This is a genomic window from Kitasatospora sp. SUK 42 (assembly GCF_015776785.2).
Taxonomy (GTDB): Bacteria; Actinomycetota; Actinomycetes; order Streptomycetales; family Streptomycetaceae; genus Kitasatospora.
In genome coordinates this window covers 1,849,960-2,026,690 of sequence record NZ_LFMD02000002.1, presented here as the reverse complement: position 1 = coordinate 2,026,690, position 176,731 = coordinate 1,849,960, and the positions used below count along the sequence as shown (strand labels likewise).

The window sequence follows — 176,731 nt, the reverse complement described above, 5'->3', positions numbered from 1 at the left end:
CCGCGGTGAGCGGTGGCGCCGCCTTGTTCCTGCTGGACTCATTTCGCCCATAGAGCCAGCGCCTACCGGTCCGGTCGTTGATTCCGACGATCCGGCAGGCTTCGGTGTTGGTGTAGCCCTGCTGCATGAGCCGGGAGTATGCCTCCCGCTCCCGGCTCAGCTTCACAGGCCCCTGAGCCGTCCGGTCCTCGCGGATCTCGAAGTCCAAAGCATCCCCTGAACTGGGGTGTTGCAACGACTCCTAGAACCCAAGCGAGCAGTGGGAGGCCGGGCCCTCGTGCGTCCGGGGGTCAGCGCTGGACGGTGGGCCGGAGCGCGACGGTCGCGCCGGAGTGGCCGTCCGAGTCGCCGCCGACCTGGATCTCCACCGGACCGGCGCCGCCGGTCCGCTTCAGGCCGACCCGGAACGTGTACTCGACCGGGTCGCCCTGCATGACGCCGACCAGCTGGGCCGGCGCCACCCCGAGACGCCCGTTGCAGTCGGCGGTCACCTCGAAGGACTTCCACTCGTTGCCGACCTTCGCCTCCATCGTGACGTCCGAGCCGGTCAGGCCCGCGCCGGAGGGCAGGGACAGCCGCACCACCGGGCGCAGCAGGGCCGGCCCGTCCGGCGACGAGACCTTGAAGGAGAACTCGGTCGGGGCCTTGCCGACGACCAGCGCGGTGGGGTCGGACACCGAGTTCACCACCGGGCGGTGCTGGTCGACGACCGACGTGGTCACCACGCTCTTCGTCATGACCTTGAGGGAGGCCGGCAGCACCGCGTCCGCCTCGACCGCCAGGCGGCCCGGCTGGTTGCCCGCGTCGAGGAGCATCCGGTACTCGACGGTCCGGCTCTCGCCCGCGGCCAGGGTGAAGGCCGCGTCGTCGCCCGTGCCCGCGTAGTCCATCCCGCCGCCCTGGCTCAGCGAGGGCATGGCCTTCCAGCCCGAGGCGTCCTTGCGCTCCAGCGTGCCCTGCGCCATCGCGAGGGCCTGCTGGCAGGGCGCGCCCTCGTACTGCTGGGTCGCCACCACCGGGGCCACGCTGCGGGTACCGGTGGCGTCGTTGTTCTTCCAGGTCACCGAGAAGGAGACCTGGTCGCCCACCTGGATCTGCCGGCCCTCGTTGAGGCCGTCGAAGGTGATCGCGATGCCGCCGCCCTCGGTGACGGGCTTCGCGTCCGCCTTGGTGGCAGGCTTGGCGGGGGCGGGCTTGGCAGGAGCGAGCTTGGCGGGGGCCTTCGGGGTGGTCTTTGCCTGGGGCGCGACGGCCTCGGTCGTGGCGGCCTCGGCGGCAGGGGTCCCGGTGGCCGGGGTCGCGGCGGCCGGGGTCGCGGCGGCGGCAGTCGGCTCGGCCGGGGCGGCGATGGCCGGGACGGCGCCCGCACCAGGCGTGGCCACGGAGGTCGTCGCGGGGACGGAGACGGGAGCGGAGGCGGCGACGGACGACCCGCCGTCGGTCGGACCGCAGGCCGTGACACCGACGGCGGCGACGATGGCCAGCGGGACGATCTTCGCAATACGGGCGATAACGGACGCGCTCATGTGACAGTCCCCCAAGGAACATGGTGATGGTGGTGATCGAATGAACGGGCGCCCTGTCGCGCCCCGAGGAGCCAGCGGCCCGAGCCCCGGCCCCGCCGGCTCGCTCTCCCCGCCTCTCACCCTGATAGACGTCCATCCCGGCGGGGGGTTGCAGGTGGATCCGAAAGTTTTTCCGCGACCTCGCCCCGGAACGCCGAAAGGCGCCGTGACCAGGGAGATCCCTGTTCACGGCGCCTCTGCGACGGCCGGTGGCCGGCTACTTCACGACCGTCACCTGGACGGTCGTCCCACCGAGCTGGGTCAACGGGCTGGTGCCGTCGTACGGCAGCGTCGCCTTCGCCCGCAGCGGCATCGACCCGGGTCCGTCGGCGGGGGTGAGGGTCATCCGGTACGTGACCGTCCGGCTCGCGCCCTGCGCCAGGGGGAAGGCGGCCTCCTTGCCGCTCATCGCGTAGTCCATGCCACCGCCCGGCGACAGGATCGCCTGGACCCAGCTGCCGTTGTCCTGACGTTCCAGCTTGCCGGCGTTCATCGGGATCAGGCCGTCCGGTGTTCCCGGGTAGTCTTCGGTGAAGACCGACGGCTGGACCGCCGGGTAGTCGGTCCGGCCGGTGTTGCGGTACGTCACCGTGAACGTCACCGGCGTGCCGTTCGTGGACACCGGCTGCCCGGCGCCGAGCCCGTTCACCGTGACGGCGATGTCGCTGTCGCTCGCCGGAGTCCCCGACGGCGTCGCCCCCGCCACCTTGTGGCCGCTGACGTCCAGGCTGTTGACGATCGACTGCAGGCCGGCCTGGTAGTCGGCCTTGAGGCCGGCTGCCGAGACGAACACATAGTCCTTGGGCAGCGCCCACATCTGTGCCGTGAAGGGTGACTTGCCACAGGTCACCTGCCACTGCGACTTGCGCGCGGGGCGGCCGGAGACGGTGGGGGTGCTCTTCGTCGGACCGACGGAGGCAACCTCGCCCGCGGCGGCATTGTGGGGGTTTCCCCAGACCGGGCAGTAGGGCTGGCTGCTCCAGCCGGCGTTGTCGTCGAGGAAGCTGACCGACGGCCAGAGCGTCGGCTCCGCGTCGTAGACCGCGAGGTCCACCCCGTACGGCTCGCAGATCTGAGCGTCGGCGTCCTGAGGCGCATCCGGGCTCAGGATGCAGAGGTGGGAGGTGTTCGGGACGGTAACGGCCCGCCAGCCTGCCGGGATCTTCAGCTTCACGCCGCGGAACGTGTACGACGTCGACGGGCCGGTCGGCACGTTGGCGGTGGCCGACGCGCTGGAGGACGGAGTGCTGTCGGCGAGGGGGACGTCGGTCTCGGGCTCGTTCGTCGGGGTGGCGGAGCCGGTGTCGGTGGGGGTGGCCGACGCGGTCGGGGTGACGGCCGGCTCGGGCGTCGGGCTGGGCGAGATCGACACGGTGGCTGCCGGGGGCGGGACCTCGTGGTTGGCCACCGGGGAGCCGTGCAGGGTGACCACGCCGATCGCGGCGGCGGCGGCCAGGCCGAGCAGCGGCACGGTGACGGCGTACACCGGGCGCAGTCGGCGGATCCGGCTCTTCGGGGGCGCGGCCGGGCGCAGGTCGTGGGCGGTGATCAGGGAGGTGCGGGCGGTCATCGCTTCGCGCAGCAGCCGTTCCGTCGCTGTCTCGGCCGGCCCGTCACCGTCTCCGCTCTTCCCGCGGGGGTCCTTGTCGGTCATCGAACCTTCTCCAGGTGCTTTTCCAAGGCGTCCAGGGCCCGGCTTGCGGTGGACTTCACGGCACCCCGGGACAGTCCCAGGGTCTCGGCTATCTGCGCCTCCGACAGGTCGGACCAGTAGCGCAGCACCAGCACCTCACGCTGGCGGGTGGTCAACTCCTGCATCGCGACCAGCACCCGCCGGTGCTCGTCGTTGAGCACGGCGTGGTCCTCGGCGGACGGTGCGTCGGCCTCGTGCGGCGGCACGTACTCGCGGGCGGTCTTGCGGCGGCGCAGCATCGAGCGGGCGCCGTTGACCACCGAGGTCCGCAGGTAGCCGAGCGCGTTGTCGAGGTCGTCCAGCTCCTCTCCGTGGCGCTGGTAGAGCTGGGTGAAGGCCTCCTGCACGACGTCCTCGGCCAGGTCCTGGTGGTCGACCAGGAGCACGGCCATCCGCACCAGGCCCAGCCGGTGGGCGTGGTACAGGTCGGTCAGGGTGGGCCGGTCCTCCGCCGGCTTGCGGCCGCCCCGCAGCAGCCGGAAGCCGGAGCGGCGCTGCGCCGCCTGCTGGTCGGTGGTGAGCTCGGAGGCCGGCTCGCCGGCCTCCTGCGCGCCGAACAGCGCGACGACCACTCCACGCACGGAGAAGCCGCGCCCCCACCTCGGCGCGACGATCGGCCCGATGGCCATGGACATGTGCGGTTCTGCTTTCCCCCAGGACGGTGTCGGTGTTCGCCGGACCGTCAGGTCACCTGATCAAGATCGTGATCGGGGAGATGCTCCCAGCCGCCCTCGGCCCGGTTTCCTCCGCCCCCGTACTGATGGACGTGTGGCGGGGGTAGAGGTTGCAGGGGGATTCGAAGGAAGTTCCGAACTGGCCGGGACGGCTACACTCACCGGGATTCCGCCACCCGTGAGCAGGGGGTTCGCATGGCCGAGCAGTCCGTGATGGCCGGGCAGGACGTCGAGGGCAGCCCGGTCGGTGCCGGTGCCGACGCCGCCGGACCGGGATCACGGCCGGTGGCCGTCGTCATCGGGCGGCGCCCGGAGCCCGTGCACGATGTCGCGGTGTACGCCTTCGAGGGCATGGCGCCGTTCGAACTCGGGGTGGTGGTCGAGGTGTTCGGACTGGCCCGGCCCGAGCTCGGCGGACTGCTGGCCACCCCCTGGTACGGGCTGAAGGTGTGCGCCGACCGGCCCGGCACGGAGCTGGACGCGGTGGGCGGCTTCGCGCTGACCGCCCGGCACGGACTGGACGACCTGGCGGCGGCCGACACCGTGGTCGTCCCCGGGGTGCGCAACGCCTTCAGCGGCGAAGTCTCCCCCGGGCTGGTCGAGGCGCTGCGGACGGCGCACGAGCGCGGCGCCCGGATCGTGTCGATCTGCTCGGGCGCCTTCGCGCTGGCCGCCGCCGGACTGCTGGACGGCAGGGAGGCGACCACCCACTGGCGCTACGCCGAACTGCTCCAGCGGCGCCACCCGGCGGTGCGGGTCAACCCGGACGTGCTGTACGTCGACAACGGCGACGTGCTCACCAGCGCGGGCAGCGCGGCCGGGATCGACCTGTGCCTGCACCTGGTCCGCCGGGACCACGGCGCCAGGGTGGCCAACAGCGTGGCCCGCCGCTTCGTGGTGGCACCGCACCGGGACGGCGGGCAGGCGCAGTTCATCGAGGCGGCGGTGCGCCCGGTCGCGGAGGAGGACGACAGGATCGCCCTCAGCATGCGGTGGGCGCTGGACCACCTCTCCGCACCGCTGACCGTCACGGTGCTGGCCCGCGCCGCCCGGATGTCGGACCGGTCGTACCTGCGGCACTTCACGGCCCGCAACGGCACCAGCCCGATGCGCTGGGTCGTCACCCAGCGCATCGCGGCCAGCCTGCCGCTGCTGGAGTCCCCGGAGGGGTCGGTCGAGGAGATCGCCGTGGCGGTCGGCTTCGAGAGCTCAGCGACCTTCCGCCACCACTTCGGCAGGGTGATGCGCACCTCCCCGACCGCCTACCGGCGCTCCTTCGGGCGCGGGGTGGCGTGACCGGCGGCTACTTCGCCTCGTGCCGGTCGGCGTTGGCGAGGATGGCGTCGTGCAGCCACTGCGCCAGGCCCGGGGCGATCTCCTCGTAGGTGGTGGTCCAGCGCCGGTCCGAGACGTACAGCCCGGCCAGGCCGCGGTGGATGGTGAAGGTGCAGTCGTAGAAGTTCTGGCAGATGTGCTGCCGGTGCGCCTCGGCGAGGTCCATCGCGGCGGTGCCTCCGGCGGGCTCGCCGGCGGTGAGCGCCGCGGCCAGGCGGGTGTTGAGCTCGGTCATCTCGGCCTGGATGCGCTGCCAGTCGGCCTTGCCGTAGCCGCCGGTGCGGCGCTGGGACTCCGCCCAGGCCTCGGTGTCGCCCCAGCGCTGCTCGGCCTCCTGCTCCCACTCCTCGCGGTAGCCCTCGCCGAAGATCTCGAACTTCTCTTCCGGGGTCAGCTGAATGCCCATCCTGCGTGCCTCCATGGCGTGTTCGACGGCTGTGGCGAGTTCCTGGAGGTGCCTGATCCGGTCGGTCAGCAGTCGGTGCTGCCGCCGGAGGTGCTCGCTCGGGCTGACCGAGTCGTCGTCCAGGATCGCCGCGATCTCCTCCAGGGGGAATCCGAGCTCGCGGTAGAACAGGATCTGCTGCAGCCGGTCGAGGTCGGCGTCCACGTACCGGCGGTACCCGGCCCGGGTACGGCCGGCCGGGGACAGCAGGCCGATCTCGTCGTAGTGGTGCAGGGTGCGGACGGTCACCCTGGCGATCTTCGCCACGGCGCCGACCGAGTGGCCCTCACTGGTCATCGGGGTTCCTCCCTGGTGCTGACCACCACCCTCCGCTCTCACGTCGCGTGAGGGTCAAGCCCTCACCCGCGGAGGTCGTCAGGCCCCGGCCGCGACCAGGTCCCGCTCGCGCCGTCGGCGGCGCCCGTCGCCCCCGGCCGGGGGCCGCGGCCGGCGGGTCCGCTGGGTGGGCCACAAGAGCACATAGGCGGCCGAGACCACCACGAAGGCCAGCCGGACGAAGCCGCGGGCCGAGTCGGACGGGAGGAGCAGCGTGCCGCCGTACAGCGCGACCAGCGCGATCCAGCTCCACCACGGGACCAGCCGCTTCTGCCCGACCGCGTCCCAGAGCAGGGTGCCGAGCAGGATCGAGGCGGTGTAGTACGTGTAGACGCTCGGGTCGAGCAGGATCCGGGCGTCCGCGCCGAGCAGCACCACGGCGGGCCAGCGGCCGCGCCAGACGGCGATGCAGCCGAGGCCGATGCCGAGCGCGAACTGGGTCGGGCGGTCCCACCAGGGGGTGGACGGGTCGGTCACCCCGAACCAGCGCAGCGCGGAGGCGGGCTGGTTGGGGATGGTGAACTTGGCGGCCGCCATGGTGTCCAGGTTGCCCAGGTAGAACGGCAGCCAGGCGATCGCCACCAGGGCGCAGAACCAGAGCGCGGCGCGCAGCCAGGCGGGCCGGGGCAGGGCCAGGAGCAGCGGGGCGAAGGCGATCGCCCAGGGTTTGGAGTCCACCGCCAGCGCCAGGAAGACCGCGACCTGGGTGGGTTTGCCGCGGGCCAGGGCGTGGGCGGCGAGGGTGGTGAAGAACAGCGCCAGGACGTCGTCCAGGTGCGCGAAGCGGACCGAGACCTCGACCCACATCGGGATGAACGCCAGCCCGGCTATGAGCAGCCGCTGCTGGAGCCGGCGGTGGTTGGTGCCGGTACCGAGGTAGTACAGGGCGGCGGTGCGGCCGATCAGGACCAGCATCACCAGACCGAGCCCGGCGCTCACCGCCTCGGCCAGCAGTTCGCCGACGTGCGGCGGGAACGGCGCGGTGAGCCGGGCGGCGGCCAGGCTGACCGGGCCGATCTGCAGCTCGGGGTGGTGGGCGTAGAGCGAGAGGCCGCCGTCCGCCTGGCCGCTGAAGAGCAGCTGCTCACCCTGGCGCAGGTAGTGCCAGGAGAAACCGCCGCTGGGCTCGACCAGGAAGAACCAGAGCACCGTCCAGGCGGTCAGCAGGACGTGGTGCCGACGCAGCGGCAGGCCCGCTATCCGCCCGGTCGTGGCTTCGTAGTCGGTGGTGGCTCGTGCCGTGCGTACTCCCACCCGTACCTCTCCCCGCCGGTTCCGCCCCCCTCCGGCCGGACATCCTATGTGACCGAGAAGTACCGCCCGTGCCACCCGGATGTCCGTGCGAGCGGACGTCCGGGCGGCGCGGGGGTACTCGGGGAACGACCCCCGAGGGTCAGCCCTGCTGGCCCGACTTGCGGCGACGCAGCACCACGAGGGTGCCGACACCGGCGACCAGCACGGCACCGCCGGCGGCCGCGATCGCGGTGGTGTGATCCCCGCCACCGGTCGTGGCGAGGGACTTGTCCGCGTTGTTCGCGGTGGTCTTGGCCTTGGTGATGGCGGCCGGGGTGATCTTCGGCGGGGTGACGTTCGGGTTCTGCACCGGGAAGTCGATCGGCTGCTGGGTGTCGGTGCTGCCGGACGGCGCCGGGGTGACCGGCGCACCGGAGTCGGACGGCGCCGGCGACTGCGACTGCGACTGCGACTGCGACTGCGACTGCGAGGCCGACGGCGAGGCGGTGCCCGTCGCCGGGGTGGTCGGCTCGGTGGTCGGCTCGGTGGTGGGCGCCGCGGTGGTGGGCACGGTCGTCGGCGCCGTGGTCGGCGCGGTGGTGGTCGGCGCGGCGGTCGGCTCGGTGGTGGGCGCGGTCGGCGACGCGCTGGTGGTCGGCGAGTGGGTGGCCGTGGGCGAGCCGCTCGCGGTGGGGCTCGGCTTGCCGGTCCTGGTCGGGGTGGGGGTCGGGCTGGGCTTGCCGCCGCCACCGGCCTTGATGGTGAAACCGGCGCCCCTGATCCCCTCGCAGCTGAAGTGGCCGTGGTCGTTCTCGTCGTCGGCGTCGGCCGAGAAGACCACCGGCACGACACCGGCCTTGCCCAGCGGGGCGTTCTTGGTGAAGGAGGCGCGGACCTTGATGTCGATGTGCTTGCCCTGGGCGACGTAGAGCAGCGAGTCGTCGGACGCGTCGCCGTCCGTGACGGCGCCGAGGAACATCAGCACGCCGTCGTCGTCGCCGTCACCGCCACCGGGCGCGACGACGGCGGTCTTCCAGGTGCCGCCGCCGATCAGGCCGGCCGGCAGCTGGTATTCGAGCTTGAGGTCCTTCGCCTTGAGCGAGCCCGCCTTGTTCTTGAACTTGAGCAGCGGGAGGGCGACGAAGTCGCGCTTGGTCGAGTTGTCGATCCGGAAGGTGAACTCGCGCGAGTCACCGCCGGCGATGAAGGTGTCCGGAACGCCCCGGACCGAAAGGTCGAGGTTGTGGCGTGCCGCCTTCTCCGCCGGTGCGGCGGCGGCGGACGGGGTGCCGGTGGTACCGACGGCCATGGCGCCCTGGGCGCCGGCCAGCACGAGCGAGGACGCGAGTGCGGCGGCGCCGGCCAAGGCGAGACTGCGACGTATGGACAAGGAGACCTCACGGAAGTGTCCGGGCGAGGCCCGGGCGCGAGGGGGCGGTCACAGACGCCGCGTACCCCCCGCGAAGCTGAAAGTCCGACGGAGATTACCGAACGATCCAGCCACTCCGGAAGGCGGGTGCCATGCTGCGGGCCACTCGTGGAACGACGGTGCCCGAATCACCCAACTCCGTCCTTCGGTAAGGCTTTTGCTCTTTGCCAAAAGATGACCGGGGGGTGACGGAAGCACGTCCGTGGGACCGTGGCGCACGGTGCCCTTTTGGCGTGAAACCGTCACCCCCCGGCCGGGTGGAGTTCAGCCCGCGAAGAAGGACTTGGCCGCGACCAGCGCCCGCTCGTCGTGCAGCACGTCCCCCGGGCGGCTGCCGTTGCCGAGCAGCAGGCCGCCCCAGCGCATCCCCATGTACTCGGCGGTCAGCCGGAGCGTGCCGGCCAGCGGATCGGCGGCCCCGTCCCGGCCGGCCAGGACGGTGACGCCCCACAGGGTGGCGCCGGCCGTCCGGGCCCGGAAGTCCAGCCCGGGCACCCGGAGCCAGCCCACCCAGTGGTCCAGGTAGAGCTTGGCGGGGGTCGGCAGCGTGTACCAGTACAGCGGGGCGACGAAGACGAGGTCGGTGGCGGCGAGGGTGGCCTCCAGCAGGGTCCGTTCGTGGCCCTCCGGCTCGGGGTAGCTGCCGCCGCCGGCGTGCCGGAGGTCCTGGAAGGGCGGCAGCGGATGGTCGGCGAGGCGCAGCCAGCGCTGCTCCGCGCCGACCGGCAGGCTCGACTCCGCGGCCAGCCTGGCGAGTTGCACGGTGTTGCCGTCGGGGCGCGCGCCGGCGTCGAGGAACAGGAAACGGCGCGGCGCCTCGGTGTGGAACGACTGATCGGACATCGGTACTCCCCCATCCGGGTACTGCGGACGCAGGTTCGAGCACATACCGCGCGCCGGATATTCCGCGCCCGTGTCCGGTATGTGAGGCCGTGTCAGTTCGCCAGCCCGGCCCGGCGGCGGGCGGCCTCGGCGACGGCGGCCCAGTCCTTGTCCCCGTCGCCGTGGGCCAGCGCGTCCAGGAAGGCGTCCCGCAGGATGCCGCCGAACGGCAGCGGGACGTTGCGCTCGGCACCGGCCTCCAGGGCGAGGCCGACGTCCTTGAGGCCGAGCGGCAGCCGGAACCCGGCCGGCTCGTAACGGCGTTCGGCGATCATCCCGCCGTAGCCGGAGTGGATCGGCCCGGGGAAGAGCGTGCCGGCGAGCATCTCGACCAGGTCGGTGGGCCGTACGCCGTGGGCCTCGGCCAGGCTGCACGCCTCGGCCAGCGACTCGATCGCGCAGGCGATCAGGTAGTTGGCACTGATCTTGGCGGTGTTGGCCTGCCGGGGGCTGTCGCCGAACCGCCAGGTCCGCTCGCCCATCGCCGCGAACAGCGGCTCGGCCCGCTCCAGCAGTTCCGGTGCGCCCGCGGCCAGGATGTTGAGCCGCCCCGCCGCCGCGACCGGGGGCCGGCCGAGGACGGGCGCGGCGACGTAGCCGATGCCGTGCTCGGCGTACAGCGCCTCGGCGCGTTCGGCGAGGGCCAGCGAGACGGTGGCCATGTTGACGTGCAGGGTCGCCTTCGCGCCCGCCAGCAGACCGGGGTCCAGCAGCAGCCGCTCGACCGCCTCGTCGTTGGCGAGCATGGAGACCACCGTGTCGGCGGCGAACACCTCGGCGAGCGTGCCGGCCGCCTCCGCACCCTCGGCCACCAGGGCGGCCACCGGCTCGGGCGAGCGGTTCCAGACCCGGACGGCGTGACCGGCCCGCAGCAGGCTGCCGGCCATGCCCCGGCCCATCGAGCCCAGCCCCACGAAGCCGATCGTCGCCCCGCTGCCAGTCGTCGCCCCGGCCATCTGCACTCTCCCGTCGCCGTAACCGCCCGTCCGTTTCCGGCTGACTGTACGTCAGGGGCGGCTCGACACCCGGTTGGCCGGGCCCGCCGCGGGCTACGCGACGCGGGCCGGCCGCTGGGGACGGCCCGTGGGGGCGCCGCGCTCCAGCTCGGTGACCACCCGGTGGCGCAGCAGCTCGTACTGGGCGTGCAGCCGGCCGGGCCGGGGGTGGCGGGCGACCGCGCGGCCGGGGCCGACCAGCTCGTTCGGCCCGAACTGCTCACGGGTGAGGTCGATCTCGAAGCCGGTGCCGAAGCGGTTCCACCAGTGGAGGTCCGTCCGGACCCCGTCGACGTACACCTCGCCCATCATCAGCTCGCCACCGAGCAGGTCGTGCACCACGAGGGCCGTCACCCCGCACTGGCCGCGGGCGGGATTGTCGGGACGCCAGTGGGCCAGGTCCTCGGGCGCACAGGTGTCGACGCCCCAGGAGGAGCGGATCGCACGTTCGATGTCGTTGAGGGTCCACGCCGTCATACCGGGAAGCCTGCCACGCGGCACTGACAACGACACCGGCTTTTCAAAGGGTCACCGCCTGTTCTGCGACGACCCTCCCCGTGTTCACCCGAACGAGGAGGCGGCGGCACCCCGTCCGGAAGTACGTCCGGCCGGTCGGCCGCCGTGCCGGCGGGCCGACCGGCCGGAGCGGGTCACTTCGACAGCGCGGCGACGCCGGCCTGCGCGAACTGCTCGTCCAGGTCGCCGCTGGGCGCACCCGCGACGCCGATCGCCGCGACCGGGGCGCCCTTGGACTGCACCGGGGCGGCGCCGGCCAGGAACAGCGTGCCCGGGATGTCCTTCAGGTTCGGGGCCTGGGCCAGCCGCTTGGCCAGCTCCGAGGTCGGGGCGTTCCAGGAGACCGCGGTGAAGGCCTTGCGCTCGGCCGACTCCGGGGCCTGCGGGCCGGCGCCGTCGCCCTTGAGCAGGACCCGGGTGACGCCGTCCCGGTCGACCACGGCGACCGAGACGTGCTGGCCGGCCTTGGTCGCCGCGTCCAGGGCGGCCTGGGCGGCGCGGGTGGCGGCGTCGATGGTCAGGCCGGTGGTCTCGGTGAGGTTCCTGTTCTGCGTGTCGCTCTTCGCGGCGGCCTGGACGGCCGGGGTGTCGGTGGTCTCGGCGCTGGCCGAGACGGCGCCCACGCCGGCGGCGGCGAGAGCGGCGGCGGCGACGGTGCCGGTCAGCACCCGGGTGCGCACGGAGGTCTTCTTCATGGTCCGGCTCCTCAGCAGATCTGCGGGGTCAGCGGGGTGTGGGGGCCGCCACGGCGGATCGGGCCGCGCGGCGGGTACGGGGGCCGGGCGGTGGGGGGACCGCCCGGCTCTGTTCCGATCCTCCGGCCGGGCACCGGTCCGCGGCATCGACGGTCCGGCGCGACCGTCCGGGCATGATGGTGGACGGCGCCGTCAACCGATCGGCTGATGCGGGACCCGGCCGGACGGGCCACCATCGAGGGATCGGTGCAGGTCGGTGCGCCGACCGTGTCGTACCGCGTCCGTACCGCGCAGGCACCGGGCCGGGCCCCCGCCCGGCCGGGCCCGTACCGCCAGGAGCCATCCGTGCCGCAGCCCCGCCCGTCCACCGGTCGTCCGGTCGGCGGCCCCACGGTCGACGGCCCTGCGGTCGGCGGCCGTGACGTCGGGGACCCGGACGCGGGCCGGCTGGCGCTGCTGCTGGACTCCGCGTTCCTGCTGCTGCTCGCCGCCGCGCTCAGCCGCTACCTCACCCACCACGCCGGGAGTCCCTGGATCCCCTGGGTGATCGGGCTGAGCGCGGCGCTGGCCGTCGCCCAGCCGGCCGCCTCCTGGCTCGACCGCCGCCGCCCGGCCGCGCAGGGGCGTCCGCGCCGGTGGCCGCTGGCGCTGGTGGTCGTGCTCTGGGTGGTGCTGGTGCTGCTCGCGCCGAGCTTCGCCTGGTGCGCCGTCCCGCTGATCTACAGCGCGCTGCGGGCGCTGCCCGCGCGGGCGGCGATCCCGCTGGTGGCGGCGCTGACGCTGCTGGTGGTGATCGCCGAGATCCGGCTGCCCGGCGGCGCGGACGCCACCCTGGTGCTGCTGCCGCCCGCGGTGGCCGCGCTGGCCACCGGCGTCTTCCTGTTCATGGCCCGGCAGGCCGCCCGGCAGCGGGCGCTGATCACCGACCTGGTCCGCACCCGGCGCGAACTCGCCGCCACCGAGCGGCGGGAGGGCACCCTGGCCGAGCGCGAGCGGCTGGCGATGGAGATCCACGACACCCTGGCGCAGGGCCTGTCCAGCCAGCAGATGCTGCTGCAGGCCGCCGAGCGCACCTGGGACGCCGATCCGGCGACCGCCCGCACCCACGTCCGCACCGCCGCCGAGGTGGCCGGCCGGAACCTGGCCGAGGCCCGCCGTTTCGTCCACGACCTCGCCCCCGCCGAACTGGCCGACGGCCGCACCCTCGACCGGGCACTGCGGGCGCTGGCCGAGCGGGAGTCCGCCGAGAGCGGGCTGCCGGTCCGCTTCCACCTGGACGGCACGCCCGTCCCGCTGCCCGCCGCCGCGCAGTCCGCGCTGCTGCGGATCGCCCAGGGCGCGCTGGCCAACGTCCGGGAGCACGCCGGGGCCTCGGCCGCGGCGATCACCCTGTCGTTCCTGGGCGACCAGGCGGTGCTGGACATCGCCGACGACGGACAGGGCTTCGAACCCGCCGCGGCCCGTTCCGGGGGCACGCGCGGCCACGGCCTGCCGGCGATGCGCGCCCGGCTGCGGCAGCTGGGTGGCACGCTGACCGTCGAGAGCACCCCCGGCGAGGGCACCGTCGTCTCCGCCGCGATCCCCCTGGAGCCCCGATGAACGCGACCCCTGTCCGGCTGCTGGTCTGCGACGACCACGCGGTGGTGCGGGCCGGCCTGCTGGCGCTGCTGGCCAGCGCGGGGGACATCGAGGTGGTCGGCGAGGCGAGCACCGGGGAGGAGGCCGTCGCGCTGGCCGCCAAGCTGGATCCGCAGGTCGTGCTGATGGACCTCCAGCTCGGCGAGGGGATCGACGGCGTGGAGGCGACCCGGCGGATCACCGCCGCTCCGGGCGGACCGCACGTCCTGGTGCTCACCACCTACGACACCGACGCCGACATCACCCGGGCGATCGCCGCGGGCGCCACCGGCTACCTGCTGAAGGCGGAGCGGCCGGAGGAGCTGTTCGCCGCCGTGCACGCGGCCGCGCAGGGCCGGACGGTGCTCTCGCCGCCGGTCGCCTCCCGGGTGATGGCGCAGATGCGGGCGCCCTCGCCGCAGCTCACCGAGCGCGAGCAGGACATCCTGGAACAGCTCGCGCAGGGGCTGGGCAACCGGGAGATCGCGCGGGCGCTGTTCATCAGCGAGGCGACGGTGAAGACGCATCTGGGGCGGATCTACGACAAGTTGGGCGTGGACACCCGGGCCGGCGCGGTGGCGGTGGCCAAGGAGCGGCGGCTGCTGCGCTGAGCGGGGGCGCGGCCCGGTCCGCGGGTGCTCGCGGGGCGTTTCGCGGGGGCGTTCGAGGGGTGTTCGCGGGGTGCTCTCAGGGCGTTTCGCAGGGAGCTCGCGGGGTGTTCTCAGGAAGTTCGCGGCCGCTCGGCCCGCCGCTGCGCTGGGCGTTCGCGTGGTGTCACTGTGTGCTGCCATGATGCTCGGAATGTCGGGTTCCAGGTCGGCACGCCTCCGGGCGCCCGACACGTCCCGGGCGGGCACGGCAGTCGTACGGCGCCCTGACGGACCCGTAACCACCTGGTCCGACGGCCGTCGAGCCCGGTCCCGATGGAGGCCGGGCCGGTCTTCAGGTTTGTGGATTTTTCGTGGATCTCACTATTGACAAACCAACCACGCGGTTTGTTAGCGTGGACCAACGACGTCCCCGGAGGTGGGGACTCGCCGGGTCTGTGCGGACCGCCCTCGCCGGAGGGCGTTGGCAGGGGGGAAAACGGCGGGACGGCCGGGGTGTCGGGGGGAGCGGCAGCGCCGAAGCCGCGCGACGAGGCGGCGTGGAGCGGGTTCGGGGGGACTCGCTCCACGCCTCCCCTGGAAGGCCGGGCGGCGGACCCCCGGTCAGATCAGTGCGCTCCAGTACGGGCAGTGCACGTACGGCAGCGGCGCCGGGCCGATGCCGCCCTCCCCGCGCGACAGGATCGGACGCTCAGCGCCCAGCCGCTCCGAGCGGGCCACTCCGGGCGAGTCCGCCACCAGCCCGATCTCCCCGAACTCCCCGACGTTCAGCACCAGCTGGTAGCCGTCCGGAGTTCCGGCCGCGACTCCCGGGCGGTCCCGGCAGGCGTTCACCGAGGTGATCGTCCAGCCGCTCCGCCGCCAGTGCCGCTCCACCGCGCCCACCAGCTCCGCCCGCCGGGCCTGCGAGACGACGGTGAGCAGGTCGCGGCCCCGGGTGACGTACCAGAGCACCTCGGACCCCCGCCCCGGGAGCGGCAGTCGCGATCCCGACCGGGGCGCCGCGTCCTGCCAGACCGGCGTCGGCCGGAGGGCGTCGAGGGTGCCCTGGAGGAGGGTCTCGCAGCGCTCGGCGGCGTCGAGTTGATCGACGGTCGCGCCCGGCACCGGCGCCGCCCACCAGGCGGGCGCGGGCGCCGCGCCACCGCGCCGACCGCCCGGGCATCCGAGGTTCAGTTCGGCACCACCTGACTGCACAGGGCCCTCCGTACTCCCCCGGGCGTTCGACCCGGGCAGGCGTTTCTCCCCTGCATGGACGGCGGCCGGGTGCGGACAGTTCCGGCCCTCACGGTTCCTGCACGAGTGCACTGCACCGCACGGTGCAGTTGGATCACGCGGCCTCGCCCAGGACCCACCGCCCGGGTGGAGAGCGCCCGGAGCACACCGCCGCCCCGGTGGCAAGGCCCGTCGCAGAACGGCCGATTACCGCGCATGGTGATCCCCGTCAAATTGACTGAACGTCAACTTGCGAGGTGACACTGCCCTGTCAGCTTCACCCGCAAGGAGAAGACCATGCGCATACTCTTCACCGGCCCCGCCGCGGCCGGCCACCTCTTCCCCATGGTGCCGACCGCACAGGCACTGCGTGCCGTCGGGCACGAGGTCCTGTTCGCCTCCGGGCACCCGACCGAGCAGCTCCGCTCCGCGGGCTTCCCGGTCATCGAGATCGGCGACGGCCGGAGCCTGCGGGAGCTGTTCGAGGAGCGGACCGGCGGCAAGCTCGAATACGTCAACCAGGACAAGACGCAGGAAGAGATCTACGACATGGCGGCCGCGATCTTCGCGCACGCCTCCCGCCCCTCCGTCGACCACCTGCTGGAGGCCGCTGGAGACTGGGGCGCCGACCTGCTCGTCCACGACTCCTTCCACGCCGCTCCCCCACTGGTGGCGGCCCGCCTCAAGGTCCCGTCGGTGGTGCACAACTTCGGGGCCAGCCCCGGCCTCCCGATGGTCGGCCTGATCGCCTCCCACGTCTCCGACCTCTACGCGAAGCACGGTCTGGAGGGACCGGCCGACTCCACCGCGCTCAACGTCGGCCCGCTCGGCGGCGACCCGACCGGCCTGTCGATGCGCTACGTCCCGTACAACGGCGGCGGGCTGGTCCCGCCCGAGTTCCTCCGGCCCGCCGACCGCCCGCGGATCGTCGTCACCCTGGGCACCGTCCTCGCCGAACTCGACGGCGTCCGGGCGGTCGTGCGACTGGTCGAGGCGGCGGCCGCGGTCGACGCGGAGTTCCTCCTCGCCGTCGGCGGCGCCGACCTCACCCCGCTCGGCACCCTGCCGGCCAACGTCCGCGCGCTGCCCTGGGTCCCGCTCAACGAGCTGCTCAGTCGCGCCGACGCGCTGATCCACCACGGCGGTTCGGGCACCATGCTGACCGCGCTGCAGGCCGGGCTGCCCCAGCTGCTGCTCCCCCAGGGCGCGGACCACTTCGCCAACGCCGACGCCCTCACCGCCACCGGCGCCGCCCTGCGCTCCGCCTCCGACGCCGTCGACTCCGCCCTGCTCGACCGGCTGGTCAACGACACCGGCCTCCGCGAGGCCGCCCACCGCCTCCGCTCCGCCAACGCCGACCTCCCCACCCCCGCCGCCCTCGTCCCCACCCTCGAATCCCTCACCACCCGCTCCTGATCCTCCTTCCCCGCCCCAGGCAGGGCCGCCTCTCCACCGGCCCTGCCCGGGGCGCCGCCGTCGACGAGCTCGCCCAGCCCTCGCCGGCGCCGGTGGACCGATGTCCGTGGAGGTGCCGCGCACGAGCCCCGATCCGTACGCCCCGAAGGCGCCGCCCGCGCGCCTCCGGACGGTCGGCCGTCCCTTGCCCGGCCGATTGGTCTAGTCCAAACTGATCGTCAGCCGAAGCCTCGCGGAGTCGGCCGCGCACCACCGCGTCTCCCTGAAGCCCGATGAAGACCGACGAAGCGATCCGGCGACGAAGCCGTCCGGCGACGAAGCGATCCGGCGACGAAGCGACGAACACCGCGATCCACCACGGAAGGGTCCGAGCAGTCATGGAAGAGCGCTTGGCCGACCACTCTGCGGCGGCGCCCCCGCAGATCCAGGACGGTCCCACCGGGGAGCCGGCGATCTGGTCCCGCAACTTCGGGTACTACTTCACCGCCCGCAGCGCGGGCCTGCTCAGCTGGGCCATGCTGCCCGTCGCGGTCTCGGCCGGCCTGCTCAGCGGCGGGTACGGCCTGAACAGCGCCGGCTACTCGATGGCCTTCCTGATAGGCCCGTTCGCCGGCCTGGTGCTGTTCGGCGGGGTGCTCGCCGACCGGTTCACCGCCCGCCGGATGATGATCGGCGCCGACCTGACGAACCTCGTCGCCCACGTGCTGCTCGCCTTCCTGTTCATCCACGGCATCGACCACCTCTGGCAGCTGTACACGCTGCTGGTGGTGGCCGGCACCGCCAACGCGATGTTCCAGCCGGGCGCCTCCTCGACCGTCCCCCTGGTCTCCCGGGACGTACAGGGCGCCAACGGGGTGCTGCGCACCTCCGAGGCGCTCACCGGCCTGGGCGGCCCGGCGCTGGCCGGCGTCATGGTCGGGCTCGGGGCCACCGGCTGGGTCATGGTGATCTCCGCCGTCGCCTACGGGACCAGCGCGGTCTGCCTGTTCGCGCTCCGCCTCGGGGTGGTGCCCGCCCCGCCGGCCGGCGAGAGCCTGTGGCGCAACCTGGCCGTCGGCTGGCACGAGTTCCGCTCCCGCAGCTGGCTCTGGGGCGTGATCGTGATCTGGATGGTCTACGCCGTACTGTCCTGGGGGCCGCAGCTGTCGGTGGCCGCCAGCGTCATCGTGCCCGAGTACGGCGCGACCGCCTTCGGCCTGGTCAACTGCGCGCTGGGCGCGGGCACCGTGGCCGGCGGTCTGCTGGCGATCCGCTACAAGCCCGCGCGGCCGCTCGCCGCCGGGGCGGTGGCGATGACGGCCTACCCGCTCTACCCGCTCGGCATCGTGCTCGGCGCGCCGGTCTGGGTGCTCGCCGCCGCCCAGGTCGCGGTCGGGGCCGGGATGGGCGTCTGGGGCGTCATGTGGGCCACCAGCGTGCAGACCCAGGTGCCGGGCGAGGTCCTCAACCGCGTGCACGCCTACGAGGTCGCGGGCTCCGTCGGGATGTACCCGATCGGCAGCGCGCTCGCCGGCCCCGCCGTCAACGCCTTCGGCACCGACCAGGTCCTGGTGGTCGGCGTCGTGGTCGCCCTGCTCACCGCCGCCGCCCTCCTCGCCGCCCGCCCGATCCGCACCCTGGGCCGGGTTCCGGCCCGCACCTGAGCGAGGTGGCGCCCGCGTCCGGACGCCCCTCGGCCCCCGCGCACCACGCGCCCCCGGACGGTCCGCACCCCTGGTGCTCAACTTCCGCCGTGCCCCTTCAGATCGGCGTACTTGACCACCTGGTAGGTCAGCACGCCCAGCCCGGCGAATTCGACCGCGGACACGGCGATCAGCCAGCCCGCGTTCCCGCCGTGGGCCCAGAAGAGGCCGATCGCCACGAACGAGGAGAGGCAGAACACCAGCAGGTCGGCCGCCAGTTGCAGGTACTTCCGGCTGACCCGCCGGTCGTCCGTGCGGTGCGCGACCTCCCAGCCGAACAGCACGTGCCGGCCCTCGACCACGTCGGCGACACGGGGAGCCAGCTCGTCGCGGACGTACTGGCCGATGGCCGAGATCTTGTGGTCGTTGACCAGGTAGGTCCAGCCGAGAAGGAACGTCACGGGGGGCAGCAGCAGGAGCCGTTCCGGATGCCCGTCCGACTGGAGGGTGGCCGCGAGGACGGCGGCCAGCGAGGCGAGTGTGGCGTAGATGAGGTTGTCCCGGAACCCGATGCGCTGCTTCTGCTCGTCCTTGAGGCTCGTGTACTCGGCCAGCAGGACCTGCACGGAGACGCTCTGCTCCTGAGGTGTCACTGCCCCTCCCCATCCGACACCGGCGGAGGGTCCATCCTGCCCGACCAGGCGTTGACGGGTCCAGGTGTCCGATCCCACTCGCGGTCTCGCCCGTCCCTGACATCGCGTGCGACATCTATAGTATGACGCTATGTCAGGACTGGCGGACTACCGGGTGCGGGTGGCCCGTGCGCGGGTCGCGGGCTACATCCCACCGACCTTCCACACCACGGAAGTCGGCAGTGACGACCAGGCCGAGACGACGCAGAAGTCGTACCGATGGCTCCTCGACCAGCTGGCCGAGTGCCCGCCGCGGACGTACCTGGTCGACGGCGTGGCCGGCAGCGGGAAGAGCACCCTGGTCACGCACATGGCGACCGACCTGCTCGCCGCCGACGTGGCCTGCGTCCGGGTCAACCGCGAGACCCTGTCGCAGGGCATCGACCTGCTCGGCGATCCGGAGAAGTTCGGCAGGGCCATGCGCCCGGCGGAGGTGGACGAACGCCTCTGGAAGTCACGGCTCAAGCACCGCAAGTGCGTCTACCTCATCGACGCCATCAACGAGTTGGAGGGCGAACTCGGCGCGGCGGAGATGCGGTTCGTCCGCCTCCTCCTGGACGGTTCGCACAGCTACCCCGTCCTGGCCACGTCGCGGACCGAACCGGACCAGCTGGGTTCGGCGGACCTGCGCTTCGTCAAACGGCTTTCCATCGCTCCGCTGACGGACGCGGAAGCCGGCGGGTACCTGCGGGATCGCGGCCTGGACCCGGGCTCGTCCGTCAAGGAGATCCGCGCGGCCGGCATGGACGGCGCCATCTGGAACCCGCTCCTGCTGTCGCTGCTGGCGGATCTCCTGCACACGAAGGCCTCCGACACGTCGACCGAAATACCCCGGTCCCGGGCCGAGTTGCTGCGCTCCACCATCCGCCGTGGCCGCAAGCCCCGGCACGCCGCCCCCGCGGTGGACCGCCTGAGGGGACAGGGACTGCACCTTGAGTCCGTGCTGTGCGCCGCGACGCTCGTGGTGGCGGCCGGCCGGAACGACGGCAGCTTCTCCCGCAACGACCTCCGGGCGATCCTCGACCAGGTCTGGGACGACCAAGCCCTGCTGGACGAGCTCATCGAGGAGTTCCTGAACACCCAGATGGTGGCGGCCGGTCCGACCGACCTCCGCGGGGACCAGCCCTATCGGCTGCTGCACCAGTCGATCGTCGACTTCGGCCTGGCACTGGGCTGGCAGAACACGGACCCGCCGCCGCTGGCCTTCGACCTCGACCAGTGCATCGGCGACTGGCTGGGGCTCCAGGAGGACACCGACCGCGCGGTCTCGACCCTGCTGGAGCACATGGACCACCTGCGTCCGAGCGTGCTCCTCGATGTGGTCATCGCCAACCGCGGGCGGCTGTCGGAGGAGTCCCGAAGACGGCTCTGGCAGAGCCTCGGCAAGTTCTTCCGCAGCGGCCGCAGAGGACGGGACGACCTGGCGAGGTCGCTGGGCCGGGCTCCCTACAGCGTCGTGCAGGAAGGGGTGGAGTACGGACTCCTGGACGAACTCTGGTTGAAGGACCCGCAGATGCTCCCCCATGTCCTCGAAGCGCTGCGCCAGGAATCCCTGACACCGGAACACCTCCAGCAACTGCGGCGCCGCAAGGAGCGATCGGACCGGGAGCAGGGCGAGACACGGGCCCCCGTCTCGGTCTGGGCCGCGCCCTCCGACGGCCTGGTGCTCACACGCCGCAGGGCCCTCGCCGAGGACCCGGACCCGGCCAAGCGGGTCAGGGCCGCGTTCTGGCTGGCCCGCCACTGCCCCGACGACGCGGTGGCACCACTCAGCACCGTCCTGGCGACGGACACCCAACCCGAGGTGCGGGGCGCCGCGGCCACCGCGATGGGGCACCTCGGGAACGCGGACGCCGGGCCCGCTCTGCGGACGGCGCTGGAGAGCGACACCGTCGCCTCGGTGAGAGGAGCCGCGGCCACCGCACTGGGCCTCCTCGGGGACGTGAGTGCCGGGCCCGCGCTGCGGACGACGCTGGAGAGCGACACGGGCGCCTCGGCGCGGGGAGCCGCGGCCACCGCACTGGGCCGGATCGGAGACCGGGGCGCGATCACCGTCCTGACGGCGGCGGTCGAGGCGGACGCCATGTCCAGGGTCCGGGGCGCGGCCGCGAGCTCCCTGGGGCGGCTCGGGGACGCCGCGGCCGCCCCCACCCTGCGCGCGATCATCGAGAATCCGGAGGAGACGTTCAACACCCGGGGCGCCGCCGTGTGGGCTCTCGGCGCGGTCGTCTCCGATCCTCAGCTCTGGCTGATCCCCTGCGCCGAGAGCGCCCACAACCACAACGGGCCCGACCTGAAATCAGCGAGGATCTTCCGCGGGGCGATCGTCAACCTCCTGGCCCGACAGGCCTCGAACGAGGACGTCCGGCACTGGCTCAACCGGGTCGCCCGCAACGACACCGACCATCTGAACCGGACGGCGGCGGTCAGGGGGCTGTCCCTCGCCCACGTCATCAGCAACGAGCTGATCCGGTTCCTGATCGACCCCGACAAGCCCCGCGACGACGGCCGGAGGCGGGACACCGACAACGGCGTGCTCGGCGTCACGGGTGCCGCGGTCATCGAGATGTTCGGCTACGACCCGGTACGCGCCAACCGCCTGGTTCCATCGGTGGTGGAACTGCTGACCGATCCGGTCACCTGGAGCCACACGGTCAGCGCGGTGCTCTATCCACTGCCGACACTTCCGCTGGACGTCTCCCAGCGCATCATCGGGCAACTGGAGGAGGCGGCCGAGTCGAGGCCGGACAGCAACCAGTACCTCCAACCGCGGCTGGCGGTCCACCGGAAGATCAATCAACGGCGGCAGGACGTGGCCGCGGACATGCGGCGCCTCAGAGAGAGACCCGAGGAGATCATGAGGGGATTCCGGAGCGCCGCACAGCCTGCGGCGCGGCCCGAGGCGGAAAGGCCGGGGGCCTCATCCCCGGAACCGGAGTACGACGTCGCCGTCATCACCGCGGTCTCGGTCGAGTGGACCGCGCTGAGGCGACAACTGCGCACGCAGGAGATCCAGGAGACGACGATCCAGCGGAACGGCCGCTACTACAGCGCGTTCACCCTGGAGGGAAGCCAGGGACCGGTCCGCGTCATCGCGGCCCAGTCGACGGACAAGGGAGGCCAGTCGGCGGCCGCCCTGACCCGGGACATGATGGCCGACTTCGGCTGCACGCTGGTGCTACTGGTCGGCGTCGCCGGTGGATTCGCCCAACGCGGGGTGGAGCTCTACGACGTCCTGGTCGGGAAGACCGTCCACAACTACGACCCCGAACGGATCCAGGCCGGCGGCGGCGGAGAACGCCCGCAGTCCTACAAAGCGGACGCGCAACTCATCCGCCTGGTGCAGCACCTGCACGCGGGCGCCGAATTCGAGACGGCACTCGAAGGCCGCGCCCTTCACGTGAAGGACTACGCCAGCGGCGAGAAGGTGATCGCCTGGGAGGACGCGCCACTGCGCCAAACCCTGCTCTCGATGTCCACCGACGTCTACGGAATGGAGACCGAAGCCCACGGAGCCATGCACGCGGTCTGGGAGACGAACAAGCCCGCCGCGCCCGTGGGCGCGGGCATCATCAAGTGCATCAGCGACCTCGGCGACGAGGCGATGCGGGAGGACAAGGAGTCGAAGCAGCAGCACGCCGCGACCATCGCCTCCCGAATCGCCCTCCAGGTCCTCGCGGAATTCCACCGCCCCTAGCCGGTCCGGACAACAAAAAAGCCGCAGGTCAGATGACCTGCGGCTTTTACCACTGGAGCGGGCGACGAGAATCGAACTCGCGCTCTAAGCTTGGGAAGCTCATGTTCTACCATTAAACTACGCCCGCTTGATGAGCAGTCAGAAACCGCTCGATCCGGTTTCACTGTACCCCATCCGCGACTGTGGTTGCACAGGTGATGCCGGGACGTGGTGGAGCGGGGTGGGGGTGGGTGGGGGGCGTACTGTGTGGGCCGCGTGCGAGTGCTCCGGTGGAGTGGGGGCGGGGCGGCGAGCCACGGTGAGGAATGTCCGGAACATCCCCTAATGTGTCGCTGTCCCGGGGCCTGGCCGCCGGGGCGCGATGAGTACGGGTGAGTACTGGGTTAGGGATGGGAAGGGGATCGATGGAGCAGCGCGCCGTCGTTCGTTGTGCCGAGGGGCACCTGTTCAGCACCACCACGTTCCCGATGCAGAACCTCGGTCCCGGGCGGCTCGGGCCCGGGCGGTTGATCCGCTGTCCGCAGTGTGGACGGCTCCGGAGCTCGGTGCTGGCCGACGTGCAGGAGCTGTCCGGGCCGCAACTGGCGCGGGCGATGCGGTTGGAGGCCGCGGAGTTCCTGGCCTGACGGCCGACGGAAGGAGGGCGGGGCCCCGGGCGGATTCGTCCGGGGCCCCGTCGTGCACGTAACCTCGAAGGCGTGCTGCTCTCTGACAAGGACATCCGGACCGAAATCGACCTGGGCCGGGTCTCCATCGACCCGTTCGACCCAGCGATGATCCAGCCGTCGAGTATCGACGTGCGCCTCGACCGCTTCTTCCGCGTGTTCGAGAACCACAAGTACCCGCACATCGACCCCTCCGAGGAGCAGCCGGACCTGACCCGGCTGGTCGAGCCGGAGGGCGACGAGGCGTTCATCCTGCACCCCGGCGAGTTCGTGCTGGCCTCGACGTACGAGGTCATCACGCTGCCCGAGGACGTGGCCTCCCGGCTGGAGGGCAAGTCGAGCCTGGGCCGCCTGGGCCTGCTCACCCACTCCACGGCCGGCTTCATCGACCCCGGCTTCAGCGGCCACGTGACGCTGGAGCTGTCGAACGTCGCGACGCTGCCGATCAAGCTGTACCCGGGGATGAAGATCGGGCAGCTCTGCCTGTTCCGGCTGTCCTCGCCGTCGGAGCACCCGTACGGCTCCGAGCGCTACGGCTCGCGCTACCAGGGCCAGCGCGGCCCGACGCCGTCCCGCTCGTACCTGAACTTCCACCGCACCAAGGTCTGACCGCAGGGCCCACGGAGCGCACGCACGACGGGCGGCCACCCCTCACCGCGAGGGGTGGCCGCCCGCGGCGTTGTCAGGCCCGCTCGGGGCTGGTGACCGCGACCAGCTCGGTGCCGTCCTCGGACAGCCGCAGCTCGGCGCGCAGTTCGGCGAGCTCGCCGAGGTGGTGCAGGTGGGTGCCGCCGCAGGAGATCCGCGCGCCGCCCTCGGGAAGCTCGCAGTGCCACTCGCGGCGGGCGGTGAGCTCGGGGCCGGGCACCTCGATGCGGACCGGGGCGTCGGCCGCGACCCAGGCGGCGAGCCGCGCGTTGACGGCCTCGGTGAGGGCGGGCAGGGCGTCGGCGAGGGCGGGGAACTCCTCGGTGGCGTCCACCGTGAAGCCCTTCTTCTTGAGCGACTTGCCCAGCCGGTAGGTGTCCGTGCTGGCCTCGGTGTCCATCACCGAGCTCGCCATGGCGAGGCTGTCGAAGTCGGGGTTGCCGAAGGCGTCCGAGCGGCCCGGGTCCTTGCGCCAGCGCGGGGCGAGCGCGGCGTTGAGGGCGAGCGCGAGCAGGTGGCAGCCGCTGTGCGAGGCGCTGAGGGCGGCCCGGCGCTCGGTGTCGACGGCCAGGACGGCGGTGCGGCCGACGAGGTCGCCGGGGTCGGTGTCGAGGACGTGCAGGACCAGCCAGGACCACTCCTCGTCCCCGCGCCGGACCGGGATCTCGGCGCCGGCCAGCGGCGCGCCGCCCTCCGGGCCGACCGCGCCGGTGAGGCAGTCCACCACGGCCAGCTCGGTGCCGTCGACGGTGAGGGTGCCGAGGTCGGCCGGCTGGTCGGGCCAGGTGTGGTCGAGCGGGTGGAACGGCGTGGCCTCGGTCACCACGGCGTACCGGCCGTCGGCCAGCGGGTGCACCGCGAGCACCGGAGACTCGCCGGTCACCGCCCCGGCCGGGAAGCTGACGTGGGTGGTGGGAAGGGTCATGCCTGGCTCCGGTGCATCTGGGCGGACGAGGGTGGGCGGGCCCGGCGGCGCACCGCCCGGACCCGCCCCCATTCTGCCCGTCGCCCCTCAGCCCAGTGTCGGCAGCTTGATCAGCACCAGCAGCGCGACCAGTTGCAGCGCCGAGGCGGCCGCGGCCTTGCCCCAGGGCAGGTCGTGCACCCGCCGGACCATGACGGTCAGCAGGTACGCGCAGAGCATCCAGGTGGCCCAGCCGACGAGCTGCACCACCGCGCTGCCGGAGGGCAGCACCAGGTCGAGCAGCAGCCGGGGCGCGTCGGTCAGCCAGCCGATCAGCGCGGCCAGGCCGACGGTCGACTTCCAGGGGCCGTCGCCGCCGAGCTGGCGGGCCAGCGCGTAGGTGACCGCGCCGAAGATCCCGCCGGCCAGGGTGAAGCCGATGGCGGCGGCGACCAGGCCGGTCAGCGCCACGCTGAAGGTCGAGTTGACGATGTCGTCGTGGGTCAGGCCTATGCCGAGCACCGCGAGCACGCCGTACAGCATCGAGACGGTGAGCGCGGGCAGCCACACCTGGTGGTCCCGGGTGCGGTCGAAGGTCGCGGCGGGGCTGCGGAAGATGCCGACGAACAGCTCGCGCCACTGCGGTCGGGGCCCGGCGGCGTGCGGGGAGGACTGGCCCCCGGCCCGGTAGACGGTGACGTTGTCCTGGCCGTACGGCGGCTGGGCCTCCTGGCCGTAGGGCGGCTGCTGGTCGTGCCCGTACGGCGGCTGCTGTTCCTGCCCGTACGGCGGCTGCTGCCCGTAGCCCCCGTCGTCGTGGTAGCGGGGCTGCCGGCCGTAGTAGCCGTGGTCCTGCCCGTACGGGTCGCCGGTCGGGAACGCCCGGGTGTTGCCGGGCCGGTCCGCCGCGTACGGGTCGCCGTGGTCGTACCCGTCGCCCGCCGTGCCGCCCGGACCCCCGGCCGGACCGCCCGCCGTCGGGTGCGGGGCCGTGAAGTACTCCGGCCCGTCCGTCCGCCCGTGCCCCCCGGGCGCCCCCGCCGGCGGCGGAGGACCCGGCCACCCGCCCCGCGGGCGGTCGGCGCCCTGACCGCTGTCGTATCGATTACCAGCCACGCTCCGAAGGTACCCGTCCGGCCCAGCGCGCGTCGGCCCCGGACGGAGCCGGGGCCGGTTTGCAGCGAGCCTGAGACGAACGGGTCCGAAAAGCCGCCGTCGGACGCCCCCGGAAGCCGCTACCGCTGTGCGGTGACGGACGGTCCGTGTACGGCCGCGGCCGCCGCGGTGCCGGCCGGGCAGCCGCCCGGGCCGGCCGAGGTGCGCACGGCACCGACCGGCAGCAGGGTGCCGCAGGCGATCCGGATGCCGCTGGGCAGCTCGTTGTCGGACTCCACGATCGCGCCGTCGCCGATCACCGCGCCGTCCAGCGCCGAGCGGTCGCCGACGGTGGCGTAGGCGCCCACGATCGAGTCCTTGACCAGGGTGTCCGGGCCGATCACCGCGCCGGGCAGGATCACGCTGCCCTCGACGATCGCACCGGCCTCGACCACCGCGTCCTCGGAGACCACGGTGCCGCCGCTGAGCACCGCGCCCGGGTGGACGGTGGCACCGGGCAGCAGCAGGGCGTCGCCGGTCGGGCCAGGGACGGCCGGGGAGTCGACCTTGCCGAGCACGAGGTCGGCCGAGCCGCGGACGAAGGCGGCCGGGGTGCCGAGGTCCAGCCAGTACGAGGTGTCGACGACGCCGCGCAGCAGGGCGCCGGTGGCCAGCAGCTCGGGGAAGGTCTCGCGCTCGACGGACACCTCCCGGCCGGTCGGGATGCGGTCGATCACGGAGCGGGTGAAGACGTAGCAGCCGGCGTTGATCTGGTCGGTGACGATCTGCTCCGGGGTCTCCGGCTTCTCCAGGAACTCCAGCACCCGGCCGTTCGCGTCGGTCGGGACGAGGCCGAAGGCGCGCGGGTCCTCCACCCGGGTGAGGTGCAGGGTGACGTCGGCCCCGGCGGCCACGTGGCCGTCGCGCAGGGCGGCGATGTCGACGCCGGAGAGGATGTCGCCGTTGAAGACGAGGACCGGCTCGTCGGGGCCGCAGGTCAGTCCGGTGGCGGCGTTGCGGATGGCTCCGCCGGTGCCCAGCGGCTCGCGCTCGGTCAGGTAGACCAGCTCGATGCCGTACGGGGTCCCGTCCTGGAAGTGGTCCTCGAACACCTCGGCCAGGTAGGAGGTGGCCAGCACGACGCGGGTGACCCCGGCGGCGGCCGCACGGGCCAGCTGGTGCGCGATGAACGGGACGCCTGCCACCGGCAGCATCGGCTTGGGGGTGTGGGTGGTCAGCGGACGCAGTCGCGTGCCCTTACCACCGACCAGCATGATCGCCTCGGTCATGGTCTGCGCTGTTCCCCTTGTGTCTCTGCGGCCCGGCCCGGCGGGCCGATACCTCCGTCGGTGGTCTGGACCCGTCCGGAACGGGTCGACCGGATCGCAGCCGGCCTGGCGCCTACTGTATTTCCTTCCGACCGAATGCCCGTCCGGAGGCTGTGCGATTGGCGTCACCCGCCGTCCACCCGCCGGCCCACCCGGTGTCGGCCGGAGCGCCGAAAGCCCGGCCCGGTGGGCGCGTTGGCGGCGCTCACCGGGCCGGGCAGTTGTAGCAGAACTGTCGAACAGCGGTCGCTACGCGTCCACCGTCGCAGGCTCCTCGGTCCCGGCCGGCGGGGTCGCCTTGACCGAGTCGAGCAGCAGCTGGGCCACGTCGACCACCTTCAGGTGCTCCTTGGCCGCGCCCTCGTTCTTCTTCCCGTTGACCGAGTCGGAGAGCATCACCAGGCAGAACGGGCAGGCGGTGGAGACGATGTCCGGGTTGAGCGACAGCGCCTCGTCCACGCGCTCGGTGTTGATCCGCTTGCCGATGCGCTCCTCCATCCACATCCGGGCGCCGCCGGCGCCGCAGCAGAAGCCGCGCTCCTTGTGGCGGTGCATCTCCTGCTGGCGCAGGCCCGGGACCTTGTCCATGATCTCGCGCGGCGGGCTGTAGACCTTGTTGTGGCGGCCCAGGTAGCAGGGGTCGTGGTAGGTGATCAGGCCCTCGACCGGGTTGACCGGGACGAGCTTGCCCTCGTCGATCAGGTGCTGCAGCAGCTGGGTGTGGTGGATGACCTCGAAGTGGCCGCCCAGCTGCGGGTACTCGTTGGCGAGGGTGTTGAAGCAGTGCGGGCAGGTGGCGACGATCCGCTTGGTCGGGGCGTCCTCCAGCGCGGCGTTCAGCGTCTCGACGTTCTGCGCGCCGAGCATCTGGAAGAGGAACTCGTTGCCCAGGCGGCGCGGGGAGTCACCGGTGCAGGTCTCCTCCTTGCCGAGGATCGCGAACTTGACGCCCGCGGTGTGCAGCAGCTCGGCGAAGGCCTTGGTGGTCTTCTTGGCGCGGTCCTCCAGGGCGCCGGCGCAGCCGACCCAGTAGAGGTACTCGACCTCGGCGGGGTCGATGTCCTCTCCGATCACCGGCACCTCGATGCCGGTCTCCTTCTTGAGCTCCTTGACCCAGTCCAGGCGGGCCTTGGTGGCCATGCCCCACGGGTTGCCCTTGTTCTCCAGGTTCTTGAGCATCGTCCCGGCCTCGGTCGGGAAGTTGCTCTCGATCATCACCTGGTAGCGGCGCATGTCGACGATGTGGTCGACGTGCTCGATGTCCACCGGGCACTGCTCGACGCAGGCGCCGCAGGTGGTGCAGGACCACAGCACGTCCGGGTCGATGACGCCGTTCTCCGCGGCGGTGCCGATCAGCGGGCGCTCGGCCTCGGCCAGGGCGGCCGCCGGGACGTCCTGGAGCTGCTCGGCGGTGGCCTTCTCGTTGCCCTCCGCGTCCTTGCCGCCGCCGGCCAGCAGGTACGGCGCCTTGCCGTAGGCGTGCTCGCGCAGGCTCATGATCAGCAGCTTCGGCGAGAGCGGCTTGCCGGTGTTCCAGGCCGGGCACTGCGACTGGCAGCGGCCGCACTCGGTGCAGGTGGAGAAGTCGAGGATGCCCTTCCAGGAGAAGTGCTCGACCTGGGAGACGCCGAAGACGGCGTCGTCGGCCGGGTCCTCGAAGTCGATCGGCTGACCGTTGCTGGTCATCGGACGGAGCCCGCCGAGCGCGGTGCCGCCGTCCTCCTCGCGCTTGAAGTAGATGTTGAAGAAGCCGAGGAAGCGGTGCCAGGCCACGCCCATCGAGGGGTTGAGGCCGATGGTGATCGCCCACGCGAACGAGATGCAGATCTTCAGCATCGCGAACAGGTAGACCAGGTTCTCCAGCGTGCCGTGCGACAGCCCGCTCAGCGCGGAGACGATCGGGTACGAGACCAGGTGCTCCGGGCCGTACGAGTCGACGCCGGCCAGGGCGCCTTCGAGCGCGCGGAGCATCAGGATGCACAGGCCGATGCCGAGGATCGTGTACTCGACGTAGAAGGCCTGCCAGGCGATCGAGCCGGCGAACCGGGACTTGCGGCCCGACCTGGACGGCAGGCTCATCAGCCGGATCACCATCAGGGTGGCGATGCCCAGCGTGGTCAGGGTGCCGACCAGCTCGACGAAGAGCTGCCAGATCATCCAGTGGCCGATGATCGGCAGTTCCCACTCGGCGTCGAAGAGCTGGCCCATCGCGTTGACGATGGTCAGCACCAGGCTGAAGAAGCCGACCGCGACGAACCAGTGGGCGACGCCCACGATCCCCCAGCGGTTCATCCGGGTGTGGCCGATGAACTCGGTCGCGAGGGTCTTCACCCGCTGGGCGGGCCGCCCGAAGCGGGTGGAGTCCGGCGCACCGGTCAGCACCACCTTGAAGATGTGCCACGCCGCACGGAGGGCGAGCGCGGTGCCGATCACGAAGGTGACCAGCGAGATGACGATCGCTGCTAGTTGCATCGCTCTCCGTCTCCTGCGGCTTGCGGTTGAGCAGTCTCTGCGGTTCTACGGTCTTCGAGTGAGTGTACTGGTCGGTAACTTGCCGGGCCGACGGCCCGGACATTACCGGTCGGCAACAGTTCCCCAGAAGGTTCCCAAGCTATGGCGGCAGTCACTCGACAGTCACGCGGCCACACCCCGGGGTCCCCGCCGACCGCCACTCCCCCGCCCGCCGGGCGACCCCGCTCAGCAAACTTGAGCGACACGCGCTCATAGCTGTTGACGCTCCCGGCCGAGTCGTGCATCCTTGAGCCTGTAAAGCTCAACTCTCCTGTGGAGGTATCTACGATGGCACGCGCGGTCGGCATCGACCTCGGTACGACGAACTCGGTCGTCAGCGTTCTCGAAGGTGGCGAGCCCACCGTCATCACGAACGCCGAGGGCGCGCGGACCACGCCGTCCGTCGTCGCCTTCGCGAAGAACGGCGAGGTCCTGGTCGGCGAGGTGGCCAAGCGCCAGGCGGTCACCAACGTCGACCGCACCATCCGTTCGGTGAAGCGCCACATGGGCACCGGGTGGAAGATCAACCTGGACGGCAAGGACTTCAACCCGCAGCAGATCTCGGCCTTCGTGCTGCAGAAGCTGAAGCGGGACGCCGAGGCGTACCTGGGCGAGACCGTCACCGACGCCGTCATCACCGTCCCGGCGTACTTCTCGGACTCCGAGCGCCAGGCCACCAAGGAGGCCGGTGAGATCGCGGGCCTCAACGTCCTGCGCATCGTCAACGAGCCGACCGCGGCCGCCCTCGCGTACGGCCTGGACAAGGACGACCAGACCATCCTGGTCTTCGACCTCGGCGGTGGCACCTTCGACGTCTCCCTGCTGGAGATCGGCGACGGGGTCGTCGAGGTGAAGGCCACCAACGGTGACAACCACCTCGGTGGCGACGACTGGGACCAGAAGGTCGTCGACCACCTGGTCAAGACCTTCCAGGCCGGCCACGGCGTCGACCTGTCGAAGGACAAGATGGCCCTGCAGCGTCTGCGCGAGGCCGCCGAGAAGGCCAAGATCGAGCTGTCCTCGTCCTCCGAGACCTCGATCAACCTGCCGTACATCACGGCCTCCGCCGAGGGCCCGCTGCACCTGGACGAGAAGCTCACCCGCGCCCAGTTCCAGCAGCTGACCGCCGACCTGCTGGAGCGCTGCAAGATCCCGTTCCACAACGTGATCAAGGACGCCGGCATCTCGCTCTCCGAGATCGACCACGTCGTCCTGGTCGGTGGCTCGACCCGTATGCCGGCCGTCGCCGAGCTGGTCCGCGAGCTGACCGGTGGCAAGGACGCCAACAAGGGCGTCAACCCGGACGAGGTCGTCGCCATCGGCGCCTCGCTCCAGGCCGGTGTCCTCAAGGGCGAGGTCAAGGACGTCCTGCTGCTGGACGTCACCCCGCTGTCCCTGGGCATCGAGACCAAGGGCGGCATCATGACCAAGCTCATCGAGCGCAACACCACGATCCCGACCAAGCGTTCCGAGATCTTCACCACGGCCGAGGACAACCAGCCGTCCGTGCAGATCCAGGTCTACCAGGGTGAGCGCGAGATCGCCGCGTACAACAAGAAGCTCGGCATGTTCGAGCTGACCGGCCTGCCGCCGGCGCCGCGCGGCCTGCCGCAGATCGAGGTCACCTTCGACATCGACGCCAACGGCATCATGCACGTCGCCGCCAAGGACCTCGGCACCGGCAAGGAGCAGAAGATGACCGTCACCGGCGGCTCCTCGCTGCCGAAGGACGAGGTCGACCGCATGCGCCGCGAGGCCGAGCAGTACGCCGAGGACGACCACAAGCGCCGCGAGGCCGTGGAGACCCGCAACTCCGCCGAGCAGCTCGTCTACTCGACCGAGAAGTTCATCGCCGACAACGGCGACAAGCTCCCGGCCGACGTCAAGACCGAGGTCGAGACCGCCATTGGCGAGCTCAAGGAGGCCCTGAAGGGCGAGGACATCGCGAAGATCCGCGAGGCCTCGGAGAAGGTCTCCACCACCGCGCAGAAGCTCGGCCAGGCGCTCTACGCCAACGCCGACGCCGCTGGTGCCGCCGCCGGTGCCGCCGGTGCGGGCGAGTCCACCCAGGCCAAGGACGACGACGTCGTCGACGCCGAGATCGTGGACGACGAGAAGCCCAAGGGCGGTGCGTCGGCATGACGGACAAGCCGCAGGGCGGCAAGCCCGGCGACGACTCCGCCGCCGAGGAGGCCGTGGTCAAGGCTGCCGAGGAGGCCGCGGCGGCGGGTGCCACCAAGGCCGCCCCGGAGGGCGACGAGCTCGCCACCGCCAAGCGCGAGCTGGCCGAGCGCACCGGCGACCTGCAGCGCCTGCAGGCCGAGTACCAGAACTACCGCAAGCGGGTCGAGCGCGACCGGCTGACCGTCCGCGAGATCGCGGTCTCCAACATCCTGGAGTCCCTGATCCCGGTCCTGGACGACATCGGCCGCGCCCGCGAGCACGGCGAGGTGACGGGCGGCTTCAAGTCCGTCGCCGAGTCCCTGGAGACGGTCGTCGCCAAGCTGGGTCTGCAGCAGTTCGGCAAGGAGGGCGAGCCCTTCGACCCGACCCAGCACGAGGCGCTGATGCACAGCTACTCCTCGGACGTCACCGAGGACACCTGCGTGCAGATCCTCCAGCCCGGCTACCGCATCGGCGAGCGGATCATCCGCCCGGCGATGGTGGCCGTGGCCGAGCCCCAGCCGGGCACCCCGTCGACGTCCGCCCCGGACGCCGACACGAAGTCCGCCGAGGACAAGTCCGACGGTGGCTCGGACAGCTGACAACCTGTGACAGCTGACACCCTGTGCGCTGCGGAGTCGTATGCCGGCAAGTCGAGCGGCCGGCTCCGCAGCGCGCTGTCAACGGCGTGCCCTCCGGCCGCTGTTGACAGCGCAGTGACGATGGACATCGGGAGGTGGCGGAAGCCGTGAGCGAGCGCAGCGAGCGAACCATTCAGAGGTGCGCGTACCGCGAATCGGCTGCCAGGTGGAGCGAGGTGGGCGCATGAGTGGCAAGGACTACGTGGAGAAGGACTACTACAAGGTCCTCGGCGTGCCCAAGGACGCCACCGCCACCGAGATCAAGAAGACCTACCGCAAGTTGGCGCGCGAGTTCCACCCCGACGCGAACAAGGGCGACGCCAAGGCCGAGGAGCGCTTCAAGGACATCTCCGAGGCGTACGACGTCCTCTCCGACGAGAAGCGCCGCAAGGAGTACGACGAGGCCCGCAGCCTCTTCGCCAACGGCGGCTTCCGCACCGGCGCCCCCAACACCGGCAGCTACAGCTTCGACTTCGGCGACCTCTTCAGCGGCAGCCAGGGCGGCGGCAGCGGCGGGATCGGCGACGTCTTCGGCGGCCTCTTCAACCGCGGCGGCACCCGGCAGGCCCAGCCCCGGCGCGGCGCCGACGTCGAGACCGAGGTGACGCTCTCCTTCGAGGAGGCGGTCGACGGCGCGACCGTCCCGCTGCGGATGACCAGCCAGGCCCCCTGCCGCACCTGCAACGGCACCGGCGCCAAGTCCGGCACCACCCCGCGGGTCTGCCCGACCTGTGTCGGGGCCGGCACCGTCAGCCGCGGCCAGGGCGCCTTCGCGCTCTCCGAGCCCTGCAAGGACTGCCGCGGCCGGGGCATGATCGTCGACGACCCGTGCACCGACTGCCACGGCAGCGGCCGCGCCAGCTCGGCCCGCACCATGCAGGTCCGCATCCCGGCCGGCGTCCATGCCGACCAGCGGATCCGGCTCAAGGGCAAGGGCGCCCAGGGCGAACGCGGCGGCCAGCCCGGCGACCTCTACGTCACCGTGCACGTCGACCCGCACCCGGTCTTCGGACGCAAGGGCGACAACCTCACCGTGACCGTCCCGGTCACCTTCCCCGAGGCCGCCCTCGGCGGCACCATCGAGGTGCCCACCCTGAACGGTCCGGCCGTGAAGCTCAAGCTGCCCCCGGGCAGCGCCAACGGCCTGACCATGCGTGCCCGCGGCAAGGGCGCCACCCGCAAGGACGGCACCCGTGGCGACCTCCTCGTCACCGTCGAGGTCGTGGTGCCGCAGCACGTCACCGGCGACGCGCTGAACGCCCTGGAGCAGTACCGCGAGGCCACCGCCTCCGACGACCCGCGAGCCGCCCTCTTCCGGGCGGCGAAGGGAGCGTGACGACCAGATGTCCCCGAACCCGATGAACCCGATCGACCCCGACCGCCCGATCGGCCCCGGTCTCGGCGAAGGCCTGCCCGGCGACGCCCCCCGCCGAACCCGGCGTGCCTCGGCCCCGCCGCAGTACGTGCTCACCGAGGACACCCCGGTGTACGTCATCTCGGTCGCCGCCGAGCTGTCCGGCCTGCACCCGCAGACCCTGCGCCAGTACGACCGCCTCGGCCTGGTCTGCCCCGACCGCACCGCCGGCCGCGGCCGCCGTTACTCCGCCCGCGACATCCAGCAGCTGCGGGAGGTCCAGCGGCTCTCGCAGGACGAGGGCATCAACCTGGCCGGAATCAAGCGCATCATCGAGCTGGAGAACCAGGTCACCGCCCTGCAGTCCCGCATCAGCGAACTGGTCGACTCCCTCGACGGCGCGGCCGCCGCCCTCCAGCAGCGCGAGGCCGCCGTCCACGCCTCCTACCGCCGCGACCTCGTCCCGTACCAGCCGCCCACGCCCCAGTCCAGCGCCCTCGTCGTCTGGCGCCCCAAGCGCTGACCGGAACGTCCTCACCAGCCGCCGGCCCCTCCAGTTCGGGGGGTGCCGGCGGCTCGGTGTTGGTGAGAGAGTGACACTCTGACAAGCTGGCCGGACAACCGCACGGTCACACGTCACTGGATTCGCCGCCTGAGCCTCCAGTGCTGGCCGATCCTGAACAGCCTCGGATAAACGGCAAGGAGCCGAAGATGAGTGGACGGGCTCAACTCGGTCCCACTGCGGGTGGGGCTCCCGTTCTGTCACCGGAGGCCCGGGCACTCTACCTTGAGATCGTCAAGGCCGACGGGCGCGTTCCATCCGATTCCCCGTGCCACCGGAATGCCCTCACCGAACTGCTGGAGATCGGGCTGCTGATGCCCGACGCCGGTGACCGCAGCGAACTGGTCGCCGTCGATCCCGCACAACTCTCCGCACGGCTGAGCGGCGCCTGGCAGCGGCAGGCCCTCGACCTCCTGTCCCGGGCCGTGGCCCTGCCCGTCGAACTCCATGAACTCTCCCAGGAATTCCACGCGCCGGAAAAGGGCGGTGGCGCGATCGAGTACGTCCAGGGAAAGGTTCTGATAAACCAACGGCTCGATCAGCTCTTCACGACCGGAACTGAGGAAACACTCGCTCTTCAGCCCGGCGGGCCGCGTCCGCCCGAATTGTTGGCGGCCATGGTCGAACGCGACGTGGACGCACTCAATCGGGGCACGTCAATGCGCACCATCTACCACGCCAGCACGCGCTACCACCAGCCCACCAGAGATTACGTCGCCAAACTCGCGACGGCGGGCGGACAGTTCCGCACCCTGGACGAGCCGTACACCCGCCTCATCGTCATCGACCGACGGGTGGCCGTCATACCGGTGGCCGACGACATGACGCTGGCGGCGTTCATATTCGAGCCGGTGATCGCCAACTATCTGGTGGAGGAGGTCTTCGAACCCAGCTGGAACCGGGCCCTGGAATTCAACGGAAAACGCGCCGTACCGCAGCAGGTGGTGTCACGGCTCCGCCAGACGATCATCGACCTGATGCTGGCCGGGATCAACCACCGGGTCATCGCCCGCCGCCTGGGAATCAGTGAACGGACCCTCGCCCGGCACATCGCCGAGATGAGGGAGGAGTACAACGTCGAGTCACTGTTCCAACTCGGCTACGCGTTGGCGCGCGCCGCCGAGCACTCTCCGGGCTGAAGAACGTCCGGGCCGAAGAACGGACGAACGGGGCAGAGGGCTCGCCACAACGGCTCCGAGTCACAACGGCTCCGAGCGACTCCGACAGCACGGCGGTCCTGCCGCGGTCACGCCCAGCCGATGTCCAGATCCTGGGTGCCACCCACCGACTTGGCCGTCGCGACTCCCTCGGAGGGAACCGCGGAACCCGCGTACGCGCTGTAGCCCGCCAGGGCGGTCATGCCGACGACCGACATGAGTACGGCCTTGCAGACAAAACGGCGCAGACGAGACATGCGCCCACCCCTTTCCTCGCGCACACTGCGCCGACCAATAGAGAATCGCTAGCGTTCATATGCTGCCTCAAGTCGTACAGGCATGCCAAGCATGCCTACGCGTCATCTCCCTGCCAGGCATCCACATGACACCGGTGAAGCCTGGACGCGTAGGCCCTCAGCGATGGACGATCAGTTCGCTCTCGATGGTCCGGCAAAGCCTCCTATCCTGGCAATGTTCAGTCAAATGCGCCATCATCCCCCGTCCCCCGTAGGCCTTCCAGCTTGATCGTCCTGCATTCGACCAATGCTCGGATCAGACCGGAAGGCGACTTCCCCGGAGTCGACATGACCGAGCCCTACCTGCGTCACCACGACAGCCAGGCCCCTGAGGGTCGGCGTGCACGTGTGTTCCTGGCCGCGCCGCTGATGCGGCTGACCGGCCCGGCCGACAGTGTCGTGACCCTCGCCAGCCGGACGCGGCTGACGACGCTCCGCACCACCCTGCTCCGCAGCGGTGCCGCCGTGTACAGCGCGCACCACAGTGACGCCTGGACCGTCGCCGGCCGGGCCCCGGAGCCGCGCGTTCCGTCCGACTTCCGTGCCCTGCAGTCCGCGGACCTGGTGTTCGCCTACGTCGGAGCTCCGCTCTCGGCCGGCGTGAGCCTCGAACTCGGCTGGGCGTCGGCCCTGCGGAAGCCGATCGTCCTGCTCGTCGACGAGGCCATCACCCACAACCCGCTGATCGCCACCATCGAGCAGGTCGCCCCCGTCCTGCCGCTGGTCTTCGACGACACCTGGTCGCAGGAGGCCCTCAACCACACGGTGGAGACCGCCCTGGACTGGGCCGGCATGGCGCTCTCCCTCCGCGAGGGCTTCTGGACGGCGCCCGGCGACCAGTTCAACGTCCCCCGTCAGCAGCAGTCCCCGGTTCCCGGCTTCTGGCCGACCGGTGCCGCCACCGGCTGAACGGAGCTCCCTCACCGGACTCCCCCCGGCCGGGTTCCCCGCATCTGCCAGCCCAGTTGGAACAGCGTCTCCGCGTCGTACAGCTCACGCAGCCGGGCGATGTGACCGGCCACCGTCCGCTCGCTCAGCCTCATCCGACTGGCGATCGCCCGCTGCGTGAGCCCCTGGCCCAGCAGGCGGCCCACCTGCTCGTGGACGGCGGGCCCGGAATCCGCGGCCAGCGACTCCCAGTCCACGATCCGCGCCTGCCGCCACTGCTCCTCGAAGAGCGCGACCAGGTAGACGACCACCGCGGAATCCTCGACCACGACGGCCACCTCGTTGTCGGCGGCCACCGACAGCAGGGCCACGGAGCGGTCGAAGATCATGATCCGGCTGAACGGGGCGTCCAGGACGCGGACCTGCGAGCCGGCCCTCACGGTCGTCACCGCGAACTCGATGTCCTCCTGCTCCGACCGGGCCCGCGGGCCGTGGATCATGCGGATCGAGCCACCGCACTCGATGTAGCGGCGGGTGTGGGCCAGTGAGTCCTCCCGGTGTTCCGGTGAGTGGGTCCGGCCCGGCTGGGCCGCCAGGATGTCGTGGGGGAAGTCCTTGGTGAACTGGGAGATCACGTGCCGGACCTGCTCCAGCCCCGCCACCCGTCGCACCCCGTTCCCGGGCTCCGCCCGGCGGGGTGCCGCGTCGTACGCCTGGGTCAGGTCCTCCAGGAGGTCCGGCACGAGGGCCGCCCTGGCGAGGAGCCGTGCGCTCTCCTCCCGCAGTTCCGCACCGATGCGCTCGCTGACGGCCCGTGGGTTCACCGCGCTGTAGGCACCGTCCGCGACACGGAGGACGAGCAGGCCGAGGTCGGCGAGCTGTTTGACCGCCGCCTCGTCCTCGGGCCGGATCCCGGCGATCCGGATCCGGCCGCCCTCCCTCAGGATCTCCCGGTAGAGCTCGCGCGCGGCGGCACCGGGCAGGTCGAACACCATGTCAGACATTGCGGGATCCCCTCATCTGCCAGCCGAGTTGGAACAGTGTCTCGGCATCGTGGAGCTCGCGCAGGCGGGAGATGTGGGCGGCGACGGTGCGTTCGCTCAGGCCCAGCCGGGTGGCGACGGCCCGCTGGGTGAGGCCGCGGGCGAGCAGGCGGCCGATGCGGACGGTGGTCGGGGGCGGGGCGGTGAGGTGGTGGTCGACGGGAGTGGCGCGGGCCCAGTCGCGTTCGAAGCCGGCGACCAGGTAGGAGACGGTGGTGGGGTCGGTCAGGAAGGCGGCGTGGGTGAGGCCCTCGGCGGCGGGGATGACGGCCACCACGCGGTCGAAGACCAGCATCCGCTCGTACGGTTCGGTGAGCACCCGGACCTGGGCGCCCTGCCTGGTGCGGAGGGAGATCTGCCGCAGCACGGAGCGGTCGGCGAGGGTGACCGGCTGGTAGAGGGTCCGCATCGAGCAGCCGCGCCGGAGCAGGGAGAGGTCCTGGGCGAGGGTCATCCGGAGGCCTTCGAGGGGGCGCGGACCGGGTTGGGCCGCGAGGAGTTCGTCCTTGCACTCGGAGGTGAGCTCGGCGACGCGCTGGCGGATGTCGCTGACGGTGTCGAGGTGGACGACGTCCACGGCGGCCGGTTCCGCGCAGTCGCCGGACACCCCGGTGCCGCCCGGCCCCTCCGACCCGTCCTGCCCGTCCGACCTGTCCGGCCCGTCCGGCCGCCGGACCGCCTCGTAGGCACGGGTGAGCGGCTTGAGGGCGTCCGGGAGCCGTTCGGCGTTCAGCAGCAGGCGGGTGGCGCGGGTGCGGAGTTCGGCGCCGAGGCGGTCGCCGAGGGCACGCGGGTTGGCGGCGGTGTAGCCGGTGGCGGTGGGGGTGAGGAGGCCGCGGGCGACGAGGGCCGCGACGGTGGGGCGGTCGGCGGGGGCGAGGTCCTCGGGGCGCAGTCGGCCGCCGCAGCGGACGGCGGTGAGGTAGAGGGCGCGCTCGGCAGGGCCCGGCTCGTCAGTCATCGCGGGCGCCCCTCATCAGCCAGCCGAGCTGGAAGAGGGTCTGGGCGCCGTAGCGGTCCCGCAGGCGGGAGATGTGGGCGGCGACGGTGCGTTCGCTCAGGCCCAGCCGGGTGGCGACGGCCCGCTGGGTGAGGCCGCGGGCGAGCAGGCGGCCGACCCGCTCGGGGATGGTGCGGGCGGGGCCCTGGCCGAGGGTGGCGGTCTCGGTGGTGTCGGCGCGGGCCCAGTCGCGTTCGAAGGCGCTGATCAGGAAGGCGATCGCGGCCGGGTCGCTGATGAAGGCGGCGGTGCTGTTGTCGTCGTTGGCGGAGATCACGGCGACGTGGCGGTCGAAGACGATCAGCCGCTGGAAGGGCTCGTCGAGGACGCGGATCTGGGAGCCGTGCCGGGTGACCTCGTCGGCGTAGGCGAGTGCGGGCGGGTCGGCGAACGCGACCGGCTGGTAGATGGTGCGCAGCGAGCAGCCGCGCTGGAGGAGTTGGACGTCCTGGGCGAGGGCGACCTGCAGGGTCTCGGCGGGCCGGTGGCCGGGCTGGGCGGTGAGGACCTCGGCCCGGCAGTCGGAGACCAGTTGGGAGATCCGCTGGCGGATGTGGACGTGCCCCTCGACGTAGACGGCGCCGCCGGAGCCGCCGGACGGGCGGGGCATCGCGTCGTAGGCGCGGGTGAGGCCGTCCAGGGCGCCCGGGAGGTTCTCCGCGCGGACCAGCAGCCGGGTCGCCTCGCTGCGGAGTTCGGCGCCGAGGCGGTCGCTGACCGAACGCGGGCTGACGGCGGTGTAGCAGCTGTCCATCGGATTGGCCATCACCAGGCCGATGTCGAGGAGCTGGTGGAGCGCGGCCTGGTCGGCTTCGGCGAGGTCGTTGCACGGGATGCGTCCGCCCTCGGCGATGATCGCCAGGTAGAGCTGGCGGGCGGCCTCGTCGGGTTCCTCGCCTGCGGGGACCGCATGGTGCGGCGCGACCGCCGGTTCCGCCGTCACGTCGCACTCTCCCCTGATGGTGCCCCGCCCCGTACCCGCGGGCCGCGGTGCCGGTGCCGGTGCCGGGCGGGCTCACGGTACCGGTCGGACGGCGGACCCCCGGGCCCGGGTGCCGTCGCACACCGGTGTCCGGGGGCCGCCGTCAGCACGCCAATGCCAAGGCGCTTCCGTCGAGGCGGAGCAGCAACGCCTCGCCGGATCCGGCCGGTGCCCATCACCACACATGGACTCCGGCCGGTGCTCTTCCCCCCCGTTCCACGGCTGCGTGACGTCGCACCCGTGGTCAGACCTGAAGAGCAAGTCGCCACCATCGGGCTGCGGTTGCCCGGACGACTTGGCGTACCTCCACCCTCACAGCGTCACGGCCGGTGAACAAGTGCCGCCCGAGTGCAGGTTCGCGCAATTGCAGCTATCTGCACGACGGTGGGGGTGCGGAGCCCGGGGCGGCGGGCCGGATTCCGGAAAAGACCGAGGCCAGGGCGGGGAGTTGGGGGCTTGCGCCGGCGCGGACGGTTGGCCGTGCACCGTCAGGCCACAGGTGCGCGTTCCTGCAACAGCGGCGTGCTCCTGAGCTGGTGCACCGTCCCGGCCGAACGCCCGGCCGGACGGTCACCGCCCCTGGCCTGCCCTGGCCTGCCCTGGCCTGCCCTGGCCTGCCCTGGCCTGCCCGGATCAGCGCGCCAGCAGCCGCCCGCGCACCAGTCCCGCCGCCGTGCCGCCCGCCGCGAGCACCCAGGCGGTGCACAGCAGCAGGTAGAGCCCGACGGCCAGGGCCGTGAAGCCGCCGAAGCCGGTGTGCCGGGCGAGCGCGGAGGCGCCGGTGACGCAGGTGCCGACCGGGAAGGTGTACGCCCACCAGGTCATCGCGAACGGCATCCCGGCCCGGCGGGCGCGCAGGTTGGCGGCGAGCGCGACGGCCAGCCAGAGCACCGCGACGCCCGTCACCGCGATCCCGTACAGCTCCGCCAGCGGCAGCATCGTGGGCGCCAGCGCGGGCAGCACCGGGCGGGCGGCGTCGGCGAGCTGGTGGATCGCGGTGACGGACTGGCCGAGCGGCCCGAGCACCAGGAACAGCGAGGGGGTGAGGGCCAGGGTGGGCAGCTTGCTGTGGAACAGCCCGGTGAACACCACCGGCAGCAGCACCAGGGTGGCCAGCAGGCCGACCCCGAACAGCGCCCAGCAGCCGTACAGCAGGGCCTGTTGCGGCAGCCCGGCGGGCAGGTGCGGGACCAGCGCCGGGCCGGTCGCGGCGGCGACCAGCGGGGCGACCACCGGCAGCAGCCAGGTCGGGTTGGCCTCCAGGGCGGACACCCGGTGCCGGGTGATCATCAGGTACGGGATGCCGCCGGCGACGGCCAGCGCGTACAGGGTGCCGACGCTCCACAGCACGGCGTCCAGGACGACGGCCGGACCGGTGCCGATGACGTGCGAGCCGACCAGCAGGGTGCCGAACCCGACCGCCAGCAGCGCCATCGGCGGGCAGCCGTAGAAGACGGCGGTGGCCGGGTTGTCCAGCAGCTGGGCGCGGGCCGCCTCGCGGTGCCGGGTGAGGTGGACCAGCCGGGCCGCGGCCAGCACCAGCAGGGCGGCCAGTCCGAGCGCCCACGCCGCCTCGCCGAAGCCGGCCAGCCCGGGCGGCCGGACCGGCAGGGCGGCGGCGCCGTTGGCGATGATCGCGGTGCCCATCACGGCGGCGTACCAGTTGGGGCCGAGCTGCGCGAGGTCGATCCGGGAGAACCGGGAAAGCCGGGAGAGCCGGGAGAGCCGGGGGCCGGCGACGGCGGGGCTGGTGAGCGGGTGGACATCGGCCGAGGTGAGCATGGGTCCACCGTCGCCCGGCGGGCCGTCCGCCGGTAGCGCCGGGAATTCTATGGGGGCATAGCCTGGACCTATGGCTCTCTCCTCGCACGTCCCCGAACTGGGCGCCCTGGAACTGCTGCTCGCGGTGGCCCGGCTGGGCAGCGTCGGACGGGCGGCGGCCGAGCTGGGCGTCAGCCAGCCGACCGCGAGCGCCCGGATCAAGGGCATGGAGCGGCAGATCGGCGTCCCGCTGCTGGACCGCTCGCCCCGGGGCAGCCGGCCGACCGAGGCGGGCCGGCTGGTGGTCGAGTGGGCCCGGCAGGTGGTGGAGGCGGCGCAGGCGCTGGACGCGGGGATCGACGCGCTGCGCGAGCGGCGGGACGCCAAGCTGCGGGTGGTGGCCAGCCTGACCGTCGCCGAGTACCTGATGCCGGGCTGGCTGCTGGCGCTCTCCCAGGCCAGTCCGGGGACGGCGGTGACGCTGCGGACGGCGAACTCGGCGGAGGTCGCCGGGCACGTGCTGGCAGGGGAGGCCGACCTCGGCTTCGTCGAGGGCCCGTCCACCCCGCCCGGGCTGGCCGGCGCGGTGGTGTCGACGGACCGGCTGGTCGTCGTGGTGGCGCCCGGCCACCGGTGGGCGCGCCGCCGCACCCCGCTCACCGGGGCCGAGCTGGCGGCCACCCCGCTGGTGCTGCGCGAGCCCGGCTCGGGCACCCGGGAGGTGCTGGAGACGGCGCTGACGCCGTACGGGGGCGCGGCGCGGCCCTGGCTGGAGCTGGCCTCGTCCACCGCGCTGAAGGCGGCGGCGATGACCGGGGCGGGGCCGGTCTGCCTGAGCGAGCTGGCGGTGGTGGAGGAGCTGGCGACCCGGCGGCTGGTCGAGGTGCCGCTGGCGGAGGAGCTGGACCTGCGCCGGCCGCTGCGTGCGGTGTGGCCGGCCGGGCGGCGGCCGAGCGGGCCGGCCCGGGAGCTGCTGGTGCTGACCCGGCGGAACGCCGGACTCCAGAAGAGGGCCGCGGCCGGGAAGGGTTGAGTGAGAAAGGTTGAGCGGAATAGACTCAACTTAGTGCATGCTGTACGTAGCACTAGTGAAGGACGACGAGGGAGGATCCCCCAGCAGTGGACGCCAGCAAGTTCACCACCAAGACGCAGGACGCCCTGTCCGCCGCGATCCGGCAGGCGGGCACGGACGGCAACCCGGACGTCAAGCCGGTGCACATCCTGATCGCCCTGCTGGAGCAGCCCGAGGGCATCGCCCGGCCCCTGCTGGAGGCGGTCGGGGCGAACGCCGCCCGGATCGACGCCGAGGCCCGCCGCCAGCTGACCGCACTGCCGAGCGCGATGGGCTCCACCGTCGCCGCCCCGCAGCTCGCCCGGGACACCATCGCCGTGCTCACCGAGGCCGGCAAGCGCGCGGACGACCTGGACGACCAGTACGTCTCCACCGAGCACCTGCTGGTCGGCCTGGCCGCCGAGGGCGGGCCGGTGGCCGAGCTGCTGGTGCAGCAGGGCGCGACGCCCAAGGCGCTGCTCGCCGCCTTCAAGGACGTCCGGGGCAGCGGGCGGGTCACCTCGCCGGACCCCGAGGGCACCTACAAGGCGCTGGAGAAGTACGGCACCGACCTCACCCAGGCCGCCCGGGACGGCAAGCTCGACCCGGTCATCGGCCGCGACCACGAGATCCGCCGGGTGGTCCAGGTGCTCTCCCGCCGGACGAAGAACAACCCGGTGCTGATCGGCGAGCCCGGCGTCGGCAAGACCGCCGTGGTCGAGGGCCTGGCCCAGCGCATCGTGGCGGGCGACGTGCCGGAGTCGCTGCGCGGCAAGCGGCTGGTCGCACTGGACCTCGGCGCGATGGTGGCCGGCGCCAAGTACCGCGGCGAGTTCGAGGAGCGGCTGAAGGCCGTCCTGAACGACATCAAGGACTCCAACGGCCAGGTCGTCACCTTCATCGACGAGCTGCACACCATGGTCGGCGCGGGCGCCGGCGGCGACTCCGCGATGGACGCGGGCAACATGCTCAAGCCGATGCTGGCCCGCGGCGAGCTGCGGATGGTCGGCGCCACCACGCTGGACGAGTACCGCGAGCGGATCGAGAAGGACCCGGCCCTGGAGCGCCGCTTCCAGCAGGTGCTGGTCGGCGAGCCCAGCGTGGAGGACTCGATCGCCATCCTGCGCGGCCTCAAGGGGCGGTACGAGGCGCACCACAAGGTGCAGATCGCGGACGCCGCGCTGGTCGCCGCCGCCACCCTGTCCAACCGCTACATCACCTCCCGCTTCCTGCCCGACAAGGCGATCGACCTGGTCGACGAGGCGGCCTCCCGGCTGCGGATGGAGATCGACTCCTCCCCGGTCGAGATCGACGAACTCCAGCGCGCCGTCGACCGGTTGCGGATGGAGGAGCTCGCCCTGGAGAAGGAGTCGGACCCGGCCTCCGTCGACCGGCTGGCCCGGCTGCGGCGCGATCTCGCTGACCGCAACGAGCAGTTGAGCGTGCTGACGGCACGCTGGGAGCAGGAGAAGAAGAGCCTCAACCGGGTCGGCGAGCTCAAGGAGCGCCTGGACGACCTGCACGGGGCACTCGAACGGGCCCAGCGCGACGGGGACTTCGAGCGGGCCTCCAAGCTGATGTACGCCGAGATCCCGGCCGCCGAGAAGGAGCTCACCGACGCCCAGGAGCGCGCGGCCGACCAGGACGCCTCCGCCTCGATGGTCAAGGAGGAGGTCGGCCCGGACGACGTGGCCGACGTGGTCGCCTCCTGGACGGGCATCCCGGCCGGCCGGCTGCTGGAGGGCGAGAGCGCCAAACTCCTGCGCATGGAGGAGGAGTTGGGCAGGCGCCTGATCGGCCAGAAGGAGGCCGTGCAGGCCGTCTCGGACGCGGTGCGCCGCACCCGCTCCGGCATCGCCGACCCGGACCGCCCGACCGGCTCCTTCCTCTTCCTCGGCCCGACGGGCGTCGGCAAGACCGAACTCGCCAAGGCCCTGGCCGACTTCCTGTTCGACGACGAGCGGGCGATGGTCCGGATCGACATGAGCGAGTACGGCGAGAAGCACTCGGTCTCCCGCCTGGTCGGCGCCCCGCCCGGGTACGTCGGCTACGAGGAGGGCGGCCAGCTCACCGAGGCGGTCCGCCGCCGCCCGTACAGCGTGGTGCTGCTGGACGAGGTGGAGAAGGCCCACCCGGAGGTCTTCGACGTGCTGCTCCAGGTGCTGGACGACGGCCGGCTCACCGACGGCCAGGGCCGCACGGTGGACTTCCGCAACGCGATCCTGATCCTCACCTCCAACCTGGGCAGTCAGTTCCTGGTGGACCCGGCCACCCCGGAGGACCGGAAGAAGCAGCTGGTGCTGGACTCCGTCCGGGCCGCGTTCAAGCCGGAGTTCCTCAACCGGCTGGACGACATCGTGGTCTTCGACCCGCTGGGCACCGCCGAGCTGAGCCGGATCGTCGACCTCCAGGTGGCCCGCCTCGGCGAGCGGCTGCGCGAGCGGCGGCTCACCCTGGAGGTCTCCGAGGCCGCCCGCGACTGGCTGGCCCTCACCGGGTACGACCCGGCGTACGGCGCCCGCCCGCTGCGCAGGCTGGTGCAGTCCGCGATCGGCGACCAGCTGGCCCGGGCGATCCTGTCCGGCCAGGTGCACGACGGGGACACCGTCCTGGTCGAGCGGGACGAGGAGGGCGACCGCCTCACCGTCCGCGGCCGCGGCCCGCTGGAGAAGTAGGACGCCGCCACGACCGGTACGGGCCGCTCCCCCACCCCCCGTGGGGGAGCGGCCCGTTGCGCTACCGCACTACTCCACCGCGGCCCGCCGCGAACGCCGCGACCGGTCCCGCCAGGTGCGCGCCAGCCGGTGCAGCTCGGCGCCCTGAGCCTCCGACAGGTTCCAGGTCTGGCTGAGCAGCCGCAGCGTGGAGACCCTCGGGCAGGACACCCCGCGCTCCAGGTCCCGGATCGACCGCACGCTCAGCCCCGACGCCTCGCCCAACTGCTCCTGCGTCATCCCCCGGTCCAGCCTGATGTTCCGCAGCAGCGCCCCGAGCGACGCGCCCTCCCCGGTCACCGTACGTTCCATCCCCGCTTCCCCCTCAGCTCACGACACCTCACGCCCCCGCCCGGTACGAACCCTGCCGGGGGCGAGTTCCGTCGCACGCTAACCGCATCCGCGCGGCCCGGCAGGCGAACCCGTCCGCCGGGCGCGTGACTTGGCTCACGCACGCTCCGGGGCGCCGCCCGGCACCCGTCAGACCGGACACCGTGAGTGACTTTCCGTCACCCTGTGCACGCGGACGAAGATCGACGCACCCCCGGGTGCCCCTGTGAGCGGGGCCCCGAATGAGGCAGGATGGGAGGTGGAAGGGCGGCCTCTCATTGCCGGCCACCACGTGCACTGAGGAAGAGGACCCCCATGAGCATCGACCCGTCGTCCATCCCGTCGTTCGGCGTTCCCCAGGGCGGCCAGCCCGGCGGCCAGGGCGATCGGCCGGCCGGCCCGCCGCCGATCATCGTCCCGGACCAGAACCTCGTCGCCCAGCTGCTCGACCAGATGCAGCTCAAGCACGTCGTGGACGACGAGGGCGACCTCACCGCTCCCTGGGAGGGCTTCCGCGTCTACTACATGTTCCGCGGCGAGCAGAAGGAGCTCTTCGCGGTGCGCGCCTTCTACGACCGCGCGTACCCGCTGGAGAAGAAGGGCGAGATCCTCGACCTGATCGACGAGTGGAACCGCGAGACCCTCTGGCCCAAGGTCTACACCCACACCCACGAGGACGGCGTGGTCCGGCTGATCGGTGAGGCCCAGATGATCGTCGGCACCGGCGTCAACCTGGACTACTTCGTCACCACCGCCGCGAACTGGACCCAGGCCGCGGTCGGCTTCGAGCAGTGGATCGTCGAGCGCCTCGGCCTGCAGAAGGACATCGAGGGCGAGGAGGGCGACGGCGAGGGCACCGAAGAGGCCTGATCCCGCCCCGGCACGCACCCTGCGGCCCGGCCCCCGGCACCCCGGGAGCCGGGCCGCACTGCCGTCATCGGGCGCTCTCCGGCCGTCACCGGGCCGCCCCGCCTCCTGTTTCCGGGTCGTCCTTGTCCCCGGCCACCGGCTGTCCCAGGATGGGCGCGACGACCACGCGTGAGGAGCCACCGATGGGTACCAGGCCGCTGCTGAACCGCCGACTGGCCGGAATGGGAACGACGATCTTCGCCGAGATGTCCGCGCTGGCCACCGCCACCGGATCGATCAACCTCGGCCAGGGCTTCCCCGACACCGACGGGCCCGAGGAGGTCCGCGAGGCGGCCGTACGGGCCCTGCGCGAGGGCCGCGGCAACCAGTACCCGCCCGGCCCCGGCATCCCCGAGCTGCGCACCGCCATCGCCGAGCACCAGCAGCGCTTCCACGGCCTCGCCTACGACCCGGACACCGAGGTGCTGGTCACCGCCGGCGCCACCGAGGCGATCGCCGCCGCCCTGCTCGCCCTGCTGGAGCCCGGTGACGAGGTGATCGCCCTCGAACCCTTCTACGACTCCTACGCCGCCTGCATCGCGATGGCCGGCGCCACCCGCCGCCCGCTCACCCTCCGGGCCCCGGACTTCCGCCCCGACCTGGACGAGCTGCGCGCCCTGATCACCCCGCGCACCCGGCTGCTGCTGATCAACACCCCGCACAACCCCACCGGCACCGTGCTGACCGCCGAGGAGCTCGCCGGGATCGCCGAACTCGCCGTCGAGCACGACCTGCTGGTGATCACCGACGAGGTCTACGAGCACCTGGTCTTCGGCGCCGTCCACCACCCGATCGCCGCCCTGCCCGGCATGCGCGAGCGCACCGTCTGCATCTCCTCGGCCGGCAAGACCTTCTCCTTCACCGGCTGGAAGGTCGGCTGGGTCACCGCGAGCCCGGCGCTGGTCTCGGCGGTCCGCACCGCCAAGCAGTACCTGACGTACGTCAGCGCGGGTCCCTTCCAGTACGCCGTCGCCGAGGCCCTGCGCCTGCCCGACGGTTACTTCGACACCCTCCGCGCCGACCTGCTGCGCAAGCGCGACCTGCTGCTGGACGGCCTCACCGCTGCCGGCTTCCGCGCCTTCACCCCCGAGGGCACCTACTTCATCACCACCGACATCACCCCGCTCGGCGAGAAGGACGGCATCGAGTTCTGCCGCGCCCTCCCCGAGCGCTGCGGCGTCGTCGCCATCCCCAACGCCGTCTTCTACGACAACACCGAAGCCGGCCGCAGCCAGGTCCGCTTCGCCTTCTGCAAGAAGGACGAGGTCCTCCAGGAGGCCGCCGCCCGGCTCCGGAGGCTCTGACCGGCGTCAACTCCGGTCCTCCGGAGTTCTCCTGATCATGTGTCATGACGTCTCCGGGCCCCGCCATACCCTGTCCCGCCCCGCCCGTTGCAAAGGAACGAGACCCTCCGGTTGGGAGTTGCGCGCCCACGGCGCACGCGAGCACCAGCGCGCCCCCGTCGAACGGGGCCGTCCCGGCCCGACACCAGTTCTGATCCGACCCCAACTCACTTGATCCACATGCCCTGTTGCCGCCGACGTGGCAATGTCGTCAGCATGCCCGGCACCGCCCGACCGCCCTCCACCTCCCTCGCGTGGAGGGCGGTGGAGCATGCTGCGCACCGTCGGCGCACTACCGGCGCGCACGGCGCACAACCCGGTCGCAAGGGCGCACGCTGTGCAAACTCGCACACCGGGTCGATCAGACCCGGGGAGCAGGTGTGCTCGAAACGGTGAATGCTTGACAAAGATGGGTAAATCACCGACGGACCCGACGTATTCGTGCTTCTCTGCTGCTGAATCTCCAGCCGGAATCCTTCCTTCCACGGTCGGCCGCGCCCAGGGCCGCACAGCCGCGAACAGCCTCGCCATCGCCTAGGCCTACTCGCTGCTGCTCGGCGGGCGCGCACGGAGCTGAAACGCGGAGCCGAGCATGCTCACCACACTGCAGACCTCCTACACGGACACCCGCGCCGGTGACCTCGCCTGGTGCCTCGGCGGCGACCCGCTGCCCGCGCTCGCGGTCCGCGACCTGAGACTCGACGGCTGTCTCCCCGGCACCTCCGGCACCCTCCAGCTGCGACTGCTGGGGGCCTCGCACCAGGTGGTGATCAAGGCCGGCCCCGGCGAGTGCCTGGAGACCGTCGCCTGCCTGCCCGGCCGCCGCACCCCGCTGCCGGCCCGGGTGGCCGAGCAGGTCGGCGGCTGGGAGTACGAGTTCGCCGCCCGGATCGAGGCCCTGCCCCCGCACGACTTCGCGGCCCGCGCCCAGGAGTTGCTCGCCCTGGTCGAGGGGCACCCGCGCGGCCTCGCCGGGGTCTTCCCGGGCGACCCGAGCGCCTTCACCGCCCTGGTCACCCAGGGCGGCGAGAACCGGCTGCTCTGGCGGACCTGGCACGCCTACCCGCAGGAGGGGCAGCTGGTCTGCACCCGCTCCTCGCTGGTGGTGCCGAGGGCGTGACGCGCCGACGCCCCGATCCGGACAGAGGCCGCACAGCGCGGGCCTACGAATCGTACGCAGGAACGGTTCGTCAATCTGGCGGCCCTCACTGTCCGTCAAATGGGCGCAGCTATCCGTCCCGCACGTCCCCTAGCGTTTGTTCGTGATCAACCATCCGGCCGGTCCGCCCGCCCACCCGCGAGTGGACCTCCACGACGGCAACCCACCCCGGCCCGGGCGCGACCTCATCCCCCTGCCCACCCGCCGTCGGCCCCGGCTGCGCTCCCGCCCCCGGCTCGCCCGCCTGTCCGTCCTGCTGGCCGCGTTCATCTGCGCGGCCTGCGGACTCGTCTACGAGCTCGAACTCGTGGCGCTCGGCGACTACCTGCTCGGGGACGCCGTCACCCAAACCTCGGTCGTGCTCTCCGTCATGGTGTTCGCGATGGGCCTCGGCTCGCTGCTCGCCAAGCGGTTCACCAGCCGGCCCGCGACCGGCTTCGCCCTCGTCGAGTGCGCCCTCGCGCTCACCGGCGGGCTCTCCGTCCTCGCCCTGTACTCCTGCTGGGCCTGGCTCGGCCGCTACCAGGCCGCGATGGTCGGCCTCACCTGCCTGATCGGCACTCTGATCGGCGCCGAGATCCCCCTGCTGATGACCCTCATCCAGCGGATCCGGCGCGAGGACGCCGGCCGCGCCGTCGCCGACCTGTTCGCCGCCGACTACGTGGGCGCCCTGATCGGCGGCCTCGCCTTCCCCTTCCTCATCCTCCCCCGCCTCGGCCCCGGCGACGGCGCCCTGCTCACCGGGGCGGTCAACGCCGTCGCCGGGGCCGCCGTGGTGCTCTGGCTGTTCCGCGAGGAACCGGCCCCCCGGATACGACGGCTGCTCTGGGGCGGCTGCCTGGCCGTCCTCGCCCTGCTCGCGGCCGCCGCGGCCGGCTCCGACGCGATCGAACGCGCCGCCCGGCACGCCCTGTACGGCGACCAGATCCGCTACGCCGCCCACGGCCGGCACCAGGAGATCGTGCTCACCGGCCCCGCCGAGGGCCCGCTCCGGCTCTACCTCGACGGCCGGCTCGCGGTCTGCGGACCCGACGAGTACCGCGGCAGCGAGGCCCTCGTCCACCCCGCCATGGCCGCCGGACCGGACACCAGGGTGCTGCTGCTCGGCGGCGGCGACGGCCTCGCCCTGCGGGAGGTGCTGCGGCACCGCGGGGTCCGCTCCGTCCGGCTGGTCGACGCCGACCCCGCACTCCCCCGGCTCGCCCGCACCGACCCCGGGCTCGCCGCCCTCACCGGCCACTCCCTGGACGACCCCCGGGTCCGCACCACGGCCGCCGACCCGATGGCCTGGCTGCGGGGCACGCCCGACGAGGAGTACGACGTGGTGGTCGCCGACCTGCCCGCACCCTCGGACGGCGGACCGGTCACGTTCCACTCCCAGGAGTTCTACGGCCTCGCCGCCCGGCTGCTGGCCCCCGGCGGCCGGATCGCCGTCCGGGCCGGCGGGGACGAGGAGGGCCTCTGGCGGATTGAGTCCGGCCTGCGGGCAGCGGGGCTGCGGACCACCCCGTACGCCGTCCAGGGCGGCGCCACCGCCACCTGCCGCCCCGGCCCGCCGGACGCCGCCCAGGACTTCCTCCTCGCCGCCGCCACCCCGCCGCCGCTCACCCTCGCCCCCGACGCCCCACCGCCCCGCGCCCTCACCCCCACCGACCTCCACACCTCCGCGACCCTCCTCACCACCCTCCGCCCCACCCGCCCACCGGCCCCCCTCACCCTCCTCGGGCCCCGCTGACGCCCTCCAGTGGCGGGTGAGGACCCGGCGCGGCCCGGTCGGCAGACTCTGCGGCCCCTCGGCCTCCGCTGACGCCCCAGCGGCGGGCGGGCCACCGCAGGCGGCAGCGGGCCGGCGGGGCCCGGTCGGCAGGCTCTGCGGCCCCTCGGCCTCCGCTGACGCCCCAGCGGCGGGTGGGCCACCGCAGGCGGCAGTGGGCCGAACACGGGCGGCGCCCGAGCCGCAGAGGGCGGGGAAAAGTCGGGCAGTGGAGGTGGGGCCCCGGCTGACGCCGAGCAGCGGAGGCTGGGGCAAGGCGGGCGGTAGTGGTGGGACCCCGGCTGACGCCCCAGCGGCGGGCGGGCCACCGCAGGCGGCAGCGGGCCAAACACGGGCAGCCCCCAAGCCGCAGAGGGCGGGGGAAGGTCGGGCGGGGCGGGTAGGGGACCCGGCGGGGCCCGGTCGGGAGGCTCTGCGGCCTCTTCCTGGGCCCCGCTGAGGCCTGCGGCCGTGGGGGCGGGCGGTGTCCGAGCGATGGGGGGCGGGGAAAAGTCGGGCGGTGGTGGGTGGGGACCGGGCGGGGCCCAGTCGGTAGGCTCCGTGACATGGAGCATGAGGTTGTCGTCCCGATGTCCGCAGAGCTGGTGCGGCAGGCCTTGCAGGATCCGGCGCTGCTGGCGCGGAGCGTGCCGGGGCTGAGCACCGAGCCGGCGGCGGTCGGAAGTGGGCCGGCCGAGGAGATCGGCGGGCGGCTGAAGCTGCGCGTCGGCGGCTCCACGATCACGTACAAGGGCGTGCTGTCGCTGATCGAGGGCCGGGAGGGCGTGCTGACCGTGCTCGCCGAGGGCGAGGAGGCCCGGGGCAGCGGGGAGGCGACCGCCACCGTGCGGGTCAGCGTCCTGCCGGGCGCCGAGGACGGCACCTCGACGATCCGCTTCACCGGCGACCTGAGCGCCACCGGTCGGCTGACCGAGTTCGACGCCGAGACCCTGGACACCACCGGACGCCGCCTGCTGGACCGGTTCGCCACCGCGCTCACCTCCCCGGAGGCCGGGACCGAGCCCGAGGCGGACCTCGACGGCGACGGCGAGACCGTCGAGGAGACCGCCGAGGAGCAGGCCACCGAGCGGCCGGACGCCGAGGTCGTCTCCATCGAGGAGCACCAGGACCAGCCCGGCGAGGACCTCGACGACGACCTCTCCGACCTGATCGCCTTCTCCGACGCCGACGCCGAGCGCTTCGGCCTCCCGACCGGCTCCGCCGACGACGAGGACGAGGACGAGGACGAGGACGACGAGGACGGGGACGAGGACGACGAGGCCCAGGGCGGCCACCAGGACGAGGTCGCCGAGGAGCTCCCCGTCGAGCCCCTGTTCGCCTACGAGGACACGCCGGAGCTCAGCGGCCCGGTGCGCCGCAGCATCGTCGGCCGGTCGGCCGAGGAGGTGGACCACGCCCCGCCGCGCGGCCGCTACGCCCCGGCGCTGCCGGCCCGCAGCGCGCGGGCCCGGGCGGCGTCCCGCTGGGGCGGCGAGGCCGGCGGCATCGTGGTGCCGGGCACCGGCGGCCGCAGTGCGGTGCCGTGGGTGATCGGCGGCTCGGTGGCCCTGCTGGGCGGCGCGGTGGTGCTGGTCAGGGCGCTGCGTCGGCGCTGAGCCGGGAGACAGGGCCTAGACTGAACGCTCATGAGCAACGACCGCGACGCCCTGCTGGCACAGATCAAGGACAAGGCCGTCGTGCACGGCAAGGTCACCCTCTCCTCCGGCAAGGAGGCCGACTACTACGTCGACCTTCGCCGGATCACGCTGGACGGCGTGGCCGCCCCGCTGGTCGGCCGGGTGATGCTGGACGCGACCTCGCACCTGGAGTACGACGCCGTCGGCGGTCTGACCCTGGGCGCCGACCCGGTGGCCACCTCGATGCTGCACGCCGCCGCCGCGCGCGGGCGTCAGCTGGACGCCTTCGTCGTCCGCAAGACCGGCAAGGCGCACGGCCTGCAGCGCCGGATCGAGGGCCCTGACGTGAAGGGCCGCCGGGTGCTGGCGGTCGAGGACACCTCCACCACCGGTGGCTCGGTGCTGACCGCCGTCGAGGCGCTGCGTGAGGCGGGCGCCGAGGTGGTCGGCGTCGCGGTGATCGTCGAGCGCGGTGGCGCGGCCGCCGTCGAGGCGCAGGGCCTGGAGTACGTGACCGCGTACGACCTGGCCGACCTGGGCCTCTGACCCCCGCGGACACCCCGCACACGGACGCACGAAGCGAAGGGCCGGGCCCTGTTTCACGTGAAACCACGTGGAACGGGGCCCGGCCCTTCGTCGTCCGTCGCCCGGAGGTTCAGCCTCGCCCGGGGGTTCAGCCTCGCCGGTGGCGCCCGCTGCCGGCCTGCGTGGCCTCGGCGGCGGCCTCGGCGCCGCCCGCCTTCTTCTTCTTCCGCTCCCGCATGACCTCGATCAGGATCGGCGAGATCGACAGCAGGACGATCAGCAGCACCGCCGGGATCAGGTACTTGTCGATCACCGGGGCGAGCGCGTCACCGAAGAAGTAGCCGATCAGCAGCATGGACTCGGTCCACAGCACACCGCCGACGACGTTCCAGACGAAGAAGGTCTTGGCGGGCATCTCCAGGGTGCCGGCCACCGGGTTCAGGAAGGTGCGGATGATCGGCATGAAGCGGGCCAGCACCACGGCCTTGCCGGAGCCGAACTTGTTGAAGTACTCCTCCGCCTTCACCACGTACTCGCGGCGGAAGATCTTCGAATCGGGCTTGTCGAACATCTTCGGCCCGACCTTGACGCCGATCAGGTGCCCCAGCTGGGCACCGGCGATCGCCGCGATCGGGCAGCCGACGAGCAGCACGGCTATCGGCAGCTTGGCGCCGTCGCCGAGCACCGAGGAGGCGGCGTTCGAGGCGGCGACACCCGCGAGGATCAGCAACGAGTCGCCCGGGAAGAAGAAGCCGACCAGCAGGCCGGTCTCCGCGAAGATGATCGCGATCAGCCCGATGGCGCCGAGGGACGAGATCAGGGATTTGGCGTCGAGCAGGTTGACGGCCAGCTGGTTGTAGTCCACGGGCGCAGGATAGCGGGCGCATCTTGCCGGTGACTTCCGGCCGAGCCCCGTCGACGGGTTCCGGTCGAGTGCCCCGGTCCGACGTCCCGACAGGCGGGCTCCTGCTGACCTGCGGGCACGAGTCTGGGAAGATGGCCCAGGCGTCCGGTCCGCGGCGGTCCCACCCTCATGGCCGTACCGCGGTGGCCGCCTCGAACCTTGGTGCCGGAGAGCCACACCGCAGCGCCGCGCGTCGGCGGGCCGGCACGGAGTCGTCACGAAGGCGTACAAAGCGTCGGACAGCACCCGTCCGTACGCCGCAACCCGACAGGAGCGGATCGCATGCCCATCGCAACTCCCGAGGTCTACAACGAGATGCTGGACCGGGCCAAGGCGGGCAAGTTCGCCTACCCGGCCATCAACGTCACCTCGTCGCAGACGCTGCACGCCGCACTGCGTGGTTTCGCCGAGGCCGAGAGCGACGGCATCATCCAGATCTCGACCGGTGGCGCGGAGTTCCTGGGCGGCCAGCACAACAAGGACATGGTGACCGGCGCGGTCGCGCTCGCCGAGTTCGCGCACATCGTCGCCGCCAAGTACGACATCACGGTCGCGCTGCACACCGACCACTGCCCGAAGGACAAGCTGGACGGCTACGTCCGCCCCCTGCTGGCGATCTCCGCCGAGCGCGTGGCCAAGGGCGAGAACCCGCTGTTCCAGTCGCACATGTGGGACGGCTCGGCCGAGACCCTGTCCGACAACCTGGCCATCGCCCAGGAGCTGCTGGCCCAGGCCGCCGCCGCCAAGATCATCCTTGAGGTCGAGATCACCCCGACCGGCGGCGAGGAGGACGGTGTCACGCACGAGATCAACGACGAGCTGTACACCACCGTCAACGACGCCGTGCGCACCGCCGAGGCGCTGGGCCTGGGCGAGAAGGGCCGCTACCTGCTGGCCGCCTCCTTCGGCAACGTGCACGGCGTGTACAAGCCGGGCAACGTCGTGCTGAAGCCGGAGCTGCTGCGCGAGCTGCAGGACGCGATCGGCAAGCAGTACGGCAAGACCGACCCGTTCGACTTCGTCTTCCACGGCGGCTCGGGCTCCTCCGCGGAGGAGATCGCCACCGCGCTGGAGAACGGCGTCGTGAAGATGAACCTGGACACCGACACCCAGTACGCCTTCACCCGCCCGGTCGCCGGCCACATGTTCGCCAACTACGACGGCGTGCTGAAGGTCGACGGCGAGGTCGGCAAGAAGAACACCTACGACCCCCGCACCTGGGGCAAGCTGGCCGAGGCCGGCATGGCCGCCCGCGTGCGCGAGGCCGCCGAGCAGCTGCGTTCGGCGGGCAAGCGCCTGAAGTGAACGCGCTGACCGCGTGAGACGCGCGTGCCCCCGGCGGTCCTCCGCCGGGGGCACGGTCGTCTCCGTCAACGCTTTCGGACTACTGCTTGAGCTCCGCGTACGCCTCCGCGCTGCTGTCCTTCAGGAACTGCCAGCAGCGGGTCTCCTCCTCGGTCTCCTTGATCGCGCCGGCCGCCCGGGCGAGCGCCGCCAGGCAGCGCAGGAAGCCGCGGTTGCCGCGGTGCTCCCACGGCACCGGCCCGTGGCCCTTCCAGCCGTTGCGGCGCAGCGCGTCCAGGCCGCGGTGGTAGCCGGTACGGGCGTAGGCGTACGACTCGACGTAGCGGCCGGCCGCGAAGGCGTCGTCGGCGAGCATGGCCCAGGCCAGGCAGAAGGTCGGGTACTCGGCCGCCACCTGGGTCGGTGAGGCCGACTCCTCCGCGAGCATCCGGTAGGGCTGCTCGTCCTCCGGCAGGAGGGTCGGTTCGGGGCCGTCGAGTAGGTTCCTGTGAATCGCCATGCAGTGCAGTCTGCCATCCGGGACCCACCGGTCAACCGCCGTGCCCGGGATCGGCACCACCCTCACAGGATCACCCTGGGGTCAGTGCCGGACGGTCACCACGATCTTGCCGACCTGTCCGTTGGCCTCCATGTGCCGGTGGGCGTCGACGATCTCCTCCAGGTCGAAGGTGCGGTCGATCAGCGGCGCGAGGGTGCCCGCGCGGAGCCCGGCGTGGACGAAGTCCTGGCCCCGGCGGAGCGCCTCCGGGTCGGCGACCAGGGCGGACAGCGCGTAGCCCCAGACGTTCAGCGGCCAGTTCATCGGCAACGGCGCGGGCCTCGGGTCCAGCCAGCCGTAGACGATCAGCACTCCGCCGCGCGCGACCAGCGTGGCGAGGTCGGCCAGGCCCGGACCGGCGACCGGATCGAACACGATCCGCGCGCCCGCGTCCCCGGTCACCTCCCGCACCTTCGCCACCAGTTCGGGGCCGCCGTCCGCGACCACCACGTGGGCGGCGCCGACCGCCCGCAGCCGGTCGGCCTTGGCCTCCGTCCGGGTCACGGCGACCGGGACGCCGCCGAGGGCCGTCACGATCTGGATCGCGGCGACGCCGACGCTGCTGGAGGCGGCGGTGATCACCACGTGGTCGCCGGGCGCGATCCGGCCGACCTCGACCAGCGCGCCGTAGGCGGTCAGGTAGGACAGCCAGACGGCCGCCCCGGTGACGGCGTCCATGTCCGCGGGCCGGCGCAGCAGGGTCGTCGCGGGCACCACCACGTGATCGCCGTACACGCCGGCGTGGGACATTCCGGTGCCGGTGGCCAGGACGCTCACCGCGTCGCCCGGCGCGAAGCCGTCCACCTCGGGGCCGAGCGCGACCACCTCGCCCGCCGCCTCCGCGCCGAGCCGGGAGCCCGGCAGGGTCGCGTCGTACCAGTAGCCGCCGGAGCGGAACAGCGCCTCGGCCCGGTTCAGGCCGATCGCGTCGATCCGGACCAGCACCTCCCCCGCACCCGGGTCCGCCAGCGCGACCTTCTCCAGCCGCAGGACCTCCGGTCCGCCGATCTCGTCGAACAGCACGGCCTTGCTCTCCATGACGCCCCCTCCCCTGTTCGGCGCGCGTTTTCCGTGCACCGTTCTGATTTAGCGCATCGCACTCTAATGCAGCGCTGTACGATGTCAAGCGTGGAAGATCGGAAACCGGGCCGACGCGCCCGCCTGCGGGCCCAGACCACCGCCGAGATCAAGCGGATCGCCCTGGAGCACATGGCCGAGCAGGGCGCCGACGCCATCTCGCTGCGCGCCATCGCCCGCGAGATGGACATGAGCGGCAGCGCGATCTACAGCTACTTCGACACCCGCGACGACCTGATCTCCACACTGATCGGCGACGTCTACACCGCCCTGGTGGAGGCCGTGGAGGCCGCCCGGGACGCGGTGCCCGAGGACGACCCCGGCGGCCGGATCGTGGCCTGGGGCGAGGCCCTGCGCGCCTGGTCGCTGGCCAATCCGCAGGGCTTCCGGCTGCTCTACGGCGATCCCGTGGCCGGCTACCGCCCGCCCGTCGAAGGCCCCGCCCCGGAGGCCGCGGGGCGTGCCTGCCTCGGGCTGGTCGGCCTGGTCGCGGCGGCCTGGCCGAGCGCCCGGACGTCGCAGGAGGACCCGTCGGCGCGGTGGAGCGACTTCTCCGAGGACCTCGCGGCCAAGGTCCGCGAGCGGCACCCGGACCTCCCGCCCGCCGCCGTCGCCCTGGCGCTGCGGCTCTGGGGGCGGATGCACGGCCCGGTCGCCCTGGAGCTGCACGGTCACCTGGGCCCGCAGGCGCACCACCCGGACCGTCTGTACAGGCTCGAACTGCTCGATCTCGTCCGCTCCCTGGGGCTGCCGGGCAGCTGAGGCCCGCATACCGGGTACGTGGACATTCACCCGTTCGCATGCCAAGGTGTCGGTCGTGCCCGCAGCCCGACCCGCCAGCAGGCGAGCCGCCCCGGCTCGAAACCCCCGCGGCGGCCGTAGACGCCGCCGGGCACGCCGCAGAGTCGGGCCTGGCATGCTCACGGCACTGGTCGCCGCGGTGCTGGTGCTGGGCGCCGCCGCCTTCGCGCTGAACCGGCCCTCGGGCCCCGCCGCCCCCGCACCGACCGCCCAGGCCCGGATCGCCCCGCCCGCCGAGCAGGCGTCCGTCCCGACCCCGCCGCCGGCCGAGCCGCCCGCCCCGGCGCCCACGGCGACGCCGACACCCACGCCCACGCCCACCGCGCCGGACCCGGGCCCCACCAAGGGCGCGGGCACCTTCAGCACCGCCCCCGCCACCGCCAAGCCGGTCGGCAACGGCACCGTGCGCCGCTACCGGGTGGAGGTCGAGAACGGCATAGGCATCGACGCCGCGTCCGCCGCCGCACAGATCCACGGCATCCTCGGCGACCGGCGCGGCTGGACCAACGACCACAGGAACGGCTTCCAGCTGGTCGCGAGCGGTCCGTACGACTTCACCGTGAAAATCGCCTCCCCGGCCACCGTGGACCGGATCTGCGGCGCCTCCGGCCTGGACACCCACGGCGAGGTCAACTGCAACGTCGGCAACCAGGTGCTGGTCAACTCCAAGCGCTGGAACACCGGTTCGCCGCAGTTCAGCGGCCCGCTGGACGACTACCGGGCGCTCATCGTCAACCACGAGGTCGGCCACCGGATCGGCCACGGGCACGAGACCTGCCCCGGCCCGGGCAAGCCGGCGCCCGCGATGATGCAGCAGATCTACGGCCTCAAGGGCTGCGCGCCCAACGCCTGGCCGTACACGGCGGAGGGCACCTACCTGAGCGGGCCCGCGGTCCCGTAGTACGACGGAGTTGAGACCCGATCGGCAACCCTCCGGCACCACCACGGCCTACCCTGCGGTCATGACCACTGCCCAACGCCGAAAGCCCACCGCCGTGTTCACCGCCGCCGTGATCGCCCTCGGCGCCGCCGCCTGCTCGTCCTCCTCCGGCGCCGGCACGGGCGGCGGGCCGCTCTCCTACGACCGCGTCCGCTCGACCGCCCTGGACCTGTTCAAGAACAGGTCCACCGCCTGCCCGTTCGGCCTCGACTTCACGAAGGCCGCGGCCGACGCCGGGATCGGCGGCGCCGTCGCCCCCGCCGTGACGGACGGGCGGTCCGTCAAGGGCAACGCCGGCGACGGCGTTCCGGCCCAGCCCTGGCCGTCGGGAGCCACCCACCCACCGACCATGACCGAGATGCCGGCCACTCCCCCGAGCGCCCAGATCACCTGCTCGTACACGGTCGGCCCGTCCACCGTCGACGTCGAGCTGCTGGCCGTGCCGAAGACCGACTACGGCGTCAGCATGATGCTGCCCGCGATCCAGCGCGCCGGACTGCTCAGCGTGGACCAGCTCAGCCGGTTCGCCGGCGACCGGCCCGCCGTCGGGCAGACCAGGCTCACCCCGGGCCAGGGCACGGCCGCCGTCTCCCGCGTCGCCCTCCGGGGCGAGGGGGACCTGGTGCTGCTGCTCTCCCAGAACACCGCCGGAGCCGACCCGGACCCGGCCCTCGCCGGCGAACCACTGCGCAAGGCCGCCGAGACCCTGGCCGGACAGCTGCACTGAGGCCTGTCCGATGAGGCCTCAGTGCAGGACCGGCAGGTACTCCCGCAGGTCGCTGCGCTCCCCGGAGGCCGACACCTCGGCGTCCGCCAGCGCCGCCGCCCAGTCCGTACGGCCGGTGGCCAGCCGGATCCAGGTCAGCGGGTCGGTCTCGACCACGTTCGGCGGGGTGCCGCGGGTGTGCTTGGGCCCCGGCACCGCCTGGACCACCGCGTACGGCGGGATCCGCAGCTCCACCGCACCACCGGGCACCCGGTCGGCGAAGGCGTCCGCGAGCAGCCGGGTGGTGGCGGCGACGGCCTGGCGGTCGTGCGGGAACGGCTCCTGACCGAGCGCGGCCGCCAGGTCGTCGGCGTGCACCACCGTCTCCACCAGCCTGGTCACCAGCAGGTCGGCGAGCAGCATCGAGCCCACCCGGACCTCCAGGCGCCGCGTCGGGTCGGCGGCCTCCGGGCGCTCCAGCAGCCCGGTCAGCGCGTCCGCGGCCCGGCCGAAGGCCGCCGCCACCGACTCCGCGCCGCCGCCGAACTCCGCCGCCGCCCGCTCCCGGGTCTGCGCGTCCAGCCCGGACGCGACGGTGCCGACCGCGGCCACCCAGCCCGGCAGGTCCAGCGGCGGGCGCCCCTCCAGCGGGTCGTCCAGGTGGGCGGGGAGGAAGTCGAGCTGGACGGCGAGGTGCGCGAGCAGCTCACGGACCCGCCAGTCCCCCAGCCTGGTCGGCAGGTCCAACTGCGCGTCGGTGAGGCCCTGCACGACGGAGCGCAGCGCCCGCGTCTGGGCGGTCAGCGCGGCGCGGACCTTCTGCGGCTGGTACGTACGGGACTTGGGAGGCATGCGCCCCAACATACGCCGAGGGGCGGACGGTTCAGTCGAACCGTCCGCCCCTCGGTCAGGGCCCGATCAGGCCAGCAGGGCCTCGATGACGCCGGTGTGGGCGTCCTTCAGCTCGGCCAGCGAGACGGTGAACTGCCCCTGGACGTCCAGGCTGTCGCCGTCCACGACACCGATCCGGGTGGCCGGCAGGCCACGCGCGATGCACATGTCGTTGAAGCGGAGCTCCTCGCTGCGCGGCACCGCCACGACGGCGCGGCCGGCCGACTCCGAGAACAGGAGGACGAACGGGTCCACGCCCTCGGGCACGACGATCCGCGCGCCGTGGCCGCCCTTGAGGCAGCTCTCCACCAGCGCCTGGCCGAGACCGCCGTCGGACAGGTCGTGCGCGGCGTCGATCATGCCGTCGCGCGAGGCGGAGATCAGGATCTCGCCGAGCAGCCGCTCGCGCTCCAGGTCCACCTTGGGCGGCAGGCCGCCGAGGTGGTCGTGGACGACCTGCGACCAGGCCGAGCCGCCGAGCTCGTCCTCGGTGTCGCCGAGCAGGTAGAGCAGCTGCCCCTCCTCGGCGAAGGCGACCGGGGTGCGGCGGGTGACGTCGTCGATGACGCCGAGCACCGCGACCACCGGGGTCGGGTGGATGGCGACCTCGCCGGTCTGGTTGTACAGCGAGACGTTGCCGCCGGTGACCGGGGTGCCGAGGACCAGGCAGGCGTCGGCCAGGCCGCGGGTGGCCTCGGCGAACTGCCACATCACGTCCGGGTCCTCGGGGGAGCCGAAGTTGAGGCAGTCGGAGACGGCGAGCGGCTTGGCACCGCCGGCCGCGACGTTGCGGTACGCCTCGGCCAGGGCCAGCTGGGCGCCGGTGTACGGGTCCAGCTTGGCGTAGCGGCCGTTGCCGTCGGTGGCGACCGAGACGCCGAGGTTGGTCTCCTCGTCGATCCGGATCATGCCCGAGTCCTCGCCCGCCGAGAGCACGGTGTTGCCGAGCACGTAGCGGTCGTACTGGTCGGTGATCCAGGACTTGGAGGCCTGGTTCGGGTGGCTCGCGACCTTCAGCAGGTCGGCCTTGAGGCCCTCGCCGGTGGTCGGGCGGGCCAGCCGCTCGGCGGTGGGGGCGTCGGCCTGCAGCGCGTCCTGCCAGCTCGGGCGGGCGTACGGACGCTCGTAGGTCGGGCCCTCGTGGGCGACGGTGCGCGGCGGCACGTCCACGACCAGCTCGCCGTGCCAGAAGATCTCCAGGCGCTCGCCGTCGGTCACCTCACCGATGACGTTGGCGATGACGTCCCACTTCTCGCAGATCTCCAGGAAGCGGCCGACCTTGTCGGGCTCGACGATCGCGCACATGCGCTCCTGCGACTCGCTCATGAGGATCTCCTCCGGCGAGAGCGTGTGGTCGCGCAGGTGCACGGTGTCGAGGTCGATCCGCATGCCGCCGGAGCCGGCCGAGGCCAGCTCGCTGGTGGCGCAGGACAGGCCGGCGCCGCCGAGGTCCTGGATGCCCTTGACGAGCTTCTCGCGGAAGATCTCCAGGGTGCACTCGATCAGGAGCTTCTCCTGGAACGGGTCGCCGACCTGGACCGCCGGGCGCTTGGCCGGCTTGGTGTCGTCGAAGGTCTCGGAGGCCAGCACCGAGACGCCGCCGATGCCGTCGCCGCCGGTGCGGGCTCCGTACAGGATGACCTTGTTGCCGGCGCCGGAGGCCTGCGCGAGGTGGATGTCCTCGTGCTTCATGACGCCCACGCACAGCGCGTTGACCAGCGGGTTGCCCTGGTAGCAGGAGTCGAAGACGACCTCGCCGCCGATGTTCGGCAGGCCCAGGCAGTTGCCGTAGCCGCCGATGCCCGCGACGATCCCGGGCAGCACGCGCCGGGTGTCCGGGTGGTCGGCCGCACCGAAGCGCAGCGGGTCCATCACCGCGACCGGGCGGGCGCCCATCGCGAGGATGTCGCGCACGATGCCGCCGATGCCGGTGGCCGCGCCCTGGTAGGGCTCGATGTACGAGGGGTGGTTGTGCGACTCGACCTTGAAGGTGACCGCGTAGCCCTGGCCGACGTCGACCACACCGGCGTTCTCGCCGATGCCGACGAGCATCGCGTCCGAATCCGGCTTCTTCTCGCCGAACTGCTTCAGGTGGACCTTGCTGCTCTTGTACGAACAGTGCTCGGACCACATGACCGAGTACATGGCGAGTTCGGCGCCGGTCGGGCGGCGGCCGAGAATCTCCCGGATGCGCGCGTACTCGTCCTGCTTGAGGCCCAGTTCGGCCCAGGGCTGGGCCGCGTCCGGGGTCTGCTCGGCGTTCTTGACGGTGTCGAGGCTCATCAGGCGTTCACCAGCTGCTTCAGGACGGAAGTGAAGAAGCCCAGGCCCTCGGTGGTCGGACCGGTGAGCGGCTCCACGGCGTGCTCCGGGTGCGGCATCAGGCCGACGACATTGCCGGCGGCGTTGGTGATGCCGGCGATGTCGCGGTACGAACCGTTCGGGTTGAGGTCCAGGTACCGGGCGACGACCCGGCCCTCCGCCTCCAGCTCGTCCAGGACGCGCTCGTCGGCGACGAAGCGGCCCTCGCCGTTCTTCAGCGGGACGACGATTTCCTGGCCGGCCGAGTAATCCCCGGTCCAGGCGGTCTCCGCGTTCTCGACGCGCAGCTTCTGGTCGCGGCAGACGAAGTGCAGCGAGTCGTTCCGGTGGAGCGCGCCGGGCAGCAGGTGCGATTCGCACAGCACCTGGAAGCCGTTGCAGATACCGAGGACCGGCATTCCGAGCTTCGCCTGCTCGATGACGGTCTCCATCACGGGCGAGAAGCGGGAGATCGCGCCGCAGCGCAGATAGTCGCCGTAACTGAATCCGCCCGGCAGGACGACGGCGTCGACCTGGTGGAGATCCTTGTCACGGTGCCAGAGGGCGACCGGCTCGGCACCGGCCAGGCGGACCGCGCGCTGGGCGTCGCGGTCGTCGAGGGAGCCGGGGAAAGTGACGACGCCGATGCGGGTGGTCACTTCGCCGCCTCCTCGACCCGGACGGTGAAGTCCTCGATCACGGTGTTGGCGAGAAACGTCTCGGCGGCTTCGCGGATACGGGCGAGCGCGGCGTCGTCGACCGGGCCCTCCACTTCCAGCTCGAAACGCTTGCCCTGGCGGACGTCGGCGATCCCGGTGAATCCGAGACGGGGCAGTGCACGCTGCACCGCCTGTCCCTGGGGGTCGAGGATCTCCGGCTTGAGCATGACGTCGACTACGACGCGTGCCACTGGCACTCCCGGTGGTGTCTTCGGTGAGGCGGGGGAACTCCAGACTACCGGCCGTTTCGGGCAGGATTGCTGGCCGGGGAACGTGACGCGCGTAGACCCGGAACCCTTACGCCGCAAGGGATCCGACACCCCCGCCCCCCGCCCGGATCGAACCGTTTCTGCGGTTTCACGGCCCCGAACAGGCATCCGCGAAGAACACCCGAATACGGCACTTGGGGACAGATCGACCCGTCCCGCACATCGGTATCCGGGAGTCGCGCGAACACTCGTGAATATCCGGAAAAGAATGCCGGACTCTTCGATTTCGACCCCCTTCGGGTGCAGAATAGGGCCACCTGTCGCGGCAAGTGCTGCGTATCCGGCGGGCCACCAGGCCTGCCCGTGTGCGCTTGCGCGAGTTGGTGCACATCAGGCCACCGGGCGTACCCGCGAACCGGCGACCGAATTGCCCGAGAGGATTGACACCCATGGCTCAGCGTGTAGTTGTCACGCTCTCCGACGACCTGGACGGCGGCGCCGCCGCGGAAACCGTCCACTTCGGCGTCGACGGGAAGTCGTACGAGATCGACCTGTCCGTGGACAACGCGGAAAAGCTGCGGGAGGCCCTCGCGCCGTTCGTCGCGGCCGGCCGTCGTCAGAGCCGCACCGGAAAGTCCTTCCGCCGCACCGCGCTCACCCCGGACCCGGCCGCGGTCCGCGCCTGGGCCCTGTCCCGCGGCATGGAACTTCCGGCCCGCGGCCGCATCCCCAAGCACGTGTACGAGGCGTTCGCCGAGGCGAACTGACCTCCCGGGGCACCGCCCCTGGTCGCCCTGCCCGCCCGGACCGAAAGGGTGGGGCGACCACCCCGAAAGATGCTGTAGAGTATTCCTCGTCGCCGCAACGGAGAGATCCGAACAAGGCGGCGGGTGCCCCACCAGGCACCATGCGGACGTGGCTCAGTTGGTAGAGCATCACCTTGCCAAGGTGAGGGTCGCGAGTTCGAATCTCGTCGTCCGCTCGCAGTGCGCGAGCACAGCACAACACAATAGTTGGTCCTGCGGACGTGGCTCAGTTGGTAGAGCATCACCTTGCCAAGGTGAGGGTCGCGAGTTCGAATCTCGTCGTCCGCTCCAGTACGAAGGCCCCCTCGATCGAGGGGGCCTTCGGCGTTTCCCGGAACTTCCCGGGCACTTCCCCGCCGCCGCTCCGGTTCCACCCCCATGACATTTGTCATCGCCGACCCGTGGATCCGCACCGACGGTTCATGACGGCGCGCACTGCCCGCGCGGCCCGGCCGGCGGAAGGCTTGGGGCATGGAAACGAGCCAGCCCTCCCGCTCCGGCGACAGCGTGATCGAGGTCACCGACCTGCACCGCCACTACGGCACCGGTGCCACCGGGTACCACGCCGTCCGAGGCGTCGACCTGACCGTCCGCCGCGGTGAGCTGTTCGCCCTGCTCGGCACCAACGGCGCCGGCAAGACCTCCACCATGGAGGTCATCGAGGGCCTGGCCGCGCCCACCGGCGGCACCGTCCGGGTGCTCGGCCGGGACCCGTTCAGGGAGCGCGCCGACGTCCGCCCCCGGATCGGCATCATGCTCCAGGAGGGCGGCTTCCCCGGCGAGCTCACCGCGGCCGAGACCGGCCGCGTCTGGGCCGGGATGACCAGCGGCGCCCGCCCGGTCGCGGAGGCGCTGGAGCTGGTCGGCCTCGGCCACCGCGCCGGCGTCCGGGTCAAGCAGCTGTCCGGCGGCGAGCGGCGCCGGCTGGACCTCGCGATGGCCCTGCTCGGCCGTCCCGAGGTGCTGTTCCTGGACGAGCCCAGCACCGGCCTCGACCCGGAGGCGCGCGCCTCCGTCTGGCGGCTGGTCCGCGAGCTGCGCGCCCAGGGCACCACGGTGCTGCTCACCACGCACTACCTGGAGGAGGCCGAGGAGCTGGCCGACCGGCTGGCCATCATGCACGGCGGCCAGGTCGTCACCAGCGGCACCGTCGCCGAGGTGATCGCCGACCGGCCCTCCCGGATCACCTTCGAACTCCCGGAGTTCGCCGGGGCCTCGCTGCCCGTCCTGGCCGGGGCCGAGATCGGCCTCGACGGCCGCAAGGTCACCGTGCAGACCGTCAGCCTCCAGGACACCCTCACCGACCTGCTCGGCTGGGCCCGGCACCACGGAGTCGTGCTCGGCGCCCTGGACGCCCGCAGCGCCTCGCTGGAGGAGGCCTTCCTCGCGATCGCCTCCGAGGCCGCCCACCAGAGCCCCCCGCAGGCCCCCGCCGCCCCCTCCCGCCCCGCCCGCCGCCGCCTGATCGGATCCGCCCGATGACCACCGCCGTCCCCACCGCCACCACCGCCGGCCCGCGGAGCACCACCGTCCGCCGGCTGCTCGCCCTCGGCCGCGCCGAGGCCACCCTGCTGGTGCGCAACCGCACGGCCCTGTTCACCGCCCTGGTGCTGCCGCTGCTGCTGATCGTCACCCTGCACAGCACCCTCTCCAAGGAGGCCGAGTCCAACCCGGGGCTGGACGTCGACTCGCTGCTGGTCTACGGCGCGGTCGGGATGATCCTGGCCTTCGTCGTGTACTACAACCTGACCGCCGCCTACGTCGGGCGGCGCGGCGAGCTGGTCCTCAAGCGGCTGCGCACCGGCGAGGCCCGGGACATCGAGATCCTGCTCGGCACCGCCGTCCCCTCGCTCGCCCTCGGCCTGATGATGGCCGCCCTGATCGGGATCGGCGGCAGCCTCGGCCTGCACCTGGCCGTGCCGGTCAACCCGCTGCTGATGCTCATCGGCCTCGTCCTGGCGCTGGCCACCATGATCGCCCTGGCCGCGCTGTCCAGCGCCTTCACCAAGACCGTGGAGAGCGCGGGCATCACCACCCTGCCGGCCATCCTCGTCATGCAGCTCGGCTCCGGCCTGTTCGTCCCGCTGGAGGTCATGCCCACCCAGCTGGCCGACATCTGCCGTCTGCTGCCGACCACCCCGGCCTTCCAGCTGATCCGCATCGGCTGGTTCGGCACCGACGGTTCGGCCCCCGCGACGGACTTCCTCGGCAGCTGGGGCGCCGCCGGCTCGCACCTGATCACCGGGGCCGTCTGGCTGGGTCTGGCGGTCTGGGGCGCGGTGCGCTACTTCCACTGGGAGCCGCGTCGCTGATTTCCGACGGCATTTCGGCAGAATCCGAAGGACCTTTCCCCGTTCGACCTCTGATATGAAGGCAACGACACGATCGTGATCGAACGGGGAGAATCGACGATGCAGGTCCGGGGGCCGATCCGCCGTTGGAAGGGCTACCGCCAGCCCCAGCGCGCCGAGGTGTACCTGCGCTGGTCGCTCTACGCGGTGGCGTGGCTCGTCCTCCTGGTGAACCTCGTGGTCAGCGCCAGCCCCAGGAACTTCCCGGACCACACCGCAACCGTCCGGGTCGCCCTGCTCGTCACGCTGGCCGCGGTCCTGGTGTCCCTGCCGACGTTCCACACCTCGCTCGACCACTACCTGGGGCGGCCCGGCCGGTACGCGCGCTGGCTGGTCGTCAACACCGCCGTCACGGTGACCGGCGCCTGGGCCGTCGTGCTGCTCGGCCCGTCCGCCGGCGGCTCGCCGGCGGCCCCCTACGGCGCGCCGTTCACCGCGTCCGTCGCCACCTCCCTGCTCCTCCTGGCCCTCGGGCCGTTGAGCGTCGCGCTGCCACTGCGCTGGATCTGGATCGCGGTGGTCGGCCTGCCGCTGGTGATCCTCCCCGGGATGCTGCTGGCCGGAGTGAGCACCGCCACCACGGCCGGGTTGCTGACCGGCGTGACGGTCGGCCACGCCCTCCTCGCCGCCACCAGTCGCAGCCTCGCCTGGCTGGCCGCCATCGTCTGGGAACTGGACGCCGCCCGCGAGGCGCAGTCCCGCCTGGCCGTCGCCGAGGAGCGGCTGCGCTTCTCCCGCGACCTGCACGACGTGATGGGCCGCAACCTCACCACCATCGCGCTGAAGAGCGAGCTCGCCGTCCAGCTCGCCCGGCGCGGGCGCCCCGAGGCCGCCGACCAGATGGCCGAGGTGCAGCAGATCGCCCAGGAGTCCCAGCGCGAGGTCCGGGACGTCATCCGCGGCTACCGCACCGCCGACCTGCACGCCGAGGCCATCGGCGCCCGCGCGGTGCTGCGCTCGGCCGACGTCGCCTGCGAGATCGACCTCGGCGAGGGCGCCGACCGGCTGCCGCCCCCGGTGCAGTCGGTGCTCGGCTGGGTGATCCGCGAGGCCACCACCAACGTGCTGCGGCACAGCGAGGCCGCGCACTGCCTGATCCGGCTGCGGCAGGAGGACGGACGGGCCGTGCTGGAGCTGGAGAATGACGGGGTGCCGGACGTGCCGCTCCCCTCCCAGGGCGGCGGCACCGGGCTGCGCGGCCTGCGCGAGCGGCTCGCCGCCCACGACGGCGAGCTGACCGTCCCGACCGCCGCACCCGGTTCCTTCCGGATGCTCGCCACCGTCCCGCTGCCAGGCTGAGAGAGGCCGCCCGATGACCGAGAACACCGCGCCCGTCCGCGTCCTGCTCGCCGACGACGAGCACCTGATCCGGGGCGCGCTGGCCGCGCTGCTCTCGCTGGAGGACGACATCGAGGTGGTCGCCCAGGCCGGCTCCGGCCCGGAGGCGCTGGCGATGGCCCAGGCGCACCGGCCCGACATAGCGGTGCTGGACCTCCAGATGCCCGGCAAGGACGGCATCGAGGTGGCCACCCGGCTCCGGCAGCTGCTGCCGGACTGCCGCTGCATGATCGTCACCGGCCACGGCCGCCCCGGCTACCTCAAGCGGGCCCTGGAGGTCGGGGTGCGCGGCTTCCTGCCGAAGACCGTCTCGGCGGCCGACCTGGCCGGCATCATCCGCACCGTGCGCTCCGGCGGCCGGTACGTGGACCCGGAGCTGGCGGCGGACGCGATCAGCGCCGGGGAGACCCCGCTGACCCCGCGTGAGACGGACGTCCTGGAGCTGGCCGCGGACGGCACCTCGATCGCGGAGATCGCCGAACGGGCCGCGCTGTCCCAGGGCACCGTGCGCAACTACCTGTCCTCGGCGGCCACCAAGCTGGGCGCGGAGAACCGGCACGCGGCGGTGCGGATCGCCCGCGAGCACGGCTGGATCTGAGTCGGATCCTCGAAGCCGTACCCGCGGGCGTCACACGGGCGTCAGGCCCAGGTGGTGCCGGTCAGCCGCTCGTACACCTCGATGTACTTGGCGCGGGTCTGCTCGACGATCTCGGCCGGCAGCTCCGGCGGCGGCTGCTCGCTGTAGCGGTCCCAGCCGGAGGCCGGGGAGACCAGCCAGTCGCGGATCAGCTGCTTGTCGAAGGACGCCTGCGAGCGGCCCGGCTGGTACTCGTCGGCCGGCCAGTAGCGGGAGGAGTCCGGGGTGAGCACCTCGTCGCCGATCACCAGCTCGCCCTCCAGCAGGCCGAACTCGAACTTGGTGTCGGCCAGGATGATGCCGCGGTCGCGGGCGATGTCGCGGGCCCGGGCGTAGACGTCCAGGGTGGTGCGGCGCAGCCTGGCCGCCAGCTCGGCGCCGATCCGGCGGGCGGTCTCCTCGTAGGAGACGTTCTCGTCGTGCTCGCCGACCTCGGCCTTCAGCGCCGGGGTGTAGATCGGGCCGGGCAGCTCGGAGCTGTTCTCCAGGCCCTCCGGCAGGGCGATGCCGCAGACCGTCCGGCTCTCGTTGTACTCGGCCAGGCCGGAGCCGGCCAGGTAGCCGCGGGCGACCGCCTCGACCGGGACCATCTCCAGGCTGCGGCAGATCAGCGTGCGGCCCTTCCAGTCGGCGGGGGCGCCGGCCGGGAGCTCGGTGGAGATCACGTGGTTGGGGACGATGTCGGCGATCCGCTCGAACCACCACAGCGACAGCTGGGTGAGGATGCGCCCCTTGTCCGGGATCTCGTTCGGCAGCACCCAGTCGTGGGCGGACGTGCGGTCGCTGGCGACCATCACCAGCTCGCCCGATCCGGTGCGGTAGAGGTCGCGCACCTTGCCGGTGTGCAGGTGGACCAGGCCGGGTACCTGGACCGGCTCGGGCTTGGTGACAAATCCGCTCAAGGTGTCTCAGTCCTCAGGGGTCGTTCACGGGCGTGGGCACCGCGAAAGGGGAGGTCACTGCCCCCGCAGTCTTTCACGCCCGCCGAACCGGAGGACCGCCGCCCGATTCCGTCTGGTTTTTGCAGAGGCGGTCCAGCAGGTTGGCGGTGGCCCGCTGGATCCGCTCGTCGGTGAGTCCCGGGCGGCCCAGCGCGGGCGACCAGGCGAAGGTGCCGGCCGCGAAGACGTACGCGCCGCTGGGCGCCCGGTAGAGCGAGGTCTCCTGGTAGCGGGTGCGGCCGGACAGGTCCTGGTACGGCGAGTGCGCCAGCAGCACCCGCTCGGTGTGCTCGGGCAGCGCCACCTTGGGGTAGTACCGGTCGGCCTCCCCCGCGACCAGGCCGGGCAGCTCGTCCCCCTCCTGCAGCCCGGTGCCGTCCCACAGCCAGTGCGCGGTGTGCCGGGCGATCAGCGGGACGGGCGCGGCGACCCGGCCCGAGTACTGCACGCCGAGCAGGTGCTGCTCGGGCTCCCCCGCGTCCCGCCAAAGCGCGCTGGCCGCGCCGGGCACCCCGGCGGCCGGGTTGCCCGGCCGGACCTTCTGCCGCTTGCGGCAGTTGAGCAGCCGGTTGGGCTCGCCGGAGGCGGCGTCGGTCAGCTCCACCCGCCAGTACATGGTGTTGGCGGACAGGAACACCAGCGAGGTGCCGCCGTCCCGGGCCCGCTCGGCGGCCCGGCGCATCGGCTCGGACCAGTACTCGTCGTGGCCGGGGAAGACCAGCGCCCGGTGCTCGGCCGGGTCCACCAGGCCGGCGTGCAGGTCGGTGGCGGTGGCGTAGGAGAGGTCGTAGCCGTAGCGCTCGGCCCAGCGGATGAAGTCGTACGCGTGGCCGACGTGCAGCGGCAGCCCGGCGGTGGCGTGCGGGCGGTCGAAGGAGACGGTGACGGCCGCCTCGGGCTCGCCGACCAGGCCGCCCCGGCCGTCCCAGGCGTGGTAGAGGCTGGCGCCGGTGCGGCCGTCCTCGGGGAACAGGTTGTACGCCTGCCAGGTCACGTCCGGGAGCACCAGGAGCAGTTCGGCGGTGCGCCCCTGGTCCGTGTGGTCCCGCACGGTGAACGGGATGTGGCTGCGGTGCAGCATGTCCGCGGTGGTCAGCACGGCGACGTACGCGCCGGGCTGCCAGTGCGCCGGGATCTGGAGCCGCCAGGAGTGCCACCAGTGGTGGCAGGAGACCGTCCGGTCCACCACCAGCGGGGCGGGCTGGGCCAGTCCGGAGATGTTCGGGGTGGAGGTCATGTGGCGGGCGCCGTCGCCGCCGTAGTGGCCGATGCGGTAGACGTCCACGGTGAACTCGCGGGGCGGGTTGACGGTGACCCGGAAGTCCACCGAGCCGCCGGGTCGGACCACCCCTGCCGAGGCGAAGCCCTTGATCTGCTGGTCCACGTCGTTGGAGCTCTGCGGGGTGCCGACCGGCGGCTTGGGCCGCCGCACGCCGGCCGTCAGCGGCTGCTGGCCGGGCGCGTCCACCGAGACGTACCAGGGCACGGCGCCCTCGGCCCCGGCCAGGTACTGGTCCGGGCTGCGCAGCCAGGGCAGCGGGCCCTGGCCGAAGGGGTCGGAGACGCTGTAAGCGTGCGTTCCTGACTCCCAGCGGCGGTTGAGTTCGGTCACCACGCGCCCTCCCAGGTGCACTTCCGCCGGGTTGGCACGTGCCCCCCGGATGTGCGTGCGGTCTAATACACCACACCGCGCTGGCGCTGCGTCACCCCGCGGTAGCAATTCGTGTCGGGAATCTCGCGCGCCGTCCGGGCGGGGCCTCCGGCCTGCGGAGACGGCCGGCCGCCGGGCAACTCGGGGGCGCGTGGCGGGGCTCCGAGCGCCGTCCCCGACTCCTGGGGACTCAGAGCCGCACGGGTTTCTCCAGCCGGACCTCGGCGGCGTCCAGCCAGGCCCGCAGCGGGCCGTCCTGGCCCTGTTCGACGGCCTGGGCGACCGGGCCGGCCAGGTCGGTGCGGCGGACCCCGCCGAGCTGCAGCACCGGGCCGTCCAGCCAGTCCAGGCCGGGGGCGCCGCCGGCGGTGTCCACGGCGGCGCAGCAGACCATCGCGGTGACGTGGTCGACCAGCAGGTCGCGGCCGGTGCGGTCGGGTTCGAGCAGCGGGGCCGGGGTGGTGGTGCGGGCCAGCTGGGCGGCGAGCGCGGCGGCCAGCCGCTCTCCGTCGCCCTCGGCGAGCCGGACCAGCAGCCGGGTGAGGGTCGGGGCGCCGGGGCGGGACTGCGGGGCGAGCCGGTCCAGGGCGGACTGCAGGGCGGCAGCCTGGGCCCGCCAGCCGGCGTCCACCACGTCGGCCGGGTAGTCGGACCACTCCAGCTCGTGCCAGGCCCCGGCCGCCGGGCGGCCGAAGAACAGCTCGGCGGCGAGCCGGGAGACCGCCCGGTCCACCGTGCCGGGCTCCTCCAGCAGGTCGCAGGCGGGGCGGTCGCCGAGCCGGCTGCTGTAGCCGTCGGCCAGCCGGTCGCGGCGGGCGAGCTCGGTGAGCGCGGCGGCCACGCCGGCGTTGAGGTGGGCGGGGTGGCGGCCGAGCCGCCAGGCGGGCAGCGCGACCCGGGTGAGCAGCCGGTCCCAGCCGGCGTAGGCCAGTCCGACCTGTTCCTGGGCGGCGATCCGCAGGCCGTAGTCGACCGTCCTGGCCTGTTCGGAGGCCCAGCTGGCGACGGACCGCTCCAGCTCCGCGGAGTGGCCGCGGCAGGCGCCGAGCAGGCGGCGGGTGATCCGCCGGGTGACCTCGTCGGCGAGCCCGGCCGGTCCGCGCCGGGGCGGCAGGGGCGGGGCGGCCAGGGTGCCGCCGCCGAGGCCGGGGGCCGTGCCCCGGCCGGAGTCCAGGCAGGCGTCCAGGCTGCGCAGGAAGCGGCGGGCGGCGGCGATCTCCGGGTCGGTGGAGGCGGCGGTGCCGGCCACCACGGGGGCGAGCAGGGCGCGCAGTTCCCCGGCCCGCATCCACCACAGGAAGGGCGAGCCGATCACCAGGACCGGCGCGGGCGGTTCGGGGTGCGGCCGCAGCGGGCGGGGCCGGCGCACCGGCGGGACGTCCTCCAGCCAGCTGTCGCAGTCCGGGGTGAGCGCCACGGCGGAGGGCGCGGGCACGTTCAGCCGGTCGGCGAGTTCGTCGATCAGCCGGTACAGCTCGGGGGCCTCGGCGCGCCCGACCTGGACGGCGGGGGTCCGTGGCGGGACGGCCAGGCGGTGGGCGCGGGCGGTCAGCCAGGCGACCAGCAGGCTCAGCGCGGCGACCGCGCAGACCACCCAGCGGGCGGCGTCCCAGGCGGCGGCGTCGGAGGCGCCGGGCGCGCCGATCCGGCCGGTGAACCGGCCGGCGAGCAGGACCACCGCGGCGGCGGTGGGCAGGGCGGCGGCGGCCAGGGCGAGGCCCCGGACCCGCAGTACCGCCTGGGCGTGAGCGCGCGCGGTATCGACTACGGCCATACGGTGCGGCACCCCCTTCGGAGCCCTCGGGCGCCCGGCTTCGGGCCCGGAGCCGACTCGAAATGATCAGTTCCGACCGGGAAGCGGAGGCGTCCGATCCCCGGTAGTGCATGCTGCGTGGCGCTACTGACATTTTCGACGCCCCGGTCCCGGCAGGCGTTCCGGATCGCCCCGGTTTCCACTCGTCCCGGTGACGTCGCCCGAATTCCGGACGTCCGCGACCGGTCGGTGCGGAGCACCGGGCGAACACCCGGCCGAACGCCGTCCAGCATCCCCCCGCGGGCACAGCGCTACCCGGCGGCGACCCCGGCGCGCGGCCGCGTCGCACTGCGATCCAGCGCACCATAAGGCCGGGCGCCCGGCTACGTCAGCCGGATGCGGGGGCTATCACCCGATGGGCTGGATTCCGACCGCCGAACGGTGCGTCGGGCCCCGGAACCGCTCCAGCACCGGAAACGCCGAGGGCGCTGCGCCCATGGGGTTCAATCCCACGGGGCGCAACGCCCTCGGAGCACCGCCGCCGTCAGACCCGCCTCAGGAGGTGGCCGCCTTCAGTGCGATGTCGGTGCGGTGCTGGCCGCCCTTGAGGGAGATCCGGTCCACCGCGGCGTACGCGCGGTCGCGCGCCTCGGCCAGGTCGGCGCCGGTCGCGGTGACCGACAGGACGCGGCCGCCGGCGCTCAGCACCCGGCCGTCCTCGTCCGCCTTCGTCCCGGCGTGCAGCACGTACGCGGTGCCGTCCGCCTCGGCCTCGGCCAGGCCCTCGATCGGGTCGCCGGTGCGCGGCGCGGCCGGGTAGCCCTCGGAGGCGACGACCACGGTGACCGCCGCTCCCTCGTCCCAGCGCAGCGGCTCCAGCTGGTCCAGGGTGCCGGTGGCGGAGCCCAGCAGGACGCCGGCCAGCGGGGTGCGCAGCCGGGCCAGCACGACCTGGGTCTCCGGGTCGCCGAAGCGGGCGTTGAACTCGATCACCCGGGTGCCGCGCGAGGTGAGCGCCAGGCCCGCGTACAGCAGGCCGGAGAACTCGGTGCCGCGGCGGCGCAACTCGTCGACGGTCGGCTGCAGGACGGTGTCCAGGACCTCCTGGACGAGTCCGTCCGGCGCCCACGGCAGCGGCGAGTAGGCGCCCATGCCGCCGGTGTTGGGGCCCTCGTCGCCGTCCAGCGCGCGCTTGAAGTCCTGCGCGGGCTGGAGCGGCAGCACGGTGGTGCCGTCGGTGATCGCGAACAGCGAGACCTCGGGGCCGTCCAGGTACTCCTCGATGACCACGCGCTCGCAGGACGCGGCGTGCGCCAGCGCGGCCTCGCGGTCGGAGGTGACCACGACACCCTTGCCGGCCGCCAGGCCGTCGTCCTTGACGACGTACGGCGCGCCGAAGGCGTCCAGCGCCTCGGCGGCCTCCTCGGCGGTGGTGCAGACGTAGGAGCGGGCGGTGGGGACGCCGGCCGCGGCCATCACGTCCTTGGCGAACGCCTTGGAGCCCTCCAGCTGCGCGGCCGCGCCGGAGGGGCCGAACACGGGGATGCCGGCCGCGCGCACGGCGTCGGCGACGCCGGCCACCAGCGGGGCCTCCGGGCCGACCACCACCAGGTCGCTGCCGAGCTTCGCGGCCAGCTCGGTGACCTGGGCGCCGTCCAGCTGGTCGACCGGGTGGACCGTCGCCACCCGGGCGATCCCGGCGTTACCCGGGGCACAGTGCAACTCGGTCACGGAGGGATCTTGGGACAGGGAGCGGCACAGGGCGTGTTCGCGGGCGCCGCCGCCGATGACGAGGACCTTCACGCCAGGCAGCGTAGTCGGTGGCCGGTTCCGGCCGCTCTCCGGTCCCGTCGGATCCTCCAGGGGAAGGGGCCCGTACGCCCTCGACATCGGAGGATCCTCCAAGCCCGACCGGGCTTGTTGTGCGGCGGGTGCCCGGGTCAGGACGGCGGGTCACCGGACCCTCGCTCGGACGGGTGAAATCTCGCCGCCCGACGCAACCCGCTCACCACGGGTTCCGGTGGCCGAAACCGGTAACGATCACCGTGGAAGCGCCCCCACGGTCAGCCATTTGGCGGTAAGAAGTGCTGTTGGACAACCAACGGCGGACGTCATGTCAGCCGATGCGCCGCCAGACCAAGCCGCCCGCCCGCCACAGGGAGCCCCACAAGGTGAGCCAGCCGGAAATGCAGCCCGAGGAGAGTGCCTGGGGCAAGGAGATCGGTGAGGAGGACCCGCCCGTCACCGCCGTCGCCAGGCGGGCCTCCACCCGCCGCCGGACCGATCTGAGCACCCGACAGTTCCCGCTCGGGGACTGGGGCGAGCCCGCTGAACGGCTGGAGGAGCTCTACCGCTGGTCCGAGGAGCGGGCGGTCGAGGCGATCGAGTGGTACCGCCGGGACCGGGTCTGGAAGCGCCGCTGGGCCCGGCTGCTGCGCTTCGGCTCGGCCGGCTTCGCGCTGGGCGGGGTGACCGCCCCGCTGGCGGACCTGACCGGCGTCCTCCCGCACGGCACCGGCTGGGGCTACGTGGGCTTCGCGCTGGCCGCCGCCTGCTACGGCGCCGACCTGGCCTTCGGCCTCACCTCCGGCTGGATGCGGGACGTCTCCACCGGCCAGGCCCTGCAACGCCGGCTGGAGGCCTTCCAGTTCGACTGGGCGTCGGAGTGCGTGCGCGAGGTGCTCGGCCCGACCGAGGGCACCGCGGGCGAGGCCGCCGAGCGCTGCCTGGGCGTGCTGCGCCGGTTCTGCGAGGACGTCTCGGACATGGTCCGCACCGAGACCTCGGAGTGGATGCTGGAGTTCCGCGCGTCGATGACCCAGTTGCCCACCCAGGGCCCGGGGACCTGGGGCGGGCGCTCCGAGCCCGGGGTGGGCGCCCAGGTGCGGGTGCTGCCGCCGCCGGGCACCCGGCCGACGATGCCGCGCCAGCGGCCGCCGGAGGGGCCGCTGCGGTAGGGGCTCAGGCGAAGACGATCATCGAGCCCTGGGTGAGGCTGCGGGTCGCCGCCGCGTACAGCCCGGACCAGGCGTGCCGCTCCCGGGCGAAGGGGTGCAGGTCGTCGATCGGCGGTCCGAACGGCTGCTCCAGGCCGGTCGGGCCGAGCGGCCTGGTCGGGTCCGGCGGGTTGAGCGGGTCGATGCCCAGCGCCGGTGCGACGGCCTGCAGTTCGCGCAGCAGCCCGTGGCTGGAGCCGAGCGGGCCGCCGGAGGCGAGCAGCGTTTCGTCCACCAGCGGGCTCGGGAACTCGATCGGGACGTACGCGCCGGCGTGGTCGAAGTGCCAGATCAGGTGCGACTGTTCGGCGCTGCTCTCGAACATCTCCAGCAGCTGTTCGTAGTCGCCGCCGAGCGAGTCGACCGGGGTGATGTCCAGTCCGGTCAGGCCCAGCAGGTAGGCGCGGCGCAGGAAGTGCAGCGAGTCGTAGTCGAAGGCGGCTATCGGCTCGACCGCTCCGCTCAGCCCGGGGACGTACTGGTAGACCGGCACCTCGGGCAGCCCACGTGAGGTCAGCACCGCGTTGTAGAGCGCGAGGTCGTCCCGGAAGGGGTTGTCGGGGCTGTGGCTCAGCACGTCCACCAGCGGGACGAGCCAGAGGTCGCAGGCCATGGCCGGCAGTTCCTCTCCGGGCGGCGGGATCGCCCGCGGGGCGGGGCGACGAGGGGGGCGGAGTCGGTACCCGGACGGCCCTTGTCCGGGCGCCGGTTCGACGACCGCCCACCCTACCGGCCCGGCGCCGGGCGCGGGTCGGGCCGCCCCTGCGGGAGCTCGGGCCGGCCCTATGACGGCGGCTCGGGCAGCCGTCGGCCGAACCGCGCGTACGGCACCCAGCGCGGCTGCGGCACCAGTCCGAGGCCGAGGCCCAGTTCACGGCCCAGCTCCCGGCCGATCTCCTCGCCCCGCCGGGGCCGTTCAGGCCAGGCCGCCACGGGTTCGGGCACGGGTGCCGGCACCTGCTGCGGCGAGGGCGCGGCCGGCTCGACCGGGACGGGCAGCGGGTCCGCACCGGCGGTCTCGGCGAGCAGCCCCAGCACGGTCACCGTGTCCAGCGACTGCCCGGCCAGCCCGGCCAGCAGCCGGACGGTGAACAGGTTGTACTCGCTGATGATCCGGTGCGCCCCGGTCAGGTCGCGGGCCGCGACCGTCTCGACCAGGTCCAGGTGGCGGTCCCAGCAGACCCCGGCCAGGGTGGGCATCGCCCGCAGGTAGGGCGCGGCGAACATCCAGGACTGCACCCGCAGCCAGTCCAGGTAGTCCACGATCCGGCGGTTGCCGAGCAGGGCGGCGACCTCCTGCCAGAACCGGCGGTCGCAGCCCACCATCACGTCCAGGTTCCCGGACCGGGCGGCCCGCACCGCGGCGTCGGCCCGGCGGCGCAGCGAGGGCAGCCGGGTGATGTCGGGCAGCACCCGGCGGGCGGCGAACTGGCGGAAGAAGCTGTCGGTGAGCAGCACCCGGGACTCGAAGATCTCGACGAAGTCCTCCCAGCACAGCTCGGGGACCGTGAAGCCCCGGTGGTGCTCGGCCCGCAGCAGCCCCTGGGCGCCGAGGTCGACGAGTGCCTCCCGGGCCGGGGTCGCGGAGACGCCGTACAGGTCGGCGATCTCCTTGACGGTGAAGTTGCGGCCGGCCGCCAGCCGGCCGGCCATCATCTCCTCGCGCAGGGCGCCGGCGATCTGTTCGCGCAGGCTGTTGCGCTGGATGACGGGACGGGGGGTGTCGCCAGCGCCGGTGCCGGACATGCGCGCGACCTCCTCGGGCAGGCCGCCGTGCCGACCCGCGACGGACCGGCCGACGAGCGGCGGGGAACACGACGAGTGCTCATCTTCTCAAACCGGGTCGGAATAGGTATGAACCAACCCTCCCGAACGCCGCTCGAACGTCACCGGAGCCCCGCCGGAGCCCCGACCCGGCCCCCTCCGAGAACGCTCCGGGCACCCTCCGGGAGCGGTTCGGGAACCCTCCGGCGCCCCTGCGGAACGCCCCTGCGGAACGCCGCTCAGCACGCCGCTCAGCGCTGGACCGGCGCCGGGATCCCGAGCAGCCGGTCCCGCAGCACCGGGAAGTCCTCGCGCGCCCTACCCACCTCGGCCGGATCGAACTCGACGGTCAGCACCTGCTCCTCCTCCCCCGCCTCGGCCAGCACCCGGCCCCACGGGTCCACCACGATGCTGTGCCCGGCCTGCTCGACCCCGGCGTGCGTCCCGGCGGTGTTGCAGGCCAGCACGAAGGCCTGCTCCTCCACCGCCCGGGCCCGGGCCAGCAGCGTCCAGTGCTCGCGCCGCCTGGCCGGCCAGGCCGCCGGGACCACCAGCAGCTGCGCCCCGGCGTCCAGCAGCGCCCGGAACAGCTCGGGGAAGCGCAGGTCGTAGCAGGTGGCCAGGCCCAGCGTGCCGAAGTCGGTGGGCGCGGTGACGATCTCCTGCCCGGCGCCCATCACCACCGCCTCGCCGCTGTCGAAGCCGAAGCGGTGGATCTTGCGGTAGGTGTGCACCAGCTCGCCGTCCGGGGCGAACAGCATCGAGGTGTTGTAGATCGGTCCGTCCGGATCGCGTTCGACGATCGAACCGGCGTGCAGCCAGACCCCGGCGGCCCGGGCGGCCGCCGCCATCGCGTCCGAGGTGGGCCCGTCCAGCGTCTCGGCGCCCTCCGACCAGAGGTCGTACGCGAAGCCGCCGAGCGGCCACAACTCCGGCAGCACCACCAGGTCGGCGCCCTGCTGCGCCCGGACCAGCGCCGCCGCCCTGGCCCGCCGCTCGGCGGGCGGCTCGGCGTCGGAGACCGCGAGTTGGATCAATGAAGCGCGCACAGTACCACCGTCCACGACAAGAGACCTACGATCGTCACCCGAAAGCGCTGCCCAGCTGTCTCCCGGCAGCGTAACGTGCGGTTAGCGCGTGCGCCCGGAAGCCGGACCATCCCGGCCGACCGCGATGGCCGGGCACGACCGTAGGAAAGCTGACGGAGGGCCGGAGATTCCCGTGACGGACAACCAGACGGTGCAGGCTTACACCGAGGCGTGGACCCAGAGCATCGAGTCCATATCGGAGCTGGTCGCCCCCCTCCCCGAGGGCTCCTGGAACCGGGCCACCGAGTGCTCCGGCTGGTCGGTCCGGGACGTCGTCTCGCACGTGATCGCGGTCGAGTCCGAGCTGCTGGGCGACCCCCGCCCGATCCACTCGCTGCCGCGTGACCTTCGCCACGTGACCACCGAGTTCGCCCGCTACGTCGAACTGCCGGTCGACAAGCGCCGCTGCCACACCGCGCTGGAGATGACCAGCGAGCTGGAGTACACGATCATCCGCCGCTCCCGCGCGCTGCGGGGCGCCAAGCAGACGCCCGACGAGTCGGTGCGCTGGCCGGCCGGCCCGCTGGCCCGGGACGTCCCGTACCACGAACTGCTGCGGCTGCGGGCCTTCGACGTCTGGGTGCACGAGCAGGACCTGCGCCGGGCCCTGGAGACCCCCGGCAACCTGAACGCGCCGGGCGCGCTGATCACCCGGGACGTCCTGCTGGAGCAGCTGCCGAAGGCCGTCGCCCGCAACGCCGGCGCCCCGGCCGGGACGGCCCTGGTGGTGGACGTGACCGGCCCGGTGGAGTTCCTGCGCACCGTCCGGGTGGACTCCGCCGGCCGCGGCACCGTGGACGAGTCGATCAGCCTGGCCCCCGACGTCCAGCTGACCATGGACTGGGAGACCTACCTGCGGCTCGCCTGCGGGCGCGGCCGGCCCGGCCCGGTGAAGGTCGAGGGGGACCGCGAGCTGGCCGACCGGGTGCTGGCCAACTTCTCGGTCACCCTCTGACGGTCCCGGGGGTCCGGGCGGCGGCCGCTCAGACCGCGGCCGCGACCTTCCGGCGCAGCCGCAGCACCATCACCGTGCCCGCCGCCAGCGGGACGTACAGCCAGCAGAACGCCCAGCGGAAGGCGTCGGCCGAGTACGTCCCGGCGCCGGCCGGGGAGAGCGCGTCCAGCAGCACGCCGATGCCGAACAGGGTGATCATCGTGCCGATGAAGCCGCCCATGTTGACGATCCCGGAGGCGGTGCCGAGCCGCTCCACCGGGTTGCGGGCGCGCGCGTAGTCCAGCCCGACCAGCGAGGCCGGGCCGTTGCTGCCCATCACCAGGATGATCCCGACCAGCAGCCAGGTCGGCGGGTGCCCGCCCGGCCAGGCCAGCACCAGCGCCCAGCCGAACCCGGTGGCCGCGACGACCCCGAGCACGATCGGCATCCGGGCCCGGGCGGTGCGGGACAGCACCCGGCCGAAGACGAAGCCGCAGCTCATGTTGGAGAGCACCAGCAGGGTCAGCAGCCCGCCGGCCTCGGCCCGGGTCATGCCCTGCGCCTCCACCAGGTAGGGCAGGCCCCAGAGCAGGCCGAAGGCGTTGCCGGGGAACTGGGTGGTGAAGTGGATCCACAGGCCCAGCCGGGTGCCCGGCTCCCGCCAGCAGTCGAGGACCTGGCTGCGGACCTTCGGCCGCTCCCGGTGCTCGGCCGGCCGTACGGGGGCCTCCTGACCGGGCGCGTCCTTGAGGAACAGCGCGACCAGCGCGAACACCGCCACGCCGAGCAGCGCGATCGCGGCGAAGGTCGGCGTCCAGCCCTCGCGGTGCAGGGCCTGGGCGAGCACCACGGTGGTGACCAGGTTGCCGCCCATCCCGACCAGGCCGGTCAGCTGGGCGACGAAGGGGTTGCGGGCCGCCGGGAACCACCGGGCGGCGATCCGCAGCACGCTGATGAAGGTCATCGCGTCTCCGCAGCCGAGCACCGCCCGGGAGGCGAGCGCGGGGGCGAAGGCGGAGCTGAACGCGAAGGCCAGCTGACCGGCGCTCAGCAGCAGCACGCCGAGCAGCAGCACCCTGCGCGGCCCGAACCGGTCGACCAGCAGGCCGACCGGGACCTGCATGGCCGCGTAGACCAGCACCTGGAGGATCGAGAAGGTGGAGAGTGCCGAGGCGCCGATGCCGAAGCGCTCGGCGGCGTCCAGTCCGGCCATGCCGAGGCTGGTGCGGTGGATGACGGCCAGGAAGTAGACGCTGACGCCGATGGACCAGGCCACCCAGGCGGCACGACCGCCGGGCGGGGAGGGCTCGGCGGCCGGGCGTCCGGCGGCCGGGGGCTCGGCGGTGGATCGGGGAGCGGGGACGGACAGGGACGGGACTGAACGGGCTGGCTCCACGGTCATAGTTCCGTCCAGACTAGTCATCCCATGATGGGAGGCCCAGAGGGGGGTGGACGGCCCGTGGAGCGGGCCTCAGCCGGTCACCGTCCAGGACACCGACCTCGTCATGTAGCGGTCCCGGAAGGCCTCGTCGCGCACCCAGTCGGTGTTGTCCCGGACGGTCGCGGTCACGGTGGCCGTCCGGCCGGGGGCCAGCACCAGCTGCGCGGTGTCCAGCCGGCCGCCGGCCGCGGTCGGCGGGACCACCGGGACGCCGTCCACCTTCCACTCCACCTCCAGCTGCCGGGAGCCGGACAGCGACAGCGGCCGGACGTCCAGCGTGGGCCGCCCGGCCACCTCGCCCGGCGGCGGCGACGGGGCGTCGGTCGGCCGGACCTTGCGGTAGATCTCCTCGATGATCGCCTCGCGCGAGGGCAGGTTGTAGGAGCTGCCGAGGGTGCGCATCACCGAGTCGGGCGTGGGCCGGTAGAGGCCGTTGGCGCCGCGGTACGCCCCGATGGTCCCGGAGCCGTCCGGGGACACCGCGCCCAGCCAGCGCCACCACTTGGTCTGCTTCTTGCGCATGTCGTCGGAGTTGAGGGTGGAGAGGTTCGGGTAGTCGGCGTCGTCCGGGGCGCTGTCGTACTCGTCGCCGAGGTCCCCGACGGTGTGCCCTATCTCGTGCTGGATGATCCGTCCGGCGTCCGGGCTGCCCCCCGCCAGGGTGGTCACCCCGGTGCCCCCGGCGCCGCCGTACTCGGTGGAGTTGGCCAGCGCGATCAGGTACTGCGGCCCGGTGCCCTCCCCGGCGTAGCGGGCGGTGGCGGCCTCGTCGGCGCAGAGCAGCCGGGCGGTGCCCTCGCACCAGAAGTGCATGCCGAGCGGGGTGGCGGGGGTGCGGCGGCTCTCGGTCTCCGCGATGCCGGAGACCGGGGAGACCACCTCGACCCGCCGTATGTTGAAGAACCCCTGGTAGGTGCGGAACGGCTCGATGTCCATCAGCGAGTGCCAGGCCTTGTCCGCCTGCTGCCGGAAGAGCTCCTGCTGGTCGGCCGTGTAGCCGTCTCCGAGCAGGACCAGGGTGATCCGGTTGGTCGGGTCCCCGGTGCTGCGGACGTCGAAGGTCGGGGCGGCCACCGGCAGCCGCTGGTCGGCGTGGAGCGCGGCGGGCGGCGGCACCGCCCGGTCGACCGGGGCGTCCGCGCCGATGACGCCGAACGGCGAGGGGCCGACCAGGTCCAGGACGGCCGGGAGTACGGCGGTGGACACCAGTACGAGTAGGGCCGTGGTCCGGACGAGACGGCCAGGGGTGCCAGCAGGCATACGGGTGCGTCCTCGGTGCTCCGGTCACCCGGCGTCGCCCGGGTGGTGGAGCGAAGACGTACCCGGACCGGCGTGTCGCCCCAACCGGCCGACGCAAATGTCACCGAACTGGCCGAACGATCAGCTTCATCCCAGTCATACCAATGATTCGTTCGAACCCATCGGAACCACTCCGGGGGCCCGCCGGGAACTCCGCGAAAAAAATTTCCGGACCCACCTGCAACCCCCGGCGGGGATACGCGTCTGTACGGGTGAAGGCGGGCAGAGAGCGAGACCGGCGGAGCCGGGGGGCGCTTCCGCTCGGCAGGAGCGGAGCCGGTCGTCTTCACCTACACACCGTCAGACCCATGACCCTGGGGAGTCACGTCATGCGTACGTCCGTTATCACCCGTTTTGCGAAGAACGACCGCCCGCTCTCCGGCCGCCGCCGTCTCGCCGCCCTCGCCGCTACCACCCTTCTCGTCGGCGGCGTCCAGTTCCTCGCCACCGACACCGCCTGGGCCTGCGCCGGTCCCTACCCGGTGACGGCTCCCACCTCGGCTCCCACCGCTCCAGCCGTCACCCACGACGGCGAGCTCCAGGCCGGCTTCCACCAGACCCGGGACGGCCAGACCCTCACCGCGGGCGGCCCGAAGGTGGAGGTCGGCGTCGGCATCGCCAACTTCACCGGCGCCCCCTACGAGAACGTCGCCGCGGCCATCTCGCTGTTCAACCCCGTCCCGGGCGCCGGTCTCCGCCCCCAGGACTTCACGGTCGAGGTGGCCTCGGGCGGGACCTGGAAGCCGGTCTCCCTCGAACACGGCTGCGACCCCTCGCTCCACACCACCGCCACGCCGGCCACCGTCATCAAGCACCTCGAAAACGGCCGCGCCGAGCACCGCCTCTTCCGGATCGGGCTCTCCTCGAAGGCCCCCAAGGAGCTGAAGTCGATCACGGTCAGCGTCCTCGGGCAGGCTCCCCACTCGAAGGCGGTCGGCAGCGACTCCTACCTCACCTTCCCGGTGGCGCACCCCGCCGCGCCCGCCCCCAAGCCGACCGCCACCGCGAAGCCCACCACCCCGGCCAAGGCGAAGCCCGCCGCGCCCGCCGCCGACCAGGCCCCCGCCCAGGCGGACACCACCCCCACCGCCGTTCCGAGCGCCACCCCCAGCGCCGCACCCGCCACCACCGCGCCGGCCGGCACCCCCGAGCTCGCCCACACCGGCGCCTCCACCACCAACACCTTCCTCGCCCTCACCTCCGCCGTCCTCCTCGCCCTCGGAGCCGGCGTGCTGACCGCCGTCCGCCGCCTGCGCACCCGGCGCTGACCGGCGGGCGGGACGACGAAGGGGCCCTCCCCCGCACGGCGGTGCGGGGGAGGGCCCCTTCTTCCGGTCTACCGGGGCGTCAGCCCCAGGTGATCAGGCGCTTCGGGCGCTCCAGCAGCGCGGCCACGTCGGCCAGCACCTTGGAGCCGAGCTCGCCGTCGACCAGCCGGTGGTCGAAGGAGAGCGCCAGCGTGGTCACCTGGCGCGGGACCACCTTGCCCTTGTGCACCCACGGCAGTTCCCGGACCGCGCCGAAGGCGAGGATGGCCGCCTCGCCCGGGTTGAGGATCGGGGTGCCGGTGTCGACGCCGAAGACGCCGACGTTGGTGATCGTGACGGTGCCGCCCTGCATGTCGGCCGGCGAGGTCTTGCCCTGGCGGGCGGTCTCGACCAGCTCGCCGAGCGCGGTGGCCAGGCCGCCGAGGGTCCTGGTCCCGGCGTCCTTGATGTTCGGGACGATCAGGCCGCGCGGGGTGGCCGCGGCGATGCCGAGGTTCACCTGGCCCCTGATCACGATCTCCTGGGCCGCCTCGTCCCACTGGGCGTTGATCTCGGGGTGCCGCTTGATCGCGGTGAGCAGCGCCTTCGCGACCAGCAGCAGCGGGCTGACCCGGACGTCCCGGCCCAGCTCGCCGCTCTCCTTGAGCCGGCGGACGAACTTCATCGTGCGGGTCACGTCGACCTGGACGAACTCGGTGACGTGCGGGGCGGTGAAGGCCGAGGCCACCATCGCCTGCGCGGTCGCCTTGCGGACGCCCTTGATCGGCACCCGGACGTCGCCCGCGGCGGGTGCGAACACCGGTACCTCGACCGGCTCGGCCACGACGGCCTCGACGACCGGAGCCGCCGGGGCGGCCAGGGCCGCGGCGTGGGCGTGCACGTCCTCGCGGGTGATCACACCGTTCGGACCGGTCGGGGTGACCGCGCGCAGGTCGATGCCGAGGTCCTTGGCCAGCTTGCGCACCGGCGGCTTGGCCAACGGCCGCTCCCCGCCCGGCACTTCGACGCCGGGGGCCGGAGCCGCCGGAGCCGCCGGGGCCGCCGGGGCCGCGACGGCCGGCACGACCGCGGCGGGCGCCGCCGGGGCGGGCTTCGACGCGGTGACCGTCGTGGTCCTGGTGGTCGTCCGCCGGGCCCGGCGCTGGGCGGTGCCGGTGCGCGGGCCGTACCCGACCAGCACCTCGCGCCGCTCCGGCTCGGCCTCCGCGGCCGGCGCCGCGGCAACGACGGCGGGTGCGGCGGCCGGTGCGGCCCCCGCCTCCCCGGCGACCGCCACGGAGATGATCACGGTGCCGACGTCGACCGTCGCGCCCTCGGGGAAGAAGAGCTGCTCGACGACCCCGTTGAACGGGATCGGCAGCTCCACCGCCGCCTTGGCGGTCTCCACCTCGCAGACGACCTGCCCGTCGGTGACGGTGTCACCGGGCTTGACGTACCAGCTGAGGATCTCGGCCTCGGTGAGGCCCTCGCCCACGTCGGGCATCTTGAACTCGCGGAGCGAGCGAACTTCGGTGGTCATCTTCGCTCCCCGGAATCAGTACGCGAGCGCGCGGTCGACGGCGTCGAGCACGCGGTCCAGGTCGGGCAGGAACGCCTCTTCGACCCGGGACGGCGGATACGGCGCGAAGTAGCCGCCGACCCGCAGGACCGGTGCCTCCAGGTGGTAGAAGCACCGCTCGGTGAGCCGGGCGGCCAGCTCGGCGCCCATGCCCAGGAACACCGGAGCCTCGTGCACCACGACGGCCCGTCCGGTGCGCTTGACCGACTCCTCCAGCGTCGCGAAGTCCACCGGGGTGAGCGAGCGCAGGTCGATGACCTCCAGCCGGCGGCCGTCCTCCTCGGCGGCCGCGGCGGCCTCCAGGCAGACCTTGACCATCGGGCCGTACGCGATCAGCGTCGCGTCCGCGCCGGGGCGGACCACCCGGGCGTCGTGCAGCCCGAGGTCGGCGGCGGCGCCGACCTCGCCCTTGTCCCAGTAACGCCGCTTGGGCTCCAGGAAGATGACCGGATCGTCCGACTCGATCGCCTGGCGCAGCATCCAGTGCGCGTCGTGCGCGCTGGACGGGGTGACCACCCGCAGGCCGGCGGTGTGCGCGAAGTACGCCTCGTGCGACTCACTGTGGTGCTCGACCGCGCCGATGCCGCCCGCGTACGGGATGCGGACGGTGACCGGCAGCTTGACGTGCCCGAGCGCCCGGGCGTGCATCTTGGCCAGCTGGGAGACGATCTGGTCGAAGGCCGGGTAGACGAAGCCGTCGAACTGGATCTCCACGACCGGGCGGTAGCCGCGCAGCGCCAGGCCGATCGCGGTGCCGACGATGCCGGACTCGGCCAGCGGGGTGTCGATCACCCGGTCCTCGCCGAAGTCCTTCTGCAGGCCGTCGGTGATCCGGAACACGCCGCCGAGCTTGCCGATGTCCTCGCCCATCAGGACGGTCTTCGGGTCGTTCTCCAGCGACTTGCGCAGCGCCTCGTTGAGCGCCTTGGCAATGCTGAGCTGACCGGCCATCAGTGGTTCTCCCCCGCCTCGAAGGAGGCCGCGTACTCGATGTACTCGGCCCGTTCCTCATCGACCTGAGCATGCGGCTCGCTGTACACGTGGTCGAAGATCAACGTCGGGTCGGGGTCCGGCATGCTGCGCACGCCCTCGCGCACCCGCAGCCCGAGCTGCTCGCTCTCGGCGTCGACGGCGGCGAAGAACTCCTCGTCGGCCAGGCCCTCCTTCTCCAGGTGGGCGCGGAGCCGGGTGATCGGGTCCTTGGCCTTCCAGGCCTCGGTCTCCTCGGCGTGCCGGTAGCGGGTGGGGTCGTCGGAGGTGGTGTGCGCGCCCATCCGGTAGGTGAAGGCCTCGATCAGCACCGGGCCGTTGCCGCTGCGGGCGTGGTCGAGCGCCCAGCGGGTGACCGCGAGGCAGGCCAGCACGTCGTTGCCGTCGACCCGCACGCCGGGGAAGCCGAAGCCGGAGGCGCGGCGGTACAGCGGGATCTTGGTCTGGGTGGTGGTGGGCTCGGAGATCGCCCACTGGTTGTTCTGGCAGAAGAACACCACCGGGGCGTTGTAGACCGAGGCGAAGGTGAACGCCTCGTTGACGTCGCCCTGGCTGGAGGCGCCGTCACCGAAGTACGCGATCACCGCGTCGTCGGCGCCGTCCTTGGTGATGCCCATCGCGTAGCCGGTGGCGTGCAGGGTCTGCGCGCCGATCACGATGGTGTAGAGGTGGAAGTTCTTCTCGTTCGGGTCCCAACCGCCGTGGTTCACACCGCGGAACATGCCGAGCAGGTTCAGCGGGTCGACGTCGCGGCACCAGGCCACGCCGTGCTCGCGGTAGGTCGGGAAGGCGTAGTCGCCGGTACGCATGGCCCGGCCGGAGCCGACCTGGGCGGCCTCCTGGCCGAGCAGCGAGGCCCACAGGCCCAGCTCGCCCTGGCGCTGGAGCGCGGTCGCCTCGCCGTCGAACCGGCGCACCAGCACCAGGTCGCGGTAGAGGGCGCGCAGCTCCTCGGGAGTGGTGGTGAGGGGGTAGTCCGGGTGCTCGACCCGCTCGCCTTCCGGCGTGAGCAGCTGTACGAGCTCCGGCTGGGCGTCCGTCCCCGTGGCGCGGAGGGTGTCAGGGACGCCGGGGGCCGCCTTCTTGCGAGCCCTCGCCGTGCTTTTGACGGTCACGTTCACTCCTCGGTCTGTCCGGCCGCCCGGGGTCGCCGGTGACCGGTCCGGTCACCGCCTCGCGGGGCGCGCGTGGGTGTGCGCACCTACTGCGTGGCAGGTGGTGATCCTGTTCCGACGGCGTCCCTCACGAGAACGTTACCCAGCGTCCGCCCTTGGCGCGCTTGCGCTAGGACGTCCTACTTGTTCAGGGCCCACGACCCCGAGGGTGCTGCGCCCGGCTCGCCGTCGGATGGGTGGGGGTGACGGTCGGCGTGACGCAGCTCTCAATTCGAGCGCCTTCAGGACACCAGCGCACGTTATCCGGGCAGACGCCCGTACGTAAGGGGGTTCTCGGTATCTGTTTCGGTCGGCTCTGGCCGGATCACGTCTTTACGGCGATGTGAACGATAGGTCTTCTGTACGGTGATATGGGAGGCTTTGGGCGTGACTGACAACGGACGAATCAGGGTGTTCCTGCTCGACGATCACGAGGTCGTCCGGCGGGGTGTGCACGATCTGCTCTCGGTCGAGGACGACATCGAGGTGGTCGGCGAGGCCGGCACGGCCGCCGAGGCGCTCACCCGGATCCCCGCGGTGCACCCCGACGTCGCGGTGCTGGACGTCCGGCTGCCGGACGGCAACGGGGTCGAGGTCTGCCGGGAGATCCGCTCCCGGCTGCCGGAGATCAAGTGCCTGATGCTGACCTCGTTCTCGGACGACGAGGCGCTGTTCGACTCGATCATGGCGGGCGCCTCCGGCTACGTCCTCAAGGCGATCCGCGGCACCGACCTGATCACCGCCGTCCGGGACGTCGCGGCCGGCCGCTCGCTGCTCGACCCGGTGGCCACCAGCAGGGTGCTCGCCCGGCTGCGCGACGGCGGCGAGAAGGAGGACGAGCGGCTCTCCCAACTCACCAAGCAGGAACGACGGATCCTCGATCTGATCGGCGAGGGGATGACCAATCGTCAGATCGGGAACGAGTTGCACCTGGCCGAGAAGACGGTGAAGAACTACGTCTCCAGTCTGCTCGCCAAGATGGGCATGGAGCGACGCACCCAGGCGGCCGCTTTCGTGGCACGGCACCAGGCCGATCACCAGTACTGATCAAGCCGCTTCACAAGTCTGACGGTTTGTCAAGGGCCCCCACCAGGGGGCCATAACCTCTGCACGTGACTTTCAGCCAGACCCTCGCCTGCGCCCCGGCCCGCCCCGACCTCTCCGCCCCGCCGATAGGGACCCTCAGCCCGCCCGTCCCGCGCAGCGCACTCGCCGAGGTCCTGGCCCGCTACCGGGTGGGGCGGCTGCTGACCGCCGAACCGGTCGCCGAGGGCCTGCTCAACCGGGGTTACCGGGTCACCACCGAGGCCGGCACGTACTTCCTGAAGTGCTACGTCGACGCCGCCACCGCCAACCGTCCGAAGATCCTCGCCCACCACCGCGCGATGACCGACCTGCACGCCCTGGGACTGCCCGTCGCACCCCCACTGAGCTGCGCCGAACGCGCCGGCACGGTGGCCGGCCTGGGCGGCCGGCTGTTCGCGCTGTTCCCCTGGGTCGACGGCCGCCACCGGCACGGCACCGAGCTCGAACCGCCGCAGTGCGACGCGCTCGGCACGCTGCTCGGCCGACTGCACGGCGCGCTCGACGACGTCTGCGCCCCCCTCGACCAACCCCCCGGATACCAGAGCGCAGACCCGCTCGACAGCCTCGAACTCGCCCGTGACCTGCGGCGCCGCGCCCGCGAGCACCGCCCGTACGGGGAACTGGACGAGCTGGTCGAACAACGGCTCACCGAACGGCTGGATCTGCTCGCCGAACACACCCGGTGCCGCCCCGCCCCGAGCACCGCCCCGCCCACCGGCTGGACCCACGGCGACTTCCACGGCCTCAACCTGCTGTACGCACAGGGGCCCGACGGCGGGCCGGTCACGGCCGTGCTGGACTGGGACAAGCTCGGCCCGCAGCCGCGCGCCGAGGAGGCCGTCCGCGCCGCCACCCTGCTCTTCAACGACCGGGCCACCGGCGTCCTCGACCTGGTCCGGGTCCGCCGCTACTCCCAGTCCTACCGGGCCTCCGGCGCCGCCACGGCCGAGCACCTGGCCGCCGCCGTCCACCGGGTCTGGTGGGAGCGGCTGAACGACTTCTGGATGCTCCAGTGGCGCTACCAGCGGGGCGACCACCGGGCCGACCCGCTCTACCCCGCCTCGGCGGGCCAGTTGGCGTGGTGGTGCCAGGAGTACGAGCAGGTCCTGGACGCCTTCGCCAACTGAGCCCGCCGACCCGTCAGGGGGGCGTGGGCTGCGTGCCGCCGGTCGGCTTCGTGGTCGCCGGCGGCTGATTGGTGGGCGGCGTCACGACGCCACCGCCGCCCCCGCTGCCACTGCCACTGCCCCCGCCACTGCCGCCACTGCCGCCGCCGTTGCCGTTGCCCCCGCCCGAGCTCGGCGCCGTCGGCCCCGTGCTCGCCCCACCGGTCGCCGGCGCGGTGGCCGTCGGAACGTGGGTGGCGGTCGGCGTGTTGCTCGGCGACGTGCTCGGCGTGTGCTTGTTGTTGTTCGGCGGCGGCGACATGTTGTTGCCGCCGCCCGTCCCGCCGTAGTTGCCGGGGTCGGTCGGCTGCTGCGGCCGCTTGGTGCCGGGGACCGTCGCCTGCGGGCTCTGCTGGCCGGTCTGGGCCGGGGCGGTCGGCTCGGCGGTGCTGACCGCCGGCGCGGGCGTCGTGGGCGTGTCCGTCACCTTGCCCTCGGTGCCGCCGCCGTTGACCGCGAACGCGATGCCGACGCCGGCCGCGACCAGCACCGCGACCACACCGGCCACCCAGCCCCACGGCCCGCGCCGCCGGCCGCCGTCGTCCTCGTCGTCGTGCTCGCCACCGCCGCCGTACGGGCCGCCGGCCCCCGGGTAGGGCGCGGCGGGGTTCGCGCCGCCGGCCACCGGCGCGTACGGCAGCACCGAGGTCTGGTCACCCGCGCCGACCGCGCCGAGGACCTGGGTGGCCGCCGCCTGGTCGGGCCGGAGCACCTGGGTGGCGCCGGTGTCGCCCGGCAGCCCGGCCGTCGGACCGGCCCAGAGCCCGGCCGCGCCGTGCATCTCGCGCAGCGCGTGCTGCACGTGGGCGCGGAACTCGTCGGCGTCCTGGAAGCGGTCGTCCGGGTTCTTGGCCAGCGAGCGCAGCACCAGCGGGTCCAGCCCGGCGGGCACCCGGCTGTTGGCCTGCGAGGGCGGCACCGGCGGGTCCTGGACGTGCTGGTAGACCACCGAGAGCGGGGTGTCGCCGGTGAACGGCGGGCGCAGCGTCAGCAGCTCGTAGAGCATGCAGCCGGCCGCGTACAGGTCGGAGCGGTGGTCGACCGCCTTGCCGAGCGCCTGCTCGGGCGAGAGGTACTGCGGGGTGCCCATGACCATGCCGGTCTGGGTCATCGTGGTGGCCCCGCCGGTCAGCGCCCGGGCGATGCCGAAGTCCATCACCTTGACCGCGCCGTTGTTGGTGATGATCACGTTGGCGGGCTTGATGTCGCGGTGGACGATCCCGTTCCGGTGGCTGTAGGCGAGCGCCTCCAGCACCCCGGCGATGATGATCAGCGCCTGGTCGACCGGCGGCGCCTCCTCGTCCACCAGCAGCTCGCGGACGGTCCGGCCCTCGACCAGCTCCATCACGATGTACGGCGTGGACTCGTCCCCGACGTACTCCTCGCCGGTGTCGTAGACCGCGACGATGGAGTGGTGGTTGAGCGCCGCGACGGCGTGTGCCTCGCGGGTGAACCGCAGCCGGGCGACGTCGTCCTGGGCCAGCTCGCCGCGCAGCAGCTTGACCGCGACGGTGCGGCCCAGCCGCACGTCCTCGGCGGCGAACACCTCGGCCATGCCGCCGCGGCCGAGCCGGTGGGTCAGCCGGTAGCGGCCGTCGCCGGCCGTGCCCAGCGGCAGGGCGGTGCCGCGGCCGGGGGTCTGCGGCCCGCCCGTCCGTCCGACCGGCGGCAGCGCGGAGGTCGCGGCTTCACTGCCCGGCCCGGGGATCCTCGGCGTACCGCCGGTCCGTCCGTCCACTCGGGCACCCGCCTCGTCGTCCGGCTGCTGCGTCTGTGCCATCGCTCCTCGCCCCGGGCGGTCGCTCGGAATCGCGGTGCCCTGTCGCTTACGTATCCCCGAACGCTACCGCTTCCCGGACGTGCCCGTGGCACCCCCCAACCGGCCGGAAACCGTCAGAGCAGGCCATTCCGGTCGGCCGACGGCCCCACGACCAGCACCGCGGCCGGCCGCGCGGAGTGGCCGACCTTGCCCTTCGTCTTCTCCTCGGCCTTGTTGACCACGATCGCGATGATGATGCCGGCCAGCACCAGCACGCCGACGATGATCCCGATCACCACCACGGCCGTGGAACAGCCGCCGGACTGCTTCGGCTGCTGGTACGGCGGCATCGTCTGCGGCGCCGGGGCGTGCATCGGCCGCTGGAAGGGCTGCGGGGTCTGCGGGGCCTGCGGGTGCGGGGCCTGGTAGGCCGGCGGGGGCGTCCGGTACTGCGGCTGCTGCGGCGCCCCCTGCTGGAGGTACTGCGGGTGCGGGGCCTGGTAGGCCGGCGGCGGGGTCCGGTACTGCGGCTGCTGCGGCGGCCCCTGCTGGAGGTACTGCGGGTGCGGGGTCTGCGGAGCCTGCGGGGCCTGCGGAGCGGCGTGCACCGAGCGCGGGCCCTCGTTGATCACCAGCGGGGTGCTGGCCTGGAGCTGGTGCCCGCTGCCGCCGCCCTTCAGCTCCGCGATCAGCCGCTCCGCCTCGTCCCGCATCGCGGCCGCGCTCTGGAAACGGTGCGCCGGATCCTTGCGCAGCGCCTGGGCCACGAAGGCGTCCACCGCCGGGGTGATCGAACGGTTGAGGCCGGAGGGCGCCGGGGGCTCCTCCTGGACGTGCTTGTAGGCGATCGAGAAGGCCGAGTCGCCGTCGAAGACCAGCTGGCCGGTGAGCATCTCGAAGAGCATCACGCCGACCGAGTACAGGTCGGAGCGGGCGTCCACCGGCTTGCCGAGGGCCTGCTCGGGCGAGAGGTACTGCGGGGTGCCGACCACCATGCCGGTCTGCGTCATCGAGGTGACGCCGGATTCCAGCGCCCGGGCGATGCCGAAGTCCATGACCTTGACATTGCCCTTGCGGTCGAACATGACGTTGCCGGGCTTGATGTCGCGGTGCACCAGGCCCATGTCGTGCGAGGCCTCCAGCGCGTTCAGCACCCCGACGACGACCCGCAGGGCCTCCTCGGTCGGCATCGCGCCGTACTCGGCGACCGCCTCGTTGATCGCCTCGCGCAGGCCCTTGCCGTCGATCAGCTGCATGACGATGTACGGCGTTCCGGAGCCGTCCGGGGCGACGTCCTCGCCGCTGTCGTACACCGTGACGATGTTCGGGTGCTCCAGCCGGGCCACCGCCTGGGCCTCGCGGCGGAACCGCTCCTTGAACGACTCGTCCCGGCCCAGCTCGCTGTGCATGCTCTTCAGCGCGACCGGCCGGCCCAGCACGCTGTCGTACGCGAGGTGCACGGAGGCCATGCCGCCCTCGCCCAGCAGCCGCTGCAGCACATAGCGGCCGTTGCCCAGGGAGAAGCCCTCGACCGCCGCGTTGCCGTGCTCGCTCATGGTCCTCTGCTCCCCCTCGGCGCGGCCGTGCTGCCGCAACCGTGACGTTCGGTCTCGTCGGTGCGTGATGGGCCCGGCCCGTCGGCCTGACGGACCCCTGTCGCGGCGGCTCGCCCGGCCGGCGACAGGGGTCAGGGTATCGGCTCCCGCCGACGGTGATCGGCCCAGGGGCGTTCGCGGCCCCGGGCCCGCAACGCCGTCCAGCGGCGGTGCGGGCCCGGGGCGGATCGTCGTGGCACGTCCGGTCCCCGCGGCGGTCCGGAGGCCCGGTCCGCGGGTCGGTCCGCGGGGTCGGCCTACAGGTACGGGCCGGAGCGGATGCCGCGGCCGGGGCCCGGCTCCTCCTCGTCCGACTCCCCGCCGTGCAGCCCGGGCGGCAGCGCGCGGCGCATCTGCTCCAGCTGCGCCCGCGCGGCCATCTGCTGGGCGAACAGGGCGGTCTGGATGCCGTGGAAGAGGCCCTCCAGCCAACCCACCAGCTGGGCCTGGGCGATCCGCAGTTCGGCCTCGGTCGGAATGGTGTCCTCGGTGAACGGCAGCGAGAGCCGCTCCAGCTCGGCGACCAGCTCCGGCGCCAGTCCGAGCTCCAGCTCCTTGATCGAGCTGGCGTGGATGTCCTTCAGCCGGGCCCGGCTGGCCTCGTCGAGGGGCGCCGCCCGGACCTCCTCCAGCAGCTGCTTGATCATGCTGCCGATGCGCATGACCTTGGCGGGCTGCTCGACCATCTCCGTCACCGGAAGCTCGCGCGGCACGCCGCCCTCGTCGTCACCCTCCCCCGCCGGCCCGGCGAACCCCTGGCCCACGGGCAGCCCGTCCGGTCCGACGATCAGCACCTTCTGGCCGTCCTGCGACTGCCCGCCGGCGGCCCAGAGGGGCTCCTGCGACGAGCGCTCGTTCATCGGATTCGTCATGAACAACATTCTCTCTCACTGGGGTTGGTCGGGCGGAAGCCCCCGTTCGTCCCGCCGTCCTGCGCCACCCGTGACGACGGTACGCTCCCGCGCGCCGCCCGGGAATCCGTACGGATACTCAGTTCCCGTTCCACTCCTGCCGACTGCCCCCGCCCTCCCCCTCGGGCCCGCCTCCGTACGACCCGCGCCCGGGCACCCGGTGGAACCCGCCCCGGGCCGGGCGCGCCGCTCCGAGAACCCGCACCGAACCTCCACGATCTCCGTGCGCCGCCACGGTCCGCATCGGCCCGGGCGCGCTCGGCCACCGTCGCCTTCTTCAGCCCTTCCGCAGGCGCAGGCCGATCAGCCCGAGGCCGCAGCCGATCAGGCCGAGGCCGACACCGAGGGGCAGCTGGAGGGTGGACGGGTCCTGCCAGCGGGCGGGGAGGACGGTGGGGACGGCGGCCGCGAGCGGCTGGCCGGAGGCCGCGGCGGTGTCCGGGGCGACCGGGGCGTCCGTGCCGCCGTCCGGTTGGTCGGCCGTGACGCCCTGGTCCGGGGCCTGCTCGGGAGCCCGGTCCGGCGCCTGGTCCCGGGCCTGCTCGGGTGCCTGCTCCGGCGCCTGGTCCGGCGCCTGTTCGACGGCCTGCTCGGGAGCCTGGCCGACGGCCTGGTCCGGTGCCTGCTCGGGAGCCTGCTCCGGCGCTTGAGCCGGTGCCTGCGCCGGTGCCTGCTCCGGTGCTTGAGCCGGCGCCTGGTCCGGTGCTTGAGCCGGTGCCTGCTCCACGGCGCGGTCCCAACGTTCCGGCGCCGACGCCGGGCGGTGCCGGTGGGACCAGGGGCCGACGCCGTCCGGACGCGGCCGGGACCCCGGGGGCTGCGGCGGCACGGCCGACGGGGTCTGCGCACCCGTGGGCGAGGGCTCGACCGCGGCCGGCACCGCCGGAGGGGCCGAGGCCGGCGCCGGACCCGGGGGAGAAGGGGAGGGGGAGGGCGCGGCCCTGCCCGACGGAGCCACGGTCACGCTCGGCGAGGGTTCCGCCACCGCCGCCACCGCCGCCGTCGCGGCGGCCAGCGGAAGCGTGAGCCCCAGCACGGCCGTCACGAGCAACCGCCGGGAACGGCCCGGACGGCCCGGACGGCGTGGACGGCGTGGACGGCCAGGGCGGCCCGGAAAGCACGGGCGACGGCAGGTACGACGGTGGTTCGGCGCGGCGGGCAGCGGCCCGAGGGATGCGTGTGGAGATGCGGCCACGGTCGGAGTCCTTCCGACGGCCGACCGCGCCCGGGGGGCGGGGATCGGCGGCGGGACTGCTCCGGACTAGCCTCACACAAACCGACTAACGCGGCATTTCGGACATCCTGTCCACCATCGCCGCCCCCGCCGCCCGATGCCCGCCGGCTCAGGCCTTCAGCACGACCTTCCCGACCTGCTCCCCCGCCTCCAGCACCCGGTGCGCCTCCGCGGCCTCGGTCAGCGGCAGCACCCGGTCCACCACCGGCTTCACCACCCCGGACTCGATCAGCGGCCACACGTGCTCCCGCACCGCCGCCACGATCGCCGCCTTCTCCGCCAGCGGCCGCCCGCGCAGGTTGGTGGCGATCACCGCCGCCCGCTTGCGCAGCAGCGTGTTGAGGTCCAGCTCGCCCTTCACCCCGCCCTGCAGCCCGATGACCACCAGCCGGCCGTTGACCGCGAGCGCCTCCACGTTCCGCTCCAGGTACTTGGCGCCCATGATGTCCAGGATCACGTCCGCCCCGGCCCCGTCGGTGGCCTCCCGGACCGCCTCGACGAAGTCCTGCTCGCGGTAGTTGATCGCGATGTCCGCGCCCAGCGCGGTGCACCGGGCCAGCTTCTCCGCACTGCCGGCCGTCACCGCGACCCGCGCGCCGACCGCCTTGGCCAGCTGGATCGCCATCGTCCCGATGCCGCTCGCACCGCCGTGCAGCAGCACCGTCTCGCCCGGCCGCAGGTGTGCCGTGAGGAAGACGTTGGACCACACCGTGCAGGCCACCTCCGGCAGCGCCGCGGCCTGCTCCGGGCTCAGCCCCTTGGGCAGCGGCAGCAGTTGCCCGGTCGGCACCGCGACCCGCTGCGCGTAGCCGCCGCCCGACAGCAGCGCGCACACCTCGTCGCCGACCGCCCAGCCGGACACCCCCGCGCCGAGCGCCACGATCCGCCCGGCGCACTCCAGCCCGGGGTAGGGCGAGGCGCCGGGCGGCGGGTTGTAGGCGCCCTTCCGCTGGAGCAGGTCGGCACGGTTGACGGCGGTGGCCGCCACCTCGACCAGGACCTCGCCCTCGCCGGGCACCGGGTCGGGCACCTCGGCCCACACGAGCGCCTCGGGACCGCCGGGTACGGGAATCGTCATCGCATGCATGCCCCGAACCTACTGCGCTTCACGGCAGTTCGGCCGTCAGGCCCCGCCCAGGCCGGTCGAGCGGATGACGATCACCCGGTCGGTGAGCTGCAGCACCGCGGCCTCCGGCTCGGTGTAGTTGAGCACCCGCCGGCCCCGGACCACCGCGACCACCAGTTCCTCGCACTCGCGCGGACTGTGTCCGGCCTCGGCCCGGGTGACCGGGCGCTCGACCACGTCCAGCCCGTTGCCGTACGTCAGCAGGTCCTCCATCACCGCCCCGGCGTGCGGGCTGAGCATCGACAGCCCGAGCAGCCGCCCGGCCGAACTGGAGCTGGTGACCACGACGTCGGCGCCGCTCTGCCGCAGCAGCGGCGCGTTCTCGTCCTCCCGCACCGCCGCGACCACGGTGGCGGCCTTGTTCAACTGGCGCGCGGTCAGGGTGATCAGCACGGCGGTGTCGTCCCGCTCGGGCGCGACCACCACCCGGGCCGCCGTGGGCAGGCCCGCGCGCACCAGGGTGTCGGTCCGGGTCGCGTCGCCGACCACGCCGACCAGGCCGTGCTGCGCGGCGGTGTCGACCACCTTGCGCTGCGGGTCGACGACGACGATCTCCTCCTTCTTCACCCCCTGGCCGAGCAGCGTGTCGACGGCGCTGCGCCCCTTCGTCCCGTAGCCGATGACGACGGTGTGCTCGCGCACGGTGGACCTCCAGCGGTTCAACCGCCATTGCAGGCGGGTCCGTTCGGTGAGCACCTCCAGCGTGGTGCCGACCAGGATGATCAGGAACACCACGCGCAGCGGGGTGATCACGAAGATGTTGGTGAGCCGGGCGGTCTCGCTGAACGGCGTGATGTCGCCGTACCCGGTGGTGGAGAGCGTCACGGTCGCGTAGTACGCCGCGTCCAGGAAGCTGAGTTCACCGCCCGCGTTGTCGTTGTAGCCGCCCCGGTCCAGGTAGACGATGACCGTGGTGGCGACCAGGACGGCGAGCGCCAGCAGCAGCCGCGAACCGACCTGCCGTACGGCCGGCTCCGCCCGCCGGGCGGGCAGCACGATCCCGGCGTCCGCCCACGGCTCCGTCCCCGGCGCCGAACCGCGTCGCAGCCTGCTCATGCGCACCTCTCCATAGTGGGCTCTCCCCCGGCCTCCGGCCGGGGGCACCCCCGTCGCCCGCTCACGGGACCTCCACCAGTTCGACCGTCTCCCCCGCCGCCGAGCCGCCGGGCGGCACCACCGCCAGTGCCTCGGCGCGGGCGAGGCCGCGCAGCATCGCCGGTCCGTCGAAGGCGATCGGGACGACACCGCCCGCGGCGCTCCGCACCGGCTGCAACCGGGTGTCCACCGGGTGCCCGGGCAGCGCGACGGCCGCCGGGGCGAGCGCGGGCGCGGCGGCGGTGCGCCCGCTGCGGGCGTGCAGCAGCGGCAGGACGAGCGTGACCACGCCGGCGACGGCCGCCAGCGGGTTGCCGGGCAGGCCCACCAGGTGGCGTCCGCCCGGGAGTTCGGCCAGCAGCATGGGGTGCCCGGGCCGCACGGCCACACCGTCCACCAGCAGTCGCGCCCCGGCCTCGGCCAGCGCCCGGTGCAGGAAGTCCACCGGCCCGGCGGCCGTTCCGCCGGTGGTGACCACGACATCGGCGGTGGAGTGCCGCAGCGCGTCCCGCAGCAGCCCGAAGTCGTCGCGGACGCACCGGACTTCGTCCACCTCCGCACCGGCCGACCGCAGCCAGGGCGGCAGCAGCGGGCCGAGCGCGTCCCGGACCAGTCCCGGCCCGGGGACCCCGGCGGCGAGCAACTCGTCGCCGAGGACGAGGACTTGGACAACCGGTCGGCGCCGGACGGTGAGCCGGTCGTGGCCGCAGGCGGCAGCCAGGCCGAGCACCGCCGGGCCGACCGCCGTCCCTGCCGGCAGCAACTCCTCGCCCCGGTGGCACTCCTGGCCGCGCGGGCGGACGTCCTGGCCGGTGGTCAGCGGGCGGGGCCCGCGGTCGTACAGCAGCGCGCCCTCCGTGCGGCCGTGCTCGCGGCGCAGTACGGCGGTGGCACCGGCGGGCAGTTGGGCCCCGGTGGCGATCTCCACGGCGCCGCCGTCGGCCAGCGGCGCCACCTCGGTACGGCCGGCCAGCACCCGCCCGGCGACCCGCCAGGGCCCGGGGCCGGCGACCGCCCAGCCGTCCATCGCGGAGGTGTCGAAGGCGGGCAGGTCGGTCAGCGCGCCGAGCGGTTCGGCGAGGGTGTGCCCGAGCGTCTCGGCCAGCGGCAGTCCGAGCGCGGGCAGCGGACGCGATCCGGCCCGGCGGGCGGTCTCCCGGGCCCGTACCCAGGTCAGCACGCCGGGGCCGGTGGCGGGGGCGGCCACGGTGGTCTGTCCGACCGTGCTCACGGCTCCTCCGGCGAGGCGGCTGCCCAGCGCTCGGCGAGCGCCGCCGTCCGCCGGGACGCCTCGGCGACGGCCTCCGGCCCGCCGCCCTGCTGCGCGGCCGCGTAGCCGATCAGGAAGGCGGTCAGCGGCGCGGCGGGCCTGGCCACCCCGTGCGCGACCACCCGGGCCACGTCGAGCAGTCCCCGGACGTCCACGTCCAGGTCGATGCCCAGGTCGGCCTTGACCTCGGCGATCCAGTCTTCCAGCGTGCGCTCCATGCGCCCATGCTGCCTGATCGGCGGTTTCGCGGTGGTGTTCGCCCCGTGTGCGGCGCGCGTCGATTCCCTCACGATCCCGCATCGGGGGCCGTGGGCCCTCAGGACCCCTCGCGCCGCCGGGCCTGTTCGAGGTCCTCCCAGGTGTCGCAGTCGTGGGCGACGTCGTCGACGTCGGCCACCGGGATCCGGGCGAGGCCTCCGGTGAGCCGGCGCAGCGGCAGGCCGGCCGGCTCGCCGAGGGCGGCCAGCGCGCCGCGCAGCGGTGCGGTGCGGTAGGCGGCGGCGAGCGGCTGCTCGCGTCCGCCCGCGTCGACCAGGACGGCGGCGTCCGCGTCCGCCCCGGCCTCGTCGAGGGCGGTGACCAGCCGCTCGACCGTCCGCCGGTCCAGGAAGGGCAGGTCGGCGGCGAGCAGCAGCACGGTGTCGGCGGTGACCAGGTCCAGCCCGGCCGCGACGGCGGCGACCGGCCCCCCGCCGGGCGGCTGCTCCCTGGTCCAGCGGACCCCGTCGCGCCCGGTCGGCCGGGCCGGGCCGACGACGGCGGTGGTGCGGGCGCCGGCGCAGGCGGCGAGCACCCGGTCCAGCAGGGTGGTCTCCCCCACGGTCAGCCCGGGCTTGTCGGCGCCGCCGAGCCGCCGGGCGGCCCCGCCCGCCGGGACGATCGCATCGTACGGCGTCATGCGGCCAGTATCCCGTCCGGAAGGCCCTACTCCTCGACGTCCTCCGGGGAGGAGGCCCTGGCGGCGGTGTTCGCGGCCGCGCCCAGCTGGAGGAAGGACGGCAGGGTCAGCTCCCCGTACCGCGCGTTCATCGCCGTGACCAGCGCCTCCGGGTCGTCCGGGTGCTCGGTCAGCAGCCGGTCGAAGTCCTGGAGGTACTCGCCGGTGAAGCCGATCACCCGGGCCGCGTCGTCGCCCTGGTCGGGGGCGCGGTGCCCGGCGATCACCCGGTCCGCGCCGAGGTCGGCGATCCGGCCGAGGTTGTGCCCCCAGATGGTGCGCTGGGCCGGGGTGGTGTCGGCGGTCCACACGTGGGTGCCGTTGGCGACGAAGTCCCCGGCCACGACGGTCCGGATGCTCGGCACGTGGACCACCGTGGACTCCCCGCAGTCGGCCTGGCCGAGCAGCAGCACCGGGATGACCTGCCGGTCGAGCATCAGCGGCTGCGGCAGCAGCGGGGCGGGGATCAGCGGGTGGTCGGGGATGTCGTCGCCGTACACCGGCTTCCACTGCGCGACCTTGGCGGCGACGGTGCTCCGGATGCCCTCGACCACGGCCGGCGCGGCCAGCAGCTGCGCCTCGGGGAAGAGCTTCAGCACCTCCTCGGCGCCGAAGTAGTGGTCGGGGTGCTGGTGGGTGACCACGATGGCGAGCAGTCGGCGGCCCTTGCCCGCGACCCACTCGGCGAGTTCGCGTCCGGCGCTGCGGGTGAGCTGGGCGTCCACCAGGATCGCGGTCCGCTCGCCGAGGATCAGCGTGGAGGTGGCGAAGAAGGCCGACTCGGGGCCGGTGAAGACGGCCACCTCCAGCGGTCGGGCGGGCCGCTCGGCCTCCCCTGCGGTGCCGGTCGCGGCACCGGTCCCGGCGCCGGTCGCGGCGGCGCCGGCCTCGACGGGCTCGGCGTCCGCCCGCTCCGCGCCGGGGCTCTCCTCGGGCGGGGACGACGTCACGGGCTGCTCCCTCTGGTCGGCGGTCGGATTGTCTGCGCCCTACAGCATGGGAGCACCGATGGCCGAATGCCCGGAAGGCGCGCCCGGCGGGGCATGCCTTCCGGGCCTGAGGATCACGTCACACCGCGACGCGGGCGGCGAGCTCCTTGCCGCGGCGGGCGGCCTGCTCCAGCGCCTGGGCCTTGGACTCGGCGGCCTGCGGGACGAAGTCGGCCATCGCCGGGACGTTCGCCGCGAGGGTGAACTCCGGGACGATGAAGTCGACCTCCAGCCCGAGCATGCCGGTCAGCACCTTCTCCAGGTAGGTGGTGACGAACTCGAACGGCTCCCGCGGGGCGCCCGGCGCGTACGAGCCGCCGCGGGCGGCGACCACGGTGACCGGGGTGCCCTTGGCGGAGGGCTCCTCGCCGGCGGTGCGGCCGACCAGGATCACCTGGTCCAGCCAGGCCTTGAGGGTCGAGGGGATCGTGAAGTTGTACATCGGGGTGCCGATGACGACGGCGTCGGCGCCCTCCAGCTCGGCCATCAGCTCCTCGCGCAGCGCGAAGGCGGCGGCCTGCTCGGCGCTGTGCGCCTCGGCCGGGGCGAAGCCGGCGGTGATGCCGTGCAGCTCCAGGTGCGGGATCGGCGCGGCGGCGAGGTCCCGGTGGATCACCGTGCCGTCGGGGTGCTCGGCCAGCCAGGCGGCGCGGAAGGCGGCGGTGACCTCGCGGGAGACGGAGCCGTCGGCGACCGCAGAGGAGTCGATGTGCAGAAGCGTGGGCATGCGGAACCTCCAGAGAATAAGTAGCTGCTGTTTCCGTTGCAGCTGCAAGTACGGTAGCAGCTTACTTTTCTATAGTCACTAGCGGCAGGTCTAGTACGCTGGAGGCATGGCCGAGCACGAGGTAGTGACCGAAGGAGCCCCTTCCACCGCCGACGTGTGCGACGCGGGCGCCCACAACGCGTGCGTCAACGTCGACCTGGCCCTCAACCGGGTGTTCACCCTGCTCGGCAAGCGCTGGACCGGCCTGCTGCTGGGTGTGCTCAACAACGGCGGCCCCGCCTACTTCTCCGAGCTGCGCCGCGCCGTCCCCGGCATCAGCGAGCGCATGCTCTCCGACCGGCTGACCGAGCTGACCGAGGCCGGGCTGGTCGTCCGCGAGGTCGACCCGGGCCCGCCGCTGCGGGTCAGCTACCGGCTCACCGAGGGCGGCGTCGCCCTGAAGCCCGCGCTCAACGAACTGGCCGTCTGGGCCGACCGCTACCTGCCGGAGAGCGCCCTCAGGGGCGGCTGCTGACCGGTCCCCGCCCCCTTGAACGACGAAGGGCCCGCCCGCCGGAGTACGGCGGACGGGCCCTTCGCCCGTGGAACGTGACGGTGGTCAGCGCTTCCTCGCGCCCCCGCGCAGTCGCGCCACCCGGTCGGAGACGCCCCAGGACGTCACCCGCCAGAGCGCCTCGACGACGATGCTGCGGCTCATCTTGGACGCGCCCAGCTCGCGCTCGACGAAGGTGATCGGCACCTCGGCGACCTTGAAGCCGGCCTTCACCGTGCGCCAGGCCAGGTCGACCTGGAAGCAGTACCCGGCCGAGGCCACCTCGTCCATGCCCAGGCCCAGCAGCGTCTCCTTGCGGAAGGCCCGGTAGCCGCCGGTGACGTCCCGGATCGGCACGCCCAGCATCAGCCGCGAGTAGGTCGAGCCGCCGCGCGACAGCAGCAGCCGCGACTTCGGCCAGTTCACCACCCGGCCGCCCGGCACCCAGCGCGAGCCCAGCACCAGGTCGGCGCCGCGCAGCGCGCTCAGCAGCCGGTCCAGCTCCTCGGGCTGGTGCGAGCCGTCCGCGTCCATCTCGACCAGGACGTCGTAACCGTGGTCGATGCCCCAGCGGAAGCCCGCGAGGTAGGCGGCGCCCAGGCCCTCCTTGCCCTTGCGGTGCATCACGTGGACGCATCGGTCCTCGGCGGCCAGCTTGTCGGCCAGCTCGCCGGTGCCGTCCGGGCTGTTGTCGTCGGCGACCAGCACGTGGACCTCGGGCACCGCGGCGCGCACCCGGCCCACGATCCGCTCGACGTTCTCCGCCTCGTTGTAGGTCGGGATGATCACCAGGACCTTGCCGAGATCAGCAAAACTCTGCTGGTTCACGGTCACGTACAAACCTCTCGGCCGATGGCGGGGAGTGTCAGAACACCGTCGCCCGCACTCTGGAAACGCGGCCCCACCGACAGCCCACCGACGGGACGACCGTGGTGGAGATTGCTGTGCGGGGCGGAGACTACTGCGTCCTGGCATCCTACTACCGCGCCCGGGAACCACCGGTCCGACCACGGCACTCCCACCTGATGCCCACCGTTTCCCCCTGGGTGGTGACGGTCGGCTAGGGTCGGTGACCTTGCCCGTGCCCGGACCCGCCCGCACGCCGGGGCCACCCCGGCGATCCGGCACACCCGCCAGACAGCGAAGGAGTAGGACCGCGCGCATGGACAGGCTCGTCAACACCGTCCGCCCGTACGCCTGGGGGTCGCTCACGGCCCTGCCCGAGCTGCTGGGACAGGAGCCCACCGGCGAACCGCAGGCCGAGCTGTGGATGGGCGCCCACCCCGGCGACCCGTCCCGCGCCGACCGCGGCGAGGGGCCCCGGCGGCTGGACGAGCTGATCGCGGCCGACCCCGAGCGCGAGCTGGGCGCCGCGAGCGTGGCCAGGTTCGGCCCGGCCCTGCCCTTCCTGTTCAAGGTGCTCGCCGCCGGCATCCCGCTGTCCATCCAGGCGCACCCCACGCTCGACCAGGCCCGGGCCGGCTTCGCCGCCGAGAACGCCCTCGGCATCCCGCCGGACGCCCCCGAGCGCAGCTACCGCGACGCCAACCACAAGCCCGAAATGGTGTGCGCGCTGGGCGAGTTCGAGGGCCTGTGCGGCTTCCGCCGGCCCGCCGAGGCGGCCGCGCTGCTGGCCGGACTCGCGGTGCCCGGGCTCGCCCCGGTGATCGACCGACTGCAACTCGCGGACGAGTCCGAGGCGTTGCGCGGCGCCCTCGCCGCCGCCCTCGCCCTGGACGCGGACACCGTCCGGCGGACCGCCGAGGAGCTGGCCCGCACCCTCCCGGACGGCGACCACGCCCCGTACGCCCGGATCGCCGAGGACTTCCCCGGAGACCGCGGCGTGATCGCCGCCATGCTGCTCAACCACGTGCGGCTGCGGGCCGGCGAGGCGCTCTACCTGGGCGCCGGGGTGCCGCACGCCTACCTGTCCGGCGTCTGCGTCGAACTCCAGGCCAACTCGGACAACGTGCTGCGGGCCGGCCTCACCCCCAAGCACATCGACGTGCCGGAGCTGCTGAAGGTCGTGGTCTTCGAGCCCTGCGCACCCGAGGTGCTCCACCCGGTCGCGGTCGAGGCCACCCCCGGCGAGCAGCTCTACCCCGTCCCGATCGACGAGTTCCGGCTCTCCCGCTTCGAACTGGACGGCGTCGACCGGGAGATCGACGGCCGCACCCCGCAGATCCTGCTCTGCACCGGCGGCGCGGTACGGCTGACCTCAGCCGACGGCACCGTGCTGGACCTCGCCCGCGGCCAGTCCGCCTTCCTGCCGGCCGTCGGCACCCCGACCCGCCTCTCCGGCACCGGCAGCACGCTCTTCCGCGCCACCGTCACCGTCTGACCCCGGCAGTCGAGGGCCCCTGGGCCCGTCCGGCGAGAACCCGCCGGACAGGCCCCAACGGCCGCGCGACCGGCGGTAATTCGGTTGACCCGGCCGCGGGGCGCCGCTGCACTGTGGCAGGGCACCACACGTCGTGGTGCCGGCATCCCCAGGAGGCAGCGGTAGCAATGCAGATCCGTCCCACCACCGACCAGGACCGCGACCTCTTCATCGACACCGTCCACGCCGCGTTCGGACGATTCCCGGAGACCCCGACCGAGGGCGGCGGCGGAGTCTGGTGGGCGGCGACCGAGACGGGCCGCAGCCTGCTCGCCGTGGCGGCGGACGGGCGGCCCGCCGGCACCGCCGGCGCGTACTCCTTCGAACTCACCCTGCCCGGCGAGGTCGTCGTCCCGGCCGCCGGGGTGACCTCCGTCGGCGTGCTGCCCTCGCACCGGCGCCGGGGCGTGCTCACCGCGATGATGCGGCATCAACTCGCCGACGTGCGGGCCCGGGGCGAGTTCCTCTCCGTGCTGCTGGCCTCCGAGGCCGTGATCTACCGCAGGTTCGGCTACGGGCCGGCGACGTACACCCAGCGGCTGACCGTGCCGCGCCACCGGGCCGACTTCGCCGCTCCCCGGGCCGGCGGCCCGGACACCGGCACGGTCGAGCTGCTGCGCCGCGCCGAGTGCGTCGACCTCCTGGAGGAGGTCTACGACCGGTACCGCCGCGCGCAGCCCGGCGCGCTGTCCCGGCCGCACCACTGGTGGGCCCTGGGCGCGGGGCAGCCCCCGGTCGCCCCGGCGCCGCGCTACGTGGCCGTCCACCGCGACGCGGACGGCGTCCCGGACGGCTACGCCAGCTACTCGCTCGACGGCGCCACCCTGACGGTCGACGAGGTCGTCGCCGTCGACGACACCGCCCACACCGCCCTGGCCCGGTACGCGCTCGGCCACGACCTGGTCACCGAGGTCGTGTTCAAGCACTTCCCGCCGGAGCACCCGCTGCGCTGGCAGCTCGCGGACTTCAACGCCGGCCAGCTGACCGGCCACACCGACTGGCTCTGGGTGCGGCTGCTGGACGTCCCCCGCGCACTGACCTCGCGCGGCTGGTTCACCGACGGCGAGCTGGTCCTCGACGTGGACGACCCGTTCCTCGGCGAGCACCACCGCCACCTGCTGACCGTCCGGGACGGCAAGGCCGACTGCGTCCCGACGGACCGGGAGCCCGACCTCTCCCTGGACGTGAGCGACCTCGGCTCGATCTACCTCGGCGGCACCGCCCCGAGCGCCCTGGTGCGCGCCGGGCACGTCCGGGCCCACCGCCCCGGCGCGACCGCCCTCGCCGACGCCCTCTTCCGTGCCGAGCGCGCCCCGCACTGCCTGCACTGGTTCTGACCGCACGCACCTCGCCCGTCGGGAGCGGCCGCTCCCGACGGGCGAGGTGCGTGCGCGAGCCCGGTCAGTCCCGGGTCATGTCGACGAAGCGCGAGTAGTGGCCCTGGAAGGCCACCGTGATGGTGGCGGTGGGGCCGTTACGGTGCTTGGCGACGATCAGGTCGGCCTCGCCCGCGCGCGGGGACTCCTTCTCGTAGGCGTCCTCGCGGTGCAGCAGGATGACCATGTCGGCGTCCTGCTCGATCGAGCCGGACTCTCGGAGGTCCGAGACCATCGGCCGCTTGTCGGTGCGCTGCTCGGGGCCACGGTTCAGCTGGGAGAGCGCGATGACCGGGACTTCCAGCTCCTTGGCCAGCAGCTTGAGGTTACGGGACATGTCCGAGACCTCCTGCTGGCGGTTCTCGGCCCGGCGGGAGCCGCCGGACTGCATCAGCTGGAGGTAGTCGATGACGATCAGCTTGATGTCGTTGCGCTGCTTCAGCCGGCGGCACTTGGCGCGGATCTCCATCATCGACAGGTTCGGCGAGTCGTCGATGAACAGCGGTGCCTCGCTGACGTCCGGCATCCGGCGGGCGACCCTGGTCCAGTCGTCGTCCGTCATGCTGCCGGAGCGCATGTGGTGCAGCGCGACCCGGGCCTCGGCGGACAGCAGGCGCATGGCGATCTCGTTGCGCCCCATTTCGAGCGAGAAGATCACGCTCGGCAGCTTGTTGTGGATCGAGCAGGCCCGGGCGAAGTCCAGCGCGAGGGTGGACTTACCCATGGCGGGGCGGGCCGCGATGACGATCATCTGACCGGGGTGCAGCCCGTTGGTGAGCTGGTCGAAGTCGGCGAAGCCGGTCGGCACTCCGGACATCTGGCCGTTGCGGGAGCCGATCGACTCGATCTCGTCGAGGGCCCCCTCCATGATGTCGGCGAGCGGCGCGTAGTCCTCGTTGGTGCGCTGCTCGGTGACGGCGTAGATCTGCGCCTGGGCGGCGTTGACGATCTCGTCCACGTCGCCCTCGGCCGCGTAGCCCATGCCGGCGATCCGGGTGCCGGCCTCGACCAGGCGGCGCAGGACGGCGCGCTCGTTGACGATCTGGGCGTAGTACTCGGCGTTGGCCGCGGTCGGGACGGAGTTGACCAGGGTGTGCAGGTAGGAGGCGCCGCCGACGCGCTGCAGCTCGCCGCGCTTGGTCAGCTCACCGGCCACGGTGATCGGGTCGGCCGGCTCGCCGCGGGCGTACAGGTCGAGGATCGCGCCGTGGATCATCTCGTGCGCGGGCCGGTAGTAGTCGGCCGGCTTGAGCACCTCGACCACGTCGGCGATGGCGTCCTTGGACAGCAGCATGCCGCCGAGGACGGACTGCTCGGCGGCGAGGTCCTGCGGGGGGACGCGCTCGAAGCCGTCCCCGCCGCCCTGGCCGCCGTCCTCGCGCTCGTCCCGGCGGTCGCGGTCGCCCTTGCCGTTCTTGAAGCCGCCCTTCCGGAAGCCCTCGCCCCGGCCACCGCCTTGGCCGCCCTGGCCGTTCCGGTCACCCTGGCCGTTCCGGTCACCCTGGCCGCCGCGGTTGCGGGAGACCGGCAGCCGGTCGCCGGGACCGTCCGGGAAGGGCGCGTCGTCGAAGGCGCCGGCCGGGAAGGGGTCCTCGGCGGTCTGCCAGTCCTCCTCCGGCGGCGGGGCGTCGTGGTCGTCGTACTGGGGGCCGGTCACGCGTGTTCCCCGATCAGCGAGTGGTGCGAAGTTGGAGCGGGCCTTGCCGGTGGCTGGGTGGAGCGGAGCCGCTCCTCTTTGTACGCCACGGCTCCGACAAATCGGACGCCGGGGCGGGCGGAAGTGTCGGGCGGAGGGCCCACGCTAAGGCGCCGGACGCCCTCGCGCCAAGGCGGTTATCCACAGGGGGTGTGGATGAAGGGCCCCGACCTGTGGAGAACTGCCGCAAAGCTGTGGACGCCCCTGTGGAAGTCCCTGTGGATAACCGGACGATCGATCCACCGTCAACCGGCTGACCTGCGATTCCCCCGTCCCGGGCCTGTGCATGAGAAATTCTTCACACGCCGTCGGACGGCTGTGGGCACGGAGCGCGCCGGGTGCGTCGCTCAGGATTTCGAGTAATGACCGAACTGTCATGGTGTCCATTACCTGTGGATGAGTAACCTGGAGCCCATGACCGCCGCCCCCACAGCGCCCTCCAGACGCCGGCACGACCGCGAGATCCTCGCCCTCGCCGTCCCGGCCTTCGGCGCACTGGTCGCCGAGCCGCTCTTCCTGATGGCCGACTCCGCGATCGTCGGCCACCTCGGCACCCCCCAGCTGGCCGGGGTCGGGGTCGCCTCCGCCGCCCTCACCACCGCGACCGGCGTGTTCGTCTTCCTCGCCTACGCCACCACCGCCGCGGTGGCCCGCCGGATCGGTGCCGGGGACCGCCGGGGCGCCGTCCAGCAGGGCATCGACGGCCTCTGGCTCGCGATCGGCCTGGCCGTCCCGGTGGTCCTGCTCACCCTGCTGCTGGCCCCCTGGGCGGCCGAGGTGCTGGGCGCCTCGCCGACCGCCGCGCCGTACGCCGTGACCTACCTGCGGATCAGCTCCCTGGGCATCCCGGCGATGCTCCTGGTGCTGGCCGCCACCGGCGTGCTGCGCGGCCTCCAGGACACCCGTACGCCGCTGCTGGTGGCCGTCGCGGGCTTCACCGCCAACATCGGCCTGAACGCCGGGCTGGTGTACGGCGCCGGGCTCGGGGTGGCCGGCTCGGCCTGGGGCACCGTGCTGGCGCAGACCGGGATGGCCGCCGTCTACCTGGTCGTGGTGGTCCGCGGCGCCCGCCGGGAGCGGGCCACGCTGCGGCCGGACGCGGCGGGCATCCGGGCCGGCGCCCGGGCGGGCGGTCCACTGCTGGTGCGGACGGTCAGCCTGCGCGCGGTGCTGATGCTCGCCACCGCGGTGGCCGCCCGGCTCGGCGACGACCAGGTGGCCGCGCACCAGATCGCCATGACCCTGTTCAGCTTCCTGGCCTTCGCGCTGGACGCCATCGCCATCGCCGGGCAGGCCATCATCGGCCGCTACCTGGGTGCCTCGGACGTCCCCGGCGCCCGGGCGGCCACCCGGCGGATGGTCGAGTGGGGCCTCGGCTCCGGGGTGGTGCTCGGCCTGCTGGTGGTGCTCGCCCGCCCGCTGTACGTCCCGCTCTTCACCCCCGACCCGGTGGTGCAGGGGCAGCTGCACACCGCCCTGCTGCTGCTCGCGCTCAGCCAGCCGGTGGCCGGGCTGGTCTTCGTGCTGGACGGGGTGCTGATGGGTGCCGGGGACGGCCCGTACCTGGCCTGGGCGGCGCTCGCGACCCTGGCGGTGTTCGCCCCGGCGGCCCTCCTGGTGCCGGCCGCCGGCACCGGTCTGGCCGGGCTCTGGTGGGCGATGAACCTGTTCATGCTGGTCCGCGCCGCCTTCCTGGTGGCCCGCGCCCGCGGCGGCCGCTGGCTGGTCACGGGCGCCGTCCGGGGCTAGGACCTGCCCGGGGCTGGGGCCGGCCCGGGGAACGACCGAGGGCCGGACTCCCCGGGAGGAGTCCGGCCCTCAGGCGACTGCTACGGAACTCAGGCAGCGACGACGGCGATGTCCAGGTTGGCCAGGACGTCGGAGTGCAGCTTGACCGAGATCTTGTGGGTGCCCACGGTCTTGATCGGCGAGGCGATCGCGACGGCGCGCTTGTCCACAGCCGGGCCGCCGGCGGCCTTGATGGCCTCGACGACGTCGGCCTGGGTGACCGAGCCGAACAGGCGGCCGGCCTCGCCCGAGCGAACGGCCAGCTTGACCTGGACGCCCTCAAGCTTGCCCTTGACCTCGTTGGCGGCCTCAAGGGTCTGGATCTCGTGGATCTTGCGGGCGCGACGGATGGCGTCGACGTCCTTCTGACCACCCTTGGTCCAGCGGATGGCGTAGCCACGCGGGACCAGGTAGTTGCGGGCGTAGCCGTCCTTGACCTCGACGACCTCGCCGGCGGAGCCGAGACCCGGCACCTCGTGAGTGAGGATGATCTTCATTACAGGGTCACCCTCTCTTAGCGCGCGGTGCTGGTGTAGGGCAGCAGCGCCATCTCACGGCTGTTCTTCACGGCCGTGGCGACGTCACGCTGGTGCTGGGTGCAGTTGCCGGTGACCCGGCGGGCACGGATCTTGCCGCGGTCGGAGATGTACTTCCGCAGCAGGTTCGTGTCCTTGTAGTCAACGTAGTTGACCTTGTCCTTGCAGAAGACGCAAACCTTCTTCTTCGGCTTGCGAGCAGGCGGCTTCGCCATTGTGTGCTCCATTTGGGGTTCACGGCCCGGCGGGCGTCCGGGGACGCCTGCGGCCGGGCCGCACGAAATCTGTCAGCTCTTTAGAACGGGGGCTCTTCCGAGAAGCCGCCACCGGACGGGGCACCCCAGCCGCCGCCCTGGTTGCCACCGGACGGAGCGCTGGACGCCCACGGGTCGTCGGAGGGGCCGGACTGGCCGCCACCGGAGTTTCCACCCCAGTTGCCGCCGCCCTGCTGGCCGCCACCGCCGCCCCAACCGCCCTGGCCGCCACCCTGCTGGCCGCCGAAGCCGCCGCCGGGACCGCCGGGGCCGCCGGACCGGTTGGCCCGGGTGACCTTCGCGGTCGCCGACCGCAGGCTCGGGCCGACCTCGTCGACCTCGACCTCGAAGACCGTCCGCTTCTCGCCTTCCTTGGTCTCGTAAGACCGCTGGCGCAGTCGGCCCTGCACGATGACGCGCATGCCGCGCTGCAGCGACTCGGCCACGTTCTCCGCCGGCTGACGCCAGACGTTGCACGTGAGGAAGAGGCTCTCGCCGTCCTTCCACTCGTTCGTCTGACGGTCGAAGGTGCGGGGGGTGGACGCGATGCGGAACTTCGCGACCGCCGCACCCGACGGGGTGAAGCGCAGCTCGGGGTCGTCGACGAGATTGCCGACGAGGGTGATGACGGTCTCGCCTGCCATGGTGGTGATGACCTCTCGGGAAGATGTCCGTTCACCGCTGTTTCACGTGAAACAGCGGACGCGAGCTACCCGAGACCCGAAGGCCTCAGAGGTGGCTCAGTGGGTGTCCGGGCGCAGGACCTTGGTCCGCAGAACCGACTCGCTCAGGCCCATCTGGCGGTCGAGCTCCTTGACGACCTCAGGCGTGGCCTTCAGGTCGATGACCGAGTAGATGCCCTCGGACTGCTTGTTGATCTCGTAAGCCAGACGGCGACGACCCCAGGTGTCGACCTTCTCCACCTTGCCGCCGCCGTTGCGGACGACAGTGAGGAAGTTCTCGATCAGGGGGGAGACAGCGCGCTCCTCGACCGAGGGGTCGAGGATGACCATCACCTCGTAGTGACGCATGAGTAACCCACCTCCTTTGGACTCAGCGGCCACGGTCTCTCCGTGGCAGGAGGGTTGTGCGTAGCGTCGGCACCGGTGCGGTGACGACTCCGGCACACCGTAGCGGCCGGGTCGGACAGTCGGCCCCCGCTCACCCGGAAGGGGCGTCGCCCGGAAGAGGGCGCAAGGGGGCACAACTACACCAGTGCAGACGAGCAGCCTACCCGCACCCGGACGGCCGAACAAAACGCATAGGGGTTGTGAGTGCGGCCCAACCGCCGCAATCTGGACGGAACGGGATTCCTGCCCGTTCGTCTCCACGCCAGGAGGTGGGACACATGGCCCAGTCCGTCCACCGCATGCCCGCGCTCACGCTGAACACCGACGGCCACCCGCACCCCCGCGAGAACACCCTGGTGGCGCTGACCACCGTGCTGGGCGTGATCGCCTTCACCACCTCGTTCTTCCACAACCTGCACCTGCTGACCTCGTGGACCGGTCTGGCCGGGATCGTCACGGGCCTGTGGGGCATGTTCGTCTCGGTCACCACCGCCGAGCGCTTCGTCCTGATGATCACGCTCGGCGCCGCCGCGATCGGCTTCTACCTCGGCATCGCCCGCGGCGGTCTCTGGGGCTGAGCCCCCGGCGCACTCCGGGCCGGGACCCCGGCTCAGGAACCCCAGGCGCCCCCGGCGCGTGTCTGCAACAGACAGGTACGCGACGGGGGCGCCGTCACGCCCGCACCGACGGGCGCCGGGGCCCCGGACGATAGGGTCACCCGGAGAACCTGGGGCCACCGCAGCCCGACCGACGAGGAGCACCGAGCAATGAGCCTGCGCCTGAGGACGATCACCCGCGAGGAGCACCTCGCCTTCATCAGGAGCCGCGCCTCGGCGAGCCACATGCAGGTGCCGTCGTGGGGCGACGTGAAGGCGGAGTGGCGCTCCGAGTCGATCGGCTGGTTCGACGAGCACAACCAGCTGGTCGGCGCCGGCCTGGTGCTCTACCGCCAGCTGCCCAAGCTCAAGCGCTACCTCGCCTACCTGCCCGAGGGCCCGGTCATCGACTGGTTCGACCGCGACCTCGACCGCTGGCTGTCGCCGATGCTGGCGCACCTCAAGTCGCAGGGCGCGTTCTCGGTGAAGATGGGCCCGCCGGTGGTCATCCGCCGCTGGGACGCCCCCACCATCAAGGAGGCCATCGCCGGCAAGCAGGCCAAGCGCCTGCGCGACATCGAGGCCGACTGGTACGAGGCGCGCGCCTTCGAGGTGGCCGACCGGCTGCGCAAGGCCGGCTGGCTGCAGGGCGAGGACGGCGGCGCCGGCTTCGGCGACGTCCAGCCGCGCTACGTCTTCCAGGTGCCGCTGGCCAACCGCTCGCTGGACGACATCCAGAAGGGCTTCAACCAGCTCTGGCGCCGCAACATCAAGAAGGCCGAGAAGAGCGGCGTCGAGGTGTTCCAGGGCGGCTACGACGAGCTGCCGATCTTCCACCAGCTCTACCTGGTCACCGCCGAGCGCGACAAGTTCACCCCGCGCCCGCTGTCCTACTTCCAGCGGATGTGGAAGGCCCTCACCGCCGAGGACCCGAACCGGATGCGGCTCTACATCGCCTACCACGACGGCGAGCCGCTGGCCGCGACGACGATGCTGGTGGTCGGCGAGCACGTCTGGTACTCCTACGGCGCCTCGGCCAACCACAAGCGCGAGGTCAAGCCCTCGAACGCGATCCAGTGGCGGATGATGCGCGACGCCTACGCGCTCGGCGGCGGCGTGTACGACCTGCGCGGCATCAGTGACACCCTGGACGAGAACGACCACCTGTTCGGCCTGATCCAGTTCAAGGTCGGCACCGGCGGCCAGGCGGCCGAGTACCTCGGCGAGTGGGACTTCCCGCTCAACAAGCTGCTGCACAAGGCCCTCGACCTCTACATGTCCCGCCGCTGAGGAGGCTGACCCGATGACGCTGTCGCTCTACCTCGACACCGAACGCTGGCGCACCCACCAGCGGTCCGTCCTGACCGAGTTCCCCGGCCTGGTCCCGGTCGCCAAGGGGAACGGCTACGGTCTGGGCAACCACCGGCTGGCCGAGGAGGCGACGCTGCTCGGCACCGGGGTGCTGGCCGTCGGCACCGCGTACGAGGCGGCGGACGCCGCCGAGTGGTACGGCGGCGAGCTGCTGGTGCTCACCCCGTACCGGGTCGGTGAGGAGATACTGCCGCTGCCGCACGCCCGGGTGATCCGGACGGTCGCGAGCCTGGCGGCGCTGCGCGCGCTGCCCGGCGCCCGGGTGGTGGTGGAGTGCATGACCACCATGCGCCGGCACGGCGTGGGCGCGGAGGACCTGCGGACGGTCGCCGCCGAGCTGGACGGCGTCTCCTTCGAGGGCCTGGCGCTGCACCTGCCGATGGACCGGCCGGACGGCTCCAGTCCGGTCGAGGAGGTCGCGTACTGGGTGGACACCGCCCGGGCGGCCGGCATCCCGGTGCACACCGTGTTCGTCAGCCACCTCGGCGCGGCGGGCATGGAGCAGCTGGCCCAGCGCTACCCGGACACCGTGTTCCGGGCCCGGATCGGCACCCGGCTCTGGCTGGGCGACCACAACGCGCTGGAGGTCCGGGCCACGGTGCTGGACGTCACCCAGGTGCGCAAGGGCGACCGCTACGGCTACCGCCAGCACCCGGCGCCGTCCGACGGCCACCTCCTGGTGGTCGCCGGCGGCACCGCGCACGGCATCGGTCTGGAGGCGCCCAAGTACGTGCAGAGCATGGCCTCCCGGGCCAAGGGCATCGCCCGGGCCGGCCTGGCGACCGTCAACAAGACCAAGTCGCCGTTCCACTGGGCGGGCAAGCAGCTCTGGTTCGCCGAGCCGCCGCACATGCAGGTCTCGCTGCTGTTCCTGGACGGGGAGACCAACCCCCCGGCGATCGGCGAGGAGCTGGGCCTCCAGGTCCGGCACACCACCACGCACTTCGACCGCGTGGTGGACCGCTAGAACCGCTGGACCCGGCTACGGCTTCTCGGCCGGCTCCGGCAGTTCGGGCTCGTACAGCCACTGCTCGGGGCCGGCCGGCGCGTACCTGGCGTAGCTCTCCTCCTCGCGCAGCCGCCGGGCGGTGCCCAGCACGAACACGTCCGGGGCGCCGTCGAGCACCCCGCCGGAGGGGTCGTCGCTGCCGTCCCAGCGGACCGGGTCGCGGTCCGGGTGGAGGGCGTCGCGGACCACCAGCACGACCAGGTAGAGCGTGCCGAGCAGGTGCAGCGCGATCGCGAAGTGGTACCAGGGCTCGCCGATCCCGTGCTGCTTGGGCCCGGTGACGAAGCCCAGGTGCGACCAGATGCCCAGGGTGTAGAGCACCTCGCAGGCCTGCCAGATCAGGAAGTCCCGCCAGCGGGGCCGGGCCAGCGCCGCCAGCGGCACCAGCCAGAGCGCGTACTGCGGCGAGTACACCTTGTTGACCAGCACGAACAGCGCGACCACCAGGAAGGCCAGCTGCGCGACGCGCGGCCGCCGGGGCGCGGAGAGGCCGAGCCACGTTATGGCCGCGCAGCCCAGCACCATCAGCACGGCGATGTAGAGGTCGAGGTCGACCAGGCCGGCGCCGCGGTTCTGCATCAGGATCAGCCAGAACGAGCCGTAGTCCTCGCCGCGGTGCTTGCTGAAGACGTAGAAGGTCGACCAGCCCTGCCAGTTGGCCAGCATGATGGGCAGGTTGACCACCAGCCAGGCGCCCGCCGCGCCGCCCAGCATCACCCGGAACTCGCGCCACTTCCCGGCCCGCCAGCAGAGCACCAGCAGCGGGCCGATCAGCAGCACCGGGTAGAGCTTGGCCGCGGTGGCCAGACCGATGAACACACCGGCCCAGCCCGGCCGGGCACCGGACCACCAGGCCATCGCCACGGCGGCCAGGGCGACCGCCAGCAGGTCCCAGTTGACCGTGCCGTTGAGCAGCAGGACGGGCGCGAGCGCGAACAGCAGCGCGTCCCAGGGGCGGCGCCGGTGGGTGCGGGAGAGCGCCACCGCGGCGACCACCGCGCAGGCCATCAGCAGCCCGGCGTTGATCACCCAGAACCACTGCTCCTGGCTCTGCGGGGTGCCGCCGCCGGGCGTCAGCCAGGCCGCGACCTGCATGAACAGGCCGGTCAGCACCGGGTACTCCAGGTACTGGAGGTCCCCCGAGGTGCCCGGGATGCGGTCCACGTACGGGTGCAGCCCGGCCGCGAAGCCGCGGCCGGAGAACAGGTGCGGGATGTCGCTGTAGCAGGCGTGGATGTACTGCGGCGAGCCCGGCTGGAACCAGGCCTGCTGGTAGCAGGGCAGGTTGTGCGCCATGCCGAGCACCGAGACCACGATCACCGCGAGGGCCAGGAAGCGCGCCGGGATCCACCAGGAGACGCCGAGCAGCGCCCGCCGGCCGGGCGGGCCGCCGAACAGCTCGCTGCCGGCCGCCGCCACCGGGTCCTCGTCGGCCGGGACGACGACCGTGTTGGGCGGCGGCGCGGCCGTGGCGACGGCTGCCGGGGTGGGCCCTGCGGCGGCGCCGGGACCGTCCGGGCCGACGGTTTCGTCACGATCGCTCGACGTCATGCCGGACATCCTGCCGCACCATCCGCACCGGGACGAGGAGGACCCCGCAACGGTCCGCGGCGGTCCACCGGGACCAGTCCCGCGAATCGTGACGAAACGGCGGTGGCGGCCCTCCGAGGAGGACCGCCACCGCCGTTCACCGTCTCACTGGTCGGACCGGTAGGACCGGCTCGGGGCTACGGCACCGTCCCGCCCGGCGCGCCGCCTCCGCCGGCGGTGGTGGTCGGGGACGGCTTGCCGCCGCCACCGGTACCGCCGCCATTACCGCTGCCGCCACCGGTACCACTGCCGCCACCGGTACCGCCGCCACTACCGCTGCCGCCACCGCTACCACTGCCGCCACCGGTACCGGTACCGCCGCCGTTGCCGCCGTTGGTGGGCGTCGTGCAGAACACGAGGCAGCTGTCCGACGGCTGCGGCGGCCTGCCGGTGTGGGTCGGCGGCTGGGTCGGCTGGCAGTCCACCCCCGGCACGCAGCCCCCGCCCTGGGTGGGCTGCGGCGGCTGCGGGCGCTCCGGCTGCTGGGTGGGCTGCTCCGGCTGGGCCGGGGCCGACGGGGTGTCCGTCGCGGTCGGCGACGGCGGGGCCGTGGCCGTGGCCGTGGCCGGCGCGCCGGAGGAGTCCACCTCGGTGCCGACCGGCTGCGGGGTCGGGAAGTCCATCTTCTTCTCGTTGGCCAGCGCGGTCTGCATGTACCGGGTGAAGATGTCGGTGGGGATGTCACCACCGTGGATGTCCTTCTTGCCGGCCGTTCCGTCGAGCGACTCCCGCTTGTGCTCGCTGGGGTTCTCGCGCCACATCGCGACGCTGGTCACCAGCTGCGGGGTGTAGCCGACCCACCAGGCCGAACGGCCCTTGTCGGTGGTACCGGTCTTACCGGCCACCGGGCGGCCCAGGGCGTTGGTCTTGGAACCGGTACCGTTCTTCGCCACGTTCACCAGCACGTCGGTGACGTTGTCGGCGACGGCCGGCTCCAGCGCCACCTTGGTGTCCTTCTTGCCGAAGCCCGCACGCTCCTTGCCGGCCACCTCGACCTTGGTGACCGAGTAGGGTTCGGCCTCCTTGCCGCTGGCGGCGAGGGTGCCGTAGGCGGTGGCCATGCGGATCGGGCTGATGGTGGAGGTGCCGATCGGGAAGGTCGCGGTCTTCGGGTCGGTCAGGCTCTCCCGCTTGACGCCCATCTGCACCGCGATGTCGGCCACGTTCTGGCCGCCGACGTCCTGGCCGAGCTGGACGAAGGGCACGTTGTACGACCACTGCATGGCCTGCCGCAGCGAGACGTAGCCGCGCTTGCCGGTGTCCTCGTTCTTCTGCCGGTAGGGCTTGCCGTCGTCGCCGATCACCAGCGAGCCGTCCGCCTTGCGGATCTCGGACATGTCGTCGGACAGGTAGCGGCTGTCGGCGTTGATCCGCTTCGGCTTGCCGCTGTCGTCCTTCGCGGTCTGCACGCCGACCTGCATCGCGGCGGACAGGACGAAGGGCTTGAAGGTCGAACCGACCTGGACGCCGGTCGCCTCGGCGTTGTTGTCGTAGTGGCCGTTCTCCACGCCGTCACCGCCGTAGATGGCGATCAGCGCACCGTCGCCGGGGCGGACGCTGGCGGCGCCGAACTGGACGAAGGTGTCGTTGTTGGGCCGCTTCTTCGGGTCGAGGTTCTCGGCCTTGACGTCGTCGACGGCCTTCTTCAGGGCGTCGACCTTGTCCTTCTCGAAGGTGGTGTAGATCCGCAGGCCGCCCTTGTCGAGCAGCTGCTGGGTGATCGTCTTGTCGGTGGCCATCACGTACCGGTTGGCGGTGTCGACCAGGTAGCTGATCTCACCGTTCATGTTGGAGCTGGGCTTCAGCGTGACCGGCTCCGGGAAGGCGGTGCACTTGCCCCGCTCCTCCGGGGTGATGGCCTTGGTCTTCACCATCTGGTCGAGGATCCAGGACCACCGGCCCTGCGCCCGCTCCTTGTTGGCCGGGATGCTGGGATCGAAGTAGGCCGCGCCCTTCAGCAGGCCGGCCAGCATGGCGCTCTGGCAGAGGTCGAGGTCCTTGGCGTTGACCCCGTAGTAGGCCTGCGCGGCGGCCTGGGCGCCGTTCGCGCCGCGGCCGAACCAGCTGGTGTTGAGGTAGCCCTTGAGGATGTCGTCCTTCTCCATCTTCTGATTGATCTTCAGCGTGATGAAGAACTCCTTCACCTTGCGGCTGAGGGTCTGTTCCTGGCTCAGGTAGGCGTTCTTGACGTACTGCTGGGTGATCGTCGAGGCGCCCTGGGTCTCTCCGCCCTTCGCCATGTTGTAGACGGCGCGGAGCATGCCCTTGGGGTCGATGCCGCTGTCGGTGCGGAAGCTCTGGTTCTCCGCGGCGATCACGGCGTTCTGCAGGTAGGGGCTGATGTCCTTGAGCTCGACGATCTGACGGTTCGTCTCGCCCTTGCGGGTCATCTCGCTGCCGTCGGCCCAGTAGTAGATGGTGTTCTGGGTCTGCATCAGCTCGTTGGCGCTCGGGACCACCGTGGTCTGGTAGACGTAGAAAATCCCGCCCACGCAGACCGCGAAGAACAGCAGGAAGCCGCTCAGCCACTGCTTCCAGGACGGCAGCCAGCGCCGGACGCCGGTCTTGCCGAACCGCGGGTAGTCGATGAAGCGCTTCTTGCCGGGGCCGGCGGCCGCGGCGGCGGAAGCGGCGGCGGCTCCCCGCCGACCGCCCCCCTTGCCCTTCTTCTGCGCGGCCTTGCGCATCTCGGCCCGGGTCATCCGGGGCTGCTGGGCGGTCTCCCGTTCTCCCGACTGGCGCCGGCGGCCGAGCCCTTCCGAACTCAGTTCGTCGGGACCGGATCCCCCTCGACGGCCTCCGCCTCCCGGGGGCTGCTGCCCGTTACCGCCCGGGTTGGGCGTCCTTCGCCGTCGCTCGCTCATCTTCCAGCCACTCCTCGCCAGGCCGATCCGGCCTGAAGGCAGGGTTCAGGTCCGATGCCCGGACCGCCCTAACCCCGGAGGTGGTCCTCGTGCACACGCGACAGCGTACGCAGCACGGAAATACAACTAATCGGGCATCAACCGCCAATGCCCTCAAAACGGCGTCAGATCATTACACGCCCGTTGCCAAGCCCACCCGCGCGTCGGCTTGTGATCACATTCACGCGTGCCCCCCTTGCCGGTTGCGGAGGCCGGGTTTACTGTTCTCGATATATCGAGCCGATACATCGGAACGGTATACCGCTCCGATACGTTGAAGCGGTACACCGCGGGACGCATCGGCCGGACCGAGGGTCGAGAGGAGGGAGGACGGCAGTGGGCAGGCGCTCAGGAGTGCTGGAGTTCGCCGTTCTCGGCCTGCTCCACGACGCCCCGATGCACGGTTACGAGCTGCGCAAGCGGCTCAACATCCTGCTCGGGACGCTGCGGGCGCTCTCCTACGGAACGCTCTACCCGTGCCTGAAGAGCCTGGTCGCCCAGGGTTTCCTGGTCGAGGACAACCCGGACGTCGAGTACGTCCCGGCCACCGCGCTCAACGGCAAGCGGTCCAAGATCGTCTACCGGCTCTCCCCCGAGGGCAAGCAGCGCTTCGAGGAGCTGCTCGCCGACTCCGGCCCCGACGCCTGGGAGGACGAGCACTTCGGCGTCCACTTCGCGTTCTTCGGCCAGACCGACCGGGCCGTGCGGATGCGCGTCCTGGAGGGTCGCCGCAGCCGGCTGGAGGAGCGCCTGGAGCGGATGCGCAACTCGCTGGCCCGCGCCCGCGAGCGGTTCGACGACTACACCGTCGAACTCCAGCGGCACGGACTGGAGTCGGTGGAGCGCGAGGTCCGGTGGCTCAACGAGCTGATCGAGACCGAACGCGCCAACCGCACCGGCCGGACCGGGCCCGCCACCGGCGGGAACACCACCGCCGGCACCGACCAGACTTCGGACGGCCGTGGCCAGGAGACAGGGTCCCCGGACCCGTCCGGGCCACCGTACGACCGCCCGGGGCGCTCCGCCCAGGAGCGCTGACACCGCGTCAGCCCCGTGCCACGCGGCAGGAGTGGGCGCCTCGCGCCCGTACAAGCAGTCATTCGAAGAAGCAGGACGAGTGCCGTCACCCCCGGCGGCCCTCATGAGATCACAGGGAGCAACCGGAATGGGTTCGGTTCGCGTAGCCATCGTGGGCGTGGGCAACTGCGCCGCGTCGCTGGTGCAGGGTGTCGAGTACTACAAGGACGCCGACCCGGCCGGCAAGGTCCCCGGGCTGATGCACGTCCAGTTCGGTGACTACCACGTCCGTGACGTGGAGTTCGTCGCCGCCTTCGACGTCGACGCCAAGAAGGTCGGCTTCGACCTGGCCGACGCCATCGGCAACAGCGAGAACAACACCATCAAGATCTGCGACGTGCCGCCGACCGGCGTCACCGTCCAGCGCGGCCACACCCTCGACGGCCTGGGCAAGTACTACCTGGAGACCATCGAGGAGTCGGACGAGGCCCCGGTCGACGTCGTCCAGGTCCTCAAGGACCAGCAGGTCGACGTCCTGGTCTGCTACCTGCCCGTCGGTTCCGAGGCCGCGGCCAAGTTCTACGCCCAGTGCGCCATCGACGCCAAGGTCGCCTTCGTGAACGCCCTGCCGGTGTTCATCGCGGGCACCAAGGAGTGGGCGGACAAGTTCACCGAGGCCGGCGTGCCGATCGTCGGTGACGACATCAAGTCCCAGGTCGGCGCCACCATCACGCACCGCGTGATGGCCAAGCTGTTCGAGGACCGCGGTGTCATCCTTGAGCGCACCATGCAGCTGAACGTCGGCGGCAACATGGACTTCAAGAACATGCTGGAGCGCGACCGCCTGGAGTCCAAGAAGATCTCCAAGACCCAGGCCGTCACCTCGCAGATCCGCGACCGCGAGCTGGGCGCCAAGAACGTCCACATCGGCCCGTCGGACTACGTGGCCTGGCTGGACGACCGCAAGTGGGCCTACGTCCGCCTTGAGGGCCGCGCGTTCGGCGACGTCCCGCTGAACCTGGAGTACAAGCTCGAGGTCTGGGACTCCCCGAACTCCGCCGGTGTCATCATCGACGCCCTGCGTGCCGCCAAGATCGCCAAGGACCGCGGCATCGGCGGCCCGATCCTGTCGGCCTCCTCCTACTTCATGAAGTCCCCGCCGGTTCAGTACTTCGACGACGAGGCCCGCGAGAACGTCGAGAAGTTCATCCGCGGTGAGGTCGAGCGCTGAGCGCAGCGCGGTTCGCGGCTGTTGAGCGCAGTGCGCTGAGCGGCTGACCGCTCCTAGCTCCACGGAGGGGCCCGTGATCCTGTGATCGCGGGCCCTTCACCTTTTCCCGGCCAATGTTTCACGTGAAACGGCGACCGGTTCCGTGGCACTCTGGGCGGGTGGCGATCACCGAGAACGGCAGCACCCACCAGTCCGCGCACCGCGCCACGCTCCTCGGCCTGCTCCGGGGCCGCGACTTCCGGCGGCTGCTGACCGCCCGGGTGCTCTCCCAGCTCTCGGACGGCGTCTTCCAGGTCTCGCTCGCCGCCTACGTGGTCTTCTCCCCCGAGAAGCAGTCCTCCCCCGCCGACATCGCCTCGGTGCTGGCCGTGATGCTGCTGCCGTTCTCGGTGATCGGCCCGTTCGCCGGGGTGCTGCTGGACCGCTGGCGCCGCCGCCAGGTGCTCTACTTCGGCAACCTGGCCCGCTTCGGGCTGGGCCTGTGCACCGGCGCGCTGCTGCTGGCGGAGGCGCCGACCTGGCTGTTCTTCGCCTCGGCGCTGCTGGTCACCGCGCTCAACCGGTTCATCCTGGCCGGGCTGTCCGCCGCCCTGCCCCGGGTGGTGGAGCAGGACCAGTTGGTCACCGCCAACGCCCTCTCCCCCACCCTGGGGACGGTCGCCGCCGCCTCGGGCGGGGGCATCGGCTTCCTGCTCCACCAGCTGATGGCCCCCGGCCCGGAGGCGGACGCCGCCCTGGTCACGGTCGCCTCGCTGCTCTACCTGTCGGCCGCGCTGGCCGCCCGCCGGATGGACCGCGACCTGCTCGGCCCGGAGCAGCACGGCGACCACCCCGCGCTCAGCCGGGCGCTGGTCCGAGCCGCCGTCGAACTCGGCGCGGCCGTACGCCACTTGAAGCGGGACTGCCGGCCCGCCGTGCACGCGCTGGCCGCCGTCACCGCCGCCCGGTTCTGCTACGGCGTGCTGATCGTGGTCGTGGTGATGCTCGCCCGGTACACCTTCAACGACCCCGCCGACAGCGCGGCCGGGCTGGCCACCCTCGGCCAGGCGGTCGGCCTCTCCGCGGCGGGCTTCTTCATCGCCGCGCTGGTCAGCCCCTGGTGCACCCGGCGGCTGGGCCTGGCCGGCTGGATGACGGCCTGTCTGATCGCTCCGGTGGTGTTCGTCCCCGCCCTGGGCCTGTTCTTCGCCCCGGTGCCCTGCATGGTCGCCGCGCTGCTGCTCGGGGTGGTCACCCAGGGCACCAAGATCTGCGCCGACACCGTGGTGCAGGAGTCGGTCGAGGACGAGTACCGCGGTCGGGTCTTCGCCATCTACGACGTGCTGTTCAACATCGCCTTCGTGGCCGCCGCCCTGGTCACCGCGCTGGTGCTGCCGCTGTCCGGCCGCTCGGTCGGGGTGGTGCTCGGGGTGGCCGCGGTGTACGCGCTCACCGCGGTGCTCTACCTGCGGGCCGCCCGGCGCTCCGGCCCGCTCCCCGGCGACCTGCGGCTCTGAACCCGGCCCTGTGACCGGCCTTGGGGACCGACCCCAGGGACCCGCCCCTGAAACCCCCGTGTCCCGGAACGGAAACCGGTTCGTCCCGAAAGCCCCTCACGGTCTCCGAACGGATTGCGTCCGACCCGGTCGCTAAGGTACGTACACCTGTCGGAGCGACAGCACTCGGTCCCGGGGGGACTAACTGATGAGCACACCGCCCAACCCGTACGGGCCGCCGCCGCCCGCCCAGGCGGCCGTGCCCGCCCCGCCCGGGTTCGGGCCTCCCCCGCCGTCGTACGGGCAGCCTCCGTACGGCCAGCCGCCCCACACCCAACCACCGTACGCCCAACCGCCCTACGGGCAGCCTCCGTACGGGCAGCCCCCGTACGCCGCCCAGCAGCCGCCCGTCGGGCGGTACGGCTACCCCCAGCCCGCCGCGGCGCCCGGCGGCAGGCGCGGCCTGCGGTCCAGGCTGAGGATCGCCGGCGCGGTCGGCGGCTCCGTCGTGCTGGCCGTCGGCTACTTCGTGGCCGGCCCGAGCGTCAGCAGCGCCAAGCCCGGCGACTGCGTCCGGGTGACCGGCTCCCGCCAGGTGGAGATCGTCAACTGCACCGACTCCAAGGCGAATTACCGGGTGCTGTCGAAGTTCACCGACACCACCGACGTGAACCGCTGCCGACAGACGCCGCAGACCGTCACCGCCGTCTCGGGCAAGAGCGGCCGCCGCTGGAACAAGCGGCGGTACGTGCTCTGCCTCGGCCCGCTGACCCCCACCACCACCGGCAAGCCGCCGGTGAAGACGTACTGACCTCGTACACCGACATCCTCATCCGGGGGACCCCTTGTCCGTTCCGCCTCCACCCCAGATGCCGTACGGCCCACCGCCGAACGACGGCAACCCGTACGCCCCACCGCCGAACGACCACAACCCGTACGCCTCCGGCGGCCCGTACGGCGCCCCGCCCCCGCCGGGCTACGGCTACCCGGCCGCCCCGCCGCCGGACCAGCCGTACGGCGCGCAGCCGCCCGGCTACGGCTACGGCTACCCGCCGCCGCCCCCGATGGACGCGCCGCACTGCCGCTTCTGCGGTGGCTACCCGGCGGTGGACGCCAACGTCCGCGGCCACCAGGGCCTGGTGCTCCTGTACCGGATGCTGCGGATGCCCGGCCCGTTCTGCCGCACCTGCGGAACGGCCACCGTGCGCGACATGTCCGCCCGGACGCTGGTTCAGGGCTGGTGGGGCTGGGCGTCGGTGATCCTGACCCCGATCACCCTGCTGATGAACCTCAGCGCCAACGGGAAGATCAAGCGGCTGCCGCCGCCGATGCCGGGCACCCACGGCCCGCAGCTCGACCCGGGCGTCCCGCTGGGCCGGCGCCCGCACATGGCCATGCTGCTGCTGCCGGTCTCCCTGGTGGTCACCGTCCTCCTGGCCGCCACCGGTGTGCTGGGTCCGAAGAACGACGTCGACACCCCGGTCTCGTCCTCGACGGTCTCGCCCACCCCGTACACCTTCTCGCCGTCGCCGTTCCCGTCCTACACCCCGCCGGTCGTCCCCAGCCCGACCTTCACCCTGCCGCCGCTGCCGAGCATCACCCTGCCGCCGGCCACCACCCCGACCGACTCCGCGGACCGCGTGGACGACGCCAAGCCCGGCGACTGCCTGCGCAACGAGAACGGCACCAGCGAGACCACGGACACCCACCCGAAGGTCACCGTGCTGCCCTGCACCGACGCGAAGGCGCAGTACAAGGTGGTCTTCAAGTACCTGACCACCTCCGACGAGAAGGTCTGCAAGCAGCAGCCGAAGTCGGACAGCTGGTACATCAGCAAGCACCCCAACTTCCCGGTCCTGGACTACGTGCTCTGCCTGAAGCAGCTCAGGTGACCCAGGGCACGCAGGAGGGGTGGTCCGGCGAACGGACCACCCCTCGCGTCGTGTTCGGGCTCAGCCCTGCTGCTCGGCCCACCAGGCGTGCAGCGCCGCGACCGCCGCGTCGTGCTCCATCGGGCCGTACTCCAGCCGCAGTTCGAGCATGTGCTTGTACGCCTTGCCGACCATCGGACCGGGCTTGATGGCCAGCAGCTCCATGATCTCGTTGCCGTCCAGCGCCGGGCGGATGGCGTCCAGCTCCTCCTGCGCCTTCAGCTCCCCGATCCGCTGCTCCAGGCCGTCGTAGATGCGCGACAGCGCCGCCGCCTTCTTGCGGTTGCGGGTGGTGCAGTCCGAGCGGGTCAGCTTGTGCAGGCGCTCCAGCAGCGGCCCGGCGTCGGTGACGTAGCGGCGCACTGCGGAGTCGGTCCACTCGCCGCCGCCGTAGCCGTGGAAGCGCAGGTGCAGCTCGACCAGGCGCGACACGTCCTCGGTGAGCTCCTTGGAGTACTTGAGCTCGCGCATCCGCTTGCGGGTCATCTTGGCGCCGACCACCTCGTGGTGGTGGAAGGAGACCCGGCCGTCCGACTCGAAGCGGCGGGTGCGCGGCTTGCCGATGTCGTGCAGCAGCGCGGCCAGCCGCAGGGCGAGGTCCGGGCCGTCCTGCTCCAGGTCGATGGCCTGCTCCAGGACGGTCAGCGAGTGCTCGTAGACGTCCTTGTGCCGGTGGTGCTCGTCGCGCTCCAGCCGCAGCGCGGGCAGCTCCGGCAGCACGTACCCGGCCAGGCCGGTGTCGACCAGCAGCCGCAGGCCCTTCACCGGGTACTTGGCGAGCAGCAGCTTGTTCAGCTCGGCCTGGACCCGCTCGGCGGAGACGATGGTGATCCGCTCGGCCATCTCCGTCATCGCGGCGACCACCTCGGGCGCCGGGTCGAAGTCCAGCTGGGCGGCGAAGCGGGCGGCCCGCATCATCCGCAGCGGGTCGTCGGAGAAGGACTCCTCCGGGGTGGCGGGGGTGCGCAGCACCCGGGCCTCCAGGTCCTCCAGGCCGTGGTGCGGGTCGACGAAGCCGCGGCCGGGCAGGTCGACGGCCATCGCGTTGACCGTGAAGTCCCGGCGGACCAGGTCCTGCTCGATGGTGTCGCCGTACGTCACCTCGGGCTTGCGCGAGGTGCGGTCGTACGCCTCGGAGCGGTAGGTGGTGATCTCGATCAGGAAGGACCCGTCGGCGGTGTCCTTGCGGGCGCCGACGGTGCCGAAGGCGATGCCCACGTCCCAGACCGCGTCCGCCCAGCCCTTGACCAGCTTGAGCACCTGCTGCGGACGGGCGTCGGTGGTGAAGTCCAGGTCGTTGCCGAGCCGGCCGAGCAGCGCGTCCCGGACCGACCCGCCGACCAGCGCCAGCCGGTGACCGGCCGCCTGGAACCGGCGGGCGATCTCGTCGGCCACCGGTGACACCCGCAGCAGCTCTTGCAGCCCCATGGTCTGGGCCTCGCTCAGGCCTGGAACGGCCTGGACGGCGGTGCTGGAACGGTCGGTGCGCGCGGTGGGCTCATTGGCAGTGGACACGGCTCACAAGGGTACGTGGCCCGGCAGGTCAACCGCCCGCGCGTTTTGGGCGTCTCACCCCACAGCCCGCAACACTGCGCGCCGGGCTGGATCGTTACCATGCCGGTGGACGAGTCTCGGGCACCGGACAGGGGATGCGGTGCCGCGCGCCGCCACGTCGGCGGAAACCTCCGCGGCGGCAGCGCGGCGAACGGCGTCGGGCGAAGAGCGTCAAGCGGGGAACGTCGGGCGACAGCGCCCTACGGACAGCATCAGCAGCGAGCGATCGAGAACGGCGAGGGCGAAACGAGTGAGTGAGCCGACACGGCACTCGGGCCTGGGGGCGCACCGACAGCCTGGACGGGCCAAGGGCCCCGCCGAACAGCCCGCCGGCGGACGGGGCCAGGGCGGCCGCGCCCGCCGCTTCGCCGCCGCCTGCGCGGCCGCCCTGGGCCTGTTCACGGCCGCCCCCGCCGTGGCGCTGCCGGCCGGCGGCAACATCCGCCCGGCCGCCGACGCCTCGGCCACGGCGGAGTACCCGGTGGCCCTGACCATCGAGACGGTGACCCCGCAGGTGGCCGCCCCGAACGGCACCGTGACCATCACGGGGCACGTCACCAACACCGGGAAGTCGGCGATCAAGGGCGCGCACGCGGCCGTCCGCAAGCCGGTCTCCAGCAAGCCGCTGCAGCGGCGCAGCGAACTGGCCGCGGTGGCCGACCGCTCCGCGCCGAGCGACCGGGACGGGGTGGAGCTCGACAGCCCGCAGTACGCCCTGCCGGAGCTGAACCCCGGCCAGAACCAGTCGTACACGCTGAGCGTCGCGGTGAGCGACCTCGGACTGTCCGAAAGCGGCGTCTACGAGCTGGCGGTGGACGCCTGGGGCGCGACCGCCGAGAACGGGCGCGACCGCGCCCTGGGCATCGCCCGCACCTTCCTCCCGTACAACCCCGGCGGCGCCGACGCCCAGCCGACGAAGGTCACCACGCTCTGGCCGCTGGTGCACGCGCCGGTGCTGGCCGCGCAGACCTCCGCCGACAACGACCAGACCGCCCCGGTGCTGCGCGACGACAGCCTGGCCGCCGAGTTCGCCCCGGGCGGTCGGCTGTACGAGCTGGTGGACACCGGCTCCAAACTCACCGGGCTGACCTGGGTGGTCGACCCGGACCTGCTGGACACCGCGTTCGCGATGACCAACAAGCAGTACCGGGTGCAGAAGCCGGGCACGGAGAACTCCGGCAAGGCGGCCAAGGACGACAACACCGTCCCCGGCACCGGCTCGGCCGCCGCCGCGGCCTGGCTGGACAAGCTGCGCGCGGCCGTCGCCAAGCCCGGCAGCCAGGTGATCGCGCTGCCGTACGCCGACCCCGACCTCGCCTCGATCGCGCACAACGGCTCCGACCTCGCCGGGATGGGCACCGCCCTGAACAAGGCGGCCACCGCCGGCCGGCTGACCGTCGAGGGCCGGCTGTCCGTGGACACCCGCTCCGACGTGTCCTGGCCCTACCAGGGCCACCTCGACCAGCAGATCGCCGGCATCGCCCGGCAGGCGGGCAGCGGCCTGGTGCTGGTCAACGGCGAGAGCATGCCGGAGCCGGACTCGGTGAACTACACCCCGAACGCGCTGCGCCCGATCGGCAACGGGCAGAACGCCGTGGTCGCCGACGAGACGATCACCGCGCTCCTCCAGAAGGACCTGAGCAGCCCGAAGGACCAGACCGAGGCGACCCAGCGCTTCCTGGCCGAGACCTTCGCGATCACCCACGAGCAGCCGCAGAACCAGCGCGGACTGCTGGTCATGCCGCCGCGCGAGCTCACCGCCGACACCGCCAAGGTGCTGGCGGGCGCGCTGCAGGCGGCCGAGAAGTGGACGACCCCGGTGAAGCTGGACACGCTGGCCCAGTCCACGCCGGACCCGAAGGCCAACACCGTCGTCCCGGCGCCCACCGACTACCCGACCCAGGCCCGGGCCTCCGAGCTGTCGGCCTCCGACCTGAGCAGCACCGACGACATCCAGCACAACCTGGACGTCCTGATGCGGGTGCTCACCCTGCCGCAGCGGGTGCGCGGCCCGTTCAGCGCCGCCATGGTCCGCTCGCTGTCCACCGAGTGGCGCTCCCAGCCGGCGGCCGGCGCCGCCTACCGCGAGGGCGTCACGAAGTACCTGCAGGACCTCACCGACGCCGTCAAGGTACCGCCGAAGACGGCCGTCACCCTGGCCGGGAACACCGGCCAGCTCCAGGTCAGCGTGCGCAACGACCTCACCCAGACGGTCACCAACCTGAAGCTGGTGCTCACCTCGACCCAGCCGAACAGGGTGTCGGTGGGCAAGGCCGAGGAACTGGTCCTCCCGGCCGCGCAGAGCGTCACCCTGCGGTTCCCGGCCGAGGCGCGCAACAACGGCCCGGTCACCATGACCGCCCAGCTGTGGACCACCGGCCCCGACCCGCAGAAGTACGGCGCGGCGCAGGTGTTCCGGGTCGAGGTCACCTCGGTGACCAACGGGGTGCTGTACGTCTTCGCGGGCGCCGGCCTCCTGATGCTGCTGGCCGCGCTGCGCTTCGTCCGCCAGCGCAAGCGCCGCGGGGGGCGGCCGCACGAGGACGGCGACCAGCCGGTCGGCGACGGCCCGGCGCCGGACGCCGACGGGGACACCGCCGGGGGCGCCGCCGAGGACGCCGCCGGGTCCGGGCCGGACGCCCCGGCGGAGGAGTCCGCCGGTGGCGGTCCAGCGCAGACACCGCGCGCCAGCAGCCCGGATGGCCGGGATCGGGCCGCCGGTGATGAGAAGGTTGGTCCTTGATACCGCCGACCACCCGCACCGCCGGGCCGGCCTCCCCCCACGACAGCGAAGAGGTGACATGACCGGGCGCAGCGAGGAGCGGCCGCCGGGCCGCGGTGAGAGCCGGCCGGGCGCCGAGTCGCCGTCCGGCGACTGGTACGTGGCCGACACCTACGCCCAGGACCCGTACGCCGACGCGTACGGGAACCCGCGGGACGGCCAGGACCCGTACGGCCTGCGGGCCGCCCGGCCCGTCGAGCAGCAGCCGCCGGCCACCGCGTACGACGTGCCGCCGCAGCTGCCGCCTCAGGGCGGCGGCTACCCGACGCCGGTGCCGCCGGCCCCGCAGACCCCGTTCTCCCCCCCGGTGCCGCCGATGCAGCCCGGCTGGGACACCCCGGTGCAGGCCGCCTGGCCGCAGCAGCCGACCGCCCCTGCCGCCCCCGTCGTCGAGACCCGGTGGGGCGGCGAGCAGCCGCAGCCGCAGTGGGGCGGCGAGCAGCCGCAGTGGCAGCCGGGCCCGGCGCACTCGGCCTGGGACACCGAGACCACCGAGTACGTCGGGGTGGACGCGCTGTTCGGCAACCGGACGGAGGCCGCGGCCCAGCCGCCGGTGCCCCCGCCGGCCCCTCAGCCCGACCCGGCCCAGTCCGCTCCGCAGGCCGTGCCCCCGGTCGCGCCCGGCTTCGGTCCGCCCCCGCCGATGGGCGGCTACCCGGGGCAGCCGCAGCAGCCCCACCAGCCGCAGTACGGCGTCCCGGACGGGCAGCGTCCCTTCGTCCCGCCGATCGAGTTCGACCCGCCGCTCTCCGAGGAGGAGGCCACCATGCAGGTGGCCGCCGTCGCGGTGCCCCCGGCGGTCGAGCCGCTGGCGGACCTCGCCGAGGAGCACGCCGCGCAGCAGGAGGTCGCGGCCGGGCCGACGGCCCCGGCGCCGAGCGGCGGTGGCGGCAAGGTCGCCTCGCTGCTGAACTCCAGCGCGATCATGGCGGCCGGCACCCTGGTCTCCCGGGGCACCGGTTTCCTGCGGACGATGGTGATCGCCGGAGCGATCGGCATCGCGGTCATGGGTGACTCGTACAACGCGGCGAACACCCTGCCGACCCTGCTGTACATCCTGATCGGCGGCGGCGCGCTGAACGCGGTCTTCGTACCGCAGCTCGTGCGCAGCATGAAGAACGACGAGGACGGCGGCACCGCCTACGCCAGCCGGCTGCTCACCCTGGTGATGGTCGGGCTCGGCGGCGTCGTGTTCCTGGCGGTGCTCGGGGCACCGCTGCTGGTCCAGCTGATCGCCCACCCGCTGATGGTGGACCCGGCCTCGGCCGACACCACGGTGGCACTGGCCCGGTACTGCCTGCCGACCATCTTCTTCATGGGCATCCACGTCGTGATGGGCCAGATCCTCAACGCCCGCGGCCGCTTCGGCGCGATGATGTGGACCCCGGTCCTCAACAACATCGTGGTGATCTTCACCTTCGGCGCGTACATCTGGGTCTACGGCGGCTACAACGGCACCCAGGTCTCCCCGGAGAACATCTCCGCGGAGGGCGTCCGGCTGCTCGGCCTCGGCACCCTGCTCGGCCTGGTGGTCCAGTCGCTGGCGATGATCCCGTACCTGCGGGCGGCCGACTTCCACTTCAAGCCGCGCTTCGACTGGCGCGGCCACGGCCTGGGCAAGGCCGCCCGGCTGGCCAAGTGGACCTTCTTCTTCGTGCTCGCCAACCAGGCGGGCTACCTGGTGATCACCCAGCTGGCCACCGCCGCCGGCAGCGCGGCCGAGAAGAGCGGCCACGGCGGTGTCGGCCTCTCGGCCTTCTCCAACGCCCTGTTGATCTGGCAGCTCCCGCAGGCCGTCATCACCGTCTCGATCATGAGCGCGGTGCTCCCCCGGCTCTCCCGGGCGGCGGCCGACGAGGACGCCGGAGCCGTCCGCGACGACCTCTCCTACGGGCTGCGCACCACGGCGGTGGCGGTCGTTCCGGCGGCCTTCCTGTTCCTCGCGCTGGGCCCGGCGATCGGCCGCTCGATCTACGCGGTCGGCGGCGGCGCCACGGCCCTGGACAACGCGACCAACGTCGGCCTGATGCTCTCGGCCTTCGCGCTCGGGCTGATCCCCTACTCGGCCCAGTACGTGATGCTGCGCGGCTTCTACGCCTACGAGGACACCCGGACGCCGTTCTCCAACACCGTCTGGGTCGCGGCCTGCCAGGCCGTCTTCTCGCTGGCCTGCTGGCTCGTGCTGCCCCCCGAGTGGACCGTGACCGGGATGTCCTTCGGCTACGGCCTCGGCTACGCCATCGGAGTGGCGGTCGCACTGCCGAAGCTGAAGAAGAAGATCGGCGGGCTGGACACCAAGCGGATCGGCCGGACGTACAGCCGGCTGGCCGCCGCCTGCGTCCCGGCCGCGGTGGTCGGACTCGGCATCAGTCTGGCGCTCCAACAGGTGCTCGGCGGCTGGATGGGCAGCGTGCTGTCGGTCGTCCTGGCCGGCGGCGTCCAGCTGGCGGTCTTCGTGTTCATCGCGAAGCGCCTGCGGATCGAGGAGTTGAACGCCATGCTGGGCATGGTCCGCGGCCGACTGGGCCGCTGACCCTTCCACGACCGGCCGGACGAGCGGACGCCCTGACCGGGCGTCACCGGGGGCGACGCCCCCCTCCGCCCGTCCGGCCGTCTCCTGAGCCGCCACCTGCGGCCGGGACCGCCCGGGCCACCAGATGGCGGCCCGGTGTCGAATCTGCACCACATCTCTCCACCGGTGCGCAACCGAGCGGGCCCCTCAGCGGTCGTACCCGGTGGAGAAGAGTGGGCACAATTGTCCTGGAGCACAGGGCGGCCGATCCGCGCGCTCCAGCGACTCTCTCAGGCCGGGGCGACACAAGGGGAGGCAGGACCACGGTGGCTGATGGCACCAAGGCGGTCGTCGACACGTCAGCAGCTGATGCGTCGGCGAACGAGGCCGCGCTGGCTGCGGCGATCGACGAGCTTGAGGGCGGGAAGACCGCCCCGGCGGGCGCCGCCGACGCCCCCTCCGCGGACGCTTCCACGGCCTCCGCCGACGCCCCCTCCACGGACGCCTCCACGGCCGACGGCCAGGACGCTCCCGCGGAGCCCGACGAGGAGGCCTCCTCCGGCGAGGAGACCTCGGAGATCACCGCCCCCCTCTCCGCCCGGGAGATCGCCGCCGAACTGGCCGCCGGCTCGGGCTCCCCCCGGAAGAAGGACACGCCGGCCCCGGAGCCCGCGCCCACCGGTCGCCGCCCCACCGACCCGCAGCCCACGATCGACCCCCGCGACACCGCCACCCTCCCGCGCACCCTCCCCGCGCCGATGCGGCACAGCGGCGACATGATCGGCCACCGGTACCGGCTGGAGGAGTGCATCTCCCAGACCGAGACCTTCAGCAGCTGGCGCGCCGTCGACGAGAAGCTGCGCCGGGCCGTCGGCGTCCACCTGATGGCCTCCGGCCACCAGCGCGCCCGCAAGGTGCTGGCCGCCGCCAAGTCCGCCGCCCTGCTCGGCGACCCCCGCTTCGTCCAGGTCCTGGACGCCGTCCAGGAGGGCGAGCTGGTCTACGTCGTGCGGGAGTGGCTGCCGCACGCCTCCGACCTCGCCAGGCTGATCGCGAACGGCCCCATGGAGCCGCACGAGGCGTACCAGATGGTCCGCCAGGTCTCCGACGCGGTCGCCGCCGCCCACCGCCGGGGCCAGGCCCACCTGCGGCTCACCCCGCGCTGCGTGCTGCGCACCGACAGCGGCCAGTACCGGATCAACGGCATCGCGGTGGACGCCGCCCTGCGCGGGCTGCCCGCCGACGAGTCCGCCGAGGACGCCCAGCGCGCCGACACCCGGGCGATCGGCGCCCTGCTGTTCGCCGCGCTCACCCACCGCTGGCCGTACCCCGAGGACCGCTACGACCTCCAGGGGCTGCCGAAGGGCCTCCAGAACGCCGCGCCGGACCAGGTCCGCGCGGGCGTCCACAAGGGCCTCTCGGAGCTCGCCGCGCGGGCCCTGTTCGACCACCCGCCGCACCACGCCGAGCCGATCACCACCCCGGAGGAGCTCGTCCGGGCGATCGCGCAGCTGCCCCGGATCCGCCAGCCCGAGCCGGAACTGCCCGCCTTCCCGACCCCGCCCCGGCACAACACCCACGCCCTGCCCACCGCGCCCAACCCCACCCGGGTGGCCGATCCGGCGGTCGCCCCGCTGCCGGCCTCCTCCCGGCCGACCGCCTCCCGGCGGACCAGGCGGCGGCTGCGCCGGGTGGTCAAGGCCACCGCCTGGACCGTCGCGCTGGGCGCGATCGGCGTGGCCTCCTGGCAGTTCGTCGACAACCTGCGCAACACCGGGCCGGTGATCACCTCCCCGGAGCAGTCCATCAGCTCCACCGCGCCGTCCGCGCACCCGACGACGCACGCGCCGGTGCCGCTCACCATCAAGAACGCGCAGTCGTACAACCCGATGGGCGATTCCCCCGAGGGCAAGGACAGCCTCGGAAAGGCCTTCGACGGCGACGTGAACACCGCCTGGACCACCAACTGGTACAACGACCAGTTCGGCCCCAAGCCGCCCTCCCTCAAGTCGGGAACCGGCCTGATGATCGACCTGGGTTCGCCGCAGTCGGTCTCGTCGGTGAACGTCCAGTTCCTCGGCGAGCACACCGCGGAGCTGCGGGTGCCCAATGCGGCCGCCGCCGCCAGCCCGATGGACGCCAAGCCGGACAGCTTCACCGTCCTCGCCAGGAAGACCGGCGCCAACGCCGACTTCACCCTCGACTCCCCGGTCACCACGCGCTACCTCTTGATCTGGCTGACCGCTCTGCCGAAGGATGGCGACGGCAGGTTCCAGGGCAAGGTCGCCGAGGTCAGGGTCTCCGGCTGACCGCACGGCCCGCGCACCGGACACGACGGCAGGGGGCCGAGGGGTGACAGTGGCGGACGACGACGCGACGCTGCTCTCCCGGCACGTCGCCGGCGACCCGGAGGCCTTCGGGCTGCTGGTGAACCGCCACCGCGACCGGCTCTGGGCGGTCGCCCTGCGCACCCTGGGCGACCGCGAGGAGGCCGCCGACGCCCTCCAGGACGCCCTGGTCTCCGCCTTCCGCGCCGCCGCCGGCTTCCAGGGGCGCTCGGCGGTCACCACCTGGCTGCACCGGATCGTGGTCAACGCCTGCCTGGACCGCGCCCGGCGCAGCGCCACCCGCCGCACCACCCCGCTGGACGAGGACCCACAACGGCTGGACATCCTGGTCGGCGCGGCCGAGCCGGCCGACTCCCCGGTGGTGCGGGCCGAGGTGCGGCGCGAGCTGACCGCGGCGCTCGCCGAGCTGCCCGCCGAACAGCGGGCCGCGCTGGTCCTGGTCGACATGCAGGGCTACCCGGTCGCCGAGGCGGCCGAGCTGCTGGGCGTCCCGGTGGGCACCGTGAAGAGCCGCTGCGCGCGCGGCCGAGCCCGGCTGCTGCCGCTGGTCCGGCACCTGCGGGAACAGGATGTTTCACGTGAAACACCGGGCCCCGGCGCACCGGACCGCGGCGCACCCGGGCCCGGCGCACCCGGCACTCCCGGCACGGCCCCGCCGCCGCTCCGGAACACCCAGGGGAACCCGACGGGCCCGCGTACCGTCACAGGGACGGGCCCGACCACCGGCCGGACGATGCTGGAAGGAGACGCGAGCACGCGATGACCGCCCACCTCTCCTCCCCCGAACCCGCCGACGCCCACCCCTCCGTCGAGGAGCTCGCCGACCTCGGTGAGGGCCTGGTCGAGTCCGCCGAGGCCGCCGAGGCACTGCACCGGCACCTGGACGGCTGCGCCGAGTGCCGGGAGACCGCCGACGCGCTGGACGAGGTGCGGGCGCTGCTCGGCTCCGTCGAGCCCGAGCCGATGCCCGCCGACGTCGCCGTCCGGCTGGACGCCGCGCTGGCCGAGGCGGCCGCGGACCGCCGTACGGACGCCACCGCCGAGGCCCCTGCCCCGGCAACGGCGGTACGGGCCGCCGCGGGGCCTTCCACGCCCTCCGGGCCCGCCTCCGCACCCCCGGCCCGCCCCACCGCGGCCACCGGCCCCGGTCGGCCCCGCCCCCGCCGCCGACGGTTCGCCCTGCTGCTCGGCGCGGCCGCCGCACTGGCCGCGCTCGGCCTCGGCGGGGCCCTGCTGCTGCACCCCTCCGACTCCTCCAGGAGCGCCACGGCCGCCGTCGCCCCGGCGGGCGTGCCCACCCCGCAGAGCCTCCCCGGCACCCCGGGCACCGTCTACCAGGACGACCGGCTCGCCGCGCAGATCCAGCAGCTGCTCGCCCGCTCCGGCGCCGAGCCCGGGCTGCGGGCCACCGGTCCCGCCGCGTCCGGCGGCGCCCAGCCCGCCGAGGGCGCCCGGCCGGAGCTCTCCGCGCCCTCCGCGGCCGAGCCCTCGCCCTCCGGCCCCGTCCCCTCCTCCGGCGACTGCCGGGCCCCCGCCCCGGGCACCCCGCTGGCCACCGACCGGGGCAGCTACCGGGGCACCCCGGTCGAGGTCCTGGTCTTCCCCGCCCCCGGCCGTCCCGACCACGTGGACGTCTACCTGCGTCCCGTCGACTGCGGCCCGGTCCTCCTGCACCGGACCGTCCCGAGCCACTGAGCGGGCCCGTTCCCATGCGATCGACGACCAGGACGCCACGACGCTCCCGAACTTCGGGCACCTGGTACTGATCCGCCTGGGAATGCGGGAGACTGGTCAGTCGTTGTCCCGGGCGGCGGAGCAGGACCGCCCTCCCCGCAGCAAACGCGGGTCGCGATGCGAACCAGGAGAAGCAGTGAGCGACGTCCGTAACGTGATCATCATCGGCTCCGGCCCGGCCGGGTACACGGCTGCGCTCTACACGGCCCGTGCCTCCCTCAAGCCGCTGGTCTTCGAAGGTGCCGTCACCGCCGGTGGCGCCCTGATGAACACCACCGAGGTCGAGAACTTCCCGGGCTTCCGGGACGGCATCATGGGCCCCGAGCTGATGGACAACATGCGGGCCCAGGCCGAGCGCTTCGGCGCCGAGCTGGTTCCGGACGACATCGTCGCGGTCGACCTCACCGGTGACATCAAGACCGTCACCGACTCCGAGGGCAACGTGCACAAGGCCCGCGCCGTGATCGTCACCACCGGCTCCCAGCACCGCAAGCTCGGCCTGCCGAACGAGGACAAGCTCTCCGGCCGCGGCGTCTCCTGGTGCGCGACCTGCGACGGCTTCTTCTTCCGCGACCAGGACATCGCGGTGGTCGGCGGCGGCGACACGGCCCTGGAGGAGGCGACCTTCCTCTCCCGCTTCGCCCGCAGCGTCACGATCATCCACCGCCGGGACACCCTGCGCGCCTCCAAGGCGATGCAGGAGCGCGCCTTCGCCGACCCGAAGATCCGCTTCGAGTGGGACAGCGCGGTCGAGGCCATCCACGGCGACCCGAAGCTGACCGGCGTCACCCTGCGCGACACCACCACCGGCGAGACCCGCGAGCTGGCCGTCACCGGCCTGTTCATCGCGATCGGCCACGACCCGCGCACCGACCTCTTCAAGGGCCAGCTGGACCTCGACGCCGAGGGCTACCTCAAGGTCGACGCCCCCTCGACCCGGACCAACGTCGAGGGCGTGTTCGGCGCCGGCGACGTCGTGGACCACACCTACCGCCAGGCCATCACCGCCTCCGGCACCGGCTGCTCCGCCGCGCTGGACGCCGAGCGCTACCTGGCCGCGCTGGACGACCTGGAGGCCAAGGCCGCCGCCGTGGCGGTCTGACCCCCCGCGCCACCGACCGACCCCCGGCGGGGGTGTTCCACGTGAAACGCCCCCGCCCCCGGCCAGGCAGAAACAGAACGGGCCCGCCCGTTGTTCTCCTGGCAGCAGCCCCCTCCGTCCGAACCCGAGGAGTTCCCGTGGCCGGCGCCACCACCACCGTCACCGACGCGACGTTCAAGGCCGACGTCCTGGACAGCGAGAAGCCCGTACTGGTCGACTTCTGGGCCACCTGGTGCGGCCCGTGCCGCCAGGTCGCCCCGATCCTGGAGGAGATCGCGGCCGAGCACGGCGACAAGCTGACCATCGCCAAGCTCGACGTGGACGCCAACCAGCAGACCGCCGCCGAGTACAACGTCATCTCGATCCCGACCCTGATCCTCTACAAGGGCGGCCAGCCGGTGAAGTCCATCACCGGTGCCCGTCCGAAGGCCGCGCTGCTGCGCGAGCTGGACGGCCTGATCTAGGTCCCCCGGTCACCGACCGAACGGCGGCGGGGCTCCCCACACCGGGGAGCCCCGCCGCCGTCGTCCTCTCCGGGGGGCGCGCCTGGAACGGACGCAGCTAGAACGGACGCAGCGCCGGCTCCTTGCGCCCGCCGAGCAGCCGCTCCAGCGCGCCCTCCACGTCCCCGCGCCAGGACAGCGTGGTGCGCGCCTCCAACCGCAGCCGCGGGTACCGGTGGTGCGGCCGTACGGTCTTGAAGCCGACCGCGAGCAGGTGATCGGCCGGCAGCACGCAGCTGGTCGGCGTCGGGCCGACCGAGCCGAAGGCCTCGACCGCCCGCACCCCGCGCCCGAGCAGGTCCTTGGCCACCGCCTGCACCAGCACCCGCCCGAGCCCCTGCCGCTGGTAGCCCGGCAGCACCCGGCTGACCATCAGCTGAACGGCGTCCGCCGAGACCGGGCTGGTCGGGAAGGACTGCGAGCGGGGGACGTAGGCGGGCGGCGCGTAGAGCACGAAGCCCGCGGGCTGGTCGTCCACGTACGCGATCCGGCCGCAGGACCCCCACTCCAGCAGCACCGCGGAGATCCACCCCTCCTTCTCCAGCTCCGGCTTCCCGGACTCCACCGCCTCCTTCGCACTGACCGGGTCCAACTCCCAGAACACACAGGAGCGGCAGCCCGTCGGCAGGTCCTCAAGGTTGTCCAGCGTCAGCGGAGCGATCCGGCGTCCCATGACCCGTACCTCCTCCTCCCTCTCACGGTCGAGCATTCCCCCACGAACGCCGATGGGTGCATGTTTCACGTGAAACAGCGCTCACGCGGAACATGCACCCATCGGGTCGTCGCCCTCGGCTCAACCGGGCTCAGCCCTGCGACAGCCGCAGACCGTCCTCGCCCGGAGCCATGCTGTCCAGGATCCGGTTCAGGTCCTCCACCGAACCGAACTCCAGCACCACCTTGCCCTTGCCCAGCTTGCCCGCGCGCTGCGACACCTCGACCTTGACCCGGGTGTCGAAGCGGTCCGACAGCCGGCTCGCCAGGTCGTTGAAGGCCGGGGAGTTCAGCTTGCCCGCCTTCGGCGCCTGGCGCTTGGGCTTCTTCTCCTCCTCCGGACGCATCAGCATGACGATCTCCTCGACGCTGCGCACCGAGAGGCTTTCGGCGATGATCCGCGCGGCCAGCTGTTCCTGGACCTGGGCGTTCTGGATCCCGAGCAGCGCCCGCGCGTGTCCGGCCATCAGCGTCCCGGCCACCAGCCGGCGCTGGACCGACGCCGGCAGCTTCATCAGCCGCAGGGTGTTGGAGACGTGCGTGCGCGAGCGGCCGATCCGGTCCGCCAGCTCCTCGTGGGTGCAGGAGAAGTCCCGCAGCAGCTGGTCGTAGGCGGCGGCCTCCTCCAGCGGGTTCAGCTCGGCCCGGTGCAGGTTCTCCAGGAGGGCGTCCAGCAGCAGCTTGTCGTCCTCGGTGGCCCGGACGATCGCGGGGATCCGCTCCAGCCCGGCCTCCCGGGAGGCCCGCCAGCGGCGCTCCCCCATGATCAGCTCGAAGCGCTCGGCTCCGACCTGGCGGACCACGATCGGCTGGAGCAGTCCGACCTCCTTGATGGAGTTGACCAGCTCGACCAGCTTGTCCTCGTCGAACACCTCGCGCGGCTGGCGCGGGTTGGGGGTGATCGCGTCCAACGGCAGCTCGGCGAAGAAGGCACCGGCCACCGGCGCCGACAGCGACCGCTCGGCCTGCTTCTCCGCGGCGGCCCTGGCCGCCACCGTCCCACGGCCGGTCGGCAGCGTCGGCACCGAGGCCGGCGCTGTCGTCCCGGTCGCCACCACCGAGGCCGGTGCGGGCGCGGCCTTCGCGGGCTCTGCCGCCACCCCGCCGTCCACCGGCGCGGCAGGGCGGATCAGCGCCTCAAGCCCTCGTCCCAGACCCCTGCGACCACTCACCGATTGCCCTCCGTCGTACCGTGCTGTGCCACCGGGGCTCCGTACCCCTGTTGTCCGCCCCGTTGCTGGCCCACCAGCGAACCGCCCTGGACCACCGCGCGCAGCGCGAGCTCGCGGGCGGCCTCCAGGTACGAGAGCGCCCCGGTCGAACCCGGGTCGTAGGTGAGCACCGTCTGCCCGTAGCTGGGCGCCTCCGAGATGCGTACCGAGCGCGGGATCGCCGTGCTCAGCACCTCCTGCTGGAAGTGGGTCCGGACCTCCTCGGCGACCTGGGCGGCCAGCCGGGTCCGGGCGTCGTACATGGTGAGCAGGATGGTCGAGACGTGCAGCGCGGGGTTGAGGTGCGCGCGCACCAGCTCGACGTTGCGCAGCAGCTGGCCGAGGCCCTCCAGCGCGTAGTACTCGCACTGGATCGGGATCAGCACCTCCTGACCAGCCACCAGGGCGTTGACCGTCAGCAGGCCCAGCGAGGGCGGACAGTCGATCAGGACGTAGTCCAGCGGCTGCTCGTAGGCGGCGATGGCGCGCTGCAGCCGGCTCTCCCGGGCCACCAGCGAGACCAGCTCGATCTCGGCGCCGGCCAGGTCGATGGTGGCGGGGACGCAGAACAGCCCCTCGACGTCCACGACCGGCTGAACCACGTCGGCCATGGGCTTGCCCTCGACCAGGACGTCGTAGATGGACGGCACCTCGGCGTGGTGGTCGATGCCGAGGGCGGTGGAGGCGTTGCCCTGCGGGTCGAGGTCGACCACCAGGACGCGCAGTCCGTGCATGGCGAGCGAGGCGGCCATGTTCACGGTGGTGGTGGTCTTGCCCACCCCGCCCTTCTGGTTGGCGACCACGATCACCCGGGTGGCGGCGGGCCGGGGCAGGCCCTCCCCCGCTCGGCCGATCGCCCGAACCGCAGCCTGGGCAGCCCGTGCAATGGGCGTGTCATCGATCTGGTCGATGGTCTCCGAGTCCTGCATGGGGGTCAGTGTTTCACGTGAAACCTGAGCGGCAACAGTCGCCGCCCGGTCACGGCGAAGGATGCCTGAGAGCAAGGAGCGACGTTTCACGTGAAACACCATGCCCGCTATGCCGGAAATCTGACGTTGCGACACTCCGGTGTTCCGACGTCGGCCGGACCGTCACCTGGAAGACGACGGGCGGTCGGCTCCCCCGTTCCCGGAGGGCCGACCGCCCGTTCCCGTACGTGTCCGGCGTCACCCCCGGACAGGCCCCGAAGGCCTCAGCGACCGCGGCGCCGTCCGCCCCGGCCCCGCTCGCCGCCGCGGGCGTTCGCGTTGCGGTCGGCCCGGGCCATCTTGGCCCGCCGGGTCGCGGCCTTCACCCCGCCCGGGCTCTCCCCCGCCTTGACCTGGACCACCCGGGTCGAGGTCTCCAGGGTGCCCTCGCCGACCGAGATCACGGACCACTCGACCGCGCCCAGCTTGGCCAGCCCGGCCCGGGAGTCGGCCAGCTCCTGCTCGGCGCTGTCGCCCTTGAGCGCCAGCATCTGCCCGTGCGGACGCAGCAGCGGCATCCCCCAGCCGGCCAGCCGCTCCAGCGGCGCCACCGCCCGGGCGGTCACCACGTCCACCGCGAGCTTGCCGACCATCTCCTCGGCGCGGCCGCGCAGCACCGTGACGTTCTCCAGCCCCAGCTCCCGGACGACCTCCTCCAGGAAGGTGGTCCGCCGCAGCAGCGGCTCCAGCAGGGTCACCGAGACGTCCGGCCGGGCCAGCGCCACCGGGATACCGGGCAGGCCGGCGCCGGAGCCGACGTCGCACAGGGTGGAGTCGGCCGGCAGCAGCTCGGCCAGCACCGCGCAGTTGAGGACGTGGCGGTCCCACAGCCGGGGCACCTCGCGCGGGCCGATCAGCCCGCGCCGGACGCCCGCGGTGGCCAGCAGCTCGGTGTAGCGGACGGCGGCGTCGAAGCGGTCGCCGAAGACCTCCCGGGCGGCGGCCGGCGCCTCGGCCGGCACGTCCGGTTCGGGTGCCTCAGGTGCCCCGGGCGCTTCGGTCGCCAGCTCCTCACCGGCCGGGTTCACGTCCGCCCCCGGACGGCCGGCGGCCGCGCTCTCCGTGTCCATCTCGACCTCTCCGATCCCCGGATCCACCGACCCGCTCAACCCACTGTTTCACGTGAAACGTCCCCCGCCGGGGCCCGGCCCCGCGGAAGGGACGACGACCCCGCCCGCACGAGGCGGACGGGGTCGCGTCCGGTGAAGCTCACCGGCCACCGTGGTGGCCGGTCATCGTGCTGCCGGCCTCAGGCCGGGAGCACGACCACGCACCGCTGGGGCTCCTCGCCCTCGGACTCGCTGCGCAGACCGGCGGCCGCGACCGCGTCGTGCACGACCTTGCGCTCGAAGGGCGTCATCGGCCGCAGCTTGACCTGCTCGCCGGTGCTCTTGGCCTGCTCCGCGGCCTTGGCACCCAGCGCGGCCAGCTCGGAGCGCTTGCGGGCCCGGAAGCCGGCAATGTCCAGCATGAGACGGCTGCGCTCGCCGGTCTCCCGGTGGACGGCCAACCGGGTCAGCTCCTGCAGGGCCTCCAGCACCTCGCCGTCCTGGCCGACCAGGCGCTGCAGCGCGCGGTCGTTGCCGTCGCTGACGATGGAGACCAGGGCACGGTCGCCCTCGACGTCCATGTCGATGTCACCGTCGAGGTCCGCGATGTCGAGCAGACCCTCCAGGTAGTCCGCCGCGATGTCGCCCTCCTGCTCCAGGCGGGCGATGAGGCTCTCGTCGGCGCTGGCGGCGGCCTCGGCCTCGACGGCGGAGGTGGTGCCTTCCGTCACTGATGGACTCCTTCGGAGTTGGGCCCGTCTGGCGGGCCGGGAACGAAGCTCTTCGGGGCTGCCGCAACAGGCCGGGGGCCGGTCAGGACTTCCTCTTCGGCCGCTGGCCGCCACCGCGCTTGGGCTGCTGCCGGGTGCCCTGCTTGGTGCCGCCGGGCTTGGCCGCGCCCTGCTTGGCCTCGGCCGGCTTCGCGGCGGGCTCGGACGGGGCGGTATCGGACGGGGCGGTGTCGGCGGGCTGCTCCACCGGGGTCACCTCGTCCGGCTCGGCGGTCTGCGGCTGCGTGGCACCACCGTGCTGGCGCTGGGCCTTGGTCTGCCGGCGGGGCTGCTGGCGGCGCGCCTGCACCGACTCCTCGACCGTGGCGACCGCGGAGGCCTCGGCGTCGAGGGCCGCCTTCGACGGAGGCAGCATGCCCCAGAGCGCGCCCTTGATCTCGGTGCCGTCCGGACGCAGTCGGCCGGCCTTCTTCAGCCGGTCCTGCCGCTCCTGGAAGGCCTTGCTGCCCGGGGTCGGGTTGTTGTGGATGACGACCAGCTGCTGGCCCATCGACCAGACGTTGGTGGTCAGCCAGTAGACCAGGACACCGACCGGGAAGTTGATGCCCATCACGGCGAACATGACCGGGAAGACGTACATCAGCATCTTCTGCTGCTGCATGAACGGCGTCTTCACCGTGAGGTCGACGTTCTTGGTCATCAGCTGGCGCTGGGTGACGAACTGCGACAGCGACATCATGACGATCATCACCGCGGTGACGATCTTGACGCTGGTCTCGCTGCTGCTGACGAAGGTCGCGGACAGCGGGGCGCCGAAGATGTGCGCCTTGCCGGCGCTCACCAGCAGGTCACCGTGGATGACGCCGATGTCCTGGCCCTTGGCGACCTTGGCGAGCACACCGTAGAGGGCGGTGAAGAACGGCGCCTGCACGATGATGGGAAGGCAGCTGGAGAACGGGTTGGTACCCGCCTCCTTGTACAGCTTCATCATCTCTTCGGACTGGCGCTGGCGATCGTTCTTGTAGCGCTCCTGGATGGCCTTCATCTTCGGCTGGATCGCCTGCATGGCCCGGGTCGCCTTGATCTGCTTCACGAAGAGCGGGATCAGGCAGATCCGGATGACGACCACCATCGAGGCGATGGCCAGGCCCCAGGCCCAACCGCCGTCCGGGTTGAAGATATGGCTGTACAGCGAGTGGAACTGGACGATGATCCAGGACACCGCGGTGTACAGGGGACTCAGAAAACCGAAGGTCACCGGTCAGGCTCCTTGGACAGGTGGATTGGCCGCTCGGGGCCAATGGTCGCCGGGCCCTCGGGGTCCGGACCGGCGGGGGTGGCGGTCACCGGCTCGCCGATGGCGGACCGGCTGCTCAGCCAGTCGCGCAACCGCCGGTGCCACACCGGATGCTTGCGCGGCGGGACATGATCGACCCCGCCGGGCGTCCACGGATTGCAGCGCAGGATGCGCCACACGGTCAGTCCGCCGCCCTTGACCGCCCCGTGCACCTTCACGGCCTCGTAGCCGTAGTGCGAGCAGGAGGGGTAATAACGGCAGACCGGACCGAGCAGTGGGCTGATGGTCCACTGGTAAACCCTGATCAGACCCATCAGCAGGTACTTCATCGCCCTGCTCCCGTCGGCGCCGTGGCGGCGGGCTCGGCCCTCAGCAACCGTTTCAGCGCCGCGTCCAGGTCGCGTTCGAGCTCCTGGTACGAGGCGGTGGCGGCCTGGGGCAGCGCACGCACCACTATCAGGCTACCGGCGGGCAGCCTGGACAGACGATCACGGATGAGATGGCGCAACCGGCGCTTGACCAGATTGCGAACGACCGCCGGGCCAACGGCCTTGCTCACGACGAAACCCGCACGCGCCGAAGGAGTCCCCTCGGCGACGTGCGGGCGGGAGTCGCTGGTCCGGTCGGTCTGCCCCTGCGGGTCACCGTCTCTGCTGAGATGGACGACCAGAAGGGGCCGGCCGGCCCGGCGACCGCGTTTCACCGCGGTCGCGAAGTCCTGGCGCCGCCGCAGCCGATTCTCGGAGGGCAGCACAACAGACTCTGGCGTGGATCAGGCGGACAGGCTGGCGCGGCCCTTGCCACGGCGGGCAGCCAGGATGGCGCGGCCGGCGCGGGTACGCATACGCAGCCGGAAGCCGTGGGTCTTCGCGCGACGACGGTTGTTCGGCTGGAAGGTGCGCTTGCTCACTCGGGGGCTCCTGAGGTGAATCGTAGGATGACGGGGGGTCGCTTGGCCGTCACCGTGCGTCCGCGTGATCTCCCCTGATTTCGGAAATCCGGCCCATCGCCCCAGTTCGGCTGGGGTCTGAGGCAATCCACGGCGCCCGTGCTGCGCGCCTTATGGAGCGGGCGGACCCGCGGACATGCGGCAGCGGCCATCGACAACTCGACCTGGTTACGGTACGCGGGACGGGGCGCGAGGGTCAAACCAGCCGTTCACGGAGCCCCTTACCCACAGCCTGTGGACAACGACTTGATCCGTCCCTGTTCGGTGACTACCGTTGCAGGACTTGTCTGGTTTGTTCTTGGAAAGCGTGCACCAGTGGCTGATGTCAACAGCGACCTCGTCCCGGTCTGGGCGAGAGTCGTCGACCGGCTGGTCAACGACCCCGATATCGGGGAGATGGACAAGCAGTGGGTGCAGCGCACCCAACCGATGTGGATGATGCACGACACCGCCCTGCTGGCGACCCCCAACGAGCGGGCCAAGCAGGTGCTGGAGGGCCGGCTGCTGCCGCAGCTGACCGACGCCCTCAGCCGTGAGCTCAACCGCCCGGTCCGGATCGCCGTGATGGTCGACGCCAACGCCGCGCCGACCACCCCCGCGCCCGCCGCCCAGGCCCCCGTCGAGCCCTACCCCGGCCCGTCCGAGGAGGACTCCGGAGACTACGGCGACCAGGACTACCAGCAGCAGCCGTACGGGCAGGACTACGAGCGCCCCCGCTACGACACCGGCGGTTACGACACCGGCGGCTACGAGCAGCGCCCCGCGCCGTACGGCGGCCAGCCGGCCCAGCCCTGGTCCGGCTACCAGGAGCCGCAGGCGCCCTACCGCGAGCCCGAGGAGCCCGAGCCCCGCCCGGCGCCCCGGCCGCTGCCCAGCCCTCCCTCGACCACCCAGGGCGACCTCTTCGGCGGCGCGTACGGCCCCGGCCCGAACGAGCAGCCCCGCACCGGCGCCGGCCGCCGCTCGCACGGCTCCCGGCCCGCCGGCGGCCGCCCGGCCGAGAAGGCCGCCGCCGAGCGCCCCGCCGTACCCGGCGTCCCCGCCCCGCCCGGCGCTCCCCCGGCCGGCGGCTCGCGCAAGGACGAACCGGCCGCCCGGCTGAACCCCAAGTACCTGTTCGACACCTTCGTCATCGGCGCCAGCAACCGCTTCGCGCACGCGGCGGCGGTGGCCGTCGCCGAGGCCCCGGCCAAGGCGTACAACCCGCTCTTCATCTACGGCGAGTCCGGGCTGGGCAAGACCCACCTGCTGCACGCCATCGGGCACTACTCGCGCAGCCTCTTCCCGGGCACCCGGGTGCGCTACGTGTCCTCGGAGGAGTTCACCAACGAGTTCATCAACTCGATCCGGGACGGCAAGGCGGACACCTTCCGCCGCCGCTACCGGGACATGGACATCCTGCTCGTGGACGACATCCAGTTCCTCGCGAGCAAGGAGTCCACGCAGGAGGAGTTCTTCCACACCTTCAACACCCTGCACAACGCGAACAAGCAGATCGTCCTCTCCTCGGACCGGCCGCCCAAGCTGCTGACCACGCTGGAGGACCGGCTGCGCAACCGCTTCGAGTGGGGGCTGATCACCGACGTCACCCCGCCGGAGCTGGAGACCCGGATCGCGATCCTGCGCAAGAAGGCGATCCAGGAGCAACTCAACGCTCCCGCCGACGTGTTGGAGTTCATCGCGTCCCGAATCACCCGCAACATCCGGGAGTTGGAGGGTGCGCTGATCCGGGTCACCGCCTTCGCCAACCTCAACCGGGCGCCGGTGGACCTGGAGTTGGCCGGGATCGTCCTCAAGGACCTGATCCCGGGCGGGGACGAGGACGCCGGCCCGGAGATCACCGCGCAGGTCATCATGCAGCAGACCGCCGCGTACTTCGGCCTGGGTGTGGACGACCTCTGCGGATCCTCGCGCAGCCGGGTGCTGGTGACGGCCCGCCAGATCGCGATGTACCTGTGCCGGGAGCTCACCGACCTCTCGCTGCCGAAGATCGGCGCGCAGTTCGGCGGCCGCGACCACACCACGGTGATGCACGCGGACCGCAAGATCCGCTCGCTGATGGCCGAACGGCGCTCCATCTACAACCAGGTCACCGAGCTCACCAACCGCATCAAGAGCTAGGCGCGCCACGGGCTTTCCACACCCGTCCACACCCGTCCACACCCGTCCACGGGCCCCGGCCGGCCTCCGAAGGGCGTCAGGAGCGATCCTGACGCCCTTTTGGCACATCCACAGGTGTGTGCGGCGCGGCGGCTGGGCAGGGATGGCGTCGACGGACGTTCCACCAGTCCACAGCCCGCGCCGAACAACTGACCGGTGATTCGAAAGCCGGGGGCGCGCGAGGCCGTTGTCCACAGGACAGGCCCCCTCCCCGCGGTCCACAGGCCGGGGAGTCCGGAGTTATCCAGAATTCGTCCACAGGCCCGTCGCCGCTACGCTCTTCCGCGCAGGTCAGGTGCCTGTGGACTTGTGCACAACGGTTATCCACAGGGTGTGGACAATTGACGGGTCCCCAGTGGGCCGTCCGGGTTATCCACCGGTTGTCCCCAGGGTGAGGTCGGTTATCCCCAGGTTGTCCACAGCGTGATCCACAGTTCGACAACCGTGAGCTGGCGTTCACACCCTGGTGTGAAAGGCGTCACGAAAAGTTGACCGGCGCCCGTGGATAACCGGGCCCGGATCTGGGGACAGTCCTGGGGATAACCTGTGGATACCCTGCGTGCCCTGTGGGTAACGCTCGGCTGTCCACAGCGCGGCCTGCCCGTCCACAGCCGCCGTCCACACCCTCTGTGGACAAAAATCGGGCCCTGACCTGCGGAAACGGGGTTATCCACGGTTTCCACAGGCCCTACTACTACCGCTACACAGATAGACCGTGAGCCTGCTTTCAAAGTGGGTGGGCCCGAAATCTGTGGACAACCGCTCCCCGACATCTGTTCGGCTTGCTTCCGCCCGTCTGCCCCGTCTGTCGGCGGAGTACGTCAGACTGTCCTTGGCAGCTGGAAGCGGAGTGGCAGAGCTCGGTGGACAGCGGAACCGACGATCAAGACCAGACGAACCAGAGTGCGAGCGGGAGCGCTCGATCCAGGAGGCGGTTACCGGTGAAGTTCCGGGTGGAGCGTGACGTCCTCGCGGAGGCGGTGGCCTGGGCTGCCCGCAGCCTCCCGGCACGGCCGCCGGTGCCGGTGCTGGCCGGCCTGCTGCTGACGGCACAGGACGGCAGCCTGGCGCTGTCCGGCTTCGACTACGAGGTCTCGGCCCGGGTCGAGCTGGAGGCGGACATCGAGGAGGCCGGCACCGTCCTGGTCTCCGGTCGACTGCTCAACGACATCTCGCGCAACCTTCCCAACAGGCCTGTGGAGATCTCCACCGACGGCCAGCGGGTCAGCGTGGTCTGCGGCAGCTCCCGCTTCACCCTCCCCACCCTGCCCGTGGACGAGTACCCGGCACTGCCTCAGATGCCGACCGCCACCGGCACCGTCTCCGGGGACGTCTTCGCCTCGGCCGTCAGCCAGGCCGCGGTCGCCGCCGGCCGGGACGACACCCTGCCGGTGCTGACCGGTGTCCGGGTCGAGATCGAGGGCGACCGGATCACCCTGGCCGCCACCGACCGCTACCGCTTCGCCGTCCGCGAGCTGCTGTGGAAGCCCGAGCAGTCGGACATCTCCGCGGTCGCCCTGGTGCCCGCCAAGACGCTGCAGGACATCGCCAAGTCCCTGGGCAGCGGCGACAACGTCTCGATCGCGCTCTCCTCGGGCGGCGCCGGCGAGGGCCTGATCGGTTTCGAGGGCGCCGGCCGCCGGACCACCACCCGGCTGCTGGAGGGCGAGTTCCCCAAGTTCCGCAGCCTCTTCCCGACCGAGTTCAACGCGATCGCGGCGATCCAGACCCAGCCCTTCCTGGAGGCGCTCAAGCGCGTCTCGCTGGTCGCCGAGCGCAACACCCCGGTCCGTCTGAACTTCGAGGAGGGCGTGCTGACCCTCGAAGCCGGTTCGGGCGACGACGCCCAGGCCACCGAGCGGATCGAGGCCTCCCTGGAGGGCGACGCCATCTCGATCGCCTTCAACCCGGGCTACCTGGAGGAGGGCCTCAAGGCCATCGACTCCCCCTTCGCCCAGCTGAGCTTCACCACCCCGACCAAGCCGGCCCTGCTCAGCGGCAAGGTCTCGGTGGACGCCGAGGAGGACAAGGCGTACCAGTACCTGATCATGCCGGTCCGCCTCTCCGGCTGATTCCGGCTGGTCCCGGCCGACACCGGCTCTCCGGTCGGGCCCACCGGCTCCGTCACCCACAGGCTGTGCACACCCGCTGTGCACAGCCTGTGGACGTCTCCCCCCGGTCGGCCCGACCACCGGGAGTCCGCCGTCGCCGGAAGCGTAGGCTCGGGGAGTGCGGCAACGGCGCCGCCGCCAGGCAACGCCCCACAGTAAGGATTTGGTCATGGAGCTCGGCCTCATCGGTCTCGGCAAGATGGGCGGCAACATGCGCGAGCGGATCCGCCGCGCCGGCCACACCGTCGTCGGCTACGACCGCAACCCGGAGATCTCCGACGTCGAGAGCCTGCAGGAGCTCGTCACCAAGCTCCAGGGCCCGCGCGTGGTCTGGGTGATGGTTCCGGCCGGTGCCGCCACCCAGGCGACCGTCGACGAGCTCGCGGAACTGCTCTCCCCCGGTGACGTCGTGGTCGACGGCGGCAACTCCCGCTGGACCGACGACATCAAGCACGCCGAGACGCTGGCCGCCAAGGGCATCGGCTTCGTCGACTGCGGTGTCTCCGGCGGCGTCTGGGGCCTGGAGAACGGCTACGCGCTGATGTACGGCGGCGACGCCGAGCACGTCGCCAAGGCCCAGCCGGTCTTCGACGCCCTCAAGCCGGAGGGCGACTTCGGCTCGGTGCACGCGGGCGCGGTGGGCGCCGGGCACTTCGCCAAGATGGTCCACAACGGCATCGAGTACGCGATGATGCAGGCCTTCGCCGAGGGCTGGGAGCTGCTGGAGGCCGCCCCCGAGGTCACCGACGTGCGCGAGGTCTTCCGCAGCTGGCAGGAGGGCACGGTCATCCGCTCCTGGCTGCTGGACCTGGCCGTCCGCGCCCTGGACGACGACGAGCACCTGGATAAGCTGCGCGGCTGGGCCGCCGACTCCGGTGAGGGCCGCTGGACCGTCGAGGCCGCGATCGACCACGCCGTGCCGCTGCCGGCGATCACCGCCTCGCTGTTCGCCCGCTTCGCCTCCCGCCAGGAGGACTCGCCGCAGATGAAGATGATCGCCGCGCTGCGCAACCAGTTCGGCGGCCACGCGGTCGAGTCCAAGTAACCAGCAGGTTCTCCACAAGAAGGCGGGCGCAGTCCACAGCCATGCACGTCGCGCACCTGTCGCTCGCCGACTTCCGGTCGTACGCCCGGGCCGAGGTTCCCCTCGACCCGGGCGTGACGGCCTTCGTGGGCCCCAACGGCCAGGGCAAGACCAACCTGGTCGAGGCGATCGGCTACGTCGCCACCCTGGGCAGCCACCGGGTCGCCACGGACGCCCCGCTGATCCGGCTGGGCGCCGAGCGGGCGGTCATCCGCACCTCGGTGGTGGACCGCGGCCGCTCCACCCTGGTCGAGCTGGAGCTGACCCCGGGCAAGGCCAACCGGGCCCGGATCAACCGCTCCGACAACGTCCGCCCGCGCGACGTGCTGGGCCTGCTGCGCACCGTGCTGTTCGCCCCCGAGGACCTCAGCCTGGTCAAGGGCGACCCGGGCGAGCGCCGGCGCTTCCTGGACGAGCTGCTGACCGCCCGCGCGCCCCGGCTGGCCGGGGTCCGGCAGGACTACGAGCGGGTCCTCAAGCAGCGCAACGCCCTGCTGAAGACCGCCGCCATGGCCCGCCGGGCCGGCGGCGGCAAGGGCGCCGACCTGTCCACCCTGGAGGTCTGGGACGGCCACCTGGCGCGGGCCGGCGCCGAGTTGACGGCCTTCCGGATCCAGCTGGTGGCCGCCCTGCAGCCGCTGGTGACGGCCGCCTACGGGCAGCTGGCCCCCGGCGGCGGCGAGACCGCCCTGGAGTACCGCAGCTCCTTCGAGGGCGAGCTGCCGACCAGCCGCGAGCAGGCCGAGGAGCAGCTGCTGGGCGCGCTGCAGACGGTCCGCAAGCAGGAGGTCGAGCGCGGGATCACGCTGGTCGGCCCGCACCGCGACGAGCTGGTGCTCAGGCTCGGCCCGCTGCCCGCCAAGGGCTACGCCAGCCACGGCGAGTCCTGGTCGTTCGCGCTCGCGCTGCGGCTGGCCTCGTACGAGCTGCTGCGCGCGGACGGCGGTGAGCCGGTGCTGATCCTGGACGACGTCTTCGCCGAGCTGGACGCCGCCCGCCGGGACCGGCTGGCCGAGCTGGTCGCCCACGGCGAGCAGGTGCTGGTGACCGCGGCGGTGGCCGAGGACGTGCCGAAGGCGCTGGTCGGCGCCCGGTTCGCGGTCTCCGACGGCGCGGTCCAGCGCATCGACGCCTGATCCTTCGTACCTCCACCACCGGCACGGCCCGCGGCGCGGGCAGGTGCCGCCGTCCGGCGTCCGTGCGCTCCCGTAGGCTGGACGGCTCATCGGGTTGTCCACAGGCTGGGGAAAGGAGATCGCCGTGAGCGAGTCGGCGGAGAACTCCTCCCGCACCGCGGACCCCGGCGCTCCCGCGCCCACCGGCGCCGACCTCGCCCGGTCCGCCCTGCGGGCCGCCCGCGCCCAGGCCCGTCAGCGCGGGGAGCAGGTCCAGCAGAAGCGCGAGGCGCGGCGGCACGGTCTGCGCAGCGGGGCCCGCTCGGACGGCCGTGATCCGGTCCCGCTGGGGGCGGCGCTGAACCGGCTGCTGACCGAGCGCGGCTGGGAGTCCTCGGCCGCGGTCGGCGGGGTGATGGGCCGCTGGCCGCAGATCGTCGGCCCTGACATCGCCGCCCACTGCCACCCCTCCTCCTACGACGAGGCCGCCGCGGTCCTGACCGTGCAGTGCGACTCCACCGCCTGGGCCACTCAACTGCGCTGGTTGGCACGGCAGTTGGTGGCACGTCTGAACCACGAGCTGGGCCACGGCACGGTCAGGACCATCAAGGTGCTCGGCCCAGCCGCGCCCGCCCGCGGCTACGGCCGGCTGCGCGCGCCGGGGAGCAAGGGCCCCGGCGACACCTGGGGCTGACCCGGCCGGCCCGGCCCGGGATCGGATGGCGATCTTCCGGAACCCCTGACGGCCCTTCCAGGCGCTCCGAGCCCCCCTGTCGAGTATCGGGACATGTGCAGAGGGGATTCAGGGCGGCATATCTGCCTTCAAGGGCTGCCAAACGCCCATCTATGTCAGTCGTACCGGTAGACTGAGAGCCAAACACTGTTGCTAGTGGCAACCGAGTCGTAACGCCGTGGTCGCACGCCCGCCCGCACGGGGAGGGAATGCGGCCCGTGCTGTGCCAGAGAGGGCGCTTCGTGGCCGATTCCGGCAACCCCAGCCAGACCCCAGACCAGACCGACCAGGCTTCCTACACCGGTAGCAACATCCAGGTGCTGGAAGGCCTCGACGCCGTCCGCAAGCGCCCCGGCATGTACATCGGTTCCACCGGCGAGCGCGGCCTGCACCACCTGGTGCAGGAGGTCGTGGACAACTCCGTCGACGAGGCGATGGCCGGGTACGCCACCACCATCGACGTCACGATCCTGGCCGACGGCGCCATCCGCTGCGTCGACGACGGCCGGGGCATCCCGGTGGACATCGTCCCCGGCCAGGACAAGCCCGCCGTCGAGGTCGTGCTCACCGTCCTGCACGCGGGCGGCAAGTTCGGCGGCGGCGGCTACGCCGTCTCCGGCGGTCTGCACGGCGTCGGCGTCTCGGTGGTGAACGCGCTGTCCACCCGGCTCTCGGTGGAGATCCACAAGGACGGCCACATCTGGACCCAGGACTACAAGATGGGCGCGCCGACCGCCCCCCTGGCCAAGGGCGCGGAGACCGACCGCACCGGCACCACGGTGACCTTCTGGGCCGACCCCGAGATCTTCGAGACCACGGTCTACTCCTTCGAGACCCTCTCCCGGCGCTTCCAGGAGATGGCCTTCCTCAACAAGGGCCTGTCGATCTCGCTGACCGACGAGCGCCCCGAGCACGTGGACGAGGAGGGCAAGCCGCTCTCCGTCACGTACAAGTACGACGGCGGCATCGCCGACTTCGTCGCCCACCTCAACTCCCGCAAGGGCGAGGTCATCCACCCCTCGGTGATCGACTTCGAGGCGGAGGACAAGGACAAGGCGATCTCGGTGGAGATCGCGATGCAGTGGAACTCCTCCTACACCGAGGGGGTCTACAGCTTCGCCAACACCATCCACACCCACGGCGGCGGTACCCACGAGGAGGGCTTCCGCGCCGCGCTGACCGGCCTGGTCAACCGCTACGCGCGGGACAAGAAGCTGCTCCGCGAGAAGGACGACAACCTCTCCGGCGAGGACATCCGCGAGGGCCTGACCGCGATCATCTCGGTCAAGCTCGGCGAGCCGCAGTTCGAGGGCCAGACCAAGGACAAGCTCGGCAACACCGAGGCGAAGACCTTCGTCCAGAAGGTCGTCAACGAGCACCTCGCCGACTGGCTGGACCGCAACCCCAACGAGGCCTCGGACATCATCCGCAAGTCCATCCAGGCCGCCACCGCGCGCGTCGCCGCCCGCAAGGCCCGCGACCTCACCCGCCGCAAGGGCCTGCTGGAGTCCGCCTCGCTGCCGGGCAAGCTGTCCGACTGCCAGTCCAAGGACCCGTCCGAGTGCGAGATCTTCATCGTCGAGGGTGACTCCGCGGGCGGCTCGGCCAAGCAGGGCCGCGACCCCCGCACCCAGGCCATCCTGCCGATCCGCGGCAAGATCCTGAACGTCGAGAAGGCCCGGATCGACAAGGTGCTGCAGAACACCGAGGTCCAGGCGCTGATCTCGGCCTTCGGCTGCGGCATCCAGGAGGACTACGACGAGTCCAAGCTGCGGTACCACAAGATCGTCCTGATGGCCGACGCCGACGTCGACGGTCAGCACATCCGCACCCTGCTGCTGACCCTGCTGTTCCGCTTCATGCGGCCGCTGGTCGAGGCCGGGTACGTCTACCTCGCCATGCCCCCGCTGTACAAGATCAAGTGGGGCAAGGACGACTTCGAGTACGCCTACTCCGACCGCGAGCGCGACGCCCTGATCGCCGCCGGGGTCGAGGCCGGGCGCCGGCTGCCCAAGGACGACGCGATCCAGCGCTTCAAGGGTCTCGGCGAGATGAACGCCGAGGAACTGCGGGTCACCACCATGGACGCCGAGCACCGGCTGCTGCTCCAGGTCACCCTGGAGGACGCCGCCCGCGCCGACGAGCTGTTCTCCGTGCTGATGGGCGAGGACGTCGAGGCCCGCCGCTCCTTCATCCAGCGCAACGCCAAGGACGTCCGCTTCCTGGACGTGTGACGCCTGCACCCCAGGCCCCGCACGTACCAGTCCGCGTGAAAGGAAACTGACCACCAGTGGTCGACGACAACCGTCCCGAAGGCGAACAGCCCGAGACCCCCGAGGCCGCCGAGGCCACCGCCCAGGCGACCATGCGGATCGAGCCGGTCGAGCTCGAAACCGAGATGCAGCGCTCGTACCTCGACTACGCGATGAGCGTGATCGTCAGCCGTGCGCTCCCCGAGGTCCGCGACGGCCTCAAGCCGGTGCACCGCCGCGTGCTCTACGCGATGTACGACGGCGGGTACCGCCCCGAGAAGGGCTACTACAAGTGCGCCCGCGTCGTCGGCGACGTGATGGGCAACTACCACCCGCACGGCGACACCTCGATCTACGACACCGTGGTCCGCCTGGCCCAGCCGTGGTCGATGCGGATGCCGCTGGTGGACGGCAACGGCAACTTCGGCTCCCCGGGCAACGACCCGGCCGCGGCCATGCGCTACACCGAGTGCAAGATGATGCCGCTGGCCATGGAGATGATGCGCGACATCGACGAGGAGACCGTCGACTTCGCGCCCAACTACGACGGCCGCTCCCAGGAGCCGACCGTCCTGCCGGCCCGCTTCCCCAACCTGCTGGTCAACGGTGCCACCGGCATCGCGGTCGGCATGGCCACCAACATCCCGCCGCACAACCTCCGCGAGGTCGCCTCCGGCGCGCTCTGGTACCTGGAGAACCCGGAGGCCTCCGCCGAGGAGCTGCTGGAGGCCCTGATCGAGCGGATCAAGGGCCCCGACTTCCCCACCGGCGCGCTGATCGTCGGCCGCCGCGGCATCGACGACTACTACCGCACCGGCCGCGGCTCGGTCACCATGCGCGCCGTGGTCGAGGTCGAGGAGATCCAGGGCCGCCAGTGCCTGGTGATCACCGAGCTGCCGTACCAGGTCAACCCGGACAACCTCGCGCTGAAGATCGCCGACCTGGTCAAGGACGGCAAGATCGCCGGCATCGCCGACGTCCGCGACGAGTCCTCGTCCCGCACCGGCACCCGCCTGGTGGTCGTGCTCAAGCGCGACGCGGTCGCCAAGGTCGTGCTCAACAACCTGTACAAGCACACCGAGCTCCAGACCAACTTCGGCGCCAACATGCTGGCCCTGGTCGACGGCGTGCCGCGCACCCTGTCGCTGGACGCCTTCATCCGGCACTGGGTCAACCACCAGGTCGAGGTCATCGTCCGGCGCACCACCTTCCGGCTGCGCAAGGCCGAGGAGCGCGCGCACATCCTGCGCGCGCTGCTGAAGGCCCTGGACCTGATCGACGAGGTCATCGCGCTGATCCGGGCCTCGGCCAGCGCCGACGCCGCCCGCACCGGCCTGATGGGCCTGCTCGACATCGACGAGCTCCAGGCCAACGCCATCCTGGAGATGCAGCTGCGCCGCCTGGCCGCCCTGGAGCGCCAGCGGATCATGGACGAGCACGACGAGCTCCAGCGCAAGATCGACGAGTACAACGCGATCCTGGCCTCGCCGACCCGTCAGCGGGAGATCATCTCCGAGGAGCTCACCGCGATCGTCGAGAAGTACGGCGACGAGCGGCGCTCGACCCTCATCCCCTCCGACGGCGACCTCTCCATCGAGGACCTCATCGCCGAGGAGGACATCGTCGTCACGATCACCCGCGGCGGCTACGTCAAGCGGACCCGCTCCGACCTCTACCGCTCGCAGAAGCGCGGCGGCAAGGGCGTGCGCGGTGCCCAGCTCAAGCAGGACGACATCGTCGACCACTTCTTCGTGACGACGACCCACAACTGGATCCTGTTCTTCACCAACAAGGGCCGGGTCTACCGCGCCAAGGGCTACGAGCTCCCGGACGCCGGGCGCGACGCCCGCGGCCAGCACGTGGCCAACCTGCTGGCCTTCCAGCCGGAGGAGCACATCACCCAGGTGATGGCCGTCCGCACCTACGAGGACAAGCCGTACCTGGTCCTCGCCACCCGGGCCGGCCTGGTGAAGAAGTCCGCGCTGAAGGACTACGACTCCCCGCGCTCCGGCGGCCTGATCGCGATCAACCTGCGCCAGGACGAGGAGGGCCGGGACGACGAGCTGATCGGCGCCGAGCTGGTCTCCGCCGAGGACGACCTGCTGCTGGTCTCCAAGAAGGCCCAGTCGATCCGCTTCACTGCGACCGACGACGCCCTGCGGCCCACCGGCCGCGCCACCTCCGGCGTCAAGGGCATGGCCTTCCGCGAGGACGACGAACTGCTCTCGATGAACGTCGTCCGTCCGGGCACCTACGTCTTCACCGCCACCGACGGCGGGTACGCCAAGCGCACCGGTGTGGACGAGTACCGTGTCCAGGGGCGCGGCGGCTACGGCACCAAGGCGGCGAAGATCGTCGAGGGCCGGGGCTCGCTGGTCGGGGCGCTCGTGGTGGACGACACCGACGAGATCATGGCGATCACCCTGTCGGGTGGGGTGATCCGCACGAGGGTTTCCGAGGTTCGTGAAACCGGACGTGACACGATGGGCGTCCAACTGATCAACCTCGGGAAGCGCGACGCGGTCGTGGGCATGGCCCGCAACGCGGAGGCCGAGGACGAGGAGACGGCGGAGGACGAGGTCGGGGACACCGAGTCCACCGAGACGGCCGAGGGTACGGGGACGGCGGTCGGCGGAGACGCCGAGGTCTGAACCGAACCGCAGACCGGTGCCGTCGCGTCCAGAGAGTGGACGCGGCGGCACCGGACGCCGACCAGTTCCGGGCAATCCCGCCGGGCGCTGGATGACGAGTGACGGACCAGGGCGGCGCCGCCCTGGTGGGAAGTGCGGGAGGACCAGGTGAGTGGAGCCACGGGTGCTGCGGGGGGACCCTCCGGCGGCCGTCCGGGCGCGCAGCAGGGTGGGGGGTACGGCGTGCCGCAGCCGCCGACCGAGCACCCGGCCGCGTCCACCTCGCTGATGCCACCGGTCGGCGGAGCGGGCCAGAGCGGAGCGACGTACGGGGGCCAGAACCCGCCCCCGCCGGGCGGTGCCGCCCCCGGCGGGGCCGGCTTCTCACAGCCGACCACCTACGCCAAGGGGCAGCCGACCCCGGCCCGGGGCACCCGGACCGGCAACACCCCGCCCGGCGGGACCCCCGTCGCCGGGGCGGCGCGCCGCCCGGCGGGCGCCCCCGCGACCGGCGGTGGCCTCGGCCGGACCCGCAAGGCCAGGCTGCGGGTGACCAAGGTCGACCCGTGGTCGGTGATGAAGGTCAGCTTCCTGCTGTCGCTGGCCGTCGGCATCATCATCATCGTGGCCTCGGCCGTGCTGTGGATGACGCTGGACTCGCTCGGCGTCTTCGACTCGCTGACCAAGACGCTCAAGGACGTCACCGGCGGCGGCGCGGAGAACGCCAGCAGCACCCTGAACCTGATGGACTACATCGGCTTCGGCAAGGTGATGATGTTCACCACGTTGATCGCCGTGGTCGACGTCGTGCTGCTGACGGCGCTCTCCACGCTCTCGGCCTTCATCTACAACGCGGCGGCCGGCTTCACCGGCGGCGTCGAGCTGACCCTGGCCGAAGAGGACTGATCCGGCCGGAACCTGACCATCGGTCAGTTGACCGTCCACGGGCGGAATGTGCGGGCCCCGCAGGCTGTTGCAGCCGGCGGGGCCCGTCGGCATTTCGGGTGACAGCCGGTACCCCGCGGCGCGCCGCCCGGAAACGGGCCGTCCGCGGTGGGATTAGCTGGACGCCGCCCGTTCCCGCTTCTGGGAGTGCCGCAGGCCGCCCCCGGTCCGCTCGACCGGGTCAGCTGAGGTTCCGCAGGACGACTGGACGGAGGCGTGGGGTGGCGAAGCTCGCAGGTCAACTGGTCGAAGCCCTGGACGGGCTGTTGGGGATCCCGGTACCACTGCGGGTGCAGGTCTGGGACGGCAGCGTCGCCGGGCCGCCCGGGGCGCCCACCGTGGTGCTGCGCAACCGCCGGGCGCTGCGCCGACTGGTCTGGCAGCCGAACGAGCTGGGCCTCGCCCGGGCCTACGTCGCGGGGGACCTGGACCTGGCCCCCGGCACCGACCTGTACGAGACGCTCTCCGCCGTCGCCCGCTTCTCCGAGCGGCCGGAGATCCGCACCATGGCCCTCGGGCCGCGCGACGTCGTCGGCGCCGGGGGCCGCAAGGTGCTGGCCGCCGTGCTGCGGGCCGGGGCGCTCGGCCCGGAGCCCACGCCGCCCCCGGAGGAGGTCCGCAGGGCCCAGGGCCGGCTGCACAGCCGCAGCCGGGACCGCGAGGCCATCAGCCACCACTACGACGTCGGCAACGAGTTCTACGGCCTCGTGCTGGGCTCGTCCCTGGTGTACTCCTGCGCCTACTGGACGCCCGAGTCCAAGAGCCTGGAGGCCGCCCAGGAGGCCAAGCTCGACCTGATCTGCCGCAAGCTCGGCCTGCGGCCCGGGATGCGGCTGCTGGACGTCGGCTGCGGCTGGGGCTCGCTGCTGCTGCACGCGGCGAAGCACTACGGCGTCACCGCGGTCGGCGTCTCGATCTCCAGGGAGCAGGTCGCCCTGGCCCGTGCGCGGGTCGAGGAGGCCGGCCTCGCCGACCGGGTCGAGGTCCGGCTGCAGGACTACCGGGAGATCGCCGACGGCCCGTTCGACGCGATCTCCAGCGTCGGGATGGCCGAGCACGTCGGCTCCGAGCAGTACCGGGTCTACGCCGAGGGCCTGTACCGGCTGCTGGTGCCCGGCGGCCGGCTGCTCAACCACCAGATCGCCCGCCGCCCGGACATCCCCGGCGAGCCGCACCGCACCAGCCCCTTCATCGACCGCTACGTCTTCCCCGACGGCGAGCTCTCCCCGGTCGGCTCCACCGTGGCCCGGCTGGAGGAGGCCGGGTTCGAGGTCCGGGACGTCGAGTCGCTGCGCGAGCACTACGGGCTCACCCTGCGCGAGTGGGTGGCCAACCTCGAAGCGCACTGGACGGAGGCGGTCCGGCTGGTCGGCCTCGGGCGGGCCCGGGTCTGGCGGCTGTACATGGCCGCCTCGGCGCTCGCCTTCGAGCAGAACCGGATCGGCGTCAACCAGGTCCTCGCCGTCCGCAGCACCGAGGAGGGCGCGGCGGGCCTGCCGCCCACCCGTGAGGAGTGGCTGGTGCGCCCGGCCGCAGGGGGTCCTGCCGCAGCCCCCGCGGTGACCGTCGCCGAAACGGATTTGGGAGATTCGCGGTCGGTCCGCTAATCTTTCAGTGCGGCAAGGGCCTATAGCTCAGACGGTTAGAGCGCTTCCCTGATAAGGAAGAGGCCACAGGTTCAAGTCCTGTTAGGCCCACCACCGCGAAGGGCCCGGAGTGATCCACTCCGGGCCCTTCGGCGTTTTCGTGGATCGGCCAGGTTCCGGTAAGCTCTCTTTTCGGCGCGGGCCTATAGCTCAGACGGTTAGAGCGCTTCCCTGATAAGGAAGAGGCCACAGGTTCAAGTCCTGTTAGGCCCACCACCACGAGGGGCCCGGAGTGATCCACTCCGGGCCCTTCGGCGTTCCCCCGGGAAAATCCCCGTGCCCCCGGCTTCCGGACCGCCCTGGGGCGGTTCCAGGGCCGCCTGTCGGCCGGTGTGGACGGGGGCTCCGCCGACGGACCGCGTGCGGACGAACCGTGTGCCAGGAGGTGTGGCGTCAATCCTCCGACCGGACCGCCGGGTTGACCGCGCCGGTGGCTGGTCACGATTGGGATACCGGTGTGTATCATCGGCCGCAAGGGCAGTCTGGCACCCGGCCGCCCGTTCGCGCTCGAAACACATCTGGACTCGTCGGCCCGGTCACTCGGACCGGGAGCACCGGCTCTTGAGTCCACAACGCAAGAAGGACGAGGTCCCGCGGTGAAGAAGCTCCTCCTGGTCGCCCTGGTCGCCCTCGGCGGCTTCTTTGTCTACCGTCAGGTCCAGGCGGACCGCGCCGAGCAGGACCTGTGGACCGAGGCCACCGACCCGGTCCCGGCTGGTCGCTGAGGCCCCGGACGATCTGACGATCGACGGTCTTCGGAGGCGCCCGACCGCGCCTCCCCAACCGGTCGGTCCGGTCGATTGACCGGACCGACCGGTTCTTCCAGGGGAACGGCGCCGGGAACGGCGTCGGAACCCGGTACGCTAGTGCCCGTTGGCACGGGCCGTGCCATCGAGGGGCATTAGCTCAGTTGGTAGAGCGCTGCCTTTGCAAGGCAGATGTCAGGAGTTCGAGTCTCCTATGCTCCACAGCGCCACGAGGGCGGCTGACCTGGAATGACGGGTCGGCCGCCCTCGGTCGTTTCCGGGGGTGCCCGCTAGGGCTGCGGGCGGTCGTCCCCGGTGGGCCCGTCCTCGGTGGGTTCGTCCCGGGTGGGCGTGGCGTCGGTGGTCCCGGCGGCCTCCTCGGGCGTGGCACCGTTCACCGGGGCGGTCGCGGCGTGTGCGCCGGCCGGCCGGGCCGCCTGCGGGGCCGGGGGCTCGACCAGCCACTCCGGGTTGCTGTGCCGGCGCCACCACTGCCAGGCGACGATGCCGCCGCCGATCGCCAGTACGCCGGCCACCGCGAGGCCGGTGGCCCAGCCGTTGCACCGCTCCTTGCGGGCGTTCCGGGCGGCGATCTCGCTGATCTCGGCCGAGCTGACGTTGCCGTGCAGGGCGGTCAGCGCGGCGGCGCCGCGGGCCTGGGCCTCCTGGGCCACCGGGGTGACCGCGGCGCGGGCCTGGTCGGCGGCGCGGGCGGCGGACAGACGGGCCGCCAGAGCGGTCTCCTGGGCCCGGTGGAGGGCCTTCAGGGCGTTCTCCTGGGCCTCGGGCGACAGGCTGGCGAAGGCCTGCACGAACTGCGGGGCGAGGTGCCGGTCGTACTGGACCCGGAGGCTGTGGGCGGCCTGGGCGGCCTTCGGCCCGAGGGCGTCCAAGGCGGGCCCGAGGCGCTGCTTGGCGCCGTCCGCGAACAGCACGGCGGTGTCCCGGGTCCTGGTGGCCGTCTCACGGGCCGAATCCGAAAAGCTCACGAGTCTCTCCTCCTGGGTGGCGTCCTTTATGCACATATCCACCTGAATGCTGATCATGCATCCGGATTTGTCCACTGGCACCCCGGGTGGGCCGAGCGGGGCCCCTGCGGGGGGCTTCGGGGGGTGGTGGGTCGTGAGGGCGGGAGGTGGCCCGGGCAGGACCGCTGGGGGCGCGAGGGCGGGAGGTGGGCCGGGCAGGACCCCTGCGGGGGCTGCGGGCGGCAGTAGGCTGGCGGCTTCGGTGGTCGCGTACGGGAAGGGGAACCGGTGATGCTCCCGGACGAGTCGCGGTCGGCGGCGGAAGGGTCCCCGGAGGGCGGGCTGCCCGGGTGCTACCGGCACCCGCAGACGGCCACCGGGGTGTCCTGCACCCGCTGTGAGCGGCCGATCTGCCCGCAGTGCATGGTGACCGCCTCGGTGGGCTTCCAGTGCCCGGAGTGCGTCGGCAACGGGCACGCCGGGACGCGGCGGGCGACCACCCGGTTCGGCGGGGCGCTGACCGTGGACGGCGGGCTGGTGACCAGGGCGCTGATCGGCGTCAACCTGGTGGTCTGGCTGCTGGCCGCCTACGTGCTCACCCCGAGGCTGGGCCAGATCTGGTCGCTGTTCAGCGCCGGGGGGGACATCCGCGGCGGCCCGGCCGGCGTCGCCGACGGCCCGCACGAGTGGTACCGGCTGCTGACCGCCACCTTCCTGCACCTGGAGTGGTGGCACATCGGGATGAACATGCTGGTGCTGTTCTGGCTCGGCCCGCCGCTGGAGGAGGCACTCGGCCGGCTGCGCTTCCTGGCCCTCTACCTGCTCTCCGGCCTCGGCGGCAGCACCTTCGCCTTCCTGCTGGCCGGGAACCTGATGGACTCGTTCGGGGCCTCCGGGGCGGTCTTCGGCCTGATCGGCGCCACGATCGTGATGCAGCTGCGGATCCGGGGCCCGCTCGCCCCGGCGATGGCCTTCCTGGTCTTCAACCTGGTGGTGACCTTCTCCCGCTCGAACATCGACTGGCGCGCGCACCTCGGCGGCCTGGCGCTGGGCGCGCTGACCGCCTTCGGCCTGATGTACGCCCCGCGCGAGCGCCGCGGCCTGGTGCAGGGGCTGACGCTGGCCGTGGCGGTGGCCGTGGAGGCGGCGATGCTGTTGACCGGGATGGCCCTGTACGGCGCGTGACGCCCGGACGTTTGTCCACAGCGGGTGCGGGGTTGTGCACAGGCTGTGCGCCGACCCTCCTGTGGACTGTTGTTCTACGCGTGTCCTCCTGTGCGGTTCCCCCGTTCCTGAGGGGTTGTGCACAGCTGTGGACGACCGGAACCGGAAAAGTTATCCACAGGCTGTGAGGACTTTTCCCCAGTGTGGATAACCATGTGGATAAGCGCGACAGTCTGATGGTGGGGATAACCGACCGGGCTGTGGGGCCGTCGGACCGCCGGGCCCGGACCGCACCGGGACATGCCTGACCGCCGCTCCGGGGCCCGCGATCCGAAGCGGCGGAAGGAGCCCCGTGTCGGGCCCTCAGGACGCGCGGAGCGTCACTTCCACTGGGTGGAGACGCCGAACCCCGCCGCGATGAAGCCGAAGCCGACCAGGATGTTCCAGTTCCGCCAGCTCTCGACGGGGTAGTTCCCGCTGGTCACGTAGTAGGTGACGATCCACACCAGGCCGATCAGGAACAGCGCCAGCATCAGCGGGGCGACCCAACCGCGCCCCGAACTGATCTTCACCGCGGCCGTGGTCGGCGGGGTGTAGTCGGACTTCTTGCGGAGTCGAGACTTCGGCACGAGGTGCTCTCCTGTCGATGCGCTGTGAGACCGCGCGGACGTGCAGCGGGCGAGGCGCCGACGGTCGGTGGGGGAGAACGCTCAGGGACCGCTCCCGCACCCGCCACCGGCGTCCGTTAGCGTAGTGGCTCAGCGGGTCTCGCGGAGATAAGGGTACGGTGACTAATTTGTCGATTCCCCCGGGGAAGGCCGCTACCCGCCCCTCCGGCACCCGAATTGTCGGACGCGCCCTGACCTGTGCCGTCTTCGCGCTCGCCGGTCTGCTCTTCTACATCAGCGCGCAGACCGCCCGCGGCACCGACCTGCGGACCGACAACTCGCTGCTGAGCCTCGGCGACGTGGTCCGCCAGCGCAGCTCGCAGAACCAGCAGGCGCAGGCCCAGCTGGCCGACCTCCAGGCCCGGGCGCAGCAGCTCACCGAGAGCCAGGGCCACGACCCCGCCGACACGGCGCGGCTGGACGGCCTGCGGCTCGGCGCGGCCCTGGAGCCGCTTCAGGGCGGCGGCCTGACCGTCACCCTCAACGACGCCCCGCCGAACGCCACCGCCCGCATCCCCGGCGTTCCCGAGCCCGGCGTCAACGACCTGGTCATCCATCAGCAGGACATCCAGGCGGTCGTCAACGCGCTGTGGCGGGGTGGCGCCGAGGGCGTACAGGTGATGGACCAGCGGCTGGTCTCCACCAGCGCCGTCCGCTGCGTCGGCAACACGCTGCTGCTGCAGGGGCGGGTCTACTCCCCGCCGTACGTGGTCAAGGCGGTGGGCCGGACGGACGCGCTGCGTACGGCCGTCGACGCGGACCCGACGATCCGCAACTACCTCCAGTACGTCCAGGCGTACGGCCTGGGCTGGAAGGTCCAGGAGAGCGGCGACCTCACCCTGCCCGGTTACTCCGGGACCACCGAACTCCGGTCCACGGGCGGCCAGCCGTAGCGGACCGTCCTCGCGGGCGCGGATCCCGGGTCTACTCTTGACCCCAGTCCGTTACGTCGAGGGAGCACCATGTACGGCTGGATCTGGCGTCACCTCCCGGGGAACACCCTGGTTCGGGCCACCATCTCGCTGCTCCTGATCCTGGGGATCGTCTACCTCCTCTTCACCTACGTCTTCCCGTGGGCGGAACCGCTGCTCCCCTTCGGCGACGTCACAGTGGACGGCGGCGACGGGGCCTCGGCCGGCTGACCCGGCGTGCCCCGGTACTTCCACCCAGCACCGCATCCCACGGAGACCACGCGACCATGACCACCCAGCCGACCCCGCCCCGCATCCTGGTGGTGGACAACTACGACAGCTTCGTCTTCAACCTGGTCCAGTACCTGTACCAGCTCGGCGCCACCTGCGAGGTGGTGCGCAACGACGAGGTGACCGTCGAGCACGCCGTCCGCCGGTCGGGGGACGAGGGCTTCGACGGGGTGCTGCTCTCCCCCGGCCCCGGCGCGCCGGAGGAGGCCGGGGTCTGCATCGAGATGGTGCACCACTGCGCGGGGATCGGGCTGCCGGTGTTCGGCGTCTGCCTGGGCCTCCAGTCGATCGCGGTCGCGTACGGCGCGGTGGTCGGCCGGGCGCCGGAGCTGCTGCACGGCAAGACCTCGCCGGTCGAGCACGAGGACGGCGGCGTGTTCGCCGGCCTGCCCTCGCCGCTGACCGCGACCCGCTACCACTCGCTCGCCGTCGACCCGGCCACGGTGCCGGACGAGCTGGTGGTCACCGCGCGCACCGGCAGCGGAGTGATCATGGGCCTGCGCCACCGCGAACTGCCGGTCGAGGGCGTGCAGTTCCACCCCGAGTCGGTGCTCACCGAGGGCGGGCACCGGATGCTCGCCAACTGGCTGGCGGAGTGCGGCGACCCGCTCGCCGTCGAGCGGTCGGCCGGGCTCGCCCCGGTGATCGGCCGGGGCTGAGCGGCGTGACCGCGGTGCGCCCGGAGGGGCGTTACCAGCCGGAGGCGGGCCCGTACGGCGGCGGGGAGTACGGAGCCCAGGGGTACGGAGCCCACGGGTACGGCGAGCCGTACCCGTCGGAGCACCCGGCCCAGGCCGCGCCCGAGGACGCCTGGGGCGTGTACGAGCAGGCCGAGCAGCCCGTCGCGGGCGGGCCCGAGTACCCCTGGCTGCCCGACCAGACCCTCCAGCTGCGCCTGCCCGCACTCGACGGGGCCGCGGCCGAGCCCGCCCCGCCCACCGGCGGCCGGGCCGAGCGCCGACGGGCCGCCCAGGGCCGGACGTCCGTCCGCTCGGGCGGCGGGCGCCGCCGGGCGAAGGGCCGGGCGGCCGGGCGGGCGCGCCCCAAGGAGTCCGTCGCCGTGGTGGCCGCGCGGTTCGGCGGCGAGCTGTGCATAACGCTCGGCCTGGTGATGCTGCTGTTCGTCGCGTACCAGCTCTGGTGGACCAACGTGCAGGCCGACGCGGCCGCCGACGGCGCCCGCAACCAGCTGGAGCAGCAGTTCGACGCCCAGCCGCCCGCCCAGCCGGGGCAGCCGGCCCCGGACCCGAACAAGCCCGAGGTGTTCGAGCCCGGCAAGGGCTTCGCCATCATCTACCTGCCCAAGCTGGGGCTGAAGTTCCCGATCGCCGAGGGCACCTCCAAGCCGTCGGTGCTCGACAAGGGCCTGGTCGGCCACTACACCGGCACCGGGATGCCGAGCGACAAGTCCGGCAACTTCGCGCTGGCCGCGCACCGCAACACCCACGGCGAGCCGTTCCGGTACATCAACGAGCTCGGCAAGGGCGACAAGATCGTGGTGGAGACCGCCACCGGGTACTACACCTACGAGATCACCGGCGGCATCCCGGAGACCTCGCCCAACAACGTGAGCGTGATCAAGCCGGTGCCGAACGGCGCCGGGTACGCCGGTCCGGGCCGGTACATCACGTTGACCACCTGTACGCCGGAGTTCACCTCCAAGTTCCGGCTCATCGTCTTTGGCAAGATGATCGAGGAACGGCCGCGCAGCCAAGGCAAGCCGGCCGCGATCACGGGCGGATAGCCGCCCGCAGGCCCGTTCGAGGGGGAGCAGCGCAGATGCGGCACGACGGCACCGAGCAGTCGATCGAGCTGGCCGAGGAGGCCTTCCCCCCGCCCCCGGACGGGGCGAGGGGGAAGCAGCGGCGCGGACGGGCCCGGGCGCTGGCCGCGCTCGGCGTCTTCGGCGAGCTGCTGATCACCGTGGGCCTGGTGCTGGGCCTGTTCGTGGCCTACTCGCTGTGGTGGACCAACGTGCAGGCGGACCGCTCCGCCTCGGCCGCCTCCGACAAGCTGCGCAACTCCTGGGCCGCGGGCCCGACCCCCGGTGCCCCGGCCGTGCCGGGCGCCGCCCCCGCCCCCGGCACCGCGCCCGGCGGTGCCGCCGCGGTGCCGCCGCCCGCGATCGGGGACGACGTCGGCTTCCTGCACGTCCCGGCGATGGGACGGGACTACCAGGTGCTGATCCGGATGGGCACCTCCGCCGACGTCCTGGACGAGGGCGTGGCGGGCGTCTACGAGCAGCCCTACAAGGCCGCGATGCCCTGGGACGAGGCGGGCAACTTCGCGCTGGCCGCGCACCGGGACGGCCACGGCGCCAAGTTCCACGACCTGGACGCCGTCCACAAGGGCGACGCGGTCGTGGTCGAGACCAAGGACAAGTGGTACGTCTACAAGGTCGACAACACCCTGCCGGAGACGTCCAAGTACGACACCGGCATCGTCGCGCCCGTCCCGGTCAGCTCCGGCTACGCGGGCCCCGGCCGCTACATCACCCTGACCACCTGCACGCCGGTGTACACCTCGCGCTACCGGATGGCGGTCTGGGGCAGCCTGGTGCGGGTGGACGACATGGACGCCAAGCGCACCCCGCCGCCGGAGCTGCGGCGCTCCTGAGCCCCTTCCCGGCCCTTCCCGGCCCTTCCCGGCCCTTCCCGGACCCTCCGGAAGCCGCCGGAGCCGCCGGGAAACGCCAGGAGGAACGCCCGAGGGCCCGTCGCAGTCGCTGCGACGGGCCCTCGGGCGTTGGTGACCGGGTCAGCCCCAGGGGAACCAGGGCTTAGGGGTGGTCTCCTTTGGGTGGGGTGGTGGTGGGGTCGCCCCCTTTGGGCGGCTCGGCCGCCTTCGTGAACAGCTGGACCTGGGTGTTCGGGTCCAGCTGGGTGCCGGCCGGCGGGTTGGTCATCTGGACCACCGAGGTCGGGTCCTGCGGGCCGACGATGGTGTAGCCCAGGTTGAGCTTCTGCAACTGGGCGATGGCGTCCGACAGCTTGACGTTCTGCAGCGGCGGGACGGTGGCCTTGTCCGGCGCCTTGTAGATGGTCAGCGAGATCTTCGTGTTGGCCGGCGCCTTGGTGTTGGGCGAGATCGACTGCGAGGCCACGGTGTTGACCTTGGTCGGGTCGTTGATCGGCGTGGTCTTCGAGGTGTCGACCTGGAAGCCGAGGCTCTGCAGCTGGTTCTGCGCGTCGTCCTTCTGGGCGCCCACCACGTTCGGGACGGTCTGCTTGGCCTTGCCCTGCGAGACCGTCAGCTTGACCGGGGCGCTCGGGTCGGCGGGCGTGCCGGCCGCCGGGTCCTGGGCGATGACGGTGTCCTGCGGGGCGGTGTCGTCGTCCTTGTACTCGGGGGCCCCGACGTTGGTGAAACCGGCCGCGGACAGGGCCTGGAGCGCCTGGTCCTTGGGCTTGCCGGTCACGGTCGGGATCTGGGACTTGGCCGGACCGGAGGAGAGCTGCACCGTGATGGTGGCGTTCTCGGCGATCTGGCCGCCCGCCGCCGGGTTCTGGGCGCAGACCTGGTCCTTCTTGACGTTGGTGTCCGGGCAGGTGACCTTGTCGCCCTCGGTCACCACCAGCTTGGGACCGGCTGCCGCGGCGGCCGTCCTGGCGTCGGCCAGGCTCTTGCCGACCAGGTTCGGCGCGGACACCTTCGGGGTCTCCTTGGTGCCCTTGTCGCTGAACATCGCCTGGGCCACGAAGAAGGTGCCGACCAGGACCAGCACGGCGGCCACCGCCAGCACGATCCAGGAGGTGTTGCTCTTCTTCGGCCGGTCCTCGCCGCGCCGGCCGCCGCCCTGGCCGTAGCCGTCGTCGTAGCCGTCGTGGCCGTCGCCCGCGGCGCCGGCGTAGGTCTGGCCGTAGCCGTCCTCCTGGTAGCCGCCCTGCTGCGCGGAGGCCTGCGGCAGCAGGGTGGTCGGGCCGCCGGGCTGCTGGGGCAGCACGTTGGTCTGGCCGTACGGGTCGTGCTGCTGCGGGTAGCCGTTCTGGTCGTAGCCGTACCCGGCCGGGCCCATGCCGTAGGCGGCCTGCTGGGCGGCGGCGACCGGCAGGCCGTCGAGGAAGCGCTCGATGTCGTCGCGCATCTCGTCGGCGCTCTGGTAGCGGTAGTCGCGGTCCTTGGCGAGCGCCTTCAGCACGATCGCGTCGATCTCGGGGCGCACCTCGGGATCGAAGACGGACGGCGGCTGCGGCTCCTCCCGGACGTGCTGGTAGGCCACCGCGACCGGGGAGTCGCCGACGAACGGCGGCCGGACGGTCAGCAGCTCGTAGAGCAGGCAGCCGGTGGAGTAGAGGTCGGAGCGGGCGTCGACCTGTTCGCCCTTGGCCTGCTCGGGCGAGAGGTACTGGGCGGTGCCGATGACGGCCGAGGTCTGGGTCATGGTCATCCCGGCGTCGCCCATCGCGCGGGCGATGCCGAAGTCCATGACCTTGACGTTGCCCTGCCGGGTCAGCATCACGTTGGCCGGTTTGATGTCGCGGTGCACGATGCCGGCCCGGTGCGAGTACTCCAGGGCCTGGAGGATGCCGATGGTCATCTCCAGCGCGCGCTCCGGCAGCAGCCGGCGGCCGGAGTGCAGCAGCTCGCGCAGCGTCGAACCCTCGACGTACTCCATCACGATGTACGGGATGGAGATGCCGTCGATGTAGTCCTCGCCGGTGTCGTACACGGCGACGATCGCGGGGTGGTTCAGGGACGCCGCGGACTGCGCCTCGCGGCGGAAGCGGGCCTGGAACGACGGATCCCGGGCCATGTCGGCCCGGAGCGTCTTCACTGCGACGGAACGGCCGAGCCGGGTGTCATGGGCGAGGTACACCTCGGCCATGCCGCCGCGTCCGAGGACACCGCCGAGCTCGTACCTGCCGCCGAGGCGACGAGGCTCTTCCATAGTTCCGACCCTCTCCCTCACCCGCCGGTGAGGTTGTGACGTAGGTGTCCCCGCACGCTCTGGGTGACGCCGCGCGCGCCGCGACCGGTTCTCCGGCCGGGCCGCGCGCCGCCTCGCGGGCGGCAACGGGCACACCCGCTGCTGGCGGATACGCTACCGGTCGCACCGCACCGGACCGGAGTCAGCCGTCGGCCGATATCAGACCGGTATCCGGACGGTGGCGCCGAATCGTGACATTCGCCTCACCTCTCCTCCCGGCGGCTACTTGCCGAGGGCGGCCTGCATCACCGCCTTGGCGATCGGGGCCGCCAGCCGGCCGCCGCTGATGCCGTCACGGTTGTCGGAGCCGTCCTCGACCACGACCGCGACCGCGACCGACTGGCCGTCCGGGGTCTTCGCCCAGGAGGTGAACCAGGCGTACGGCAGCCCGGCGTTGTTCTCGCCGTGCTGGGCGGTGCCCGTCTTGCCACCGACCTGGAGACCCGGGATCTGGGCGTTCTTGCCGGTGCCGTCCTGCACCACCGAGACCATCAGGTCCTGCATCTTCTGCGCGGTGGCCGGGCTCATGGCCTGGGAGAACTGCTTCTCGGTGTGCTTGGAGATGGTGGTGAGCGAGGCGGAGCGCTCCGAGTCGACCAGGTACGGCTGCATCAGGCTGCCGTTGTTGGCGATCGCGGCGGAGACCATGGCCACCTGCAGGGGGGTGGCCCGGGTGTCGTGCTGGCCGATCGAGTCCTGGGCGGTCTGGTCCTGGCTGGGGCTGCTCGGGAAGACGCTCTTCTCGGCCCGGACCGGGGTGTCGACGGTGCTGTTGAAGCCGAACTTCTCGGCCTGCGCCCGCATCTTCTCCTTGCCCAGGTCCGCGCCCATCTTGGCGAAGACCGTGTTGCAGGACTGGTCCATCCCGGACTTGACGGTGGCGTTCCCGCAGCGCTCGTTGGGGCTCTCGTTCTTCAGCTCGGTCTTGGTGCCGGGCAGGACGTACGGGTCCGGGGTGTCCGTGGCGTCGTCGATGCTCTGGTACAGGCCGTTCTCGAACGCGGCGGTCGCGGTGACCAGCTTGAACGTCGAGCCGGGCGGATAGGTGTACTTCAGCGCCCGGTTGTCCATCGGCTTGTTCGGGTCGGCGTTGAGGGCCGTCCAGGCGGCGCCGTCGTCGTTGCCGGCGATGGTGCCCGGGTCGTAGGACGGGGTGGAGACCAGGGACAGGATCGCGCCGGTCTTCGGGTCGAGTGCGACCACCGCGCCCTTCTTGTCGCCCATGGCGTCGAAGGCGGCCTTCTGGACCTTGGGGTTGATGGTCGTGACGACGTCGCCGCCGCGCTTCTGCTCGCCGGTCAGCATGTCCAGGGTGTTGCGGAAGAACAGCCGGTCGTCGGTGCCGGAGAGGATGCCGTCCTCCAGGTTCTCCAGCCCGTTGGAGCCGTAGGCCTGCGAGGAGTAGCCGGTCACCGGAGCCCACATCGGGCCGTTGACCCAGGAGCGCTTGTACTTGTAGCGCAGGCCGTTCACGAAGTCGGAGTTCGTCACCGGCTGGCCGCCGGCGATGATGTTGCCGCGCGGGTGGGCGTAGCGGTCGTACAGCTGGCGCTTGTTGTTCTTGTTGGAGGCCCAGGCGTCGGCCTGGACGCCCTGCACCCAGTTGGTGCGCACCATCAGGGCCAGGATCAGCACGAGGCAGAAGATCGAGACCCGGCGGATCGGTTTGTTCATCGGGCGGGTCCTCCCTGGCCCTCGGTGGCCGGGGCCGGTTCGGCCCCGGGTCGGCGGGCGCTGTCGCTGATCTTCAGCAGGATTGCGACCAGCGCCCAGTTGGCGACCACGGACGAACCGCCCTGGGCGAGGAACGGCATGGTCATACCGGTCAGCGGGATCAGTCCGGTGACCCCGCCGGCCACGACGAAGACCTGGAGCGCCATCGCCGAGGAGAGTCCGACGGCGAACAGCTTGCCGAACGGGTCGCGGGCGGCGAGGGCGGTGCGCAGTCCGCGCTGTACCAGCAGGGCGTACAGCAGGAAGATCGCCATCAGGCCGGTCAGGCCCAGCTCCTCGCCGAAGGAGCCCAGGATGAAGTCGCTCTTGGCGGCGAAGTTGATCAGCCAGGAGCGGCCCTGGCCGAGCCCCGAGCCGGTCACCCCGCCGGAGCCGAGCGCCATCAGCGACTGGCCGATCTGCTCGGTGGCGCCCTTCGGCGGGTTGGGGCCGAAGGCGGCCATCGGGTCCAGCCAGGCGTCGATGCGGACCTTGACGTGGCTGGTGGTCATGGCGACCGCGACCGCGCCGCCGACCGACATCAGCAGGCCGAACAGGATCCAGCTGGTCCGCTCGGTGGCGACGTAGAGCATCACCACGAACAGGCCGAAGAACAGGAAGGACGTGCCCAGGTCGTTCTCGAAGATCAGGATCAGCAGGCTGAGCAGCCAGATCACGACGATCGGGCCGAGGTCGCGGCCGCGCGGCAGGTACAGGCCCATGAAGCGGCGGCTGGCCAGCGCCAGGGCGTCCCGCTTGACCATCAGGTAGCCGGCGAAGAACACGGTCAGGACGATCTTGGCGAACTCGCCGGGCTGGATGGAGAAGCTGCCCATCCGGATCCAGATCTTCGCGCCGAAGTCCTCCGCCCGGGCGGGGAAGAAGGCCGGCGCGGCGAGCAGCACCAGCGCCACCACCATCGAGATGTAGGTGTAGCGCTGGAGCACCCGGTGGTCCTTCAGCAGCACCATCACGCCGATGAACAGCGCCACCCCGAGGGCCGACCAGATCAGCTGGTTGCGCGCCGCCGGGAAGTTGCCGCTGAGCAGCTTGCCCGCCTTGTCCAGCCGCCAGATCATCACCACGCCCAGCCCGTTCAGCAGGGTCGCGATGGGCAGCATCAGCGGGTCCGCGTACGGGGCGAAGCGGCGCACCAGCAGGTGCGCGACCAGCGCCAGGGAGCCCATTCCGAGGCCGTAGCCGAGCATCCCGGCCGGCAGCTCGGAGTCCATCGCCAGGCCCACGTTGGCGTACGCGAGGATCGGCAGCAGGACGGCGAAGACCAGCAGCGCCAGTTCGGTGTTGCGCCGGTTCGGCGCGCCCTGGAGCGAGATGGTGGTGTTGCCCCGGCGCCGGGGCGCGGTGCGCTCGGCCGTCGCCCGGCGTCGGCCCGTGCCTCCGCCGCGGTCGGTGTCGCCGCTCAGGTTGTAGCTGCTCACGTGGTGACCGCTCCCTGACGGCCGGCAAGCCCGCTCCGGGCGGACCTATGTCGGATCACGGACGTCACTGCTTCGGGCAGGCTTCGGCCCGGCTGCGCTCGTCGTCGGTCAGTTGGGGTTGCTCGCTCGGGGCGGCGGCGGCCGGCGGGGCGGTGTTCTGCGGAGCCGGCGTGCTCGGGGCGGTCGGTGTCGGAGTCGTCGTCGGGGTGCGCGGCTTCTCCTTCTCGCCCGCGGGGGGCGGGGTGGCGGCCACGAACGAGGCCTTGCTGGCCTGGGTCGCCTGGGCGCCCTGCGGGGCCGGCGCGGTCGCCTTGGCGGCCTTCTGGCAGAGCTGGACCCAGCCGTCGAGCTCCTGCACGGTCGTGCGGGCGTCGGTCAGGCTGTTGACCGAGATGGTCTTGTTCACGTGGGCGCGCTGGTCCTGCGGCAGCCACTTCAGCGGGATGTTGCTGTAGGAGTCGTGCACCGAGGACAGGCTCAGGCCGGCCAGGTTCTGGTTGATGCCCTGGTAGACGGCGACGTGGTCGCCGTCCTCGCCGATGTAGTACTGGCCCTGCGTCCACTGGTAGCCGAAGAACCCGGCGCCGCCCAGCAGGCCGAGCGTGACCAGGACGGCCAGCGAGATGGTCAGGCCGCGGCGCTTGCGCCTGGGGGGCTGGTCCTCGTCGAACTCCTCGGTGCCGTACACCGAGGGCTCGCCGGAGCCGTAGCCGTACCCGCCCTCGTAGCCCTCGGCGGGGCCGAAGCCGTTCGACCCGCCCTCGTAGCCCTCGGCCGGGCCGAAGGCGCCCTGGGGGCTGCGGCCGAGGCCGGCGGCGCGGCCGGCCGGGGTGTCCGGGATCGAGCGGTCGGCGGCGGAGGACGGCGGGGTTTCGGCGACCGCGCCGACGACCACCGGGACGTCGCTGAACTGGCCGCTCATGGTGTCCGTGGCGCCGACGTCGATGACGTCCGCCACGATGCAGGTGATGTTGTCCGGACCGCCGCCGCGCAGCGCGAGCTGGATCAGCTCCTGCACGGTCTGCTCGGGCGAGTAGTAGCTGCCGAGGGTGTCCTGGAGGGTCTGGTGGCTGACCGGGCCGGAGAGGCCGTCGGAGCAGATCAGGTAGCGGTCGCCGGCCCGGACCTCGCGGATCGACAGGTCGGGCTCGACCTGGCCGCGGCCGTCCAGGGCCCGCATCAGCAGCGAGCGCTGCGGGTGGGTCTCGGCCTCCTCGGGCGTGATCCGGCCCTCGTCGACCAGGCGCTGCACCCAGGTGTGGTCCTGGGTGATCTGCACCAGCGAACCGTCGCGCAGCAGGTAGGCGCGGGAGTCGCCGACGTGCACCAGGCCCATCCGCTGGCCCGTCCACAGCATGGCGGTCAGCGTGCAGCCCATGCCCTCCAGCTGCGGGTCCTCCTCGACCATCTGCCGGAGCCGGTCGTTGGCGCCCTGGACGGCGTCGCCCAGCAGGGTCAGCAGGTCGGCACCCGGCACGTCCTCGTCCAGCCGGACGATCGAGCCGAGCACCTCGGAGGACGCGACCTCGCCGGCCGCGGCGCCGCCCATGCCGTCGGCCACGGCCAGCAGCCGCGGCCCGGCGTAGCCGGAGTCCTCGTTCCCCTCCCGGATCAGTCCCTTGTGGGAGCCGGCGGCGAAGCGCAGCACCAGGGTCATGCGACCTGTGCCCCCCTCTGGGTCATGGACGGGTTGCTGTCCCTCATGCGCTACTACTTCCGCAGTTCGATGACGGTCCTGCCGATACGGATCGGCGTGCCCGGCTGGAGCGGGGTGGGCGCGGTCAGGCGCTGCCGGTCCAGATAGGTGCCGTTGGTGGAGCCTAGATCCTCGACCGTCCACTGCCCAGTCTGATCCGGATAGATCCTGGCATGCCGGGAGGACGCGTAGTCGTCGTCCAGCACGATGGTGGAGTCGTGCGCGCGGCCCAGCGTGATGGTCTGGCCCTGGAGCGCGACGGTGGTCCCGGCCAGCGAGCCCTGGACCACGACGAGCTGGGTCGGGGCCCCGCGGCGGCGGCCGCCGCCCTGGGTCTGGCCCGCGCCGGGGCCGCCGGGAGCGGGCGTCGGACGCCCGGCGGCGGTGGTGGCGGTCGCGGGGCCGCCCGACGGGGCGCTCGTGCCGCGGCGGGAGGTGCGGGGGTTCACCTTGGTGCCGAACAGGTCGCTGCGGATCACCTGGATCGCGACGATGACGAACAGCCACAGCACGGCCAGGAAGCCCAGCCGCATGACCGTGAGGGTCAGTTCTGACATGACCGTCCCGCCAGTCGGTGAGCGAGGCGCGCGAACAAATCGGACACTACCCTTCGACCTGCCGGTAGACGATGGTGGTGGATCCCACGACGATTCGGGAGCCGTCGCGGAGCGTAGCGCGCTGGGTGTGCTGTCCGTCCACCACGATGCCGTTGGTGGAGCCCAGGTCGAGGACCATCGAAGGGGTGCCGGGGCGGATCTCGGCGTGCTTGCGGGAGACCCCGGGGTCGTCGATCCGCACGTCCGCCTCGGTCGAGCGGCCGAGCACGCAGGCCGCGCCGGTGATCTGGTGGCGGGCGCCGTTCACCTCGACCCAGCGGCGCATCGAGGTGCCGTGGCCGGCGCCGGGGAAGGCGCGGACGTTCCCGCCGGCCGGCGGGGCCGGGGGCATCGCGGGGGGCGCGGCCGGCGGCGGGGGCGCGTTGTACTGCCCGGCGCCGGTCTGCTGCCACGGTGCGCCGGGGGCCGGCGCGGCCGGCGGGCGGTCGTAGCCGGGCTGCGGCTGGGCGTACTGCTGGGGTTCCTCGGCGGCCAGGGTGCGGCTGCGCACCCGGTACAGGCCGGTGTCCAGGTCGTCGGCCTTCTCCAGGTTCACCTGGAGCGGGCCCATGAAGGTGTACCGCTGGGCCTCGGCGTACTCGCGGACCATGCCCGCGAGCTCGGTGCCGAGCTGCCCGGAGTAGGGGCTGAGCCGCTCGTGGTCGTGCGGGCTGAGCTCGACGATGAAGTCGTTCGGCACGACGGTGCGGTCGCGGTTCCAGATGCTCGCGTTGTTGTCGCACTCGCGCTGCAGCGCACCGGCGATCTCCACGGGCTGGACCTCGGACTTGAACACCTTGGCGAAGGTGCCGTTGACGAGACCCTCAAGCCGCTGCTCGAACTTCTTCAGCATTCCCATGGGGCACCCCCTTCCAGGGTTCGTTCGCCTGCCTGCCGACCGGATCCCAGCGGGGAGTCGGTCGCGCCTACTTGCGGTACTTCCGTACTGATCGTATCCACGCCGGGCCCTTCCGTACGGTTCCCGGACCGCGTGGTGCCCGGGGGTGGGCTCGGACACACAGGGTGACGCATTCCGGGTGCGGCACGCCAGGTGTGCCCGTCGGAGCCGCCGCCCACCCCTCGATCGTCCGTTCGTCGTGCCTCTGTTCGGCTGCCGCAGGCGTCTCCGGGATACGGATTCGGAGCCACCCCGCAGGTCGTGCTAATGTTTTCCACGTCGGAAGGGCCGCCCGGAAGGGAAGCCGGACCGAGGAAGCGCGAAGGCCACATGGTACCGAGCGGTTCCGAGGATCGGACGGCAGAGAAGACAACACCCATGCGCGGGTGGCGGAATAGGCAGACGCGCTGGATTCAGGTTCCAGTGCCCGAAAGGGCGTGGGGGTTCAACTCCCCCCTCGCGCACAGCGAAGCCCCGCAGATCTTCGGATCTGCGGGGCTTTCTCGTTCCCGGGGTCCCGGGCTCCGGGCCCCCGGTCAGGAGCGGTTGGCGGGCAGTTCGGCGCGGACCTCGAAGCCGCCGTCCTGGGTGGGCCCGGCGGTGAGGGTGCCGCCCAGCAGCTGGGCGCGCTCGCGCAGGCCGACCAGGCCGTGGCCGCCGCCCGGAAGGGGCTCGGCGGGGTGCACCGGCGGCGCCCCGTTGCGGACCTCGACCCGCAGCCGGCGGCCCTTCGCCCGGACCCGCACGTGCACCGCCGCCTCCGGGGCGTACTTGGTGATGTTGGTGAGGGCCTCCTGGACGGTGCGGTAGGCGGCCCGTTCGACCGCCTCCGGCCACGGGCGGTCGCCCGGGTTCAGCTCGGTGTCGGCGGCCAGGCCGCTCTCCTCGATCAGCCGGGGCAGGTCGGCCAGCCGGGGCTGCGGGGCGAGCGGGGCGTCCGGGAGCGGGCCGCCGGTGCCGCGCAGCACCCCGACCATCTGCCGAAGTTCGTCCAGGGTCCGGACCGAGAGCTCGCGGATGGTGCGGGCGGTGGTCGAGGCGGCCGGGTCGGCGGTGCTCACCTGGAGCGCGCCGGCCTGGATGCTGATCAGGCTGACCTGGTGCGAGACCACGTCGTGCATCTCCCGGGCCAGCCGGCCGCGCTCGCTGAGCAGCACCCGCTCGGCGAGCAGCCGGCTCTCCCGCTCCTGGCCGCGGGTCAGCTCGTCCAGCCTGGCGGCCAGCTCCCGGCGGGTGCGGGCGAGCAGGCCGGTGGCGGCCGGGCCGGCCGCCAGCATCACGGCCTGGATGGCGTTGAGGGCGTTGTCCCGGCTCAGGTCGAGGGCGGTGGGGGCCACCGGCCAGTGGAAGAACTCGACCAGGGTGAACAGCGTGCCGCAGGGGAGCAGGATCCGGGGGCTGGGGCGTTCGGAGGCCACCGTGTAGACGGCGGTGATCGGGGCCAGCCAGATCTCGTCGACCCAGCTGCCCGGCATGGTGAGCAGCAGCACCGTCACCGGGAAGCGGCGGCGCAGGCACAGCGAGACGGCTGCCAGCGTGGAGAGCGCGATCTGCCACCAGGAGGCCTCCCGGGCCACCAGTGCGGCGTCCACCAGGGAGTAGAGGACGGGCAGCAGCAGCATCAGCCAGGGGGCGGTGCACCAGGCCGGCAGCCGTCGGGACGGCAGCTGGTCGACGGCCGTCATGCCCCGTTGCCGGGCTTGGGCCGGACCAGGCCGGCCCGGTGGGCGAGCACGGCGGCCTGGACCCGGTTGGCGGCGCCGAGCTTGCCGAGGATCGCGCTGATGTGGTCCTTGACCGTTCCGGTGCCGAGGAAGAGCCGGTCGGCTATCTCGGCGTTGGACAGGCCCTCGCCGAGCAGCGCGAGCACGTCCAGCTCGCGGACGGTGAGGGTGCGGGCCAGCGTGGTGGCCTCGGCGTCCGGGCCGCCGCCGTCCACGTAGCCGCCGATCACGGTGCGGGTGACGGTCGGGGAGAGGATGTTGCCGCCGGCCGCGAGCACCCGGACGGCGTGCACCAACTGCTCGGGGGCGGTGTCCTTGAGCAGGAAGCCGGCCGCGCCGGCCCGCAGCGCGGTGCCGATGTACTCGTCGGTGTCGAAGGTGGTGAGCATCGCCACGGCGGGCGGGTCGGGCAGGGCGCGCACGCGGCGCAGCACGGAGATGCCGTCGAGGTCCGGCATCCGGATGTCGAGCAGCACCACGTGCGGGCGCAGCCGCTGGACGTGGTCCTCGGCCTGTCCGCCGGAGCAGTCGCCGACCACCTCCAGGTCGGGGGCGGAGCCGACGATCAGGCCGAGGCCGGAGCGGACCAGGATCTCGTCGTCGACGATCAGCACGCGGGTGGTGGTGATGGTGCCTCCTCGGTTCGGGCGGCCGGGTTCGGGCGGTCCGCGGGGGTGCTTTTGAGGGTAGGGCCAGTGGTGGCGGGGTGCCGAACGCGTGACGGGGGTGTACCCCCGCCGTTCGGCGGGGGGGGGAATCGGCTACCCGG

At 72.5% G+C, this 176,731-nt stretch carries 148 protein-coding genes, 7 tRNA genes and 3 pseudogenes; 77 read left to right on the top strand and 81 right to left on the bottom strand.

Going from position 1 to position 176,731, the window contains the following annotated elements; translation table 11 throughout:
* The 4 genes and pseudogenes from RZ50_RS08815 to RZ50_RS08800 form a co-directional block, all read right to left on the bottom strand.
* Positions 1 to 208, bottom strand: a pseudogene (locus RZ50_RS08815) (IS30 family transposase); the annotation flags it as partial.
* An 82-nt stretch (positions 209 to 290) separates the two neighbouring features.
* Entirely contained in the window at positions 291 to 1,526 is a 1,236-nt protein-coding gene (locus tag RZ50_RS08810) for a hypothetical protein (RefSeq protein ID WP_196951767.1), read from the bottom strand.
* 256 nt (positions 1,527 to 1,782) lie between these two features.
* Positions 1,783 to 3,219, bottom strand: a complete 1,437-nt coding sequence (locus RZ50_RS08805) for a hypothetical protein (protein ID WP_196951766.1) — start codon at positions 3,217 to 3,219, stop codon at positions 1,783 to 1,785.
* A complete protein-coding gene (locus tag RZ50_RS08800; RefSeq protein WP_254802037.1) occupies positions 3,216 to 3,893 on the bottom strand; it encodes an RNA polymerase sigma factor in 678 nt (225 codons plus the stop codon). The genes RZ50_RS08805 and RZ50_RS08800 overlap by 4 nt, the downstream gene beginning before the upstream one ends.
* Positions 3,894 to 4,127: 234 nt before the next feature.
* Here RZ50_RS08800 and RZ50_RS08795 point away from each other — a divergent pair, with 234 nt between their 5' ends.
* On the top strand, positions 4,128 to 5,228 hold the full coding sequence (locus tag RZ50_RS08795) for a helix-turn-helix domain-containing protein (RefSeq protein ID WP_254802036.1): 1,101 nt from the start codon (positions 4,128 to 4,130) through the stop codon (positions 5,226 to 5,228).
* A gap of 7 nt (positions 5,229 to 5,235) precedes the next feature.
* On the opposite strand, the gene RZ50_RS08790 is transcribed toward RZ50_RS08795, so the two are convergent.
* From RZ50_RS08790 to RZ50_RS08760, 7 genes are all read right to left on the bottom strand, one after another.
* Complete coding sequence (locus RZ50_RS08790) at positions 5,236 to 6,009, bottom strand: MerR family transcriptional regulator (protein ID WP_196951765.1); 774 nt, start codon at positions 6,007 to 6,009, stop codon at positions 5,236 to 5,238.
* 78 nt (positions 6,010 to 6,087) lie between these two features.
* On the bottom strand, positions 6,088 to 7,302 hold the full coding sequence (locus RZ50_RS08785) for a hypothetical protein (RefSeq protein ID WP_374199888.1): 1,215 nt from the start codon (positions 7,300 to 7,302) through the stop codon (positions 6,088 to 6,090).
* 139 nt (positions 7,303 to 7,441) lie between these two features.
* Positions 7,442 to 8,671: an LPXTG cell wall anchor domain-containing protein gene (locus RZ50_RS08780; RefSeq protein WP_196951764.1), complete on the bottom strand. Its 1,230-nt coding sequence runs from the start codon at positions 8,669 to 8,671 to the stop codon at positions 7,442 to 7,444.
* Between the two features lie 303 nt (positions 8,672 to 8,974).
* On the bottom strand, positions 8,975 to 9,553 hold the full coding sequence (locus tag RZ50_RS08775; protein WP_196951763.1) for a flavodoxin family protein: 579 nt from the start codon (positions 9,551 to 9,553) through the stop codon (positions 8,975 to 8,977).
* A gap of 92 nt (positions 9,554 to 9,645) precedes the next feature.
* Positions 9,646 to 10,548, bottom strand: coding sequence for an NAD(P)-dependent oxidoreductase (locus tag RZ50_RS08770; protein ID WP_196951762.1), 903 nt, complete (start codon positions 10,546 to 10,548; stop codon positions 9,646 to 9,648).
* 93 nt (positions 10,549 to 10,641) lie between these two features.
* The gene (locus RZ50_RS08765; RefSeq protein ID WP_196951761.1) at positions 10,642 to 11,064 is read right to left on the bottom strand and encodes a hypothetical protein; all 423 of its coding nucleotides are present in this window, start codon (positions 11,062 to 11,064) and stop codon (positions 10,642 to 10,644) included.
* A 173-nt stretch (positions 11,065 to 11,237) separates the two neighbouring features.
* On the bottom strand, positions 11,238 to 11,798 hold the full coding sequence (locus RZ50_RS08760; protein WP_196951760.1) for a heme-binding protein: 561 nt from the start codon (positions 11,796 to 11,798) through the stop codon (positions 11,238 to 11,240).
* 345 nt (positions 11,799 to 12,143) lie between these two features.
* Between RZ50_RS08760 and RZ50_RS08755 the strand changes: the two genes are divergently transcribed.
* Positions 12,144 to 13,397, top strand: a complete 1,254-nt coding sequence (locus RZ50_RS08755; RefSeq protein WP_374199887.1) for a sensor histidine kinase — start codon at positions 12,144 to 12,146, stop codon at positions 13,395 to 13,397.
* Entirely contained in the window at positions 13,394 to 14,026 is a 633-nt protein-coding gene (locus RZ50_RS08750) for a response regulator transcription factor (protein ID WP_196951758.1), read from the top strand. Before RZ50_RS08755 ends, RZ50_RS08750 begins: the two co-directional genes overlap by 4 nt.
* Positions 14,027 to 14,626: 600 nt before the next feature.
* On the opposite strand, the gene RZ50_RS08745 is transcribed toward RZ50_RS08750, so the two are convergent.
* Positions 14,627 to 15,220, bottom strand: coding sequence for a hypothetical protein (locus tag RZ50_RS08745; protein WP_196951757.1), 594 nt, complete (start codon positions 15,218 to 15,220; stop codon positions 14,627 to 14,629).
* A gap of 315 nt (positions 15,221 to 15,535) precedes the next feature.
* Between RZ50_RS08745 and RZ50_RS08740 the strand changes: the two genes are divergently transcribed.
* Both RZ50_RS08740 and RZ50_RS08735 read left to right on the top strand, forming a co-directional pair.
* Positions 15,536 to 16,654: a nucleotide disphospho-sugar-binding domain-containing protein gene (locus tag RZ50_RS08740; protein ID WP_196951756.1), complete on the top strand. Its 1,119-nt coding sequence runs from the start codon at positions 15,536 to 15,538 to the stop codon at positions 16,652 to 16,654.
* A 377-nt stretch (positions 16,655 to 17,031) separates the two neighbouring features.
* Positions 17,032 to 18,297 carry an MFS transporter gene (locus tag RZ50_RS08735; protein WP_196951755.1) on the top strand — a complete coding sequence of 422 codons (1,266 nt, stop codon included), beginning with the start codon at positions 17,032 to 17,034 and terminating at the stop codon, positions 18,295 to 18,297.
* 77 nt (positions 18,298 to 18,374) lie between these two features.
* On the opposite strand, the gene RZ50_RS08730 is transcribed toward RZ50_RS08735, so the two are convergent.
* A complete protein-coding gene (locus tag RZ50_RS08730) occupies positions 18,375 to 18,929 on the bottom strand; it encodes a hypothetical protein (RefSeq protein ID WP_196951754.1) in 555 nt (184 codons plus the stop codon).
* Between the two features lie 130 nt (positions 18,930 to 19,059).
* Between RZ50_RS08730 and RZ50_RS08725 the strand changes: the two genes are divergently transcribed.
* A complete protein-coding gene (locus RZ50_RS08725) occupies positions 19,060 to 22,665 on the top strand; it encodes a HEAT repeat domain-containing protein (RefSeq protein WP_196951753.1) in 3,606 nt (1,201 codons plus the stop codon).
* Positions 22,666 to 22,718: 53 nt separating this feature from the next.
* Here RZ50_RS08725 and RZ50_RS08720 read toward each other — a convergent pair.
* Positions 22,719 to 22,792 (bottom strand) — tRNA-Gly (locus RZ50_RS08720).
* A gap of 277 nt (positions 22,793 to 23,069) precedes the next feature.
* Here RZ50_RS08720 and RZ50_RS08715 point away from each other — a divergent pair.
* Positions 23,070 to 23,291: a hypothetical protein gene (locus RZ50_RS08715; protein ID WP_196951752.1), complete on the top strand. Its 222-nt coding sequence runs from the start codon at positions 23,070 to 23,072 to the stop codon at positions 23,289 to 23,291.
* A gap of 72 nt (positions 23,292 to 23,363) precedes the next feature.
* Positions 23,364 to 23,939 carry a dCTP deaminase gene (gene dcd / locus RZ50_RS08710; protein WP_196951751.1) on the top strand — a complete coding sequence of 192 codons (576 nt, stop codon included), beginning with the start codon at positions 23,364 to 23,366 and terminating at the stop codon, positions 23,937 to 23,939.
* Between the two features lie 73 nt (positions 23,940 to 24,012).
* On the opposite strand, the gene RZ50_RS08705 is transcribed toward dcd, so the two are convergent.
* The 4 genes and pseudogenes from RZ50_RS08705 to RZ50_RS08690 form a co-directional block, all read right to left on the bottom strand.
* Positions 24,013 to 24,903, bottom strand: a complete 891-nt coding sequence (locus RZ50_RS08705) for a metal-dependent hydrolase (protein ID WP_196951750.1) — start codon at positions 24,901 to 24,903, stop codon at positions 24,013 to 24,015.
* Between the two features lie 87 nt (positions 24,904 to 24,990).
* The gene (locus RZ50_RS30075; protein WP_196951749.1) at positions 24,991 to 25,998 is read right to left on the bottom strand and encodes a Yip1 family protein; all 1,008 of its coding nucleotides are present in this window, start codon (positions 25,996 to 25,998) and stop codon (positions 24,991 to 24,993) included.
* A gap of 194 nt (positions 25,999 to 26,192) precedes the next feature.
* Positions 26,193 to 27,266: pseudogene (locus RZ50_RS08695) on the bottom strand (sugar phosphate nucleotidyltransferase); the annotation flags it as partial.
* Positions 27,267 to 27,554: 288 nt separating this feature from the next.
* The gene (locus RZ50_RS08690; protein ID WP_196951747.1) at positions 27,555 to 29,777 is read right to left on the bottom strand and encodes a (Fe-S)-binding protein; all 2,223 of its coding nucleotides are present in this window, start codon (positions 29,775 to 29,777) and stop codon (positions 27,555 to 27,557) included.
* A gap of 327 nt (positions 29,778 to 30,104) precedes the next feature.
* Between RZ50_RS08690 and dnaK the strand changes: the two genes are divergently transcribed.
* From dnaK to RZ50_RS08665, 5 genes are all read left to right on the top strand, one after another.
* The gene (gene dnaK / locus RZ50_RS08685; RefSeq protein ID WP_217680319.1) at positions 30,105 to 31,958 is read left to right on the top strand and encodes a molecular chaperone DnaK; all 1,854 of its coding nucleotides are present in this window, start codon (positions 30,105 to 30,107) and stop codon (positions 31,956 to 31,958) included.
* A complete protein-coding gene (grpE, locus tag RZ50_RS08680) occupies positions 31,955 to 32,581 on the top strand; it encodes a nucleotide exchange factor GrpE (protein ID WP_196950603.1) in 627 nt (208 codons plus the stop codon). The genes dnaK and grpE overlap by 4 nt, the downstream gene beginning before the upstream one ends.
* A 223-nt stretch (positions 32,582 to 32,804) precedes the next feature.
* Positions 32,805 to 33,956, top strand: coding sequence for a molecular chaperone DnaJ (gene dnaJ, locus RZ50_RS08675; RefSeq protein WP_196950604.1), 1,152 nt, complete (start codon positions 32,805 to 32,807; stop codon positions 33,954 to 33,956).
* A 7-nt stretch (positions 33,957 to 33,963) separates the two neighbouring features.
* On the top strand, positions 33,964 to 34,497 hold the full coding sequence (locus tag RZ50_RS08670) for a heat shock protein transcriptional repressor HspR (protein ID WP_196950605.1): 534 nt from the start codon (positions 33,964 to 33,966) through the stop codon (positions 34,495 to 34,497).
* Positions 34,498 to 34,685: 188 nt separating this feature from the next.
* A complete protein-coding gene (locus RZ50_RS08665) occupies positions 34,686 to 35,675 on the top strand; it encodes a helix-turn-helix domain-containing protein (RefSeq protein ID WP_196950606.1) in 990 nt (329 codons plus the stop codon).
* Positions 35,676 to 35,782: 107 nt separating this feature from the next.
* Here the strand turns inward: RZ50_RS08665 and RZ50_RS08660 are convergent, their stop codons facing one another.
* A complete protein-coding gene (locus tag RZ50_RS08660) occupies positions 35,783 to 35,950 on the bottom strand; it encodes a hypothetical protein (RefSeq protein ID WP_196950607.1) in 168 nt (55 codons plus the stop codon).
* A gap of 327 nt (positions 35,951 to 36,277) precedes the next feature.
* On the opposite strand from RZ50_RS08660, the gene RZ50_RS08655 reads away from it, so the two are divergent.
* Complete coding sequence (locus tag RZ50_RS08655) at positions 36,278 to 36,898, top strand: hypothetical protein (protein WP_196950608.1); 621 nt, start codon at positions 36,278 to 36,280, stop codon at positions 36,896 to 36,898.
* Between the two features lie 11 nt (positions 36,899 to 36,909).
* On the opposite strand, the gene RZ50_RS08650 is transcribed toward RZ50_RS08655, so the two are convergent.
* The 4 genes from RZ50_RS08650 to RZ50_RS08635 all read right to left on the bottom strand — a co-directional run bounded on the left by RZ50_RS08650 (position 36,910) and on the right by RZ50_RS08635 (position 41,684).
* The gene (locus RZ50_RS08650; protein WP_196950609.1) at positions 36,910 to 37,881 is read right to left on the bottom strand and encodes a LuxR family transcriptional regulator; all 972 of its coding nucleotides are present in this window, start codon (positions 37,879 to 37,881) and stop codon (positions 36,910 to 36,912) included.
* On the bottom strand, positions 37,874 to 38,881 hold the full coding sequence (locus RZ50_RS08645) for a winged helix-turn-helix transcriptional regulator (protein WP_196950610.1): 1,008 nt from the start codon (positions 38,879 to 38,881) through the stop codon (positions 37,874 to 37,876). Before RZ50_RS08645 ends, RZ50_RS08650 begins: the two co-directional genes overlap by 8 nt.
* Positions 38,874 to 39,863, bottom strand: coding sequence for a winged helix-turn-helix transcriptional regulator (locus RZ50_RS08640; protein WP_196950611.1), 990 nt, complete (start codon positions 39,861 to 39,863; stop codon positions 38,874 to 38,876). Before RZ50_RS08640 ends, RZ50_RS08645 begins: the two co-directional genes overlap by 8 nt.
* Positions 39,864 to 40,535: 672 nt before the next feature.
* Complete coding sequence (locus RZ50_RS08635; RefSeq protein ID WP_196950612.1) at positions 40,536 to 41,684, bottom strand: TDT family transporter; 1,149 nt, start codon at positions 41,682 to 41,684, stop codon at positions 40,536 to 40,538.
* 70 nt (positions 41,685 to 41,754) lie between these two features.
* Here RZ50_RS08635 and RZ50_RS08630 point away from each other — a divergent pair, with 70 nt between their 5' ends.
* On the top strand, positions 41,755 to 42,696 hold the full coding sequence (locus tag RZ50_RS08630; protein WP_196950613.1) for a LysR family transcriptional regulator: 942 nt from the start codon (positions 41,755 to 41,757) through the stop codon (positions 42,694 to 42,696).
* An 86-nt stretch (positions 42,697 to 42,782) separates the two neighbouring features.
* The gene (gene clpB, locus RZ50_RS08625; RefSeq protein WP_196950614.1) at positions 42,783 to 45,389 is read left to right on the top strand and encodes an ATP-dependent chaperone ClpB; all 2,607 of its coding nucleotides are present in this window, start codon (positions 42,783 to 42,785) and stop codon (positions 45,387 to 45,389) included.
* A 69-nt stretch (positions 45,390 to 45,458) separates the two neighbouring features.
* On the opposite strand, the gene RZ50_RS08620 is transcribed toward clpB, so the two are convergent.
* A complete protein-coding gene (locus tag RZ50_RS08620) occupies positions 45,459 to 45,740 on the bottom strand; it encodes a helix-turn-helix domain-containing protein (protein ID WP_196950615.1) in 282 nt (93 codons plus the stop codon).
* A 333-nt stretch (positions 45,741 to 46,073) separates the two neighbouring features.
* Between RZ50_RS08620 and RZ50_RS08615 the strand changes: the two genes are divergently transcribed.
* From RZ50_RS08615 to pyrE, 6 genes are all read left to right on the top strand, one after another.
* Positions 46,074 to 46,628: a YbjN domain-containing protein gene (locus tag RZ50_RS08615; RefSeq protein ID WP_196950616.1), complete on the top strand. Its 555-nt coding sequence runs from the start codon at positions 46,074 to 46,076 to the stop codon at positions 46,626 to 46,628.
* A 182-nt stretch (positions 46,629 to 46,810) separates the two neighbouring features.
* Positions 46,811 to 47,971: a pyridoxal phosphate-dependent aminotransferase gene (locus RZ50_RS08610; protein ID WP_196950617.1), complete on the top strand. Its 1,161-nt coding sequence runs from the start codon at positions 46,811 to 46,813 to the stop codon at positions 47,969 to 47,971.
* Positions 47,972 to 48,602: 631 nt separating this feature from the next.
* Positions 48,603 to 49,130, top strand: coding sequence for a DUF2617 family protein (locus tag RZ50_RS08605; protein WP_196950618.1), 528 nt, complete (start codon positions 48,603 to 48,605; stop codon positions 49,128 to 49,130).
* Positions 49,131 to 49,272: 142 nt separating this feature from the next.
* Complete coding sequence (locus RZ50_RS08600) at positions 49,273 to 50,904, top strand: polyamine aminopropyltransferase (RefSeq protein ID WP_374199886.1); 1,632 nt, start codon at positions 49,273 to 49,275, stop codon at positions 50,902 to 50,904.
* Positions 50,905 to 51,488: 584 nt separating this feature from the next.
* Entirely contained in the window at positions 51,489 to 52,538 is a 1,050-nt protein-coding gene (locus tag RZ50_RS08595; protein ID WP_196950619.1) for a CoxG family protein, read from the top strand.
* 30 nt (positions 52,539 to 52,568) lie between these two features.
* On the top strand, positions 52,569 to 53,105 hold the full coding sequence (gene pyrE, locus RZ50_RS08590) for an orotate phosphoribosyltransferase (RefSeq protein WP_196950620.1): 537 nt from the start codon (positions 52,569 to 52,571) through the stop codon (positions 53,103 to 53,105).
* A 127-nt stretch (positions 53,106 to 53,232) separates the two neighbouring features.
* Here pyrE and RZ50_RS08585 read toward each other — a convergent pair whose 3' ends face one another.
* Positions 53,233 to 53,949 (bottom strand): DedA family protein, encoded by a 717-nt coding sequence (locus tag RZ50_RS08585; RefSeq protein WP_196950621.1) that lies wholly within the window; start codon positions 53,947 to 53,949, stop codon positions 53,233 to 53,235.
* Between the two features lie 321 nt (positions 53,950 to 54,270).
* On the opposite strand from RZ50_RS08585, the gene fbaA reads away from it, so the two are divergent.
* Complete coding sequence (gene fbaA / locus RZ50_RS08580) at positions 54,271 to 55,293, top strand: class II fructose-bisphosphate aldolase (RefSeq protein WP_196950622.1); 1,023 nt, start codon at positions 54,271 to 54,273, stop codon at positions 55,291 to 55,293.
* A gap of 79 nt (positions 55,294 to 55,372) precedes the next feature.
* On the opposite strand, the gene RZ50_RS08575 is transcribed toward fbaA, so the two are convergent.
* Both RZ50_RS08575 and RZ50_RS08570 read right to left on the bottom strand, forming a co-directional pair.
* Entirely contained in the window at positions 55,373 to 55,792 is a 420-nt protein-coding gene (locus RZ50_RS08575) for a DUF3151 domain-containing protein (RefSeq protein ID WP_196950623.1), read from the bottom strand.
* An 81-nt stretch (positions 55,793 to 55,873) separates the two neighbouring features.
* Positions 55,874 to 56,869 carry a zinc-dependent alcohol dehydrogenase family protein gene (locus tag RZ50_RS08570; RefSeq protein WP_196950624.1) on the bottom strand — a complete coding sequence of 332 codons (996 nt, stop codon included), beginning with the start codon at positions 56,867 to 56,869 and terminating at the stop codon, positions 55,874 to 55,876.
* 81 nt (positions 56,870 to 56,950) lie between these two features.
* On the opposite strand from RZ50_RS08570, the gene RZ50_RS08565 reads away from it, so the two are divergent.
* From RZ50_RS08565 to RZ50_RS08555, 3 genes are all read left to right on the top strand, one after another.
* Positions 56,951 to 57,670 carry a TetR/AcrR family transcriptional regulator gene (locus RZ50_RS08565; protein WP_196950625.1) on the top strand — a complete coding sequence of 240 codons (720 nt, stop codon included), beginning with the start codon at positions 56,951 to 56,953 and terminating at the stop codon, positions 57,668 to 57,670.
* A gap of 154 nt (positions 57,671 to 57,824) precedes the next feature.
* Complete coding sequence (locus RZ50_RS08560; protein ID WP_196950626.1) at positions 57,825 to 58,610, top strand: DUF3152 domain-containing protein; 786 nt, start codon at positions 57,825 to 57,827, stop codon at positions 58,608 to 58,610.
* A 61-nt stretch (positions 58,611 to 58,671) separates the two neighbouring features.
* Complete coding sequence (locus tag RZ50_RS08555) at positions 58,672 to 59,376, top strand: hypothetical protein (RefSeq protein WP_196950627.1); 705 nt, start codon at positions 58,672 to 58,674, stop codon at positions 59,374 to 59,376.
* Between the two features lie 18 nt (positions 59,377 to 59,394).
* Here RZ50_RS08555 and RZ50_RS08550 read toward each other — a convergent pair whose 3' ends face one another.
* The 4 genes from RZ50_RS08550 to purS form a co-directional block, all read right to left on the bottom strand.
* On the bottom strand, positions 59,395 to 60,207 hold the full coding sequence (locus RZ50_RS08550; protein WP_196950628.1) for a maleylpyruvate isomerase family mycothiol-dependent enzyme: 813 nt from the start codon (positions 60,205 to 60,207) through the stop codon (positions 59,395 to 59,397).
* Between the two features lie 66 nt (positions 60,208 to 60,273).
* Positions 60,274 to 62,529, bottom strand: a complete 2,256-nt coding sequence (gene purL, locus RZ50_RS08545; protein WP_196950629.1) for a phosphoribosylformylglycinamidine synthase subunit PurL — start codon at positions 62,527 to 62,529, stop codon at positions 60,274 to 60,276.
* Positions 62,529 to 63,206: a phosphoribosylformylglycinamidine synthase subunit PurQ gene (gene purQ / locus RZ50_RS08540; protein ID WP_196950630.1), complete on the bottom strand. Its 678-nt coding sequence runs from the start codon at positions 63,204 to 63,206 to the stop codon at positions 62,529 to 62,531. The genes purL and purQ overlap by 1 nt, the downstream gene beginning before the upstream one ends.
* The gene (gene purS / locus RZ50_RS08535) at positions 63,203 to 63,457 is read right to left on the bottom strand and encodes a phosphoribosylformylglycinamidine synthase subunit PurS (protein WP_045692676.1); all 255 of its coding nucleotides are present in this window, start codon (positions 63,455 to 63,457) and stop codon (positions 63,203 to 63,205) included. The genes purQ and purS overlap by 4 nt, the downstream gene beginning before the upstream one ends.
* Before the next feature lie 467 nt (positions 63,458 to 63,924).
* Here purS and RZ50_RS08530 point away from each other — a divergent pair, with 467 nt between their 5' ends.
* From RZ50_RS08530 to RZ50_RS08500, 7 genes are all read left to right on the top strand, one after another.
* Entirely contained in the window at positions 63,925 to 64,242 is a 318-nt protein-coding gene (locus RZ50_RS08530) for an Lsr2 family protein (protein WP_030056585.1), read from the top strand.
* Positions 64,243 to 64,384: 142 nt separating this feature from the next.
* A tRNA-Gly gene (locus RZ50_RS08525) sits at positions 64,385 to 64,457 on the top strand.
* Between the two features lie 39 nt (positions 64,458 to 64,496).
* Positions 64,497 to 64,572: transfer RNA gene (locus RZ50_RS08520), tRNA-Gly, on the top strand.
* A gap of 180 nt (positions 64,573 to 64,752) precedes the next feature.
* On the top strand, positions 64,753 to 65,763 hold the full coding sequence (locus tag RZ50_RS08515; RefSeq protein WP_196950631.1) for an ABC transporter ATP-binding protein: 1,011 nt from the start codon (positions 64,753 to 64,755) through the stop codon (positions 65,761 to 65,763).
* Entirely contained in the window at positions 65,760 to 66,593 is an 834-nt protein-coding gene (locus tag RZ50_RS08510; RefSeq protein ID WP_196950632.1) for an ABC transporter permease, read from the top strand. Before RZ50_RS08515 ends, RZ50_RS08510 begins: the two co-directional genes overlap by 4 nt.
* Before the next feature lie 99 nt (positions 66,594 to 66,692).
* The gene (locus RZ50_RS08505; protein ID WP_196950633.1) at positions 66,693 to 67,931 is read left to right on the top strand and encodes a sensor histidine kinase; all 1,239 of its coding nucleotides are present in this window, start codon (positions 66,693 to 66,695) and stop codon (positions 67,929 to 67,931) included.
* Between the two features lie 13 nt (positions 67,932 to 67,944).
* On the top strand, positions 67,945 to 68,568 hold the full coding sequence (locus RZ50_RS08500; RefSeq protein WP_196950634.1) for a response regulator transcription factor: 624 nt from the start codon (positions 67,945 to 67,947) through the stop codon (positions 68,566 to 68,568).
* A gap of 41 nt (positions 68,569 to 68,609) precedes the next feature.
* On the opposite strand, the gene RZ50_RS08495 is transcribed toward RZ50_RS08500, so the two are convergent.
* The 4 genes from RZ50_RS08495 to purD form a co-directional block, all read right to left on the bottom strand.
* A complete protein-coding gene (locus RZ50_RS08495) occupies positions 68,610 to 69,509 on the bottom strand; it encodes a phosphoribosylaminoimidazolesuccinocarboxamide synthase (protein WP_196950635.1) in 900 nt (299 codons plus the stop codon).
* Between the two features lie 73 nt (positions 69,510 to 69,582).
* Positions 69,583 to 71,163 carry a N,N-dimethylformamidase beta subunit family domain-containing protein gene (locus tag RZ50_RS08490; RefSeq protein WP_196950636.1) on the bottom strand — a complete coding sequence of 527 codons (1,581 nt, stop codon included), beginning with the start codon at positions 71,161 to 71,163 and terminating at the stop codon, positions 69,583 to 69,585.
* Between the two features lie 226 nt (positions 71,164 to 71,389).
* A complete protein-coding gene (locus tag RZ50_RS08485) occupies positions 71,390 to 72,973 on the bottom strand; it encodes a hypothetical protein (protein WP_217680318.1) in 1,584 nt (527 codons plus the stop codon).
* Between the two features lie 534 nt (positions 72,974 to 73,507).
* Positions 73,508 to 74,755 carry a phosphoribosylamine--glycine ligase gene (gene purD, locus RZ50_RS08480; RefSeq protein WP_196948673.1) on the bottom strand — a complete coding sequence of 416 codons (1,248 nt, stop codon included), beginning with the start codon at positions 74,753 to 74,755 and terminating at the stop codon, positions 73,508 to 73,510.
* A 368-nt stretch (positions 74,756 to 75,123) separates the two neighbouring features.
* Between purD and RZ50_RS08475 the strand changes: the two genes are divergently transcribed.
* Positions 75,124 to 75,909: an SLATT domain-containing protein gene (locus RZ50_RS08475; RefSeq protein WP_374199885.1), complete on the top strand. Its 786-nt coding sequence runs from the start codon at positions 75,124 to 75,126 to the stop codon at positions 75,907 to 75,909.
* Between the two features lie 4 nt (positions 75,910 to 75,913).
* Here the strand turns inward: RZ50_RS08475 and RZ50_RS08470 are convergent, their stop codons facing one another.
* From RZ50_RS08470 to RZ50_RS08460, 3 genes are all read right to left on the bottom strand, one after another.
* The gene (locus RZ50_RS08470; protein WP_196948674.1) at positions 75,914 to 76,561 is read right to left on the bottom strand and encodes a hypothetical protein; all 648 of its coding nucleotides are present in this window, start codon (positions 76,559 to 76,561) and stop codon (positions 75,914 to 75,916) included.
* Positions 76,562 to 76,731: 170 nt separating this feature from the next.
* Positions 76,732 to 77,694: a GntR family transcriptional regulator gene (locus RZ50_RS08465; RefSeq protein WP_196948675.1), complete on the bottom strand. Its 963-nt coding sequence runs from the start codon at positions 77,692 to 77,694 to the stop codon at positions 76,732 to 76,734.
* A gap of 269 nt (positions 77,695 to 77,963) precedes the next feature.
* Positions 77,964 to 78,761 (bottom strand): carbon-nitrogen family hydrolase, encoded by a 798-nt coding sequence (locus tag RZ50_RS08460; protein WP_196948676.1) that lies wholly within the window; start codon positions 78,759 to 78,761, stop codon positions 77,964 to 77,966.
* 172 nt (positions 78,762 to 78,933) lie between these two features.
* Between RZ50_RS08460 and RZ50_RS08455 the strand changes: the two genes are divergently transcribed.
* Positions 78,934 to 79,755: a maleylpyruvate isomerase family mycothiol-dependent enzyme gene (locus RZ50_RS08455; protein WP_196948677.1), complete on the top strand. Its 822-nt coding sequence runs from the start codon at positions 78,934 to 78,936 to the stop codon at positions 79,753 to 79,755.
* Positions 79,756 to 79,783: 28 nt separating this feature from the next.
* Here the strand turns inward: RZ50_RS08455 and RZ50_RS08450 are convergent, their stop codons facing one another.
* Complete coding sequence (locus RZ50_RS08450; RefSeq protein WP_196948678.1) at positions 79,784 to 81,136, bottom strand: nitrate/nitrite transporter; 1,353 nt, start codon at positions 81,134 to 81,136, stop codon at positions 79,784 to 79,786.
* Between the two features lie 69 nt (positions 81,137 to 81,205).
* Positions 81,206 to 82,381 (bottom strand): M64 family metallopeptidase, encoded by a 1,176-nt coding sequence (locus RZ50_RS08445; protein ID WP_196948679.1) that lies wholly within the window; start codon positions 82,379 to 82,381, stop codon positions 81,206 to 81,208.
* Positions 82,382 to 82,803: 422 nt separating this feature from the next.
* On the opposite strand from RZ50_RS08445, the gene RZ50_RS08440 reads away from it, so the two are divergent.
* Positions 82,804 to 83,742, top strand: coding sequence for a hypothetical protein (locus tag RZ50_RS08440; RefSeq protein WP_196948680.1), 939 nt, complete (start codon positions 82,804 to 82,806; stop codon positions 83,740 to 83,742).
* A gap of 79 nt (positions 83,743 to 83,821) precedes the next feature.
* On the opposite strand, the gene RZ50_RS08435 is transcribed toward RZ50_RS08440, so the two are convergent.
* From RZ50_RS08435 to pdhA, 3 genes are read right to left on the bottom strand one after another with little or no spacing between them, the layout of a single operon-like run.
* Positions 83,822 to 85,261 (bottom strand): dihydrolipoamide acetyltransferase family protein, encoded by a 1,440-nt coding sequence (locus RZ50_RS08435; protein ID WP_217680315.1) that lies wholly within the window; start codon positions 85,259 to 85,261, stop codon positions 83,822 to 83,824.
* Between the two features lie 15 nt (positions 85,262 to 85,276).
* A complete protein-coding gene (locus tag RZ50_RS08430; RefSeq protein ID WP_374199884.1) occupies positions 85,277 to 86,251 on the bottom strand; it encodes an alpha-ketoacid dehydrogenase subunit beta in 975 nt (324 codons plus the stop codon).
* Entirely contained in the window at positions 86,251 to 87,405 is a 1,155-nt protein-coding gene (gene pdhA, locus RZ50_RS08425; RefSeq protein WP_374199883.1) for a pyruvate dehydrogenase (acetyl-transferring) E1 component subunit alpha, read from the bottom strand. Before pdhA ends, RZ50_RS08430 begins: the two co-directional genes overlap by 1 nt.
* 426 nt (positions 87,406 to 87,831) lie before the next feature.
* Between pdhA and RZ50_RS08420 the strand changes: the two genes are divergently transcribed.
* Positions 87,832 to 88,491, top strand: coding sequence for a response regulator transcription factor (locus RZ50_RS08420; RefSeq protein WP_196949538.1), 660 nt, complete (start codon positions 87,832 to 87,834; stop codon positions 88,489 to 88,491).
* A 65-nt stretch (positions 88,492 to 88,556) separates the two neighbouring features.
* Positions 88,557 to 89,657 (top strand): phosphotransferase, encoded by a 1,101-nt coding sequence (locus tag RZ50_RS08415; protein WP_196949537.1) that lies wholly within the window; start codon positions 88,557 to 88,559, stop codon positions 89,655 to 89,657.
* A 13-nt stretch (positions 89,658 to 89,670) separates the two neighbouring features.
* On the opposite strand, the gene RZ50_RS08410 is transcribed toward RZ50_RS08415, so the two are convergent.
* From RZ50_RS08410 to RZ50_RS08365, 10 genes and pseudogenes are all read right to left on the bottom strand, one after another.
* Entirely contained in the window at positions 89,671 to 91,476 is a 1,806-nt protein-coding gene (locus RZ50_RS08410) for a protein kinase (RefSeq protein ID WP_217680313.1), read from the bottom strand.
* A gap of 113 nt (positions 91,477 to 91,589) precedes the next feature.
* A complete protein-coding gene (locus RZ50_RS08405) occupies positions 91,590 to 93,011 on the bottom strand; it encodes a protein kinase (protein ID WP_196949535.1) in 1,422 nt (473 codons plus the stop codon).
* 296 nt (positions 93,012 to 93,307) lie between these two features.
* Complete coding sequence (locus RZ50_RS08400) at positions 93,308 to 93,922, bottom strand: bacterial proteasome activator family protein (RefSeq protein WP_196949534.1); 615 nt, start codon at positions 93,920 to 93,922, stop codon at positions 93,308 to 93,310.
* A gap of 316 nt (positions 93,923 to 94,238) precedes the next feature.
* Positions 94,239 to 94,688, bottom strand: coding sequence for a hypothetical protein (locus tag RZ50_RS08395; RefSeq protein ID WP_196949533.1), 450 nt, complete (start codon positions 94,686 to 94,688; stop codon positions 94,239 to 94,241).
* Positions 94,689 to 95,304: 616 nt separating this feature from the next.
* Positions 95,305 to 96,282, bottom strand: coding sequence for an NAD(P)H-quinone oxidoreductase (locus tag RZ50_RS08390; protein ID WP_196949532.1), 978 nt, complete (start codon positions 96,280 to 96,282; stop codon positions 95,305 to 95,307).
* A gap of 36 nt (positions 96,283 to 96,318) precedes the next feature.
* Complete coding sequence (locus tag RZ50_RS08385) at positions 96,319 to 97,377, bottom strand: TrkA family potassium uptake protein (RefSeq protein ID WP_196949531.1); 1,059 nt, start codon at positions 97,375 to 97,377, stop codon at positions 96,319 to 96,321.
* 61 nt (positions 97,378 to 97,438) lie between these two features.
* Positions 97,439 to 98,647 carry a molybdopterin molybdotransferase MoeA gene (locus RZ50_RS08380; RefSeq protein WP_374199882.1) on the bottom strand — a complete coding sequence of 403 codons (1,209 nt, stop codon included), beginning with the start codon at positions 98,645 to 98,647 and terminating at the stop codon, positions 97,439 to 97,441.
* Positions 98,644 to 99,584, bottom strand: a pseudogene (locus RZ50_RS08375) (NTP transferase domain-containing protein). Before RZ50_RS08375 ends, RZ50_RS08380 begins: the two are co-directional and overlap by 4 nt.
* Before the next feature lie 26 nt (positions 99,585 to 99,610).
* Positions 99,611 to 100,573 (bottom strand): MBL fold metallo-hydrolase, encoded by a 963-nt coding sequence (locus RZ50_RS08370; RefSeq protein ID WP_196951216.1) that lies wholly within the window; start codon positions 100,571 to 100,573, stop codon positions 99,611 to 99,613.
* Positions 100,574 to 100,691: 118 nt separating this feature from the next.
* Positions 100,692 to 101,339 (bottom strand): FMN-dependent NADH-azoreductase, encoded by a 648-nt coding sequence (locus RZ50_RS08365; RefSeq protein WP_196951215.1) that lies wholly within the window; start codon positions 101,337 to 101,339, stop codon positions 100,692 to 100,694.
* Positions 101,340 to 101,445: 106 nt separating this feature from the next.
* Here RZ50_RS08365 and RZ50_RS08360 point away from each other — a divergent pair, with 106 nt between their 5' ends.
* Positions 101,446 to 101,853: a helix-turn-helix domain-containing protein gene (locus tag RZ50_RS08360; protein WP_196951214.1), complete on the top strand. Its 408-nt coding sequence runs from the start codon at positions 101,446 to 101,448 to the stop codon at positions 101,851 to 101,853.
* 84 nt (positions 101,854 to 101,937) lie between these two features.
* Here the strand turns inward: RZ50_RS08360 and RZ50_RS08355 are convergent, their stop codons facing one another.
* Positions 101,938 to 102,705, bottom strand: coding sequence for a polyprenol monophosphomannose synthase (locus RZ50_RS08355; RefSeq protein WP_308271534.1), 768 nt, complete (start codon positions 102,703 to 102,705; stop codon positions 101,938 to 101,940).
* Between the two features lie 328 nt (positions 102,706 to 103,033).
* Between RZ50_RS08355 and manA the strand changes: the two genes are divergently transcribed.
* Both manA and RZ50_RS08345 read left to right on the top strand, forming a co-directional pair.
* A complete protein-coding gene (manA, locus tag RZ50_RS08350) occupies positions 103,034 to 104,212 on the top strand; it encodes a mannose-6-phosphate isomerase, class I (protein ID WP_196951213.1) in 1,179 nt (392 codons plus the stop codon).
* Between the two features lie 167 nt (positions 104,213 to 104,379).
* Complete coding sequence (locus tag RZ50_RS08345; RefSeq protein WP_196951212.1) at positions 104,380 to 105,588, top strand: GNAT family N-acetyltransferase; 1,209 nt, start codon at positions 104,380 to 104,382, stop codon at positions 105,586 to 105,588.
* 64 nt (positions 105,589 to 105,652) lie between these two features.
* Here RZ50_RS08345 and dnaB read toward each other — a convergent pair whose 3' ends face one another.
* Positions 105,653 to 107,158, bottom strand: coding sequence for a replicative DNA helicase (dnaB, locus tag RZ50_RS08340; protein WP_196951219.1), 1,506 nt, complete (start codon positions 107,156 to 107,158; stop codon positions 105,653 to 105,655).
* A 579-nt stretch (positions 107,159 to 107,737) separates the two neighbouring features.
* On the opposite strand from dnaB, the gene RZ50_RS08335 reads away from it, so the two are divergent.
* On the top strand, positions 107,738 to 109,072 hold the full coding sequence (locus tag RZ50_RS08335) for an MATE family efflux transporter (protein WP_196951211.1): 1,335 nt from the start codon (positions 107,738 to 107,740) through the stop codon (positions 109,070 to 109,072).
* Between the two features lie 89 nt (positions 109,073 to 109,161).
* On the opposite strand, the gene rplI is transcribed toward RZ50_RS08335, so the two are convergent.
* From rplI to rpsF, 4 genes are all read right to left on the bottom strand, one after another.
* Positions 109,162 to 109,608, bottom strand: coding sequence for a 50S ribosomal protein L9 (gene rplI, locus RZ50_RS08330; RefSeq protein WP_196951210.1), 447 nt, complete (start codon positions 109,606 to 109,608; stop codon positions 109,162 to 109,164).
* 17 nt (positions 109,609 to 109,625) lie between these two features.
* Positions 109,626 to 109,862: a 30S ribosomal protein S18 gene (gene rpsR / locus RZ50_RS08325; protein WP_030059640.1), complete on the bottom strand. Its 237-nt coding sequence runs from the start codon at positions 109,860 to 109,862 to the stop codon at positions 109,626 to 109,628.
* An 80-nt stretch (positions 109,863 to 109,942) separates the two neighbouring features.
* Entirely contained in the window at positions 109,943 to 110,545 is a 603-nt protein-coding gene (locus RZ50_RS08320; RefSeq protein WP_196951209.1) for a single-stranded DNA-binding protein, read from the bottom strand.
* Positions 110,546 to 110,641: 96 nt separating this feature from the next.
* Positions 110,642 to 110,932: a 30S ribosomal protein S6 gene (rpsF, locus tag RZ50_RS08315; RefSeq protein ID WP_030233085.1), complete on the bottom strand. Its 291-nt coding sequence runs from the start codon at positions 110,930 to 110,932 to the stop codon at positions 110,642 to 110,644.
* A 317-nt stretch (positions 110,933 to 111,249) separates the two neighbouring features.
* On the opposite strand from rpsF, the gene RZ50_RS08310 reads away from it, so the two are divergent.
* The 3 genes from RZ50_RS08310 (at position 111,250) to RZ50_RS08300 (ending at position 113,905) form a co-directional block, all read left to right on the top strand.
* Entirely contained in the window at positions 111,250 to 111,549 is a 300-nt protein-coding gene (locus RZ50_RS08310; protein WP_196951208.1) for a hypothetical protein, read from the top strand.
* Between the two features lie 189 nt (positions 111,550 to 111,738).
* The gene (locus RZ50_RS08305; RefSeq protein WP_196951207.1) at positions 111,739 to 112,857 is read left to right on the top strand and encodes a peptidoglycan bridge formation glycyltransferase FemA/FemB family protein; all 1,119 of its coding nucleotides are present in this window, start codon (positions 111,739 to 111,741) and stop codon (positions 112,855 to 112,857) included.
* Between the two features lie 13 nt (positions 112,858 to 112,870).
* Positions 112,871 to 113,905, top strand: a complete 1,035-nt coding sequence (locus RZ50_RS08300) for an alanine racemase (protein WP_196951206.1) — start codon at positions 112,871 to 112,873, stop codon at positions 113,903 to 113,905.
* Between the two features lie 15 nt (positions 113,906 to 113,920).
* Here the strand turns inward: RZ50_RS08300 and RZ50_RS08295 are convergent, their stop codons facing one another.
* Together RZ50_RS08295 and RZ50_RS08290 are read right to left on the bottom strand one after the other, a co-directional pair.
* The gene (locus RZ50_RS08295; protein WP_196951205.1) at positions 113,921 to 115,498 is read right to left on the bottom strand and encodes a glycosyltransferase family 87 protein; all 1,578 of its coding nucleotides are present in this window, start codon (positions 115,496 to 115,498) and stop codon (positions 113,921 to 113,923) included.
* A 176-nt stretch (positions 115,499 to 115,674) separates the two neighbouring features.
* Positions 115,675 to 118,239, bottom strand: a complete 2,565-nt coding sequence (locus RZ50_RS08290; RefSeq protein WP_254802032.1) for a transglycosylase domain-containing protein — start codon at positions 118,237 to 118,239, stop codon at positions 115,675 to 115,677.
* 537 nt (positions 118,240 to 118,776) lie between these two features.
* On the opposite strand from RZ50_RS08290, the gene RZ50_RS08285 reads away from it, so the two are divergent.
* The 5 genes from RZ50_RS08285 to RZ50_RS08265 all read left to right on the top strand — a co-directional run bounded on the left by RZ50_RS08285 (position 118,777) and on the right by RZ50_RS08265 (position 124,055).
* Complete coding sequence (locus RZ50_RS08285; RefSeq protein WP_196951203.1) at positions 118,777 to 119,478, top strand: PadR family transcriptional regulator; 702 nt, start codon at positions 118,777 to 118,779, stop codon at positions 119,476 to 119,478.
* 127 nt (positions 119,479 to 119,605) lie between these two features.
* Positions 119,606 to 120,688 (top strand): inositol-3-phosphate synthase, encoded by a 1,083-nt coding sequence (locus RZ50_RS08280; RefSeq protein ID WP_196951202.1) that lies wholly within the window; start codon positions 119,606 to 119,608, stop codon positions 120,686 to 120,688.
* Between the two features lie 158 nt (positions 120,689 to 120,846).
* A complete protein-coding gene (locus RZ50_RS08275; protein WP_308271532.1) occupies positions 120,847 to 122,184 on the top strand; it encodes an MFS transporter in 1,338 nt (445 codons plus the stop codon).
* Between the two features lie 187 nt (positions 122,185 to 122,371).
* The gene (locus RZ50_RS08270) at positions 122,372 to 122,974 is read left to right on the top strand and encodes a hypothetical protein (RefSeq protein ID WP_196951221.1); all 603 of its coding nucleotides are present in this window, start codon (positions 122,372 to 122,374) and stop codon (positions 122,972 to 122,974) included.
* Positions 122,975 to 123,032: 58 nt separating this feature from the next.
* On the top strand, positions 123,033 to 124,055 hold the full coding sequence (locus RZ50_RS08265; protein ID WP_196951200.1) for a hypothetical protein: 1,023 nt from the start codon (positions 123,033 to 123,035) through the stop codon (positions 124,053 to 124,055).
* Between the two features lie 60 nt (positions 124,056 to 124,115).
* Here the strand turns inward: RZ50_RS08265 and RZ50_RS08260 are convergent, their stop codons facing one another.
* Complete coding sequence (locus RZ50_RS08260) at positions 124,116 to 125,522, bottom strand: CCA tRNA nucleotidyltransferase (RefSeq protein WP_196951218.1); 1,407 nt, start codon at positions 125,520 to 125,522, stop codon at positions 124,116 to 124,118.
* Between the two features lie 376 nt (positions 125,523 to 125,898).
* Between RZ50_RS08260 and RZ50_RS08255 the strand changes: the two genes are divergently transcribed.
* The 7 genes from RZ50_RS08255 to trxA all read left to right on the top strand — a co-directional run bounded on the left by RZ50_RS08255 (position 125,899) and on the right by trxA (position 136,590).
* Positions 125,899 to 128,391, top strand: coding sequence for a DUF6049 family protein (locus RZ50_RS08255; protein WP_217680311.1), 2,493 nt, complete (start codon positions 125,899 to 125,901; stop codon positions 128,389 to 128,391).
* A 58-nt stretch (positions 128,392 to 128,449) separates the two neighbouring features.
* Positions 128,450 to 130,963, top strand: a complete 2,514-nt coding sequence (gene murJ, locus RZ50_RS08250) for a murein biosynthesis integral membrane protein MurJ (RefSeq protein ID WP_196951198.1) — start codon at positions 128,450 to 128,452, stop codon at positions 130,961 to 130,963.
* A 305-nt stretch (positions 130,964 to 131,268) separates the two neighbouring features.
* Positions 131,269 to 133,251 (top strand): protein kinase family protein, encoded by a 1,983-nt coding sequence (locus RZ50_RS08245; protein ID WP_196951197.1) that lies wholly within the window; start codon positions 131,269 to 131,271, stop codon positions 133,249 to 133,251.
* A 43-nt stretch (positions 133,252 to 133,294) separates the two neighbouring features.
* Complete coding sequence (gene sigM, locus RZ50_RS08240; protein ID WP_308271531.1) at positions 133,295 to 134,053, top strand: RNA polymerase sigma factor SigM; 759 nt, start codon at positions 133,295 to 133,297, stop codon at positions 134,051 to 134,053.
* On the top strand, positions 134,050 to 134,985 hold the full coding sequence (locus RZ50_RS08235; RefSeq protein ID WP_196951195.1) for a hypothetical protein: 936 nt from the start codon (positions 134,050 to 134,052) through the stop codon (positions 134,983 to 134,985). Before sigM ends, RZ50_RS08235 begins: the two co-directional genes overlap by 4 nt.
* Before the next feature lie 175 nt (positions 134,986 to 135,160).
* Positions 135,161 to 136,126 (top strand): thioredoxin-disulfide reductase, encoded by a 966-nt coding sequence (gene trxB / locus RZ50_RS08230; protein ID WP_217680309.1) that lies wholly within the window; start codon positions 135,161 to 135,163, stop codon positions 136,124 to 136,126.
* 137 nt (positions 136,127 to 136,263) lie between these two features.
* On the top strand, positions 136,264 to 136,590 hold the full coding sequence (trxA, locus tag RZ50_RS08225) for a thioredoxin (RefSeq protein ID WP_196949541.1): 327 nt from the start codon (positions 136,264 to 136,266) through the stop codon (positions 136,588 to 136,590).
* A 97-nt stretch (positions 136,591 to 136,687) separates the two neighbouring features.
* On the opposite strand, the gene RZ50_RS08220 is transcribed toward trxA, so the two are convergent.
* The 9 genes from RZ50_RS08220 to rpmH form a co-directional block, all read right to left on the bottom strand.
* The gene (locus RZ50_RS08220; RefSeq protein ID WP_217680307.1) at positions 136,688 to 137,302 is read right to left on the bottom strand and encodes a GNAT family N-acetyltransferase; all 615 of its coding nucleotides are present in this window, start codon (positions 137,300 to 137,302) and stop codon (positions 136,688 to 136,690) included.
* 130 nt (positions 137,303 to 137,432) lie between these two features.
* Entirely contained in the window at positions 137,433 to 138,512 is a 1,080-nt protein-coding gene (locus RZ50_RS08215) for a ParB/RepB/Spo0J family partition protein (RefSeq protein WP_196949543.1), read from the bottom strand.
* Positions 138,509 to 139,453 (bottom strand): ParA family protein, encoded by a 945-nt coding sequence (locus RZ50_RS08210; protein ID WP_308271570.1) that lies wholly within the window; start codon positions 139,451 to 139,453, stop codon positions 138,509 to 138,511. The genes RZ50_RS08215 and RZ50_RS08210 overlap by 4 nt, the downstream gene beginning before the upstream one ends.
* A 290-nt stretch (positions 139,454 to 139,743) precedes the next feature.
* Complete coding sequence (gene rsmG, locus RZ50_RS08205) at positions 139,744 to 140,589, bottom strand: 16S rRNA (guanine(527)-N(7))-methyltransferase RsmG (RefSeq protein ID WP_196949545.1); 846 nt, start codon at positions 140,587 to 140,589, stop codon at positions 139,744 to 139,746.
* A gap of 179 nt (positions 140,590 to 140,768) precedes the next feature.
* Positions 140,769 to 141,299 carry a R3H domain-containing nucleic acid-binding protein gene (locus RZ50_RS08200; RefSeq protein ID WP_196949546.1) on the bottom strand — a complete coding sequence of 177 codons (531 nt, stop codon included), beginning with the start codon at positions 141,297 to 141,299 and terminating at the stop codon, positions 140,769 to 140,771.
* An 82-nt stretch (positions 141,300 to 141,381) separates the two neighbouring features.
* Complete coding sequence (gene yidC / locus RZ50_RS08195; protein ID WP_196949547.1) at positions 141,382 to 142,557, bottom strand: membrane protein insertase YidC; 1,176 nt, start codon at positions 142,555 to 142,557, stop codon at positions 141,382 to 141,384.
* The gene (gene yidD, locus RZ50_RS08190; RefSeq protein WP_254802030.1) at positions 142,554 to 142,925 is read right to left on the bottom strand and encodes a membrane protein insertion efficiency factor YidD; all 372 of its coding nucleotides are present in this window, start codon (positions 142,923 to 142,925) and stop codon (positions 142,554 to 142,556) included. Before yidD ends, yidC begins: the two co-directional genes overlap by 4 nt.
* Positions 142,922 to 143,350 carry a ribonuclease P protein component gene (rnpA, locus tag RZ50_RS08185; protein ID WP_196949548.1) on the bottom strand — a complete coding sequence of 143 codons (429 nt, stop codon included), beginning with the start codon at positions 143,348 to 143,350 and terminating at the stop codon, positions 142,922 to 142,924. Before rnpA ends, yidD begins: the two co-directional genes overlap by 4 nt.
* An 18-nt stretch (positions 143,351 to 143,368) precedes the next feature.
* Positions 143,369 to 143,506: a 50S ribosomal protein L34 gene (gene rpmH, locus RZ50_RS08180; RefSeq protein WP_030059672.1), complete on the bottom strand. Its 138-nt coding sequence runs from the start codon at positions 143,504 to 143,506 to the stop codon at positions 143,369 to 143,371.
* 354 nt (positions 143,507 to 143,860) lie between these two features.
* On the opposite strand from rpmH, the gene dnaA reads away from it, so the two are divergent.
* From dnaA to RZ50_RS08115, 13 genes are all read left to right on the top strand, one after another.
* Positions 143,861 to 145,666: a chromosomal replication initiator protein DnaA gene (gene dnaA, locus RZ50_RS08175; protein ID WP_217680305.1), complete on the top strand. Its 1,806-nt coding sequence runs from the start codon at positions 143,861 to 143,863 to the stop codon at positions 145,664 to 145,666.
* Between the two features lie 980 nt (positions 145,667 to 146,646).
* Positions 146,647 to 147,777: a DNA polymerase III subunit beta gene (dnaN, locus tag RZ50_RS08170; protein WP_196951183.1), complete on the top strand. Its 1,131-nt coding sequence runs from the start codon at positions 146,647 to 146,649 to the stop codon at positions 147,775 to 147,777.
* 208 nt (positions 147,778 to 147,985) lie between these two features.
* The gene (gene gnd / locus RZ50_RS08165; RefSeq protein ID WP_196951182.1) at positions 147,986 to 148,861 is read left to right on the top strand and encodes a phosphogluconate dehydrogenase (NAD(+)-dependent, decarboxylating); all 876 of its coding nucleotides are present in this window, start codon (positions 147,986 to 147,988) and stop codon (positions 148,859 to 148,861) included.
* 41 nt (positions 148,862 to 148,902) lie between these two features.
* A complete protein-coding gene (gene recF, locus RZ50_RS08160; protein WP_196951181.1) occupies positions 148,903 to 150,036 on the top strand; it encodes a DNA replication/repair protein RecF in 1,134 nt (377 codons plus the stop codon).
* A gap of 124 nt (positions 150,037 to 150,160) precedes the next feature.
* A complete protein-coding gene (locus tag RZ50_RS08155) occupies positions 150,161 to 150,709 on the top strand; it encodes a DUF721 domain-containing protein (protein WP_196951180.1) in 549 nt (182 codons plus the stop codon).
* Positions 150,710 to 150,966: 257 nt separating this feature from the next.
* Entirely contained in the window at positions 150,967 to 152,982 is a 2,016-nt protein-coding gene (gyrB, locus tag RZ50_RS08150; protein ID WP_196951179.1) for a DNA topoisomerase (ATP-hydrolyzing) subunit B, read from the top strand.
* 131 nt (positions 152,983 to 153,113) lie between these two features.
* Positions 153,114 to 155,651 (top strand): DNA gyrase subunit A, encoded by a 2,538-nt coding sequence (gyrA, locus tag RZ50_RS08145; protein ID WP_217680399.1) that lies wholly within the window; start codon positions 153,114 to 153,116, stop codon positions 155,649 to 155,651.
* Between the two features lie 222 nt (positions 155,652 to 155,873).
* On the top strand, positions 155,874 to 156,536 hold the full coding sequence (locus RZ50_RS08140) for a DUF3566 domain-containing protein (protein ID WP_308271530.1): 663 nt from the start codon (positions 155,874 to 155,876) through the stop codon (positions 156,534 to 156,536).
* Between the two features lie 260 nt (positions 156,537 to 156,796).
* Positions 156,797 to 158,182, top strand: a complete 1,386-nt coding sequence (locus RZ50_RS08135) for a cyclopropane-fatty-acyl-phospholipid synthase family protein (protein ID WP_196951177.1) — start codon at positions 156,797 to 156,799, stop codon at positions 158,180 to 158,182.
* Between the two features lie 16 nt (positions 158,183 to 158,198).
* Positions 158,199 to 158,275, top strand: a tRNA-Ile gene (locus tag RZ50_RS08130).
* An 85-nt stretch (positions 158,276 to 158,360) separates the two neighbouring features.
* Positions 158,361 to 158,437 (top strand) — tRNA-Ile (locus tag RZ50_RS08125).
* A gap of 380 nt (positions 158,438 to 158,817) precedes the next feature.
* On the top strand, positions 158,818 to 158,946 hold the full coding sequence (locus tag RZ50_RS08120) for a DLW-39 family protein (protein WP_014137031.1): 129 nt from the start codon (positions 158,818 to 158,820) through the stop codon (positions 158,944 to 158,946).
* A 170-nt stretch (positions 158,947 to 159,116) separates the two neighbouring features.
* A tRNA-Ala gene (locus RZ50_RS08115) sits at positions 159,117 to 159,189 on the top strand.
* Positions 159,190 to 159,257: 68 nt separating this feature from the next.
* Here RZ50_RS08115 and RZ50_RS08110 read toward each other — a convergent pair.
* Positions 159,258 to 159,956 (bottom strand): DUF5324 family protein, encoded by a 699-nt coding sequence (locus RZ50_RS08110; RefSeq protein ID WP_196951176.1) that lies wholly within the window; start codon positions 159,954 to 159,956, stop codon positions 159,258 to 159,260.
* 270 nt (positions 159,957 to 160,226) lie between these two features.
* On the opposite strand from RZ50_RS08110, the gene RZ50_RS08105 reads away from it, so the two are divergent.
* Complete coding sequence (locus RZ50_RS08105; protein WP_196951175.1) at positions 160,227 to 161,120, top strand: rhomboid family intramembrane serine protease; 894 nt, start codon at positions 160,227 to 160,229, stop codon at positions 161,118 to 161,120.
* Between the two features lie 359 nt (positions 161,121 to 161,479).
* Here the strand turns inward: RZ50_RS08105 and crgA are convergent, their stop codons facing one another.
* On the bottom strand, positions 161,480 to 161,728 hold the full coding sequence (crgA, locus tag RZ50_RS08100) for a cell division protein CrgA (RefSeq protein WP_196951174.1): 249 nt from the start codon (positions 161,726 to 161,728) through the stop codon (positions 161,480 to 161,482).
* 167 nt (positions 161,729 to 161,895) lie between these two features.
* Here crgA and RZ50_RS08095 point away from each other — a divergent pair, with 167 nt between their 5' ends.
* The 5 genes from RZ50_RS08095 to RZ50_RS08075 all read left to right on the top strand — a co-directional run bounded on the left by RZ50_RS08095 (position 161,896) and on the right by RZ50_RS08075 (position 165,585).
* Complete coding sequence (locus tag RZ50_RS08095) at positions 161,896 to 162,660, top strand: DUF881 domain-containing protein (protein ID WP_254802027.1); 765 nt, start codon at positions 161,896 to 161,898, stop codon at positions 162,658 to 162,660.
* A 69-nt stretch (positions 162,661 to 162,729) separates the two neighbouring features.
* Positions 162,730 to 162,909 (top strand): hypothetical protein, encoded by a 180-nt coding sequence (locus RZ50_RS08090; RefSeq protein WP_196951173.1) that lies wholly within the window; start codon positions 162,730 to 162,732, stop codon positions 162,907 to 162,909.
* Positions 162,910 to 162,965: 56 nt separating this feature from the next.
* Complete coding sequence (locus tag RZ50_RS08085) at positions 162,966 to 163,628, top strand: aminodeoxychorismate/anthranilate synthase component II (RefSeq protein WP_196951172.1); 663 nt, start codon at positions 162,966 to 162,968, stop codon at positions 163,626 to 163,628.
* 5 nt (positions 163,629 to 163,633) lie between these two features.
* Positions 163,634 to 164,713, top strand: a complete 1,080-nt coding sequence (locus RZ50_RS08080; protein ID WP_308271529.1) for a class E sortase — start codon at positions 163,634 to 163,636, stop codon at positions 164,711 to 164,713.
* 35 nt (positions 164,714 to 164,748) lie between these two features.
* Positions 164,749 to 165,585, top strand: coding sequence for a class E sortase (locus RZ50_RS08075; protein ID WP_196951171.1), 837 nt, complete (start codon positions 164,749 to 164,751; stop codon positions 165,583 to 165,585).
* Between the two features lie 163 nt (positions 165,586 to 165,748).
* On the opposite strand, the gene pknB is transcribed toward RZ50_RS08075, so the two are convergent.
* From pknB to RZ50_RS08045, 6 genes are all read right to left on the bottom strand, one after another.
* Positions 165,749 to 167,857: a Stk1 family PASTA domain-containing Ser/Thr kinase gene (gene pknB / locus RZ50_RS08070; protein ID WP_196951170.1), complete on the bottom strand. Its 2,109-nt coding sequence runs from the start codon at positions 167,855 to 167,857 to the stop codon at positions 165,749 to 165,751.
* Positions 167,858 to 168,118: 261 nt separating this feature from the next.
* Positions 168,119 to 169,570 carry a penicillin-binding protein 2 gene (locus RZ50_RS08065; protein ID WP_196951169.1) on the bottom strand — a complete coding sequence of 484 codons (1,452 nt, stop codon included), beginning with the start codon at positions 169,568 to 169,570 and terminating at the stop codon, positions 168,119 to 168,121.
* On the bottom strand, positions 169,567 to 170,943 hold the full coding sequence (locus RZ50_RS08060; RefSeq protein WP_308271569.1) for an FtsW/RodA/SpoVE family cell cycle protein: 1,377 nt from the start codon (positions 170,941 to 170,943) through the stop codon (positions 169,567 to 169,569). Before RZ50_RS08060 ends, RZ50_RS08065 begins: the two co-directional genes overlap by 4 nt.
* A gap of 169 nt (positions 170,944 to 171,112) precedes the next feature.
* Positions 171,113 to 172,705 carry a PP2C family serine/threonine-protein phosphatase gene (locus tag RZ50_RS08055; protein WP_196951167.1) on the bottom strand — a complete coding sequence of 531 codons (1,593 nt, stop codon included), beginning with the start codon at positions 172,703 to 172,705 and terminating at the stop codon, positions 171,113 to 171,115.
* Between the two features lie 53 nt (positions 172,706 to 172,758).
* A complete protein-coding gene (locus tag RZ50_RS08050) occupies positions 172,759 to 173,301 on the bottom strand; it encodes an FHA domain-containing protein (RefSeq protein WP_196951166.1) in 543 nt (180 codons plus the stop codon).
* Positions 173,302 to 173,347: 46 nt separating this feature from the next.
* A complete protein-coding gene (locus RZ50_RS08045) occupies positions 173,348 to 174,199 on the bottom strand; it encodes a DUF3662 and FHA domain-containing protein (protein ID WP_196951165.1) in 852 nt (283 codons plus the stop codon).
* 419 nt (positions 174,200 to 174,618) lie between these two features.
* On the opposite strand from RZ50_RS08045, the gene RZ50_RS08040 reads away from it, so the two are divergent.
* Positions 174,619 to 174,702 (top strand) — tRNA-Leu (locus RZ50_RS08040).
* 72 nt (positions 174,703 to 174,774) lie between these two features.
* Here the strand turns inward: RZ50_RS08040 and RZ50_RS08035 are convergent.
* Together RZ50_RS08035 and RZ50_RS08030 are read right to left on the bottom strand one after the other, a co-directional pair.
* Positions 174,775 to 175,923: a sensor histidine kinase gene (locus RZ50_RS08035; protein ID WP_196951164.1), complete on the bottom strand. Its 1,149-nt coding sequence runs from the start codon at positions 175,921 to 175,923 to the stop codon at positions 174,775 to 174,777.
* A complete protein-coding gene (locus tag RZ50_RS08030) occupies positions 175,920 to 176,570 on the bottom strand; it encodes a response regulator transcription factor (protein WP_308271568.1) in 651 nt (216 codons plus the stop codon). The genes RZ50_RS08035 and RZ50_RS08030 overlap by 4 nt, the downstream gene beginning before the upstream one ends.
* Between the last annotated feature and the right edge of the window lie 161 nt (positions 176,571 to 176,731).

What these genes read in the sequence shown, in the direction of transcription:
- RZ50_RS08610 (WP_196950617.1), top strand. Translation starts at nt 46,811, where the DNA reads ATGGGTACCAGGCCGCTGCTGAACCGCCGACTGGCCGGAATGGGAACG.
- RZ50_RS08405 (WP_196949535.1), bottom strand. Translation starts at nt 93,011, where the DNA reads ATGAGCGAGCACGGCAACGCGGCGGTCGAGGGCTTCTCCCTGGGCAAC.
- gyrA (WP_217680399.1), top strand. Translation starts at nt 153,114, where the DNA reads ATGCGGATCGAGCCGGTCGAGCTCGAAACCGAGATGCAGCGCTCGTAC.
- RZ50_RS08575 (WP_196950623.1), bottom strand. Translation starts at nt 55,792, where the DNA reads ATGGCGATTCACAGGAACCTACTCGACGGCCCCGAACCGACCCTCCTG.
- RZ50_RS08670 (WP_196950605.1), top strand. Translation starts at nt 33,964, where the DNA reads ATGTCCCCGAACCCGATGAACCCGATCGACCCCGACCGCCCGATCGGC.
- RZ50_RS08805 (WP_196951766.1), bottom strand. Translation starts at nt 3,219, where the DNA reads ATGACCGACAAGGACCCCCGCGGGAAGAGCGGAGACGGTGACGGGCCG.
- RZ50_RS08105 (WP_196951175.1), top strand. Translation starts at nt 160,227, where the DNA reads ATGCTCCCGGACGAGTCGCGGTCGGCGGCGGAAGGGTCCCCGGAGGGC.
- RZ50_RS08050 (WP_196951166.1), bottom strand. Translation starts at nt 173,301, where the DNA reads ATGTCAGAACTGACCCTCACGGTCATGCGGCTGGGCTTCCTGGCCGTG.
- RZ50_RS08810 (WP_196951767.1), bottom strand. Translation starts at nt 1,526, where the DNA reads ATGAGCGCGTCCGTTATCGCCCGTATTGCGAAGATCGTCCCGCTGGCC.
- manA (WP_196951213.1), top strand. Translation starts at nt 103,034, where the DNA reads ATGGACAGGCTCGTCAACACCGTCCGCCCGTACGCCTGGGGGTCGCTC.
- RZ50_RS08485 (WP_217680318.1), bottom strand. Translation starts at nt 72,973, where the DNA reads ATGGCCGTAGTCGATACCGCGCGCGCTCACGCCCAGGCGGTACTGCGG.
- RZ50_RS08650 (WP_196950609.1), bottom strand. Translation starts at nt 37,881, where the DNA reads ATGTCTGACATGGTGTTCGACCTGCCCGGTGCCGCCGCGCGCGAGCTC.
- RZ50_RS08085 (WP_196951172.1), top strand. Translation starts at nt 162,966, where the DNA reads ATGACCACCCAGCCGACCCCGCCCCGCATCCTGGTGGTGGACAACTAC.
- RZ50_RS08705 (WP_196951750.1), bottom strand. Translation starts at nt 24,903, where the DNA reads ATGACCCTTCCCACCACCCACGTCAGCTTCCCGGCCGGGGCGGTGACC.
- RZ50_RS08515 (WP_196950631.1), top strand. Translation starts at nt 64,753, where the DNA reads ATGGAAACGAGCCAGCCCTCCCGCTCCGGCGACAGCGTGATCGAGGTC.
- RZ50_RS08305 (WP_196951207.1), top strand. Translation starts at nt 111,739, where the DNA reads ATGAGCCTGCGCCTGAGGACGATCACCCGCGAGGAGCACCTCGCCTTC.
- RZ50_RS08390 (WP_196949532.1), bottom strand. Translation starts at nt 96,282, where the DNA reads ATGCATGCGATGACGATTCCCGTACCCGGCGGTCCCGAGGCGCTCGTG.
- RZ50_RS08235 (WP_196951195.1), top strand. Translation starts at nt 134,050, where the DNA reads ATGACCGCCCACCTCTCCTCCCCCGAACCCGCCGACGCCCACCCCTCC.
- RZ50_RS08335 (WP_196951211.1), top strand. Translation starts at nt 107,738, where the DNA reads ATGACCGCCGCCCCCACAGCGCCCTCCAGACGCCGGCACGACCGCGAG.
- RZ50_RS08065 (WP_196951169.1), bottom strand. Translation starts at nt 169,570, where the DNA reads ATGAACAAACCGATCCGCCGGGTCTCGATCTTCTGCCTCGTGCTGATC.
- RZ50_RS08750 (WP_196951758.1), top strand. Translation starts at nt 13,394, where the DNA reads ATGAACGCGACCCCTGTCCGGCTGCTGGTCTGCGACGACCACGCGGTG.
- RZ50_RS08775 (WP_196951763.1), bottom strand. Translation starts at nt 9,553, where the DNA reads ATGTCCGATCAGTCGTTCCACACCGAGGCGCCGCGCCGTTTCCTGTTC.
- RZ50_RS08555 (WP_196950627.1), top strand. Translation starts at nt 58,672, where the DNA reads ATGACCACTGCCCAACGCCGAAAGCCCACCGCCGTGTTCACCGCCGCC.
- RZ50_RS08265 (WP_196951200.1), top strand. Translation starts at nt 123,033, where the DNA reads ATGCCGTACGGCCCACCGCCGAACGACGGCAACCCGTACGCCCCACCG.
- RZ50_RS08300 (WP_196951206.1), top strand. Translation starts at nt 112,871, where the DNA reads ATGACGCTGTCGCTCTACCTCGACACCGAACGCTGGCGCACCCACCAG.
- pknB (WP_196951170.1), bottom strand. Translation starts at nt 167,857, where the DNA reads ATGGAAGAGCCTCGTCGCCTCGGCGGCAGGTACGAGCTCGGCGGTGTC.
- RZ50_RS08735 (WP_196951755.1), top strand. Translation starts at nt 17,032, where the DNA reads ATGGAAGAGCGCTTGGCCGACCACTCTGCGGCGGCGCCCCCGCAGATC.
- RZ50_RS08795 (WP_254802036.1), top strand. Translation starts at nt 4,128, where the DNA reads ATGGCCGAGCAGTCCGTGATGGCCGGGCAGGACGTCGAGGGCAGCCCG.
- RZ50_RS08220 (WP_217680307.1), bottom strand. Translation starts at nt 137,302, where the DNA reads ATGGGACGCCGGATCGCTCCGCTGACGCTGGACAACCTTGAGGACCTG.
- RZ50_RS08290 (WP_254802032.1), bottom strand. Translation starts at nt 118,239, where the DNA reads ATGACCCGGGCCGAGATGCGCAAGGCCGCGCAGAAGAAGGGCAAGGGG.
- RZ50_RS08470 (WP_196948674.1), bottom strand. Translation starts at nt 76,561, where the DNA reads ATGGCCTGCGACCTCTGGCTCGTCCCGCTGGTGGACGTGCTGAGCCAC.
- RZ50_RS08740 (WP_196951756.1), top strand. Translation starts at nt 15,536, where the DNA reads ATGCGCATACTCTTCACCGGCCCCGCCGCGGCCGGCCACCTCTTCCCC.
- RZ50_RS08605 (WP_196950618.1), top strand. Translation starts at nt 48,603, where the DNA reads ATGCTCACCACACTGCAGACCTCCTACACGGACACCCGCGCCGGTGAC.
- dnaJ (WP_196950604.1), top strand. Translation starts at nt 32,805, where the DNA reads ATGAGTGGCAAGGACTACGTGGAGAAGGACTACTACAAGGTCCTCGGC.
- RZ50_RS08635 (WP_196950612.1), bottom strand. Translation starts at nt 41,684, where the DNA reads ATGCTCACCTCGGCCGATGTCCACCCGCTCACCAGCCCCGCCGTCGCC.
- RZ50_RS08505 (WP_196950633.1), top strand. Translation starts at nt 66,693, where the DNA reads ATGCAGGTCCGGGGGCCGATCCGCCGTTGGAAGGGCTACCGCCAGCCC.
- RZ50_RS08770 (WP_196951762.1), bottom strand. Translation starts at nt 10,548, where the DNA reads ATGGCCGGGGCGACGACTGGCAGCGGGGCGACGATCGGCTTCGTGGGG.
- RZ50_RS08645 (WP_196950610.1), bottom strand. Translation starts at nt 38,881, where the DNA reads ATGACTGACGAGCCGGGCCCTGCCGAGCGCGCCCTCTACCTCACCGCC.
- RZ50_RS08295 (WP_196951205.1), bottom strand. Translation starts at nt 115,498, where the DNA reads ATGACGTCGAGCGATCGTGACGAAACCGTCGGCCCGGACGGTCCCGGC.
- purL (WP_196950629.1), bottom strand. Translation starts at nt 62,529, where the DNA reads ATGAGCCTCGACACCGTCAAGAACGCCGAGCAGACCCCGGACGCGGCC.
- RZ50_RS08320 (WP_196951209.1), bottom strand. Translation starts at nt 110,545, where the DNA reads ATGGCAGGCGAGACCGTCATCACCCTCGTCGGCAATCTCGTCGACGAC.
- RZ50_RS08595 (WP_196950619.1), top strand. Translation starts at nt 51,489, where the DNA reads ATGGAGCATGAGGTTGTCGTCCCGATGTCCGCAGAGCTGGTGCGGCAG.
- pyrE (WP_196950620.1), top strand. Translation starts at nt 52,569, where the DNA reads ATGAGCAACGACCGCGACGCCCTGCTGGCACAGATCAAGGACAAGGCC.
- RZ50_RS08800 (WP_254802037.1), bottom strand. Translation starts at nt 3,893, where the DNA reads ATGTCCATGGCCATCGGGCCGATCGTCGCGCCGAGGTGGGGGCGCGGC.
- RZ50_RS08260 (WP_196951218.1), bottom strand. Translation starts at nt 125,522, where the DNA reads ATGGGGCTGCAAGAGCTGCTGCGGGTGTCACCGGTGGCCGACGAGATC.
- RZ50_RS08270 (WP_196951221.1), top strand. Translation starts at nt 122,372, where the DNA reads ATGAGCACACCGCCCAACCCGTACGGGCCGCCGCCGCCCGCCCAGGCG.
- RZ50_RS08560 (WP_196950626.1), top strand. Translation starts at nt 57,825, where the DNA reads ATGCTCACGGCACTGGTCGCCGCGGTGCTGGTGCTGGGCGCCGCCGCC.
- RZ50_RS08665 (WP_196950606.1), top strand. Translation starts at nt 34,686, where the DNA reads ATGAGTGGACGGGCTCAACTCGGTCCCACTGCGGGTGGGGCTCCCGTT.
- RZ50_RS08365 (WP_196951215.1), bottom strand. Translation starts at nt 101,339, where the DNA reads ATGCCCACGCTTCTGCACATCGACTCCTCTGCGGTCGCCGACGGCTCC.
- RZ50_RS08530 (WP_030056585.1), top strand. Translation starts at nt 63,925, where the DNA reads ATGGCTCAGCGTGTAGTTGTCACGCTCTCCGACGACCTGGACGGCGGC.
- RZ50_RS08090 (WP_196951173.1), top strand. Translation starts at nt 162,730, where the DNA reads ATGTACGGCTGGATCTGGCGTCACCTCCCGGGGAACACCCTGGTTCGG.
- RZ50_RS08035 (WP_196951164.1), bottom strand. Translation starts at nt 175,923, where the DNA reads ATGACGGCCGTCGACCAGCTGCCGTCCCGACGGCTGCCGGCCTGGTGC.
- RZ50_RS08570 (WP_196950624.1), bottom strand. Translation starts at nt 56,869, where the DNA reads ATGGAGAGCAAGGCCGTGCTGTTCGACGAGATCGGCGGACCGGAGGTC.
- RZ50_RS08620 (WP_196950615.1), bottom strand. Translation starts at nt 45,740, where the DNA reads ATGGAACGTACGGTGACCGGGGAGGGCGCGTCGCTCGGGGCGCTGCTG.
- fbaA (WP_196950622.1), top strand. Translation starts at nt 54,271, where the DNA reads ATGCCCATCGCAACTCCCGAGGTCTACAACGAGATGCTGGACCGGGCC.
- RZ50_RS08510 (WP_196950632.1), top strand. Translation starts at nt 65,760, where the DNA reads ATGACCACCGCCGTCCCCACCGCCACCACCGCCGGCCCGCGGAGCACC.
- RZ50_RS08725 (WP_196951753.1), top strand. Translation starts at nt 19,060, where the DNA reads ATGTCAGGACTGGCGGACTACCGGGTGCGGGTGGCCCGTGCGCGGGTC.
- RZ50_RS08765 (WP_196951761.1), bottom strand. Translation starts at nt 11,064, where the DNA reads ATGACGGCGTGGACCCTCAACGACATCGAACGTGCGATCCGCTCCTCC.
- rpsF (WP_030233085.1), bottom strand. Translation starts at nt 110,932, where the DNA reads ATGCGTCACTACGAGGTGATGGTCATCCTCGACCCCTCGGTCGAGGAG.
- RZ50_RS08550 (WP_196950628.1), bottom strand. Translation starts at nt 60,207, where the DNA reads ATGCCTCCCAAGTCCCGTACGTACCAGCCGCAGAAGGTCCGCGCCGCG.
- dnaK (WP_217680319.1), top strand. Translation starts at nt 30,105, where the DNA reads ATGGCACGCGCGGTCGGCATCGACCTCGGTACGACGAACTCGGTCGTC.
- RZ50_RS08450 (WP_196948678.1), bottom strand. Translation starts at nt 81,136, where the DNA reads ATGACCGTGGAGCCAGCCCGTTCAGTCCCGTCCCTGTCCGTCCCCGCT.
- rsmG (WP_196949545.1), bottom strand. Translation starts at nt 140,589, where the DNA reads ATGGACACGGAGAGCGCGGCCGCCGGCCGTCCGGGGGCGGACGTGAAC.
- RZ50_RS08055 (WP_196951167.1), bottom strand. Translation starts at nt 172,705, where the DNA reads ATGACCCTGGTGCTGCGCTTCGCCGCCGGCTCCCACAAGGGACTGATC.
- RZ50_RS08410 (WP_217680313.1), bottom strand. Translation starts at nt 91,476, where the DNA reads ATGGCACAGACGCAGCAGCCGGACGACGAGGCGGGTGCCCGAGTGGAC.
- RZ50_RS08430 (WP_374199884.1), bottom strand. Translation starts at nt 86,251, where the DNA reads ATGGCCGGTCAGCTCAGCATTGCCAAGGCGCTCAACGAGGCGCTGCGC.
- murJ (WP_196951198.1), top strand. Translation starts at nt 128,450, where the DNA reads ATGACCGGGCGCAGCGAGGAGCGGCCGCCGGGCCGCGGTGAGAGCCGG.
- recF (WP_196951181.1), top strand. Translation starts at nt 148,903, where the DNA reads ATGCACGTCGCGCACCTGTCGCTCGCCGACTTCCGGTCGTACGCCCGG.
- RZ50_RS08385 (WP_196949531.1), bottom strand. Translation starts at nt 97,377, where the DNA reads ATGAGCAGGCTGCGACGCGGTTCGGCGCCGGGGACGGAGCCGTGGGCG.
- RZ50_RS08435 (WP_217680315.1), bottom strand. Translation starts at nt 85,261, where the DNA reads ATGACCACCGAAGTTCGCTCGCTCCGCGAGTTCAAGATGCCCGACGTG.
- rplI (WP_196951210.1), bottom strand. Translation starts at nt 109,608, where the DNA reads ATGAAGATCATCCTCACTCACGAGGTGCCGGGTCTCGGCTCCGCCGGC.
- RZ50_RS08400 (WP_196949534.1), bottom strand. Translation starts at nt 93,922, where the DNA reads ATGACGAATCCGATGAACGAGCGCTCGTCGCAGGAGCCCCTCTGGGCC.
- RZ50_RS08345 (WP_196951212.1), top strand. Translation starts at nt 104,380, where the DNA reads ATGCAGATCCGTCCCACCACCGACCAGGACCGCGACCTCTTCATCGAC.
- yidD (WP_254802030.1), bottom strand. Translation starts at nt 142,925, where the DNA reads ATGAAGTACCTGCTGATGGGTCTGATCAGGGTTTACCAGTGGACCATC.
- RZ50_RS08715 (WP_196951752.1), top strand. Translation starts at nt 23,070, where the DNA reads ATGGAGCAGCGCGCCGTCGTTCGTTGTGCCGAGGGGCACCTGTTCAGC.
- RZ50_RS08280 (WP_196951202.1), top strand. Translation starts at nt 119,606, where the DNA reads ATGGGTTCGGTTCGCGTAGCCATCGTGGGCGTGGGCAACTGCGCCGCG.
- RZ50_RS08465 (WP_196948675.1), bottom strand. Translation starts at nt 77,694, where the DNA reads ATGTCCGGCACCGGCGCTGGCGACACCCCCCGTCCCGTCATCCAGCGC.
- RZ50_RS08310 (WP_196951208.1), top strand. Translation starts at nt 111,250, where the DNA reads ATGGCCCAGTCCGTCCACCGCATGCCCGCGCTCACGCTGAACACCGAC.
- RZ50_RS08615 (WP_196950616.1), top strand. Translation starts at nt 46,074, where the DNA reads ATGAGCATCGACCCGTCGTCCATCCCGTCGTTCGGCGTTCCCCAGGGC.
- RZ50_RS08630 (WP_196950613.1), top strand. Translation starts at nt 41,755, where the DNA reads ATGGCTCTCTCCTCGCACGTCCCCGAACTGGGCGCCCTGGAACTGCTG.
- RZ50_RS08660 (WP_196950607.1), bottom strand. Translation starts at nt 35,950, where the DNA reads ATGTCTCGTCTGCGCCGTTTTGTCTGCAAGGCCGTACTCATGTCGGTC.
- RZ50_RS08075 (WP_196951171.1), top strand. Translation starts at nt 164,749, where the DNA reads ATGCGGCACGACGGCACCGAGCAGTCGATCGAGCTGGCCGAGGAGGCC.
- RZ50_RS08760 (WP_196951760.1), bottom strand. Translation starts at nt 11,798, where the DNA reads ATGAAGAAGACCTCCGTGCGCACCCGGGTGCTGACCGGCACCGTCGCC.
- grpE (WP_196950603.1), top strand. Translation starts at nt 31,955, where the DNA reads ATGACGGACAAGCCGCAGGGCGGCAAGCCCGGCGACGACTCCGCCGCC.
- rpsR (WP_030059640.1), bottom strand. Translation starts at nt 109,862, where the DNA reads ATGGCGAAGCCGCCTGCTCGCAAGCCGAAGAAGAAGGTTTGCGTCTTC.
- RZ50_RS08500 (WP_196950634.1), top strand. Translation starts at nt 67,945, where the DNA reads ATGACCGAGAACACCGCGCCCGTCCGCGTCCTGCTCGCCGACGACGAG.
- RZ50_RS08565 (WP_196950625.1), top strand. Translation starts at nt 56,951, where the DNA reads ATGTCAAGCGTGGAAGATCGGAAACCGGGCCGACGCGCCCGCCTGCGG.
- RZ50_RS08655 (WP_196950608.1), top strand. Translation starts at nt 36,278, where the DNA reads ATGACCGAGCCCTACCTGCGTCACCACGACAGCCAGGCCCCTGAGGGT.
- RZ50_RS08440 (WP_196948680.1), top strand. Translation starts at nt 82,804, where the DNA reads ATGCGTACGTCCGTTATCACCCGTTTTGCGAAGAACGACCGCCCGCTC.
- RZ50_RS08045 (WP_196951165.1), bottom strand. Translation starts at nt 174,199, where the DNA reads ATGGGAATGCTGAAGAAGTTCGAGCAGCGGCTTGAGGGTCTCGTCAAC.
- gnd (WP_196951182.1), top strand. Translation starts at nt 147,986, where the DNA reads ATGGAGCTCGGCCTCATCGGTCTCGGCAAGATGGGCGGCAACATGCGC.
- RZ50_RS08690 (WP_196951747.1), bottom strand. Translation starts at nt 29,777, where the DNA reads ATGCAACTAGCAGCGATCGTCATCTCGCTGGTCACCTTCGTGATCGGC.
- RZ50_RS08360 (WP_196951214.1), top strand. Translation starts at nt 101,446, where the DNA reads ATGGCCGAGCACGAGGTAGTGACCGAAGGAGCCCCTTCCACCGCCGAC.
- RZ50_RS08790 (WP_196951765.1), bottom strand. Translation starts at nt 6,009, where the DNA reads ATGACCAGTGAGGGCCACTCGGTCGGCGCCGTGGCGAAGATCGCCAGG.